210 protein-coding genes and 4 pseudogenes (2 of these 214 only partly in view) are annotated in these 230686 nt (G+C 42.0%); 119 read left to right on the forward strand and 95 right to left on the reverse strand.

Annotation, left to right across the window (positions count from 1 at the left end):
- The 15 genes and pseudogenes from trmD to argH all read left to right on the forward strand — a co-directional run.
- Positions 1 to 332, forward strand: the final stretch of a protein-coding gene (trmD, locus tag WA1_RS41280; protein ID WP_017742894.1) for a tRNA (guanosine(37)-N1)-methyltransferase TrmD. It extends 370 nt beyond the left edge of the window; 332 of the gene's 702 nt are visible here — the last part of the coding sequence; its start codon lies off the left edge, out of view; the stop codon is at positions 330 to 332.
- 55 nt (positions 333 to 387) lie between these two features.
- A complete protein-coding gene (ispF, locus tag WA1_RS41285; protein ID WP_026134582.1) occupies positions 388 to 867 on the forward strand; it encodes a 2-C-methyl-D-erythritol 2,4-cyclodiphosphate synthase in 480 nt (159 codons plus the stop codon).
- Between the two features lie 151 nt (positions 868 to 1018).
- Positions 1019 to 1528: a hypothetical protein gene (locus WA1_RS41290; protein ID WP_017742896.1), complete on the forward strand. Its 510-nt coding sequence runs from the start codon at positions 1019 to 1021 to the stop codon at positions 1526 to 1528.
- Between the two features lie 43 nt (positions 1529 to 1571).
- Entirely contained in the window at positions 1572 to 2039 is a 468-nt protein-coding gene (locus WA1_RS41295; RefSeq protein ID WP_017742897.1) for a hypothetical protein, read from the forward strand.
- Between the two features lie 292 nt (positions 2040 to 2331).
- Positions 2332 to 2850, forward strand: coding sequence for a GNAT family N-acetyltransferase (locus WA1_RS41300; RefSeq protein ID WP_017742898.1), 519 nt, complete (start codon positions 2332 to 2334; stop codon positions 2848 to 2850).
- A gap of 3 nt (positions 2851 to 2853) precedes the next feature.
- Positions 2854 to 3012: pseudogene (locus WA1_RS54010) on the forward strand (2-C-methyl-D-erythritol 2,4-cyclodiphosphate synthase); the annotation flags it as partial.
- Between the two features lie 389 nt (positions 3013 to 3401).
- Positions 3402 to 3926, forward strand: a complete 525-nt coding sequence (locus WA1_RS41305; protein ID WP_017742901.1) for a hypothetical protein — start codon at positions 3402 to 3404, stop codon at positions 3924 to 3926.
- 5 nt (positions 3927 to 3931) lie between these two features.
- On the forward strand, positions 3932 to 4534 hold the full coding sequence (locus WA1_RS41310; RefSeq protein WP_066613201.1) for a PIN domain-containing protein: 603 nt from the start codon (positions 3932 to 3934) through the stop codon (positions 4532 to 4534).
- A gap of 93 nt (positions 4535 to 4627) precedes the next feature.
- A complete protein-coding gene (locus WA1_RS41315) occupies positions 4628 to 6397 on the forward strand; it encodes an ABC transporter substrate-binding protein (RefSeq protein WP_017742903.1) in 1770 nt (589 codons plus the stop codon).
- A 93-nt stretch (positions 6398 to 6490) separates the two neighbouring features.
- A complete protein-coding gene (locus WA1_RS41320) occupies positions 6491 to 8272 on the forward strand; it encodes an ABC transporter substrate-binding protein (RefSeq protein WP_017742904.1) in 1782 nt (593 codons plus the stop codon).
- A gap of 277 nt (positions 8273 to 8549) precedes the next feature.
- A complete protein-coding gene (locus WA1_RS41325) occupies positions 8550 to 10373 on the forward strand; it encodes an ABC transporter substrate-binding protein (protein ID WP_017742905.1) in 1824 nt (607 codons plus the stop codon).
- 117 nt (positions 10374 to 10490) lie between these two features.
- The gene (larB, locus tag WA1_RS41330) at positions 10491 to 11279 is read left to right on the forward strand and encodes a nickel pincer cofactor biosynthesis protein LarB (protein WP_017742906.1); all 789 of its coding nucleotides are present in this window, start codon (positions 10491 to 10493) and stop codon (positions 11277 to 11279) included.
- A gap of 4 nt (positions 11280 to 11283) precedes the next feature.
- Positions 11284 to 11661 (forward strand): 7(1) septoil knot domain-containing protein, encoded by a 378-nt coding sequence (locus WA1_RS41335; RefSeq protein WP_017742907.1) that lies wholly within the window; start codon positions 11284 to 11286, stop codon positions 11659 to 11661.
- 170 nt (positions 11662 to 11831) lie between these two features.
- Positions 11832 to 12032, forward strand: coding sequence for a hypothetical protein (locus WA1_RS41340; protein WP_419183603.1), 201 nt, complete (start codon positions 11832 to 11834; stop codon positions 12030 to 12032).
- Positions 12033 to 12260: 228 nt separating this feature from the next.
- Complete coding sequence (gene argH / locus WA1_RS41345; RefSeq protein WP_026134586.1) at positions 12261 to 13655, forward strand: argininosuccinate lyase; 1395 nt, start codon at positions 12261 to 12263, stop codon at positions 13653 to 13655.
- Between the two features lie 116 nt (positions 13656 to 13771).
- On the opposite strand, the gene WA1_RS58390 is transcribed toward argH, so the two are convergent.
- Complete coding sequence (locus WA1_RS58390; protein ID WP_017742910.1) at positions 13772 to 13939, reverse strand: hypothetical protein; 168 nt, start codon at positions 13937 to 13939, stop codon at positions 13772 to 13774.
- A gap of 353 nt (positions 13940 to 14292) precedes the next feature.
- Here WA1_RS58390 and WA1_RS41350 point away from each other — a divergent pair, with 353 nt between their 5' ends.
- Positions 14293 to 14769, forward strand: a complete 477-nt coding sequence (locus WA1_RS41350) for an NUDIX domain-containing protein (RefSeq protein WP_017742911.1) — start codon at positions 14293 to 14295, stop codon at positions 14767 to 14769.
- 88 nt (positions 14770 to 14857) lie between these two features.
- The gene (locus WA1_RS41355) at positions 14858 to 15679 is read left to right on the forward strand and encodes an alpha/beta fold hydrolase (RefSeq protein WP_017742912.1); all 822 of its coding nucleotides are present in this window, start codon (positions 14858 to 14860) and stop codon (positions 15677 to 15679) included.
- Positions 15680 to 15799: 120 nt separating this feature from the next.
- On the opposite strand, the gene WA1_RS41360 is transcribed toward WA1_RS41355, so the two are convergent.
- Together WA1_RS41360 and WA1_RS41365 are read right to left on the reverse strand one after the other, a co-directional pair.
- Positions 15800 to 16306, reverse strand: coding sequence for a 6-aminohexanoate hydrolase (locus tag WA1_RS41360; RefSeq protein ID WP_066613204.1), 507 nt, complete (start codon positions 16304 to 16306; stop codon positions 15800 to 15802).
- Positions 16303 to 16494: a ribbon-helix-helix domain-containing protein gene (locus WA1_RS41365; RefSeq protein ID WP_026134588.1), complete on the reverse strand. Its 192-nt coding sequence runs from the start codon at positions 16492 to 16494 to the stop codon at positions 16303 to 16305. The genes WA1_RS41360 and WA1_RS41365 overlap by 4 nt, the downstream gene beginning before the upstream one ends.
- Positions 16495 to 16622: 128 nt before the next feature.
- Here WA1_RS41365 and cobJ point away from each other — a divergent pair, with 128 nt between their 5' ends.
- Positions 16623 to 18638, forward strand: coding sequence for a precorrin-3B C(17)-methyltransferase (gene cobJ / locus WA1_RS41370; protein WP_081403041.1), 2016 nt, complete (start codon positions 16623 to 16625; stop codon positions 18636 to 18638).
- Here the strand turns inward: cobJ and WA1_RS41375 are convergent.
- Complete coding sequence (locus tag WA1_RS41375; protein ID WP_017742916.1) at positions 18610 to 18963, reverse strand: phage holin family protein; 354 nt, start codon at positions 18961 to 18963, stop codon at positions 18610 to 18612. The genes cobJ and WA1_RS41375 overlap by 29 nt on opposite strands.
- A 76-nt stretch (positions 18964 to 19039) precedes the next feature.
- On the opposite strand from WA1_RS41375, the gene WA1_RS41380 reads away from it, so the two are divergent.
- The 3 genes from WA1_RS41380 (at position 19040) to WA1_RS41390 (ending at position 22178) form a co-directional block, all read left to right on the forward strand.
- Positions 19040 to 19618, forward strand: coding sequence for a Uma2 family endonuclease (locus tag WA1_RS41380; RefSeq protein WP_026134590.1), 579 nt, complete (start codon positions 19040 to 19042; stop codon positions 19616 to 19618).
- 139 nt (positions 19619 to 19757) lie between these two features.
- Positions 19758 to 20597 (forward strand): metallophosphoesterase, encoded by an 840-nt coding sequence (locus WA1_RS41385; protein ID WP_017742918.1) that lies wholly within the window; start codon positions 19758 to 19760, stop codon positions 20595 to 20597.
- A gap of 951 nt (positions 20598 to 21548) precedes the next feature.
- Positions 21549 to 22178, forward strand: coding sequence for a hypothetical protein (locus WA1_RS41390; RefSeq protein WP_017742919.1), 630 nt, complete (start codon positions 21549 to 21551; stop codon positions 22176 to 22178).
- Between the two features lie 31 nt (positions 22179 to 22209).
- Here WA1_RS41390 and WA1_RS41395 read toward each other — a convergent pair whose 3' ends face one another.
- The 3 genes from WA1_RS41395 to WA1_RS41405 all read right to left on the reverse strand — a co-directional run bounded on the left by WA1_RS41395 (position 22210) and on the right by WA1_RS41405 (position 26519).
- On the reverse strand, positions 22210 to 24222 hold the full coding sequence (locus WA1_RS41395; protein ID WP_026134591.1) for a WD40 repeat domain-containing protein: 2013 nt from the start codon (positions 24220 to 24222) through the stop codon (positions 22210 to 22212).
- A gap of 152 nt (positions 24223 to 24374) precedes the next feature.
- The gene (locus WA1_RS41400; RefSeq protein ID WP_026134592.1) at positions 24375 to 24998 is read right to left on the reverse strand and encodes a J domain-containing protein; all 624 of its coding nucleotides are present in this window, start codon (positions 24996 to 24998) and stop codon (positions 24375 to 24377) included.
- A gap of 72 nt (positions 24999 to 25070) precedes the next feature.
- Positions 25071 to 26519, reverse strand: a complete 1449-nt coding sequence (locus tag WA1_RS41405; protein ID WP_017742922.1) for a WD40 domain-containing protein — start codon at positions 26517 to 26519, stop codon at positions 25071 to 25073.
- Between the two features lie 30 nt (positions 26520 to 26549).
- On the opposite strand from WA1_RS41405, the gene WA1_RS41410 reads away from it, so the two are divergent.
- Both WA1_RS41410 and WA1_RS41415 read left to right on the forward strand, forming a co-directional pair.
- Positions 26550 to 27701 carry a tocopherol cyclase family protein gene (locus tag WA1_RS41410; RefSeq protein WP_017742923.1) on the forward strand — a complete coding sequence of 384 codons (1152 nt, stop codon included), beginning with the start codon at positions 26550 to 26552 and terminating at the stop codon, positions 27699 to 27701.
- Between the two features lie 632 nt (positions 27702 to 28333).
- Positions 28334 to 28858, forward strand: a complete 525-nt coding sequence (locus WA1_RS41415; protein ID WP_017742924.1) for a YdcF family protein — start codon at positions 28334 to 28336, stop codon at positions 28856 to 28858.
- A gap of 29 nt (positions 28859 to 28887) precedes the next feature.
- Here WA1_RS41415 and WA1_RS41420 read toward each other — a convergent pair whose 3' ends face one another.
- The gene (locus tag WA1_RS41420; protein WP_017742925.1) at positions 28888 to 30279 is read right to left on the reverse strand and encodes an RNA-guided endonuclease InsQ/TnpB family protein; all 1392 of its coding nucleotides are present in this window, start codon (positions 30277 to 30279) and stop codon (positions 28888 to 28890) included.
- 62 nt (positions 30280 to 30341) lie between these two features.
- Here WA1_RS41420 and WA1_RS41425 point away from each other — a divergent pair, with 62 nt between their 5' ends.
- Complete coding sequence (locus WA1_RS41425; protein ID WP_026134593.1) at positions 30342 to 30533, forward strand: hypothetical protein; 192 nt, start codon at positions 30342 to 30344, stop codon at positions 30531 to 30533.
- A gap of 177 nt (positions 30534 to 30710) precedes the next feature.
- Here the strand turns inward: WA1_RS41425 and WA1_RS41430 are convergent, their stop codons facing one another.
- The 6 genes from WA1_RS41430 to plsX all read right to left on the reverse strand — a co-directional run bounded on the left by WA1_RS41430 (position 30711) and on the right by plsX (position 36229).
- Positions 30711 to 31013, reverse strand: a complete 303-nt coding sequence (locus WA1_RS41430; RefSeq protein ID WP_017742927.1) for a DUF2288 domain-containing protein — start codon at positions 31011 to 31013, stop codon at positions 30711 to 30713.
- A gap of 4 nt (positions 31014 to 31017) precedes the next feature.
- Positions 31018 to 32055, reverse strand: coding sequence for an AI-2E family transporter (locus WA1_RS41435; RefSeq protein ID WP_017742928.1), 1038 nt, complete (start codon positions 32053 to 32055; stop codon positions 31018 to 31020).
- Positions 32056 to 32234: 179 nt separating this feature from the next.
- The gene (locus tag WA1_RS41440; RefSeq protein ID WP_017742929.1) at positions 32235 to 32873 is read right to left on the reverse strand and encodes a lysophospholipid acyltransferase family protein; all 639 of its coding nucleotides are present in this window, start codon (positions 32871 to 32873) and stop codon (positions 32235 to 32237) included.
- A 123-nt stretch (positions 32874 to 32996) separates the two neighbouring features.
- Complete coding sequence (fabD, locus tag WA1_RS41445) at positions 32997 to 33881, reverse strand: ACP S-malonyltransferase (RefSeq protein WP_017742930.1); 885 nt, start codon at positions 33879 to 33881, stop codon at positions 32997 to 32999.
- Between the two features lie 209 nt (positions 33882 to 34090).
- Positions 34091 to 35083, reverse strand: coding sequence for a beta-ketoacyl-ACP synthase 3 (locus WA1_RS41450; protein ID WP_017742931.1), 993 nt, complete (start codon positions 35081 to 35083; stop codon positions 34091 to 34093).
- A 120-nt stretch (positions 35084 to 35203) separates the two neighbouring features.
- Positions 35204 to 36229, reverse strand: a complete 1026-nt coding sequence (plsX, locus tag WA1_RS41455; RefSeq protein ID WP_017742932.1) for a phosphate acyltransferase PlsX — start codon at positions 36227 to 36229, stop codon at positions 35204 to 35206.
- Positions 36230 to 36986: 757 nt separating this feature from the next.
- Between plsX and WA1_RS41460 the strand changes: the two genes are divergently transcribed.
- The gene (locus WA1_RS41460; protein WP_017742933.1) at positions 36987 to 38327 is read left to right on the forward strand and encodes a D-alanyl-D-alanine carboxypeptidase; all 1341 of its coding nucleotides are present in this window, start codon (positions 36987 to 36989) and stop codon (positions 38325 to 38327) included.
- A 4-nt stretch (positions 38328 to 38331) separates the two neighbouring features.
- Here the strand turns inward: WA1_RS41460 and lptC are convergent, their stop codons facing one another.
- The 3 genes from lptC to metG form a co-directional block, all read right to left on the reverse strand.
- Positions 38332 to 39540, reverse strand: a complete 1209-nt coding sequence (gene lptC, locus WA1_RS41465; protein WP_017742934.1) for an LPS export ABC transporter periplasmic protein LptC — start codon at positions 39538 to 39540, stop codon at positions 38332 to 38334.
- Positions 39540 to 40175, reverse strand: a complete 636-nt coding sequence (locus WA1_RS41470; RefSeq protein WP_017742935.1) for a LabA-like NYN domain-containing protein — start codon at positions 40173 to 40175, stop codon at positions 39540 to 39542. The genes lptC and WA1_RS41470 overlap by 1 nt, the downstream gene beginning before the upstream one ends.
- 136 nt (positions 40176 to 40311) lie before the next feature.
- On the reverse strand, positions 40312 to 41913 hold the full coding sequence (gene metG, locus WA1_RS41475; protein WP_066613207.1) for a methionine--tRNA ligase: 1602 nt from the start codon (positions 41911 to 41913) through the stop codon (positions 40312 to 40314).
- 460 nt (positions 41914 to 42373) lie between these two features.
- Between metG and WA1_RS41480 the strand changes: the two genes are divergently transcribed.
- The 18 genes and pseudogenes from WA1_RS41480 to WA1_RS41565 all read left to right on the forward strand — a co-directional run bounded on the left by WA1_RS41480 (position 42374) and on the right by WA1_RS41565 (position 59740).
- Positions 42374 to 43093 carry a lysophospholipid acyltransferase family protein gene (locus tag WA1_RS41480; RefSeq protein WP_017742937.1) on the forward strand — a complete coding sequence of 240 codons (720 nt, stop codon included), beginning with the start codon at positions 42374 to 42376 and terminating at the stop codon, positions 43091 to 43093.
- Positions 43094 to 43155: 62 nt separating this feature from the next.
- Positions 43156 to 43974 carry an alpha/beta fold hydrolase gene (locus tag WA1_RS41485; RefSeq protein WP_017742938.1) on the forward strand — a complete coding sequence of 273 codons (819 nt, stop codon included), beginning with the start codon at positions 43156 to 43158 and terminating at the stop codon, positions 43972 to 43974.
- 44 nt (positions 43975 to 44018) lie between these two features.
- Positions 44019 to 44264 carry a hypothetical protein gene (locus WA1_RS41490; protein ID WP_017742939.1) on the forward strand — a complete coding sequence of 82 codons (246 nt, stop codon included), beginning with the start codon at positions 44019 to 44021 and terminating at the stop codon, positions 44262 to 44264.
- The gene (locus tag WA1_RS54020; RefSeq protein WP_272819335.1) at positions 44251 to 44625 is read left to right on the forward strand and encodes a type II toxin-antitoxin system PemK/MazF family toxin; all 375 of its coding nucleotides are present in this window, start codon (positions 44251 to 44253) and stop codon (positions 44623 to 44625) included. The genes WA1_RS41490 and WA1_RS54020 overlap by 14 nt, the downstream gene beginning before the upstream one ends.
- 39 nt (positions 44626 to 44664) lie before the next feature.
- Entirely contained in the window at positions 44665 to 44895 is a 231-nt protein-coding gene (locus tag WA1_RS41500; RefSeq protein ID WP_017742941.1) for an antitoxin, read from the forward strand.
- Between the two features lie 115 nt (positions 44896 to 45010).
- Complete coding sequence (locus WA1_RS41505; protein ID WP_017742942.1) at positions 45011 to 46195, forward strand: EcsC family protein; 1185 nt, start codon at positions 45011 to 45013, stop codon at positions 46193 to 46195.
- Between the two features lie 624 nt (positions 46196 to 46819).
- Positions 46820 to 49591: a PAS domain-containing sensor histidine kinase gene (locus WA1_RS41510; RefSeq protein ID WP_148662873.1), complete on the forward strand. Its 2772-nt coding sequence runs from the start codon at positions 46820 to 46822 to the stop codon at positions 49589 to 49591.
- A gap of 10 nt (positions 49592 to 49601) precedes the next feature.
- Positions 49602 to 50078 carry a response regulator gene (locus WA1_RS41515; RefSeq protein ID WP_017742944.1) on the forward strand — a complete coding sequence of 159 codons (477 nt, stop codon included), beginning with the start codon at positions 49602 to 49604 and terminating at the stop codon, positions 50076 to 50078.
- A 2-nt stretch (positions 50079 to 50080) separates the two neighbouring features.
- Complete coding sequence (locus tag WA1_RS41520; RefSeq protein ID WP_017742945.1) at positions 50081 to 51859, forward strand: ATP-binding response regulator; 1779 nt, start codon at positions 50081 to 50083, stop codon at positions 51857 to 51859.
- 99 nt (positions 51860 to 51958) lie between these two features.
- Positions 51959 to 53440: a leucyl aminopeptidase gene (locus WA1_RS41525; protein WP_017742946.1), complete on the forward strand. Its 1482-nt coding sequence runs from the start codon at positions 51959 to 51961 to the stop codon at positions 53438 to 53440.
- Between the two features lie 795 nt (positions 53441 to 54235).
- Entirely contained in the window at positions 54236 to 55711 is a 1476-nt protein-coding gene (locus WA1_RS54025) for a papain fold toxin domain-containing protein (RefSeq protein ID WP_017742948.1), read from the forward strand.
- A gap of 21 nt (positions 55712 to 55732) precedes the next feature.
- The gene (locus tag WA1_RS41540; RefSeq protein ID WP_017742949.1) at positions 55733 to 56413 is read left to right on the forward strand and encodes a hypothetical protein; all 681 of its coding nucleotides are present in this window, start codon (positions 55733 to 55735) and stop codon (positions 56411 to 56413) included.
- Between the two features lie 199 nt (positions 56414 to 56612).
- A pseudogene (locus WA1_RS56045) lies at positions 56613 to 56774 on the forward strand (papain fold toxin domain-containing protein); the annotation flags it as partial.
- Between the two features lie 14 nt (positions 56775 to 56788).
- Positions 56789 to 57460: a hypothetical protein gene (locus WA1_RS41545; RefSeq protein WP_017742950.1), complete on the forward strand. Its 672-nt coding sequence runs from the start codon at positions 56789 to 56791 to the stop codon at positions 57458 to 57460.
- Positions 57461 to 57664: 204 nt separating this feature from the next.
- Positions 57665 to 58279 (forward strand): helix-turn-helix transcriptional regulator, encoded by a 615-nt coding sequence (locus WA1_RS41550; protein ID WP_017742951.1) that lies wholly within the window; start codon positions 57665 to 57667, stop codon positions 58277 to 58279.
- Between the two features lie 212 nt (positions 58280 to 58491).
- Positions 58492 to 58983 carry a hypothetical protein gene (locus tag WA1_RS41555; protein WP_148662875.1) on the forward strand — a complete coding sequence of 164 codons (492 nt, stop codon included), beginning with the start codon at positions 58492 to 58494 and terminating at the stop codon, positions 58981 to 58983.
- Between the two features lie 68 nt (positions 58984 to 59051).
- The gene (locus tag WA1_RS41560) at positions 59052 to 59363 is read left to right on the forward strand and encodes a hypothetical protein (protein WP_017742953.1); all 312 of its coding nucleotides are present in this window, start codon (positions 59052 to 59054) and stop codon (positions 59361 to 59363) included.
- Positions 59360 to 59740, forward strand: coding sequence for a hypothetical protein (locus WA1_RS41565; protein WP_017742954.1), 381 nt, complete (start codon positions 59360 to 59362; stop codon positions 59738 to 59740). The genes WA1_RS41560 and WA1_RS41565 overlap by 4 nt, the downstream gene beginning before the upstream one ends.
- A 278-nt stretch (positions 59741 to 60018) precedes the next feature.
- Here WA1_RS41565 and WA1_RS41570 read toward each other — a convergent pair whose 3' ends face one another.
- The 3 genes from WA1_RS41570 to WA1_RS41580 all read right to left on the reverse strand — a co-directional run bounded on the left by WA1_RS41570 (position 60019) and on the right by WA1_RS41580 (position 63353).
- A complete protein-coding gene (locus WA1_RS41570; protein ID WP_017742955.1) occupies positions 60019 to 61089 on the reverse strand; it encodes an LOG family protein in 1071 nt (356 codons plus the stop codon).
- Positions 61090 to 61527: 438 nt separating this feature from the next.
- On the reverse strand, positions 61528 to 61851 hold the full coding sequence (gene trxA / locus WA1_RS41575) for a thioredoxin (protein ID WP_017742956.1): 324 nt from the start codon (positions 61849 to 61851) through the stop codon (positions 61528 to 61530).
- Positions 61852 to 62189: 338 nt separating this feature from the next.
- Positions 62190 to 63353, reverse strand: a complete 1164-nt coding sequence (locus tag WA1_RS41580) for a GuaB3 family IMP dehydrogenase-related protein (protein ID WP_017742957.1) — start codon at positions 63351 to 63353, stop codon at positions 62190 to 62192.
- Positions 63354 to 63652: 299 nt separating this feature from the next.
- Between WA1_RS41580 and WA1_RS41585 the strand changes: the two genes are divergently transcribed.
- From WA1_RS41585 to WA1_RS41600, 3 genes are all read left to right on the forward strand, one after another.
- Positions 63653 to 66022: an endonuclease MutS2 gene (locus WA1_RS41585; RefSeq protein WP_017742958.1), complete on the forward strand. Its 2370-nt coding sequence runs from the start codon at positions 63653 to 63655 to the stop codon at positions 66020 to 66022.
- Between the two features lie 250 nt (positions 66023 to 66272).
- On the forward strand, positions 66273 to 66884 hold the full coding sequence (locus WA1_RS41595; protein ID WP_017742959.1) for a DUF3038 domain-containing protein: 612 nt from the start codon (positions 66273 to 66275) through the stop codon (positions 66882 to 66884).
- Between the two features lie 67 nt (positions 66885 to 66951).
- On the forward strand, positions 66952 to 68664 hold the full coding sequence (locus tag WA1_RS41600; RefSeq protein WP_026134597.1) for a DUF4335 domain-containing protein: 1713 nt from the start codon (positions 66952 to 66954) through the stop codon (positions 68662 to 68664).
- A 138-nt stretch (positions 68665 to 68802) separates the two neighbouring features.
- Here WA1_RS41600 and WA1_RS41605 read toward each other — a convergent pair whose 3' ends face one another.
- The 3 genes from WA1_RS41605 to WA1_RS41615 are packed head-to-tail and all read right to left on the reverse strand — an operon-like array spanning position 68803 to position 69892.
- Positions 68803 to 69255 carry a ferredoxin gene (locus tag WA1_RS41605; RefSeq protein ID WP_017742961.1) on the reverse strand — a complete coding sequence of 151 codons (453 nt, stop codon included), beginning with the start codon at positions 69253 to 69255 and terminating at the stop codon, positions 68803 to 68805.
- Positions 69255 to 69641: a DUF1257 domain-containing protein gene (locus tag WA1_RS41610; protein ID WP_017742962.1), complete on the reverse strand. Its 387-nt coding sequence runs from the start codon at positions 69639 to 69641 to the stop codon at positions 69255 to 69257. Before WA1_RS41610 ends, WA1_RS41605 begins: the two co-directional genes overlap by 1 nt.
- Positions 69642 to 69682: 41 nt before the next feature.
- On the reverse strand, positions 69683 to 69892 hold the full coding sequence (locus tag WA1_RS41615; protein ID WP_026134598.1) for a DUF2997 domain-containing protein: 210 nt from the start codon (positions 69890 to 69892) through the stop codon (positions 69683 to 69685).
- Between the two features lie 418 nt (positions 69893 to 70310).
- Here WA1_RS41615 and bioU point away from each other — a divergent pair, with 418 nt between their 5' ends.
- Entirely contained in the window at positions 70311 to 71333 is a 1023-nt protein-coding gene (gene bioU, locus WA1_RS41620; RefSeq protein ID WP_017742964.1) for a (S)-8-amino-7-oxononanoate synthase BioU, read from the forward strand.
- A gap of 269 nt (positions 71334 to 71602) precedes the next feature.
- Here bioU and WA1_RS41625 read toward each other — a convergent pair whose 3' ends face one another.
- The 5 genes from WA1_RS41625 to WA1_RS41645 all read right to left on the reverse strand — a co-directional run bounded on the left by WA1_RS41625 (position 71603) and on the right by WA1_RS41645 (position 77906).
- The gene (locus WA1_RS41625; protein ID WP_017742965.1) at positions 71603 to 72397 is read right to left on the reverse strand and encodes a Uma2 family endonuclease; all 795 of its coding nucleotides are present in this window, start codon (positions 72395 to 72397) and stop codon (positions 71603 to 71605) included.
- 237 nt (positions 72398 to 72634) lie between these two features.
- On the reverse strand, positions 72635 to 73201 hold the full coding sequence (locus tag WA1_RS41630; RefSeq protein ID WP_017742966.1) for a hypothetical protein: 567 nt from the start codon (positions 73199 to 73201) through the stop codon (positions 72635 to 72637).
- 93 nt (positions 73202 to 73294) lie between these two features.
- Positions 73295 to 74509, reverse strand: coding sequence for a type II secretion system F family protein (locus WA1_RS41635; RefSeq protein ID WP_017742967.1), 1215 nt, complete (start codon positions 74507 to 74509; stop codon positions 73295 to 73297).
- A 187-nt stretch (positions 74510 to 74696) separates the two neighbouring features.
- Positions 74697 to 75821 carry a type IV pilus twitching motility protein PilT gene (locus WA1_RS41640; protein WP_017742969.1) on the reverse strand — a complete coding sequence of 375 codons (1125 nt, stop codon included), beginning with the start codon at positions 75819 to 75821 and terminating at the stop codon, positions 74697 to 74699.
- Positions 75822 to 75890: 69 nt separating this feature from the next.
- The gene (locus tag WA1_RS41645; protein WP_017742970.1) at positions 75891 to 77906 is read right to left on the reverse strand and encodes a GspE/PulE family protein; all 2016 of its coding nucleotides are present in this window, start codon (positions 77904 to 77906) and stop codon (positions 75891 to 75893) included.
- A gap of 407 nt (positions 77907 to 78313) precedes the next feature.
- On the opposite strand from WA1_RS41645, the gene grpE reads away from it, so the two are divergent.
- From grpE to WA1_RS41695, 10 genes are all read left to right on the forward strand, one after another.
- On the forward strand, positions 78314 to 79066 hold the full coding sequence (grpE, locus tag WA1_RS41650) for a nucleotide exchange factor GrpE (protein ID WP_017742971.1): 753 nt from the start codon (positions 78314 to 78316) through the stop codon (positions 79064 to 79066).
- A gap of 205 nt (positions 79067 to 79271) precedes the next feature.
- The gene (gene dnaK, locus WA1_RS41655; protein ID WP_017742972.1) at positions 79272 to 81233 is read left to right on the forward strand and encodes a molecular chaperone DnaK; all 1962 of its coding nucleotides are present in this window, start codon (positions 79272 to 79274) and stop codon (positions 81231 to 81233) included.
- Positions 81234 to 81817: 584 nt separating this feature from the next.
- Complete coding sequence (gene dnaJ / locus WA1_RS41660) at positions 81818 to 82954, forward strand: molecular chaperone DnaJ (RefSeq protein ID WP_017742973.1); 1137 nt, start codon at positions 81818 to 81820, stop codon at positions 82952 to 82954.
- Entirely contained in the window at positions 82951 to 83208 is a 258-nt protein-coding gene (locus WA1_RS41665) for a sulfurtransferase TusA family protein (RefSeq protein ID WP_017742974.1), read from the forward strand. The genes dnaJ and WA1_RS41665 overlap by 4 nt, the downstream gene beginning before the upstream one ends.
- Positions 83205 to 84317, forward strand: coding sequence for a small ribosomal subunit biogenesis GTPase RsgA (gene rsgA / locus WA1_RS41670; RefSeq protein WP_017742975.1), 1113 nt, complete (start codon positions 83205 to 83207; stop codon positions 84315 to 84317). The genes WA1_RS41665 and rsgA overlap by 4 nt, the downstream gene beginning before the upstream one ends.
- 215 nt (positions 84318 to 84532) lie before the next feature.
- The gene (locus tag WA1_RS41675; RefSeq protein ID WP_066613210.1) at positions 84533 to 85315 is read left to right on the forward strand and encodes a Uma2 family endonuclease; all 783 of its coding nucleotides are present in this window, start codon (positions 84533 to 84535) and stop codon (positions 85313 to 85315) included.
- A 117-nt stretch (positions 85316 to 85432) separates the two neighbouring features.
- Positions 85433 to 86173, forward strand: coding sequence for a Uma2 family endonuclease (locus WA1_RS41680; RefSeq protein WP_066613213.1), 741 nt, complete (start codon positions 85433 to 85435; stop codon positions 86171 to 86173).
- A gap of 117 nt (positions 86174 to 86290) precedes the next feature.
- Positions 86291 to 86989 (forward strand): Uma2 family endonuclease, encoded by a 699-nt coding sequence (locus tag WA1_RS41685; protein WP_017742978.1) that lies wholly within the window; start codon positions 86291 to 86293, stop codon positions 86987 to 86989.
- Positions 86990 to 87041: 52 nt separating this feature from the next.
- Complete coding sequence (locus WA1_RS41690; RefSeq protein WP_017742979.1) at positions 87042 to 87611, forward strand: Uma2 family endonuclease; 570 nt, start codon at positions 87042 to 87044, stop codon at positions 87609 to 87611.
- A 192-nt stretch (positions 87612 to 87803) separates the two neighbouring features.
- A complete protein-coding gene (locus tag WA1_RS41695) occupies positions 87804 to 89396 on the forward strand; it encodes a glycoside hydrolase family 57 protein (RefSeq protein WP_017742980.1) in 1593 nt (530 codons plus the stop codon).
- A gap of 165 nt (positions 89397 to 89561) precedes the next feature.
- On the opposite strand, the gene WA1_RS41700 is transcribed toward WA1_RS41695, so the two are convergent.
- The 3 genes from WA1_RS41700 to WA1_RS60805 all read right to left on the reverse strand — a co-directional run bounded on the left by WA1_RS41700 (position 89562) and on the right by WA1_RS60805 (position 93576).
- Positions 89562 to 90290, reverse strand: coding sequence for a Uma2 family endonuclease (locus tag WA1_RS41700; protein ID WP_017742981.1), 729 nt, complete (start codon positions 90288 to 90290; stop codon positions 89562 to 89564).
- Between the two features lie 77 nt (positions 90291 to 90367).
- On the reverse strand, positions 90368 to 92200 hold the full coding sequence (locus WA1_RS41705) for a HEAT repeat domain-containing protein (RefSeq protein WP_017742982.1): 1833 nt from the start codon (positions 92198 to 92200) through the stop codon (positions 90368 to 90370).
- A 290-nt stretch (positions 92201 to 92490) separates the two neighbouring features.
- Complete coding sequence (locus WA1_RS60805) at positions 92491 to 93576, reverse strand: hypothetical protein (protein WP_017742983.1); 1086 nt, start codon at positions 93574 to 93576, stop codon at positions 92491 to 92493.
- A gap of 66 nt (positions 93577 to 93642) precedes the next feature.
- Between WA1_RS60805 and WA1_RS41715 the strand changes: the two genes are divergently transcribed.
- Positions 93643 to 94617: a hypothetical protein gene (locus tag WA1_RS41715; protein ID WP_017742984.1), complete on the forward strand. Its 975-nt coding sequence runs from the start codon at positions 93643 to 93645 to the stop codon at positions 94615 to 94617.
- Between the two features lie 505 nt (positions 94618 to 95122).
- On the opposite strand, the gene WA1_RS41720 is transcribed toward WA1_RS41715, so the two are convergent.
- The 3 genes from WA1_RS41720 to petC form a co-directional block, all read right to left on the reverse strand.
- Positions 95123 to 95443 (reverse strand): AbrB/MazE/SpoVT family DNA-binding domain-containing protein, encoded by a 321-nt coding sequence (locus WA1_RS41720; RefSeq protein WP_017742985.1) that lies wholly within the window; start codon positions 95441 to 95443, stop codon positions 95123 to 95125.
- A 356-nt stretch (positions 95444 to 95799) separates the two neighbouring features.
- Complete coding sequence (petA, locus tag WA1_RS41725) at positions 95800 to 96801, reverse strand: cytochrome f (protein WP_017742987.1); 1002 nt, start codon at positions 96799 to 96801, stop codon at positions 95800 to 95802.
- Positions 96802 to 96918: 117 nt separating this feature from the next.
- Positions 96919 to 97458, reverse strand: coding sequence for a cytochrome b6-f complex iron-sulfur subunit (petC, locus tag WA1_RS41730; protein WP_017742988.1), 540 nt, complete (start codon positions 97456 to 97458; stop codon positions 96919 to 96921).
- A 224-nt stretch (positions 97459 to 97682) separates the two neighbouring features.
- Between petC and WA1_RS41735 the strand changes: the two genes are divergently transcribed.
- Positions 97683 to 97991, forward strand: coding sequence for a DUF3067 family protein (locus WA1_RS41735; RefSeq protein ID WP_017742989.1), 309 nt, complete (start codon positions 97683 to 97685; stop codon positions 97989 to 97991).
- 209 nt (positions 97992 to 98200) lie between these two features.
- On the opposite strand, the gene tatC is transcribed toward WA1_RS41735, so the two are convergent.
- Complete coding sequence (tatC, locus tag WA1_RS41740; RefSeq protein ID WP_017742990.1) at positions 98201 to 99043, reverse strand: twin-arginine translocase subunit TatC; 843 nt, start codon at positions 99041 to 99043, stop codon at positions 98201 to 98203.
- Between the two features lie 1012 nt (positions 99044 to 100055).
- Between tatC and WA1_RS41750 the strand changes: the two genes are divergently transcribed.
- Both WA1_RS41750 and WA1_RS41755 read left to right on the forward strand, forming a co-directional pair.
- Positions 100056 to 101384 (forward strand): P-loop NTPase fold protein, encoded by a 1329-nt coding sequence (locus WA1_RS41750; RefSeq protein WP_017742992.1) that lies wholly within the window; start codon positions 100056 to 100058, stop codon positions 101382 to 101384.
- Positions 101363 to 106441, forward strand: coding sequence for a WD40 domain-containing protein (locus tag WA1_RS41755; protein ID WP_017742993.1), 5079 nt, complete (start codon positions 101363 to 101365; stop codon positions 106439 to 106441). The genes WA1_RS41750 and WA1_RS41755 overlap by 22 nt, the downstream gene beginning before the upstream one ends.
- An 84-nt stretch (positions 106442 to 106525) precedes the next feature.
- Here the strand turns inward: WA1_RS41755 and WA1_RS41760 are convergent, their stop codons facing one another.
- The gene (locus tag WA1_RS41760) at positions 106526 to 108718 is read right to left on the reverse strand and encodes a transglycosylase SLT domain-containing protein (RefSeq protein ID WP_017742994.1); all 2193 of its coding nucleotides are present in this window, start codon (positions 108716 to 108718) and stop codon (positions 106526 to 106528) included.
- A 430-nt stretch (positions 108719 to 109148) separates the two neighbouring features.
- Here WA1_RS41760 and WA1_RS41770 point away from each other — a divergent pair, with 430 nt between their 5' ends.
- The 3 genes from WA1_RS41770 to WA1_RS41780 all read left to right on the forward strand — a co-directional run bounded on the left by WA1_RS41770 (position 109149) and on the right by WA1_RS41780 (position 110295).
- The gene (locus tag WA1_RS41770; RefSeq protein ID WP_017742996.1) at positions 109149 to 109430 is read left to right on the forward strand and encodes a type II toxin-antitoxin system RelE/ParE family toxin; all 282 of its coding nucleotides are present in this window, start codon (positions 109149 to 109151) and stop codon (positions 109428 to 109430) included.
- 375 nt (positions 109431 to 109805) lie between these two features.
- Complete coding sequence (locus tag WA1_RS41775; RefSeq protein ID WP_017742997.1) at positions 109806 to 110030, forward strand: type II toxin-antitoxin system RelN family antitoxin; 225 nt, start codon at positions 109806 to 109808, stop codon at positions 110028 to 110030.
- Positions 110020 to 110295 (forward strand): type II toxin-antitoxin system RelE family toxin, encoded by a 276-nt coding sequence (locus WA1_RS41780; protein WP_336389828.1) that lies wholly within the window; start codon positions 110020 to 110022, stop codon positions 110293 to 110295. Before WA1_RS41775 ends, WA1_RS41780 begins: the two co-directional genes overlap by 11 nt.
- Positions 110296 to 110433: 138 nt before the next feature.
- On the opposite strand, the gene WA1_RS60810 is transcribed toward WA1_RS41780, so the two are convergent.
- The 5 genes and pseudogenes from WA1_RS60810 to WA1_RS41795 form a co-directional block, all read right to left on the reverse strand.
- Entirely contained in the window at positions 110434 to 110625 is a 192-nt protein-coding gene (locus WA1_RS60810; RefSeq protein ID WP_017742999.1) for an FHA domain-containing protein, read from the reverse strand.
- Positions 110588 to 110701, reverse strand: a pseudogene (locus tag WA1_RS61985) (serine/threonine protein kinase); the annotation flags it as partial. The gene WA1_RS60810 and the pseudogene WA1_RS61985, both read right to left, overlap by 38 nt.
- A 33-nt stretch (positions 110702 to 110734) precedes the next feature.
- Positions 110735 to 110959: a type II toxin-antitoxin system VapC family toxin gene (locus WA1_RS58975; protein ID WP_017743000.1), complete on the reverse strand. Its 225-nt coding sequence runs from the start codon at positions 110957 to 110959 to the stop codon at positions 110735 to 110737.
- A 14-nt stretch (positions 110960 to 110973) separates the two neighbouring features.
- Positions 110974 to 111150 (reverse strand): type II toxin-antitoxin system VapC family toxin, encoded by a 177-nt coding sequence (locus tag WA1_RS58980; RefSeq protein WP_201789158.1) that lies wholly within the window; start codon positions 111148 to 111150, stop codon positions 110974 to 110976.
- 1 nt (position 111151) lies between these two features.
- Positions 111152 to 111439 carry an antitoxin family protein gene (locus WA1_RS41795; RefSeq protein WP_017743001.1) on the reverse strand — a complete coding sequence of 96 codons (288 nt, stop codon included), beginning with the start codon at positions 111437 to 111439 and terminating at the stop codon, positions 111152 to 111154.
- A 519-nt stretch (positions 111440 to 111958) separates the two neighbouring features.
- Here WA1_RS41795 and WA1_RS41800 point away from each other — a divergent pair.
- From WA1_RS41800 to WA1_RS60820, 3 genes are read left to right on the forward strand one after another with little or no spacing between them, the layout of a single operon-like run.
- Positions 111959 to 112258: a hypothetical protein gene (locus WA1_RS41800; RefSeq protein ID WP_272819336.1), complete on the forward strand. Its 300-nt coding sequence runs from the start codon at positions 111959 to 111961 to the stop codon at positions 112256 to 112258.
- Complete coding sequence (locus tag WA1_RS60815; protein ID WP_017743003.1) at positions 112255 to 112452, forward strand: PIN domain-containing protein; 198 nt, start codon at positions 112255 to 112257, stop codon at positions 112450 to 112452. Before WA1_RS41800 ends, WA1_RS60815 begins: the two co-directional genes overlap by 4 nt.
- A 15-nt stretch (positions 112453 to 112467) precedes the next feature.
- On the forward strand, positions 112468 to 112683 hold the full coding sequence (locus WA1_RS60820) for a type II toxin-antitoxin system VapC family toxin (RefSeq protein ID WP_272819337.1): 216 nt from the start codon (positions 112468 to 112470) through the stop codon (positions 112681 to 112683).
- A gap of 222 nt (positions 112684 to 112905) precedes the next feature.
- On the opposite strand, the gene WA1_RS41810 is transcribed toward WA1_RS60820, so the two are convergent.
- The gene (locus tag WA1_RS41810; RefSeq protein WP_017743004.1) at positions 112906 to 113862 is read right to left on the reverse strand and encodes an MASE3 domain-containing protein; all 957 of its coding nucleotides are present in this window, start codon (positions 113860 to 113862) and stop codon (positions 112906 to 112908) included.
- Positions 113863 to 114214: 352 nt separating this feature from the next.
- On the opposite strand from WA1_RS41810, the gene WA1_RS41815 reads away from it, so the two are divergent.
- The gene (locus tag WA1_RS41815; RefSeq protein WP_158516762.1) at positions 114215 to 116497 is read left to right on the forward strand and encodes a methyl-accepting chemotaxis protein; all 2283 of its coding nucleotides are present in this window, start codon (positions 114215 to 114217) and stop codon (positions 116495 to 116497) included.
- A gap of 109 nt (positions 116498 to 116606) precedes the next feature.
- Here the strand turns inward: WA1_RS41815 and WA1_RS41820 are convergent, their stop codons facing one another.
- From WA1_RS41820 to WA1_RS41830, 3 genes are all read right to left on the reverse strand, one after another.
- Entirely contained in the window at positions 116607 to 117866 is a 1260-nt protein-coding gene (locus tag WA1_RS41820) for an FAD-dependent hydroxylase (protein ID WP_017743006.1), read from the reverse strand.
- A 141-nt stretch (positions 117867 to 118007) separates the two neighbouring features.
- Positions 118008 to 118445 (reverse strand): SH3 domain-containing protein, encoded by a 438-nt coding sequence (locus WA1_RS41825; protein WP_336389829.1) that lies wholly within the window; start codon positions 118443 to 118445, stop codon positions 118008 to 118010.
- A gap of 193 nt (positions 118446 to 118638) precedes the next feature.
- Positions 118639 to 120153: an AAA family ATPase gene (locus tag WA1_RS41830; RefSeq protein ID WP_017743008.1), complete on the reverse strand. Its 1515-nt coding sequence runs from the start codon at positions 120151 to 120153 to the stop codon at positions 118639 to 118641.
- Positions 120154 to 120245: 92 nt separating this feature from the next.
- Between WA1_RS41830 and WA1_RS41835 the strand changes: the two genes are divergently transcribed.
- A complete protein-coding gene (locus WA1_RS41835; protein ID WP_017743009.1) occupies positions 120246 to 121403 on the forward strand; it encodes a P-loop NTPase fold protein in 1158 nt (385 codons plus the stop codon).
- A 146-nt stretch (positions 121404 to 121549) separates the two neighbouring features.
- Here WA1_RS41835 and WA1_RS54030 read toward each other — a convergent pair whose 3' ends face one another.
- The gene (locus tag WA1_RS54030) at positions 121550 to 121798 is read right to left on the reverse strand and encodes a hypothetical protein (RefSeq protein WP_081403042.1); all 249 of its coding nucleotides are present in this window, start codon (positions 121796 to 121798) and stop codon (positions 121550 to 121552) included.
- A 74-nt stretch (positions 121799 to 121872) separates the two neighbouring features.
- On the opposite strand from WA1_RS54030, the gene WA1_RS41845 reads away from it, so the two are divergent.
- Positions 121873 to 123363, forward strand: a complete 1491-nt coding sequence (locus WA1_RS41845; protein ID WP_051077039.1) for a hypothetical protein — start codon at positions 121873 to 121875, stop codon at positions 123361 to 123363.
- 507 nt (positions 123364 to 123870) lie between these two features.
- Here the strand turns inward: WA1_RS41845 and WA1_RS41850 are convergent.
- The 8 genes from WA1_RS41850 to WA1_RS41880 all read right to left on the reverse strand — a co-directional run bounded on the left by WA1_RS41850 (position 123871) and on the right by WA1_RS41880 (position 130536).
- A complete protein-coding gene (locus tag WA1_RS41850; RefSeq protein ID WP_017743012.1) occupies positions 123871 to 125922 on the reverse strand; it encodes an ATP-binding protein in 2052 nt (683 codons plus the stop codon).
- Positions 125923 to 126004: 82 nt separating this feature from the next.
- On the reverse strand, positions 126005 to 126511 hold the full coding sequence (locus WA1_RS41855; RefSeq protein WP_017743013.1) for a YceD family protein: 507 nt from the start codon (positions 126509 to 126511) through the stop codon (positions 126005 to 126007).
- 469 nt (positions 126512 to 126980) lie between these two features.
- Complete coding sequence (locus tag WA1_RS41860; RefSeq protein ID WP_017743014.1) at positions 126981 to 127502, reverse strand: Jag family protein; 522 nt, start codon at positions 127500 to 127502, stop codon at positions 126981 to 126983.
- A 2-nt stretch (positions 127503 to 127504) separates the two neighbouring features.
- The gene (gene yidC / locus WA1_RS41865) at positions 127505 to 128653 is read right to left on the reverse strand and encodes a membrane protein insertase YidC (protein ID WP_026134599.1); all 1149 of its coding nucleotides are present in this window, start codon (positions 128651 to 128653) and stop codon (positions 127505 to 127507) included.
- A gap of 183 nt (positions 128654 to 128836) precedes the next feature.
- A complete protein-coding gene (locus tag WA1_RS41870; protein ID WP_017743016.1) occupies positions 128837 to 129229 on the reverse strand; it encodes a PH domain-containing protein in 393 nt (130 codons plus the stop codon).
- A complete protein-coding gene (rnpA, locus tag WA1_RS41875) occupies positions 129216 to 129668 on the reverse strand; it encodes a ribonuclease P protein component (protein WP_017743017.1) in 453 nt (150 codons plus the stop codon). The genes WA1_RS41870 and rnpA overlap by 14 nt, the downstream gene beginning before the upstream one ends.
- A 31-nt stretch (positions 129669 to 129699) precedes the next feature.
- A complete protein-coding gene (gene rpmH, locus WA1_RS54035; protein ID WP_072040836.1) occupies positions 129700 to 129834 on the reverse strand; it encodes a 50S ribosomal protein L34 in 135 nt (44 codons plus the stop codon).
- A gap of 189 nt (positions 129835 to 130023) precedes the next feature.
- Positions 130024 to 130536, reverse strand: a complete 513-nt coding sequence (locus WA1_RS41880) for a DUF2808 domain-containing protein (protein ID WP_017743018.1) — start codon at positions 130534 to 130536, stop codon at positions 130024 to 130026.
- 892 nt (positions 130537 to 131428) lie between these two features.
- Here WA1_RS41880 and WA1_RS41885 point away from each other — a divergent pair.
- From WA1_RS41885 to WA1_RS41895, 3 genes are all read left to right on the forward strand, one after another.
- Complete coding sequence (locus WA1_RS41885; RefSeq protein ID WP_017743020.1) at positions 131429 to 132592, forward strand: Re/Si-specific NAD(P)(+) transhydrogenase subunit alpha; 1164 nt, start codon at positions 131429 to 131431, stop codon at positions 132590 to 132592.
- Between the two features lie 110 nt (positions 132593 to 132702).
- Complete coding sequence (locus tag WA1_RS41890) at positions 132703 to 132993, forward strand: NAD(P) transhydrogenase subunit alpha part 2 (protein ID WP_017743021.1); 291 nt, start codon at positions 132703 to 132705, stop codon at positions 132991 to 132993.
- 97 nt (positions 132994 to 133090) lie between these two features.
- On the forward strand, positions 133091 to 134500 hold the full coding sequence (locus tag WA1_RS41895; protein WP_017743022.1) for an NAD(P)(+) transhydrogenase (Re/Si-specific) subunit beta: 1410 nt from the start codon (positions 133091 to 133093) through the stop codon (positions 134498 to 134500).
- 308 nt (positions 134501 to 134808) lie between these two features.
- On the opposite strand, the gene WA1_RS57685 is transcribed toward WA1_RS41895, so the two are convergent.
- Positions 134809 to 134961 (reverse strand): hypothetical protein, encoded by a 153-nt coding sequence (locus tag WA1_RS57685; protein ID WP_017743023.1) that lies wholly within the window; start codon positions 134959 to 134961, stop codon positions 134809 to 134811.
- Positions 134962 to 135332: 371 nt separating this feature from the next.
- Here WA1_RS57685 and WA1_RS41900 point away from each other — a divergent pair, with 371 nt between their 5' ends.
- Positions 135333 to 135671, forward strand: a complete 339-nt coding sequence (locus WA1_RS41900) for a carbon dioxide-concentrating mechanism protein CcmK (protein ID WP_017743024.1) — start codon at positions 135333 to 135335, stop codon at positions 135669 to 135671.
- A 159-nt stretch (positions 135672 to 135830) separates the two neighbouring features.
- On the opposite strand, the gene WA1_RS58395 is transcribed toward WA1_RS41900, so the two are convergent.
- Both WA1_RS58395 and petN read right to left on the reverse strand, forming a co-directional pair.
- On the reverse strand, positions 135831 to 135995 hold the full coding sequence (locus WA1_RS58395; protein ID WP_017743025.1) for a hypothetical protein: 165 nt from the start codon (positions 135993 to 135995) through the stop codon (positions 135831 to 135833).
- A gap of 6 nt (positions 135996 to 136001) precedes the next feature.
- Positions 136002 to 136091 carry a cytochrome b6-f complex subunit PetN gene (gene petN, locus WA1_RS54040; RefSeq protein ID WP_072040835.1) on the reverse strand — a complete coding sequence of 30 codons (90 nt, stop codon included), beginning with the start codon at positions 136089 to 136091 and terminating at the stop codon, positions 136002 to 136004.
- 136 nt (positions 136092 to 136227) lie between these two features.
- On the opposite strand from petN, the gene WA1_RS41905 reads away from it, so the two are divergent.
- The 3 genes from WA1_RS41905 (at position 136228) to WA1_RS41915 (ending at position 138758) form a co-directional block, all read left to right on the forward strand.
- The gene (locus tag WA1_RS41905; protein ID WP_017743026.1) at positions 136228 to 136710 is read left to right on the forward strand and encodes a hypothetical protein; all 483 of its coding nucleotides are present in this window, start codon (positions 136228 to 136230) and stop codon (positions 136708 to 136710) included.
- The gene (locus WA1_RS41910) at positions 136700 to 137260 is read left to right on the forward strand and encodes a 3'-5' exonuclease (protein WP_017743027.1); all 561 of its coding nucleotides are present in this window, start codon (positions 136700 to 136702) and stop codon (positions 137258 to 137260) included. The genes WA1_RS41905 and WA1_RS41910 overlap by 11 nt, the downstream gene beginning before the upstream one ends.
- Before the next feature lie 133 nt (positions 137261 to 137393).
- Positions 137394 to 138758 carry a cytochrome P450 gene (locus WA1_RS41915; RefSeq protein WP_017743028.1) on the forward strand — a complete coding sequence of 455 codons (1365 nt, stop codon included), beginning with the start codon at positions 137394 to 137396 and terminating at the stop codon, positions 138756 to 138758.
- Between the two features lie 121 nt (positions 138759 to 138879).
- Here the strand turns inward: WA1_RS41915 and WA1_RS41920 are convergent, their stop codons facing one another.
- On the reverse strand, positions 138880 to 139455 hold the full coding sequence (locus WA1_RS41920) for a Uma2 family endonuclease (RefSeq protein ID WP_017743029.1): 576 nt from the start codon (positions 139453 to 139455) through the stop codon (positions 138880 to 138882).
- Positions 139456 to 139621: 166 nt separating this feature from the next.
- On the opposite strand from WA1_RS41920, the gene WA1_RS41925 reads away from it, so the two are divergent.
- A complete protein-coding gene (locus WA1_RS41925) occupies positions 139622 to 140800 on the forward strand; it encodes a DNA cytosine methyltransferase (RefSeq protein ID WP_017743030.1) in 1179 nt (392 codons plus the stop codon).
- A 78-nt stretch (positions 140801 to 140878) separates the two neighbouring features.
- Positions 140879 to 141262, forward strand: a complete 384-nt coding sequence (locus tag WA1_RS41930; RefSeq protein WP_017743031.1) for a XisI protein — start codon at positions 140879 to 140881, stop codon at positions 141260 to 141262.
- 125 nt (positions 141263 to 141387) lie between these two features.
- Here WA1_RS41930 and WA1_RS41935 read toward each other — a convergent pair whose 3' ends face one another.
- Genes WA1_RS41935 through WA1_RS41945 form a run of 3 tightly spaced genes read right to left on the reverse strand, consistent with a single transcriptional unit; the run spans position 141388 to position 144613 of the window.
- Positions 141388 to 141918, reverse strand: a complete 531-nt coding sequence (locus WA1_RS41935) for a GUN4 domain-containing protein (protein WP_272819338.1) — start codon at positions 141916 to 141918, stop codon at positions 141388 to 141390.
- Positions 141915 to 143273, reverse strand: a complete 1359-nt coding sequence (locus WA1_RS41940; protein ID WP_017743033.1) for an AAA-like domain-containing protein — start codon at positions 143271 to 143273, stop codon at positions 141915 to 141917. Before WA1_RS41940 ends, WA1_RS41935 begins: the two co-directional genes overlap by 4 nt.
- An 11-nt stretch (positions 143274 to 143284) precedes the next feature.
- Positions 143285 to 144613, reverse strand: a complete 1329-nt coding sequence (locus tag WA1_RS41945) for an AAA-like domain-containing protein (RefSeq protein ID WP_017743034.1) — start codon at positions 144611 to 144613, stop codon at positions 143285 to 143287.
- Positions 144614 to 145159: 546 nt separating this feature from the next.
- Between WA1_RS41945 and WA1_RS41950 the strand changes: the two genes are divergently transcribed.
- From WA1_RS41950 to WA1_RS41960, 3 genes are all read left to right on the forward strand, one after another.
- Positions 145160 to 146326, forward strand: coding sequence for a pyridoxal phosphate-dependent aminotransferase (locus WA1_RS41950; protein WP_017743035.1), 1167 nt, complete (start codon positions 145160 to 145162; stop codon positions 146324 to 146326).
- A 611-nt stretch (positions 146327 to 146937) separates the two neighbouring features.
- A complete protein-coding gene (locus tag WA1_RS41955) occupies positions 146938 to 148449 on the forward strand; it encodes a group II intron reverse transcriptase/maturase (RefSeq protein ID WP_017750084.1) in 1512 nt (503 codons plus the stop codon).
- Between the two features lie 96 nt (positions 148450 to 148545).
- Positions 148546 to 148986, forward strand: coding sequence for a secondary thiamine-phosphate synthase enzyme YjbQ (locus tag WA1_RS41960; RefSeq protein WP_017748561.1), 441 nt, complete (start codon positions 148546 to 148548; stop codon positions 148984 to 148986).
- Between the two features lie 57 nt (positions 148987 to 149043).
- Here the strand turns inward: WA1_RS41960 and WA1_RS41965 are convergent, their stop codons facing one another.
- Positions 149044 to 149721 (reverse strand): SDR family oxidoreductase, encoded by a 678-nt coding sequence (locus tag WA1_RS41965; RefSeq protein WP_017748560.1) that lies wholly within the window; start codon positions 149719 to 149721, stop codon positions 149044 to 149046.
- Between the two features lie 274 nt (positions 149722 to 149995).
- On the opposite strand from WA1_RS41965, the gene WA1_RS41970 reads away from it, so the two are divergent.
- Positions 149996 to 150301, forward strand: a complete 306-nt coding sequence (locus WA1_RS41970; RefSeq protein WP_017748559.1) for a hypothetical protein — start codon at positions 149996 to 149998, stop codon at positions 150299 to 150301.
- Between the two features lie 105 nt (positions 150302 to 150406).
- Here WA1_RS41970 and WA1_RS60825 read toward each other — a convergent pair whose 3' ends face one another.
- Positions 150407 to 150601, reverse strand: a complete 195-nt coding sequence (locus tag WA1_RS60825) for a DUF3303 domain-containing protein (protein ID WP_017748558.1) — start codon at positions 150599 to 150601, stop codon at positions 150407 to 150409.
- 493 nt (positions 150602 to 151094) lie between these two features.
- Between WA1_RS60825 and WA1_RS41980 the strand changes: the two genes are divergently transcribed.
- The 3 genes from WA1_RS41980 to WA1_RS41990 all read left to right on the forward strand — a co-directional run bounded on the left by WA1_RS41980 (position 151095) and on the right by WA1_RS41990 (position 154203).
- The gene (locus WA1_RS41980; RefSeq protein ID WP_017748557.1) at positions 151095 to 151442 is read left to right on the forward strand and encodes a hypothetical protein; all 348 of its coding nucleotides are present in this window, start codon (positions 151095 to 151097) and stop codon (positions 151440 to 151442) included.
- 470 nt (positions 151443 to 151912) lie between these two features.
- Positions 151913 to 152227 (forward strand): hypothetical protein, encoded by a 315-nt coding sequence (locus WA1_RS41985; RefSeq protein ID WP_017748556.1) that lies wholly within the window; start codon positions 151913 to 151915, stop codon positions 152225 to 152227.
- 248 nt (positions 152228 to 152475) lie between these two features.
- A complete protein-coding gene (locus tag WA1_RS41990; RefSeq protein WP_017748555.1) occupies positions 152476 to 154203 on the forward strand; it encodes a succinate dehydrogenase/fumarate reductase flavoprotein subunit in 1728 nt (575 codons plus the stop codon).
- A gap of 161 nt (positions 154204 to 154364) precedes the next feature.
- Here the strand turns inward: WA1_RS41990 and WA1_RS61990 are convergent.
- Positions 154365 to 154819: pseudogene (locus WA1_RS61990) on the reverse strand (transposase); the annotation flags it as partial.
- A gap of 83 nt (positions 154820 to 154902) precedes the next feature.
- Here WA1_RS61990 and WA1_RS61995 point away from each other — a divergent pair.
- From WA1_RS61995 to WA1_RS42030, 10 genes are all read left to right on the forward strand, one after another.
- Positions 154903 to 155103 carry a TnsD family Tn7-like transposition protein gene (locus tag WA1_RS61995; protein ID WP_158516763.1) on the forward strand — a complete coding sequence of 67 codons (201 nt, stop codon included), beginning with the start codon at positions 154903 to 154905 and terminating at the stop codon, positions 155101 to 155103.
- Complete coding sequence (locus WA1_RS58985) at positions 155070 to 155285, forward strand: hypothetical protein (protein WP_201789159.1); 216 nt, start codon at positions 155070 to 155072, stop codon at positions 155283 to 155285. The genes WA1_RS61995 and WA1_RS58985 overlap by 34 nt, the downstream gene beginning before the upstream one ends.
- A 390-nt stretch (positions 155286 to 155675) precedes the next feature.
- Positions 155676 to 155813: a cyanobactin maturation protease PatG family protein gene (locus WA1_RS57695; protein ID WP_158516764.1), complete on the forward strand. Its 138-nt coding sequence runs from the start codon at positions 155676 to 155678 to the stop codon at positions 155811 to 155813.
- 96 nt (positions 155814 to 155909) lie between these two features.
- The gene (locus WA1_RS42000; RefSeq protein ID WP_017748553.1) at positions 155910 to 157067 is read left to right on the forward strand and encodes an MBL fold metallo-hydrolase; all 1158 of its coding nucleotides are present in this window, start codon (positions 155910 to 155912) and stop codon (positions 157065 to 157067) included.
- 184 nt (positions 157068 to 157251) lie between these two features.
- Positions 157252 to 171594, forward strand: a complete 14343-nt coding sequence (locus tag WA1_RS42005) for a hybrid non-ribosomal peptide synthetase/type I polyketide synthase (RefSeq protein WP_017748552.1) — start codon at positions 157252 to 157254, stop codon at positions 171592 to 171594.
- Positions 171595 to 171722: 128 nt separating this feature from the next.
- Positions 171723 to 172937 (forward strand): macrolide family glycosyltransferase, encoded by a 1215-nt coding sequence (locus WA1_RS42010; protein WP_017748551.1) that lies wholly within the window; start codon positions 171723 to 171725, stop codon positions 172935 to 172937.
- Between the two features lie 21 nt (positions 172938 to 172958).
- A complete protein-coding gene (locus WA1_RS42015) occupies positions 172959 to 174206 on the forward strand; it encodes a macrolide family glycosyltransferase (RefSeq protein ID WP_017748550.1) in 1248 nt (415 codons plus the stop codon).
- 74 nt (positions 174207 to 174280) lie between these two features.
- The gene (locus WA1_RS56070; protein ID WP_026135221.1) at positions 174281 to 174664 is read left to right on the forward strand and encodes a hypothetical protein; all 384 of its coding nucleotides are present in this window, start codon (positions 174281 to 174283) and stop codon (positions 174662 to 174664) included.
- A 117-nt stretch (positions 174665 to 174781) separates the two neighbouring features.
- Complete coding sequence (gene gntT, locus WA1_RS42025) at positions 174782 to 176185, forward strand: guanitoxin biosynthesis MATE family efflux transporter GntT (protein WP_017748549.1); 1404 nt, start codon at positions 174782 to 174784, stop codon at positions 176183 to 176185.
- Positions 176186 to 176921: 736 nt separating this feature from the next.
- A complete protein-coding gene (locus WA1_RS42030) occupies positions 176922 to 177542 on the forward strand; it encodes a TMEM165/GDT1 family protein (RefSeq protein WP_017748548.1) in 621 nt (206 codons plus the stop codon).
- Between the two features lie 77 nt (positions 177543 to 177619).
- Here WA1_RS42030 and WA1_RS42035 read toward each other — a convergent pair whose 3' ends face one another.
- Positions 177620 to 178456 carry a tetratricopeptide repeat protein gene (locus tag WA1_RS42035; RefSeq protein WP_026135220.1) on the reverse strand — a complete coding sequence of 279 codons (837 nt, stop codon included), beginning with the start codon at positions 178454 to 178456 and terminating at the stop codon, positions 177620 to 177622.
- 480 nt (positions 178457 to 178936) lie between these two features.
- Between WA1_RS42035 and WA1_RS42040 the strand changes: the two genes are divergently transcribed.
- A complete protein-coding gene (locus WA1_RS42040) occupies positions 178937 to 179989 on the forward strand; it encodes a hypothetical protein (protein ID WP_017748546.1) in 1053 nt (350 codons plus the stop codon).
- 169 nt (positions 179990 to 180158) lie between these two features.
- On the opposite strand, the gene WA1_RS42045 is transcribed toward WA1_RS42040, so the two are convergent.
- Positions 180159 to 181328, reverse strand: a complete 1170-nt coding sequence (locus tag WA1_RS42045) for a homocysteine biosynthesis protein (RefSeq protein WP_017748545.1) — start codon at positions 181326 to 181328, stop codon at positions 180159 to 180161.
- A gap of 459 nt (positions 181329 to 181787) precedes the next feature.
- On the opposite strand from WA1_RS42045, the gene WA1_RS42050 reads away from it, so the two are divergent.
- Positions 181788 to 182558, forward strand: coding sequence for a S1 family peptidase (locus WA1_RS42050; protein ID WP_017748544.1), 771 nt, complete (start codon positions 181788 to 181790; stop codon positions 182556 to 182558).
- Between the two features lie 138 nt (positions 182559 to 182696).
- Positions 182697 to 183533, forward strand: a complete 837-nt coding sequence (locus WA1_RS42055) for a beta/alpha barrel domain-containing protein (RefSeq protein ID WP_017748543.1) — start codon at positions 182697 to 182699, stop codon at positions 183531 to 183533.
- Positions 183534 to 184296: 763 nt separating this feature from the next.
- On the opposite strand, the gene WA1_RS42065 is transcribed toward WA1_RS42055, so the two are convergent.
- On the reverse strand, positions 184297 to 185706 hold the full coding sequence (locus WA1_RS42065; protein WP_017748541.1) for a vanadium-dependent haloperoxidase: 1410 nt from the start codon (positions 185704 to 185706) through the stop codon (positions 184297 to 184299).
- Positions 185707 to 186367: 661 nt separating this feature from the next.
- Between WA1_RS42065 and WA1_RS42070 the strand changes: the two genes are divergently transcribed.
- Positions 186368 to 186904, forward strand: coding sequence for an EF-hand domain-containing protein (locus tag WA1_RS42070; RefSeq protein ID WP_017748540.1), 537 nt, complete (start codon positions 186368 to 186370; stop codon positions 186902 to 186904).
- Between the two features lie 143 nt (positions 186905 to 187047).
- On the opposite strand, the gene WA1_RS54045 is transcribed toward WA1_RS42070, so the two are convergent.
- The gene (locus WA1_RS54045; RefSeq protein ID WP_272819340.1) at positions 187048 to 187218 is read right to left on the reverse strand and encodes a helix-turn-helix domain-containing protein; all 171 of its coding nucleotides are present in this window, start codon (positions 187216 to 187218) and stop codon (positions 187048 to 187050) included.
- 67 nt (positions 187219 to 187285) lie between these two features.
- Here WA1_RS54045 and WA1_RS58990 point away from each other — a divergent pair, with 67 nt between their 5' ends.
- Positions 187286 to 188047, forward strand: coding sequence for a hypothetical protein (locus tag WA1_RS58990; protein WP_017748538.1), 762 nt, complete (start codon positions 187286 to 187288; stop codon positions 188045 to 188047).
- Positions 188048 to 188154: 107 nt separating this feature from the next.
- On the opposite strand, the gene WA1_RS57700 is transcribed toward WA1_RS58990, so the two are convergent.
- Positions 188155 to 188301 carry a hypothetical protein gene (locus WA1_RS57700; protein WP_158516765.1) on the reverse strand — a complete coding sequence of 49 codons (147 nt, stop codon included), beginning with the start codon at positions 188299 to 188301 and terminating at the stop codon, positions 188155 to 188157.
- Positions 188302 to 188469: 168 nt separating this feature from the next.
- Here WA1_RS57700 and WA1_RS42085 point away from each other — a divergent pair, with 168 nt between their 5' ends.
- On the forward strand, positions 188470 to 188709 hold the full coding sequence (locus tag WA1_RS42085; protein WP_148662878.1) for a hypothetical protein: 240 nt from the start codon (positions 188470 to 188472) through the stop codon (positions 188707 to 188709).
- A gap of 201 nt (positions 188710 to 188910) precedes the next feature.
- On the opposite strand, the gene WA1_RS42090 is transcribed toward WA1_RS42085, so the two are convergent.
- From WA1_RS42090 to WA1_RS42095, 3 genes are all read right to left on the reverse strand, one after another.
- Positions 188911 to 189180, reverse strand: a complete 270-nt coding sequence (locus WA1_RS42090; RefSeq protein ID WP_017748535.1) for a hypothetical protein — start codon at positions 189178 to 189180, stop codon at positions 188911 to 188913.
- An 81-nt stretch (positions 189181 to 189261) separates the two neighbouring features.
- Positions 189262 to 189390, reverse strand: a complete 129-nt coding sequence (locus WA1_RS60830; RefSeq protein ID WP_272819341.1) for a hypothetical protein — start codon at positions 189388 to 189390, stop codon at positions 189262 to 189264.
- Positions 189391 to 189578: 188 nt separating this feature from the next.
- A complete protein-coding gene (locus tag WA1_RS42095; protein ID WP_026135404.1) occupies positions 189579 to 190721 on the reverse strand; it encodes an IS4 family transposase in 1143 nt (380 codons plus the stop codon).
- 163 nt (positions 190722 to 190884) lie between these two features.
- Between WA1_RS42095 and WA1_RS42100 the strand changes: the two genes are divergently transcribed.
- A complete protein-coding gene (locus WA1_RS42100; protein ID WP_017748534.1) occupies positions 190885 to 192594 on the forward strand; it encodes an AIPR family protein in 1710 nt (569 codons plus the stop codon).
- A 366-nt stretch (positions 192595 to 192960) separates the two neighbouring features.
- Here the strand turns inward: WA1_RS42100 and WA1_RS42105 are convergent, their stop codons facing one another.
- The 6 genes from WA1_RS42105 to WA1_RS61460 all read right to left on the reverse strand — a co-directional run bounded on the left by WA1_RS42105 (position 192961) and on the right by WA1_RS61460 (position 200272).
- On the reverse strand, positions 192961 to 194742 hold the full coding sequence (locus WA1_RS42105) for a P-loop NTPase fold protein (protein WP_017748533.1): 1782 nt from the start codon (positions 194740 to 194742) through the stop codon (positions 192961 to 192963).
- A gap of 72 nt (positions 194743 to 194814) precedes the next feature.
- Positions 194815 to 196338 carry a type I restriction enzyme endonuclease domain-containing protein gene (locus WA1_RS42110; RefSeq protein WP_017748532.1) on the reverse strand — a complete coding sequence of 508 codons (1524 nt, stop codon included), beginning with the start codon at positions 196336 to 196338 and terminating at the stop codon, positions 194815 to 194817.
- Entirely contained in the window at positions 196326 to 196865 is a 540-nt protein-coding gene (locus WA1_RS58995) for a DEAD/DEAH box helicase family protein (RefSeq protein WP_017748531.1), read from the reverse strand. The genes WA1_RS42110 and WA1_RS58995 overlap by 13 nt, the downstream gene beginning before the upstream one ends.
- Positions 196862 to 198070, reverse strand: a complete 1209-nt coding sequence (locus WA1_RS42115) for a hypothetical protein (protein WP_017748530.1) — start codon at positions 198068 to 198070, stop codon at positions 196862 to 196864. Before WA1_RS42115 ends, WA1_RS58995 begins: the two co-directional genes overlap by 4 nt.
- Positions 198067 to 198873 (reverse strand): restriction endonuclease subunit S, encoded by an 807-nt coding sequence (locus WA1_RS42120; protein WP_081403043.1) that lies wholly within the window; start codon positions 198871 to 198873, stop codon positions 198067 to 198069. Before WA1_RS42120 ends, WA1_RS42115 begins: the two co-directional genes overlap by 4 nt.
- A 109-nt stretch (positions 198874 to 198982) precedes the next feature.
- The gene (locus WA1_RS61460) at positions 198983 to 200272 is read right to left on the reverse strand and encodes a hypothetical protein (protein ID WP_336389830.1); all 1290 of its coding nucleotides are present in this window, start codon (positions 200270 to 200272) and stop codon (positions 198983 to 198985) included.
- 119 nt (positions 200273 to 200391) lie between these two features.
- Between WA1_RS61460 and WA1_RS42130 the strand changes: the two genes are divergently transcribed.
- The 5 genes from WA1_RS42130 to WA1_RS42150 all read left to right on the forward strand — a co-directional run bounded on the left by WA1_RS42130 (position 200392) and on the right by WA1_RS42150 (position 206011).
- On the forward strand, positions 200392 to 200673 hold the full coding sequence (locus tag WA1_RS42130) for a helix-turn-helix domain-containing protein (protein WP_017748527.1): 282 nt from the start codon (positions 200392 to 200394) through the stop codon (positions 200671 to 200673).
- Positions 200674 to 200776: 103 nt separating this feature from the next.
- Complete coding sequence (locus WA1_RS42135; RefSeq protein WP_017748526.1) at positions 200777 to 201661, forward strand: beta/alpha barrel domain-containing protein; 885 nt, start codon at positions 200777 to 200779, stop codon at positions 201659 to 201661.
- Between the two features lie 999 nt (positions 201662 to 202660).
- A complete protein-coding gene (locus tag WA1_RS60835; RefSeq protein WP_272819342.1) occupies positions 202661 to 204511 on the forward strand; it encodes an MASE1 domain-containing protein in 1851 nt (616 codons plus the stop codon).
- Between the two features lie 235 nt (positions 204512 to 204746).
- On the forward strand, positions 204747 to 204962 hold the full coding sequence (locus WA1_RS42145; RefSeq protein ID WP_017748523.1) for a hypothetical protein: 216 nt from the start codon (positions 204747 to 204749) through the stop codon (positions 204960 to 204962).
- A 53-nt stretch (positions 204963 to 205015) separates the two neighbouring features.
- Complete coding sequence (locus WA1_RS42150; protein WP_017748522.1) at positions 205016 to 206011, forward strand: alpha/beta hydrolase family protein; 996 nt, start codon at positions 205016 to 205018, stop codon at positions 206009 to 206011.
- A gap of 161 nt (positions 206012 to 206172) precedes the next feature.
- Here the strand turns inward: WA1_RS42150 and WA1_RS60840 are convergent, their stop codons facing one another.
- Together WA1_RS60840 and WA1_RS60845 are read right to left on the reverse strand one after the other, a co-directional pair.
- A complete protein-coding gene (locus WA1_RS60840; protein WP_017748521.1) occupies positions 206173 to 206337 on the reverse strand; it encodes a GMC oxidoreductase in 165 nt (54 codons plus the stop codon).
- Positions 206338 to 206341: 4 nt separating this feature from the next.
- Positions 206342 to 206557: a GMC oxidoreductase gene (locus WA1_RS60845; RefSeq protein ID WP_017748520.1), complete on the reverse strand. Its 216-nt coding sequence runs from the start codon at positions 206555 to 206557 to the stop codon at positions 206342 to 206344.
- Between the two features lie 231 nt (positions 206558 to 206788).
- On the opposite strand from WA1_RS60845, the gene WA1_RS42160 reads away from it, so the two are divergent.
- The 4 genes from WA1_RS42160 (at position 206789) to WA1_RS42170 (ending at position 208975) form a co-directional block, all read left to right on the forward strand.
- Positions 206789 to 207901, forward strand: coding sequence for a hypothetical protein (locus WA1_RS42160; RefSeq protein ID WP_017748519.1), 1113 nt, complete (start codon positions 206789 to 206791; stop codon positions 207899 to 207901).
- Positions 207902 to 208170: 269 nt separating this feature from the next.
- Complete coding sequence (locus WA1_RS60850; protein WP_158516766.1) at positions 208171 to 208329, forward strand: hypothetical protein; 159 nt, start codon at positions 208171 to 208173, stop codon at positions 208327 to 208329.
- A 177-nt stretch (positions 208330 to 208506) separates the two neighbouring features.
- The gene (locus WA1_RS42165) at positions 208507 to 208692 is read left to right on the forward strand and encodes a hypothetical protein (protein WP_017748518.1); all 186 of its coding nucleotides are present in this window, start codon (positions 208507 to 208509) and stop codon (positions 208690 to 208692) included.
- Between the two features lie 46 nt (positions 208693 to 208738).
- Positions 208739 to 208975, forward strand: a complete 237-nt coding sequence (locus WA1_RS42170; RefSeq protein ID WP_017748517.1) for a hypothetical protein — start codon at positions 208739 to 208741, stop codon at positions 208973 to 208975.
- A gap of 42 nt (positions 208976 to 209017) precedes the next feature.
- Here the strand turns inward: WA1_RS42170 and WA1_RS42175 are convergent, their stop codons facing one another.
- The 6 genes from WA1_RS42175 to WA1_RS60860 form a co-directional block, all read right to left on the reverse strand.
- Entirely contained in the window at positions 209018 to 209245 is a 228-nt protein-coding gene (locus WA1_RS42175) for a hypothetical protein (protein WP_017748516.1), read from the reverse strand.
- 535 nt (positions 209246 to 209780) lie between these two features.
- Positions 209781 to 210335: a class I SAM-dependent methyltransferase gene (locus WA1_RS42180; RefSeq protein WP_017748515.1), complete on the reverse strand. Its 555-nt coding sequence runs from the start codon at positions 210333 to 210335 to the stop codon at positions 209781 to 209783.
- A gap of 160 nt (positions 210336 to 210495) precedes the next feature.
- Positions 210496 to 211545 (reverse strand): S-adenosylmethionine:tRNA ribosyltransferase-isomerase, encoded by a 1050-nt coding sequence (locus WA1_RS42185; RefSeq protein ID WP_017748514.1) that lies wholly within the window; start codon positions 211543 to 211545, stop codon positions 210496 to 210498.
- Positions 211546 to 211569: 24 nt separating this feature from the next.
- On the reverse strand, positions 211570 to 212430 hold the full coding sequence (locus tag WA1_RS42190; protein ID WP_017748513.1) for an SDR family NAD(P)-dependent oxidoreductase: 861 nt from the start codon (positions 212428 to 212430) through the stop codon (positions 211570 to 211572).
- Positions 212431 to 212586: 156 nt separating this feature from the next.
- Positions 212587 to 212913 (reverse strand): putative antibiotic biosynthesis monooxygenase, encoded by a 327-nt coding sequence (locus WA1_RS60855; RefSeq protein WP_272819343.1) that lies wholly within the window; start codon positions 212911 to 212913, stop codon positions 212587 to 212589.
- Positions 212877 to 213260, reverse strand: coding sequence for a putative antibiotic biosynthesis monooxygenase (locus tag WA1_RS60860; RefSeq protein WP_272819344.1), 384 nt, complete (start codon positions 213258 to 213260; stop codon positions 212877 to 212879). The genes WA1_RS60855 and WA1_RS60860 overlap by 37 nt, the downstream gene beginning before the upstream one ends.
- A gap of 57 nt (positions 213261 to 213317) precedes the next feature.
- Here WA1_RS60860 and WA1_RS42200 point away from each other — a divergent pair, with 57 nt between their 5' ends.
- The gene (locus tag WA1_RS42200) at positions 213318 to 214070 is read left to right on the forward strand and encodes a dihydrofolate reductase family protein (protein WP_017748512.1); all 753 of its coding nucleotides are present in this window, start codon (positions 213318 to 213320) and stop codon (positions 214068 to 214070) included.
- Positions 214071 to 214181: 111 nt separating this feature from the next.
- Here WA1_RS42200 and WA1_RS42205 read toward each other — a convergent pair whose 3' ends face one another.
- A complete protein-coding gene (locus WA1_RS42205; RefSeq protein WP_017748511.1) occupies positions 214182 to 215267 on the reverse strand; it encodes a glycosyltransferase family protein in 1086 nt (361 codons plus the stop codon).
- Between the two features lie 501 nt (positions 215268 to 215768).
- On the opposite strand from WA1_RS42205, the gene WA1_RS56080 reads away from it, so the two are divergent.
- Positions 215769 to 215984 (forward strand): hypothetical protein, encoded by a 216-nt coding sequence (locus WA1_RS56080; RefSeq protein WP_158516768.1) that lies wholly within the window; start codon positions 215769 to 215771, stop codon positions 215982 to 215984.
- A gap of 70 nt (positions 215985 to 216054) precedes the next feature.
- On the opposite strand, the gene WA1_RS42210 is transcribed toward WA1_RS56080, so the two are convergent.
- The 3 genes from WA1_RS42210 to WA1_RS42220 all read right to left on the reverse strand — a co-directional run bounded on the left by WA1_RS42210 (position 216055) and on the right by WA1_RS42220 (position 218396).
- Positions 216055 to 216627: a DUF3611 family protein gene (locus WA1_RS42210; RefSeq protein ID WP_017748510.1), complete on the reverse strand. Its 573-nt coding sequence runs from the start codon at positions 216625 to 216627 to the stop codon at positions 216055 to 216057.
- 838 nt (positions 216628 to 217465) lie between these two features.
- Entirely contained in the window at positions 217466 to 218110 is a 645-nt protein-coding gene (locus tag WA1_RS42215) for a Uma2 family endonuclease (RefSeq protein ID WP_017748508.1), read from the reverse strand.
- Positions 218111 to 218201: 91 nt separating this feature from the next.
- The gene (locus WA1_RS42220) at positions 218202 to 218396 is read right to left on the reverse strand and encodes a hypothetical protein (protein ID WP_017748507.1); all 195 of its coding nucleotides are present in this window, start codon (positions 218394 to 218396) and stop codon (positions 218202 to 218204) included.
- A 51-nt stretch (positions 218397 to 218447) separates the two neighbouring features.
- Between WA1_RS42220 and WA1_RS42225 the strand changes: the two genes are divergently transcribed.
- Positions 218448 to 218936, forward strand: coding sequence for a GNAT family N-acetyltransferase (locus WA1_RS42225; protein ID WP_081403045.1), 489 nt, complete (start codon positions 218448 to 218450; stop codon positions 218934 to 218936).
- A 98-nt stretch (positions 218937 to 219034) separates the two neighbouring features.
- On the opposite strand, the gene WA1_RS42230 is transcribed toward WA1_RS42225, so the two are convergent.
- Together WA1_RS42230 and WA1_RS42235 are read right to left on the reverse strand one after the other, a co-directional pair.
- The gene (locus WA1_RS42230; protein ID WP_026135216.1) at positions 219035 to 219703 is read right to left on the reverse strand and encodes a response regulator transcription factor; all 669 of its coding nucleotides are present in this window, start codon (positions 219701 to 219703) and stop codon (positions 219035 to 219037) included.
- Complete coding sequence (locus tag WA1_RS42235) at positions 219600 to 221177, reverse strand: sensor histidine kinase (RefSeq protein WP_017748504.1); 1578 nt, start codon at positions 221175 to 221177, stop codon at positions 219600 to 219602. The genes WA1_RS42230 and WA1_RS42235 overlap by 104 nt, the downstream gene beginning before the upstream one ends.
- 230 nt (positions 221178 to 221407) lie before the next feature.
- On the opposite strand from WA1_RS42235, the gene WA1_RS42240 reads away from it, so the two are divergent.
- From WA1_RS42240 to WA1_RS56085, 3 genes are all read left to right on the forward strand, one after another.
- The gene (locus WA1_RS42240; RefSeq protein WP_017748503.1) at positions 221408 to 222775 is read left to right on the forward strand and encodes a pentapeptide repeat-containing protein; all 1368 of its coding nucleotides are present in this window, start codon (positions 221408 to 221410) and stop codon (positions 222773 to 222775) included.
- A gap of 310 nt (positions 222776 to 223085) precedes the next feature.
- On the forward strand, positions 223086 to 224132 hold the full coding sequence (locus WA1_RS60865) for a peptidoglycan-binding protein (RefSeq protein WP_272819345.1): 1047 nt from the start codon (positions 223086 to 223088) through the stop codon (positions 224130 to 224132).
- Between the two features lie 251 nt (positions 224133 to 224383).
- Complete coding sequence (locus tag WA1_RS56085; RefSeq protein WP_148662880.1) at positions 224384 to 224566, forward strand: hypothetical protein; 183 nt, start codon at positions 224384 to 224386, stop codon at positions 224564 to 224566.
- Between the two features lie 398 nt (positions 224567 to 224964).
- Here WA1_RS56085 and WA1_RS42250 read toward each other — a convergent pair whose 3' ends face one another.
- The 3 genes from WA1_RS42250 to WA1_RS42265 all read right to left on the reverse strand — a co-directional run bounded on the left by WA1_RS42250 (position 224965) and on the right by WA1_RS42265 (position 229225).
- Positions 224965 to 226920, reverse strand: a complete 1956-nt coding sequence (locus tag WA1_RS42250; protein ID WP_148662881.1) for an ATP-binding protein — start codon at positions 226918 to 226920, stop codon at positions 224965 to 224967.
- Between the two features lie 482 nt (positions 226921 to 227402).
- The gene (wecB, locus tag WA1_RS42260) at positions 227403 to 228518 is read right to left on the reverse strand and encodes a non-hydrolyzing UDP-N-acetylglucosamine 2-epimerase (protein WP_017748499.1); all 1116 of its coding nucleotides are present in this window, start codon (positions 228516 to 228518) and stop codon (positions 227403 to 227405) included.
- Between the two features lie 329 nt (positions 228519 to 228847).
- On the reverse strand, positions 228848 to 229225 hold the full coding sequence (locus tag WA1_RS42265; protein WP_017748498.1) for a hypothetical protein: 378 nt from the start codon (positions 229223 to 229225) through the stop codon (positions 228848 to 228850).
- Positions 229226 to 229965: 740 nt separating this feature from the next.
- Here WA1_RS42265 and WA1_RS42270 point away from each other — a divergent pair.
- Positions 229966 to 230686 carry the 5' portion of a type IV pilus twitching motility protein PilT gene (locus tag WA1_RS42270; RefSeq protein WP_017748497.1) on the forward strand. It continues 602 nt past the right edge of the window, so only the first 721 of its 1323 coding nucleotides appear in the window; it begins with the start codon at positions 229966 to 229968; the stop codon falls past the right edge of the window.

Raw genomic sequence — 230686 nt, forward strand, 5'->3', positions numbered from 1 at the left:
TGGTTGACCGTGAAGTGTCCTTAGGCGATTTTATTCTCACAGGGGGTGAACTGCCAGCAATGGTTTTAATTAACGGTGTCATACGTCTGATACCCGGAACCGTTGGCAAAGCAGAATCTCTGAAAGCAGAAAGTTTTGAAGAGGGTTTGTTGGACTATCCCCAGTATACTCGCCCCGCCATATTTCGCGGGTGGAAAGTCCCCGAAGTCCTTCTCTCAGGGAATCACGCCGCAATTGCCAAGTGGCGGTACGAACAACAAATTTCTAAAACCCGTCAGCGCCGTCCCGATTTGCTTAAAAATTGGGAAGAGAACAGTGCCAGTGACCAGTGACCAATCCAAAATCCAAAATCCAAAATCCAAAATCCAAAATCCAAAATCCCCAATTATGAACATTCGTATTGGTAATGGTTACGATATTCACCGCTTGGTGAGCGATCGCCCTCTGATTTTGGGCGGAGTTAATATTCCCCATTCTTTGGGTTTGTTAGGACACAGTGATGCGGATGTTCTAACGCACGCGATTATGGACGCTATGTTAGGGGCGCTTTCTTTGGGAGATATTGGACATTATTTTCCTCCCACCGATCCCCAATGGGCGGGAGCAGATAGTTTGGTGCTGTTGAGTCAAGTCAATCAACTGATTTGCGATCGCGGTTGGCTAGTCAGCAACATTGATTCAGTCGTCGTAGCAGAACGCCCAAAATTGAAACCACACATTGAAAAAATGCGCTCAAAAATAGCCAGTGTTTTACAAATCGAACCCGATCAAGTTGGCGTCAAAGCAACAACCAATGAAAAATTAGGTCCGGTAGGGAGAGAAGAAGGGATTTGTGCCTATGCTGTAGTTTTACTCACACAGGATTAGGAGTCCCTCATCCCTCGTTCCCAGGCGGAGCCTGGGAATGCCTTACCAGAGGCTCAGCCTCCCATCTTAACAAATTGTAATAAAAGAGTACGTTACACTGAAGAAGCCTACAATGCTAATTTAAAACACGAATTAACTAGGATACAAATTAATGATTGATAGCAGTAAACCAGCTATAAGTTGGTGGGAATTAAGAGCAATACAAGCTCTAAATTTAGAAGATATAGAGCATCCCGATTTAATCGTCTTAGACAAAGACGAACAAGTTGTTCTCATAAGTAATATAAAAGGTTTTCCTTTTGACTTGAATAAAAGTAAAACTCGCGAGAAGGCTATTATAGAACTTATTGAGTACCTAAAAGCCGCAAAAACAGTAATTCCCTTCGCCATGATTGTTGACTTAGAAAAAATTTTGTTTTTTCAATGGAATGGAAATGATTTATCAGAGCCAATTCTATGTCTTGAAACTAATGAAGTTTTAATTCATTACGAACCAGAATTTAACAAAAGACAAATCTTTAATCTTTATTTAAAAACACTAACAGAAGCTTGGATTAGCGATTTTTGTTACCATTGGAAAATGGAAACACCACCAAGGTCACAAGAAATTGCAGAAATTGGTTTATTGGAAAGATTAGAAGGCGGAATTACTCAATCTTAAGTAGTGCAGGCAAGTGATACTTTATATAGAAACTAATTTTTTAATGAGCATTGCTCGTGGTCGAGATGAACAAGCTGAAGATTTACTACAAAATACGCCTACATTAGTCCATATGGTAATTCCCAGTCTTTGCTATTTTGAATCTTTAACAACATTAGATTTAGAAGAAAAATACAATCAAGATTTTCTTAATAAGTTAAATCTTCAAATTAATGAAGCTGAGCGAGATAAAACTTCACAGTTTGCTCAGTTATACGTGAGCCAGTTAAAACAAGCTAAAATTAGCTTTAACAGTCACACTAATGAAACTAAAGAGCGTTTTTATAAGACTTTTTACAAACTTAAAAGCAAAACCGAAGAAAATCCACCAGGAAAACAAGAAATAGAAGCCACTGGTTTGTTGGCACTCCTGAAAAACGGATATATCCAGCCTGAAGTAGAAATTAAAATTGATAGTCAGAATAGATACATTGTTTTAAGATATTATCATCCGCGTACTGATGATTTTTAAGTGGCATGATTTTGTAAATCGAAACTAACTTTGCCATGAGTATTGCTACAGGACGCGATTAATGCATAAGACAAACTTAGAACGTGAATTAGCTAGGATGGACAAGGTGTAGTAGCTGAACAAGGCTGTCACACTCATTTACTCAAGTATGGAAGTGTGTATAAAAAGCTTTGGGATGCACAAACAAAAGGATGCGCTAATTTTGATTAAAATTGTATAAAAAATCACTATGACAGTGCTAGTAATCGCGAGCGCATATAAATATTCATCACTTTAGATGTAAGTAAAAGTTATGGGATTAGATGCAGTAAATTTATACTTGGAAAAAGTGACAGAACAACATGCTGAAACTCTATATCCCTATCTAAGTGATTCACGATTGTATGAATATCTTGAAGATCCTATTCCAACCCTCGCAGAAACTAGTCGTAAGTTCAAGTTTGCTGCCCTAGAAAAATCACCTGACAACGACACAATGATCTGGTTAAAATGGGTAGCTACAAACTTTCGACGGCAACATGTAGGTGTTGTCGAAATAGGTCTATTTGAAGATGGATATGCTGAGATTGGCTTCATGACATTCGTTGATTTTCAGAACCAAGGGTATGCTTCTACTTATTGCTGCTTAGCCATTACTAAAGCAAAACAGCGCTTCCATTCATTCACACTACATGCATCAGTTAACGAGCAAAATTTAGCCTCCCGTAAAGTAATTGAAAAACTTGGATTTGAGCTATATCAAGTGAATAAGAATGCAGAATTTATCAAAGAAAAACAATCTGATGAACTAATTTATCGTCTGTTTGTTTGAAGCATAGGACATTATTTTCCTTCTACCAATTCCCAATGGGCGGGAGCAGATAGTTTGGTGCTATTGAGTCAAGTGCATCAACTGGATTGCGATCGCAGTTGGCAACTCAGCAATATTGATTCAGTAGTCGTAGCAGAAAGAAATATTTTGCAAAAACATATTGTAGATAAACTAATATTATAATGTATATTTTATCATTCAAGCTTGTATCCTAGTGAAATCAGGATATTTTTAAGTAACAACTATAAAGAGTTTGGCAAAACAGAAGTTACAGAAATTTTAGAAGATGCAGGTATTCAGTATCTCAAAAAGAACCAAAACTTACTTGGTTGGCTGTAATCACAAAGAGTTAACCGAACTGTTACTGCATAGCTACTCAAGTAGCTTAACTTTTTCCTCGATCCGGTGGCTCCGCCTAGGAACACCTTATTAGAGGCTCCGCCGCCAGTCTTAACAAATTGTAATTTCAAGGAGCGTTATACTACGTTAATGCATAATACAAATTTAGAACGTGAATTAGCTAGGATGTCTATTGATTTAATGAATAAACTATGAACACTCAAGAATTAGAAAAAACCGTCTATCGTATCAAGCCTGACATTGTTATTTTAGACAGTAATGAATTGATAGTTTTGTTGGCTCAGGCTCAAGCCGATCCCAAAAAACAAGGAGATACATCTGAAGTTATTTCCTGGCTAAAATCTGGAAATGGAGCAATTCCCTTTGTCATGTTTATTGACTTGAAAAGTATTCAAATTTTTAAATGGGACAATCTCAATTATTCAGAACCAGTTTGCATCTTTAATACCGTTGATGTGCTTACTCCTTATGGTCTTAAGCTTCCCGATAAATGGATATCTAACCGCTTCCTTGGAACTCTTGTAGAATCGTGGTTAGGAGATATACGCCATACCTGGAAGCTAGATAACCCACCAGGAGAAGAACAGATAAAAGCCATCGGTTTGTTAACACTGCTCAAAGATGGAGAAACACAACCTGAAGTAGACATCAAGATTCATAGCGACTTAAAATACATTGTTTTGAGATATTATCATCCCCGTCCTGGGGATATTTAATTCGCATGCTATTGTATGTTGAAACTAACTTCATAATAAGTATTGCCACAGGACGTGACCCCCAAGCTAATACATTATTGTTAAATACCCCAGCATCAGTTCAAATAGTAATACCAAGCGTATGTTATATGGAAGCGTTATCAGTCTTGGAGGCTGACCAAAAGTCTCGTCTCCGTTTTCAGAATGAATTGGATATTAGAATTAACGACGCACAGCGAAATCTGACTTCACAGCACGCTCAATCTCTGTTTTTTCACTTACGGCAAGCTCGGCTTGAAAATGAGCGATTGCTTAAAGAGGTAGAGACAAATTTATTTGAAGCTTTTCAAAAATTGGCAACAAAAGCTGAGATGATTCCTCTAACTTCTAATATGATTCAGGCTAACTGGCAAACAAACCCTAATAAGGAACCGACAGATAAATTGATATTACATAGCATCCTTAATCATGCTAGGTTAAACCCTACAGAAATTAAGGTGTTCTTAAGTGGAAATACCAACGACTTCGGCAAAAGAGAAGTACAAGATATTTTAGGTGAAGTTGGAATAAATTATTATTTTGCTAGTACACAAGCATTTTTGAGTTGGTTAGAAAATCAGCTTAGTTAGAAAATAAAAATACAAAGTAATTGTGTACAAGATTTCAAAAAACAAAACTTTGATCGTTTGGCTACAATCGCAATATTTATACAATAGAAATTTATGTTTCCTGTTATTTTACGTAAGTGGTTAATCATCTTGCTAGCGCTGTTTAGCACTATAGCGATCGCATCTTGCAATTCAGCAAATTTTAAAACTCAAGCTGCTGCTCAAGTTACCCAAATTGTCGCCCATACTGGCTCAGAACCTAAAACATTCAACTATGCACTCATTGCTGAATTTCCCAATATTGCACCATTCATTAACGAAGGATTAATTACACAAGATAAATCTGGAAAAATTGAGCCAGCATTGGCTGAAAAGTGGGAAATTTCTAATGATAAACTGCAAATTATTTTTACCCTAAAAAAAGAAGTGAAATGGTCAGATGGTTATCCTTTAACAGTTGATGACGTTGTCTTTTCTTACAATGACGTTTACTTTAACCCAAAAATTCCTGCTTATCCCCAAGAAAGTCTGAAAATAGGAGAAAAAGGTCTTTTTCCCAAAGTAAGAAAACTTGATGAACGTCGGGTAGAATTCACTACACCAGAACCTTTTGCACCTTTTTTTCGTGCTACAGGAGCAGCAATCTTACCCAAACATAAACTGGCTGAGTCGGTAAAAACAAACGACTCATCAGGTAAGCCAAAGTTTATGTCTACTTGGGGAATGGATACCAACCCAAAAGAAATTGTCTCTAACGGTCCTTACGTCATTGAAAGTTACTCCCCTAGTGAACGTTTGGTGTTCCGTCGAAACCCCTATTATTGGCGTAAAGATGCTCAAGGGAAGCAACTACCTCTGATTGAACGTATTGTTTGGCAAATTGTCGAATCTACAGATACAGCCATAATTCAATTTCGTTCTGGAGGATTAGATGTACTTCCTGTTGGACCTTCAACCTTTGCTTTATTAAAACGGGAAGAAAAGCGAGGTGATTTCACTATCTATAACGGTGGTTCTGATTCAAGCAGTACGTTTGTGACTTTCAATCTCAATAGAGGAAAAAGGCAAGGAAAACCACTTGTAGATCCAATTAAGTCTCGCTGGTTCAATACAGTTGCTTTTCGACAGGCAGTAGCATATGCTATTGATCGGAAAACAATGAATAGCAATACATTACGAGGAGTGGGAGATATACTCGATTCTCCAATTCCCGTACAAAGCCCTTACTATCTTTCTCCTAAAGAGGGGCTGAAAGTTTATGATTACAACCCTGAAAAATCCAAGCAATTACTGTTAGGAGCAGGGTTTAAGTACAAAAATAACCAATTGTTTGATGCTGACGGTAATCGTGTTCGCTTCGCAATGATATCTCAAACTGGTAACAGGCGTATAGAAGCAATGGGAGCGCAGATTAAAACGGATTTAGCCAAAATTGGTATTCAAGTTGACTACCAACCAATTGATTTTGGTACTATTGGCGAAAAACTTTCTAACACTCTTGATTGGGAATGTTGGTTTGGAGGAAGTACAGGAGGAATTGAACCTCATGGCGGTTTTAATATGTGGTCTCCTGATGGTTCATTCCATCCCTTCAATCAAAAACCCCTACCCGGACAAACCCCAATTATTGATCGCGTAGTGACTGATTGGGAAGAAAAAATAGGTCGTCTTTACGTGCAAGGTGCGAGAGAATTAAATGAGGCAAAACGCAAAGCTATCTACGGTGAAACTCAGCAAATTACTCAAGAATACTTACCTTATATTTACCTAGTCAATCCTATTGTTATGGCGGCTGTTCGCAATCGCGTTCAAAATGTTGATGTCTCTAGTTTGTATTATGAAAATGTGTTGTGGAATGTCGCTTACCTCAAAGTTGTGGATTAATATGTAGGGAGCGCGATCTCCGTAATGCACCTACAGATTTAAGATTATCTTTCTAAATTAGATGAAGAGGAGTGACCCAAAAACCTCAAATTTATGAATTCACAAATTTCTAAATTGATTTTTCGACACAGTTGGATTTTTGCTTTACTCAGTTTTGTCGCCTTAGCCCTTAACAGCTGCAACCCAGCAGAGATGAAAACCGCAGCTGCTCAAGTACCCCAATTGTTATACTCTATTTCTGCTGAGCCGAAAACCTTTAACGTAGTACTAAGCAATGAGTCACCCAATGTTTTTAGTCCTATTTACGAGGGATTGATTACTGAAAACGGAGTCACTGGCCAACTTGAACCAGGTATGGCTGAATCTTGGCAAGATGAAGGACAAAGGATTGTGTTTACCCTGCGAAAGGGATTGAAGTGGTCGGATGGGGAGCCACTAACGGTAAACGATGTTCTTTTTACCTTCAATGATGTTTACTTCAACAAGAATATTCCTACAAGCATCAGAGATATACTTCTGATTGGGAAGAGTCGCGCTTTACCAAAAGTTCGCAAATTAGATGACCGCCGGGTAGAATTTACTGCTCCGGAACCATTTGCACCTCTTTTAAGAACAGTTGGCGGGTTACCAATCGTTCCAGAACACTCTCTGCGCCAATCAATAACGACTAAAAACAAAGATGGAAATCTCCTGTTTCTGTCCACTTGGGACACAGGTACAGATCCAAAAAAAATTGTTTCCAACGGTCCGTTTATGCTGAAAAGTTACGTAACGAGTCAACGAGTCACTTTTCAACGCAATCCCTATTACTGGCGGTGGGCTGTCCGGGGAAATCAAGAGCCGAACATTGAGCGCATGGTCTGGGAAATTGTGGAAAGCCCGGACACATACTTGGTGCAGTTTCGTTCTGGAGGATTGGATATTATCGCAGTTCAAGCAAGGAATTTTTCTTTGTTGAAGCGCGAAGAGAAGCGAGGAAAATTTACTATCTACAACGGTGGACCAGACACTGGCTCAATTTATATTTCCTTTAATCTCAATAAAGGTCGTCGGAACGGAAAACCTCTTGTCGATCCAATTAAGTCTCGCTGGTTTAATAACGTTGCTTTTAGACAAGCAGTAGCCTACGCTATCGATCGCCCAAAAATGCTTAACAACGCTTTGCGGGGGATAGGCGAGTTGCAATACTCAGGGACTTGGGTACGCAGCCCCTACTACTTTTCTCCAGAACAAGGTTTAAAAGTCTACGATTACAATCCAGAGAAAGCAAAGCAACTTCTACTAGGCGCAGGATTTCAATACAACGCACAAGGACAGTTGTTGGATGCTGATGGTAACCGAGTTCGCTTCACACTGTTAGCAAATACTGGTAGCAGAACCGCTGAGGTAATAGGTTCGCAGATGAAGCAAGATTTGGGTAAACTCGGTATTCGGATGGATTTCCAACAAATTGACTTTGGGACGCTCGGAGACAAGCTAGGGAATACCTTTGAGTGGGAAGCTATGTTTGGTGCTACGACTGGCGGTGGTCTTGACCCTAACAGTAGTGCCAATTTCTGGTCACCCGACGGTGAATTCCACCCGTTCAATCAAAAACCAACAGCAGGACAACCACCTCTTGAGGGTCGAGAAGTCGCTCCGTGGGAAGCTGAAATTGGTCGCCTCTATATTGAGGGGGCGCAAGAGTTAGACGAAGCCAAGCGTAAAGAAATTTATTGGGAAGCTCAGCGCATCGCTGCGGAATACGTACCCTACATTCACTTATTTACACCACTTTCATTGACAGCGGTGCGCGATCGCGTTAAAGGAGTGAAATACTCTGCCTATGGTGGCGCACTTTGGAACCTCTATGAGTTGAAAGTTACAGATAAATAGGTTAGTTAGGGACTTCCAAATAAAAAAGTCTTCAAATATCTCTTGTGGTACAGGCGTCTCGCCTGTCACTAGTAGAAAACGGGCGGGGACGCCTGTCACTAGTAGAAAACGGGCGGGGACGCCCGTCCCACAAGATTGGGTAATTTATTTCTTGGAAATCCCTTAGTTGGAAGTAGTAACGGCTACCAACGCTTAACAGAAACCCGGTTTCTTCAAGAAACCGGGTTTCTTCCGTGAGTTGAGTTGTATTATGCAAAAAGTATAGAATATCTGTTCCATGCTTTTTGCTCTCTTTCCTCGTCGTCGCCGTTGGCTTTCTGTTGTTCCGATATTAATTTTAGGGTTGGTTTGCCAGTTAGCTTTTACGAGTTGCAACCCCACCAATCTAAAAACTGCAGCAGCACGAAATGTATCCCAATGGGTTACCAGTACTATTGGCGATCCCCAAACTTTTAATTATCCCTTTAATAATGGCTATCCTCATGTCTTTTTATTTACGACTTTAGGGCTAACAACTCTTAATGGTGAGACTGGCAAAATAGAGCCAGATTTAGCGGAATCTTGGGAAATTTCTGAGGATAAAAAGCAAATAGTTTTTACCCTACGCGAGGGGTTAAAATGGTCAGATGGCGAACCACTAACCGCCGATGATGTTCTCTTCACTTATCAAGATATAATTTTTAATCCTAAGATTCCTACAGATTGGAAAGATAGTTTGAAAATAGGTTCGAGTGGTGCTTTTCCTACAATACGGAAAATTAGCGATCGCAAAGTTGAATTTACTCTTCCCGAATCTTTCGCTCCTTTTCTCTACACAACCACAGGTGGCTCGACAAATTCAATTGGTATTATGCCAAAACACGCTTTGGCGGAATCCTTAAAAACTCTAGATGTTAATGGAAATCCGCAATTTGTATCAACTTGGGGAGCTGGTACAGATCCGAGCCAAATTATTGTCAGCGGTCCTTACAAAATAGAAAGCTATGCACCGAGTCAACGTGTCATATTTAGGCGCAATCCTTATTATTGGCGTAAAGATAGTCAAGGAAACCAATTACCTTATGTTGACAGGATTATTTGGCAGATTATTGAATCTACAGATTCGATAATACTTCAGTTTCGTTCTGGAGGATTAGATGTAGTAGAAGTTTCTCCAGAAAATTTCTCTTTACTAAAGCGAGAAGAAAAACGAGGTAAATTTACTATCTACAATGGTGGACCAAGATTATCTCAAAATTTTCTATCCTTCAATCTGAATAAAGGTAAGCGTAAAAACGGACAGCCTGTGGTCGATCCTATTAAATCTCGTTGGTTTAATACTTTAGCATTTAGACAAGCTATTACCCATGCCATCAACCGAGAAGCATTACTCAATAATATTTTTCGAGGAATTGGTATCTTACAAAATTCACCGATAGAGGTACAAAGCCCTTACTACCTTTCTCCAGAAAAAGGCTTGAAAGTTTATGATTACAACCTCAAGAAAGCTAAAGAATTACTACTGAAAGCAGGGTTTCAATATGATGCTAAAAACCAATTATTAGATGCAGACGGAAATCGAGTCCGTTTCTCACTAATAACAAACGCTGAAAATAAAACTCGCGTAGCAATGGGAGCACAAATTAAATATGACTTGAGTACAATTGGCATTCAAGTAGATTTTAATGCAATTGCTTTCAACACGCTTGTAGATAAACTGACCAATTCCCTTGACTGGGAATGCTATCTATTAGGTTTTGTGAGTGGAGGATTTGAACCTAATGATGGCTCTAATGTTTGGTTACCAGAAGGGGGGTTACATACTTTTAATCAAAAACCACAACCAGGACAGGAACCCCTTATTGGTTGGAAAGTAGAAGATTGGGAAGCAGAAATTGGTCGATTATATAAACAAGGAGCACAAGAGTTAGACGAAGAAAAACGCAAAGAAATTTACTTTGAAACGCAACGCTTAACCCAAGAATATTTGCCATATATTTATTTAATCAATCCTTTGTCTTTGTCAGCAGTGAGGAACCGCCTTCAAAACATTAAATACTCTGCGGTTGGTTCCCAAGCAGGAACAATGTGGAATAAATATGAACTTAAGGTAAGTCGGTAGGGGCGCAAGGCATTGCGCCCGTACATGGTTAGTGGTTAGTAGAATAATTAACAACAAACAACTAACAACTAACAACTAACAACTAACAACTAACAACTAACAACTAACAACTAACCAATGACAAACAACAAAACTTTACGATCGCTCCTAGAATCTGTCGCCCAAGGTAACGTGACCCCAGATGTTGCCCTAGAATCGCTCAAACACTTATCTTATGAATCGGTAGGCGAGTTTGCCAAAATAGACCATCACCGCGCCCTCAGAACGGGTTTTCCTGAAGTTATCTGGGGACCGGGCAAAACTCCCGAACAGATTGCTCAAATTATGGAGATCATGCGCCAAAACAACCCAGTGGTGATGGCTACCCGTATCGATCCCGCTCTTTATGCTGCATTGCAACCTAAAGTCAAGGGTTTGCACTACTACGACTTAGCCCGAATTTGTGCTATCGCTCCCCCAACCATTGAACCGCAGTATCCTGGTATCATTGGCATTCTTTCTGCTGGTACTGCCGATTTACCCGTAGCTGAAGAAGCCGCTGTCACAGCCGAACTTTCTGGTTTTCGAGTGCAGCGTCTTTGGGATGTAGGAGTTGCTGGAATTCACCGTTTGCTAAACAACCGTCACGTTATTGAATCAGCATCAGTATTGATTGTTGTGGCGGGAATGGAAGGCGCTTTACCCAGCGTAGTTGCAGGTTTGGCAAATTGTCCCGTGATTGCTGTTCCCACTAGCATTGGCTATGGAGCAAGTTTTGGAGGATTAGCACCGCTATTGACAATGTTGAACTCTTGTGCTGCTGGTGTGGGGGTTGTCAATATAGACAATGGATTTGGCGCTGCAGTGTTAGCGGGACAAATTTTGCGAACAGCCGCGAAATTGCGGTTGGCATCCCCTGAGTCATGAGGTTATGACGGTAGGCAAACTGATTCTGAGGCTCAACATGAAACGTTGGATTACATTGGCTGCATTTGCCCTAAGCTTTCTATTAACAATTTTTATATCTACTAACGACACAGTCACTGCTGAAAGTAAAATTGATACAACCTGTACTTATAACGGTGTTAAGCTTTACGGCAAAGTACAGATTGTCAAAGATCTCCCGGATATTACCGTAGAAAAGGTTAATGTCTTCCCAGATTTACAAGTTCAAAAAGTGACGGAATTTCCTCAAGATTGTGGCAAGTGGCAAATCGTTGAAGACTTTCCCGACTTTAAAGTCAAGTTCGTTAAGGAATTTGCGGACATCAAAATCAAGATGGTGGACATCTTTCCCGGTTTGCCTTGAAGAGAGGGAGTGGGGAGTGGGGAGTGGGGAGTAGGGAGTAGGGGTGAGTTATTATTTTGCCACTGGACAATTTTATATATTTCGGTTATTACCAAGGAAAGTTTTAAGGATAAAGTATAAAATTTTATCCTTTGTCTTTTATCCTTCATCTTTCATTAAAATATATGGACATGTTTACTGATTCAATATCTTATTTAACGTGGTGGTCGTCTTTAGACTGGACTGTGCTAGCGCAAACTATCACTGACCCCAACCTTCTCGGTCAGATGCAAAAAGCTTTTACGCACTTTGTGCATACAGGTCAAGCTTGGGCGCTCTTGATTGGATTGGCTCTTGGTTATATGATTCGGAATTTAACGAGTTACGGCTGATCTAATTTTGGATTTTGGATTTTGGATTTTGGATTTTGGATTTTGGATTTTGGATTTTGGATTTTGGATTTTGGATTAGGTTAATCTAGAATCCAAAATTGGCAATCTAGAATCCAAAATTGGCAATCTAGAATCCAAAATTGGCAATCTAGAATCCAAAATTGGCAATCTAGAATTCAAAATTGGCAATCTAGAATCCAAAATCCAAAATCCAAAATCCAAAATTGTATGGCTGCACAAAACACTTGGAGTCAACGGTTTGAATCGGCGTTGCATCCCGCAATTGCTCGGTTTAATGCCAGTATTAATTTTGATATTCAGCTTTTAGAGTATGACTTGACAGGGTCTCAAGCTCATGCGGAGATGCTCGCTCATACTGGTATTCTTTCTCAAGAAGAAGGCGAGCAACTTGTCAAAGCTCTAGACAAGATTCGCGAGGAATATCAACAAGGTAACTTTAACCCTGGTATTGAGGCAGAAGATGTCCATTTTGCCGTTGAACGTCGTCTTGTGGAAATGGTGGGCGATTTAGGTAAAAAGTTACACACTGCCCGTTCCCGAAATGACCAGGTGGGTACTGATACTAGGCTTTATCTTCGAGATCAAATCGAGCAAATCAGAAATCAATTGCGCGAATTTCAAAATGTTTTGCTAGATATTGCCGAACAACATATTGAAACACTGATTCCGGGTTATACTCACCTACAACGCGCTCAGCCTCTAAGTCTAGCCCATCACTTACTGGCATACTTTCAGATGGCACAGCGCGATCGCGAACGTCTTAGAGATGTGTCTCGCCGAGTGAATATTTCACCGTTGGGATGCGGTGCTTTGGCGGGAACTACTTTTCCTATAGACCGCCACTACACTGCCAAATTGTTAAAGTTTGATGACATTTATGCTAACAGCCTTGATGGAGTTAGCGATCGCGATTTTGCCATTGAATTTCTCAGTGCAGCTAGTATAATTATGGTTCACCTCAGTCGTCTTTCAGAAGAGGTGATTTTATGGGCATCTGAGGAATTTAGCTTTGTCACCCTCAAAGATAGCTGTGCAACTGGTTCCAGTATTATGCCCCAAAAGAAAAACCCCGACGTACCAGAATTGGTCCGGGGTAAAACTGGGAGAGTCTTTGGTCATCTGCAAGCAATGTTGGTGATGATGAAGGGATTACCCTTGGCATACAACAAAGACCTGCAAGAAGATAAAGAAGCTTTATTTGATAGTGTCAATACAGTCAAAGCCTGTCTTGAGGCAATAACAATTTTACTTCGGGAAGGTTTGGAATTCCGTACCCAGCGCTTGGCAGAAGCAGTAACAGAAGACTTTTCCAATGCTACGGATGTAGCAGATTATTTAGCAGCCCGAGGTGTACCCTTTCGAGAAGCATATAACCTTGTAGGCAAAGTTGTTAAAACCAGTATTGCCGCCGGTAAACTTCTTAAAGATTTACGCTTAGAGGAGTGGAAAGAACTTCACCCAGCTTTTGACGCAGATATTTATGAAGCAATATCGCCGCGTCAAGTTGTTGCTGCTCGTAACAGCTATGGTGGCACGGGATTTGAACAAGTGAGACAAGCACTGCTTCTTGCCCGCAGTCAAACTTCAGAGACTGGGTACTAGGGACAAAGGGAGTGGGAAACTATCCTCATCCCCCATTCCCAATCACCAGCCATAATTATGGGCGTACATTTGTACGCCCGCCATAACTTAAAGAGCAAATATTGCGAGCAGCGTTTCTACTCAGCATCAACAGCTGCTGCGCCCTCATCCTCTTCACTCTTTGGCGGTCTTTGCTGGAATCTTCTATTGTTCATCCGTCCTGTTGTAGTCCGTTTACGAAACTTTCGGGCATACGCCTGGTTCCGTAGCGCCTTTTCTTTTTTCGGATTGCGGCGCTTAGCCATGTTCACCTCATTAAATAAACAACAAAAAATCGCTTCTAGGGTTGATGTAGGCAGTATCTGCTGTTGAGCTTACTTGTTCTTCTCACCTAGATTGGCGACATCTATATTTTAAACAGCAATCTATAATAACCCATTATAGAGGTGTCGTCAACTGACTTGAAAATAGGGAGTAGGGAGTGGGGAGTGGGGAGTAGTGGTCGAATCAGTGTTTTCTGAGATAACCTTTAAGATATAGCTCCAAACCACAGCTATTTTTGTATCAATTTAAACTCAGCATTTTTGTTGAGAAGTGTTATGTGGTAAGGTTCTCTACACTACAAGACAAAATTTGAAAATTGAACAATTTTGCTTTTATGGATGTGGCTGTTCAGTCCACACGTAGTTTATGGCGATTTGGACAAACTGTACTTGGCATAATCTTCCGCCATCCAGTTCCGGGGACAAGTATCATTCCCATATTACCGGATGGTCGGATTGTTTTAATCCGGCGACGAGACAATGGTCTCTGGGCATTACCGGGAGGTATGGTGGATTGGGGGGAAGATGTTCCGAGTGCAGTAGGACGGGAGTTGAGAGAAGAAACCGGATTGGAATTAGTGAAAATTCGGCGTTTGGTGGGTGTTTACTCCGCACCAGATCGTGACCCCAGAATCCATTCGATTTGTATTGTTGTGGAAGCAGATGTACGGGGAGACATGGATGTCCAAGATACGTTGGAAGTTATGGAAATCCAAGCTTTTCCAGTCAATTCCCTCCCGCCTGGGAAAATGTCTCACGATCACACTCGCCAATTACAAGACTATTTAAATGGTTTGACAACGCTGGCTTGAAAATTATGAATTATGAATTATTTTTTCATCATTCATCATTCATCATTCATAATTTCCACTAGTGTGAATGACTATATTAAATAGCAATATGGACTCTCTATTTCGTAACTCCCGGAGAAAGCTTTCTCAAGGGCTTTTGTTCTGGCGTGAAGTTGGTGCAGGAACTCCTGTTATTTTCCTACACGGTTCGTGGAACGATAGCAGCCAATGGGTGTCCTTAATGGAATTGCTTTCGCAAAATTTTCATTGCTTCGCACTAGATTTATTTGGCTTTGGTGAATCTGAACATCCAAACATCCACCATTCGATAGATTTACATGTTGAGTGTCTGGCTGAATTTTTGCAGGCTTTAAAACTAGAAAGGGTGTACTTGGTAGGGCATTCCCTTGGAAGTTGGATTGCTGCTAGTTATAGTTTGAAATATCCAGAACAAGTTTATGGTTTGGTGTTAATATCACCAGAAGGTATCGCAATTGAAGGACAACAAAAGCGTTTACGAAAGATGCGGCGTATATTTAAGTTTCCACCAACATTGTTTCAAATATTGAGAGTGCTCCGCCCAATCGCGAAAATTTTTGGCTGGGATGAACAAATTGAACGAGATTGGAAGTTACGTCAGGCAATGCTAGGTTATCCCACAGCTTGTGAATTACTCTTCCAACGTCAAGAACCAGAAATCAAAGCAGAGTTGCTGCAAGATCGATTGTCCTCAATATTGGCTCCCGTTTTAATTTTGGAAGGTGGAAAAGACTCAAAAGAGTTTCTGGACATGAGTCGAGCTTATGCTCAGTATCTTTCTCAAGCAGAGTTGAAAGCGATCGCTCACGGCGCACATAATTTACCTGAGTCTTGCGCTGCGGTTGTTGCTGGAGATATTCGTGATTTTTTAACAGTGACCAGTAACCAGTGACCAATTAATCCCCAATACTGCTCTCCTAAGCGGAAATTAGAACTCCGGTTTCTTGAAGAAACCGGGGTTCTGACGCCTCAACGATCGCTAACCGAGCAGTATTGAATTAATAAAAGTCGTTCATCCTTCTCTGCCTTGTTGCCGTACCAAATAATCTAAAAGTCTGTCAATTCGAGACAAAGCAGCTTCAGTAGTTCGCTTAAACTCCTGAAACTGAGATTTTTGTTCCTCATAGTTCCGGTCAAGTCTCCTCACAACTGCTTCTAAACTCTCAGTTCTGCCATCTACCCGGTCAATCGTTGTGCCTAACTTAGTGAACAAGCGCTGTGATTCAGACACAAAAGAGTCTACCTTACCGGACAGTTGGTCAACCCTTGTCGTCAACTGGTCAAGATGGGCTTGCGTTTGGTCTTGCTTCTGGCTCAACTGGTCGAGATGGGCTTGCGTTCGGTCTTGTTTCTGGCTCAACTGGTCGAGATGGGCTTGCGTTCGGTCTTGTTTCTGACTGAGTTGAGCAAGTCCTCGGTTAGCTGACTCAGCATAGGTTGCCGCAGATGCTAGCAGTTGTCTTACTGCTGCTAGGTCGTTTTCAACTCGGTCTAATCTGCTTGGGGTGTCCTGAGTCATGCAGCACCTCTATGTTTTTGAGTAGTGTCAGTTTGGTAAGGTAATTCGCCGCGCTCTTTAGCTTCTCTAACTCCCAGCTCAATTAGAAAAGCAGCCAGATTGGCAGTAGGTCTACCTTGTAACTCGGCTAATCGCTCCAAGTCATTAAAAACAGAATCGGGTACGGTAACTGAGAACTTCTTACTCACTTGCTTATAAAAGTTTGTTCTATTTTCTCCCATGGTATCTCTACAACAATCTTTGAATCTGCTTTTTAGATGCTTTTTACAAGATAGGCTCTAAAAAGATTCTTTTAAGCATTGAATTAGATGGTATCATGAATTTGATCTGTAACGCCTCAATTGATACCAACTTGTTGTTTAATAAGAAACACTCAATTGTTTGGACAAGAAGGTCAAATACCTTGCTGTTAGCTGAATTTTCCCCAATTGCTGCGATCTCCACCGCCCCTACAGGTGTCAAAAAACTACAAACCCTATCTCAAAATGATTCTGTCAATCTTTGGGTTCCAGAATCTTTAGCGGATATCCAAGGTACTCAAGTTTACACAGGTTCCCTGAAACAACACATAGCAAATCTGTGGCAAACACACCGTGCTTTTGTCTTTTGTTTGGCAACTGGTGCAGTGGTACGTTTAATTGCGCCTTTGTTGCAACACAAATCCACCGACCCCGCAGTGGTAGTCATAGATGAAGCAGGACGTTTTGTGATTAGTTTGTGTGGCGGGCATCAAGGCGGTGGCGATAAGCTAGCACAGTTAATTGCCTTACAACTGAGTGCAACACCAGTTTTGTCTGGTGCTTCTACCAGTTTGGGGTTACTAGCAGTAGATATTTTAGGTGTACCCTTTGGTTGGAATCGAGGCGAGGGCGATTGGACGGGTGTCAGTGCATCTATTGCACGCTTTGAACGAGTGCAAGTCATTCAAGAAACAGGTTCGACTCTTTGGCAAACAGCTTTCGGCACTCAACAATCGGCTTTCACTTTTCAAGAAGACTCTTCTGCCACAGCTAAAATTTGGATTACCTCCAAACTCCCCCCTCCCTCACTCTCTCACTCCCTCACTCCCTCACTCCCTCACTCCTCCGTTCCTCAAATCCACTGGCATCCACGAGTTTTATGGATTGGAATTGGCTGTGAGAGAGGAACTTCAGCACAACTGATAGAAAAGGCAATTCAACAAGTTTTTCAAGAACATCAACTAGCAGAAAATGCGATCGCAGGAATTGCCACCATAGACATTAAATCTGATGAAGTTGGTTTGGTAGAACTTTGCCAAAAACGCAATTTGCCTTTAAAAACCTTTACCTCAGATATCCTCAGCAAAATTTCCGTTCCCAATCCGTCTAAAGTTGTCGAAAAAGAAGTCGGAACCCCCAGTGTTGCAGAAGCTGCTGCTTTATGTGCCGCCCAATGTAAAACTCTACTCATTGCCAAACAAATCTTTAAACCCTCACATTCCCACTCTCCCACTCCCCCCCCCCCCCCCTCCTCCCCTCCTCCCCAAGGTGCTGTGACAATAGCTGTTGCCCAAGCAGAAAAAGAATACACTGGTCGTACTGGGCAACTGTTACTTATTGGCACGGGTCCGGGACAAATTAATCAAATGACACCAGCCGCACAAGCTGCCGTCAGTAGTGCAGATGCAATTATTGGTTACAGTTTATATGTAGACTTAATTAACCCTATTCTTAGACCCGGACAAATTGTCGAAGCTTTACCAATTACAAAAGAACGTCAACGCGCCCAACGGGCAATTGAGTTGGCGAATTGGGGATTACAAGTAGCCGTTATATCTTCTGGAGACTGTGGAATATACGGGATGGCAGGTTTAGTACTAGAAGAGTTGCAAACCCAAGACTGGGATGGCAAAACGCCTGGAATTCAAATCTTTCCAGGCATTACCGCCATGCAAGCTGCTGCATCTAGAGTGGGAACACCTTTGATGCATGATTTTTGTGCTATAAGCTTGAGCGATTTACTTACACCATGGGAGATGATTGAAAAGCGTTTAGAAGCAGCAGCCGTTGCTGATTTTGTTACTGCTTTATACAATCCTCGCTCTCAAACGCGTATTCAACAGCTTGTGACAGCCAGAGATATTTTCCTCAAATATCGCAATTCCAATACACCAGTTGCTGTGGTGCGATCTGCATACCGTCAAGACGAGCAAATTAGTCTCACAACTTTGGGTAAATTACTTGAAGTTTCTATTGATATGTTGACTACGGTATTGATTGGCAATTCCAATACACGTTTTCATGCTAATTGGATGGTGACACCAAGGGGATATCTTGGTTTTGCTAGCCATTTGGGCGAAGAAAATAACTAATTATACTAGAAACCACTGATAGTACAATTGAACCTAGTAAAGCAGGTATAAAACCATCAATAGCAAAACCATAACCAGGTGTGAAGACACTCGCCAGCCAAAGGGTAAAAGCATTCAGAACAAATGTAAACAACCCGAAGGTGAGTAGGGTAATGGGAAATGTGAGTATACCTAAAATAGGTCGAACGATCGCATTAACTAGCCCGATAACGATAGCTGCTATCAGGGCTGCAACAAAATTTTTAATCTCAAAGCCAGGAACAATGTTGGAAGTTACCAGCAATGCTATGGCAGTTCCCAGCCAAGTTAATAAAAAATGTATCATAAATTTTTTCCATCTTTCTGTTCACAATATTCCTATCAAGCTAGGATCTTTGCAAGCTGTTTGCTTTGCGATCGCTATGAATGTCACCACTAAGCGACTAACTCTTGAGGAATATCTCAATTATGACGATGGCACGGACGCGCAATACGAGCTTGTAGCAGGAGAATTAGTTGCAATGCCACCGGAAAGCCCTTATAATTCCGCGATCGCTCTTTATCTGCTAGTAGAGTTCCTCAAGTTTGTTCCCATACGCAGGCTAAGTCACAAAGATATTGAGATTGTAGTGAGTGGTGTCCGTACTACGACACGGCTTCCTGATTTGATGGTTTTAACTGAAGAATTGGCAGAAGCATTACAGGGTAAACGGCGTGGAACCATCACCTTAGATATGCCACCTCCTGCACTAGTTGTCGAGGTTGTATCTCCTGGTAAAACGAATCAAGATCGAGATTACCGCTACAAGCGTTCTGAGTACGCAGCCAGAGGAATTTTGGAATATTGGATTGTTGATCCAGAAAAAGCTCAGGTGATGGTGCTGACACTAGTTGATGGTTTTTATGAAGGAGCCACTTTTAAAGGCTCGGAAATGATTCAGTCTCAAATGTTTTCAGCATGGGAAATGACTGTAGAGCATCTGTTAAAAGCTGGACATTAAAACTCTGTTTCTGCAAAAGTTTTCACAAAAAACATAAATCTTTTCATAAATTTTTAGCTAAGGCATCGACAATGGCTTATTTATCTAGATAATGATTTGTTAAGCTGTAAGCGCTGGTACGAGGAGCAATGTCAGCGCAATGCACTGGTTGTTATCTGGTCGTTTGAGAGTAGAGAAGTTGACGGTTAAGATAGTAGACTTACCAGAATCGTTAGAAGGTACGAAGCTGGTACATCTATCTGACTTGCACTATGATGGCTTGCGATTGTCAGAGAAAATGTTACAGGAGGCGATCGCAATCAGCAATCAAGCTGAACCCGACTTAGTTGTACTTACAGGTGATTATGTAACTGACGATCCATTACCCATTCAGCAACTGGTGCTACGACTTAAACATTTGCAAAGCCGTGCCGGAATCTATGCTGTTCTGGGCAATCATGACATATATTACAAACGTTCAAAAGCCGTAGTCACGGATGCACTTAACAGCATTGGTGTTACAGTGCTTTGGAATGAAATTGGTTATCCATTTGGTCAAGAACTACCATTCGTGGGGTTAGCTGATTATTGGTCGCAAGAATTTAACCCCAAATTGGTTATGGATCGGTTAGAAGCTACCAAACCTTGTATTGTATTATCCCATAATCCCGACACAGCCGAGATTTTGCAAAAATGGCGAGTCGATTTGCAATTATCCGGTCATACTCACGGCGGTCAAATTGTGCTTCCAATAGTGGGACCTGTCGTGGTTTATTACAAAAAGTTTGTTCGCAAAGTTTCTAAAAAAATCCGGCGCTGGGTGCCTTATTTGCGAGGAGACTGCACGAAAGTCGTCAAACATTGGGAATGGGCGCAGGGTTTCCACAAAGTAGGGACAAATCAACTTTACGTCAATCGTGGTTTGGGAACTTACCCCCCAGGACGTTTGTTCTGCCCACCTGAAGTGACTATCATTACTTTAGTGAATGAAAAGGTTTAGAGAACAGGAATCGGGGTCAGGGTAGAGACAATTTCAATGAACTAACCGCCAAAAGCTACTATAGGTTACTGCAAGCAGCTTCTGGCGGTTTATGGTTAATTCGATCGATTGATAAAAAAACAGTAAAGTAACTCAGCTAAGGTGGACAAAATTCGCAACTAAACCTGTTCAGAAATTTGTGTTCTTTTATTCACAGCTAGGCAAACATTTTTGCTGTACGTTCAAAAACCTCCAAACTAACTCAATAAATGGCTCTAAAATCCTCCGGGAGCCTGGAATCCTTGTGTCTTTAGACTGGGGAGGAATAATGGTTTTGCTCAAACGAGCCTTCCCTTGCGGGAGTAATGTTAGCTTCGACAATGTTCAGAATCGGCACATCCAAAAGACACTGGTTTAACCCATACACCTGTTTAATCTTTTGGTTCTAGAGCTACAGACTAGCTACGCATCCATAGGTAGGAACTTTAACACTTACTCTGAACGTAGTACGCGAAGTACTGAGTCTGGTAAGCTAGGGCTTCAACTTTTGCTGAAGCCCTCGGTCTTTAGCCGAGGATTGCTTACCTTTAGGCGAAAACACATTTACGGAACACAAAACCTGACTGGCGATCGCGAACTTACTAGATGCGGGAGGCACTAGATCTAGTATGTACTTTTGACTAAACTTATTCTTGTTTGGTGCCTATGTTTAAATTAACACGCCCTTTTGATAACGGTCAAAATTTTTACCGAATTTCATGAGCTTTGACTTTACTTAATATTCTCTTAAATTTTCTATAACTTACTAGAGCATCGGTCTCGATAATCAAAGTTAACCCCTAAGTAAGTCGGCACAATTGAAGTTAACTAGTCAGGAGCGTCATTTGCCATTGATAAAAATTCCAATGGTATAGGGTGGGAAATGCTCACCCTACCTAGATTTCCAAAATAAAATAGGATGGTTATAGTTATATGGCTTACAGTGATTTTCGATTAAGTGAAGTTATCCAAACTTTTAAGTTGACAGTTAATGAGGCTTCCGGACTGTTTGCAAATGCGCCAGAAGAAGAGTGTAGCGATCTACTAGTAACAATTCTCCGCGAAAATGTAGATTTAGCAGTTTCCAATAACACAGAAAAAGCCAGATCTGAGATGATAATTAGTCCGATTTTACTGGAAGTCAGACGTAAATTTAATTATGAAATAAGTTTATTTTCTGGTGTTGATTTTACTGTTGATAGTCAAATTGGGCTGAACGGTTTCTGTGATTTTATATTGAGCCTGTCTAAAGAACAACTTTTTGTCCGCGCACCTGTAATTACGCTTGTAGAAACTAAGAATGAAAACTTAAAATCAGGTTTGGCACAATGTATTGCAGAAATGGTGGCAGCACAATTATTTAATAAGCTACAGGGAAATTCTTTAAAAACAATTTATGGTGTTGTGACTATCGGCACTATTTGGCAGTTTTTGAAGTTAGAAGACCAAATTATTTCAATAGATTTAAGCGAATATTACATCAAAGATGTCAAGAAGATTTTGGGAATTTTAACAAGTGCAATTAGGCAAAGTAGCAGCAAATGGAGAACTGGTGACAAATGACAAATGACTAGTTACTTGTAGTTGTAACGACTTAATTACACGGCAATAACTTAATTGTCTTATCTCCACTGCCACTAGCAGCCAAAGTTTTACCATCTGGGCTAAAGGCAACACAATAAACGGCATCTTCATTAACTGTGAAAGTGCGGAGTTCCTGACCTGTATCCAATTGCCAAAGCTTCACTGTTTTATCTCTACTACCACTTGCCAAAGTTTTGCCATCTGGACTAAAGGTAACGGAACAAACATCATCTGTATGCCCTGTGAGCGTCTGTAGTTCTTGACCGTTGGGCAATTGCCAAATTCTGATAGTCTTGTCGCTGCTGCCACTTGCAATTTGCTTTCCATTAGGACTGAAAGCAACAGAATTCATGCCCCCAAAAGAATTAGCATTTCCTTTAAGAGTTAAAAATTTATCCTCAGACAAATACCAAACTTTGATAGTTTTATCATTACCAGCACCTCCACTTGCTAAAAGCTTGCCATCAAAGCTAAAAGCAACGCATAGAACTTCATCAGAATGTCCTTGGATCGTATGTATTTCTTTATAAGTATCTGTAGACCAAAGTTTAATAGTTCTATCTTTAGAGCCACTAGCTATAGTTTTTCCATCTGGGCTAAAAGCAACAGTAGAAACTTTGTCTTTATGCCCAGTAAAAGTAAAAAGTTCTTCTCCTGTGACAACATTCCACAACTTAACAGTTTTATCATCGCTTCCACTCACTAAAATCTTGCCATCTGGACTAAATGCAACTGCATTAACTCGAGAAGGTTCTTCTCTCCCTTGAAGAGTACGGGCTTCCTTTTTAGCGAGATCCCAAATTTTTATAGTTTTGTCATGACTTCCACTTGCTAAGACTTGTCCATTAGAACTAAAAACAACAGACATAACTCTATCTGAATGCCCCTGAAGGACGCTTTGAAAGAGTATTTCCTGCATAATTGTAGATGCAGTGACCAATGGTGCAGATGCTATTGTTTGCTGATTAATCTGTGGATTCAAGGGTTGCTTTAGGGGAACTGGTGAGAGTTGAGTGTTTTGTGGCTTTGTTGATATTGGGGCGAGTAATTTGACTTTTGCTTGAGGTGATTGAGTCTCAAAATTTTTGGATTGTCCGCTTTCTGTCTCATTTTGAAACTGAGGTTTTGTCTTTGTGACTATCCAGGTTAACGCTTGTACTTCCGTTTGGAGTTGAGCTAAAGCATTTAAACATTCTTCTATCTGCTTTTGAGTGCTCTTGCTGAGTTGTTGTGTAAAAGCATCAAGTTGAGAGAAGCGCTCTTCCCAAGGCTGCAAACCTTGCATCTGTTGTTGGGTGCTTTGATTGAGGTGCTGTGTAAAAACATCAAGTTGAGCTAAACCTTGAGTGACGGGTTCAAGCTGTTTTTGAGTGTTCGCACTCAGTTGTTGTATTGAGGTTTCGATTTGAATGAGACGTTGCTCCCAACGCCGCAGTTCTTGAAGTTGTTGTTGGGTAGTTTGGTTTAACTGTTGTGTCAAAACATCCACTTGGGACAAACGCTGGTTGAGTGGATTCATTTGATTTTGAGTATTTTCACTTAATTGCCGTACAAAAGCATCAAGCTGGGTCAGATGCTGTCGAAAAGCATCAATATTTTGTGTTTGCTGATACCTTTGTAATTCTTCTATTTGTTGCTGAAATGTTGTTCTCAAATCTTGAAAAGCTGTCTCAAATTGTGCAAGACGCTGCGTAAAAGTATCTAAACTTTGCTGTTGGTTGTTTCGCAGTTCTTCAAGCTGTTCTTCTGTTTTTGTACTCAGTTTCTGGGTAAAAGTATCAAAGTTAGCAAGACGCTGACGGAGTGGATCGAGGAGTAGATCTTGTTTTGCCATCATTTCTTGCTGATTCTGCTCTTTCAAGTACTTTAACCGTTCCCGATTGGCGACGTTCAAGCAGGCTGTGATTGTAAGGGGAGTTGCTACATAAATCATTTGTTGAGTGAGTGTTGTTGCGACTAAACCTAATGCAGAGAGAGAAATTGAGGCGTATTCGCTAACTTCTAGCCAATGAAGTTTGGTCATAATGGGTGGTTTGCTGTGGTTGGTACTTGGAGAGAAAACAGCTGGATCTTGCAACGCGATTTTAAGAGCTACCTTCATCTTCTTCCAAGAAACACAGACAATCTGTGCTTGGAATTTCTCATTTACAGAAGCGGTTAGGGTACAAGCTTCGCCTATCGGTATCGTCGATTAAACCCAAGTAAACTCTTTATCCACCGAAAAAACCTGCCTATCAGGGATTTTGACTGAGATTTCCGTTTCGAGCGGTTGGAACGTCTTGATGAGGGCGACGAATAATTTTCTCTAATCCTTAAGTGCCCTTCTAATTGTGCAGCTTTATCTAAATCTGAGGCGGCTCGATGTTCGTAACCAAGTATGGAACAAACATATCCACGGTACTTGTATGCTTCTATATAATTTGGATTGAGCCGAATTGCATGGGTAAAGTCGGTTAAAGCGTCTTCGTATCTTCCTAATTTTACGTTCTCGACTCCATCGTTGTAAAATGCTTCAGCATTGAAGCGATGTACATAAACTCTTGTTATTGGAGTTTGATAAAATTCACTTGGATGGGGTTGTTCTGTATAAGTAGGCTGATAAGATTTAAGTTTGTTATAGGCTTCATTAATAATTTTTATTTTTTCCTCTGCTTCCTGCTTTTGTTTGGCTTGTGGAAAACTATCAGGATGCCAAATTTTCACCAGCTTGCGGTAAGCATACTTGATCTCCGCTTGCGACGCACCGGGTTTTAGTTCTAAAACAAAATAAGCTTCTTCTATGCTCATGCGATCGCTCATACGGAGTCAGGGGATGCACTGTCAATCTAAGTTAATTATTCCCAAAAAACTTGAAGATTTTTCCAGAAATAGTTAACTTTGCCAAATCTTAATTGTTGTATCTCGACTACCACTAATTAAAGTCTTGCCATCCGGACTAAAAGCAACAGCATTAACCGAATCAGAATGATGACCTATGGTGTAAAGCTGCTCTCCCGTGTCAGTTTGCCACAACCTCACGCTTCTATCCGCACTACCACTGGCAATTTGCTGACTATCGGGGCTGATAGCAACAGACCAAACAGAGTCACTATGCCCTGTTAGAGAATTGTTTTGCTTACCTGTATTTATATCCCACAACTTGATAGTTTTGTCATAACTTCCACTGGCTAAAATTTGTCCATTGGCGGCGATCGCAACACAAGTTACCCTACCTAAATGTTTGGTAAAAGTTTGTAAATTTTTTTTACTTTTTATCTGCCAAACTTTAATACTATTGTCACCACTTCCACTGACTAAAATTTCTCCATTTGGGCTAATAGCTAAAGAACTAACAGAGTAAGAATGACCCTTAAGAACGTGCAGCAGTTGTTCCATACCTATGTGTGTAATTTTGATAGTGGTATCCCGACCACCGCTAAACAACAATTGACCATCACGACTCAAAGCAATGGCAAAAACGGGAGTTGAATGAATTTTAATTGTATTGAGTAGTTTACCTGTCGCCACTTCCCAAATCATGACACTACAGTCATCACTACCACTCACTAAAGTTTTGCTATCAGGACTAAATGCAAGACACCTTATCCATTTAAGATGACCTGTGAGAGTATGTAGCACTTTTCCCGTGTTAAGATGCCAAATTTTAATTGTGTTATCACTACTTCCACTAGCAAAAGTTTGACCATCTGGGCTAATTGCGATCGCCAAAACCCAATTGGCATGATTGAGCGTGTAGACGCATTTCCAGGGAGAGGTGAATGTGGATGTTTCACTGGATGGTTGTGATGTATTCTTAGGAGGTTTTGAAGCTGGTGGTGCAGTTTCGTGTTTTCTTGCTTCTCGTTCCAGTCTGGCTGCATTTCTAAAATCAGAAGCTGCTCTATTTTCCCACCCCATTTTTGAACAGACAAGCCCTCGATATTTGTAAGCTTCAAGATAGTTAGGATTGAGGCGTATTGCTTGTGTAAAGTTCTCTATCGCTTCAATATAATTCTTCTGTTGGACTTGTTCCATACCCCATTTGTAGAAAGTTTCAGCCTCGGAACGATTGGAGGAAATTTTTGTTTTATTTGTTGAAGTTGAATTTTTAGAAGAAGATGACTTGGTCAAACTTGGTTTGATAAACTTTAGTAACTCATAAGCTTGGTTAATTCTTTTAATTTTTTCCTCAGCCTCTTGCTTTTGCTTAGCTTCAGAAAAACTATCAGGATGCCAAGTTTTTGCCAGTTGGCGGTACGCTTGCTTGACATCCTCCGGCGATGCATCAGGAGTCAGTCCAAGAATATCATAGGCAAGCTTTAAGTCCAGGCGATCGCTCATACTAGGAAAAATAATATCAATTGTAAATCCATGCTAACTATTCTCAAAAATCCTTATCATTCCATTCAAACACCTCATAGCGGTTACCATTGGGATAGTACGAGTCGCCGCTTCTTTGAAGGTTGGTACTACCGCGTCACTTTGCCCCAAGAGGGTCAAACATTTGCTTTTATGTACTCAATAGAAGACCCAAAAGGCAGTCAACCTCACAGTGGTGGCGCAGCACAAATTCTTGGCCCAAACGATGAGTATCTGTGGCGTACCTTTCCCGATACCAGCAAATTTTGGGCAAGCCGAGATGTACTGGGCTTGGGACATTGGGGAAAAATAGGGAGAGGGAGTAAGGAAAAACCCAATCCTCAATCCAAAATCCAAAATCCAAAATCCAAAATCCAAAATCCCCATTATCTACATCCTCAGGAGTTTGAACGCGAGATTTTAGAAGGTTACCAAGCAACAGCAACCCTAAACCAAGGAGTCATCAAAGACCCTGCAACCGGTCAATATTGTCGTTGGCAATACGAAATTCAACCCATCTACGGCTGGGGCGATCGGGGTAGCATTCAGCAATCCACTGCAGGTTGGCTGTCATTTCTACAGATTTTTGAGCCGGGATGGCAAATTTTAATGGCACATGGCTTAGCTTCTGGCTGGATTGATTGGAATGGCAAACGTTATGAATTCACCAATGCGCCAGCCTACAGCGAGAAAAATTGGGGAGGTGCTTTTCCGCAAAAATGGTTTTGGGTGAACTGCAATAGCTTTGAAGGCGAATCAGATCTTGCCCTAACCGCAGGTGGAGGAAGGCGTGGTGTTTTGTGGTGGATGGAATCTGTAGCGATGGTAGGCTTGCACTATCAGGGGAAATTTTACGAATTTGTACCTTGGAACTCCCAAGTTAGTTGGAATATCAGCCCTTGGGGAAAATGGCAAATTCAAGCCAAAAATTCCCGTTATGAAGTAGAAGTCATAGGAACTACCAATCTACCTGGAATTCCTTTACGTGCGCCAACATCTGAAGGTTTAATTTTCTGTTGTCGTGACACAATGCAAGGTCAGTTAAATTTAGAACTGCGAGACAATAGTACTGAAAAAGGGAAAATTATCCTGAGGGCAAGTAGCTTTCTTTGTGGATTAGAGATAGGAGGTAAAGCTTGGGAAAACTCCTGGCAGTCCCCCTAAAAGTGGTATCATGGAAGTGGTGTTATTTTTCTGGGGCTGTAGCTCAGTTGGATAGAGCGAGCGCCTCCTGAAGTATCGGGCACCATAGAGGAAACTCTATGAGTGAATGTGGTTAAATTCGGTGAACCCTAAAGAGTAGAAAAGCCCTCATGGGAAAACTATAAGGGAATACCGAGCCAAGCCCAGAAATTTTAGATTTTAGATTTTAGATTTTAGATTAGTCGTATAATCCAAAATTCAAAATCCAAAATCCAAAATCGAGGGAAGGTGTAGAGACTAGTAAGCCACCGCCTAAAGGTACAAAGCCTATGGTGAAGGTATAGTCCAGAGAGTGGGGAAACTCACACAAATCTGAAGCGCTAGGCCGCCGGTTCGAACCTGGCCAGTCCCGTTTTAAATAAAGTTAGTAGATAGTAGTTAGTGGGTAAAGTACCATCACCTCAGTCTTGTACCCTTTACTTTATGTATGGGATGGGAGCCTCACGCCTCTACTAATCGCTGTACGGGCGCAACATTGCGCCCCTAACAACTAACAACTAACAATTAACAACTAACAAAACTCTTGTTTCAAATAGTCACTCTTTGATAGAACCTTGAGTAAGCCATCATTGAAAGCTATTTCTTCTCGGTTTATGCTTTTAACCTTACCAGTCATGCTGTGGTGGGGTTACAAAGAAATGCAAAACCAATTTGTGCGCCCCCAAGCAATTTTAGTTTTGGGCGGTTCAACATCAAAGTTAGAGCGAGAGAAATTTACAGCAGATCTTGCTCGTCAAAACCCACATCTACCTATTTGGATTACTGGAGGTAGTCCACCAACGATCACGAGACGAGTATTTAGAAAAGCTGGAATCGATCCAAAGCGTTTATATTTAGATTACAGAGCGCAAAATACAGTAGAAAATTTTACAACACTTGTTGATGATTTAGAAAAAAAAGGCATTAAGAGCGTCTATCTTGTAACTTCAGATTACCACATGCGTCGCGCCCGTGTTATTGGCAAAATTATTTTGGGTAGTCGAGGAATTAATATTAAACCAGTATCGGTTCCTTCTGCCACTTCTCCCGAACCAATTGAAAAATCTATCCGCGATGGCGTCAGGTCAATTGTTTGGATAGCCACTGGTTATGCAGGAAGTGAAGAATTACAAAAATAAATACAAGCAGTAGTGTGAACTACCTACACTTACCGCTTGCGGAAGTGTAGGCTTCTAGCATTCCTAAGAACTACTAGAACTTCCTTCGAGGTACTATTGGTAGTAGAGTCTGCTACTACGGGATTCTCTCTACGGCGTTTTATTGTTGGGAACAGTCCCAGCCCAACACGCTTTAAATTGAGAGCGGCATTAATGTCGCGGTCAACCCAAAGCAATTCTTTTTCATCCCAGTACTCGCGTATATCACAATCAGTGAAGATGAATTCGTCACGATACGCGAGTAATTGAGACGTGTATGCAGGTTTCACTGCTATTGTCCTAGTCCCAGCTTTTGAAGCTATGTATTCTAGGATTGTGAAAAATTGTCCAAAGGCAGCGTCGTTCCAAGATTTGTTTAAACCCGACTTGGCTGACTGACCATTTGGAAGATACTTGCCGTTCTCATCGAGTTTGGCTTTGTTCCGTTTTGATAAAGCTTTTAAATTTAAATCTTCATGTACAAAAACTTTTTTATTTGTCCGAACTAGAGCATGAGCCGTCTTAAATGCATGGTCTTTCCTCGCCCTGGCAATACGTTGATGAACGCGAGCTTCCCTCTTGGCAAGTTTACGACGTGCTTTGCTACCTTTTTTCTTAGTGGATTTACGTTTAGAAACTTTGGCTAGACGTTTTTCAGACTTTCTGAAAGACTTTAACGCTGGTAGTTTGGTATTCTCTGAAGTTGCCAAATAATCATCTTCGTGCAACACTGCATCCAAACCCAGTGTATTGTCCCAGTTTGGGATGACATCTTCTGGCGTAAAAACAGGTACATTCGGGTCTTCTAGACAAATCGTAATATACCATTCATCAGTCTTCTTAGTTAGCAGCGCATTTTTGAGTACAAAGCCATTAGGTAAAGGTCTATGTAAACGAACTTTTATCCAATTATCAAGCTTGGAGAATGACAAAAATAACCAGTATGACTCAATTCGTTCAATCGTAATGGCTTGACCTTCAATCCTCATGGTGCGGTAGCGTGCAGCGTTTTTAAAACGTGGCTTTCCACTACGTTTACCATTGCTGTCTCCTTGAATAAAACGGGAAAAAGCCTTATCTACTCGTTTAGAAACATCTTGCAGCGTTTGAGAGGGGACACGAGAAAAATCTAGTAATTCTCCAGAATAACCCACTTTAAACAAGTCTTCTTTAATATCCGGAAGTTGTTTTTTTTGAGAGTAAAAATCTGGATTGTCTCGTAATTGAGGTAACGGACAACTGATTATTGAACAAACATCAAGAAAAGTACGGTTATTCTCCCACCAATCAAATCTATCTCCTAGTTGCTTGTTGTACCAGTATTGACAAATTCTCAACCAGGTATTCCATTCTAGTTTTTGATTGGTATCTGGGTAAGCTCGATACTGATAATTAAGCAACATTTTTAATCCCCTTCTTTGTTACACCTATGATAGCATTAAAGAGTGAACATTGGGGGTACATTATGAAAGATAAATCATTAAAAATCAGGATATCATCTCGAAGATTAAATAAGTTGCAATTATATGCAGCACAAGCAGATAAAACAATGACTCAAGTAGTTGAAGAACTTATAGACTCTTTGCCCCAGCCAAAAGAAATTGACAAAAACTCAACTGCACCCCGGACTGTTTCCCCTACGGGAAAAAACGGTTAGGGTGCGTCTCGTTTTTGTCCGGTCATTCATCCCACGCTCCCATGAGTACATGGTGAGACGTGGGGCTTCTGACCGATTAAGCTAATATCCTTTTTTGCAACCGCAGCCTGTAGCAGACGAACGCGGATCTTAATTGCTGCTATCTGCGTGTATCAGCTACAGGGTGCGGTTCAGAACCTATACTGTTATCTTCTCTTGCACCAGTACAAATGGTTGGACGATTAGAGTATTAAACCGCTTTTCTTGCTGCGCGTTCCATTCTCCTACTTGAGTCACAGAGGGTTTGGCAATCAACGCTTCATCAATCCAAGCTTGCACTTCTGAAACACGATTGCTAGCTATTGCGACTCCCACATCTAGCAAGTCCAGTCCTTCTACAACCACAATAACTGCATCGCGTTGCACGTGAGGAATTAGCCATGACCACTCGGCTTCATCCAAATTTTCTGTTAGTTCTGCTCTTAAATCTTGATTGGTCATGTAACTAAACCTCTGACTTCATTTCATCAATTTCAAATAAAGAAACTATAACACCAGCGATGGGAATAGAAATAAAAATCCCTAACAGCCCCGCGACTTTAGCACCTACAAGCAAAGCAAAAAATATCATAACAGGGTTGAGATTGAGTGCTCCTTGCATAATTCTAGGTGAAATTAAGTTATCTTGTATCTGTTGAAGAACAATACAAGCCGCTAATACTTTCAGGGCTAGCCAAACACTCTGAGATAGTATAATGAGTGTAATAACACTAACTCCTAACGTAGCTCCTATACCAGGTATAATATCAAGCAATCCAACTATTACTGATAATATTAATGCAAAAGGTACATTAAGTACTAGAAATACAAGAAAAGTTGAAGATGTGAGAAATAATGTCAAGATTAACTGACCTCGAAAAAAACCTAAAAAGTTACGTTTTATAATGCGTGTAAATCTATCTCGCCTTCGCTGTGGTACTCCTTTGATAATGAATTGCCAAAGTTTTTCTCCATCAAGCAGCATAAAAAAAGCAACAACGGCAATTAAGATAAAAGTCACAAAGTTAGTAATAAAGCTTTGAAAAATATTCAAGCTTGTAACAAGCATAGATATAGCTTGATTTCGCAGTTGCTCTTCTATGACACTTAAATCAATTTGTAAATTCCGATTGCGAAGAAACTCTTCTAGTCGATCTACTAACGGTATCAAAGAGTTTAAAAACGCACTGACGCTATCAATTAATTGTTGTCCTTGAGATAAAACTGTTAAACCAACTGTAATCGTCAAAGCACCAAGAATGACAATGCTCAGTAAGAAAATGACAACAACTGCTATGCTATGAGGTAAAAAATGCCTCAGCCATTGTACGGGATAGCTTAGTAAAAAAGCTAGAATTGCAGCAAATGAGAAAATCACGATGACTGATTCAAAGTAAGCCAGAAGTAGTACAATTGCCCAGCCAGATGCCACTAAAAGCAAAAAACGAACTAGCGCCAGATTATTCAGGCGGTGCCAAAAATCGTTGGCATCAAAACCGCTCATATATTAAGTTGGGAAAACTTTATTAAATCTCCTATTAGATTGACATAACCAAAGCAACAATTGCCACTTCCTTTAAGCATATTTCTGATTGTTCGATACAATTGCAAATCATGCTTAGATCGAGAAACCCGGTATCTAAGAAATACCGGGTTTGGTGAAGCTTAGTGTTTTCTCACACCTCAACGCCCTAGATCGTGAAGGGCATTAATTGTGGCTGCACATTGTTTCGTAATGGCTTCCAATTCCTCTTTATCTGTTGAACTAGGAGCATCAATCAACTCACCAATTCTTACAGTCACTGGAACCGAACGAGGAGTTACAGCTCCTTTTTGCTCAATTTCCTGAGTCCCCCACAAACATACAGGTAAAAGAGGGACTTTTGCCTTACCAGCAATAAGTGCAGCACCTCGTTTTGGATCTGTAATACGTCCATCAGGGGTACGAGTGCCTTGTAAAAAAACACCTACAGCCCACCCCTCATCCAAATATTTTAAGGCAGCACGAATTGCACTGCGATCGGCGCTACCCCGACTGACTGGATAAGCCCCGTACAACTCAATAACTTGTTTTAAAATGGGGATTTTAAAAAGTTCTTCCTTTGCCATGTAAGCTACAGGACGGCGTACACAATAAGAAACGAGTGGCGGATCGTAGTTACTAGCATGATTGCTTACTACCACAAGTGGTCCAGTTTGAGGAATGTTTTCAGCACCGTAAATTCGCCCTCGGAAATAGACTTGTAGTATGGGGCTGACTACTGTCCACTTCAAAGCGGAGTAAAGTAACAGACTGGCAAATGGTTCGCGGTTTCGAGACATAAAGAAGTGGGGAGTAGGGAGTGGGGAGTGGAGAGTGGGGGTAATTGGGTCAGAGGCTGTGAATCAAGATCGAGAAATTAGTTTGTCTTATTTTTTGTCCTAATTTTCCCTATTCCCTACTCCCTATTCCTTACTCCCTATTTCAGCCGTAGAACGAATATTTTCTAAAACTAAACCAGAGCAAGTTCGTTTAATCAAACCAGTCAGAACATTACCTGGTCCAATTTCCACAACTCGCTCAATTCCATTTCCAGGCAATGCCAAGGCAATTTCTCTCCACCTCACTCCGCCCGTCATTTGTTGCTTTAAACGTTGTTTTAAAACATCTGGATCAGTCGATGGAACTGGGTCTACATTTGATAAGACTGGCATTTTTGCTGGTTGAAACTCTACGGAATCAAGCATATGTTGGAACTCAGCCGCAACTTCTGCCATCAGAGGTGAATGAAACGCGCCTGAAACATTGAGGGCGATCGCACGTTTTGCCTTAACTTGGGACATGACTGCTTGAACAGCTTCTGGAGTCCCAGAAATAACAACCTGTGTGGGGCCGTTGTCATTTGCTAACACTACATCCAAATTTTCATCGATCGCTTTTTCCAGTTTTTCTCGGTCAAAATTCATCAATGCTGCCATCATACCACCCGCAGCACTATCCATAAGTTCTGCGCGATGTTTCACCAGGCGCAACCCATCCGACCACTCGAAGACACCCGCTACATAGAGGGCAATGTATTCTCCCAAACTGTGACCGGCAACTAAATCCGGGCTATACTTTTCTTGCAAAATATCAGCAAGTATGCTTTCTACCACGTACAGGCAAGGTTGAGTGTAGAGGGTGCGAGATAGCTTCTCCTCATTTGTTTGGCAAATTTCAACGACAGACCAACCCAAAATACTTTCAGCTTGGGCAAACTTTTCTTTTGCAGATGGTAGATTTAGTAAGTCTATTCCCATACCCAAGGATTGCGAACCTTGTCCGGGAAATATCCATGCGGTTTTTGTCATTTAATCATTCAGTCAGTAGTTAGTGGCGTAGGACAGGCGTCTCGCCTGTCATCGTTAGTGGTTAGTGGTTAACTAAGCTAAAAATGCTTTAACTTGCACAACCTCATTAAACCTAACTATGAGTAGGATGGGAGTCTCCGCCCGCCCTACTATGTAAATTAAAAGCATAACAGCTTACTAAGCACTAACTACTCACTACTCACTAATATTTACCGAGACCATCGAAAGATCGCGGCACCCCAAGTGAGACCTGCTCCAAAACCGGAGGCGGCTATAATGTCACTGGGTTTGATTTTACCTTGTCGTACTGCTTCGTCTAAAGCTAGAGGGATAGAGGCAGCAGAAGTATTACCGTAGTTAGCAAGATTGCTAAGAACTTTGTCTTTTGGAATGTTCATGCGATCGGCAACAGCATCTAGAATACGCTGGTTTGCCTGATGTAACAAAAGCCAGTCTATCTCGTCAACACAAAGGGAGGCACGGAATAAAGCTTTATCAATCACTTCGGGTACTTTTTGTACGGCAAAGCGATAGACTTCTTTGCCGTTCATTGAGATCGGCATAAAGCTTCCTTTTCCAACACTGATACCCTGAGTTAGGTCTAAATTGCTAGCTTTGTATGCAAGATTCAGGCAATTATTCTGAGTCCCATCGCTTCTGAGTTCAAATCCCAGCAAGCCGTCTGTTTCATTGGCTTGCATGACAACTGCTCCTGCGCCATCCCCGAACAATACACACGTGCCACGGTCTTGCCAATCTACCCAACGAGATAGGATATCTGCCCCTATTAACAGTACGTTTTGATAAACTCCGGTTCTAATATATTGGGCAGCCGTGACAAGTCCAAATACGAAGCCGGAACAAGCTGCTGTCAAATCAAAAGCGACTGCACTGGTAGCTCCCAGTGCTGCTTGAATTCTACAAGCGGTGCCAAACAAGTCATCGGGGGTAGAAGTCGCCAGCAAAATCAAATCCAAGTCTTGCGGATTGATTTGAGCCATTGCGATCGCCTGACGACTAGCAGCAACCGCTAAATCAGTTAAAGATTCACCAGGATTTGCCAATCGACGTTGACGAATTCCCGTTCTTGTGCTTATCCACTCATCTGATGTTTCAACCAGTGCGGTTAGTGCCTGGTTATCCAGGAAAGCAGTCGGCACTGCCGAACCACTTCCTGTGATTGCTATTCCTAAATTTTGCACTCCGGCATCTCCTTAAACAGTGACCAGTGACCAGTGACCAGTGACCAGTCATTAATCATTTGTCCTTTGTCAATTGTCCAGAGTCATTACAAATGACAAAGAACAATTGACAAATGACATTTAGCCACTTTCTTGCTGAACGCTTTGATATTGGGACTGAATTCTTTGTAGCACTTGGTTGTTGACAGCTTCTTTTGCCATACGAATTGCATTAAAAATCGAAGGTGCCTGGGAACTACCGTGGCTGATAATACAAATTCCTCCTACCCCCAAAAGTAAAGCACCCCCATGTTCGGCATGATCCACTCGCTGCTTAATCCTTCTGAGATTTGGTTTTAAAATAGCTGTACCAATTTGACCGCGCACTCCTTGGGGTAATTCTTCCCGCATAATCTGCAGCATAATCTCCCCAACAGCTTCGGCAAACTTTAACAACACGTTACCCACAAATCCGTCACAGACAATTACGTCAAAATGACCTGAGAGGACATCACGCCCTTCGGCATTACCAATAAAAGTAATTTGCGTCTTTTCCTTTAGTAATTGATGGGCGCGTACAGCAGCGTCATTGCCTTTGCAGTCTTCTTCACCGATATTTAATAAACCTACTTTAGGTTCTGGAGTCCCCAAAACATATTGACTGTATATAGACCCCATAACCGCAAACTGTTCTAAAAATTTTGGACGGCAATCCACGTTTGCGCCCACATCAAGGACTAGCACTGGCTTGCCTGCTACCATTGTGGGAAAAACCGCACCAATTGCCGGACGGTCAATTCCTGGTAGTCGTCCCAAGCGCAGCAAAGCTGCTGCCATCGCTGCTCCAGAGTGTCCGGCAGAAACGACAGCATCTGCTTGCTGTTTTTTCACCAAATCCATGGCCACATTGATGGAAGCCTTCGGTTTGCGCCTAATAGCGCTTAAAGGCTCCTCATCCATTGCGATCGCTTCTTCAGCAGTCACGATTTCAACATGCGCCAGATTGGTCTTTGGCGGCAGTTTGCTTTCAATTTGTTGGGGATCGCCCACCAACAGTACTTCTACACCTAATTCTTCTCGTGCTCGCAGAGCGCCTGCGACGATTTCATTAGGTGCATGATCCCCTCCCATTGCGTCAATTGCGATCCGCACGCAAGTCGATCCCATTGCTCAGAGCTTCTAGAAACCTTACAAATTTTACCAGATGCCTCTCCTGAAGGATGAAGGATAAAGGGTAAAGAACTTGGGTCTTGGGTCTTGGGTCTTAGGTCTTAGGCTAAATGCAGAAAAATTGTAGGAGGCTTTTCAATCCCCAAACAACTTTTGGTAGTCATTTGCAAGTACCTAGTACCCCAGTACCGAATCCCTTTCATTCTTCATACTTTATCCTTCATACTTTCTTCGAGGTTCTGCCAAGCCCAACATAACATGAATTACACCCGTTACTACGACCGTGAAATTACGGCGATCGCTGCACTCATTGGGAATTGGGAATTGGGAATTGGGCATGGAGCATTGTAAAAGATATTCAATTCCTGATGCCCATTGCCCATTCCCCAAAATCCAAAATCCAAAAATTGCCTGATTGAGAAGTTGGCTGTGTGAAAATATCAGATAGATAAAACCGAGTCAATAGCTCAAGTGTGTAGATCCACGTGGGCGGCTTTTTAAAGAGTAGAGTAGGGTGGGATGAAGTGTGAAGTATAAATTTTTCATCCTTCATCCTTTTTCATTAAAAAGTAAAATAGGGTAACTCTAAGATCGGAAAATACAAATAATAGGGTTCTGCTTCCTACAAAAACTTTGCGATCCAACCCACTTTTGCAATGGAACATTAGCGGTTATCATGGCTCAGTACATAGCAAAAATGAGTCAACAGTAAACTTACGAAACATTGAGTAGCATATAAAACAAAGGAAACCGGATGCTGGAATTATTTAGTTCAGGGTTAATTTCCATTTGGCTAGAGATGGCAGGTGTACAGGTTAAACCTACAGATGTATTGGATATACTAGCTTGGCAAAGTAGCCCTGGCTTAGTTCTTGCCCCCGATCCAAATCCATCTGGCAGTGCCATTGTGCAGCAGTATCTTAAGGGACTGCAAACATTAAAACTCGTCACCACACCAGAGCAAACACAAAATCAGGGGATTTGGCTTCAGTCAGGACCTATCCTCATGGCTAACCATCAAGGTACAACGCCTCTACCTGCTGCTTCCTTAACCAAAATAGCCACTTCATTAGCTGCACTCACAACACTCGGACCAAACCATCAATTTCATACTTTAGTAAGTACCACAGGATCGTTACAAAATGGTGTCTTACAGGGTGATTTGATCGTAACAGGCGGTGGCGATCCGTTGTTTGTTTGGGAAGAAGCGATCGCTCTTGGCAACAGTCTCAACCAAATGGGGATTAAGCGTATTACGGGCAATTTGATAATTAATGGCAATTTTGCGATGAATTTTCAGCGCAACCCACTGATTGCAGGACAAATGCTCAGACAAGCTATCAATTCTGCCACTTGGTCTCGTGCTATCTCTTTCCAGCATTCACTGATGGCTAAAGGGACTCTCAAACCTCAAGTGACTATTGCCGGACAGGTGAAATTATTAGCACAAGATGTTGCATTTTTTCAAAATCCCCAACAAACCTTATTATTGCGTCACCGTTCGCTGCCATTGAGGCAAATCATCAAAGAAATGAACGTTTTCAGCAATAATGAAATGGCAGAAATGTTGGCTGATGCCGTTGGGGGAGCATACGTTGTACAATCGAAAGCCGCGAGACTCGCAAGAGTTCCTCAGTCGGAAATTCAATTAATTAACGGTTCTGGACTTGGACAAGAAAACCGCATTTCTCCTAGAGCCGCTTGTGCTATGTTAATGGCAATTCAAAAGGAAGCTTTTGCCCACCAGCTCACTGTAGCTGATTTCTTCCCAACTGCAGGGTTTGACAATCGTGGAACACTTCATTCCAGACACCTTCCGGCGGCGACTGTCATGAAAACTGGTACTCTGCGGGATGTCAGTGCTTTAGCCGGAGTTGTACCGACACGCGATCGCGGTTTGGTCTGGTTTGCCATTATCAATCGCGGTTACACCGTACCAGCTTTTCGCACCGGACAAGATCAATTCTTGCAAACTCTTGTCAAGCAATTACAGGTCGCTCCAGCCATACCCGCTAGCCTAACACCCCATACAGCTACCAGCACATTACCCCAATTTGGTGCAGCCAATCGGAATGAGATGGTGTATGGAGGTTAGTCAATTAATTACTCTTCAACTCTTTTGGCATAATCTCTGTTACAACTCTATCATTTGAGTTGCCACCTCTAACTTCAATCGTTTCTGCTTGAATATTGCCAGTAGCTTGTTGACCCTTGAAAGCTAAGGGGGGATCGATTTGTCGGTAAACTACATCACCCTGTCCTTCAACTAATTTCTTATCAAGATACCAAGTGAGATTGTTAGATTTCAGAGATTGACGGCGTTCCCCAACAGCGTAAACATCTCCTGCTAGGTAAACTGTTTTCTCTTGTATCTTCATCTCTCCTCTGTTAGCTGTTACTCTCACATTTTCTTCTCTATGGAATACCTGTACGGGAGCGTTTGCGGTCACAATTTCCGCGTTCAAGTTCCAGGTCATCTCATTACTAGCTACCTGTACGGGTGGATCTAGTAGTTCTACTTGAGCATTTTTCTTAATAGTGGCAATCTTAGTTTTTAAGTTAACTTCAGCAGAATCTCCTCTTCCTCGGTCGGTTACTTGGTTGTTCTTGTAGCGGTTGATTTGCATGGGACGATCGCCTATCAGTTTTTCCTCTTTGATTTTCCAAATCAAATGCTCGGTTCGCATTTGCATAACCGGATCGACTGATTGTGCTACGACTCCTCCAGAAAAGTCCACGTGCTGTTCGCGAGTTTTCACTCTTGCTTCCTGCGCCACTGCTTGCAGTTGCTTGTGCGTTCCATGGATGTTGTTACGAACAATCAGCAAATCTTCTTTAGGTCGCCATTCTAATTCGTTACCTTGCAATACCACACCGTTGAGAGGATCTGTAGCAACAATTTTTCCCTTTAGAAAGAGTTGCTTGCCATCTTGTTCAATATCTGCTTGCTGTGCTTGTACTTGGTATACTACTTTACCATCTTGATACAGTTCGGCGTAAGGGCTTTCTGCTTCACCAATTTGTTTATCTTTTGTATATTTTGCTTGTTTAGCAATCACTTTCCAAATAGGTCGTCCCAGTTCATCCGCCTGCAATAAGGAAACGCCAATAAAAGTCAAGTTACTTTCCTTAGCATTTGATGGAGGATTCTGGATCGGGGGTTTATCAACCACGTTAGATTGTCCCCCTCCACAGGCAACTAGGCTAATTGTTATGAGCCAGAGGAGGGAGAAAAAGATGGAGGGAGTGAGAGAGTGAGGGAGAAAATTCCCCCTTGTCTCACCTTGTCTATTTTCTTTTTGATTCATTACTGCTCTTGAATTTCCAAGTGAGTGTCACTCTCTCTAGGTTCTTCCAAAAAACCCATACCTGCTGATAATGGTCGATAAGGATAGCTTTGGCGGGGTGTTTTTTGAATATCTTCTTTGACTGCTTCTAAATCAATATAGCGATCGCTAACGTTAATTAAGCTATCACTCGTCATCGATCGCAAGCTCACGACTTCTACTCGGACACCACGGTAACTCACAGAATTAACTGCATATGCCAGATCTCCATCTCCACTGACTAGCACTGCTGTATCATATGAATCTACTAAAGCCATCATATCTACAGCTATTTCTACATCCAAGTTAGCTTTTTTCGAGCCATCCGGTAGCTGTACCAAATCTTTAGCAATCACTCTGTAACCGTTACGTCGCATCCATAGTAAAAAACCTTGTTGCTTTTCGTTAGTTCGGTCTACTCCGGTGTAGAAAAAAGCCCGCAGGAGTCTAGAACCTCCTGTTAGCCTGCATAGAAGTTTTGTGTAATCAATTTCAATTCCCAGTTGTAGTGCAGCATAAAATAAATTTGAGCCATCTATAAATATAGCTACACGACCTCGATTTTCCAAAACTTGTTCCGGTGTAAATATTGAGTCGTTTTCTAGATTATTCAACATTGTTGTCATACCTCTTTTTTATTGATGTAATAATTGATACTGATTTTTCCAGATCTACAAGATAGGGTGGTTTATGATAATTTTTCAGGACTAATAAATTTAGTCCCGATAAATTAGAAAAAGAAACTTGAAACAACTAATCGTTTTTAGGTAGTTCTATGCGCTTAAAAATTGGTTTTGGTTCACCCAGCTTTTGTTGGGCTGAGAGTACACCCCATGTTCCATGAATTGAAAAAGGAGCAGCTATTGAAGTTTTTATTTGTTCGTTAAAATTTATTCCAAAGCCCAGTTGCTGGTATATATCGCTACTAATACTTGGAATAATGGGAGATAGAAGATAGGCAGCTAGTCTCACTGATTCAAGAACTGCATAAAGCACTTGTTCTACTGCTTGTTGCTTTCCTTGTTTATATAACGACCAAGGTGCTTGTTCATCAATAAACTTGTTGCTAACTTGTACTAGCAGAAGTACAGCCTCGCAAGCTTGATTGAACGCGAGTGCTTCATAAGCATTGCGAACCTGTTCTCCGAGATGCAAACCGATGGATTTCAAAGGATGATCCGACGATATATCATCATTCGCTATCGATGGAAGATTTCCGGCACAGTATTTCTTCACCATATTCAAAGTGCGGTTTAACAAATTACCTAAATCATTTGCCAAATCTGCATTTAGAATATTAATGAATCTACTTTCATTAAAGTCGCCATCCTTGCCGAATTCGATTTCCTTAAGAAAGTAATAACGAACTGCATCACTACCATAACGCCCAACCAATGCCACTGGATCGAGAGTGTTACCCAAAGATTTACCCATTTTTTGACCATTCTTAGTCAAAAAACCATGTCCAAAGACTCTGTCTGGTAAAGGTAAACCCCCTGACATGAGCATTGCAGGCCAATACACTGCATGAAAGCGGAGAATATCTTTACCAATCAGATGTAAGTTGACTGGCCACCATTTGGCTGTAGCATTCTCTAAAGTTGGTTCGTCTTCGGGTTCTAGCAGTGCAGTTACGTAACCTAGTAAAGCATCAAACCAGACATAAAGGGTGTGATTGGGGTCAGATGGTACTGGAAAACCCCAGTCAACGTTGATACGTGAAATAGAGAAATCCTGCAAACCCCCCTCGACAAAATTCAGAACCTCATTTCTCCGGCTTGTCGGTTGGATAAAATCTGGTCGGGACGCGTAAAGTGCTTGTAGTTGAGTTTGATATTTAGATAACCGGAAGAAATAGTTTTGCTCACCCCGCCACTCCACCTCTTTATTAGTATGAATGGGACAGCGGTGACCCTCTAACAATTCTCTTTCTTCTTTAAATTCCTCACAAGATACGCAGTACCAACCTTTTTGTTGTCCCTGGTAAATGTCACCCGATTTCCATACTCGCTCGAAGAACTCTTTGACGATGAGTTCGTGGCGAGGTGAGGTTGTCCGAATAAAGCGATCGTACTGAATGTCGAGCAACTTCCACAAAGAGACAAAACCAAGGGACATTTCATCAGAAAAGCTTTGGGGCGATCGTCCTTTACTTTCTGCTGTGCGCTGAATTTTTTGTCCGTGTTCGTCTGTACCCGTAATCAGCAAAGCACGACGTCCCAACAGTCTCTGAAATCTCACCACCGCGTCTGCTGCTATCGTTGTGTAAGCACTGCCAATGTGAGGCAAATCGTTTACATAGTACAGTGGTGTTGTGAGTGCAAACGTCTTTTCTGTTTTATTTACTTGATTCATGCAGAGTAAAAACGAGTTGTTAAAAAATATGTTTTGTTTTCTATTTTACTTCTTTAGGCAAAACCACGTAATTATATTACATAACTACTATATTTTCAATCCATATTTTAAGATTAGCAAATCTCCTTGGTTCAAAAGTGATTCATAAGTAGGCATCATGAACGGAGTCTACCGAAACGCGTGAAAAAAATTCTTTTCCCCATTCCCTACTCCTGACTCCTCACTCCCCATTTTTCAAATCAAGGATAAACTCAGTGAATTTATCCAAAAAAAAGAGAATTTAACTAAAGAATTTGGAGAAAACTTTTATGAAATTTTAGAGTACCAGATATACAAACTCCTTTCTTCATCAGGATTTTTCTTGATGCATCTTGATATGATATTTCTACCTTAAGGCAGTCATACTGCTTGGTTAAGAAATGTAAAATTTTAGTCAAGATAAGCTGCAATAAGTCAAAAAATGAAGAGTCCTCTTGAGATTTCTCGATGGTTACTGGCGGCGCTATCAACTAAAATATTTCGCTACTATGAGGATCGCATTCCTCAAGACGCCAGTGTGTTAGTAGTGAGCAATCACCGCAGCTTTATGGATGCACCAATTTTGATGGCAGCCCTATCAAATCCGATCCGCTTTGCCTGTCATCACTACATGGGACAAGTCCCAATCATGCGGGAGATTGTGACGGGGCAATTAGGGTGCTTTCCTCTAGAAGCCAATCAACAGCGCCAGCAAAGCTTTTTTCACCAGGCACAAATTCTGCTACAGTCAAAGCAATTGGTAGGAGTGTTTCCTGAAGGTACAGAACCGATGGTGAAATTTACCCAACCCAATAGTATAGGGGAATTTCAGAGAGGTTTTGCCCATTTGGCATTGCGATCGCAAGTACCAGACTTAGCAGTTTTGCCAATTGCCATAGCCTCCCTTGAAGAAGTTAACACATCTGCTGTACCCCTGAGATTATTAAGTTTGTTCGATCCCTCAGAACCTTTATTTAATCAATCCGGCTGGCATCCTTTAGTTACCTATCGTCGAGTCGCCGTACTGATTGGTCAACCTTATTGGATTAAGTCGCATCAAAAAGAAAAATATCAAGGAAAAAAAGCAAAAACTATAGTCACAGAATTAGCAGAACACTGTCATTCTGAAATTTCTCAATTGTTGCGTGTAGGTTCTTATTAGAATCCAGTGACCAGTGACCAGTGACCAATGACCAATGACCAATGACCAATGACCAATGACCAATGACTAGCACCAAAGTAGAACTCAAACCTTGCTTCCTAACTCCCAAACGGCTACAGCCAGAATTGCCGTTGTTTGTTTATTTACCAGGTATGGATGGAACCGGTCAACTTTTGCGATCGCAAACTGCAGGATTAGAAGTAGGCTTTGATGTCCGGTGTTTGGCAATACCACGGGATGACTTAACAAGTTGGGATGTTTTGACTAACAACGTCTTGGACTTAATCCATGCAGAATTGGAAAAAAGCGCCTGTCGAGAAGTGTACTTGTGTGGAGAGTCCTTTGGAGGTTGTTTAGCACAGAAAGTTGCTATAAAAGCACCCAAGCTATTTAAGCGAATTGTTCTCATTAACTCCGCAAGTGCTTTTCATCTACGCCCTTTCTTAAGTTGGGCATCTCAACTGACATCCCTAGTGCCATCATGCCTTTATGATATTGCTGGATTGGGCTTGTTACCGTTCTTAGCTAATTTGTCACGTATTTCCCGAACTGACAGACACGAACTTGTCAAAACCATACGCTATGTACCGCCGCAAACTGTCCTTTGGAGAATTTCTTTACTAAGAGAATTTTATGTTGATGACGCGCAGTTAAGCCGCCTCACTCAGCCTGTTTTAGTCATCGCTGGTTCTCAGGATCGACTTTTGCTCTCCCTAGAAGAAGCCAAACGTTTAACGAATCTTTTACCCAATGCCAAAATGTTAGTGCTACCGGATTGCGGACACGCCTGTTTACTGGAAACAGATATTAATCTCTATGAAATTATGAGGAAACAAAATTTTTTAGATCCTAGCGTTCCAATGGTTGAAGTACAGAGGTAGCATAATTCATAATAGAAATTAAACCAATTTTTTGGAAAAACAATATGGCGCAAGCAAGTGTAAGATTACAAATTCCTTTTGAGTCATTGCTAGATGCCATTGATAACCTTCCCCTCGAAGATAAACATAGGCTTTGGCAACTCTTAGATGAGGAAATCAGAAAAGTGGAAACAGAGTTGGGAGAAGACTCTTACGATTGGGGACCCAGTGGACAGCCACCAGGAAAGCCAGTAGAGTATATTCCAGGAGTGGGACTAACAGTTATTGGTGGTAAAGGTGCGATTGCCTGATTTACTTTCATGTGGGGATGTGGTTATAGTCGCTTTGCCTACCCATACTCCTAAAAGGCATGAACAGCAAGGAACTCGACCTGCTATAGTGGTTGGTATACCTTCGGGAGAAGTGCGCTATCAAATGCTAATAATTACTCCTTTAAGCACCCAAATTGGCTCTTGGGCGCTTAACAATCCCAGCTTATACCCACGATTGGAAGCTGGTGTTGGAGGCTTGTCTCAATCTTCCATTGCCTTGCTAGATCAAACCAGAGGATTAGATATCAGTCGGATCGTAGCGTATTTAGGAACACTGACTGCTGAGCAATATGTACCAATTCTTGCAGGAATAATGCAATTGCTTGAAGTCCAAAGGTAGCATAATTCATAATATAAATAAAAATAAAGAAGGCTAAAAATGCAAACTGCTAAATTATTGATGAGTGGTGACAATCAATCCGTTATTTTACCTCAAGAATTTCAAATTCAGGGTACTGAGGTTTATGTGAAAAAAGTAGGTAATACTATAGTCTTAATTCCCAAAGAAAATCCATGGGGAGCTTTATTTGATAGTTTAAACTTGTTCTCTGATGACTTCATGGAAAATCGCGAACAACCTATGCTGGAAATCAGAGAGTCATTTGAATAAGATTTTTATTAAATACGAATATGAAAGATCATTTTACCCTTCTAGATAGAAGCCAAAATGACCCTACCTTTGCTACAACCATCAGTAGTCACTAGAATCGGGAAAGTAGTGAAAAATGGTAGACAAAAAACAACAAAGCAATCCCCCTACTAACGATAAAGAAGATAAACCATCTTTACTAGAATCCGTTGCTGAGTCACTAGGTTGTGCACTAGGTACTGCTGTAGGAGTAGGCACAGCAGCAAGTATTATTGCTGTAGAAGCTGGCAAAGCAGTTGCAGAAACAGCTACTGAAGTGGGAGAAGCAGCAGCAAAACAAACACACAATTTGATCGAGCAAGCAACCCACACAGCTGGGGAAGTCGCAAATTATCTTGGTGAAAACTGGCTGATAAGAAAACTATCAGGAGTTTTAAATCTAAATTGGCTACTCGGTGCTTCTGACAACGTCAATTTGGAAAAAGCAGCAGCAGCAGTTAAACAATTACAGCTAGAACACCCCAACGAATCACCCAGCCAAATTTCTCATCGCATCATGGTTGAGAAAGCAGCAATGGCAGGGGGAATTGGATTGGCAACTAGTGTTTTGCCAGGAGTTGCAGTAGCACTTTTGGCAATTGATTTGGCAGCTACTACAGAGTTGCAATCGGAAATGGTTTATCAAATTGCAGCCGCCTATGGATTAGATTTAAAAGATCCTGCTCGTAAGGGCGAAGTGCTGGCAATTTTTGGTTTAGCCTTGGGTGGGGGTCGTTTGTTAAAGGCAGCCGGTTTGGGCTTACTGAAAAATGTTCCTTTTGCCGGTGCAGTCATTGGTGCTAGTTCTAATGCAACAATGATTTATTCATTAGGGTATGCGGCTTGCCGATTTTATGAAACAAAGATAGATATATCAAAGTCGTTGTCTTCTGAGGAAACGCTTGCAGAATTAAAGCAAGAAAGTGAGAATTATCTGGAAAAAGCGATCGCGCAAGAAGCCGTGATGGATCAAATCTTAGTTCACATGATTCTTGCTAGTTATCCAGAGAAAACTTGGGAAGAAGTTTTGCCAGAATTGCAATCTCTAAATTTGAGTTCTAACTCATTAGAAACTATTGCTCAAAATATCAAATCACCGCAATCTTTGGATACCCTTCTCAATCAACTTAATAGAGATTTTGCCATACCGGTGTTGGCTCAGTGTTACAGAATTGTTCGCAATCAAAATGAGATAACATCTGCCGAACAAAATATCATTAATACAATTGCTAGTAAATTTAACATTGATGTTAATACTATCAAATCTTTAGTCGATCAGTAGTTCCACCTAAAAGGGAGGTCCCGAATTTGCCAATTGCCCTCCAATACTGCAAGGGATTACAATCGTTGAGGCGTCAGAACCCCGGTTTCTTTAAGAAACTGGGGTTCTAATTTTCGTTTATCCGAGTAGTATTGAATTGCCCTCAGAATAGAATTCTGGGGCTACACAAACGCTCGTCCACGCAGGTGGACTTAATAAGAAGTCCTTGTCTTGCGGACGAGCGCCTGTATAGTCGCGATTTCAATCGCAAACGTGTTTTTTCCAAATTGATATGCTCCTCACCTAAAAAAACTAAAAGTGTTTGGTCAATGGATAGCCCCTCTCCTTGTAGGAGAGAGGTTTGGGGTGAGGGCTGATGAGCGTTTCGTCTAATTCTACACGATCCCCGACTTCTCAGAGAAGTCGGGGATCTGACTGCATCAAAACCCGGTTTTTTAAGTTTTTGCTAATTTAATAATTTTTTAATAAAATCTATCTCAGGCTTGTTACATAAGTATTGCCAACAGCCATAAGGTAGATTTTAGAAACATTTTGATTGATTTGGTTTGATTTATGTAATGTTCAAAATGAGGTTTTATCTATACTATATCGGCAAACAGAACTTTAAAATTGAGGTGAAGGCTCGTGATTAACTTCACCACGACAAGAATAATATCAAAAGTTACAAGCGCCATTACGATTTTTGTGGGGTGTATTGTACTGATTGGCTGGACACTTGATATTAACCTGCTCAAGAGTGTTCTTCCAGAACTTCTCAGTATGAAAGCAAATACAGCGATCGCTTTTTTATTAGCAGGAGTATCGCTGTGGCATTCTATCTTAGGAGAACAAAAGAGAAAATCCAGTTTTGTGGCTCGTTTAACAGCGATCGCAGTCTCTTCTATTGGTCTACTCACTTTGTGTCAATATATCTTAGGATGGAATTTAAGAATCGACGAATTACTGTTTAAAGATTTACCCAACGCCTTAGACACTTCTCATCCTGGCCGAATGGGGGTAAACACTGCCCTCAATTTTGTGTTATCGGGTGTTGCACTGTGGTTACTGGGGCAAAGGACAAATCGCAGTGACTATCTATCTCAAGGTTCAAGCATAGTTGTTGCCTTAATATCTCTCCAAACAATAATCGGCTATATCTACGGAGTGAGAAATTTTTACCACTTAGGCGTTTATACTACCTCAATGGCGTTACATACAGCACTAACTTTTGTAGCGCTTTGTGTGGGAGTGTTGTATATTCGTCCGAACACCGGGTTTATGCGGACAATTACCAGTGAACTAAATGGGGGTGCGATCGCCCGTTTGTGGATACCAGCTGTTTTGATTCTGCCCCTTATCTTGGGGTGGTTAACTCTTTTGGGACAAACAGCTAAGCAATACGATGCAGCTTTTAGCGTATCACTGCTTGTCGTTTTGCTAGATGGAATCTTTTTAGGTTTAATTTGGCAAAATGCCAAGTTTCTCAATCAGTTAGATAGCACTCGTCAAAAAGCAGAAAAGGCGTTGCGAGAGAGCGAAGAACGTTATCGGTTGCTTGTCGAAAACGTTCCTCAATTGGTTTGGACTAGCCAACCCAATGGTTTTATAGAGTACTTCAATCAGCGCTGGCTGGACTACACTGGGTTGCAACTCCATCAAACTTTAGGGTGGGATTGGCAGCAGGTGGTTCATCCTGAAGATTTACCTGGTGTGCTTGAAAGTTGGACAACCGGACTCAGGACAGGAAACAGAGTTGAAGCACAGTATCGTCTGAGACGTTTTGATGGGGTTTACCGTTGGCATATAGTACAAGCTTTACCACTATGCGACAGCAACGGGACTATTACTAAGTGGTTTGGCACTTGTACAGATATTGACGATCGCAAACGAGCAGAAATTGCCCTGCGCCAAAGCGAATCTCGACTGCGGTTCTTTGTAGAATCAGACTTAATCGGCATTATCAGCAGCGATATACATGGACGGCTTAAGGAGGTCAACGATGCATTTTTGAGCATAGTTGGCTATACTCGCAAAGATTTCCTTGTGGAAAGGCTGGAGGGGAAAGATTTAACACCACCAGAATTTTTACCATTAGATGAAGCAGCGCTAGCCGAAGCAAAAGTGAAAGGAAGCTCTAGCCCCTATGAAAAAGCTTACATCCGAAAGGATGGAACTCGCGTTCCGGTGTTAGTGGGCTGCACTATAGTTGGAGAACAGCAGGAAGAAGCGATCGCCTTTGTTCTTGATATTAGCGAACTTAAGAGAACTCAAGCAGCCTTAACGGAAAGTGAGAAGCGCTTTCGCCATGTTACGGATACTGCCCCAATGATGGTTTGGATGTCTGGTAGAGATAAACTGTGTAACTACTTCAATAAGCCTTGGCTTGAATTTACCGGACGAACAATGGAGATGGAAACAGGCAATGGTTGGCTAGAAGGTCTACATCCTGAAGATCTTCAGCATTGCTTGGAGACTTATATGAGTGCATTTGATGCACGCCTTAGGTTTCAAATGGAATACCGCCTCAGGAGGTTTGATGGCAAATACCGTTGGCTCTTTGATATTGGTGTACCCAGATTGACGCCAGAAGGTGAGTTTTTAGGTTACATCGGGTCTTGTATAGATATAGAAGACCGCAAACAAACCGAAGCCCAAATGCGACAAATCAACGAAACTCTGGAAGAAAGAGTCAAAAAACGCACTGTTCAGCTAGAATCTGCCAATAGGGAACTTGAATCGTTCTCTTACTCAGTTTCTCATGACCTAAGAGCACCATTGCGGCACATCACCGGATTCGTTGACTTGTTGCAAAAACGGTTAGCAGAAACATCGCTAGATGAAACTAGCCAACATTACCTTGACATTATCACCGAAGCCACCAAACAAGCAGGTAAATTGATTGATGATTTATTAACTTTTTCCCGTGTAGGGCGTTCTGAAATGCGCCATACCAACGTAGACATGAATTTACTGTTACGGGAGGTACAACGCGATTTATTACCAGAAACGAAAAATCGTAAGATTTCTTGGCAAATAGAATCACTACCCCAAGTCCATGGTGACCCTTCCATGTTAAGACTGGTTCTTCGTAACTTGTTAGAGAACGCCATTAAATATAGCAAAACCCGTTCCTTGGCAGAAATTACTGTAGGCTGTATCAGTGAGGAACAAGAAGTGGTATTCTTCGTGCGAGATAACGGCATTGGTTTTGATATGCGATACGTTCACAAATTATTTGGTGTTTTTCAACGCCTGCACAGCGATCCTCAGTTTGAGGGTACGGGTGTTGGATTGGCAAATGTCCAGCGCATCGTTCATCGACATGGTGGGCGTGTCTGGGCAGAAAGTGAAATAGAAAAGGTTACGACCTTTTATTTTGCGCTACCAAGGGGGTTTGGAGTAGCGAGTGGAGAGTAGAGAGCGAACGATGGAACTAAAGCGCATTCTCCTAGTGGAAGATAGCATTAACGACGTTGAGTTAATCCTGACTTCACTGGCAGAAAACCATTTGGGTAATGAAGTTGTTGTTGTCCGAGACGGTGAAGAAGCATTGGATTACCTATACCGCCGTGGCTTGTATCGATTGCGGCGCGAGGGTCATCCTGTTGTGGTATTATTGGATCTTAAGCTACCAAAAATTGATGGATTAGAAGTTTTGACACAACTCAAAGCCGATCCAGCGTTGCGAGTAGTACCAGTAGTTGTGCTAACTTCTTCACGCGAAGAACAAGATTTGACTCGTTGTTATGAACTTGGCACAAATGCTTATGTTGTTAAGCCCATTGATTTTCATGAATTTGTTGAAGTCATTAGAGGGTTAGGATTATTTTGGGCAATCATTAATGAACCGCCTCCAGGTTCCATACCTCCGGCACGCAGTACTCACGGATTTGCAGGAACATAACAATGTCTGGTCTCAGGTTTCTCTTGCTGGAAGATAGCTTGCTGGATACAGAACTTATCTACGCCATCTTAAAAGAAGGTGGAGTTTTTTGCGAATTGGTTCAAGTGAAGACCCAAGCTGAATTCCAGAAGGCACTTGAGGAAGATCGTTTTGACCTGATTCTTTCAGATTACTCCTTACCTGGGTTTGATGGAATTTTGGCTTTGGAGATGGTACGCCGTTTGGTACCAAATATACCCTTCATATTTGTAACCGCAACAATGGGAGAAGAGGTAGCAATTGAAACTCTCAAAAGCGGTGCTACTGACTATGTACTGAAGCAACGGTTGGAACGTGTCGTGCCTTCAGTCAAGCGGGCAATGCGAGAAGCCGAAGAACGTCGCGCCCGTCAACAAGCAGAAGCCGAATTAAAACAGCAAAAAGAAGAATTGGAAAGGGCAAACCGTATTAAAGATGAGTTTTTGGCGGTACTTTCCCATGAATTGCGATCGCCTCTCAATGCCATTCTCGGTTGGTCAAAAATTCTCCGAACCCGCCAGATAGACGAGGTAACCCTTGCCCGTGCGCTGGAAACGATTGAGCGCAACGCCAAGCTACAAACTCAACTGATTGAGGATTTGTTGGATGTCTCTCGCATTATTCGCGGGAAATTAACCCTGCGTGCTCAACCCACAAACTTAATTCCTGCCATTGAAGCTGCAATTGATACCATGCGTTTGGCAGCTCAAGCTAAATCTATCGATCTTAAGTTTTCCATTTTAGATTCTGAAGTAGAGAATCAAGATGAAACTTCAAGTATTGTACCAACTAATACTCAAACTATAAATCAAGAACCCAAATCCCCACCCCTTGCTTCAACAGAAGAAACTTTTACAGTCACTTTCATCCCACAAGCAACACAGTGGCATCCACAGTCAAAATTCTTTGTCTTGGGAGACCCCAATCGTTTGCAGCAAATCGTTTGGAATCTCCTCTCAAATGCAATCAAGTTTACGACTCAAGGGGGACAGGTAGAAGTGTTGCTGGAGAGAATAGGAGAAGAACCTCAGGACTGGAGACGGACGAATAAGGAAAAACCTACCCAATGCCCAACATATGCCCGAATTACAGTGAAGGATACAGGTATAGGTATTCATTCTGAGTTTCTACCTTACGTATTTGATTCCTTTCGGCAAGCAGATGGTTCCATCACCCGCAAACATGGTGGTTTGGGATTGGGTTTAGCAATTGTGCGTCACTTGATAGAACTTCATGGCGGAAGTGTTGCTGCAAGCAGTCCAGGAGAAGGACAGGGCGCAACATTTACAGTACAACTGCCAATTTTGGCAGGGAGTGGGGAATGGGGAGTAGGGAATAGGGGCAAATTTCCCCACCCCCTACTCCCTACTCCCTACTCCCTACTCCTGACAGGAGTGAGAGTTTTGGTAGTTGATGATGAGAAGGATTCTCGTGATTTTATAGTTTATGCCTTAGAAGATTGTGGAGCGATCGCATCTGCGGCAACATCTGCTGATTCAGCACTGGAAATGCTAGCATCTTTTCAACCAGATGTGCTAGTTAGCGACATTGGTATGCCCGAAATAGATGGTTATGACCTAATTCGCCAAGTCAGAAATCTACCCAGCGAAAGGGGAAGACAAATCCCAGCTATTGCGCTGACAGCTTATGCTGGAGACAGGGATCGGCAAGAAGCGTTAGCAGCTGGTTTCCAAAAACACCTCTCCAAACCAGTCATGCCAGATGAACTTGCCAATGTTGTTGCAGAATTAGTTAAGGGTTAGTGGTTAGTGGTTGGTGGTTGGTGGTGAACAACTAACAACTAACAACTAACAACTAACAACTAACCACCAACTCACATACTTTTACAAAGAATACAAAAAATGGAGATTCGAGGGAGTAACACCCCACTTTTAGAGTGGACTGGGGACGGTTTAGCGATTGGATTATTTGAAGATGCAGTAGAACTCACAGGGGAACTAGCCACTTTAGATGAAAAGTTGGCTGGTAGTATCAAGGAATTGATTGCCGAAGAAGAATTTAAAGGCAAACAAGGTAGCAGCACCTCCATTCGAGTTGGGAGTCATAGCCCAGTTCGCAAAGTGATAGTTGTTGGCTTGGGGAAACCCGAAGCTTTAAAACTGGAAACCCTCAGAAGGGCGGCGGCGGTGGCGGCGAGGACAGCTAAAAAGCAAAGGTGCAAAACCCTAGCAATTCATTTGCCGATTTTAAACGATGACCAAGCACAAACTGCTCAAGCACTCGCTGAAGGAGTTCAACTAGCACTATACCAAGATAATCGCTTTAAATCTGAACCAGAGGATAAAAGTCCGCAAGTTGAACAAGTAGATTTACTGGGACTTGGAGGACAGGAAGCAGCCATTACCCGTGCCAATCAAATTGCTTCTGGTGTCTTTTTAGCACGGCAGTTAGTTGCAGCGCCAGCTAACTCGGTTACACCAATTACTATGGCAGAAACTGCTACACAAATTGCCTCCGACCACGGTTTGCAACTAGAAATTTTAGAGCAGGAAGACTGTGAAAAATTGAATATGGGTGCTTTTTTGGGAGTCGCAAAAGCTTCTGACTTGCCACCTAAATTTATTCATCTAACTTACAAACCCGAAGGCACACCAAGGCGCAAGCTGGCGATTATAGGTAAAGGTTTAACCTTTGACTCTGGTGGGCTGAACATCAAAGGTGCTGGCAGTGGCATTGAGACCATGAAGATTGACATGGGTGGGGCTGCAGCTACTTTAGGAGCTGCTAAAGCCATTGGTCAACTCAAGCCAGATGTAGAAGTTCATTTTATTTCGGCTGTGACTGAGAATATGATCAGCGGTCACGCCATGCATCCCGGTGACATCCTCACGGCTTCCAACGGCAAGACGATTGAGGTAAACAATACCGATGCCGAAGGACGGTTGACTTTAGCAGATGCTTTAGTCTTTGCTGACAAATTGGGTGTGGATGCGATTATCGATCTTGCAACTCTCACAGGTGCGTGTGTTGTTGCCTTGGGAGAGGATATTGCCGGTTTATTTACGCCTGATGATGCTTTAGCTACCCAGTTAGAAAAAGCCTCAGAAATTTCAGGGGAAAAGATTTGGCGATTGCCAATGGAAGAAAAGTACTTTGAAGGGCTGAAATCCGGGCTTGCTGATATGAAAAACACCGGTCCGCGTGCTGGTGGTTCCATTACAGCTGCTTTGTTCCTCAAGCAATTTGTGAAAGACACAGCTGCTTGGGCACACTTAGATGTTGCTGGTCCAGTTTGGGCTGAAAAAGAAAACGGCTACAACGGACCAGGAGCAACTGGCTTTGGTGTTCGTACTCTCGTTAATTGGGTACTGAGCGAAGTGTAATAGTTACACTCTCTTGTGGGGCGGGCGTCCTCGCCCGCTATTTCTCGTTCCCAGCCTCTTTTCTCGTTTTTCTCGCTCCCAGCCTCTGGCTGGGAATGCATACTTAGAGGCTCTGCCTCAATTCTATTCATAATACTTATGAAAAGATTATAGGTACATTGCCATATCTCTAGTTGTTATAGCGTGAACCTCCTGACTTGAAGTTAGTACTGTGATAAACAAAAGATTTAATACTGAGAGATACAAAAAAGTTTCAAGAATAAGGGTTTCTAGATTGATGTAACTGAGGCACGAGTTTTTTGTATCTATCGTGTCACCCCAATCATCTAACCAATCACCATCAACATCCTTAACAAATTGTCGAATTCCTCGACCCACAATGTTTGTCTGGAATTTCTCAAGTCACTAGATCTTTGCAGCGCTGTTCTAGCTCTACTAATTCTTTGCTGTTTAAGAGTTTCTAATTGCTTGGAATTATAAGTTATTCTTCTTTATTATACCAATGATATATACTTTTTTAAAAAAACATGAAGCAAGACTATGTCTACCTTTATGTCATCTTGAAAACTTCACATTTTTCTCAGTTTCTTTAAACGTGACTTTATAAAGTAACAATAAATTTGTATAAAATTTAGAAGTAGTTCGATCTGAATTTACGGCTAGTTCAACTTAATTCAAAATAATTTTTTAGAGCTTTACAAAAAGTTAAGTACCTCCACGAATCCCATTTTTTTGGGTTCTTCTGACAATTTAAAAAGGAATCGTTTTAATAACCTTGTTGTCAGGAGTTAAATTGTGCGTCCCAAAATCAGAAAAAGCTTAGCTAAATTTTTGAAAATTTGGCTTTTTCTTTCTATCTTCCTTTTAAAAGAGGCATTTCCTCATGCTGCTTATGCACTTAGTTCGATAGATTCTTGTGCTGTTCAACCTACGTGTGCCGAAGCTATAGGGTTAGAAATAGGCGCAAATGTTGCTGCTCCTACAAGTACAGGTCTTGGTCAAGCTACAATTGCTGCTACTTCTGGGTCTACTGGTACTGCTAATGCAGTTGTCACATCCATTGGTAGAGTAGGTGTTGTTGTGGGTGCAGTCGGTGGTGGATACGCAATTTGGCATTATTGGAACCAAGGTAACAATGAGCAGGCTCAGAATAAGGCTAAGGAAAAATATTGTGCTACTTATCCAAATGATGAAGTTTGTGGTATCCCTGCAAGAACTGTTACCGGTAATCCAACTACCTTTGAGGGTGATTGTTTTATAAATCTTTACTATGAAGGAGAATTATTTGATACGCAAGGTGTTTATCCGGTTGGAGTTAGTAATGTTACTTGGGAACCGGGAATCAATCCACATGGTTATCCAAGCTATGAATTAATAGTTTACACAACTAATAATACTAAAGTTAGAACATATAGGTATGCTTGGAACCAAAGCTATGATTGGTCATTGAGAAGCGCTGAAACTTCAGCTAAACCTTGGAAAGATTGGCCTCAATCTAAGCGTGATGAAGCAGTTAGCTTACTCGAACCGTCTGACTGGCAAAATCTTGTTAGTTCTATGCCACAAGGGGGTTTATTAGAGCCTGGAGATACGCTTGATGCTTCCAAAATTGTAATTCCGGGGCAAGAGACAGACGATCCCAATACTCCAGAAGACGATCGCCCTTTAAGGATATTTCCAGGAATTTATACTATGCCTGGGAATCCTGATTTTGATAGAGATAGCATCCCAGACACAACCGATCCAGATGATGACAATGATGGAGTACCTGATGCTAGTGATTTAGATCCACACGATTCTAATGTTCCATCACCACCAACTTCTGCAAGCGGTGGTTCTGGCTCTGGAGATTCAGGCGGTTCTGGAGATCCACAAGATCCGGGAGCAGAAGTTACTCCTCAAGTCCTTCAAGATGTATATAATATCGCGAATAAATACCCAAATACAAAGTGCGTTGATTGTGCTAATGAAATAGAGAAATACTTAAAAACGAAAAACATTCGTGGAAGGCGAGTTGTACTTGATACGCCGAAATCTGAGCCGCGAAATTTCAACGTATATGATGATAGCCTTCCACCAAAATCTGATGGCGGTGTTATTGCAGACAATGGTCATCACGAAGGAATTGCGATTAGGATAAATGGAGAAGAAAAGGTTTTTGACAACCACCACCCTGATGGAGTTCCAACAGAACAGTGGAAGAATAATCTCACATTTTTCGGCAAGGAACATCTGGGCCAAAGCTTTAAAGAATCAGGGTACTTATTCTAAATGCAATTGTAGGTAGTTACCGTGGATAATTTTTCAAAACTTCTCCAAAGTATTAAAGATAACCCAACTAGATATTTAGACAAACCTTCAATTACTTGTCTTCATTCATTCTTAATTGGGTATTTAGGTACTCTACGGGATTTGGGCTTTGCTCTAGAAAGCTCGGTTATGAATGGGTTTCAAGAGTGGATACAAGAACGAGAAAAAACTACAGTATCTCAATCATGGGTAGGGATTCTTCTCTTTATTTGTGGAAGTGAGAGACTTGCTTTCAATAGTTTTTTTACAGATTTTGAAACATTTCTGAATCAGACAGAGAGTTTAAAAAACAAAAAAAATGCTGAGGAAGAAAATTTCAAATCTAAGGTAGATAACGTGAAACCCCTTTCATACGATTTCTACGAGCTTCTAGGATGGATCAAGAAGAGACCGGGTATGTACTTAGGTACTAGCTCAATTACTAGGCTCGATATGTATTTAAGGGGATACACTCTGGCTCGAAGAGAAGTTGGTATAGCTCCCACCGAACAGGAAAGAGAGTTTGAAGGGTTTCAATCTTGGTTACAAGAACGATATAAAATTAAATCTAATCAATCATGGGCTAAAATAATTCTCTTTTATTCTATGGATGAGCATGAAGCCCTAGAAAGATTTTTTGAACTCTTTGAGGAATACTTAAATAGCAACAAGAGTTCAAACTAAGTTTCAGAAATTTGAGTGTGAGCATCAAAAGGGAGCTTATACCAAATAAAAGAATAAGGAAAGCTAATTTTTCAGGTGGGAATACCCACCTTTTTTTACAGAGAGCGAATTAAGCTTGACACACAAAAATATTTAGAAAGGAATAAATTCATCACAGTATCTCTAACAGTGAAGCGATTGCAACCAATGTCATGATGAAGGAGTTGAGATTAAGGTAAATGGAGAAAAAAGAGTTTTTGACAACTTTCTTCAAGATGGATATCCTAATGGAGTTCCCTCAGAACAGTGGAAGAATAATTTAACATTCGATAGTAAGGAATTTCGTGGAGCCGTTTTTGAAGAAAAAAGATCTAGATTCTAATATAAGTAATTAAGATGAGAAAATTTACTGAACTTCTTCAAGACATTAAAGATAATCCGTTAAAATACTTAGACCAACCATCAATTACTTGTCTTCATTCATTTTTAGTTGGCTATTTAAGTACTCTAAGTGATTTGGGATTTATTCAAGAAGGCTTCGCAATGAATGGATTTCAAGAATGGACACAAAAAAGAGTAAAAACCACGTTAACTCAATCATGGGCAGGGATAATTTTTTCTGAACACAGGAGTGAAAAACTCGCTTTTAATTCTTTTTTTAAGGACTTCGACAGGTTTTTAAATCAAAAAAATATTTCAAAAATTGAAGAAATAAAGGTAGTTGATTTGAAGTATAATACATATGATTTCTACGAGCTTTTAAGAAGAATGAACAAGAGACCAGGTATGTTCTTAGGTACAGCCTCAATCACTAAAATCGATATGTATTTAAGAGGATACGCTCTGGCTCGAAGAGAAGTTAGTTTAGCTCCCACCGAACAGGAAAGGGAGTTTGAAGGGTTTCAATCTTGGTTGCGAGAACGATATGAAATGGAATCAAATCAATCATGGGCTAAAATAATTCTCTTTGATTCTTTGAATGAGCGTGAAGCTCTAGAAAGATTTTTTGAACTATTTGAGGAATACTTAAATCGCAACAAGAGTTCAAACCAAGTTTCAGAGATTTGAGTGTGAGCCTCGAAAGGGAGCTTATATTCAATAAAAGAATAAGCAACAATACGCCAATTGTACAAAGCTAATTTTTCAGGTGGATCAAGACATTAAAGATAACCCGGTAAAATACTTAGACCAACCATCAATTACTTGTCTTCATTCTTAGTTGGCTATTTAAGTACTCTAAGTGATTTGGGATTTATTCAAGAAGGTTTCGCGATGAATGGATTTCAAGAATGGACACAAAAAAGAGCAAAAACTACATTAACTCAATCATCGGAACTAAAGTTACAGGGTTTCCACACTCAAGGGAGGTTTTTAGATGATTTTGGGAAAGGAGTCGTTATCGTGAAAGGAGGAAGTAAATATCAGCCACTTTTTAACTACCTACAAAAAAGCGATCGCACAGAAGTCACCCTTACTTTTGCAGAAATTGAGACATTAATAGGTGATAGTTTACCAGAAACAGCACGAACCCAACGGCGGTGGTGGGGAAATCGTAGTAAAGGCGCACTACAAGCTTCAGCCTGGATGAATGCAGGATACATTGTTGGAGAAATTGACTTAGAACGAGAGCGTGTCAAGTTTCGCAAGCCTGCTAGTGGCTACAAAGTTCAATCTGTGACAGATACTACAAAGTGGAATAGCGATTCAATTAAAGCATTACGTTTGAAGATGGGGTTGACACAATCAGAGTTGGCTGAGGAATTAGGTGTTCGCCAGCAAACCGTAAGCGAGTGGGAGAACGGGATATATGAGCCAACTCGTGCTACGTCAAAACACTTAAGTATGGTAGCTGAGAAAGCTAGATTTAAGTACAAGACAGGGGAATGAACAAATATACTATGACAATATTGACTTATTTACACGGTAACGTGTAAATTAAGAGAAGCTGATAACGAAGCTTTTGCTTTCTTCCATGCAGTAAAAGGTCGTTGTTCAAAGCAAACTTGCGTTGAAATCTACGTATTATGGTGGGTAATATTCCACCATAATACAATTTTTTTGATTTATATTTCACCCTACACTACTTTGGCTGAAATCAATTGATAGTAGAAGAATTCAATCAAATGAGTAAGAGAAAGAATTTTCGTAAAACGTGGCGGACGTTAACTGAGATTGGGCAAGAGTTTGGTGTTTCTGCAGTCAAATTTGGCAATCTTTTAAAACAATATGGACTCAGAGAAAAGGATGGAGAACCGACACAAACAGCAAAAGATAATGGATTTTTTGAAAAACTTGTTCCTAATGATGGCAAAGCTTATTACCTATGGCATCGCGATAAAACCGTTGAGTTTCTTGTCAGTCAAGGTGTTGAGAAAAGTGGTATTTCTGCAAAAGAAGCTTCAAAAACAACGGAAGCGAGAAAGCTTGCACGAGAATGGATCGAAGCTCAACGACTTGATGATGAAGGGTCAAAACTTGGCTATTTCATGGCTTGTGAGTTAGAACCTGAAATTAAGAAAATTGGTGTTGATTTGGTTCAAACACAATTGAAGAAACTTGGCTCTGAAATTGTTCTAAATTTTGATGACTAAAAAATACAAGTCAGTTCCATAAGCTCCATAATTAATTAAGATCGCATAAATTACCACTTGTTATCACCATGTCACACATATCTCAACCACGACGTACCTTATCCCGCAAACCTATATCGCCAGAAGAACAAGCCCGCCGTCAACAACACCGCGACTCATTGGCTGCACGGTGTCGTGTAGTTTTTGAACGAGTACGCCCAAGTTTGATAGAAGAGCATCGCAACTGGTATATTGCGATCGATCCTGACACAGAACAATACATTATCGATCCAACTTTTAATGGAATTGTAAAAAAAGTTGTGGAAGCATATGGTTATGGCAATGAACCAAAACTAACGGCGTTCCGCCTTAACGATACAGGTTATTGTGGCAGAATATGATCGAAGGGCGATTTGGCGATAATCAAGAGTTATTTTTTGAGATTCAGTTTGTTACCGCTAATAATGAATTTTTTTTTGTAGAAGCTTTGTTTGATACTGGATTTACTGATGGTTGGTTAGCCATTAATAAACAAGACTTAGAAGCTTTGGATTGGGCTTTAATGGTTTTGCAATTTGAGATGCAAACAGCACGAGGCTCGGCAAAATTCGATATCTACTCAGGCAAAATTATCATTGATGGTGTAGAGGTTTCTATTCCCGTTCATGTTGGAGAGAATCTTCCTGATACTATTGTAGGTTCTCATTGGCTGGATATTATGCGATTGATTGCTGACAAACCAGCTGGAATATTAACACTTGAGATTGTGTCATCTTAGAGGTCATTTATAAAGTAAATTTTAAATTGCTAAATGTATTGTATTGGTTGGGTATAACGAAATGACACCTAATAATTTGATGAAATGTTAGGGTTTTCAATCATTTGATGAAATGTTGGGTTTTTCAATCATTTGATAAAATGTTGGGTTCTTCAATCATTTGATAAAATGTTGGGTTCTTCAATCATTTGATAAAATGTTGGGTTTCGTTCCTCAACCCAACCTACAGTTGTGGGGCGGGTGTCCTCGCCCGCCCTTTTGTGTAATTCAATGCCTATTTATTTCCTTTCTGGATGAGCTTTTTCTTCTTGTGAGGGAGTACCCATTTGGTTAATTGTGGCAATAAGCTGATACATTCGCCCTAAGTCTCTTTGGTTGAAGTATAAAACAAGGCGGGGTAGGTTAAAGGTTTCATCCTGTGCTTCTTGGGGTAATGCTTGGCTTTTTTCTATCCGTTCCTTAACCAAAATGTCGCTAAACTTAGCATTGAGTTGTTCTACCTCAGCATCAGATAATTCTGACTTAAGACGGATGACTAAGCGATCGCCCACATAACGACTGGAGTGATACACTTGGAAAAAGCCAGTAATTGCGTTACATGCGACATCCAAATCGTCTGTTACCGTGTAAAGACTAGGATCGTCAGGGCTAACCAAACCTTTTTTTACCAGCTGTTCGTTGATGTATTCGCTCCAAGACCGCCAGTAATCGCCCCCTGGAAAGTCAATTAAAACCACTGGTACGGGACCAAACTTTCCTGTCTGACTCAAAGTCATACATTCAAAAGCTTCGTCTTGGGTGCCAAAACCACCAGGAAAGAGGGCAACAGCATCGCTTTCTTTGAGCAGAAATAGCTTGCGAGTGAAAAAATACTTAAAGTGAATGAGTTTTGGATCTCCCTCAATAACTGGGTTTGCTGTTTGCTCAAACGGTAGTTGAATGTTTAGACCAAAAGAATTTTCTCTTCCTGCACCTTCATTCCCGGCTTGCATGATTCCACCACCACCACCCGTCATAACCATGAATCCCAATTCAGAAACACGGCGAGCAAAATCATATGCCATGCGGTATTCCGGGCTTTCTGACGATAAACGCGCCGAACCAAAGATTGTGACTTTCCGAACGTGTCGGTAAGCATAAAAAAGTTCAAAACCACGTTCCATATCAGCTAAGGCAGCTGATAATATTTTCCAATCGAGGCGATCGATTTCACTCTTTGCCAAATGCACTATGGTAGATAGTGCTTGCATAACATACTGCCGATTTTTTGATGTCGGTAAGTGTTCAAATAATTCAGCGAGATCCGCTTGGAGAGAATTTAATGTATCTAACGACTCAGATGACGTCATGAGAAATTTCGCCAAAATGGCTTTATATTTTAGACTAAATTGATGTGGAATAAAAAATAGTTCCTATTTACTTTAGTTTAAAGCTGACAAGTTACGTATAGGGTACAAGCCCCTAAATTGATTGATGGAAAAAAAGAAATAGATTCATTATTCAAATCTCCTACTTTTAAGTATAGAAATTAACTGGTCACTGGTCACTGGTCACTGGTCACTGATTAGTTGATTTTGTCGCAAATTGCAGTATAATATACAGAATTGAAAAAGCGCCTCCAGCTACCATAGTGTCGGCGCTAATATTAAAAAATAATTAACATTACGGAATCAGCCAGTTTTATTGAGAGGTGCAGTGTAATGCTACCTCTCTAGGTTGTTTGCGTAACTTTACTTTATGTTTGAGAACGCGAAGTTCAAAGCAAGCGACCTGTTGTTGCTAGCGCCTTAAAGATATTTCTCCAAAGTGTTAGCCAATGTAGTTTTAGGAACAGCACCGACGACCATATCAACTTTCTGCCCACCCTTAAAAATCATAAGGGTGGGAATGCTGCGGATGCCGTATTGACTGGCAACATTAGGATTTTCATCGGTATTCACTTTGACTACCTTCAATAGATCCCCGTATTGGCTGGCGATCTCATCTACAACAGGGGCAACCATGCGACAGGGTCCGCACCAAGGTGCCCAAAAGTCAACTAGAACAGGAACCTCGCTATCTAGGACTTCCTGTTTGAAGGTAGAGTCTGTAACTTGTGCGGCTGCTGACATGCCTAAAGACCTTTGCCTATCTTATATTTGAGTTTGCTGAAAATTCTACCATAGCAAAAACCTCTGCAATGGAATGTGCTGTGTACTTTTGCTTATAGCAGTAAAACTTCATCTAAAAGCCTCATAAGGAACCGCCCGAACGTTAGTCCGGGCGGAGTGTGGTGTGAGGAGTGAACGGAAACATGCGTCTCCGCTATTTCTATTCTAGGCGACATATGGGATTTTTCCAGATGCAGTTTGAAATTTGGTTGGTGGATAGTGGATAGTGGATAGTGGATAGTGGATAGTGGATACCATTTATAGTACGAATCTACTAACAACTAACAACTATCCAAGATTTATTTACCCATACCCAGTTGCTGGGCTTTCTGATACACTTTACCTTCAGTTAACAGAGAAGGAGCAATGACCACATCTACTTGCTGCATTTCTTTAATATTTTTGGCTCCTAATGTACCCATGCTAGTCTTTAATGCTCCTAAAAGATTGTGAGTCCCATCATCTAATTGTGCGGGTCCTCGGAGAATCTGTTCTAAACTACCAGTATTACCCACTTTGATGCGCGTACCGCGAGGTAGCACTGGGCTGGGTGTCGCCATTCCCCAATGATACCCCCGCCCTGGAGCTTCAGCAGATCTGGCAAAGGGAGAACCAATCATAACTCCATCTGCACCACAGGCAATACATTTACAGATGTCGCCACCAGTGATTAAACCACCATCAGCAATGACAGGTACATATTTGCCTGTTTCCTGATAGTAATCGTCACGGGCAGCCGCACAGTCTGCGACTGCAGTTGCTTGAGGAATACCCACACCCAAAACACCGCGAGAAGTACAAGCAGCACCAGGACCAATTCCCACTAGTACTGCGGCGGCTCCTGCTTTCATCAAATTCAGGGTAACATCGTAAGTGACACAGTTCCCCACAATCACGGGTATTGGCATTTCCTGACAGAATTTAGCCAAGTCTAGTGGAATAATCGAATCAGGAGACAGGTGTGCAGTTGAAACAACTGTTGCTTGCACGAAAAAGAGATCTGCTCCAGCTTGGGCAACAATAGAACCGTATTTGCTAGCCCCCACTGGTGTAGCACTCACAGCTGCAATGCCGCCTTGTTCTTTAATTTCCTTGATTCGTCGTTCTACGAGTTCCGGTTTAATGGGTTCGGCATACAATTCTTGCATTAAAGGAACAAATTCCTCTTTACCAACCGTTGCAATGCGGTCTAAAATTGGCTCTGGATCGGCGTAGCGAGTTTGGATACCTTCCAAATTGAGGACTCCTAATGCTCCTAACTGTGACAAAAGCACAGCCATGCGAACGTCTACTACGCTATCCATTGCACTAGCAATAATTGGGATTTCTCGCTCAAGATTGCCAATGCTCCAACTTGTGTCTGCCAAACTTGGATCGAGTGTTCTCCTACCGGGAACAAGTGCAATTTCATCTATACCGTAGGCTCTGCGAGCTACCTTTCCTCGCCCAATTTGAATATCCACGCTCTTTATGTTCCCAAATCTATTTAAGATAGGGTATCAAAATTACAGGGAAGTTGCAGGGATTTTTCTCTCAGACACTTTTGTAAACTAAATATTACAAGAATATTACAAATCGGAGATCTCGTACCCCATTACACCCCTATTTGAGCCACAATAGATTTGTTATACCATTTTGGATTTTAGATTTTAGATTTTGGATTGAGAAAGTCTTACCTAGACTTAATCTCAACCAATTATCTGTCTGAGTTTTTTCAATTTGGTATTACTATCAACTTATATTTCATTCAGATTAGCAGCCCTTGATCCAGTCTGAAACGTTAGAACTACTCGAATGGTCTCGCCTCTGCCAGCATTTGTCTACCTTCGCAGCGACAAAGTTGGGAGTTATTGCCGCACGTCAAACTATAATTCCTGAGTCTCAAGCCCAAAGCGAGCAGTTACTAGCTCAAACGAAGGAAGTCTATGAACTGGAAAGCCGTCTGAATGCTGGACTCTCATTTGATGGAATTCAAGATATTGGCGATTCTCTAGAACGTGCTGAACTGCAAGGAATTTTGGCAGGGGACGAATTATTAGCTGTTGCCACGACTTTAGCTGGTGCTAGAAATCTACGCCGTGTTATCGACAATCATCCAGATTTGTTGATACTTAATGAACTGGTAGCCGATTTACGAACTTACCCAGAATTAGAGCAAGAAATTCACAGATGTATTGATGAAAGAGGACAAGTTGCTGACCGAGCTAGCCAAAAACTTGATGAAATTCGTACTTCTTTGCGGCAATTACGCGGTCAGATTATTCAAAAATTGCAAAATATTATACAAGCAAAATCTAGTGCCGTTCAAGAACAGGTTATTACACAAAGGAGCGATCGCTTTGTTATCCCTGTAAAAGCACCTCAGAAAGATGCCATACCGGGAATTGTTCACGATACCTCAAGCAGTGGCGCAACATTGTACGTAGAACCAAATTCCGTAGTGCCAATGGGCAACCAACTGCGGCAATTATTGAGGAGAGAACAAGTAGAAGAAGAATCTGTTCGCAGTATTTTAACTCAACAGGTAGCAGAAGTCAAACCAGACTTGGAAAAACTTTTGGCAATTGCAACCACCTTAGACCTCGCTGTTGCCAAATCGCGCTATAGTTTCTGGCTAAAAGCAAATCCTCCCCGGTTTATCAATTTCCAAGAAAAAGACAGCATTACTTTGCGGCAGTTACACCATCCACTTCTGGTGTGGCAGCATCAACACGAACAGGGGTATGCTGTCATTCCCGTTGATTTGTTAATTCAGCCGGAAATTCGGGTAGTGACTATCACAGGACCAAACACTGGAGGTAAAACAGTCACCCTGAAAACCCTGGGTTTAGCAGCATTGATGGCAAAAGTCGGTTTGTTTATACCAGCTCGCGAACCAGTAGAAATACCTTGGTTTCAACAGATACTGGCAGATATTGGTGACGAACAGTCGCTGCAACAAAATTTGTCCACCTTTTCTGGGCATATCCGCCGCATTAGTCGGGTGTTGGAAGCATTGGATACCAATTCCCTAGTCTTACTAGACGAAGTCGGGGCGGGAACAGATCCAGCCGAAGGAAGTGCGTTAGCGATCGCATTGTTACAATATTTGGCAGACAATGCACTGCTGACTATTGCTACCACTCACTTTGGCGAACTGAAAGCTCTGAAATACCAAGACGATCGGTTTGAAAATGCTTCTGTAGAATTTGATGAAAGTACACTTTCACCAACCTACCGTCTTCTTTGGGGAATACCGGGACGCTCTAATGCTTTAGCGATCGCTCAACGCCTAGGATTAAAACAAGAAGTTGTGGAACAAGCAAAAACACAACTTGGAGGAGCGACTGACGAAGTTAACCAAGTCATTGCTGGTTTGGAAGCACAACGCCGCCGTCAGGAAACCAAAGCCGCCCAAGCGCAAGATTTGTTACAGCAAGCAGAACGTTTATACAAAGAAGTCTCTGACAAAGCGCGGAATCTAGAGGAAAGAGAACAGGCATTGCGTGCTTCACAAGAGGTAGCAGTCAAAGAGACAATTGCTCAAGCAAGAGGTGAAATTGCCCAAGTCATTCGCCGCTTGCAGCAAGGAAAGCCGACAGCGCAAGATGCCCAGCAAGCAACAAATGCGTTGAATGAAATTACTGAGAAATACGCAAGCGCACCACCATCAAAACCCAAAGTAGGATTTATTCCTAAAGTAGGCGATCGCATCCGCATACCCAAATTGGGGCAAACAGCAGAAGTATTAACTGCCCCCGATGACGATTCGGAGTTAACTGTCCGCTTTGGGATGATGAAGATGACGGTGAAATTGGAAGACGTGGAATCGCTGGATGGGCAAAAAGCCGAACCAGTCGCTAAACCGAAACCAGCACCAGCACCAACACCAACCCCGCAACCTGCCCCAGCCATTCGTACATCCAAAAATACAGTCGATATACGCGGACGCAGGGTGCCTGATGCGGAAATTATTTTAGATAAAGCCATTTCAGAAGCTAACGGACCGATCTGGATTATTCACGGACATGGGACTGGTAAGTTGCGACAAGGCGTTCATGCCTTTTTGCAACAGCACCGACGAGTCAGCCGTTATGAAGCCGCCGAACAAACTGATGGAGGCACTGGGGTGACAGTTGCTTATGTCCAGTGACCAGTGACCAGTGACCAGTGACCAGTGACCAAGATAAAGTCATATTTTTTACAAAACTTATTACTTTATCTTATGGCTTTGTGAAAACAGATTTTCGTCATAGAGTAAAACAAAGACATTTGCTGTTGTCCAATAGTGATAGAAGCTGTAGCTGTCGTTGCAGCATATCCTGCAAGGAAACCATTCTTAGTCAAAAAAAGTCTGGTTTCAAAATGGGTAACAGCAACAGCCCCTACTAGCCCGATCACCTATGCTGAAAGTTATGCACACTGCCGCCAATTCACCCACCCCAAATTCGCAGTGGGAGGATCTAATCAAGATTGGTGCCCCGAACTCCGTTCACTGGGATAATATCAAAACCCAGCTGGATTTGGTGCTGTTGGCGCTAGAAACTTTAACTGGCATTGGCTCAGAGGCAATGCTACAAGCGGCAGTTCAATTGGATTTAGAGTCAAGAGTGCCAGACCGAGTGGCGTTGTGGCGACTGAGACAGTCAAATCCACTACGTAAAGGTCAAGGAGGGCGAAAAAAACTAGATGTAGAAGAAGCTAGAGCACTTGTTCTCATTATTTGTTACTTAGCAAAACAGCACCAAGAATTGATCCGCCGTGCTGTTGGGCTGTTGGAACAAATGGCGGAAAACAATCGCGAACCACATCAGGCTGCTTTACTGGGAGATTACATTGATGCTTTCTGCAACACCTACCAAGATCGGATGGAGGAAAATGAAACAATCTCCACAGATGAACTAACCCACCTAGCTTTAAAACTTCTTATAGATGTACTTTTTTATAGTAGTCCCGGTGGGCATCGCCGTCTCTGGCTTGCACTTATAGACCGTTCCACAAAATTTGAGATTTAAGATTTGAAAAGTCAAAATCCAAAATCCAAAATCCAAAATTAAAAATAACTTGCTTGCAGTTCCTGCCATGCCTGTATCAAATCCTACAATCCGTCGGTATACACCGCCCACTTGCACTTTAGAAGTGTTGGCGCAAAGCTCGCCCTTGTCAAGGTGGATGGGTAAATCTGTCCTGAAGCAGCTGCGCTTCGAGCTTCGCTTTGACGATCCGCAACTTCCAGACGAAAGGAAAGTTGCCATTAGAGGCGATCGCGAACAACTTGAAGCATTGTGTGTCGCGGTCACAAACTACGTTCAAGAATTCTTACAGATGTCTCCTGAAAGCTTTTGGGCAAATTTCTCATCAACGAGAGATATCAGCCAAGCATCTGATGAAACACTAGTGCCAGATTTTACTAGTTCTTCAACGGCGACTACCACAATCAACCCTTTGAACGATCGAATACCAAGGGGAGATATATACATACAACCAAATAGCCATTTAACACACAGTTTGTTTCTTGGATCTCTAGCAAATCAAATATCTGGTGGAGTTGTTGAGTTAAGTTTACTACAATTGTTCGACTTGGCAACTGCCTTGGATGAGTACTCAACTGATGTCATGGCACTCCCAGACCTCAATTCTCGTTCTAGAGTATCCCCCATACCTGTTTGGGCTCCTGTTGCTGCAGTCTTAGCGATCGGTGTAGGTTTAGCACCCCTAACATGGCAGTATGCAAATAGTCTCCGACAAGAGCAGCAGACGGCTAGAAAATCCGATGCGTCATCACAAACAATTGCTTTACAAGATTCTCCGCCCTCAAATTTGTCATCGCCTCTACCGACACTTAGCCCTTCAAACAATAATTTGTTAGCGCAGCCACTACCAAGCTTTGGCGCTAACTTTCCATTACCTCCATCTACCTCTGCTCCATCAGCCCAAACGTTCCCAGTCTTACCACCCACCCCAGGAGCATCTTCCTCTACTCAGATCCCTTCCATATCACTGGCACCCCCCACATCTACCTTCCCAACTTCTACTCAAGCTTCTCCTAACATTGCGGCTTTGCCCAAGGGCGCTTTACCATCTTCAGGGACATCACTCACTGTACCGAGTACAAAAATTCCCCCTTTTGCCTCCTTTCCACAAAACACTGCATCTTTTAATAAAACCCCCAGCCAAAGAATTACTCTTCAACCAAACGCGAAACAAAGCACCTTAACATCAACCTCTAGGGGTGAAGTTCCTGCTTTGTCACCCGATTTTAAGAATCCACCGAGCATACCCAATTCAGAACTTGGATCTTCTTCGAGTATCCCAGCAATTCCCGCACCTCTGCCCAACATACCTTCTAACTTATCCAGTGCTAGAGGGATAAACTCTACCACAGGGGTTCCGCCACTCAATACCACGACTCCCAGTGATACTGACGCACTCGTTGCTAGATTGCGTCAAGGTCGCACAAAGAACAATGCACCTACAGAGGTAGCAGCTAATAGTACAAACGACACGTTGTTTGATACATTACAGATCTCAGAAGCTAGAGAATTTTTGAAACAGCGATGGGAACCACCTAATGGTTTGAAGCAAGCAATAGAGTACAGTTTACTGGTGGGTGTAGATGGTACTATAGAAAGAATCATGCCTTTAGGAAAGGCAGCAAGGGATTTTGTTGACCGTACTGGAATGCCTCTAATTGGTGAACCTTTTGTCTCTCCCAATAAGAGCGGACAATCTGTTAGAATTCGGGCAGTTTTTAGTCCTGATGGCAAGGTACAAACTTTTCCTGAAAAAGAGTAACTTGACAGCACCAGTTACTGAAGTAACACCATAACAACCACGTATAAAAAACAAGATAAATACAGCACTGAGAAAAAGAAACCCGGTTTCGCACTTATTTACCGGGTTTCTGAATTTGGTTTATCTTAACTGTATTGATTAATAACTAGATTTTTTTCGTTTGAGCTTTTGCTTCTTGCGTCGCTGTTGCGAAGAAGCCTGATCTACCGGATAGCCAATTAGAGGAATCACTTGGTATTTTCGCTCATCCTCTAGCTTTTTGAGTTTTGTGTAATCAACCCAGTGAATGCAATCAACCGGACAAGTATCGATCGCTTCCTGAATTATGTCTTCTGGGTCACCATCTTGACGTATGGCACGAGAACGCCCGTAATCTTCTTCTATGTAAAATGTATTACGGGCAACGTGGGCACAATGCTTGCAGCCGATACAGGTGATTTCGTCAACATAAACCCCCTTTTGCCGCAGCACACCCCCTAATTCTGGTTCAAAACCGGAACGTTCTGGGTTATCTCGTAAAAAACCTCCCAATTCTGGCTCTAAACCAGAACGATTCTCTTCCCCTTGTTCCGGTGAAAGAAAATCGGACATTAAGCACTCCAGCGTTGTACGAGCAGGCGGATCGAACCATCTTCATTCTTTTGCTGTTCGGCAACTTGAAATCCCGCACGAGCCGTTTCTTTAACGACTGTATGGAATGCGTAGCGCTGTGTGACTTGGCGTAGAAACCCTTCCACGGTTAAGTTTTGTTGCCAGTACTGCAAATCAGCAACTAGTTCGTATTCTTGACCATTCCATCTAAAGCCGATGTCATAACCATTATCTTGTTCAATGGTAATTTCGGCGTTGTGCTTTTGACCACGATATCCACGTACTTCACGTGGACCTTGTTTCCAGTCTATTCCCAACTCGGATAAAGCATCTTTTAAAGATTCAAAGTTACGGATTTGGGTTTTAATTTGGCTGAAATGTGACATGGTGTTTATAATTTCAATGAAACTAAACTTTGTATGAAAACTTACCAATCGCTGAAAGCGCTTTGTGTATTTGCTACATTAATTTCCTGTACCTTAGTAGCAAAGTGTTCCGAAGTCGGCTCCTGACTTAGTACCTGTCCCAGCTGAGCCTCTATGGCTTTTGTGATTTCCCCACAGGAAGCACCAACTATGCCAGTGACTTTTTCTTGTACCCGACCGTCTGGATAAATTATGAATTCTAATGTTTCCATGCTTTTAGCCAACCAAAACACTAAGCTTGGACAGTAATGCTGTAGCAAGTAGCTGTCTGGGACAGATTTTTTTCCTTAGCTACAAATTTGCCATTTGTTAACTAATGTTCCATCTCTCAAAATATATATCTCAGAAAGTTAACAAAAATTATTATTTTTGTAAGTCCTTACCTCTGATATTTGTTAGTTTCCCTTAACCTTATCAAATAGTCAAGCTTCAAAATTCTGTTTGTAAAGAATGTGCTACAAATCTTAAAAACAAGCAGTAGCACCATCTAAAGGCTCCAAAAGCTCAAAACTTATTGAAATATTTTATCATTAACTACGAAGACTAGATGATTAAGGTCTTTAGGTGCTATGTGAGCCGAAACAATAGGTGTACGGTAAGCTTTTATCTATCGCAACGAGTGTATTGACCATGAATCCACAACAGGTAACAGGTTCTACCACTTTCGACAGTGCAATCCGCGTAGGAGTACTGGGTTTTGGCGGACTGGGGCAAGCAGCTGCTCGCGTACTCGCTCCAAAACGTGAAATGATTTTAGTGGCAGCAGCAGATAACAAAGGTTTTGCTTACGCCACTGAAGGTTTAGATGCTCAAGAGTGTATTGTAAAATATCAAACTCAAGGTTCCGTAGGTTACTTAGAAACCTTTGGAACTTTAACAAATCACAGTATTGAGGATTTACTAGACACAGCAGAAACTGTAGACGGATATTTTTTGGCTTTACCTAACTTACCCAATAACTTTATTCCCTCTGTCGCTAGGCAGTTTATTAATTCTGGTTGGCGTGGGGTATTAGTGGATGCTATCAAGCGCACGAGTGCTGTTGAACAACTTTTAGAAATGAAAGAAGAACTGCAAGCTGCAGGGATAACCTACATGACAGGGTGTGGAGCAACACCAGGGCTGTTAACAGCAGCAGCAGCTTTGGCAGCACAAAGCTACGCCGAAATTCATCGAGTGGAAATTACCTTTGGTGTGGGAATTGCTCACTGGGAAGCTTATCGCGCTACTATCCGCGAGGATATTGCCCATATGAGCGGTTTTGACGTAGAAACTGCTAGAGCAATGACTGACGCGGAAGTAGAAGCACTTTTAGATAAAACCAATGGTGTGCTGACATTAGAAAATATGGAACACGCCGATGATGTGATGTTGGAGTTGGCGGGAATTGTAGATCGCGATCGCGTCACAGTTGGTGGTATAGTCGATACCCGAAATCCCAAGAAGCCCATCAGTACGAATGTAAAAGTCACGGGTCGTACATTTGAGGGTAAAATTTCTACCCATACTTTTACATTGGGAGATGAAACCAGCATGGCAGCTAATGTCTGTGGTCCTGCCTTTGGCTATCTAAAAGCTGGTATTGGATTGCATCGGCGCGGAATTCACGGCATATTCACTGCTGCTGAAATTATGCCCCAGTTTGTTAAATAATAGGGTCTGGGGCATTGGGTATGGGGCATGGGAAAAGAATTATTTTCTTGACAAGCGTTGTTGGCATCTGCCCATAAGCCTTTGTTTTGTAAGCTGGGTTGAAAAGTCATGGCGTTTTTAACCCACTTTCTCTTTGTAGAAAAATCAGGAGAGGTTTAATGACATTACAAGAACTGCAAAAACAGGCGCTGCAATTATCAATCGGGGAACGTTGGCAGTTGGTGCAAATGCTGCTTCAATCCTTTATCTTTCTTGCCACATCACACCAATTAAATTGTGTCGGGATCGATGCCCATCTCTCTTAACCGTTCTGCCAATTGAGTTGCTCGTTGTCGTTCAGTCTCGGCTCGTTGTCGTTCAGTCTCAGCTCGTTGTCGTTCAGTCTCGGCTCGTTGTCGTTCAGTCTCGGCTCGTTGTCGTTCCTGCTCGCTTGACTCTTTTCCTGTTGGAATTACATTTCCCTTAACATCGCACCACCGCAACCAAAGCCCTGGTTGTTCTTCAAAGCTCCCCGTCCATAATGTCAAACCTAGCCCGACTGTTTCTAGCCAGAAAGGTGAATTCATTTCTACATACTTTCCTGCTGTCAGCGCATATACACGTAATAATGCACCGTTCATTTGCTCTGCTTCTTGAATCTGTTGTAAGGGGTCAAACACTGCATAATACGCAATTCCAACACGAGCATAATCATCTTTCTTGGTACCCAATTCTTTGCCTCTGCGGTTGGAAACTACTTCTATCGACACTTCTGGTGCTTTGCCAAACTCCCACACAAAGTAACTGCGATTCTGCTTTTGACTCCAATCTGCTGGCATTTGCACGTTTAAGCTCACAAAAGCATCTGGGACTAATGGATCTTGCTTTCGTGAGTAGAATAGTCCTACATTTGCCGCCACAATGAATGGAGTTGTCAGCACTGGGTTACTGTAAAGTGGCTCTACTAGCAGCCGTTGTTGCTTTTCACTCTGAAAGTTGTCCACTGGTTTGTCATCCTCGATTTCCAGTTGGCTAATGTCGGGGATAGCAATTTCCTGTGTATCTAGAAGCTGCTGTTCAGACATAAATTATGATTTTAGCCCAAAGTGATGACATCCCCCCTATTATAAGCTCAAATCATAAGTAATTGTTTTTCCAAGCCTGCCGCCTGCTGTTCAAAATTCTATTTTGATGGGAATTCAAGCATTTGGCATGTTCCACTCGTGTTAACTACTATACCAATGCTTTAGAAAACAAAACTGGTTCTAATGACTCCAACAACAGCATCAGGATTGTGAGCATCGTGATTGGGAGCTGTTAGTTCAAGCTTCAGCAGATAGACCATCTGAAGATAGGTTTTCTATTGTGCTTTCCTCAAGCAATAATTCCGGTGTGGAAATCACAACAAAAGGAAGATAAGCACCTGCAAAACCTCTTTTAATGCGTTCTGATGTTTCAGGAAATACAACAAACAATGGATATATGGTATTTGTCCCCTCACTTAAAATATGTTTGTAACGGGCGGGCATGAGCCATTCATAGTCTTTGTCCAAATAAACTTGCGTTTGTCGCCAACGTCCCAATAAATCAGAAAAATCTTCGTGGGGACGATGAATAAAAATCAATATTTCAGGTCCGGTTTTAATTTTCCATTCAGGATCGCACATCAAAATAGCTATATCGCAGGGTAGGCGAATTGCTTCGGCTGTTGTAGCTTCGCTACGAAGATGGGCAACAGGTAACGGAATTGCAATAACGCTTTCATCCGGACGTCGCAAGCTAGGAATCATTTCTAGGTAGGGACGGTGTTGCTTTAGCAGTGCGATCGCAGCCACAATATTGCTGTACTCTGCCAAACACGCTTCATAATGTGATTTTTGTACGGGCATAAGAATTCTGAATTATAAGTTATAAATTATGAATTATGAAAGATAATAACTTTTTCATTTTTTATCCTTCATAATTCTACCTTTTCCTTTCATTTAGCCCAGCTTCTCGAAGACTGCAAACAAAGGTAGATACATTGACATCAAAATAGTACCAACCATGCCCCCTAAAACCACAATCATAATTGGTTCTAAAATGCTAGTTAATGCTTTTACTGCTTGCTCAACTTCATCTTCATAAAAATCGGCGATTTTCATCAACATTCCATCTAATTCACCCGTTTCCTCTCCAATACTTATCATTTGAATTGCCATAAGAGGAAAAACTTTCTCTTTTTGCAAAGCAATACTAATCATACCCCCTTGTTGAATTTCTATTTTTGCTGCATCAATAGCATTAGCCACAACCTGGTTACCTGATGTATCTCGCACAATTTCTAAAGATGTCAGAATTGGTACACCCGAACGAGTCAAAGCACCAAAAGTTCTGCTAAAGCGAGCAACAGATGATTTTTGAATTAAGTCACCAAACAAAGGCGTTTTTAGTGAAAGACGGTCAATAGTTTCGCGACCAACTCTAGTTTTGTAATACTGTTTGTAGGCAATCTGAAAACCTACAACAACACCAACAACAACTATCATCTTCCAGCTTCTGAAAACATCACTACAAAACATCATGAATTGGGTTAGAGGCGGTAACGTTGTTCCTAATTCCTCAAAAATCTTAGCAAAAATTGGAATCAGGAAAACGGTCATTCCTACAAAGATACTAATTGCTATGACACTGACAGCAACAGGATAAGCCATTGCCGATTTAATTTGGTTTTGTAATCGTGCAACGTCCTCTAACAACTTAGCTAAACGATTCAAGACTTCATCCAAAACACCGCCGACTTCACCAGCCTGGATCATACTGACATATAAACCATCGAAGCAATCAGGATATTTACGCATTGCGTCTGAAAGGTTAACACCATTTTGAACTTCAGAGCTAATACCCACAAGAGCTTGTTTAAGTTTAGGATTACTACATTGTTCGGCTAAGACACCTAAACTTCTAACAATTGCCACACCTGCATTGACTAATGCAGCAAGCTGACGTGAGAAAACAGCTTTATCCTTAATAGAGACGCTAGTGAATTTTGTTGAAAGTTGTTTTAAATCAAAACCTTGAGCTTGTTTTTTGAGATCTTGGACGACATAACCCTGTTGTCTTAAAGAAGTACGGGCGTCAGCCAAAGAATCGGCTACAACTTTTTCTGTTTTCGCTTTTCCTTGTGAATCTTTAACACGAGCGACAAATGTTGGCATAGTATCAGAGAATGGGGAATGGGGAATGGGGAATGGGGAATGGGGAATGGGGAATGGGGAATGGGGAATGGGGAGTAGAGGTTAGTGGCGTGGAACAGGCGTCTCGCCTGTGATTGTTAGCAGTTATCTACTAACAACTGTACGGACGCAATGCCTTGCGCCCCTACTAACAACTAACTAGTAAAAATTAATGTGCTTTAGCTGCTGGTTTGGCACCTGGAGTGGGTGGAGGTGGAGCACCTGGACCAATAAGGCGCTGAACTTCATCTGGTTTGGAAGTCTTAGACATTGCTGCTTCAAAAGAGATGGTTCCTGCTTTGTATAAGTCGGCTAAAACTTTTTCTAGAGTTTGCATTCCCAACTTACCTCCTGTTTGAATAGCAGAGTAAATTTGAGAAGTTTTTCCTTCTCGAATTAAGTTGGAAATAGCAGGTGTTACCACCATAATTTCTTGAGCCATCACTCGACCATACTCACCGGGTTTGGGGTTTTTCTTAGAAACTAGTGTTTGGCTGAATACTGCTACCAATGAGTTAGACAACTGCACTCGCACTTGAGTTTGTCTTTCATGGGGGAAAACGTCAATGATTCTATCTACTGTTTGTGCTGCGGAACTAGTGTGTAGGGTTCCAAAGACTAAGTGTCCTGTTTCTGCAGCAGAAATAGCCAAAGAAATTGTTTCTAAGTCCCGCATTTCACCAACAAGAACGATATCTGGATCTTCCCGAAGTGCTGCTCTTAAAGCATTAGCAAAACTCTTCGTATCTTCATTGAGTTGTCGTTGGTGGATAAGACTTTTAACAGGTTCATAAACAAATTCAATTGGGTCTTCCACAGTCAAAATGTGTTCTGCCTTAGTGCGATTGATTAAGTCAATACATGCTGCTAAGGTTGTGGTCTTACCAGAGCCTGTAGGACCTGTAACCAAAACCAATCCTCTGGGCTTATCTACCATTTCTCGAACAACATCTGGTAAACCCAATTTTTCAAAATTAGGAATCTTAGAACTGAGTGCTCGCAAACAAGCAGCATAGGCTCCACGCTCTTTATAAACATTGACCCGGAAACGCGCTAATCCTTTAACACCATAGGAACAATCTAACTCCCAAGTTTGTTCTAAGGTTTTACGTTGAGTATTATTCAACATACTAAAAATCAGTCTTTGGCACTGATCTACTGTCATTGGTTCGTCACCAATAGGAGTCAGTTTGCCACTAATACGAAAATAGGGAGGTAGCCCTGCAGATAAGTGCATATCTGAACCACCCATTTCAATCAATTGCTCCATCAAATCTTCAATCATTAATTCCATTTTTTTTCCTCAGGGGGTAGGGAGTAGGGAGTGGGGAGTGGGGAGTAGGGAGTGGTCACTGGTCACTGATTACTGGTCACTGAATCTAGGTGTCATACAGTATGGACAATCGAGCCATTCTGGTTGCAGTCCAGCATTGCAAGTTCTACAGGTAAGACCGCTCTTGCGCTTGGCTTTTAACTCTGCTTCTAAACCTGTATCGGTGAATGTAACTCGTTCTACTTCTTCTAAAGTCGTGGAACCTTGACGCACAAGATTCAAGCTGTAAGCTAGTAGGGTTTTCATCCCTTCTTCTACTGCTACTTCTTTAATGCGTTCTGTTGGGGCTTCTTCGGTGATTAAAGCTTGTAGACGTTCGGTAACTCGCATGACTTCATAAACACCACAACGTCCTTTGTAACCAACGCCGTTACAATCCGGACATGCATGATTCTTTGCTTTAGCTTCTTGAAGTTGTTCTGCTGTGAGGGTATTTGCTTTGTAAAAAGTGATACCAGCTTCTTGACGGGCTGATAGCCCGTAGCGAGCTAGTTCTTCTACAGTGGGAGTGTAAGGAATACGACAACTGGAGCAAACACGGCGTACCAAGCGCTGTGCTAAGACACCGATGAGGGAGCTAGAAACCATGAAAGATTCAATACCCATTTCTCCCAAACGAGCGATCGCACCTGGGGCATCATTTGTATGTAAGGTCGTGAGAACCAAGTGACCTGTTAAAGCAGCCTCAATTGCGGTTTTTGCTGTTTCTTTGTCTCGCGTTTCACCCACGAGTAACACATCTGGATCTTGCCGTAAGAAAGCTCGTAAAGCCGTTCCAAAGTCTAGCCCTTTTTCCCGAATCACTTGCACCTGAGTAATTCCGGGTAAGCTGTACTCAATCGGGTCTTCTACGGTACTTATATTAATGCCTGGAGAGTTCTTTTCTGAAAGAGCAGAATACAGGGTTGTTGTTTTACCAGAACCTGTTGGTCCGGTTACTAGAATTAGACCAAAGGGACGAGCAACCATCTCTTGGACTATATGTAGTGTCTCTGGATCTGTAATCAGCTTATTCAGCCCTAGTTGGGTTGAGGAGTTATCCAAAATCCGCAGTACTACCTTTTCCCCGTAGCGGCTGGGTAAGGTGTTGACACGAAAGTCCACCTTACGCCCCTCAAACAATCGCCGAATACGTCCGTCTTGAGGTAAGCGCCTTTCGGCAATATCTAGGTTGGAAATGATTTTGAAACGGGCTGTAACAGCAGGAATGATTTTTTTGGGCAGAGGGTCAAAAGCTTCACGCAGGACGCCATCTTTCCGAAAACGAATGCGTAAATTTTCTTCCTGTGGTTCGATGTGAATATCAGAAACCTTTTCGTGTAAAGCTTTACCAAGAATTCTATTAACCAAACTAATGACTGGAGCATCTTCAGCCCCCTTCATTGCTGCACCCAAATCGGCTTCGCCGTCTTCAGGTGCTTCATCCATATTGAGATTTTCTAAATTTTCTAAATCCTGATTGATATCTGTAAATTTTTCCTGTTCTATGTGCTTTTGCCGAACAGCCAGTTCATCCAAATACTGATTAATAAGTTGTTGATAGTCCTCTTGGGTAATGACCATGCGCTGCAATGCCAATCCCTGCGGGCGCAAGATACGGTTTAAGTCATCTGAAGCCTCTAAGTTATCTGGGGCTACCATCGCTACCAAAACAGAGGGTGGGTTTTGGTCATCATGTTTTGCCAAAGGAACCAAGCGATGGCGACGACAAATATCAACTGGAATGAGGGTGTCAATCAATTGACCAACAGTTGTTTGTCCAACTTGGCTGACTTCCGGATCGAGAGATTCTACGCCGTATAGTATTTTTAGTTCAAATAATTGCTGCTTTTTATACTGTCTGAGTAGTTCTGGTGTTAGCTGTCTGCCTGAAATTGTTTCCAATACTTCTGTCAGGGGTCTGCCTGACTTGCGGCTTTCTATCAGCGCTTGTCTCATTTGTTCGCTGTCAACAAAGCCAGATTGCACAAGTTTGTTGCCGAAGGGCGAAAACTCAGCTCTTGTTGTAAGAGCAGTACTGCGCCTCTGTGGTGACGAGTAAGTCATAGTATGTCGTTAGTTGCGAAAACCTCTAACTAGAGTATTCCCAACCTTTAAGACAGAATTGACATTGACACTCAGTAAATCAGTGACCAGTGACCAGTGACCAGTGACCAGTAATCAGTGACCAGTGACCAGTGACCAGTGACCAGTGACCAGTTAATCCTTATACTGAAAAGTAACGAATTTAAATCATGACTCAATTTCTTGTTTACCATATATGAATTTTGGGACTTTTAAAATATACGTAACTGGTCAATAATTACTGATTACTGATGACCGATCGCTGAAAATTTCCGTAACTTGTTAAGTGTTACGATGACTGGTTACTGGTTATTGGTCACTGGTCACTGGTCACTGGTCACTGGGATGTAGCGATAACCGTAAAATATCGCCTCTGGAAAAAGTACACAATGGTAGACGAAAATCAACAGCAGAACAATACAAATCAGCAATCAGGTGAATTAACTGAGGAACAGCAAACAATGACCGACTCTACAGTTCAAATCAATGCCAACGAAACCGGGAACGAGGTTAATCAGCAGTCAGAAACTCAAACTGAGACCGTCTTGGAAACAACTGCTGCCAATCAAGACAGCAATGTGGCTGCGACTGCTGACGCTACGACCGATCGATCCAACGCGAAAGAAACTGAACTGACTCAACAAATTGAATCTCTTAAAGTGCAGCTAGAAGAGCGTAGCACCCAGTATATGAGGATTGCTGCTGATTTTGAAAACTATCGCAAGCGCAATCAAAAAGAGAAAGAAGACTTAGAACAGCAGCTCAAGCGGAATACAATTACTGAATTACTCCCAGTTGTTGATAATTTTGAACGGGCGCGGGCGCAAATTAAACCCCAAAATGATGGTGAGATGACCATTCATAAGAGCTATCAAGGTGTTTACAAGCTCTTAGTAGATTGTCTCAAACGCCTGGGAGTTTCCCCGATGCGCCCCGATGGTCAACCATTCGATCCCAACTTACATGAAGCAGTATTGCGGGAACCTACGGATGAATATCCTGAAGGAACAGTGTTAGAAGAGTTAGTGCGCGGATATTACTTGGGCGAACGAGTGCTGCGTCATGCCATGGTGAAGGTGGCTGCTCCAAAGGAAGATGCACCTTCTTCTGAGGACGATCGCTCAAGTTCTGCAAATAGTTGAAAAGCTATTTGTCCTTTGTCATTGGTCATTTGTCCTTTGTTCTAAATTTAATGACTAATGACTAATGACCGCAAACAAAGTAATCCGCGTACATATCAATCCCGAAGTTCATCAGCTTTAACCGGTGGGAGCATATCCATAGCTAACACCGGGAATTGCCGCTTAAACCCAGGGAAATAAATACTGCGTAAAAATACCGATATTTATGAGCAAAGTTATTGGGATCGACTTAGGCACTACCAATAGTTGTGTCGCGGTTCTAGAAGGTGGTCAGCCGATTGTTATTTCTAATTCAGAAGGTGGACGAACAACTCCCAGTATCGTGGGATTTGGAAAAGGTGGCGATCGCTTGGTTGGTCAATTGGCAAAGCGTCAAGCTGTAACAAATGCTGAGAATACAATTTTTAGTATTAAGCGTTTTATTGGGCGTCGTTGGGAGGATACAGTTACAGAACGCGATCGCGTCCCTTATAACTGTGTCAAAGGTAGAGACGAGACTGTAGATGTTCAAATTCGCGGACGCAATTACACGCCCCAAGAAATTTCTGCCATGATCTTGCAAAAGCTCAAGCAAGATGCAGAAAACTTTTTGGGTGAATCGGTGACCCAGGTAGTGATTACAGTACCAGCGTATTTCACAGATGCTCAAAGACAAGCGACAAAAGACGCGGGTACTATCGCCGGACTCGAAGTCTTGCGGATTATCAACGAGCCAACGGCTGCTGCTTTAGCCTTTGGGTTGGACAAGCAAGACCAAGAACAGCTGATTCTCGTGTTTGACTTGGGAGGCGGAACCTTCGACGTATCCATTCTACAACTTGGGGATGGAGTTTTTGAAGTGAAAGCTACTTGTGGCAACAACCATTTAGGCGGAGACGATTTTGACAACTGCATAGTGCGCTGGATGGTAGAACGCTTCAAGCAGAAGGAAAAAACCGATCTGACTCAGGATAAAATGGCTTTGCAACGCCTGCGAGAAGCGGCTGAAAAGGCAAAGATTGAACTTTCGAGTATGGGTTCCACGTCCATTAATTTGCCGTTTATTACTTCTAACGAAACGGGTCCCAAGCATTTGGAAATGGAACTCAGCCGCGCTAAATTTGAAGAGATGGCAACAAATCTGATTGAAGCTACTATTGAACCAATGCTTCAGGCGCTCAAAGATGCTGAACTCAAACCTCAAGACATTGACCGGATTATTTTAGTGGGTGGTTCCACGCGCATTCCTGCGGTTCAAAACGCCCTCATGAAATTTTTTAACGGCAAAACTCCCGATCGCTCCATTAACCCCGATGAAGCAGTCGCACTTGGTGCTGCTATCCAAGCAGGAGTCTTGGGTGGCGAAGTTGACAATCTCCTCTTACTGGACGTGACACCCCTGTCGCTAGGAATTGAAACTTTAGGAGAAGTGTTTACAAAAATTATAGAACGCAACACCACAATTCCCACTAGCAAGTCTCAGATATTTTCTACAGCAGTGGATGGACAAACCTCTGTAGAAATTCACGTCCTTCAAGGTGAACGCGCAATGGCACGGGATAACAAGAGTTTAGGGAAATTCCTCCTTACAGGAATTCCACCCGCACCCCGTGGCGTACCCCAAATAGAGGTTTCCTTTGAAATTGATGTCAATGGTATCCTCAAAGTTTTGGCACAGGATAAAGGTACAGGTCGAGAACAAAGTGTTCGGATTACCAACACGGGTGGCTTGAGTGCCAACGAAGTCGAAAGAATGCGGCAACAAGCGGAAATGTTTGCTGAAGAAGACAAAAGACGCATGCAGTTGGTTGAACTGAGAAACCAAGCAGATAATTTGTTATACAGCTACGAATCGACCATTAAGAGCAATGGCATGGTTGTGAGCGACCAAATAAAAGCCTTGGCTGATGAAAAATTGATTCGCCTAAAAGCATTAGCGTCTGACGACACCATCTCAATAGCAGAATTCAAAGAGTGCTTGGAAGACTTCCAACAAACTTTGTTTAACATTGGGGCTGAAGTATACAATCGTGCTGGGACTCCAAGCGATGATGCCCCCGAAGAATCCGTTGCGTCATTGAAGTTAGAAGAACCTGTTGCGTCGGTGAGTGGAACAGCAACACCACAATTTAATTTTGATTTTGAAGACGAAAATACTATGCAGGCTGATTATGAAGCGATAGACTAGAAGGCTGCTAATGGCTAATTGCTGATAGCTAATTGCCATGAACCATTAGCCATTAGCCATTAGCAATTGCCAAATACGGTTTTCCACACTTTTTAGTGCGGCTAGCTCCTCTGTAAAATAGGCAGAGTTTTTGTCAATTACGTAGCACAATGGTAAAGGAGGCAGCTTTAGGTTATCGCTTTTACTGTCTGCTATGTTGATGACATCTACTGTAGTCTTTAAGTACTGAGTTATACTAAATTAGGATAAGCAGTACTGATTGACAGGGTTGAAATAGTTCAAATACGAAGCTTTTCAATCCCAAATCTAAAATCTAAAATCTAAAATCGATATAACCTAGTAGCTTATCGGCACAAGCCAATTGAAAAATTGTTATGGTGATTTTTGTAAAAGGTAAAAGGTAAAATCAAATATTAAGAAGTTTTAACCCTTGCCTTCTGCCTACTTGAACTTTTGAGCGATACGGCTGTACTCCGTTAAGCTTGCTTATCGCAAAGCCCGAAGTGCTCTGCACTTCAGCTAAAGCTGCTCAAAGTTCTTTGTTGCCTAGCTGCTTTCTACCTTTTAACTTTCACCTTTGCTATATGGCTCGCGACTATTATGAAATTTTAGGTGTCTCTCGTGACGCCGACAAAGAAGAAATCAAACGCGCTTACCGCCGTTTAGCCCGGAAGTATCACCCAGATGTGAACAAAGAACCGGGTGCAGAGGAACAATTTAAAGAAATTAACCGCGCATATGAAGTACTATCCGAGCCGGAAACCCGTGCTCGTTATGACCGCTTTGGTGAAGCTGCTGTAAATGGTGGAGCTGGCGTAGGCTTCCAAGATATGGGTGATATGGGCGGTTTTGCCGATATCTTTGAAAGTATTTTCAGTGGCTTTGCTGGTGGTGGTATGGGGGGTACAACGCAAAGGCGTCGCGGCGGACCCGTGCGAGGCGATGACCTGCGGTTAGACCTAAAGTTAGACTTCAGAGAAGCGGTTTTTGGTGGTGAGAAAGAAATTCGCATTTCTCATCTAGAAACTTGTGAAGTTTGTACTGGTTCTGGTGCTAAACCGGGAACCCGTCCGCGTACTTGTTCAACTTGTGGTGGAACAGGTCAAGTCCGACGCGTGACCAGAACACCCTTTGGCAGTTTTACCCAAGTTTCCACATGTCCCACCTGTAATGGTACGGGAATGGTCATAGAAGACAAATGTGACGCTTGTGAGGGTAAGGGCGCAAAACAGGTTACCAAAAAGCTGAAAATTACTATCCCTGCAGGCGTAGACAATGGCACGAGATTGCGGATCTCCGCAGAAGGCGATGCCGGTCAGCGTAGCGGTCCTCCTGGTGATTTATACGTTTATTTGTTTGTGAATGAGGATGAGGAATTCCATCGGGATGGGATTAACGTTCTCTCAGAAATCAAAGTTAGCTACCTACAAGCAATTCTAGGCTGCCGTTTAGAAGTGAACACGGTAGATGGACCAGTGGAATTGCTGATTCCACCTGGAACCCAGCCAAATACGGTGATGAAATTGGAAAATCATGGCGTACCTCGCTTGGGTAATCCCGTAAGTCGTGGTGACCACATGATTACAGTGTCGATTGATATCCCGACAAAAATTACGCCTGAAGAACGAGAACTGTTGGAGAAGCTAGCTAAAATAAAAGGAGATCGCACTGGTAAAGGCGGTCTAGAAGGATTTTTGGGAAACTTTTTCCACCAACGATGAATCTACCTTCCCTCTCAACGCCTGATGCTCAATTGGACTTACGCGGCACTCCTTGCCCGATAAATTTTGTAAGGACAAAACTCCGTCTGGAGCAAATGCAGCCCGGTCATTTGCTTGAGGTCTGGTTAGACCCAGGAGAACCAATTGAGCAAGTTCCTGATAGCTTGACTATGGCAGGCTTTCAAGTAGAGCAAATTGAAAACTGTAATGGTTACTATTCTTTATTAGTCCGCCGTCCCGTAGCTGTCTCATGAGAGGGGAAGACCTAGAACCCACTGGGCAGTTATTGGGTACGGTTTTAGCCGTACAGGCTAATTTTTATCGCGTGCAGTTAGATTTGAGGGACGAGGAAGACAAGGAGACAATTTCCCTCACTCCCTCACTCCCTCACTCCCTCACTCCCTCACTCCTCCTCTGCACCCGCAGAACCCGTTTAAAGAAAATCGGGCAGCAGGTGACGGTGGGAGATCGCGTGGTGGTTGAAGAACCAGACTGGGCGGGTGGTAGAGGCGCAATATCAGAAGTTTTACCCCGTAGAAGTGAATTAGACCGTCCGGCGATCGCGAATGTGGATCGAATTTTGTTAGTCTTTGCCGTAGCAGATCCGCCTTTAGAACCTTACCAACTAAGCCGTTTTTTGCTAAAAGCTGAGTCCACAGGTTTAGATGTGGTTTTATGCTTAAATAAGAGCGATTTGATTTCCAGTAAACAGCAAAGAGAAATTAGCGATCGCTTAGCCAGTTGGGGCTACGAACCACTCTTTGTTAGTGTAAATAAAAGTATAAATCTTAACCAGATAGCGACTAGTCTTCAAGAAAAAATTACCGTTATAGCCGGACCATCAGGCGTTGGAAAGTCCAGCCTGATCAACGCATTAATTCCCAACGCCAATTTACGAGTAGGCGAAATTTCCGGTAAACTGGCAAGAGGTCGCCATACCACCCGTCATGTAGAATTATTTGAATTGCCTGGTGGTGGTTTGCTTGCGGATACTCCAGGTTTTAATCAACCCGATCTTGATATTTCCCCTGAAGAATTAGCAACTTTATTCCCAGAAGCAAGGCAGAGACTAGCGGTAGAGAGTTGCCGTTTTAGTGATTGCTTGCATAAGGACGAACCGGAATGCGTTGTGCGTGGAGATTGGGAAAGATACCAGCACTACTTGGATTTTTTAGAAGAAGTCATTGAGCGCCAAACACATCTCCATCAACAAGCAGACCCCGAATCCACTGTAAAAATGAAAACTAAAGGAAAGGGGCAGACTAAGTACGAGCCAAAGCTAGAATCTAAAAAGTACCGTCGCATTTCTCGGAAAACTCAATTGCAGGAGTTGCAGCAGTTGTATCAAGAAACTGACGAGTAAGGAATCTTCGGTTGTTCGGTAAATCGACTTTTGCAGCTAAGCGATCGCGAAGCGCAAGCTGTACCCAGCTTATCGCGCCTGCAGCAAGCGGCTTTACAAAAGCATTCTTTATGACTCTTGAAAACTCTCGCATTTGGTGCAGTTGTCGTGTGACACAACCGACAAGCAGGTGAACCACGATAGCATAGACTTAGACGCAACCAGAACCTTTTCCTATGTCTCAAATTCTTGCCACCACCTCTACCGTACAAGACGTTACTCAAGGTATAATTTTTCCACCTGGTGACCTTTATAGTGACGAACCTCCCTTGGAAAGCGATCTGCACCGCGAACAAATTGAATTGCTTGTCCGCCTGATAAAGTGGCATTGGCGAGAACGTCAGGATTTTTATGCCACAGGTAACCTGACCGTATACTTCAGCCCCAATCAAAAAAAGTCGGAAGATTTTAGAGGACCGGATTTTTTGGTGGTTTTAGATACAGAAAAGAAAGATCGCAAAAGTTGGGTGGTGTGGCAAGAAGACGGTAAATATCCCAACATCATCGTAGAGCTATTATCAGATTCAACTGCATCTGTCGATCGCGGTCTGAAAAAGCAAATCTACCAAAACACATTTCGGACTCCTGATTACTTCTGGTTTGACCCAGTGAGTCTGGAATTTCAGGGATTTCACATCCTAGATGGAGAGTATCACGAGCTGATACCGACTCCAGAGGGTTGGTTGTGGAGCCAGCAGTTAGGGCTGTATTTGGGAGTGGTTGAGCGGAAATTGCGCTTTTTTACGCCGGATGGACAGCTAGTACTTTTACCAGAAGAGGAAGCAAATCAACAATTACAACAGACAAACCAACAATTACAACAGACAAACCAACAATTACAACAGACAAACCAACAATTACAACAGACAAACCAACAACTGGAGCAGGAACGGCAAAAAGCTGAAAAATTAGCAGAACGGTTGCGAGCCGCAGGAATTGACCCAAATGAACTGGTGTAAAACGCGTTCTTTATGACTCTTGAACACTCTCGCATTTGGTGCAGTTGTCGTGTGACACAACCGACAAGCAGGTGAACCACGATAGCATAGACTTAGACGCAACCAGAACCTTTTCCTATGTCTCAGACTCTTGCCACCACCTCTACCGTACAAGACGTTACTCAAGGTATAATTTTTCCACCTGGTGACCTTTATAGTGACGAACCTCCCTTGGAAAGCGATCTGCACCGCGAACAAATTGAATTGCTTGTCCGCCTGATAAAGTGGCATTGGCGAGAACGTCAGGATTTTTATGCCACAGGTAACCTGACCGTATACTTCAGCCCCAATCAAAAAAAGTCGGAAGATTTTAGAGGACCGGATTTTTTGGTGGTTTTAGATACAGAAAAGAAAGATCGCAAAAGTTGGGTGGTGTGGCAAGAAGACGGTAAATATCCCAACATCATCGTAGAGCTATTATCAGATTCAACTGCATCTGTCGATCGCGGTCTGAAAAAGCAAATCTACCAAAACACATTTCGGACTCCTGATTACTTCTGGTTTGACCCAGTGAGTCTGGAATTTCAGGGATTTCACATCCTAGATGGAGAGTATCACGAGCTGATACCGACTCCAGAGGGTTGGTTGTGGAGCCAGCAGTTAGGGCTGTATTTGGGAGTGGTTGAGCGGAAATTGCGCTTTTTTACGCCGGATGGACAGCTAGTACTTTTACCAGAAGAGGAAGCAAATCAACAATTACAACAGACAAACCAACAATTACAACAGACAAACCAACAACTGGAGCAGGAACGGCAAAAAGCTGAAAAATTAGCAGAACGGTTGCGAGCCGCAGGAATTGACCCAAATGAACTGGTGTAAAACGCGTTCTTTATGACTCTTGAACACTCTCGCATTTGGTGCAGTTGTCGTGTGACACAACCGACAAGCAGGTGAACCACGATAGCATAGACTTAGACGCAACCAGAACCTTTTCCTATGTCTCAGACTCTTGCCACCACCTCTACCGTACAAGACGTTACTCAAGGTATAATTTTTCCACCTGGTGACCTTTATAGTGACGAACCTCCCTTGGAAAGCGATCTGCACCGCGAACAAATTGAATTGCTTGTCCGCCTGATAAAGTGGCATTGGCGAGAACGTCAGGATTTTTATGCCACAGGTAACCTGACTGTATATTTCAGTCCAAATCAAAAAAAGTCGGAAGATTTTAGAGGACCGGATTTTTTGGTGGTTTTAGACACAGAAAAGAAAGACCGCAAAAGTTGGGTGGTGTGGCAAGAAGACGGTAAATATCCCAACATCATCATCGAGCTATTATCAGATTCAACTGCATCTGTCGATCGAGGTTTGAAAAAGCAAATATACCAAAACACATTTCGGACTCCTGATTACTTCTGGTTTGACCCAGTGAGTCTGGAATTTCAGGGATTTCACATACTAGATGGGGAGTATCACGAGCTGATACCGACTCCAGAAGGTTGGTTGTGGAGTCAGCAGTTAGGGCTGTATTTGGGAGTGGTTGAGCGGAAATTGCGCTTTTGGACACCGGATGGACAGCTAGTACTTCTACCAGAAGAGGAAGCAAATCAACAACTAGAGCAGGAACGGCAAAAAGCTGAAAGATTAGCAGAACGATTGCGAGCTGCAGGAATTGACCCAGATGAACTTATGTAAAATATGATTTTTCCTAGCTAGCCCAAACTACACGTGGCAGAGTGGAGCAACTATGAGCCAAATAATCACTGATAAAATACGCTGGACAACATCTGATTTAGAATTATTAGCGGTTGATGAGTGGAAGCGCTATGAAATTATTGATGGAGAATTATTTGTGACTAGAGCACCTCACTGGCAGCATCAAGGAGCGGCAGGTAACATTTACCTGGAGTTACAAATTTGGTCTCGAACTAGTGGATTGGGCGAAACTCGCCAAACTCCCGGCGTAATTTTTACAGATGCTGATAACGTTATTCCCGACGTGGTTTGGATCTCCAATGAGCGCTTATCCCAATTACTGGATGAAGAGGGGCATTTGACTGGAGCACCAGAATTGATTGTAGAGGTTCTTTCACCGGGAGTTACGAATGAGCGTAGAGATCGAGAAGCTAAATTAAAGCTGTACTCGTTAAAAGGAGTGCAGGAATATTGGATTGCAGATTGGCGGTTACAACAGATAGAGATATACCGTAGAGACGCGGCTCAACTGAGACTGATAGCAACTTTGCTACCAAATGACGAAATTACTTCTCCACTATTGCCCGGTTTTAGCGCTCAAGTTCAGCGCTTTTTTGCTTAATTATATAACTATTTTGAAGTATAAGAATTAACTGGTCACTGGTCACTGGTCACTGGTCACTGTTCACTGGTCACTGTTCACTGGTCGCTGTCACAGGAAAAACGGATACGATCCCCAGAAAGTCTTAAAATACTCTTAAATCTTCCAAATCGCCAACCTTCAATCTACACGTACCACCTCGGAACTATTATTATGGCTATCGGCTACGTTGCGCTCGTACTTCATGCACATCTGCCCTTCGTTCGTCACCCAGAAAGTGACTATGTGTTGGAAGAAGAATGGCTCTATGAAGCCATTACGGAAACTTATGTACCCTTGCTGAGAGTATTTGAAGGCTTAAAGCGAGATGGCGTTGACTTTAAAATCACGATGAGCATGACACCACCGCTTGTGTCAATGCTACGCGATCCTCTACTCCAAGAACGGTACGACGACCACTTAGCTAAACTAGAAGAACTTATAGAACTAGAAATCGAACATAATGCACATAACGGTCATATTCGTTATTTAGGCGAACATTATGCCAGTGAATTTAAGGCGACACGAGAAGTTTGGGAACGCTATAAGGGGGACTTGGTAACAGCTTTTAAGCAGTTCCAAGATACAAATAACTTAGAAATTATTACCTGTGGTGCAACTCACGGCTACCTACCACTGATGAAAATGTACCCGCAAGCTGTGTGGGCGCAAATTAAGGTAGCTTGCGAACACTACGAGGAAAATTTTGGACGCCCCCCTAAAGGTATTTGGTTACCAGAGTGCGCTTATTATGAAGGTGTAGATCGGATGTTAGCCGATTCAGGGTTGCGCTACTTCCTCACTGATGGACATGGCATTCTTTATGCCCGTCCTCGCCCTCGATTTGGTACTTATGCCCCAATTTTTACAGAAACTGGTGTTGCTGCTTTTGGTCGAGACCATGAGTCTTCTCAACAAGTTTGGTCTTCTGAAGTGGGTTATCCTGGTGCAGCAGAATATCGCGAGTTTTACAAAGACTTGGGTTGGGAGGCAGAATATGAGTATATCAAACCTTTCATTATGCCTAACGGTCAGCGTAAAAATACGGGTATTAAATATCATAAAATTACTGGTCGCGGTTTAGGACTGGGAGATAAAGCTCTCTACGATCCATACTGGGCAAGGGAAAAAGCTGCAGAACACGCTGCTAATTTTATGTACAATCGAGAGCAACAAGCAGCTCATCTCTATGGTATAATGCAGCGCCCTCCAGTTATTGTTTCTCCCTACGATGCAGAATTATTTGGGCATTGGTGGTATGAAGGACCCTGGTTTATTGATTACCTCTTCCGTAAGTCCTGGTTTGACCAACAGACTTACGCAATGACTCACTTAGCGGATTATTTAAAGGCACATCCTACCCAGCAAGTTTGCCGTCCCTCTCAGTCCAGTTGGGGTTACAAAGGATTCCACGAGTATTGGTTGAATGAGACGAATACTTGGATTTACCCCCATTTGCACAAAGCTGCTGAACGGATGATTGAAATATCATATCGGGAACCAGAAGATGAGTTGGAATGGAGAGCGTTAAATCAAGCTGCACGAGAACTGCTATTGGCACAATCCTCAGACTGGGCGTTTATTATGCGGACGGGAACAATGGTACCCTATGCAGTACGACGGACGCGATCGCACCTCATGCGTTTTAACAAGCTTTACGAAGACGTTAAAATCGGCAAAGTTGACAGCGGTTGGTTGGAAAAAGTTGAGTTGATGGATAATATTTTCCCCAGTATCAACTACCGCGTTTACCGTCCTTTGTCATAGTCTGAAAGTAGGGTGGGCTAAAGCCCACCAATGTATAAGGAGTAAGGTGAACAACGCCCATTAGCTAAAGACGCGTTGCCCGATAAGCAAGGTACGGGCTTCCGCACTCTGCAAAACAAAAATCCCTCGCTAAGCAAGGCGAGGGATAATGTTCTCAAGTGATAATTAGATACTGTCGGGGTCAATGTTTAATTCGCGGAGTTTAGCGGCTAAGCGCTGTGCTTTTTGTTCAGCTGCTTGTTGTGCTTGTTCAGCTGCTTGTTGTGCTTGTTCAGCTGCTTGTTGTGCAGAGGCTTGTTCTTCAAAACTTAAAAGTGTTTGACTTTTTGCTGGATCGTAAAAGCGCATTTCGCCTTCTTTGAGTCGCAACTCTAAACCTAAGACTTCACTTGATAACGATACTGTACCATCTGCTAAGGTAGTGGTGACAACTGGGAGATAATTGCCATCTACTAGCCGTAAACCCTGAAGTGGAGGGTTGAGATAATCCCCTGTAGGGTCATATTGATAATATTCCCGTACTCCTAAAAAGGCGTAAATTCCTTTTTTTGCACCTTGGTCTTTGCTACGAGTGGTTTTTGAGGTAATTTCTAGCACAAAATCGGGCATTTTCCCATTTTCTTCCCAAGTTTTGTAACTGCGGCGTTGACGATTTTCTACACCAAAAATCACAAAGACATCGGGTGCGACAACTGATTCCGGAACTCCTTGTTCGTAGTAAATAAATAAATTGCCAGAAACATAAACATCAGGACGGTTTTGGAAATAAGTTCCCAGTACTTTTACTGAGTATAAAAGATATTCACGTGTTTGGTCGCTCTCAGCCATCGGCTTTCCGTCCTCATCTGGATATTCAATTGGAGTCATCGGGATGTATTCAACAGAGACTACCATTTGTCATTCCTCCAATGTTTGATGTTTTGAATAAATTTATTTTTAGATATTTCCATAATATTCATTTATAGAAACACCTATTGCACAGCTTTGAGTGTCGCGATCGCCTGACGTAGAGATTGAATATTTTGCTCAAACGTAAAGGTTGTTTCCTGAAGTTCTGCTTCTTCAAGAGCTACTAATGCCGCCTGCAAGTCTGGTAGATTGATGGTGCATAAATGCTGTTGTAAACTTTGAGCTATGAAGTCTAAAGCATAAGCAACACTCGATCGAACATTATCATCTTGGTCTTTCAAAGCTGAAATGAGGGCGGGTATAGCAACTTTAGCATCAGGTCCTATTTTCTGTAGAGCACGAGCTGCAAAGCTACGAACCTCTTCATCTTCTTCCTTTAAAGCGTCAATTAGGGCTGGTATAGCAACTTTGGCTTGTGAACCGAGTTGTGCTAGAGCATTAGCAGCAGATGAGCGATAGAAACTTTCCCGATCCTGAAGAGTTGCAATCAGGATAGGAATTGTGTCTTGAACGGGTGAACCTATACTGATTAACGCTGATGCAGCCTTGTATCGAACATCCCCATCCACATCTTTAAGAGCAGAAGTCAGAGCCGGAATTGCTGCTTGGGCATTACCAAAATTTGCCAAAGCATCAGCAGCAGAAGCGCGAACTAAGTCAACCTCATCTTGAAGAGCAGCAATCAGCGGTTGAATAGCTTGAGTTTCCTTGATGAATCCCAAAGCATAAGCTGCACCATAGCGAACTTGCCACTCCCGATCTTTAAGGGCTACGATTAAGTCAGGCACAGCAGCTTTGGCATTTGTTTGCATATAACCCAATGCCCAAATAGTACCTCTACGAATTGCCAAGTCTTCGTTGTTGTTGAGAGCATCAACTAGGTTAGGGACTGCATCCGAGCCGATTTGTGCTAAAGAAAAGGCAACAGCATTGCGAACATTCTCTTCTTTGTCTGCAAGAGCTGCAATTAGGGAGGGGACTGCAGCTAGTGCTTTTGAACCAATTCTTCCTAATGCCATAGCAGATGGGCGGCGAACATTCTCTTCAAAGTCTGTCAAGGCTGCAATGAGAGCAGGTACAGCAGCAACAGCATCAATTATGTTACACGATTCAATAAAAGGTCGCCAAGATGCATAAGGCTCCGGACGCATACAAGCTAAGATATGAGCAGCACGGCTCTTGAGATTGCTATCTTGGTCTTCTAGCGCTTGGATGAGAGCAGGTACAGCACTTGAACCAATTCTCCCTAAAGCATCAGCCGCAGCACGGCGAAGATTTATGTTATTATTGCCAAAGGCTAGCATCAACGCGGGTACAGCAGATGATGCTTCTGTACCTATTAAACCTAAGGAATAAGCACTGCTACAGCAAACCCCTTCATCTTCATCGTTAAGAGCTGCAATCAAGGCAGGAACGACAGATGCGGCTTTTATGCCCATATTACCTAAAGCTTGAACAGCTTTGATCCGAATTTTATTGTCGCTGTCGTTCAAAGCAGTCATTAGTATCGGGACGACTGCATCCGCTTCGGAATTAAAATTACCTAGCGCTTCAACAGCAATTGCTCGAACATCTCTATCTTCGTCCTGAAGCACTGCAATTAGCGCAGGTACAACTTCTTGACTAGCAAAATCCATACTTCCCAAACCCCAAACAGCGTTGGTGCGAACCCACTTATCGTTATCTTTGAGGGTGACAATCAGTGCTGCAACAATTTCTGGAAATTGTAGATGGATTCTTGCTAAAGCATTAGCAGCACCCCTACGAATATTCGTATTATTGTTCTTCAGGGCAGCAATCAGAGGAGAAACTGCTGATGCTCGACATCGAATAATCTCTTCTATAGCAGCTTCTTGTTCTTCAGGATTCTTAAGCTTTTGAATATATGCTTCCATTGCTGGCTGTATGTATTGTGTTGCTAATATTTTGCCAGGAAAAAGCTATATTAAGAGGCAATACTGCGTAGGTTTTGCGTAAAAATTTAAAAATACGTAGGTTGGGTTGAGGAACGAAACCCGACATTTACAGGCATTTGTTGAGTTTCTCTAAGGGGAAAGCCCAACCCACAAAAATTCGAGAGACCTTGTAGTATTGGATTAAGAGGATGTTTTAACGGTCTCGATAGCGCGAATGAAAATAGGTATTGGTTGTTCCTCTCATCATGGATTAGTTTCTATGGTATCGCTTAATCAGTCGTATCTTCTGATTCATCTCTAACTTTAAAATAGTAATAAAGATTAGCGATCGCTATATCTGATGCTTGCTTTAAATTAGATGTAACTAATGTTTTATAACCAGTCATTACAGATTGCCTATCAATATAAAACTCATATTCTCGGCGTAACTCAGGTTCAAACATAAATAGGAGTTGGTCGCGCAAAGAATAAAAATGGGACTTTTCTGCTAAACTTTCATATAAAATTTGTTCGGAGGGTATTTCTAATATAGTTTTGCTTAGGTTGGTATCTGAAAGAGGACTCATATCTGAATTATCAAAATCCGCACTACTCAAAAGTTTTAATTCTAATGGTGGGAGTGTTCGTATCCAGTCAATATGACTTTGCCATGATTCCAAGATAACTAAGTCATGGTTTTGAATGCGGGTAATTTCAGGAAATAGAAAATCAAGTTCATCATGTGATTCACAACACTCAACCACCATGCAAGCATCTTCACAAATTTTATGACGTAGATCTCCGAGGCGATCGCTGACTACTGAAATCTCATTCTGTACTTGATAAGTAGCAATAATTGCTTGTTCGATAGTCCAACCACATTCCATGCGGCGAAGTTGTCCGGGAGCACAAAGTTCTTCCAATAAGTGAGGATTGTTGTAATCAGCTAAAACCTCAAATAACATTCCTCTAACGCCATTGATTTCAGCATTTCTTTGGCTAATGTCTTGTAATTGTATCGCAGATCGAAAGCGGTTCATTGCTTGAATAAACAGCCCATACGCTCGTACCAATACTATCCGATGTTGTTCAAACTTGATATCTTGGGCAATTTGCTCAATGATTTGCCTAATTTCGGCTCCTTGGTCTCTCAAGGCTTGCTTCAAGTCAATGAATCCGTTTTTAACTTCTAGCCTCAATTGCTGCACTTCTTGTCTCAATTTCAGTGTTTGATGTAAATTTACTGCTGTCAATGCAACAGTCGCTACTGTTCCAACACCAATCAAGGCTGTAGTTGCTTGTAGTACTCCCAAGCTTGTCTGAATAGTTTGCAAGCCATCAAGCACTGTAGTAAATCCTTTATGCATTTGATACATCTGAGCGCCAGCAGTTAAAAACTGAGAAGCTTAAAAACCAAGCGACTTGCTACTGAGGTTCAGTGGTTGATTCAAAAGTCTGTAGATGGACTGCATCAAGCTGAGGATACTTTGAATGGTAAGGTCAAAATTTCTGAAGCAGAAAAGCTAAAAATACTAGAACAAATTGGAGAAGCCAGTGGACGTGATGTCAGAATTCGTATACTGGCAAATCAAATGAGAGAGCAGGCGTTTGAACAAGCTGCTGAATCTTTAGGTGAATGGTGTGAAGAATTAGGCGATCGCATGGTTGACAACAGCCAACGTTGGTATTCTGAACATAGCCCTGTATGGAACCAAAATAAGCTTATTCAAGATTATATCAATCAGTTTGTTAGAGATTTATCGAGAGAATTAGATAAGTGGGGTAACGAACAACTTCAAGATATTATCTTAAAAGAAAATTTAGAAACTTTAAATACAAATGTTGATTATGAGTTGGATGCTATTCAAGCTAAATTTAGTAATTTGGAGCAGCAAATCCAAACTAATTTTAGCGAGCAACTTAAAATTTCAATTGACGGTATAACCGATGATTTTATGGGCTTGGGAGGAATTGGCGGTGGGCTTGGAATAGGTGGTGCTTTAGCAGCCGGATTAATCGTCTTTACAGGAGTAGGATTAATTGCGGTGATTGTCACTGCTGTAGCAACTGCAATTGCTAGTTCATTTGGATTGGGAATGTTAGACGTTGATGGATTACACGAGCAAGTCAAACAAAAAGTTTTAGAAATAGGATTGGACAAGTTTACAAAGGATGAGTCAATCGATAAAATTATTGATAAGCTAGAAGAAATCCTTCATGTAGTATTTAATAGCCGAGTAGAATCAGCAAATCGAGTCGTTGCACAAGCAATAACACTTTACGAACATTTGATAGAACAGCAGGAAAAAGTACATCAAGAGACTTTAGAACAACGTGAGATAGAAAAGGCTTGGATTTATCAAAAATGCCAAGAACTTGAGAGAAGCGTTTCAGAGATTGAAGAAGTTCTTAGTTAAAACGAAGGCAGAGGACGTATAGGACTCCTATTTGATTTCTGAAATATACGTAGGTAGAGCTATACTGCACACAAGCTTTATGTGTGCGGCATAGCCCTACCTACAGTACTGAGCTTTTTTCATAAATCATTTATGATTTCTATAGAAGAAATTAAGGTACAGCTAAAGATAGTAAGAGATTGTATCTTCACTGATTTAAGACCACCCGAAGGACTGATTAAGATATTACTTCCGAACCGCCATAACATGACCTCTCTTCTTCTTTCTTTCTTCGTGTACTATGCTTCCTTCGTCGGCACGCTACGCGAACGCGCCTTTGCGGTTCATTTAAATAAATATTCTTCAAGCGGGAGAGGAGTAATTAAAAAATAGGTAGAAAAAATTGCCTATCCATTACAAATAAACTCATAGCAAAACTGGAGCTAAATACCCCTTATAATTTAGTCCGCGTAGGCGGACTTCGTTTGTATAGCCACGATTTCTAATCGTTAGGGCCAAAAAGGGTCTATAACAATACATCAGCAAGTAGCTCATCTATTTCATCGCTCATTTCTTTTGTATAAGGAACAAGTTTAGATGGATTTTTCATAGCATCCTTCATCAAAAAATCAAGAAAAAGACTCATCATGAGAGCATCAGATTCTTCCAAATTGTCATCACTATCTGTCTCGACTCGCATTAGAAACATATCTTCTGACAAAACTTCAATATAACCTGAACTATTTACTAAATGGGAATAGTCTTTTAAAAAAGCTCTCAGTAAGTGAAAACCATCTTGAAAACCTATTTTGGCATGAGCTATAGAATAAATTTTCTTATGAGCCATCCAAATTAATTTCTAATCGATTTTATTTTCCATTATAAGAATAGTTATAACATTTTGCATATAAGTTCGCGAACTTTTAAAGTCAGTATAAATTTTTATATTAATGTACGGGCGAGGACGCTTGTACCACAAGAGTATAGTCCAGATGAAAATTTAAAACTCTGATTTTTAATGACTTTTATGAATTTAGAAACTTAACACTCAAATATCTTGTCTTTGTTGGGTTTCACTTCGTTCAACCCAACCTACAATTATTGTTATTTCTCTAGAGTGACAAAGAGGGCTAATTACTATTTTTTGTTCAAAAAAAGACAGGCAAAAACCTGTCTCACAATTCATTATTTAATTTGCAAAATTTAGAAGTTCATTTCAGCAGCTTGGACTTTTTCAACCTGCTTCTTCTTAAGAACAAGCATAGCTTGAGCCAACATGACAAGTGCGATGAAAGCAATCATCCACTGAACTCTTGTAGCATCTTGCAGGACGATTTCGGCGTCATCTTGACCAAATCCACCAACGTTGGGATTATTTGTCAAAGCATCACCAGATGTCACTGCTTGTCCTTCAGAAACAATCAATTCGGGTCCGAGGGGAACTTTATCTACCACTGTTTCCCCAGATTCACTTTGGATGCTAACTTCAAATTTCGTGTTACCGTCTTCATCTTCTACTCTGGCAATTTTGCTAACTGTACCAGTCGCAGAGGCGGTGTAAACAGCGTTGTTGCTCTTTTCTCCAGTTGGGTAAACTTGTCCGCGTCCTCGGTTAGCACCTAGGTGAACGGCGTACTTACCAAACTGTACGTTCTTATCTGTTGCAGGGTTAGGAGAAAGAACGGGGAAAACAACTTCTTGATACTGTTCGCCCGGTAAGGGTCCAACAATAACAACGTTTTCTGAGTCTTCTTTATACGGTTGGAAATAAACGTCGCCGATTTCTTCCTTCCACTCTTCAGGAATGCGATCTTCAGGCGCAATCTTAAAGCCTTCTGGAAGCATCAGCACAGCACCAACGTTTAAGCCAGTTTTGGAACCGTCAGCACCCACCTGTTGCACGCTTGTATCGTAGGGAATTTTCACCACGGCTTTAAATACCGTGTCAGGCAGAATAGATTGGGGAACTTCTACTTCTGCTGGCTTCGCCGCTAGGTGACAGTTAGCACATACAATCCGCCCTGTTGGTTCGCGAGGAGTTTCGGGGTAGGTTTGCTGCGCCCAGAAAGGATATGCTGAAGCGGCTTGAGGAAGGGCTAAATCGCTCGTGAAGAACAATGTCACTGTTGCGATCGCGACCAGCAATGTTTTTACAATTACTCTAGCACTGCGAGTCAAACTCGCTGCTGTACAAGCATTTCTCATCTCTATAAGGACAACAAAGAGGACGATTAAAAGTTAAAGAGAATTTTGGATTTTGGATTTTGAATTTTGGATTGCTTTAAATTGAATCCAAAATCGTCAATCTAAAATCTAAAATTATTATGCCCACCAGGGGTCTTCACCGGTGCGGAAGTCTGTTTCAGTCCAAGAAGTTAGAACAATGTTGTCCTCTTCCACTTTTGTATGACTGAGAGCTAATGATAGTGGAGCGGGACCGCGCACTACCTTACCAGTGGCGTCATACTGGGAACCGTGACAGGGACACTTAAACTTGTTTTCTGCTGTATTCCAAGGAACAACACAGCCCAGGTGAGTACATACGGCGTTAATACCGTAGTCGCCTATCGCCTCTTTGCTGTCTACCACAATATAGGTGGGATCTCCTTTTAGTCCCTGAACCAGAACGCGATCGCCTACATTATGGCTGTCCAAAAACTTGTTCACGCTGACATTGTTCCCCAGCTCGTCTTTCGCGGTTGTACCACCACCTGTACCACCAGTTGCTGGGGGAATAAAATACTTGACAACGGGATACAAGACTCCCAAAGCGACTCCGGTTACAGTTCCAAAAGTCAAAAGATTCATGAATTGACGACGCCCCATATCGGGAACGTCCACTGATTCAGAAAATTGAGCCATAACCTACGCGTTCTTTGTGTATTTTGTTAACAAATGTGACGTTTTTACTCAAAAGGTAACCCAATCGAGTAAGGATTTAATGCCCATAATGATGCTGAAATTTGCTTCACTTAAAGATGTTCTCAGCATCTTTCTTAGTAGCATTACATTTCTTTATAGTCCTATCATACTTGAGTAATGGAACTTAACATCATAACTAAATGTAAAAATATTTGAGAAAAACTATGACTGGACTTGAATTACGTCAACTGTTTCTTGAAAAGTGGGGACATTCCTATGATGTCCAGTTACGTCGGACACAAGGTAAAATTTTCCTCCAAATTATGTGGAAATACTTAGAGCAAGCTTCTTTTCCTCTGAGTGAAGCCGAGTACGAGGAGCATCTAGAGAGCGTTGCTAGCTATTTAGATAGCTTGGGTGGAGCTATACAGGTACAAATGTTTATTCGAGAAACACGAGAGCGTCCCCGACTCGGCAAAGCTGTCAGCATTCCTTTGGATTTGGGTGAGCGTGCTACAGAATGGCTTTTATAACCAGTGACCAGTGACCAGTGACCAGTGACCAAGTAATATTTTGCCAACACGAATGTCTACTTTTTCAAAATCTTAGTATGTAATTTCTATTAACAGAACTATGAAGTATTCACTAGCAGTCATGTACTTTCGTACACCAAAACAAATGAAAATTTTTCTTGTCCCTACTCCCTACTCCCTACTCCCTACTCCCTACTCCCTTTTTCAAGTCATTTTCCGGTTAGCTTAACTAAACCTATACCACCAAAGTAAAGCCCCAAAACGGCTCCTGCTAGAAGACTTTGAGTTAAAGGGTCTGTGGAAGGTGTTAGAATAGCTCCTAAAATTACCGCTCCTAAAATAACATAACGCCAACCGGAAAGCATTCGTTGAGAAGAAACAATTCCCAAATTACCAAGCAGTACTTGAATGACGGGAATTTGAAATGCCAATCCAGTACTAAATAACAGCAACAAGATAAATTCAAAATATTTATCAATCGACCACAGTTGTTCTACAACATCTGCACCATAACTGATAAAGAATTTTAAGGCAGCTGGTATCAGCAAGAAATAAGCAAATACTAACCCTCCTGCAAAAAGAACACTTGAACCAAGAACAACAGGTGCTAGCAACCGTCGTTCGCGACGTGTCAGCCCTGGAAGAACAAATTGGATAATTTGGTAGAGCACAAAGGGACTGGCAATTACCAGCCCTGTATAACCTGCGACTTTTACAGAGACAAAGAAATATTCTCCTGGCGCAAGTTGGAGAAATTTTACTCCTTGTGCTGGGACTTCTAGTAACCGAACAATGGGTTTAACTGCAATAAAGCAACCAACAGCACTGACGGCTACGACTGCTAGAGAGTAAAAAATGCGCTGTCGCAACTCCTCCAAGTGATCGAACAGAGACATCTCAACCTCTCCGGGCAAATCATCAAGAGGATCGAGATCGGAATTGCCATCGTCTTGTTGGAGGTTAACACGGGGGGAAGTGGAAGCAGTTTCCTGGTCTGAGTCCCAGGGTTCATCGAACTGCTGTTGGGTTTCTACATCTTGAGAAGGCGTCATGAATCAACAATTTAGGGCATTACCTGTTAACTATTGTATCTGGGGAAGGCGCTAACGAGGGTTTTTTGTTACCTTTGCTGTCTTTTTCCGGTTGCTTGGGAATTTTGTTTGAATGATTAATATGGGGTAGTCTGCAAGACTGTAGCACCTTTAAAAAGTGGAACTAAGTGTTTAAAATTAAGTCAAGACTTCTTAAGTTTATTGACTTAATTCATTTAGAAAGCGACAAAAACTGCCTTAACCCAAATTTTATGAAACATTGCATCTACTTTAACGTAATTAAATATTTCTAGCTGAGGCTTGTATGAGTAAAACAATTTGTGTAGGATTGATTTCCTTTTCTGTTTTTTTGGGCAATATGGGTCAAATTTCTGCCAGTAATAATGCTGAAAAGCAACCATTCAAATATCAAGGTTTTACCTGGACGGATTCCATAATTAGTAGCATAAGCTCTTACAAGAGTCATATAAATTTCTTATTCTCTGCTAGAGATGAACGGAGAGGCGATTGTCTTCGCTTTGGGGACTGTAAGCGTTGATATGTTATTTGTCAGGGGGTTGAATATTTTTAGAGATTTTTACATAACTATTTTTTCTCAGTATCTTTCCTCCCATAGGAGAGTATAAAACTATGGAAAAAATAGACTTTATTCGTAGTCTTTATTATTAATCTTATTAGAAATCTTTTCAGAATATATAGCAGTCCTATTTACGTTGTAAAATTATTAACCGCAAAGACGCAAAGAGCGCAAAGAAAAGAGAGAAGATAGCATTTCACTACAGAATTAATTTTTTCTTGCGGGAGTTTTAATTATCCGGCTATCTACTGATAAATATATCTACGGGAATATCCGGAAGACCTTGAAGAAATTTTGTATCTTAAGGTTAAATTGCAGCAACAGTTAAGTACAAATTATCACACGTTAGTGGTGCAAGCTCCCCGACTTCTTCAAGAAGTCGGGTATGTGACAGCTATGAAATTGCCCATATTACATAAATGAACTGGATAAATTATGCTTCTAGATTTAGAAAGATTTTACCAAGCCTGCAATCCGAGCCGACCTCTCATGATGGGAAATGCTAGCGATCGCCGATATTATATTGATTTTACTTCTGTCCGGGGTGGCAAGATTATCGAAGCGCTGCAACGTACAATTACTAGGATATCTCCGGATACTGCAACCTGTCAGCTTTTTACAGGGCATATTGGTTGTGGGAAATCAACGGAGCTGCTGCGGCTAAAAACTGAGTTAGAGCAAGAAAAATTTCACGTTGTGTATTTTGAGTCTACCCATATCTTGGAAATGGTAGACGTGGATGTGACGGATATTTTTTTAGCAATTGTCGGTCAGGTCAGTGAAAGCCTGGAAGCGATAAATCTCCGCGTAAAACCGGGCTACTTTGCTAAGTTGTTTGCGGATATTGTGGATTTTCTGCAAACCCCAATTGATTTGGAGGTAAAAGGAGAGTTATCTGTGGGGATCGCCAAAATTACAGCTAAGACAAAAGAAAGCCCCAAGTTACGGCGTCGGTTGAGGGACTACTTAGAACCGAGAACTGAAAATATTTTACAATCTATTAATGAGGAATTACTTGAGCGTGCCAAGAAAGAACTCAAAGCTCTGGGTAAGAAAGGGCTGGTCGTCATTGTTGATAACTTGGATCGGGTAGCCATCAGACCTTTACCATCTGGAAGGTCTCTACCAGAGTACTTATTTATCGATAGAGGGGAACAGTTACGCAAGCTTAATTGTCATTTAGTATACACTATTCCTCTTGCCTTAACGTTCTCTAATGATAGCGCCGAACTACAGCATCGCTTGGGGGGCGGGGTAGCTCCCAAAGTTTTGCCTATGATACCTGTACGGCTGCGTTCTGGAGAAATTTATACTCAAGGACTGACGCTGATGAGACAGATGGTGCTAGCCAGAGCTTTTCCAGACATTCATCCTTCAGATCGGTTAAATTTGATCGCAGAAGTGTTTGATTCTGTGGAAACTTTAGATAGGCTGTGTTTAATTAGTGGTGGTCACGTGCGGGATTTACTGGGATTGCTGTATGACTGTTTGAGAGAACAAGACCCACCCTTTGAACGGGAATGTTTGGAATTGGTGATTCAAAGACACCGCGATTTCCGCGCTAACCCAATTGACTCTGAAGAGTGGGAGTTAATTTTTCAGGTGGTGCAACAGCAAAGAGTCAGAGGTGATATGGAGTATCACGCTTTATTGCGAAGTCTTTTTGTGTTTGAATACCGCGACCATCAGGGAGTCTGGTTTGCTCTTAACCCAGTTTTAGCAGAAACGCCAAAATTTCAATCATGGCTGAACGGTACCCACTAATGGATTTCATTGCGGCTAACGAGCGTTCCTTAATGAACTTAAGGCGAGCTATTGTTCTATCTCAAGGTCAATTCTCGCTAGTTTTGGCTTGCTGTAATTATGAAGCTTTGCAAGAGCGCACACTGCAAAGACTTCTCGAAATTTCTTCGGAAGCATACCAGATTGAAAAACTAGAGGTTCCGACCAACACCATTAGCCTTTATACAAGACTCCACTTACAAGTTGCTCGCGAGCAACCGTTGGTATTGATGGTTTTGGGTTTAGAGTCAGTGTCTGCGCTTGATGACCTGTTGACTACCATTAATCACGTGCGGGATGAGTTCCGCAAACGCCACCATTTTCCTATGGTTTTTTGGGTGAATGATAAGGTACTGCAAAAGATAGTGCGCTTGGCTCCGGATTTTGCGAGTTGGGCTGCTACTCCTATTAGATTTGAACTGACAACTGAAGAATTGCTCGAATTTCTACAACAAAAAACTGATTCTCTCTTTGCGGAAATTCTTAACACCAATGCTACACAACAAGCAGAACCCCAAGTGACTTATGGCAATAGAACTTTGGGTTTGGTCTCTAAGTATAGCAGTTATGAATTCCTCTGTGCTATTAAAGATTTGCAAAATCGCGGTATTAAGTTAGATCCCGAATTGAACGCCAGTCTGGAATTTGTTTTTGGTTTGGATGATTATGTTAGCGATCGCATAGATTTGGCGTTGGAACATTTTCAGCAAAGCTTGCAGTTTTGGCAAGAGCAAGTGAGAGAAGAGGGGGATGAGGAAGGAGGGGGAGAGGGGGAGAGGGAGACAGAGGGGAAAAATTCTCCCATGTCTCCCCATCCCCCCATCCCCCCATCACCCCACCTTCTTCGTTTGGGAGTCGTTCTGTTCTATATTGGGCTGTGTTATTTTCGTGTGGCAGAACGGTATCATTCAGAAAACCCTCTCCCATGGCAAGAAGCTAAATTTTATTTCCAACAATGCCTTGACGTTTTTGAAGTGATTGGACGCGAGGAGATTGTGGCTCAATGTATTGGCCAATTGAGTGAAGTGTTGCTCATTTTACACGATTGGGAAGAGTTACAGAAAGTTGCCACAAAATCTCTAGAGTTACATAGAATTTATGGTACTCAAATTCAACTTGCTTGTGATTATAGTTTTTTGGCTGAGGTCGCTGTAGAGCAGTCAAACTGGGAAAAGGCAACTCAGCTGGCAAAAGCATCCCTGTCTTACCTGGGGAAGGTCAGAAAAGATAGCGATCGCTATCAGAGTTTGTTCCCACTGCTTTTGAAACAAATATCTCAATTAGTGTTAGCACAAGCACTAGAGCATTTGGGGGAGAAAAAAAAGGCTCTAAAACGCTTAAAAACGGCGAATCGTCAGTTGGAAACTGCTTTGGAAAGCAGCGATCATCGGTATGATGCTCATCGTTATATTCGCCTTTTGCGGAAGATGCGATCGCTCTACTTTGAGTCTGGTCGGTATTTAGAAGCTTTTTGTATCAGGCAAAAACGCCGTTCGGTCGAGCAGCAGTATGGTTTGCGTGCTTTTATTGGCGCAGGTCGCCTACAACCCCAGAGACCAACGACAAAACCCTTGTTGGTTTCAAGTGCAGCAAGCACCAGCGTTGCTTTGGAAATTGATGCTTCCGGTCGCAAGCGGGATATTGATAGCTTAATTGGCAGAATTAGTCGTTCCGATCAAAAACTGACAGTCATTCACGGTCAATCTGGCGTAGGTAAAAGTTCTACCGTGACTGCGGGGCTAATCCCTGCACTGCAAAACCGAGCTATCGGCGACCAGATTGCTATACCTGTTGTAGTGCGAATTTATACTAACTTGGTTCGGGAATTAGGAAAATCTTTAACAGAGGCGCAACTTCAAATTCAACATGGAACAAGTGCTGCTATCCTCGAGCCTGTCATACTTAACTCGGAAAATGCCATTCTGGAACAATTACAAAAAAATGCTAAAAATCATTTCATCACAGTTTTAATTTTTGACCAGTTTGAGGAGTTTTTCTTTAGCTGTCCCGAACACAACAAGTTGCAACAATTTGATAATTTTATTTGCGATTGCCTCAATATATCTTTTGTGAAAATAGTCTTTTCTCTTCGAGAAGATTATTTACATCGCTTATTAGAATTTAAATACTTAACACAACAGGAGCAGATTAACAATAATATTTTAGACAAAAATATTCGCTATCAATTAAAAAATTTCGCCCAAGAAGATGCCAAAAATTTTATCTTAAAGTTAACAGAGCGATCGCATTTTTATTTAGAGCCAGCTTTGATTGATGCCATCGTACAAGATTTATCGACAGAATTAGGAGAAGTTCGTCCAATTGAGTTGCAAGTCGTAGGATCGCAACTGCAAGATGAAAGGATAACAACGCTAACAGACTACCAGCAATTTAAATCGGGCAAACTGATTGAGCGATATATAAAAGAACTCATCAAAGAATGCGGTCCCGAAAATGAAAGGGCTGCATTACTGGTCTTGTACTTGTTAACAGATGAAAATAAAAAGCGTCCTTACAAAACTTATAGTGAATTAGCTTCCCAGCTAGCAGAATTAGAGCATCAAGAAAAATTAGAGTTAGTCTTAGAAATTTTAGTGCGTTCTGGATTAGTGGTTCTCTTTCCCGACCAACCCGAACGCCGCTATCAATTAATTCATGATTATTTAGTAGATTTGATTCGTTATCTGCAACAAGCAGAATTGAACTTACAAACACAACTGCAAGAGTTACGCAACCAAGTCCATCAAAGGGAAACAGAGATTTACCAGCTAAAAAGCCAACTGAAGAAAAAACAGCAGCAATCTCAACAAGTCATTAGCCAACCCCAACAAGGTTGGGATTTACTGACAGAATTAAAAGAGTTACGTAAACGAGAAACACAAAGTCAGATTGAAATTGAGCAACTCAATGCAGAACTGCAACAGCAAAAGTTGCAAGCAGAACTCGCAAAGAGTCATCGCTCTGTGACAATAGCACTTGCTGGTTCAGTCATACTTATACTGGCGTTCACAACCTCTTTTCTTTCAGCCTTTCAATGGAGACAAGCGCTCGTTAATGAAATTAAAGCTATTAATGCAACGAGTGAAGTACTTCTCATCTCAGGAAGAGATATGGAGGCCCTGAAATCCGGGTTAAAAGCAGGTAGAAAACAGCAAAATGCCATATTTCCAAGTACAGATGTGCGGTTTCAGGTAATGGGGACGCTTTATCAACTGGTTTTTTCTGGGGGTGAAAGAGCAAGCCAACGCTTACAGAGCCATACGTTGGGTGTGAATAGCGTCAATTTTAGCCCTGATGGTAAGACAATAGCCTCAGCAAGTGCTGACAGTAATATTGTACTCTGGCATTTCAACGGCAAAAAATATAAAATTTTACGTTCGCACAAAGATGCTGTCAACAACGTTAGTTTTAGCCATGATGGTAGAACTGTCGCTTCTGCAAGTCAGGATAAAACTGTAAAACTTTGGAATCCAAACACCGAGCAGGTAAAAAAAACTTTAGTAGGGCATAAAGAAGTCGTTAATAGTGTCAGCTTCACTCCCGATGATGAAATAATTGCCTCGGCTAGTAGCGATAAAACCATCAAACTTTGGCATCGGGATGGTAAACTTCTTAAGACTTTGTTGGGTCATAAGAATGCTATCTTGAGTGTAGCTTGGTCGCCTAATGGTCAAACCCTTGCTTCAGCTAGTACGGACAAAACTATAAACCTTTGGAGTCGAAACGGCAATCTGTTGACAACTATAGCAGGGCATAACGATGCTGTGAGGAGTGTAGCTTGGTCTGGAGATGGAAGGGTTATTGCTTCAGCGAGTTTGGATAAAACTGTCAAACTCTGGAGTCGGGAAGGTAAATTGTTAAGAACTTTAATTGGGCATAACGATAAAGTCACAAGCGTGAGTTTCACCCCTGATAGTCAGATTCTAGCTTCAGCAAGTACCGACAAGACAGTCAATTTTTGGAGTCGCGACGGAATTCTGTTAGGAACTTTAAAGGGTCATGGCGACTGGGTCAATAGTGTCAGTTTCAGTCCTGATGGAAAGACTTTGGCTTCTGGAAGTCGAGACATAACAGTCAAACTTTGGAAATTGCAGGATCTGAAATCCAAGTTTAGACATCATAGTGGAGATGTGACTAGCATTAGTTTCTCTCCTCAAGGTGATTTGATAGCTTCTGGTAGTCTTGACAAAACAATTAGAATCTGGAACTCAGAAGCAAAACTACTTCATATTTTAGAGGGTCATAAGAATGGAGTTTGGGGCGTAAGTTTTAGCCCAAAAGGAGATATGCTTGCCTCAGCTAGCACGGATGCAACAGTCAAGCTGTGGAAACGTGACGGTAAGCTTATCAATACGTTATCAAAACATAAAGACGCAGTCTTAAGCGTGTCTTGGAGTCCTCAAAATATTATCGCTTCAGGTAGTAAGGATAAAACTGTAAAGTTGTGGAGTCAGAACGGTCAGCTATTAAAAACTTTGTGGGGACACAAAGCTGTTGTTAATTGGGTGAGTTTTAGTCCGAATGAGGAGTTATTAGCATCAGCTAGTGATGATAAAACAGTGAAGCTTTGGAGCAGTGATGGTAAATTGCTCAAAACTTTGTCGGGACATAGGGATGCAGTTTATAGTGTAGCTTGGTCTCCTGATGGCCGTAAAATTGCTTCGGTTAGCGCAGATAACACGGTGAAGCTTTGGAGTCAAGATGGTGAGTTGCTGAAAACTTTATGGGGACACAGAGATGCTGTCACTGGTGTCAGTTTTAGCCGTGATGGTGAATTACTTGCTACAGTGAGCGATGACAATACGGTGAAACTGTGGAACCGAGATGGAATATTACAAATAAGTTTAAAGGAAAAGGATAACCTTACCAGCGTTAGTTTAAGTTCTCACAATAGCTTGATAGCTATTGGCAGTGCTAGTGGTACAGTGTTTTTACGGAATTTAGAAGACATAACACTAGAAAAGTTGCTAGTGCGGGGGTGTGATTTGCTTAAGGACTATTCCCCAGTGACAAACGGCGATCGCACAATTTGTCCGTAGGGAGTGGGGAGTGGGGAGTAGGGAAGAGGAATTTCCTCGTTCCCAGGCGGAACCTGGGAACAAGAGGTGTAGGGTGTTATCTTCTCATTTTGCTGATAGCTGAGCATGCTCTGATGAATATTTTGCAACTAACTGGGACATTTCCGGGTTGTAAAGCCGCAGATAATTCCAGTAGTTACCAAATACCTGACGCACATAATTTTTGGTTTCATCAAAGGGAATTGCTTCTACAAACTCATCTGGATCTTGTTTTGGTAGGGTTTGCAGCCATTTAGAAACGTTACCGGGACCTGCATTGTAACTGGCGATCGCGAGCATGGAATTATCTTTATACTGCTCGTGGGTATGATCTAAATACCAAGTCCCCAACATAATATTGTCATTGGGGGTTTCCAATTTAATTTTTTTGCTATCTACTTTAATTTGTGGAGCAATCCACTTAGCTGTATCTGGCATTACCTGCATTAAACCAGTCGCACCAGCAACAGAGCGGGCTTTTTCCTCAAATCGAGATTCTTGGCGCATTAAGGCAGTCACCAGCACGGGATTTACCTCATTCTTTGCCGACCACTTTTCAATTTCCTTTAGATATGGTAAAGGATAACGGGCTTGCCAGTAAGTGACTTGCTTGCTGAGATCCTGATACTCAGCTTTTTCTTGTGGTTTTTTCCGGTCTTCTAGTTTAGAAATTGTGTCAATACCGATTAAATATTCGCCTTTTGCCAACCGCATCAAACCTTCAGTGTATTGTTCTGCCACAGTTGGCTGCATTTTATTGACAAATTCAGTTTGCCACTGCAACCAAGCATCGCGATCTTGACCGAGTAAATACAATTCCTTAAAAGCTTCCGAACCTGCAGTTGGTACAGTACGCTGATAGGGGACAATTTTCGGGTCGAGACTGCGTATGTTATTGAAGTTGCCAACATTAAGACCTAGAACCGCAGCCGATCGCCATGCATAGTAAGAGTAGGGGAAGCGGTTAACAACATACTCGTAAGCTTTTTTTGCTTCCTGGCTTTTCCCGATTTTCGTTGCCCATTTCCCAACCCAAAAGCCAGCTCTTGGAGCCAGAATACTGTTGGGGTTGTTAGTAGGTATTGGTCCTGCCCACTGCCAAGCACCATTAAAATCTTTGGCTTTCGCTTTTTCTTGGGCAATTTTCCAACGGTACTCTGCCGCTTCTTCAGTGTTACCAAACTTTGTAATCAGTAACTGCAATGCTTGAGTGGCTGCTTTTGGATCTTGAGCCTGTAGAATCTTGGCTTTTTCCATCAGTGCTTCACCCGCTTTTTCAGGGTATTTACTGACGACTTTGTCAAGTAATGGTATTGCATCCTTACGGACTTGTGCCATTTCTGCCAGACGCAGTAAGCCATTTCCAGTTTCTTCAGCGTCAGGGAATGCTTTAACAAGTTGTTGATAGGTAGCAATTGCTTCTGGGCGTTTTCCACCTACCTGATATCCCCGTGCCACGCGATAGAGATTGCGGGGTGTCCGAGATGCTTTGGTATAAGCTTCTGCTGCTTTGGAAAATTCGCTATTTTCCCAGTATGCTGTACCCACGATTTCCCATTCTTCGGGTTTAAGGGTGGGGTTATTTGCCAACTGGTCTAGTATGGGAAGAATTCCTGATTTGTCATAGGCATGTTTTGCCAAAATCAGCTGCAATGACGGCTGTTGTGGATTTTCTTGCAACTGCTGGCGGATAATTTCCCAAGTTAAAGGATTTGAGGGAAATTGGGCAATGGCTTGCTCTTGATATTCAGGAGTTGCTATCAGATATAGGGCTTTAACAGAAGCAGGTTCTTTAGAATATTTTTTCACCACCTTCTGCCGCAAATCTGAGGCTTTGCCTTCCTCTCCAAGGACATCGGCTGCTTGCGCCTGTTTCAGTAAAACATAGGGTGCCAAGCGTGGATATTCGTCCTCTAGCCCTTCTAGTAACTCCAGTGCCGCTTTGGCTTGCTTCTTTTCAATCAAATCGCTAGCCAAAAGATAACGAGCGCGATTTCGGTCTTGCAAGTCGCGTCCCTTTGCAAGAGCCTCCAGCTTTGCACTGCGTTCATGCGAGGACTGTGACACCAGTGGAAGCACAGCGGAGTTAGCTTTGCTTGCTTCTGAAAGCTGCTCAGGCGAATTTTTAGTAAATCGCAGTAAATGCCCAAAGGATTTACTAAACTGAGGCGCGGACATCATTGCACCTGCTAGGAAGGCAAACAATCCAGCACCTGCAATGAGAGGGATATATTTTTTCTTTTGTCGCTGCTTCAGCATTGGTACCCGCTGAAAATTTCACATGAATTTCTAGCAACTCTAGCATCACTTGCGGACAATGTCGCCACTTTTAACTTTTGTATTCCTAATTTGGGGATCGTTATAGCTTTTTTCTTTTCTGGATGGGAATTCCAGCCATTTAAGTTAAAAATTTTGCATTTTTGTTTTTCTCTTTGCTTGTATAGTATGGGTTTGGCGATCATCTGTAAAAGCAAAGGTTGTAAGAGCAGTTGCTACAAACTCTCACAGGCATACCCCTTTCTTCCTTATATAAGGGCAAAAATCCTTCTTTAGGGGGAAGAAAAGGGATGTTGCTATTTTAGTCAAAGGTTAACAAAGTGTAACGCACCATCTCCAGAGTTCAAGATGCTAATACTTCGTTGAGAATGACGACAGGTAAATCGGTAATACTACGAAAACCTTGAAAGAAATGCGGATCTTCAAAAATGCTTGGTTTGAACGTTTTGCCCGTAAGGAACGGCTGACCGATGAAGCGCTTTACGCCGCTGTCACCAGAGCGTCCAAGGGGCTAGTAGATGCCGACTTAGGCGGCGGCATCATCAAACAGCGGATAGCGCGGCAAGGACAGGGAAAATCAGGAGGATACCGCAGTATCATTATTTTTCGCAGCGGCGATAAGGCTTTCTTCGTGTACGGCTTTTCCAAGAGCGATCTCGACAACAGTCAACTACCTACACCTCCCGAAGGGTAGGTGTAGGCTTGCCAAAAACTAAAGCAAGTCTTTAGCTCTCAATAGGCAACGCAAGAGTTGGTTAGGTCACTGGGGAGAGTCAAAAGCTCGTTACAAGGGGCATTATACGTTGTTAATTTGCGCTTCCCCCAGTTCTAAGTTTTAGTAGTAAATTACGAACGTATGTTTCCCTAGTTCGGACAAACTAATTGGCTTTTGTGAGAAGAAGAGATGCGGCTACTAAAATGACCGGAGGGACGTTACCAAAAATAACAAACACAGTTTATTGGGTTATCCCTAATAAAGGAATGATTAATCAAAATCGACAAGTTACAAGAGTACCAGTTGTCTCGCCAGATAACAAACCCCTGATGCCCACAAATTGCGCAAGAAGTCATGGGAAGCGTTGACGAAAACGGTTTACTGTGCTTGGATGAACCTCTGACGGTTCAAAAGCATAGCCGCGTTAAGGTAATTGTGCTGTTTGTGGAAGATGAGGTGGATGAAGATGATGAATCAAAAGAGTCTGTATTAAACAGTCTTCGCACTTCATTGCAACAAGCAAAAGCTGGAAAAACTAGACCTATTTCAGAACTGTGGGATGGTGTTGATGCAGAGTGAACTACCCTCAGTTCAAGTTCAGTTTACAGATGAATTTCAGTATCGGCTACGCACCCTGTCCAAAAAGTATCGCCACATTCGGTCTAATATTCAACCGATAATTGCACAACTGCAAGCAGGAAACTTTATTGGCGACCAAATATCTGGAACAGGGAACACTGTTTTCAAGGTACGAGTCCGCAACAGTGATATCCAGAAAGGTAAAAGTGGTGGTTATCGGCTCATTTATCAGCTTGAATCCCAACAAAGGTTATCCTCCTGCTAATCTATTCCAAAAGTGAACAAGCAGATGTTGCAGTAGAGGAGATTAAGTTAGTTATAGAAGAGTTTCAAAAATACGGTAGTACTTTGCCGGAAGCAAACCAGGAATAACATTAGATTATAGTTAGGACTGGTTCTGAATTTAAACCACACTCAACAACGCCTGTTTAAACTCCGCTTGTTTAGGTTGGCGTTGTCCAATTTTTTTCCCGTTTACGTAAGTACCATTTCTACTACCAAAATCTCGCACGCGAATATCAGGCGGGTTGATATCTAACAAGCAGTGATAGCGGGAAAAAATTACCGCGTCGTTCGTACTGTTCAATCGGTGCATACCCTTTCGTCTTAGAATTCGTCATGCTTCCGGTTTTCCCAAGGGTAAATTCACGGGCAAGACCAAAATCAAGTAATCCTGTGCTGGTTCGGGAGTAGCTTCACCCAGATTAGGGGTGATGATTGGGATTATTGCTCAGCAACCCAAGAGCTACCGCAATCTCAGAAAGGCGGTTGTCAGCTGTGAGAAAGATCAATTGAGTAGATTGTGTAGCAGGGAAAGCGGGTTGAATCAGCAGCACTGACGCTAGTTGGACGGCATCATAAGCGCGTAGAGGGTATTGACCGACCAACTGACCCGCAGTTTCTGCAAGTGTTGAATCGAGTTCAATCACTTGGTACTGATTATTCAGGTCAAAGCGAAACCTCTTCGGGCGATCGCGCTTCTAACTTCCACCCAAGTAATTCGGGCAATGATTAATGAGTTGCCAGTATTGAGATCCGAGATTGCCCGTATCCAAGCACTGCCAGTTTCCGGCACGTACCGTTTGACCAGAGCACTGCTATCTAAAAAGTAGACAGTCACATTAACCTCGTTCTTCAATAATGATTTCTGAGAGGGGCTTGCCGGGGGATGCTTCCAGTCTTTGGGTTAGTTCGCGCCACGCTTCTTCTGAAACTGGCTCAACATCGTCTCGACGAGGGGGAGAACTCACGAGTCCTGCTGCCACCAGGGATTGAATTATCTGTTCGGCATCCATTGCTGGTTCTTCAGTCAAAAGTTGAATCTGCACAGTTTGGTGCTCTTGTAGGGATAAGGGATTTAAGGGGCGCAGAACCCCGTTTTCATAGACAGCAGTGATAATTTCTGGCATGGTTTGCTAGTTGCCTTTCCTTTGTAAGTAAACCCAAAAGATTAACTAAAAGATGATAACAGAAGAATAGGGCTTAAGCCTCTCATCAAGGAGAAATAAACTATTTCAGGATGCGATCGCACCTTGAGTATCGTCTCGAAAAGCTTATAAAATCCTTGGGGTCAGGGGTCAGACCCAGCATTCACCAACAGTACCCTTTAAAAAGTCGAGGATCTGAGTCTTTCAATTTATCTTCGTCAATTATTATAGCAATTTGCCAGCATCGTACTACAAACATCGACCCCAAAGGTGGATAGTACTCAGTGCCAGGTATCGGAAAGGCAGAACCCGCAAGGCTTCATGAAAAATGACTTCTTCACACTTCGTAACAATTCTCTGTATATATATTATACAAGTCTCGATGCGAGAGAAATGGCAATTGCCCACGTACACTCAAATCCCCAATCCTGCCCATCAATATTAGTGTTATCAGCAATTGCTTGTATAGGTCAAAAGCCTTCTCTAGGATAGGATTGTAAGGTGAGCAGAATTAAACTGTGCCTTGAAGCCATGAATACACAACTGGTAAATTCTCTAGTGCAAATTATCCAGTCCCTCTCCCAAGAAGAGCGAATGTTTTTAGATGAAAAACTGAAAAAATCAGACGCACGAGCAGCTTTCCAAAAGTTGATTGAGTTGGGAGACAAAATCAACGCTCGTCGTGAAGGACAGCCATTTGACCCACCATTAGAAGATTATATCCGGCAAACAAGAGAAGAACGTAATGAGCAACACGATCAACTTATGCGTAGTTCCGTTCCCAAATCAGAGGCGAAATGACATTAACTTTAGTTTGTGTTGATGCCAACTTGGTCGTGCGTTTGTTTTCTAGAATTACGACAGAGTTGCAAGTCAGGGAATTGTGGAATCATTGGCTAGAGTCAGAGTACACAATTGTTGCACCAACCTTAATTTATTATGAACTTAGCAATGCGTTGCATCGAGCTGCTGTTGCAGGGCAAATCCTACCATAAGAGGCAGATCGAGCTTTGGCTGAGGCAATAAATTTAAATATCAGACTTTATGGTGATGCGGAATTACACAAACAAGCCTTAATGATAGCGCGAAGTTTGAGACTATCTGCTACATATGATGCCCATTATCTAGCGTTAGCGCAACGATTGCAATGCGAGTTTTGGACATCAGACAGGCGACTAGTTAACTCCGTACAAGCTATGTTTTCTTGGGTAAAGTTGGTATCTTGAAATTGCTAATGGCTTCTATACCAATCCTATTTGATAGGTAAAAATTATCAACCGCAAAGACGCAAAGAGCACGAAGAAAAGAGAGAAGAGAGAATTTTACAAATAGACATCTCTGAAAAAGAATATAAAAGCCTTATGCAGTCAGGGTCAATACCTCATTTCTGGAGATGTCTAATGATTTAGGATTGCTATAACGGGTGGGAACGAGAAATTAATGAATTCTCAATTACGAATTATTCTGTCTGGTTGCTCAGTCAAAATAGAACTAAACACCCCCATAGCTTGTTTTAACTGCTTAGCTGTATCTGCCTGTTCTTGATAAGTTCGTATGTAGTCCAAACTCAATCCGAGAAACGGTACTAGGTAGGCAATAATCTTAAGAAAATGGGCTATGTTGAAATGGCTGTCAAACAAATCTTTTGAACCAAAAACCATATGCAGTTGAGTGGCTACTTGGGGAATAATGCTGATAACGAGGGCATGAGAGAACAGACTTGGATATTTGTCGTAAAACCGAGGGAAAACAACAAGCCCTGCAAAGATAAATAGTAACAGCGGAGCAACGTCCCACGGACGAGTCACTATAGAATTAGGAAATATGGTTTTGGGCAGAGTAGCACTATGGGCGCAGATATATACAATTCCAAAAGCAGTTATTGCACAAACTAGACTCGCGATCGCTACCAAACCGATACTCCCTTTCCACTTTCTTGGCTGAACGATCAGAAAAAAGCCTGTACCAACAAGCACAATCAGAGCATTGAAAATTCGGCAGATTGCCCAAGTGAAAGGAATGAAATTTTGGTTATCCGCCACGCCCTGAATTAATCTATCGGCTGCTAGAGTGTGAAATGCATCCATACATCCAGCGCTAAAAAGTGCCACGCCAATGATAATGGTGACGACATCGCCCTTAAGGTAGAAATGTATTAAAGACAAAATTACTGTAAAGATTGCTGTACAGAAGGCACTCCACTTTAAAATAGTGTGTGTAAAACTGCCTGATAAAGTGTAATGCATGACATCAATGACTTTGCCTTTAGTCGTATTTGGCAGTGGGGCATCAAAGGTCTGTGAGGGGGAACCAAAATCTACTCCCAGTAGATTCAGCAAGCTAGGTAATACACATATACCGACTACTGCCCAAACCAATTGAACAGGAATCATAGTTTTTTTCATTGAAATTTCTGAGGTATTTTGCTTAACTTATAAGTAGCTTAACTCAGTATATTCTGGGATATATAAAGAAGTGGCAGTATGATTAGCAATTCTTATATATGTCACCGAATTAACAGTCTAGGATTGTTTTTTTCATTTAGGGACGCATTTTACCCAAAGCCCCAAATTTTTTCACGTACCAAAGACTACCTGCTAGCTCAGTAATTTTTGGTAAAAAGCCAAAATTTCAGAACTCATCTTTGGCAATTTACCAGCTTTGAAAAGATTGATGAGCTATCAATTTCATCGGGATTCACAGGCTTTTTATCAAAAATCGTACCCAAGAGAAGAGAATACCACACTGCACCAACTAATGACTACGCGAAAGAATCATATTACAGCAATTTTCAGATTAAGAGACCACATGGAGTGGGGTGGGCGTCCTCGCCGAACCTCTCATTCAGTACGGGCGGGGACGCCCGTACCACAAGAACAGAGTGTGGTTCTAGACTTGGAAAACTGCTGTAACCGAAGATTTGGTGTGAGACTGTTGCGGACTCTGAGCTTAAAAACCAAAGCCACAGTAGCTACTGCTATTAGCACGCTCTCATTACTGGCAATTGGGACAGAGGCTTATCCGTTGGCTCACCTATCGACTAGTCAGGAAATTAACCAAGCTGAACAAACTAACGCTTCTGCAAAAGCAGATTATGACAACCACGTGCTCAAAAGCAACAATCGATACCAGTTGGTATCCGACCCGGCTTGGAAAACACCAAATGGTCTGCCTTCTTTTAATAGGGAGGTAGCCGTTGCTGTAAAGGGCAAAACTGCACTTGCTCCCCAACAAGATTTACTCCTGAGCCTGGTGATTCGGATTGTGCTGACAGCATTGGTGGCGATCGCGAGCGCAGCTTTCTTATATAAGTGGGGTATCACTCCCATCCTCAATAAGACTAACGAGGAAGAAAAACTGGGTCAAAGAGAACTCGATACCGACATCGAGCGAGGAGAAGACGTCGCCGAGTTAGGGTCTAAAGTCAACTTGATGGCAGACCAATTGAAGGTTTTAGTTAGGGAACAAGTAGAACAATCCCGTCGCCTAGAAGCTGAAGCCAAGCGAACACAGATATTTACGGAAATTACCCTGCACATTCGTCAATTTTTAAACCAGAAAGATCTCCTCCAAGCAACAGCTGATGCGATCCGAAACTCACTTGCAACCGAGCGAGTCGTTGTCTATCGCTTTCATGAAGACTGTAGTGGAACCGCGATCGCAGAATCTGTTGCTGCTGATTTTCCAAGAATGATTGAGCGACAAATAGATGATCCTTGTTTTAGGGAGCGTTATGTACAACAGTACAAAAATGGTCGGGTGCGTGCAATTGATAATATCTACCAGGCAAATCTTACAGATTGTCACATTAAAACTTTAGAACAATTTACAGTCAAGGCAAATTTGGTTGCGCCAATTCTTCAAGAAAAACAGCTTGTCGGCTTACTGATTGCTCATCAGTGCAGTCAACCTCGGACTTGGCAGAAGTGGGAAATCAATTTATTCGCCCAGTTAGCAATTCAAGTTGGATTTGCTCTAGACCAAGCAGCTCTTTTGGAACAGCTTGAAATTATTTCGCAAGAGCAACGTCAACAAAAAGAAGTGCTCCAGCAAAAACTGGTTGAACTAGTCAGTAGTATCGAGGCGGTATCCGAGGGCGATTTAACTGTGAGGGCTGAAGTAACAGCAGGTGAAATCGGTATAATTGCTGACTTTTTCAATTTCATCATTAAAAACTTGCGACAAATTGTCATGACTGTCAAAAAAGCTGCTTCTGAAGTAAATCTTGCCGTTGGAGAAAATTCGGATGCAGTCCAGCAACTGGCTTTTGAAGCGCTCAAACAGACTGAACAGATGACTCGCGCCCTTGAAGACGTCAATCAGATGACCCTTTCAATTCAAGCTGTAGCTGATAGCGCCCACCAAGCGAAAGCAGTAGCCCGCAGTGCCTTTGACATAGCCAGAGCCAGCGCCGAAGCAATGGGTAGTACTGTCTCTAGTATCTTGAATTTGCAACAGACAGTGACAGAAACAGCGAACAAGGTGAACTGTTTAAGTGAATTTTCTCAAGAAATTTCTGTGGTTGTGTCGTTGATTAACAAAATTGCCGTGCAAACGAACTTGTTATCTATCAATGCTAGTCTGGAAATGGCACGGGCGGGTGATGAAGGTCGGGGCTTCGTTGTGGTGGTGGAAGAAATTGGTGACTTAGCAGCGCAATCTGCCCAAGCGACAACAGAAATACAACAAATTTTGGAGAAGATTCAATTGGGAACTAGCGACGCAGTTCAAGCTATGTCCATGGGAAGCACCCAAGTGGTGGAGGGAGCTAATCTTGTCAAAAATGCCAAGCTCAGCCTAGAGCAGATTTTAGACTTGTCTCGCCAGATTGACCAGTTAGTGCAGTCGATTTCAAGTGCGACAGTGTCTCAAGCTCAGACTTCTGGTGCTGTCACTATTTTGATGCAGGAGACTGCCAATGTCTCACAACGCACTTCAGATTCCTTTGACATGGTGTCTGGCTCTCTAGAAACAACTTTAGAGATAGCGCAGCAATTGCAAAAGTCTGTCAGTGTATTCAAAACTAGTGAGCAAAATTGAGGAGATTCTACATCGCTGCAAGATCTCCGACTTTTTTAAGAAGTCGGGGATCTGACCATTTTCATAAATGATTGAGGATTGCTATAATTGTGCTTCAGCGCTAACAACTTCATCGCAAAGCAAGTTTGGGAGTTTTTCCCTTCAAACCAATCATCAACTTAAGAGCAAACACTTTCAAGAAAGGAACGTGTCGCATTACCCACAAACCAATGCGACGAACTATAACGACTGGCAAGATATTATTAGAGAATACTCTGTCTAACAAATCGGTAAAACCTAAGATTGTCAAGTTTTCTTGTTTGCGCCAACGTTCATATCTTTTGAGAGTTTTTATATTGCCAATATCTTCACCTTTCTCATGAGCTTCTTGCAGCACTTGCGCCAAAGTTGCTACATCCCGAATACCTAAATTTAATCCTTGTCCGCCTACAGGATGGCAATTGTGTGCTGCATCACCAACTAAAGCCAATCGGTGGAGGACATAGCGATCGCTTTGCATGAGTTGGACTTGGAAAATAAAGCGATCGCCCAGTAATTCCAACTTACCCATTTGATTGCCATATCGCGCTTGTAATTCTGCCAAAAATTGTTCGTTATCCAAAGCACATAAAGCTTTGGCTTCTTCGTGAGGAGCAGTCCATACAATCCGGCAACGGTTTCCCCGCAATGGTAGTATTGCAAAAGGACCGCTGTGCCAGAATTTTTCATATGCTGTGTTGTTGTGAGATTTTTCTGGTTTAACAAAAGCCACAATACAAGACTGCCAATACTTCCACCCTTTAGTTGTAATTCCCGCAGCTTGACGAATGGGGGAACGGGAACCATCTGCAGCTACCACCAATTTGCAGCGAACCCTCCGCATTTCACCAGCCACTTTGATATCTATCATCACCATGTCCTGGTGGTAGTGAATATTAATAACTTCTGCGGGGCATAAATACGTAACATTGTGGCAATCTTTAACAAACTCCTGCAAGGGATGCAAAAGTGCTTGATGTTCTGCCACATAACCTAAATCTTTTGTACCGATGTCTGACGTTTGCCATTCTACAACAGTAGGATGATCGGCATCGGAAAGGCGGACTTGGCGATAAATTTCGATATTGGGCAATATTTTGTCCCAAATACCAATTCCTTGGTATATCAGCGCCGAAAGCATATGTACGGCGTAGGCTTGTCCTTTGGCTACGGCTGCTGATTCCACTTTTGCCTCAATCAGCAGCACACTCAACCCAGAATCTTTCAGCGCGGAGGCTAGGGTTAAGCCAACAATTCCGCCGCCTACAATAACCAAATCGTAATCGTACCCCCGCTTATGTGTCGAGGTTTGGGGGAGAGAAAGGGTTGGAGAAAGCTGTGCTTGCGTCATTGTTAAGAGAAATTACAGCGTTTTAATTTATATTTTGACGCAAACGGGTGGAGAAGAGCAAGAGTGACCAGTGACCAGTGACCAGTGACCAATTACCAGTGACCAGTGACCAGTAACAAATGACACTTTTAAGCATTTAGTTTATTGTGTTTGTTCTGCTTGTTCGGAATCTTCCTGTTCGCTCACTTTTTGAGTATTACCTGCTTTGACCCAACCCTCTCGATCGCTACCCACTACGCGGATTTTTTGCCAGCCTCCGTTTTCTTGCAGAACGATCGCTCTAGCATTAAAGCCAATTCCACCAATACGTTCAGCTTCTGTTTGTGGTTCTGCTCGTAAAATTAAGCCTTGTGACCAAGTCACGCGTGCTCGGTAAGCTCCTGGCGGTAGTTCTTTTGGTGCTTCTTCAGCCTTGGGAGATTCAGTCGGAGATTGGGTTGCTTCAGCTTTTGACTCTGGTTGAGAATTCGGTTTTTTGGTGGTGCTTTTAGAAACTACGGCTTTTGGATTTTTCCCTTTCACTTTAGGTAAATCGTTGGCAAAAATGGGTTTTGGAGGAGGTGCGGAAGTTCTATTCATAAAATATAGAGCTGTAGCAAAACCACCTCCCAGAAGAATGGTAAGTGCTAAGGAAATTCCAAGTATAAATTTAAATATGTTACCAATCATCTATTTACACCCTCAAGGTTAATAGTTACTAGTCATTTGTCCTTTGTCAATAGTCCTTTGTCAAGACCAATGACAAATGACTATTGACAAATGACTAAATCTATTATTGCAGTTGGCGTTGAATGCGATTGCTCAGAGAACTGTGTTTGGAAGCCAACCGCGCCCTACCTGCAGCCGCCCATTCTTGCAGTTTCTGAATTTGCTCGGTAGCAGTTCTTGCGAGAGGGATGATTTGACTGGCGGATTCCAAGATATCATCAGTTGTGAAATCCCGGTTTTGGCTGAACCCAATATGCATGGCTTCAATCAAAGTTTGCTCAATTTCTGCTCCAGAAAAATCGGGTGTTTCATAAGCAAGTCTGTCAAGATCGTAATTTTTTATATTATGCGGGCGCAATCGATTTAAATGCACGGTAAAGATTGCTTGTCTCTCTTCTTGGGTAGGTAACCCAACAAAGAAAATTTCATCAAACCGTCCTTTTCGCAGCATTTCTGGCGGTAGTGCTTGGATATCGTTAGCTGTAGCAACGACAAACACGGGTGAGGTTTTCTCGGCTAACCAGGTAATAAATGTACCAAATACACGGCTAGTTGTACCTGCATCTCCTTTACTACCAAGCCCGGAGAAGGCTTTATCTATCTCGTCTATCCATAAAATACAGGGCGCAAGGGCTTCTGCAACTTGTATCATTTGTCGGGTACGGGATTCAGATTCACCCACCAAACCAGCAAATAATCTTCCGACATCTAAACGTAGTAAAGGTAAATGCCAGTGATGTGCGATCGCTTTTGCAGTGAGAGATTTCCCCGTTCCCTGAATCCCGACGAGTAGCAAACCTCTGGGGTGAGGTAAACCGTACTGTCGTGCTTTGTCGGTAAACGAACCACCACGGCGGAGCAACCAATCTTTGAGGTTATCTAGTCCGCCAATATCGGAAATTTGTTCCGTAGCCGGGTAAAAGTCGAGAATTTGGGTTTGACGAATGGTTTGACGCTTTTCTTCTAGAACCAAGTCTACATCTTCTGGTAAGAGTTCGTCATGAGTTGCGATCGCCCTTGATAAAACTCGGCGAATCCGCTCCATGGATAGCCCTTGGCAAGAGCGCACCAAATCATCCATGACTTTACCAGAAAGGGAGTTACCAGTTGCTCCTAACAAGCGTTCTATTTCCCCTCTAATTTCAGATCCTGAAGGTAGGGGAAATTCCAAAACAGTTAAAACTTCCGTTAAGTCATCAGGAATGGCAATTCTGGGAGACAGCAGAACGATATTTTTTGGTTGCGACTTGAGGAGTCGAGCGAAGTTGCGGAGTTTGCGAGAAATCGCTACATCATCTAAAAATCGATGGTAGTCTCGAAGAATAAATACAGCAGGTGCAGATGCAGGTATTTTCTCCACAAATTCCAAAGCCTGCAAGGGATTGCGACGACCAAAACCTGCATCATTTGGATTACCCTGGTAACCATCCACAAAATCCCAAGTATAAACTGGACGATTACCCTGATTTGCTGCTTCTTCCCGGATAGAGGCTTCCAAGCGTTCCTCTTCATAGGTGGGAATGTAGATCAAAGGGTAGCGGGCGCGTAGCAGCAGTTTGAACTCATCACGAAAAGTCATAGGTAACAGTCATGAGTCATTGGTTATGTAGTCATTAGTCATTAGTTGAGCGCCAAAAGTCAAGAGTCCAAAGACAAGAATTAGAGCAAGCCGTGGAAGATGCACCACCTAACGGGAAAATTATTTTTGCAGGGCATCGCGGTTCTGGCAAATCGACTCTGTTAGCAAAGTTTGCTGACAAAATGAGGTGGCAAGGTTATTTTGTTGCCTTTTTTTCTATTGCTGACATGATTGAAATGTCTGATGTTAACCATGTCAACATTTTATATGCCATTGCAGTGACTTTACTAAGTAAAGCAACTGAATTCGGAATCGAAATACCTAAAGAAAGCAAAAAATCTCTTTTAGAATGGTTCACTACCACTCAAACAGAGACAGTTTCCAAAGAGTTAAAGTCTGAGATGGAAGCGGGTATTGATGTTCTCAAATTCATTACTGCCAAGCTGAAAAACGAAGCCACCTTTCGAGAAGAAATTACAAAAACTTACGAGCGCAAAATTTCTGAACTTGCCCGCAAAGCTGATGAGATTGCCGCTATAATTCAAATTGCCACTAATAAAAACAAACTCTTGGTGGTCATTGATGACTTGGACAAACTTGATTTGAGCTTGGTAGAAGATATTTACAAAAACAATATCAATTCTTTATTTTTACCGAAATTTCAAATTATCTATACAATACCTATTTCAGCAATACGTAATAGTCAATTACTCCCCGTTTTACAATCAGTGGTATCGCGTATTCAATTGCTGTCAGTCTGTAAATTTTTCAAGCCAGAAGATTGCCACAACACAGACATAGTTCCTAAAGAAAATTTGATAAACTTATTTCTTGAAATTCTAAAAAAACGCGTTCCAGAAGAATTAATTGAAACGGAAACTGCAAGAGAAATTATCCTGAAAAGTGGCGGGGTAGTAAGGGAATTGGTGCGAATAGCTAGGGAATGTTGCTCTCAATGTTTGCTGCTGATTCGTTCGGAACCAGAACGAAATGATATAAAAATTAACGAAGAAGTTCTCCAATTAGCAATAAAGGACTTGCGGAACGAGTTTGCTCGTCCATTGGGTGAGGATTTGCATAACATATTAGTAACGACTTACCAAAATCTCACACCCAAAGATGCCAAGAGTGAGGAGTTTCTTTCTCTGCTGCACGGATTGTACGTCCTGGAGTACGAGAACGATGATTTGTGGTATGACGTGCATCCAATTGTGGTGGATCTACTTAAGCGCAAGAAATTGATTGCATAATGTCAACAACTGATGTCAAAGTTGAGAATCAACGTAATTATCAGAAGTTAATGGTTGCCTTGGAAGCAAGCCAGGGTATTCTAAACTTGCTGATTGCAGTTTGCGATGACCGCAATTTACATAAATTAAAGGCGAAAGCCCACCAGTTAGTCAGAGAAATTTTCTGGAATTTCTCTGACTGAAGTTCTTGAGGGGTGGGATGAAGCCGATGGCACTTTTAAGTGCCTTCCCCATCTTTCAATTAATTCACTAACACTGATACCTCGATCGTCTGCTACCACTTTCATTCTTGCCCAAGTTGAGGGTGTAATAACAATACTTTTTTTGATTTTTTTCTCATCATAAAGTAGTGGCTCATTTTTAATAGCTTTTTTCTTAGGTCTTGGAGTTGACATAGCTTAGCTTATACTGATAAGCTAATTGTAGAAAAAAAACAATTAATTGTCAACTCTGGAGGTGAGAAGAAATCATGCCAAGGAAAACAACTCCATCATTTGTAGTCGAGTATCCGATAATTGTTAATTCCCAATCGGATAGGGAATTAAGAGCAAGGTTTAATGCCGGAATGAGATTGTTAAATGCAGTTCAATCTGAAGCACTTGCAAGGATGGAGTTAGTGAGAAATTCTCAGGCATGGGCAGAAGCTAAGAAACTAACCAAAACTCTTACAAAAAAAGGAGAAAAGATAAAAAACCCAGAGCGAGCAGAAGCGTTTGAAGCAGCGAAAAAAGCATACCGATTTACGGATGCTGACTTGCAAGACTATGCAACAATTGTCGCTAAACCTTCGCAGTGGATATGGTCTAAGCTTGATAGCCAATCCATTCAGAAAATCGGAACTCGCGTTTTTAAAGCAGTCAACAAAATACTGTTAGGTGTAGCTAGAAAAGTCAGATTCAAAAATAATCGCTCTTTTAGCTCGATGGAAGGCAAGCAGATTATCACGGGTATTCGAGTTGATAAAAACCTGGAAATGTTTGTTTGGGGTAAGCTGAAATGCCCTTTAATAATCGATTGGCTAGATCCTTGCAAAAAGCACGGTTGGGATTCTAAATGGAAATATGCTCGGATTATCAGAAGAGAGTTAAATGGTAAAACTCGTTGGTTTGTACAAATCATCTGTGAGGGCTTACCCTACCAAGGTCGAGCTAATACACAGTATAGAGATGCCTTGTGTAGTCTTGACGTTAATGTTTCCAACGTTGCCTATGTTAGTAAGGATAAAGCAGGATTAAAACCATTTGCCGATCGCGTTCCGACATACGAAAAAGAGATAAAAACTGCACAACGCAAACAAGAACGTTCTAGGAGGAAAAATAATCCTGATAATTTTTCTCTCAATGATATTGTATTTAAGGGTAAAAATAAAGGTAGGAAGGTTAAACGTAAGGGTCAGATAAAAAGAGGGAAAAATAAGACATGGAAAAATTCTAACAATTACAAGCGCATTGGACAAAAACGACGGGAATTAGAAAGACGCAAAACAGCATATACTAAATCTCAAAATCGTGCATTAGCTAACGAAATTCTCAGACTTGGTGGGAAGCACATTAATTTAGAGGACGTTAGCATAAAAGCTTGGCAGAAAATATATGGAAAAGCAACGAGTGCCAAGTCTCCAGGTTTTTTCCAATCAGAGATAATTCGTAAGGCTGAAAGTGCTAACGGAATTATCAATAAATATTCAACCCAAAAAACTGCCTGTTCCCAAACTCATCTCAACGGAAATAGAGTTAAGAAAAAACTCTCCGAACGCATTCACTATGATGAAACAGGAATTGTCATGCACAGAGATCTGTTTTCCAGCTACCTTGGGTTGTTCGTAAATCAAGAGGGTTATCTGTCTGTGGACGATGCTCGTAAAGAGTATTGGGGGTCGGAGCCGATCCTGAGTGCAGCATGGGCAGAATTCCAAAAACTTTCAAGCGCCGAGGCTCGTCCAAGGCCAGGATTTTCTTGAGTAATCCTTCGAGAAGGTCTGCGACAAAGGTTAAAAGTCAAGCCAGATAGAGACTATGGAGGAACGAAAAGCTTGATTGAGTGGTAAGCAATACTGCGTTTAGCCTGAAACCAACCCCTTCTAGGGGTTGGAGTGGCTCATGTGAAATCCTCATTCAGCTTCATTGTTGATAACAAAGAATTTATAAACCAAGAGGGATTTTGACACTAGAAGTAGTGGAAATAGATTAATTTGATTAGTAATTTTTTATCACTGCTACTACCATTTTTTCAACAAGGTAACTCAGGCAATAAATATGACATATTAATAACTAAACAGTATGGAAGTGAAATTAAGAGGGCTTACGCAACCTCAACAGTATTTTGGGGATTTCACACTAAATCCGTGTCTTATACCCCCTTTATAATCTAGTCCGCGCAGGCGGACTTCGTTTGTATAGCCGCGATTTCCAATCGCCGGGGCTAAGAGGGGTTATAAAAACGGATTTCGTTCCTGCAACTGCCAAAGCTAATGTGTAGCCGAAAGTTGGGGAATTGTAAAGTAAAAAGTTGTTCCCACTCCTGGTTCTGACTCAGCCCAAATACGCCCGTGGTGTCTTTCAACTATCTTTTTACAAATTGCTAAACCAATACCAGTTCCCGGTACTTCTTTACGACTGTGCAGTCTCTGAAAGATTTGGAAAATACGGTCAAGATACTGTGGCTTGATCCCTATTCCATTATCCTTGACACCAAAAAGCCATCCCTCATCTTTTAATTCTGCTGTAATTTGTATCTTGGGTGGTTCTTTACGGCGAAACTTAATGGCATTACTGACTAAGTTTTGAATTAGCTGTACCATTTGCGTGCTATCAGCCATGACAGTTGGTAGGCGATCGCAATCCACACTGGCATTGTTCTCTCCAATCAGCACTAACAGATTGTTCAGCGCCTGACGCACAACAGCATTGCAATCACAAGAAGTAAATGCTTTCCCTTTCGTCCCAACACGAGAGTATGCAAGCAAGTCTTGAATTAACTGGCGCATCCGTGTAGCCCCATCTATTATGTAGGCAATATATTCTGTAGCAGTGTCATCCAGACTATTTTGATACTCGTCTGCTAAAAGTTGGCTATAACCTGCTACTGCTCTTAATGGTTCTTGTAAATCATGAGATGCAACATAAGCAAATTGTTCTAACTCTTGATTGGAACGTTGTAACTCAGTATTAAGTTGCGTTAAGGTAGCATTTGCACTATATAGTTCTTTGGTTCTCTCTTGAACTCGGATTTCTAATTCATCCTTTGCTTGTCTGAGTGCTTGCTCTGCTTGTTTTTGCACGGTAATATTTTGGGACATTGACATACCAGCAAAAATCTCTCCCTGCTCGTTTCTCACTGGTATGATATGGAGGCGGTAAATGCGATCGCTATATGGAATGTCTGCTACAATAATCGTTCCTGTCAAGGCAGAACGGTAATAAGGTTCTAACATCGCGCTAGTTTCTGCTGGCAATGCTTCCCAAAGTTTTTTTCCCTCTAGTGTTTCGTGACTCAGTCCAACTTCTACTAACCCAGTTCCTTCAGCTAAGGTATAACGTAGCTCGCGATCGAACAACGTAACCGAACCATTGGGAAAATTTTGTACAAGGGTACGATAAAGCTCTTCACTGCGTGTCAGGGATTCCTCTGCTCGTTTGCGATCGGTAATGTCCCGACAGCTAATAACCCGTCCAACAATTTCCCCGTTCAAAAATTGCGGTTTGGAGTAACGTTCGCAAATCTTGCCATTCTTCAGTTCAAAAATGCCATATCCTTGAAAATCGGGTTGAGCAATTTCTTGTTCAATTTGAACGCGAAGCTTTTTTGGATTTTTTAATTGATCGTAGACAGAGAGTAATATCTTGTTATGGTCGTCCTTGTAAGGAACCACATCCCCGATTTGCCATAAGTCAAGATACTTTTGGTTAAAATTAATAATTTTATCGGTCAAATCTAGCGCCAGAATTGCATCTGCTGTAGATTCCAAAGTTGTTTGCAGCAAAGAAAGAGAATGCTCAACTTCTGCAGTGCGTTCCCTAACACGTTGCTCTAACAGTTCGTTTGTCTGTTTTAAATCAATTTCTGTCTGTTTCAGTGCTTCTTCTACTTGCTTGCGTTCCTGATTTTCTTCTTGTAGCGCCAAATTTGCTGCTTCTAATTGGGCTGGACTTGGCAAAGCCAAAGCCAAAGACACTATCGATCCTAATTGCAAAGCAGTATATAGAGAAATAATAGCTGTTCCAGCTTTCACGATACCAGCAAACCAATAAGCTGGATGCCAAAGAGTCCAAATTGCAAGTAAGTGAGTTGTGCCACAAAATATGATAAAGGCTCCAAATAGCCGGAAGACCCAACGAAAGGGTAAATCTTGGCGCTGTCGGGCAAAGTAAATCAAAAAAGCTGGAATAGAATAATAGGAAAGCCCAATAACTAAGTCTGAAAGTAAATGTAACCAGACCAGTTCTGGGTTCCACAGATAACAGTGTCCGTGGGAAATGAAATTATTTGGTGAGATAAAATTATAAAAAGATTCCCACATAATTACTGCTTCTTGATTCTGATTTACTGCTAGATCCCCGACTTCTTTGAGAAGTCGGGGATCTAACGATATCTAACCAAACTTAATTCGGGAGTTGTTTTTTCAAAGCCTCCAACGAAGCCCAGCGTCTATCAACAGGTGTATCTGACTTACTGACAGCATTGAGTACAATACCAGGACACTTGGCGTCACATAATTGTCTCTGTGGAAACTCCAAGGACATTTGCTCGTATAACCATTCACTCGGATAAAAATATCCTTGAGGTGACAAAGATTCTATTAAATCGTCAAAGGCAACTTCTCGTTCTAAGGGTAGGTCATTTGATTGGGGATCTGTTTCTTCTAACCAAATGATTTCTTTAGTATTCACTGCCAAACGATGATTGTAGTTCTGCAAGCACCGATTGCAAGTACAAGTAACAATTGCTTCTGCCTGACTTGAAACCTCTAAGTAATTTCCTTGATGCTGTACGCGGATGAAACCCCGTACCGGTGTCAGGGTTTCTAGACCGGGCAAAAACTCTTTGACCTGAATTTCTTCCGTCCGCTCTGGCGCTTTAGTTAGTTGCGGAATGTAAATCGCGTCCATGAGACTTGTGAGACATCCTCACTAAATTGCAAAATTTATGCACGATTATAAGTTTAGCTTTTCTACAAATTAGTTCATTCGCTTTTCTCTTCGGATTTCCGAAATTTTTTCAGAAAAGTCAGACGATTTTGGATTTTGGATTTTAGATTGGGACTTCCAAATAAAAAAGTCTTCAAATATCTCTTGTGGTAAGGGCGTCCCCGCCCGTCACTAGTAGAGAACAGGCGTCCCCGCCCGTCACTAGTAGAGAACAGGCGTCCCCGCCCGTCCCACAAGTAGTGGTAATTTATTTCTTGGAAATCCCTTGATTAGGCCTTAAGTAGCCATCATGTACTTTCCTACACCAGGATGGATGAAAATGGGCAAGGAGCAATAAATTATTTCTGACTATGCCCAATGCCCAATTCTCAATGACGCCAGGTGCTTCAACTCTGGAAACCAGAGCAACGCACTGGCTCCCCAATGCCCATCATTCCAATGAAGCAAGGCGTACAACAAGGTGACGATGTGGCTCTTTTCCTCGGCTAAAGGTTTCCAAATCGCCAAATTCCTTTAATAAGGTGTGAACTTGACGGCGTTCGGCGGAGCTGAGGGATTTTATTTCCACCTCTAGCCCTGAAGAACGCACTTGCTCTGCTGCAATTTCTGCCATTGAACGAATTTCTGTATATCTCCTAACACGGTAGCCATTGAGTTCCACAGTGTAAGAAGCCTGCAAATCTGGTGATTGATTCAAGTTGAGAATAGTGTTTGCCAGATACTGAACCGCATCTAGCACTGAACCTTCAGGACCGATAAAAGTCGCTATTTGTTCTGGTGTTAACTTACTCTCATCAATTGTTAACCAGTAGCTATCCGATTCGGAGGAATCCTCAAAATCATCAGATGCGGGAGTTGTTTCTATCTCACCTCTAACTTCAACAGAAAGCCCACTTAGCTGTAGGAGTGTTTTTAACCACTCCTGACCCCGTTCTATCCCATTATCGGTCATTGTTAACCTGTAGTCTTTTTCTTAGAACTTTTTGGCTCAAAAGGTAGCGCTTTTTGTGGTGTACCTTCTGCCTGTTTTTCCTGAATCTCTACAACTTTTTGCAATTCCTCTGGTAGAGGTTCGCGCATGAGTATATAGGTTTGCAGAGTCTGGAAAATATTACCAATCACCATATACATTAATACCCCTGCAGGTAGTGGAAAGAACAAAAACATCCCAGAGAAAATCACAGGAGTAATTTTGTTTACTGTATCCTGCTGTGGATTGGCACTAGCAGTATTCTGCGATCCAGACAGGATTTGGCTGACGTAAAGGGTAATGCCAAATAGAATCACCATTGCCACAATGTCCCAGTGAATTGCGCCATCTGGGTCAACTGCACCAACTCTACCCAAGGCATCAATAAAGAGAAATCCTTTATTGGAGGCTAATCCAGGAATCGTGCCTTGAATTGTCACATCTCCTGGTTGTAGTGCTTCTATATTACCCTCAGCATCGATTGTTACCCGGTCTTCCCCTTTCATGATTTTCCATTCAGGGATTAACTGGCTGTCAGGATATTCTGCTAAAAGTGCATCAAATGGTTTGCCTTCAGGTGTTTGATACACTATCTTAGTGTGTTCTCCAATCGCTAATTTGCTACCGCTAGGCAAGATAGCACTGACCTTTACGTGTTCTCCTTCAGCAACATAAATGTTTTGGGGAGGAGTTGCAAAGGCTTGAGGTTGAATTCGTTCAATTTGTTCGGCAGGAAAAATTTGCAAGTTAATGCTGTAGTTCACTCCAGCAAAAGGAGAACCCCTTAAAGTTGCAAACAGTGCTAGTAAAACTGGCATCTGCAAAAGCAATGGCAAACAACCTGCAAGTGGATTGCCAAATTCCTTTTGGACGTTCAGCATTTCCTCCTGTTGCTTTTGCGGATCGTCCTTATAACGTTCTTTAATTTCTTGCATCCGCTTGTTCATGACAGGCTGTACAATCCGCATCCGGCGCATATTGCGAATTGAACCAGCACTTAGGGGATAAAGTGCAAAGCGGATAATCAATGTTAACGCTACGATCGCCAATCCATAGCTAGGCACAATCCCATAGAACAAGTCTATGATTGGCAGCATTACGTTATTCGAGAGAAACCCGATACCAAAATCCATTATTCTGAATTCAACCTGAGGTACTGTGAATTGACTAATCTAATTTATCTAAATTATCTTATCGGTGATGGAGCATTGGGAATGGGGCATCGGGAATTGGGCATGGAGCATTGTTTAGAATAATTCAATTCCTATTTTTTTCTTTGCTATTTTCATTGCCCATTGCCCATTGCCCATTGCCCATTACTTCTTGTTAGCCGCAACGTAAGTGGGGTTTTTGGCGATGACTCTTTCTTCTATGTAGTTGTAGATTTCGCGAAATTTGGGAATAGCTCTCAATTCCAAACGACTGCCATCCTTCATCGTCAGCACCATATCTCCCCACAAGCCAATCCCACGGGGTACCTTGACAATTTTTGCCACTTCCGAGTATATCACGTCGCTACGTACTCGTCCCATCCAACCGCCTGTTACGGAAACTCGGCGATCGGTGATGCGGAAACGCAGCCATAATGCCCTAACAATTGCGCCTACTGTCAATGGTATACCGACTACAGTTAGCCCAATCAGTATGTTTACGATCAAATCCCCGATATGGGGGCTACCCTCAAAATAAACTTCCTCACGAATTCCCATTGAACACCTCGGCTTGTGCTAACAACTGCTCTAATTCTTGCAGAAATTGTTGGGTTACGCACTCCTGTTCTGCGGCTGTTGGTTTAACAACAACAACGAGTCGCCAACCTGGTGATATTTTGGGCAATAACTGATGCATCGCTGCTGCTATTTGCCGCTTAATGCGGTTGCGAACAACTGCTCGTTTGCTGACCTTTGTGCTAATCGAGATCCCAACTTGGGTTGGAGGAAGAGGGTGAGGGGGTGAGGGGGTGAGGGGGGAGTGTTTCCCTTGTCTTCCTTGTCCCTCTTCAGGGGTCGCATCCAAAGAAGGCTTTACGGAAGGCAATGGTCGTAAAGCTCTCAGCGTAAAATGGTAACTATTACGCCGGAGTCCTTCCCGAAAAACTGCCTGGAAATCTTTTCGAGATTTTAGTCTATGCGCTTTATGCAATGCCACAACTAACGACAGGGAATTGCTATGCAGAACTCTAAACGCTCAAACGATAACGTCCCTTTCTTCTTCTTGCTTTAATGACGTTTCTACCATCTGGTGTTCGCATTCTTGCCCGAAAACCAGAGGTTCTTTTTCTCTTCCGGTTGGTTCCCTCTAGGGTTCTTTTCATACTTTTGCCCTCTCTAGATGATTTTTATAAAAAAGTCACGATTCGCAATTTTATCATAAATTATGAGGGAGTGGGGAGTGGGGAGTGGAGAGTAGGGGTGAGAGAAACAAGGAAGACAAGGTGGACAAGGTAGAGTTTTCTCTCTTGTCTACCCCCACTCCCCACTCCCTATTCCCCACTCCCCAGTTTCTAACTGATGCTGAGAATCCACGTTCCAAGGTACTGAGAGAGGGGTACATCTCCAGAGGATTGAATGAGGCAATTGAAGTAAAACATTCCGCCCGATGAGGGGTTTTTTACGTTCGAGAGAACTAATTCTACATTGCTACCAGCTGGTACTGGCTCTTGGGGATACAGTGTAATCACGTGATTTTCTTTGTCCCACTTGACCTCAGAGAGGGGTACTGCTTTACCTTTGACCCGAATTTCCATCTTCTTGGGATCGAAGGATCCTTTGTAGTACTCAGGATAACTGATGACAAATTGAGCAACCGATCTTTTGAGCTTTTTGTTGGGAATTTTTAGCCGATAGCGATCCCACCCATTGGTTTGACCGCCAAAGTCTAATCGGAAGGGTAGTTGGTTTTCACCTTTGACACCACTAAATAGTGTGAATCCGGGTAAGCCTTCCGCCAAAGCGATCGCTGGGATACCAGCCAGCAAACAGCTAGTTATGGCTAAAGCAGAAAGTAAACGTCGCATGGTCAAGCTCCTACTTTTGGTTAGTGGTTAGTAGTTAGTGGTTAGTTGTGTGGGACAGGCGTCTCGCCTGTTATCGTTAAGTAGATACCTGTCATCGTTAAGTAGATACCTCTCATCGTTAAGTAGATAAGAATGACTAACTACTAATGGTTACACAGCACTGTCACTAAACTTTACTACTGATTATCAAAAATGGACGTAACATTAATACGAAATGTGCCATATACGTAGATTCATGGATGATTTTTCCTGGAAATATGGTTATTTTTATAACATTTTTTGAAAAACTCTTTGGCTCTAAGTACAAATACTGTCTTCATTTGATTATGTTAATAAATATATAAAAATATATCGAAATATATTTATTTTGTTATAAAAATTCAGTCAGTGATTAGAGACATTAAGATTTAACTTGGACTAGATTGAGTAAAATAATTTTTACTCAAAGCAAAAGTTTTTTCAATTTTTGCTAATAACTTTTTGAGAAGAATTTGCTTAGTATTGCGGTATGTAAAAAAAAGAAAACAAAATTTTTCAATCCCTAAAAGAAGTTGAAGACAACGAGGCAAAATTTGGGGATCAAATTAGGATGAGCAATAGAGGACCCAAGAAAGTGTCAAGGGGAAGGTGAAATTAGGTTGTATAAGGCAGAAGCTAGGAAGGCAGAAGGCAAAAGGGTATAACTTAAAACTTTTTCTTTCCTTCTGCCTTATACCCTCTGCCTTGCCTGAAGGTCTGATAAATTGAAGAGTGCGTTCGCGAAGGTTAAGTTATACTAGCTAGCCAATTGCACCAGAGCCAACGCTCATGCACCATAAAAGCGCTTGTTACCTCATCGGAAAAAATTTCAGCGCTTACAGAAGATATAAGTATTTATTCGCAAGGAGATTTCATGAGAATAGCTGTTGCTAAAGAAATAGAAGTTTGTGAGCGTCGAGTAGCCTTAATTCCTGACACCGTTGCTAAATTGGTAAAACAAGGTTTGGAGGTGTGGGTAGAAGCAGGTGCAGGTGAGCGGGCTTTCTTTTCTGATGCTGCTTATGAAGCAGCAGGAGCTAAAGTTATATTGGATACTGCTACATTGTGGGGTGAAGCAGATATTCTGGTCAAAGTCAGCCCGCCACAGGAAAGAGAAAATGGACGTTCCGAAATTGACTTGCTTGGAGAAGGGGCTATACTTATCAGCTTTCTGAATCCATTAGGCAATCCATCGACAGCACAGCAACTCGCAGAACGCAAAATTACAGCTCTAAGTATGGAGATGATTCCCCGCACCACAAGAGCGCAAAGTATGGACGCTTTATCGTCGCAAGCGTCAATAGCAGGTTATAAAGCAGTTTTGATTGGTGCAGCCGCATTGCCAAAATATTTTCCCATGCTGACAACTGCTGCGGGAACCATAGCTCCTGCAAAAGTGTTTATTATGGGAGCAGGTGTAGCAGGCTTGCAAGCGATCGCAACAGCAAGACGTTTGGGAGCGATCGTAGAAGCTTTTGATATCCGCCCTGCTGTTAAAGAAGAAGTCCAAAGTTTGGGAGCAAAATTTGTTGAAATCAAGCTAGAAGAAGAAACAACTGCGGCTGGAGGTTACGCAAAAGAAATCTCCGAAGCCAGCAAAAAGCGGACTCAAGAAGTTGTAGCCGAACACGTCAAAAACGCTGATATCGTAATTACCACAGCTCAAGTACCAGGTAAAAAAGCGCCACTTCTGGTCACTGAAGAGATGGTAGCGCAGATGAAAGCAGGCTCAGTGATTGTAGATATTGCTGCCGAACAAGGTGGTAACTGTGCTTGTACCGATCCGGGCAAAGACATTATATGGAATGGCGTTACCATTATTGGTCCCATCAACTTACCATCATCCATGCCAGTCCACTCCAGCCAGTTATACTCCAAGAACATAGCATCGTTGATGCAACTTCTCATTAAAGACAACGCTGTACAGGTGAATTTTGCTGACGACATTATTGACGCAGCTTGTATTACCCATGCAGGCGAAATTCGCAACCAGCGAGTCAGTGACGCTTTAAAAGCGTTGGCAATGGCTAATAGTTAGTTGATAGTTGTTAGTTGTTAGTTGTTAGTTGCTTGACTACTAGCTACCAACCACTAACCACTAACCACCAACCACTAACCACTAACCACTAACGAAAAAGGAATTTATCAATGACAGAAGCATTAATTGCAGCTTTGTTTGTCTTTGTTTTGGCATCTTTTACCGGATTTGAAGTCATTAACAAAGTACCCCCAACTCTCCACACTCCCCTCATGTCGGGTTCAAACGCGATTTCTGGGATCGCAGTCCTTGGGGCGATAGTCGCTTCCGGTGCAAAAGATTGGAATCTTTCAGTCATTCTTGGTTTGATTGCCGTTGTACTAGCAACCATAAACGTAGTGGGTGGGTTCCTAGTCACAGATCGGATGCTACAAATGTTCAAGAAGAAAGTTAGTGGTTAGTAGGGGCGCAAGGCATTGCGCCCTTACATGGTTAGTGGTAATTGTTACCAACTAACAACTAACAACTAACAACTAACAACTAACAACCAATGGAATTATGAGCAATTTTCTACCTACAGGAATTCAGCTTTCGTATTTAGTCGCTGCAACCTTATTCATTCTGGGCTTGAAAAAGTTGGGTTCACCTGCAACAGCACGCCAAGGTAATGTTGTTGCAGCAGTGGGTATGCTTTTAGCTATTGTGGCAACACTGCTCGATCAACACGTGTTGAACTATGAAATGATTTTGTTGGGCTTGGCAATTGGATCTGTGTTGGGTGCGATCGCAGCTTACAAAGTCCAAATGACTGATATGCCCCAAATGGTGGGTTTGCTTAACGGTTTGGGAGGTGCGGCTTCAGCTCTCGTCGCTGTTGCAGAATTTTGGCGGTTGTTGAATACCACTGGTGGTGTCACCCTTGATGCCAACATCTCCATGCTTCTGGATGTGTTAATTGGTGGTGTCACCTTTACAGGTAGCATGATTGCCTTTGCAAAACTGCAAGGCATTATGAGTGGTGCGCCAATTACATTTCCCTTGCAAAAACCTTTTAATGCTTTACTCCTGTTTGCGTATTTGGCAGGTAGTGCCTATATGCTAGTCGCACCAGATAACTTGCCTGTATTCTTAGGAATCGTTTTCGTTTCCCTAGTATTGGGTGTGATGTTTGTCATTCCCATTGGTGGTGGCGATATGCCTGTAGTGATTTCACTGTTGAACTCATTTTCAGGATTAGCTGCTGCTGCTGCTGGATTTGTGGTGATGAACAATATGCTCATCATTTCTGGTGCATTGGTGGGAGCATCTGGGATTATCCTTACCGAAATTATGTGTAAGGCGATGAACCGTTCTCTCATCAGCGTACTGTTTGATGCTTTTGGAACGGGTGGAACATCTGGTGCTGGTACTGCTAGTGGTACGGCGACAACTGATAAAACTGTCCGCAGCATAGATCCAGAAGAAGGCGCGATGATGTTGGGTTATGCTCGTTCCGTCGTGATTGTTCCTGGTTATGGGATGGCAGTGGCGCAAGCACAGCACAGCGTTCGTGAGTTAGCCGATCAACTAGAACGTATGGGTGTTGATGTGAAGTATGCAATTCACCCTGTTGCTGGTAGAATGCCCGGTCATATGAACGTGTTGTTGGCAGAGGCGAATGTGCCTTACGAGCAACTCCATGATATGGATGATATCAATCCCCAATTCGAGCAGACAGATGTGGCGTTGGTGATTGGGGCAAATGATGTGGTTAACCCCGCAGCACAAAGTGATACGAATAGTCCTATCTATGGGATGCCGATTTTAGAGGTGGATAGGGCAAAGCATGCGATTGTGATCAAGCGCGGGATGAGTGCTGGTTTTGCTGGTGTAGATAACGAGTTATTCTACAAGGATAAAACTACGATGCTTTTTGGTAGTGCTAAAGATATGGTGTCGAAGTTGGTTAGTGAAGTGAAACAGTTGTAAAGAATTTTAGATTTTAGATGCGTGGATTTTGGATTACACAAATCCGAAATCCTCCATTCAAGGAATGTATTACGAAAACACGTAGGTTGGGTTGAGGAACGAAACCCAACATTTACACACATTTGTTGTGTTTCTCCACGGATTTACCCAACCTACAAAAATTCGATATCCCTTGCAGTATTGTCCTGTTACTCATGACAAGCGCGATCGCTAGCCTAATATAAAAAGTTACACCTAACTATATTTTGACTATATTGCTCTAGCTCTCAACAAATTGACGCTGTTGTCCTATTAATTATCAAAGGCATTTATCTATCATGTTTATTATCTAGAGATTTTGGCTGTTTGCTCCAATCTATTAAGCTATGAACTTGAGGAAAAAAGAACTGCAAAAAAGGCTGAAAATATTCCCCTAAAGCTTCTTTCCAGGGTTCATCATAATTAGCGTTTGGTTCATTCATTACGTTAGTTAACACAGCAAAGGAAGATTGGAGGATAATTATCTCACGGGTAAATTTTATCCAAACACAAATTAATATTGAGATTTCAGCAGAGAGACTAAATTACAGTCTTTTTCAGATTAGGGACTTCCAAGAAATAAATTATCCCCGATTGTGGGATGGGCGTCCTCGCCCGTCCTATGCTAGTGGCGGGCGGGGACGCCCGCACCACAAGAAATTTTGGGATATTTTTTTATTTGGAAGTCCCTGATTAACAGAAAAAAGGGAGACAAAAATGAATTGTCTCATAATATACTGCTGTAAATACAAGATAAAAAACAAATTTAGAAAAAAAATTACATTTTTTATTTTTATTTATACGTAATTAAACTATGACACTCGCACTTGGAATGATTGAAGTCTATGGCGTTCCCACAGCGTTGGAAGCAGCAGATGCAATGTGTAAAGCAGCTCGTATAACTCTAGTAGGCTACGAAAATACCGATTTAGGACGCATTACAGTATTGATACGGGGGGAAATAGGTGAAGTCAATGTTGCTGTTGCTGCAGGATTAAAAGCAGTTCCGAAAGTTAACGGCGGCGAAGTCCTTTCCTATCACGCGATCGCTCGTCCCCATGAAAACCTAGAATACGCTTTACCAATTCATCGCACAGAAAACCTTGAGCCGTTTCATTCAGATATTCGATTTCCGCCTCCACTTTCAGTTTAAAATCCTCTCTTTTCTCTTCCTTTCCTCTGCGTCCTCTGCGCCCTCTGCGGTTCATTAAAATTTTTCTAATTCAGATATAGCAGTCCTAAATCATTTGTGAGAAAACTAGATCCCCGACTTCTTTAAGAAATCGGGGATCTGAGCTTTAAAGCAAAGGATTCACTTCCGCTTTTTGGGAGCAGAACGTCGTAATTCGCGTTTTTCTTCTTCTTGCAAACGGCGATCGCGCCAACTTGCCAGCGTCAAATAGCCAATGCCTCCAGTTACTGTGACAAGCAGTACTACAGCAATTAAAGCCAAAATACTCAGAAATGGACTTTCCACGATTCCCTAGAGTCCGTTGCGACCCCAAACTACCATTGCAATTGACCAAGTGAAAACAACCAGTAGAGAAACCCAGCCTAGTGTCAAAATGTCCATAACGATACTTTTAAACAAATTTACGAAACAACTTCAATCTTAATGATACTAAAACCATGCACTGAACTGAAGTTTGTGGCTCAAAGCTTTATGATTGATGTGCAATTGTCCACCCAATCATTGTATAACGAAACCGGTGAAGAAAGTTTTAGCTCCTCAACTGATGGCAGAACGCATCGAATCCTTAAAAGCTGGATTACTGGGTTGCTTGTGCCTTGCGATCGCATATTTCATAACGACTTTGGTTAATAGCTTGATATTTGCAAAGTACTTTAAGATACTCAGTACCATGTCCTTTAATATGCTGGATTTGCATTGGTTCATCAGCGCTAGTATTGCTGCTTTTTGTGGCTTGCTGTTTGGTGTAACATATCGATACATTATACGTTCCGATCAAAATTTCCAATTGAAGTCTGGAGGTGTGTTAGCTTTTGGCGTGGTAAGAGGCTTAACTCAGTTAGATATTGGGCTTTCTTGTTCTAGCAGTATTTTGCCTTTTATAATCATGGGAATTGAGAGTATTTTGTGGTTTGGATTAGCTGCATTTGCGATCGATACTGCCCTCCGCTTTGGCTGGATTAAAACTTTTCAATCCCATGAACTTTCCTATGAAAACTAATCAATCCAGTTATTTTTTAATAGTTGATTTAGAAGCAACTTGTTCTGATGATGGTTTTATTCCCAGTGAGGAGATGGAAATTATTGAAATTGGTGCGGTAATGCTCAACAGCGCCACTTGGGAAATAGATTCAGAGTTTCAGCAATTTGTCAAACCTGTAAGACATCCGCAACTGACAAAATTTTGTACTGAATTAACAACAATTCGCCAGCAGGATGTTGACAGAGCTTTCACTTTTCCTGAGGTTCTTTCTGAGTTTCAAGAATGGATAGAGAAATTTCCCAGACATATTTTTTGCTCTTGGGGAAATTATGATAAAAAACAGTTTCTCCAGGATTGCGAGTTTCATCAAGTCCCCTATCCTTTTAGTTCAGAACACAGAAATATAAAAAAGGAATTTTCAGAATATCTTGGTGTTTCTAAAGGATTTGGCATGGCAAAAGCACTTCAACATCTAGGTATAGAATTGCAAGGAGTACATCATCGGGGAATTGATGATGCTCGTAATATTGCAGCTATATATCGATATATGAAAACTCAGAAACTTTGAATAGGGGGTAGGGGGTAGGGGGCAATAAATTATTTCTCACTATGCCCCATGCCCTATGCCCTATGATCGAGGTAGGAATATGATTTGTGCTGATAACAGTACAAGTTAAAAATTTGTTTGGCAAAGTTCTTTTATGAAAAATCAGATCCCATTACCCAATCGGCTCAAAACCCCACCTTTGTTGCAAAGAATTCAATGGGTGGTTAATCCTGTGGGATATATGGAAAGTGCAGTTCAGCAACATCCCGATATTTTTACAGCTGAGGTAGTTGGTTTTGGGGACACGCTAGTATTTGTCAACCATCCTCAAGCAATTCAGGAAATTTTAATCAACGACAGAAAGAAGTATACAGCCCCAGGTGAGGAAAACAAGATTTTACTGCCTTTAGTCGGGGAACATTCAGTTCTGATATTAGACGGACACCGTCACAGACAGCAACGGCAACTCATGATGCCTCCCTTTCATGGCGATCGCATGCGAGCCTACGCGCAGACAATCCACTCTCTTGCTGAAAAAGTTTACGATCGCATCCCGCATAATACACCCTTCTCAGCTAGGAATGCAATGCAGGAAATATCCCTGCAAGTCATGTTACAGACAGTTTTTGGTGTTTCTGAAGGAGAACGTTACCAAAAACTCAAACAATTACTTGGGCAATTAACAGATATTTTTCAATCTCCTCTAACTTCTAGTTTGCTGTTCTTTCCCTTTTTACAAAAGGATTTAGGCTCTTGGAGCCTTTGGGGAAAGTTTCTACGTTGGAAAGAGGAAATTGATGCAATACTTTACGCTGAGATTGCTGAATGCCGTGCAAAAGCAGATCCAAATCGCGTTGATATTCTCGCATTGCTGATTTCAGCAAAAGATGAAGAAGGTCAGTCAATGACAGATCGAGAGTTGCGAGACGAATTAATGACTCTGCTATTAGCGGGAAATGAAACCACCGCATCAGCCATGGCTTGGGGATTGTACTGGATTCACCGTTTGCCAGAAGTCCGTGAAAAACTCCTGCATGAACTAAGCTCACTCGGTGATTCGCCCGATCCAATGAGCATCGTTAAACTGCCTTATCTTACAGCAGTTTGTCATGAAACCTTACGGATTCATCCGGTAGCAATGTTAACTTTCGCCCGCAAAGTTCAAGAACCTGTAGAACTGCTCGGACATCAGCTATATCCCAATACTTTACTCTACGGCTGCATTTATCTCCTGCATCAAAGAGAAGATTTGTATCCGCAGCCCAAAGAGTTTAGACCAGAACGTTTTTTGGAACGTCAATTTTCTCCTTATGAGTTTATGCCTTTCGGTGGTGGTACACGTCGCTGTATTGGTGAGGCTTTAGCTCTGTTTGAATTAAAGTTAGTCTTGGCAACTCTCCTGTCACGCTATCAGTTTGAGCTAGCCAGTCATGAATTAGAAAAACCTCAAAGACGAGGTGTTACCCTTGCTCCAGGGGATAAAGTGAAGTTGATAATTAGAGGATTTACCTCACCCTAACCCTCCCCTTTCCAAGGGGAGGGAACTAGAGATCTCATTTTCCCCTAATCCATCGGAGAGGGAACTAGAGATCTAATTTCCCCCCTTTCCAAGGGGGGACTAAGGGGGGTAAATTTGCTAACTACCAAATGCTTTCTAAATTAAGAACAAAGCCAGGTAAAACATCTTCTCCTGATAGTTCTGTTGGAGATTCTAAAACTTCTACTTCTTTTCCCAATCGATAGATTTCTACTCGGCGGTTTTTTCTATCAATTAACCAGCCGAGTTTTACTTGATTATCTATATATTCCCGCATTTTTTCTTGTGCTTTTTCTAAAGTATCAGATGGGGACATTAACTCTAAAACAAAATCTGGAGCAATTGGAGGAAATTTTTCTCTTTGTTCGGGAGTGAGTGCTTCCCACCTTTCTTGTTTTATCCAAGTGACATCAGGAGAACGGTCCGCACCATTAGGAAGTTTAAAGCCAGTTGAAGAGTCAAAGACTTTACCCTGCTTAGTTTGTCGATTCCAAAAGACAAAATCGGCTGCCATTTCCACATTGTAGTTTCCTGTTTCTCCTCCTGTTGGGGACATAATAATGAGTTCTCCTTGGGCATTGCGTTCAAATTTTACATCAGGATTTTTCCTACACAGGAGATAAAATTGCTCGTCTGTCAGTTCAATAACAGGTTTAAGCTGAAGGGTAATAGAGTTCATGATGAGTTAAGACTTAATCAACAACTATATATATTGCATTTTGGCACTTCTTCGGCTATTAGCACTAAAGATTCTGACGGAAGTCTTACACGAGGGATGAATCCACCCACTTTGCTTGAGTGTGGACTCTATGTCACAATATTGCAGATTGACTGAAAAACTTGATATGGAAGTAGTACAATTATCTCTTTTGTCCAACGAAGAGGAGCAAGTCCCTGACAAAAAGCAAAATATTGTTGATAAACAGACTCCTGTCAAGAAGCAGAAAAAGGCTAAGTTAGGACGTTACGAATGTATCCAACGTGATTTAAAAACTGAAATTGACCCGTACAAAATCTTTGTTCAAGTCGAAACAAGCATCGCTCCAAACCACGAGTACGCGTTTATTGATACTTTTTGTGGTGCAGGCGGAATGACCCAAGGTTTTGTTGAAGGTGGTTTTACTCCTGTAGCAAGCGTAGAAATTAGTCCAATTGCATCAGCGACACATAGAAGGAATTTTCCGCAATGTCATCACTTATGTGGAGATATAAAAGATTTCTCTCCAAGACAAATGCTTGAAAAAACAGGAGCGGAGATTCACTTAGTTATAGGTGGTCCTCCCTGTCAGGGGTTTTCGGTTGCTGGAAAACGCGATCCAAACGATCCTCGCAACTATTTATTTCAGGAGTTTGTACGTGTTGTTTCAGAAGTACGCCCTTGGTACGTTGTTATGGAAAATGTACCAGGAATTTTAACGATAAAGCGGGGAGAAGTAAGACAAGCCATCTGTGAAGCATTTGATTCCATTGGCTATCCTCATGTTTCTGTTGCCATTCTTGAATCTGCTGCTTATCAAGTTCCTCAAATTCGCCCACGAGCTTTTTTTATTGCGAATCGATTTGGAATGCCAAACCCGTATCCAATACCTCAATTAACGGTTGATGAATATAAATCTATTGAGTCGGCTATTTCCGATCTACCGCCCTGGACTCCTGTACCAGAAATTAATCATGAATGGACTAAACACTCACTTGAATACACCAAGCGAATTGCTAAAGTTCCGCCAGGAGGGTCATTATACGAAACGTATGTTGATGCTTTCAAGCGCCAGTATCCAGGTAAACCGAGCATGACTATTAAGGAGAATCATGGAGGAACGCATATTCATCCACACCTCGATCGCGTGATTTCAGCGCGTGAAATGGCTCGATTGCAAACGTTTCCAGATTCATTTATCTTTGAAGGAACTATGAAAAAGGCAATGTGGCAAATTGGAAACGCAGTACCACCACGATTGGCAAAGTGTATCGCTTATGCGCTTATTCCTTACTTGAACGAAATTGCTGACAAAATTAAAAGTTAACTTTTATACTTGCTAAATGTATTCGCAATTTTAACACTATTTTCCAAAATTTCATCCTGGCACTAAGGAGATTGTTTTATGGAGAAACTAAATTATAGCGACGTAGTTGAAAACATCCTCAAGCAATATGCTACTATTACAGTGGGTGAAGGTACGGAAGTTGAATTAGTCGCTGATCGCTCCAACGGGCATTACCTGGTTATGTTTATTGGCTGGCGGGATGAAGTTCAGGTGTATGGAAGTTTGATTCATATCGATATTAAAGGGAATCAGATTTGGATTCAGCAAGATGGCACGAATGAGGGGATTGCTCAACAATTGGTTGAGGTTGGTGTTCCTCAGAGTGATATTGTGTTGGGCTATCGTTCGCCACTTGTTAGGCCATTTACGGGATTTGGCGTGGGAATAAAGAGCCAATCTGAAGCCAAGCCGTTAGAAGGAGTAGGGTCTTCAGTGGGTTAGCGGTAAGCTCGGTTGAGCCACAGTGAGCGATCGCCAGCTAAAGCATTAAAATGGGTGAAATATCTATTTTTAGAGGAAAGTGCTTCTGTAAAAAAATTGTTAGAAAAAACTGAAATGTTTACGTGTTAAATTTTACAAGCGAATGCCCGTCCCAGAATGTTGTGGGTTCCGGGTGGCGGTCCACATCTCTGTTCCCCCTCTAGGGAAACCAAACACCAAACGCTTGACGGAGTTTTCAACACTGCTTCGGCCATAATCCTATCCTGCTTGTCCAGAAAATTTGTCGCGTACTGTTGCTCTGGAATTTCTAGCTCGTAACTCTCAATCGACCCTTCAAAATAAGGTAATGAACCTTTTCGATTTCGGTCTAACGCTAATTTTAACTTTTCTTCAGTTGTTTTTATATTATCTAAGTCATTTCTTTGATCTCTTTCTTCTGTCCATCCTATCTTAGAGATAAAACTCTCATACGTCTTTTCATCATACACCTCACCATTGTATTCCAGTCGATTCCCGCTTTCCTGCCAAATTTGTCTTTGCACTGTAAAACCAAAACGTCCATTTGAGCTATTTTTCCACTTTTCGTCAATTTTTTGTAAGTCCCGACATGGAAATTTCATCATTTTTTCGCGACTCATATTTTCTTCTCTCTTCAACTGAGTCTTTTCTCTGCTGCTTCCCTGTCTTTCCTTTCGCGTTCCAACTGAGCTTCTTTCTCTTTTATAGCTATTTCTTCTTCTGTTTCCTTTGCTTGACTAGCTGATAAAAACTGCATATCTTGATAACTTAAACTTTTATCCTTAGCCCACTCTAAAGCATCCTGTAATGCCTTTCCTCCCAACAATCGCGATTCATCTGTACCACCAGAAGCAACCCAAAAACGAAAATTTTCAGAATAGGGACGTAGATTTCTTAATTGTCTTTCAATCCAGTTTTGGTTAAAAACTTCTTGATAAATGCGATTATAAACCTTTAAATTATCTAATCGTTTAACAACTAATCCCGATAACTGTAATTCAGTAATTTCCGTACCGTTATTAGTAGCTAATCCTTCATGTTTTTGAATCTGCTGATACAATTCCAGTAGATAAGAGGCACGTTGCTCATCTCTGAGAATTCTGTCTCTAATTGTTCGTAAATGCTCTGGGTCATCCTGAGATTCCCAATTCTCAATGATGCGAGACTTGACCACTTGCTCAACGGTGCGAGGATTTTCTTTGGTTGATTCTTCTACCATAAACTGGCACAGCTTTTGCGTCAGAAACGGTTGTCCTTCCGTCCAATCTAAAATTTCTTGCATCACAGCTTGGGGATTGCTAAATCTCAAGTGCAATCCTCTAACGAGCGGCTCAACTTCGTGGGGTTGAAAACCATGCAGTTCAATTCCTTCACCGATCTTAAAGGGGGTTTGGGTTTTATCAGTAATCAAATCGCTAGGAGTCGCTACCCCTAACAAAGCAAATGTCAGCCGCTCAAAAGTTGGATGATCGACTCGTTGATTTTGGAAAAAGCGAATGAGTGCAAAAAAGTCATCCAGAGAAAAATCTTGACTTAGCACTCTGTCAATTTCATCAACGAAAATGACTATCTGTTGCTCAATCTTCTCCAGTAATACTTTTTGGATGAATAAACTTAAGCATTGCACGGGAGAAAGGACTTCTTGCTGCTTTTGCCACCATGTCTGCCAATCGAAATCAAATTTATCTTCTAACTGGCAGCTTTCTACCAAAGCATAAACAATTCCTCCGTACCACTGCTCCATCGTGACCTTATGCTTACCAATCCCTGTGAGGTCGATCGCAGCACAAACTGTCCCTGAAGCTTGTAACTTTTGCATTGTCCGCACTCGCAAGCTAGACTTACCCATCTGTCGGGAATTAAGCACATAACAGAACTTCCCCGCCTTCAATTTTTGGTAAAACTCTTCGTCTGCAAGTCGCTTGACATAGCTAGGAGCATCAATCGGTAGACTTGCTCCAACCTGATAAAAGTTGGAAGTCTGTGCTGCCATATTGTTATTCCTCATAAAACACGGCGGAAGTACTCACGGTACAGCTGGCAACGAGGTGTGACATAATTGCTTTGTCGTTGCACCAGTCCAAGACTGTGTAATTTGTAAATCTGTATTGAATCTAATTCTACTGGCACAGTCGAGTTAACGACCTTTTTCAGTGCTTGGGCTAGTTCTGGTACTGATTGCAAGATGTCTAGTAGCGATCGCAAGTGATTGGCATAAATTCCTGCTTCTGTTGTAGCTGACTCCAACAAATTTTCTAGAGTGAGTTTTTCAGCTGCAATATGATATAGTGCTAACCGTATCAAATAGGGATGCCCTCCTACCATTGACCTTAATTCTTCTATAAGAGAGTTGTTTCCTTTAAGCCCATGCTTTTGTGCCAAATCTTGTACTTGTTGCCGATTAAACTCCTCTAGTTCTACAGGCACTCCGGCATTAAAAGGAGATTGATGGATATCTAAGGGAATATAAACTTCCGTAGAATGTGCTAACACCAATCGCATCTGTTTCCAAGCATCAGAAATTTTCCCTTTCTCATGCCAAGAGCGTAGCATCCCAAAAAAATCTTCAACCACTTCACTATAAGCAAATAATCGGTCTACTTCATCTAAGCCTAAGACTAAAGGAGAATCGATTTCAGCCAAAATATATTTTTTAAAATAAGCGGTACAGTTGTCATTGCTACCTAGAATTTTCGTATTCCAAGTATCATCCACTTTATTATCAAGGTCAAGTTCTGAGGTAACCTTGGAACAAAGCCAGCGCAAAAATCTATCAAGACTGGTAAGTACTGCTTTATCTATACCACCTAAATCCAAATAAACCGTTTGATAATTCTGAAGCTCTCCATGAGAGAGAATCCTAGTTAGCAAAGAAGTTTTACCCATCAGCTTTGGTGTTTTAATCCGAATTAGAGAGCCTGGTTTTTGCAGTGTTTCGTAACAAAGAGACTCAATTTCATAGTGCTCTACATAAAAAGGTGAAGAGAGCGGTACATGACCATCCGGATATTCCAATAAGCTTTGCTTCAAGGGAACATTAGGTAAGGAAACAGAAGGTATTTCTAAATTTAACAACTCTTCAGCAATATTTCTCAAAAGAGAATTTCCAGGATTCGACCTATATGCAGCACGAAGTAGGTTGTCCATCCATCCCTGAGAAACTGCTACTTTAATTAAATCAAAGATAATTTCTTGTAAATCCTTACCTCCTGCGATCGCATCTAAATTTTTATCTAATTCAAACGACACCATTTGCTCTAGTGATGATTTCTTCGGGAAAGCATCCTCAAGAGCTTCTTGTAGTTGTTTGCGCTGCCAACCAGATAAGCCCATTTTTCAAGATCGGTTGTTAGTATACCTGGAAACTGTAAGACGTTGTGCTTGTTCCTCATGTTACGTAAAAATATTTACACTATTTTATATACGTTAAATTACTGAGTTTTAGATAAATTTATCACTTTTAGTGCTTATTATTTCACACAAAAACCAGTATAAAGTATTACATAATATAAAGATATATTACAACAGCAATTCTACTCACAACGTGCTACTACTTAATTCAAGAGACGCTATAGTCTGGTTAAGGGCTTTGCGCCACGCTTCGAGATTGTACCAACCACAACCGACACAACCTGTTTCAGGCATCTTTTCCACTTAATGGTACATCTGTAAACCATACTGCGCTACCAGAATAGTAAAATTTTATTCCCAATGGAAAACCCCGTTGGTTTATTTAATAACATCGGCGGTATATTTCTCGCTTTTGCAGGTGACTCTGGTTTGACATCAGTTGAAATTCTTTCTTAATCTCCTCTTTCAGAAACCCCTCTAAACCTCACTTTTGAGAGAAAATAAAGGTTGACTCAAATTTGACATGGCATGGAACCTCTCATCTCACGTATGCAGGCGGTACAGTCGCCTATCATTCCTGTAATTGGTGAACTCATTCGGAACAACCCCGGAACTATCTCTCTCGGACAGGGTGTTGTTTCCTATAGCCCACCTCCTGAAGCAATAGAGCTTTTGCCTAAATTTTTATCCGATCCAACTAACCATTTATACCAAGCAGTTGAGGGGATTCCACTATTACTGACTGCTTTAAAGGGAAAATTGGAAGCTTTTAATGGGATTGAAATCAATGGAGAAAACAGTATTGTTGTAACCGCAGGTGGGAATATGGCATTTATGAATGCTGTGCTTGCTATTACCTCGGTAGGGGATGAAATTATTCTCAATACGCCATATTATTTCAACCATGAAATGGCAATTATGATGGCGGGTTGTCGTCCCGTTTTGGTAAAAACAGATGAAAATTACCAACTGCGCCCAGATGCGATCGCCGTTGCTATCACTTCCAAAACACGGGCTGTGCTTACGGTTTCCCCAAATAATCCCACCGGAGTAGTGTATTCAGAAGAAGCATTGCGCCAAGTCAATCAAATTTGTCGCGATCGCGGAATCTATCACATCAGCGATGAAGCTTACGAATACTTCACCTACAACGGAGTCAAGCACGTTTCTCCAGGTGCATTCGTTGGAAGTCGCGACTACACAATTTCTCTCTACAGTTTTTCTAAAGCATATGGTTTTGCCAGTTGGCGCATTGGCTATATGGTTATTCCCGAACACCTGTTGGTTGCTGTCAAAAAAGTTCAGGATACAATTCTGATTTGTCCACCAGTCGTTTCCCAGTATGCAGCTTTTGGAGCACTACAGGCAAAAGAAGATTTCTTGAAAAATCATATTCAGGCGATCGCAAAAGTTAGAGAAGTTGTACTCAAATCCCTGAATCGGTTGCAAGACATATGTACAATTGTCCCTGCTGATGGAGCTTTTTACTTTTTCCTCAAAGTTCATACCGATCTCAACGATTTTGAATTAACCAAACGCCTCATCCAAGAACATCAAGTAGCAGTGATTCCAGGTAGTACATTTGGTATGGATGATGGATGTTACCTCCGAGTTGCTTGCGGTGCATTGCAAAAAGACACAGCCTCTGAAGGTATTGAGCGATTAGTCAGAGGTTTACAAAGTAGGTTGGGTTGAGGAACGAAACCCAACATATCATCAAACCATCACCACCCAACATTTAAGAGTTAGGTGCGATTCGTTGTGGATGAATCACGGTAATCAGTCCGTAAATAACTCCACCAACCCGGCAGCAGATTACTGCCAATAAAGGTTGAACTCTCGGTCTGATGTGGGTGAAAGTCCCACCTACCAGACTCAGGTATGACTCCCTATCTGTCCACGCCGACCGGACTCGGTTTTCGGAGAGCGAAGCTGGAAACAGGGCACAATCAGACGTTCGTTGTGGAATGACACTGGCGCTAATGGGGGGTTTCTATGGTGAAACAGAGCCTGGAAAAGCAACCCATTAAAAAGCAGGGCACAACACCAAAACCCTGACTTCACTGGAGCTAATTCCTGCCGCATCTCTTACTAATAGCGGCGAGAGTCTAAGGAATCCAGTGGTTGAAATGGCTACACCTAAAGAAACTAACAATCTTACCGAGGGAACGAATAAAAACGAAACGAAGGTCAAGGGCGAGGTCGAACCCCTTGTAGGCTGGACGAGCAGATGAATTCTTTCGATTCGGGTAGGACGCGGCGTAATTGCTGCGAGGTGTTCAGAAAACACGATTTGGAGTTAGCGCATGATTAGACACAGTAGCAATACTAGTGAATCCTGGAAAACGTTACCGTGGAAGAAATTCCGCCAAAACTTATTCCGCCTACAAAGAAGAGTGTTTAAAGCTGTTCAAGTTGGAGACTACCGGAAAGCGAAGTCCCTTCAAAAGCTGATTCTGAAATCCACCGGAGCGCGATTACTGGCTGTACGTCAAGTATCACAGCTAAATGCTGGGAAAAAGACCCCAGGAATCGATGGTATAGCCAAGCTCACGTTCGAGCAACGCTTTGAACTGAGTGACGAGCTATTACGCCATGGCAGAAAATGGCAACACCTTGGACTGCGCGAAATTCCTCTCCCTAAAAAGGACGGGAAAATCAGGATTCTTAAAGTTCCCACAATGAGCGACCGCGCTTGGCAATGTCTGGTGAAATATGCCTTAGAACCAGCACACGAAGCCACCTTCCACGCCAGGAGTTACGGATTCAGGACAGGGCGGTCGGCACACGACGCACAAAAACACCTGTTCGATAACCTAAACTCTAGGGTAAATGGAAAGGAAAAACGAGTCATCGAACTTGACATCGAAAAGTGCTTCGACAGGATAAGCCACTCAACAATAATGGACAGACTCATCGCTCCCGCGAGCATAAAGCAAGGAATCTTCCGATGTTTAAAAGCAGGAGTCAACCCAGAATTCCCGGAACAAGGAACGCCGCAAGGCGGGGTGGTAAGTCCCTTATTAGCTAACATTGCACTCAACGGGATAGAGGAAATACATCAATCGGTACGATATGCCGATGACATGATTATAATCCTCAAACCTGAAGACAACGCACAAGAAATACTTGACCTCATCAGCCGATTTCTCGCAGAAAGGGGAATGAATATCAGTGAAAAGAAAACCAAGCTAACCGCTACGACAGATGGCTTTGATTTTCTCGGTTGGCACATAAACGTGCAAGCCAACGGAAAGTTTAGGTGTGTCCCTTCAGTGGATAACTTCAAAACATTCCGTAAGAAAGTCAAATACATTGCCAACAACGCGAACTATGGTGCCACGATAAAGGCTATGAAACTAGCCCCCGTGGTTAGAGGCTGGAGGAACTACCACCGTTTCTGTAAGATGGATGGGTCACGATTCTCGTTATACCACATCGAAAGCAGAGCAATTAAGGTGTTCAACAAGGAAACCAAGCTCAACCGCGAAACTAGCAAGAAATTGCTAGATAAAGCGTTCCCAAAGGTTCCTTACTCCGAAAATAAACACGTCAAAGTCAGAGGTGAGAAATCACCATTCGATGGCGACATCGCCTACTGGAGCGAACGAAACAGCAAACTCTACTTCGGCAAAACCTCTAAAGCATTAAAACGTCAAAACCATACTTGTGGATACTGCGGCTTAAAGATGCTCAGTGATGAGAAGGTACACCTGCATCATGTAGATGGTGACCATAACAATTGGAAAGTAAATAACCTTCTAGCGGTTCACGAAAGCTGTCACGATTATATCCACATGAGCACAGCACAAAGCTAAGAACATCGGGAGCCGGATGCACCCAAAGGCGCACGTCCGGTTCTAATAGAGAGGTGCGCGGGATAATACCCGCCATCGACTCTACCTAGAAATCACATGGAGATTATTAATAAATTTATCGAAATGGAAACAGATAAGGGAATTAACATTTACAACATAACACCACAACTTGAGGCGGTTCTGGCATCAACTTCTATTCAAAACGGTCAGCTTTTAGTATTTTCTCGTCATACCACCACAGCATTAGCTATTAATGAATATGAAGAGAGATTATTGGTAGACATCAAAGTTTATTTGCAGAAATTGGCACCAGAATCAGATAACTACTTACACAATGACCTGAATTTAAGAAAAAACATACCCCCAGATGAACCGATGAATGCCCATTCTCACTTAATGGCAATGACTTTAAGTACGAGTGAAGTAGTTCCTATTGTAGATGGCAAATTAGCCTTAGGAACTTATCAATCTATCTTACTTTTTGAGTTAGATGGTCCTCGAAAAAGAACAGTGTTTTGCCAAATCTCTGGACAGTGACCAAGTGACCAGTGACAAATAGCCAGAATTTTGATGCTTGTCTTATTTTATGATTGGTTAATCTAACCTAAACTTCTCAAAGATAAGTTGTCCAAACAACATATTTTCATCCACTGCTGACAAAGTTTTGTTATTAGCACTGTCAGAATTTAAACAACGACAAACTAACTGAGCAACATCTGCACGATGGATAATACCTGCAATATTCGGGTTTTCAGTTAAAACTCCATTTCCCGTTGCTGGTTCTGATTTTAACCCACCAGGACGAATAATTGTATATGTCAACCCGCTTTCGATAAGATACTTTTCAGCTTTTTCTTTCTCTATTAAAACGGGTCTTAATGTTTCAAGAGCTTGGGGTGATAAAGCAACGATACTGTTACCACTACCAATAGAAGAAACAAGAATAAACTTTTTGACTCCTGCTTTGACCGCCACATCAATGAGATTTTTATTGCCTATATAATCTGCTCTTTCTCCATCTTTAGGTAAACCGCCAATTGTACTGATGACTGCATGAATCGGCTCTTCAGTCAGCATAACATTTTCTATATCTCCTACATTTAAAGCATTTCCTAAAGTCACCTTAATACCCATAGCTTCTAGTTCAGCACGAGCCTCTTCTGTTCTCAAAAGAGACTTGACTTTTAGCTGTTGTTCAGTCAAACACTTAGCAATTTCTCGACCGACTCCACGACTTGCACCAGCCAGAAAAATGTAGGGTGTAGTTATCATAAATTTTAGTTCAAATAGCTGTTGTAGAACAAATTACAATATATAAATATATCTTCTTTGTGTCATTGCTATACATACAATTTCATAATTTATGTTTGTCAATCGCTTTAATGATAGATCTATTACCTAAAGCAGAGCCATTTAATTCCCAAAGAAGGAGTAAAAGTCAATACCAGTCAAGATAATTTAATAAAAAATCCAAGATTTGACTTTACCAATGGACTGTAAGGTCGCGATGGATGCTTTTAAAGCAACTTAAGGAAGGAAAGATTTTATGAATAACGCAGAAAAGCAAGTGTTACCAGAAGATCCAGCACAAGCAGAAATTGGTAGAGGCGCTCCTAGTAACGACCACTATGGGGTACAACTAGCACAGACTATAGGAGTCAATGCACCAGATGAAAGAATTCCCGCTAATACCCCAACAGAATTGAACAAAGAACAACTTGAGGCTTTTGAAGAGCAAGAAGAAGGTACATTACATACCACAGATGGATATGTAATTGATGAAGCAGGTCAGTTAAATAATTTTGCAGTTGAACCACCAATGTATGTTGAGGGTGAAAAACCTAGAATTTAACACTTCTTTGTTGCAAAATTAGTTTTTTATCTCAGATAAAGGTATTGAAGAAACCCGGTTTTTCCAAAAATTGGGTTTCTTGGTATATAAGGGGTTGCGCTACTGCTAAAGGAACTTCGCAACCACTTCTGCTGTCTCTTTCGACGAAACAACAGGAATAATCTCGAATTCACCAAGATCTTGCCATTGTAAGATCCACTCCTGAAATAAACGTGGATCGTCACACTCCATGAGTTGGAAGCACTGCTCGAAGTTAGCTGAAACCCAACTATCAATATGCAGTATTAGCGTATCAGTCACTCTTTCGAGTTCCCGATCTGGTTCTCTTACTTAGCTAAATTTGTTGTAAATTATACTTTAATTTCAAGTATCTCTAGTAATCCTAAATCATTTGTAAAATTCTCTCTTTTCTTCGTGCTCTTTGCGTCTTTGTGGTTAAAAATTTTTATCTATCAAATAGGACTGCGATAAATCCTCCCTCTTCAGTTATTGCTTAGCCAGCCATTAGCAAGTGCTATTAAAATTTAGTATATTTTTTAACATTTATCAATGAGATATTTTTGTTATTTCTCAGTACAGCCCGAAAATACTCAGTCTCAACCTCCAAATCTTCTTCTGATTATAGATTTGTTAAGTATCTAATTCTTATCAGGATGAAAATTCATATACATCGGTTCTAAAAAAACCAAGTAACTGTATTCGTATAATCAGTAATAATACTTAGCCCAATAGTAGGAGGCACTCTAAGACTGACTCATGCCAAAGTAGTAGATAAGAAGATAAAAAAAAACTTATGGCTAAACGAGCAGAAAAAAAATTAGAACACTACCAGGATGCACGAGTTGCAGCAACTACAAGAATATGGGGTATTTCTGTAGGAATGCTTGCTATCTGCATTCCACTTACAGCTATTACAAGAAGTTCTATTCTACCTTTAGCTACTATTACAGGAGCAGCTGTAGGTACGGTGGCTGTTTGGCGTTCTGATGATAAAAAATCTAAAAATAACAACTATTTACCCCAAGACAAAGTGGAACTGTTAGAGCAAAGGATTGCTGATTTAGAAACAATTGTTAGCAGTGACGATCTCGATTTGCGCTCTAAAATTAAACAGCTTGAATCTGGCGATAGTCAAGCTTAAAGTATACACTATTATTTTTAGCTCAATGATTTATAGTTAGTATTTTTATGACCTTCTCTATTTTAGGGAAGATCATAAAAATGACTTAGTTAAATAAATATTAAAAATCTAGGGAAATAGTAGAATTGCGATCGCACCCTTGCCACTATGTTCTTGGAAGATCGCGCTCGTTCTATCTGCAAGCGATCGCTATATCCTTGATATTACTCCCTTCCCGCTTTAAGATTACCTATGGGGTGGCCATTGCCAGGCAATATAATGTTAATTCAAGTAAAACTTCTTAGCATTTTGCGTCTAATGATTTTTCAAAAAACATATATCTAAAGATGGATGGCGTATGCTTGTTTCAATTCGGAAAAAATCAATAATTATTAAGCGATATTACAATTGTTTCAAAAATATTTAGAAATTGTCTAAAACCCAAACCTAGCTTTAAGGTAGAACCTATAGGAGAATCTGAGAGGCAAATTATGACAAATAACATTCAAAAGTATAGGTTTGTCTGTACTCTTACCTTTGGAGACATATACGGTCAAATCATTGTTTGGCTGATAACTATTGCTTTAAGCTTGGCTTCTGCTTTGGCACTAATGGGTGCTAGAAGACCAGTTTATGCTTTAGCAGCAGTTGGACTTGTGGTTCTGTTATCGCTACCTTTCTTGCTTTTTGCCTTCGTCACCACATTACTCAATCATATTGAGTTAGCTCCTGTAGACTCAGAAACTAAAATGCAACCAATCCCTGGTAACATTTCTCAGCAACAACCAGTACAGGTTAGTGGTTAGTGGTTAGTGGTTAGTAGTTAGTTGTTAGTAGTGTGTCTTAACAACTAATAACGAGCACCTAAAATCTAAAATCACGAAACATCCCTGCTGATAGCGGGGAATTTTTTTTAAAAATAGACTAAAAAGGATGAAGTATGAAGTATAAAGTAGAAAGGATGAAAGACAAGAAATATCGGTAGAAAAATAATTAGTTATATTTCACATTTTATACTTTATTATTCATCCTTTATCCTTTATCCTTTTTCAAGATGTTTGAACATGATGTGATTATTGTTGGGGGCGGATTGGCTGGCTGTCGTGCAGCAGTGGAAATTGCTAGAACTGACCCCAGTCTGAATGTGGCGGTGGTGGCGAAAACTCACCCTATTCGATCGCACTCAGTTGCTGCACAAGGTGGGATCGCGGCTACTTTAAAAAATGTGGATTCTACTGATACTTGGGAAGCTCACGCTTTTGATACGGTGAAGGGATCTGACTATTTAGCAGACCAAGATGCAGTAGAAATTCTTACCCGTGAAGCACCAGATGTGGTCATTGATTTAGAACACATGGGAGTTTTGTTCTCTCGCTTAAACGATGGTCGCATTGCCCAGCGTGCTTTTGGCGGACATTCTCACCATCGTACTTGCTACGCTGCGGATAAGACAGGTCATGCTATCTTGCACGAGTTGGTAAATAACCTCCGACGTTATGGTGTGAAAATTTACCAAGAGTGGTACGTCATGCGCCTAATTTTAGAAGAAGGTCAGGCAAAAGGGCTTGTCATGTACCGCATTGAAGATGGGAAAATTGAGGTGGTGCGGGCTAAAGCCGTCATGTTTGCCACTGGTGGTTATGGTCGAGTATATAATACCACGTCCAATGACTATGCATCTACTGGTGATGGTTTGGCAATGACTGCGGCTGCGGGTTTACCCTTAGAGGATATGGAATTTGTTCAGTTCCATCCTACTGGGTTATATCCAGTGGGTGTGCTGATTTCAGAAGCGGTACGTGGAGAAGGGGCTTACCTCATCAATAGTGAGGGAGAACGTTTTATGGCAAGATATGCTCCAAGCCGCATGGAACTTGCTCCTCGCGATATTACTTCACGAGCGATCGCATATGAAATTCGTGCTGGACGTGGTATTCATTCTGATGGTAGTGCTGGTGGACCTTTTGTTTATTTAGATTTGCGCCACATGGGAAAAGAAAAAATTATGAGTCGCGTTCCCTTCTGTTGGGAAGAAGCACATCGCCTAGTCGGTGTTGACGCAGTGACTCAACCCATGCCAGTCAGACCAACTATCCATTATTGCATGGGCGGTATCCCAGTTAATACTAACGGTCAAGTCCGCAGTAGTGGTGAGGGTTTGGTTGACGGGTTCTTTTCGGCTGGCGAAACAGCTTGTGTTTCCGTACATGGTGCAAATCGCTTGGGTAGCAATTCTTTGTTGGAATGTGTCGTTTATGGACGGAGAACTGGGGCGGCAATAGCACAATTTGTGCAAAAACGCAAGCTACCCCTTGTGGACGAGCAACGCTACATTACCGAAGCTAAGCAACAAATACAAACTTTATTAGACCAGCCCGGAAAATACCGCATCAACCAAGTCCGCCAAGCTTTTCAGGATTGTATGACCCAGTATTGCGGTGTTTTCCGAACAGAAGAATTAATGCGTGAAGGGCTGTTGAAATTAGAAGAATTACAACAGCAATATTCGCAAATTTATTTAGATGATAAAGGCGACTGTTGGAACACCGAAATTGTGGAAGCCATGGAAATGAGAAGTTTGATGTTGGTAGGGCGTATCATTCTCGAATCAGCAGCCAATCGCCGGGAAAGCCGGGGCGCTCATTTCCGCGAAGATTATCCAGAAAGAGACGATCCAAACTTCCTTAAACACACAATGGCTTATTATTCTCCCGCCGGAATTGATATCCAATATCGTCACGTCGCTATGACTATGTTCCAGCCACAAGAGAGAAAGTATTGAAATGGGTGTGGTTAGTTGTTAGTTGTTGATTGTTAACAACTAACGATGACAGGCGAGACGCCTGTCCTACACCACTAACCACTAACCACTAACTCTTTACTATAACCTGAGTTCGACGTAAAAAAAGACTAAAAACTAGATAAAGTAAACTTTGTCTACCAATGTAATTTAAAGCCAAAGTACCAGCCTACAGAACTTTTACCCCAATTAGCTAATACGAGCAAAAACTTTATTACGTTTAGCTCGAGGATTTAAACAAATTTCCAGAGAAGTTGAATCAATAAAATTGATGCCAGTACTTTCTCCAGGGCACGATTGAAGATACCAACACAAGGGAATTAACGCACTTTTCTCCAATTCCACAAACCGATTATAACTAACAAGGTTCGGAAAATATTTTGGAAAATAAATACAGACGTGTTTAGTGTAGTAATCTTTAAAGTTTCTATAAGATGAGTGATGAAAATAAATAATTATTGTCATGACTTCACTTAAACATAAATTAAATGTTTTCTGACGTTTTCGCTCAGTGGTAGAGAGTAATTCTTGCTGCCATTTTTTTTCAAAATCTCTAGAGAAATCATCTACATCACATACGGAGCTTCTCTAATTCCATATTTTTTTACCTCAAGCTTTGAAAAAGTTATAAAATCAAATTTCGCTCAAAACCTTATTTTAAATCTTCCGGAGAAACAACTCGTGAATCTTGTAGAAGTTTTTCAAAAAACTTACCCAGTTGATTGCTTAAAACTATTGCAATGTTTAATTGACTGGAAGGAACGACCAATTTGGATATTACGGGTGCTTGGTTATTGGCGTTCTCCTCAACACCCATTGCGCCATTTACTATTAATTCGCTTGCTTCAATGTTCAGCCAAAGAATTTTTTCAACCAGTGTAGAACTTTATTGTCATGACTTACGACCCATAAGGCAACATCTCAAAAAAGATGAATTATCAGGACAAATGTTTGATGATGAATTAGACCTTGCCTACGCTGTAATTAACGGGATTGACGCCAGAGGACAGCGAGGAGACTATACGACAGAACGTGTTAAATTTTACTCAAATTATTCTCCTTAACCTTTCGTTACATAACTAGAAATTTTTCCGCCAACTTACTTAATATTGACAAATACATTACAATCTTTAACGTTTCATTAATGAGTGTAAATTTCTATTGAATTACAATAAGAACTGTACAGAGGATATTGTGAAGCGCATTTTAGTATGGCAATATCTAAATGTTGTAAAAAAGTTTACGATAACAATTTGCTATTAAATTCATTTAAGAGAGAACTCTTAAATGAGAAATAGAAACTTCGTGACTTACGCCCGGAACGTTTCAAATTTTTTATCTGTTTTTCTAAGGAATTTGGAGGCTTTAAACCCTATCTTTTGTGCTGATTCTTTTCTGTTAAGAGTTCCCTTTTAATTGTAACACATATATTATTATTCAAGGGTTACGACCTGATGATTAGTAGTGATTGCTGGAATGTGAAACTAAAGTTTTTTGATTCAGAAAATAGTGGCAGGGCGAAGAAAGTTTATCTGTTTACAATATATGCGGTAGATTGCATTCCCGTTACTTTGAGTGAAATTCATTATTGATCTATTCCGAAATATACTGATTCTTCAGTACACTCAAAAGCTTCATCTTAAAGTATGCGAAAAACAGCACAATAGCTTAATTTACGGATAAGAAAAATGAACAAGAGGTTGGAACAAACTATCAGGATTGCGCTTCTGGTCATGTTGATGATAGCCACTGTGGTTGTTTATTCAGACTTCTTCACTCCCCAAGAAGCCATTGCTCTTTCCTCAAATGACATCTGCCAACCGACGAGTGAAAATGCCATCAACAAATACAGCGACGACTTCCTGCCTCAGAGCAATGATGATCCCAAAAACGGGAGCATTAAGGTTACTTCGTTTGGAACGACTATGCTGTTGTTTGATGAGGGCGAAACGCAAGTAATGGTCGATGGCTACATCACGCGTCCACCGTTTCTAAATTATGATCCTAGCAAGCCTTGGATCGAGCAGGATGTTCAAACTAAAAACGAGTTGGTTGATCAGGCACTATCTGAGTACGCCAAAGTTGACAGACTCAAGGCGTTGTTTGTTGCACACAGTCACTTTGACCATGCACTTGACGTTGCTTATATCGCCAAAAAGACTGGAGCGCAATTGTACGGGTCAGAATCGACCAGGAACATTGGTCGAGGGGGAGGCGTACCCGAAGATAAAATGACGCTGTACGATCCGGGCAAGGAAGTGGAAGTTGGCAAGTTTACCGTGACCGTCCTGCGTTCCCAGCACTCGCCTCCTACTCCCGGAGTCAACGATGACTTGGGTCAGGTCATTGACGCACCGCTCACACAACCCACAATGCTGAGCAACTATGTAGAAGGTAAATCGTTTGACTTTCTCATCAAGCATCGCGATCACTCGGAGCACTCTATTTTGGTAAAGCCCTCTGCCAATTTCATGTGGTGTGCGCTGGATCAAGTGTCGCCGGTTAATGTGCTCTTCCTGGGAATGGCAACGGCGGGGTCTCAGTGTCAGGAGTTCCGAGACGCCTTCTACGAGCAGACTGTAGGCAACTTAAAGCCTCAGCTTGTGATTCCCATACACTGGGATAACTTCTTTTGTCCACTGAAACCGGACGAAACCCTCTATGCCTTGGATAATAACGATTTGACTGCTGGCTTCGACTTTCTGAAGAACCAACTTACAAACCACGGGATCAATTTCGGAATCATGCAGAAGGGCTTTCATAGCGTGATGTTATTTAACGATCAAGGCGACGGCACCCGATCACTTCGTCCATCACAAGAAGTCAGCACTCAAGCCCACTCCTAGATTGAGTGGGATGAGCTTAATTTCAGGCTCATACTGCTCTACTGAAAGACAGCCTTTGTTGAAGTACCATCACCAGAAATATCACACTTTCATATTTTGTTGTGGGATTTTCTCGTGGTTGACTGACTTGAAAATAAAACTTTGGCTATAAACCAACAGAAATAGGTGACTGTTAACCATAAAGATGAATATTTATAAACCGCAAGATAGCAAAATCACCCTAGCTCAACAACAAACATACTGGCAACAGCAGCTTGGCGGTGATCTGCCTATGTTAGAAATTCCATTAGATTATCCACGCTCACCGCTTCAGTCATTCACGAGAGCTAAGGAAGTTGTTGAGCTTGATAAAAAGCTCTGCTTAGAACTCAATAAATTTTGTCTAAGTGAGAACGTCACTCTTTTTACTACGCTCCTTGCTGCATTTAAAGTTCTTTTGCTTCGTTACACGGGACAGAAAGATATCATTGTGGGGTCACTGTCTGCTGATAGTCTTCAGGAAAAAGAGGGAGCAAACCCTGAAAGATTCATCAATCCAGTAGTGCTAAGGACAAATTTAACCGAAGAGCTAACTGCTAGAGAACTTTGCAAGCGGGTTGGTAACAAAGTTGAGGAAGCTGCACAGAATCGTGATTACCCGTTTGAGAAGTTGGTTGCGGTAGTTAATGGGGAGCAGAATTTAACAAGAGCACCGATTTTTCAAGTGATGTTGGTGCTATGCGATGTACCATTTTGTCTTTCACAAACGCCGATTTACGAAGAGAATCTGGAGGAACAGGAACATAGCGCTTTGTGCGACTTAGTTGTTTTGGCTTCTCAAAAAGAAGGGAACTTAATCATCAGCTGTGAATACAACGCTGAGTTGTTTGAGTCAGCCTCGATTAGGCGAATGCTAGGGCATTTGCAGACCCTACTGGAAAACCTCATCGCCAATCCAGACCAGTGTATTTCCACTTTGCCACTGCTTACAGAGCCAGAGCGACACCAGTTATTAGTGGAGTGGAACGATACTAAAACAGACTTTCCACAAGATAAGTGTATCCACGAATTGTTTGAGGCTCAGGTGGAACAAACTCCCCAAGCGCAAGCTGTAGTTTATGAAGAACAGCAGCTATCCTACCAACAGCTGAATCGAAAAGCTAATCAATTGGCACACTATCTTCAAGGTTTGGGAGTAGGTTCAGAGGTACTTGTTGGTATTTGCATGGAGCGATCGCTCGAAATGATAGTGGCGATGCTAGGTATTCTCAAAGCTGGTGGAGCCTACGTGCCATTAGATCCGGAATATCCTCAAGAACGCTTGGCTTTCATGCTAGAAGATACTCAGGTATCAGTATTATTGACTCAGCAGTCACTTAAAGAAAGGCTTCCTGAGTATAGAGGAAATGTAGTGTGCCTGGACACAAACTGGTTAACCATTGCCCGAGAAAGTGCAGAAAATCTGACTGGTGCAGTAAAAGCTGATAATCTCGCCTATCTAATCTACACATCAGGCTCAACCGGAAAGCCAAAAGGGGTTATGATACCTCACCGTGGGATCTGCAATTACTTGCTTTGGATGCAAGATAATTACCAAATTACCACAAGCGATCGGGTTCTACAGAAAGCTCCCTATAGCTTCGATCTATCGGTAGGGGAATTTTTTTCGCCGTTGGTGGCTGGCGGGTGCTTAGTTTTTGCCCGTCCAGGAGGTCATAAGGACAGTGCTTGCCTGGTCGAGTTAATTAACGAGCAGAAAATTACCATAATGCATTTTGTTCCTTCAATGCTAGCAGTTCTCATAGAACAACAGGGAATTGAGACTTGCTGTTCTCTTCGACTGGTCATCTGCTGCGGTGAAGCGCTACCTTTTAAACTACAAGAGCGTTTCTTTGCTCGTTTGAAAAACTGTGAATTGGACAACCTCTACGGACCAACAGAAGCCTCTGTGGAGGTAACTTTTTGGAAATGTCAGCGTAGCAGCAACCAACAAGTCGTACCTATTGGTCGCCCGATCCCCAACACCCAAATCTATCTGCTCGACTCCAATTTACACCCCGTTCCTGTTGGTGTTGAAGGTGAGCTCCACATTGGTGGTGTATGTTTAGCGAGAGGCTATCTCAATCGACCGGATTTAACATCTGAAAAATTTATTGCTAATCCTTTTAGCAACGATCCAGAAGCACGCCTTTATAAAACTGGAGATTTAGCTCGATATCTGCCAGATGGGAATATTGAGTATGTTGGTCGTATCGATCATCAAGTTAAGATTCGCGGCTTTCGTGTTGAATTGGGGGAAATAGAGTCAGTACTGGGTCAACATCCCGCCATACAGCAAAACGTCGTACTGGTACGGTCGGATGAGCCCGATCAAAAGCGACTTGTTGCTTATATGGTTCTCAATTCCCAATCTGAAGATTTTGTTGATCAGCACCAGACAGCGCTAGAATCCGACCAAGAACTAGTTTCCCAATGGCAAAAGGTTTATGACCAAACCTATAGCCAGACAACTCAGTCTCAAGACCCAACCTTTAATATTGTAGGCTGGAACAGTAGCTACACAAATCTACCGATTCCCGAAGCCCAAATGCGCGAGTGGGTGGATCGAACTGTTGAGCGGATTCTTAAAAGCCAACCGAGGCGTGTGCTGGAAATTGGTTGTGGTACTGGTTTACTATTATTCAGAATTGCTCCCCACTGTACCCAATATTATGGAACTGACATTTCTCAAACTGCTCTTAATTACATCCAGGAGCAGATATCAAGATTGGAGCAAGAAATACCACAAGTAACTCTTGCACAGAAGACAGCCGACAACTTCGAGGGAATAGAACCAAAAGCCTTCGATGCGGTCATTGTGAATTCAGTTATTCAGTTGTTCCCTGACATTAACTACTTATTAAAAGTTATAGAAGGTGCTGTCAATACATTAACTCCTGGTGGGTTTATCTTTTTGGGGGACATACGCAGTTTTCCTCTAATAAAAGCTTTTCATGCCTCTGTTCAGCTTGAACGCTCTCCAGCATCTTTGTCTGTAGAACAGTTGCGCCAACGTGTCCAAAGGGAAATTGCACAAGATAAAGAATTGCTAATTGACCCTACCTTCTTTACAGCACTTCAGCAACATTTACCGAAAATCAGCCACGTCCAAATTCAGATCAAGCGCGGTCAATGTCATAATGAAGTAACTAAATTCCGCTACGATGTTATTCTTCACATAGAAAAAGAGGTTTACTCCACAGGAGAAGCACGCTGGTTAGACTGGCAGAAAGATGGACTTAGTATGCCAATTGTCCGCCAGATCCTTACAGAAACCGAACCAGAAATTTTAGGGATCAAACACGTACCCAACGCCCGTCTGAATGCAGAAATTAAGCTCCTAGATTTGCTTTCTTGTGATGAAGGATCTGCTACAGTAGGTGAATTGCGAGAAACCTTGCAGCCGTTTTCCGGGAATGGAGTGGAACCAGAAGATTGGTGGGCGTTGAGTGATGAGTTACCTTATACGATTTACATAAACTGGTCTGGGGCAGGGGCTTTAGGTTGCTACGATGTAGTCTTGCAACAAAGCAATACATTTTCATCTGCTTTGTCGAACACGGTGTCCAACGATCCGGTAAAACCTTGGACAGCTTATGCTAATAATCCCCTTCAGGAACAGGTGGCTGGCAAGCTCAGATCAGTATTACGAAGTTATTTGAAAGAACGTCTACCTGACTATATGGTACCAGCAGCTTTTGTTGTACTCGATAAAATGCCTCTGACACCTAATGGAAAAGTAGACCGTCGTGTGCTGCCTGCCCCAGATATGTCTAGACCTGAATTGTCAGCAGCTTTGGTCATGCCCCAATCGGATGCTGAACAACTCATTGCTAAGGTTTGGCGGGAAGTCCTGCAATTGGACGTGGTAGGAATTCATGATAACTTTTTTGAATTAGGCGGACATTCTTTGCTCCTGCTCCAGGTTCGTAACAAACTAGTCGAAATTGTGGGTTCAGAAGTATCAATTGTAGCGCTGTTTCAACACCTTACAATTCATACTTTAGCCCAACACCTAAGTCAAAACAAACCAGAAGTCTCTACCGTTAAGCACAATAATACTGGCTTACGCCTTCTAAGAGTTTCACGAACAAGGGAATTGTCTCTGTCTTTTGCCCAGGAACGAATGTGGTTCTTGAGCCAGTTAGAGCCAACTAACCCCTTTTACAACGAACCACAAGCTTTACGATTTCATGGTTCCCTGAACATCGTGGCGTTGGAGAAAAGCCTCAACAAGATTATCCAGCGTCACGAAGCTTTACGTACAAACTTCGTAACCGTTGACGGGCAACCAGTTCAGGTAATTACTGAAACTTTGATCTTAAGTGTGCCAGTAGTAGACCTGCAACACTTAAGAGAAAGTGAGAGAGAAATCCAGATCCAGCAATTAGCAACAGCAGAAGCCCAACAACCCGTTGACCTCGCTAGCTCGCCTTTAATCCGAGCAAAATTGCTTAAGCTAACACAGCTAGAATATGTGTTGCTGCTCACAATGCACCACATTGTCTTCGATGGTTGGTCATGGGGTATAATTTTACAGGAGTTAGCAACTGTTTACTCAGCTTTATCCAATGACTTGTCTCCAGAGTTACCTGAATTACCAATTCAGTACGCAGACTTTGCTGTTTGGCAGCGGCAGTGGTTGACAAAAGAGGCACTTTCGTGTCAACTGGCTTATTGGAAGCAACAACTGTCCGGCGTGCCAGATTTATTGGAACTGCCAACCGACCGAGTGAGACCTTCAATTCAAACGTTCCGGGGGGCGCATCATAAAATTGCACTCTCACTAGAGCTAACTCAGGCATTAGTGAGTTTAAGTCAGCGATCTGGGGTCACCCTGTTCATGACCCTTTTGGCAGCGTTTCAAACATTACTTTACCGTTATACAGGGCTGACCGATATCTGCGTTGGCACGCCGCACGCTAACCGCGATCGCACCGAAATTGAAGGATTGGTTGGATTCTTCGTCAATATGTTGGTTCTGCGGACTGATATATCTGGCAATCCGAGTTTTGAGGATGTACTGTCTCGAGTTCGGGAAGTGACGCAGGAAGCTTATGCCCATAAAGACCTACCGTTTGCGAAGTTAGTAGAGGAATTGCAGATAAAGCGTGACCTAAGCTACACACCACTGGTGCAGGTCATGTTGGCGTTTCACAATGTGCCGATGCCCCAGATACAGATTGAAGGCTTAACGGTGAGTCAATTAGCGGTAGAAAGCGCTACGGCGAAGTTTGATTTGATTTTATTGTTAGAGAACACGACCTCTGGAATAATTGGGGAATGGGAATACAATACTGATCTGTTTGATGCTACCACCATCGAGCGGATGGTAGGACATTTCCAAACTTTACTAGAGGCGATCATCGCGAATCCAGAACAGCGGGTTTCTGAACTACCCCTGCTAACAGAGCGAGAGCGACTCCAGCTATTAGTAGAGTGGAACAGCACCACAAAAGATTATCCGCAGGATAAGTGTATCCATCAGTTGTTTGAGGAACAGGTTACGCTTACGCCTGATGCTATTGCGGTAGTCTTTGAAGGGGAACAACTGACCTATAAAGAACTTAACCAACGGGCAAACAGAATCGCACACTACTTGCAACGCTTGGGCGTGGCACCAGAAGTGCTAGTGGGGATCTGCGTAGAGCGATCCCTGGAGATGGTAGTGGGATTGCTTGGCATCCTCAAAGCAGGCGGTGCTTACGTTCCCCTCGACCCAACCTATCCCCAAGAACGCCTTGCCTTCATACTCAATGATGCTACAGTCCCAGTTCTATTAACCGAAAAGCAACTGATTGACAAACTCCCCTCACATCAAGCCAAAGTAGTTTGCTTAGACACAGACTGGGAAACCATTAGCCAAGAAAACTCAGACAGCCCAATCACAAAGCTAAAACCCAATAACTTAGCTTACATCCTCTATACCTCCGGCTCTACAGGTCAACCTAAAGGAGTCGCATTAGAACATAAAAATACAGTTAATTTTATACATTGGGCGCAAAACACCTTTAATTCAGAACAACTCTCTGGTGTCCTCGCCTCCACCTCCATCTGCTTCGACCTTAGTGTCTTCGAGCTATTTGTTCCCTTATCCTGTGGTGGTAAAGTCATCCTCGCCGAAAACGTCTTACAGCTACCCACCCTGAAAGCTGCTCTAGATATCACTCTAATTAACACAGTCCCAAGCGCGATCGCGGAATTAATACGGAATAACAGTATACCAGAAAATGTGATTATTGTCAACCTGGCTGGAGAATCTTTGTCGGCAAAACTGGTAAACCAACTCTATCAACAAAAGACAATTGAACAAGTTTTCAATCTTTATGGACCAACTGAAGCTACTACCTACTCTACATTCAGCTTATGTGTTAACACAGAAAGTGAAATCAGCAAAGCAAGACACTCACCCTCTATTGGTCGTACCTTAGCCAATACCCAGATTTATATTCTAGATTCCCATCTTCAACCAGTTCCGATAGGAGTCCCCGGTGAACTTTATATCAGTGGTGCTGGACTAGCCCGTGGCTACCTTAATCGTGCAGAGTTAACACAAGAGAAATTTATCTCAAATCCGTTTCCAAGGGATGGAGCCGGAAAAGAAAATCAATCCTCAAATTTAGAACGTCTTTACAAGACTGGTGATTTAGCCCGTTACTTAAGCGACGGTAACATTGAATTTCTTGGTCGTCTAGATGATCAGGTAAAAATTCGTGGTTTCCGCATTGAATTGGGAGAGGTTGAAGGCGCGATCGCACAACACCCCAGTGTACAGCAAACAGTCGTCACAGCTAGAGGTGATGACTTTGGTGACAAACAGCTGGTAACTTACATCGTTCCTCACCCAGAACAGACACCAACCACAGACGAACTGCGCCACTTCCTTAAACGGAAACTGCCAGAATATATGGTGCCTAGTGCCTTTGTTTTCCTACACACCCTACCCCTAACTCCCAATGGGAAAATCGACCGCCGCGCCCTACCAACACCAGACTTTCAACACGAACTGCAACAGTCTTTTGTAGCCCCAAGAACTCCTATTGAAGAGATGTTAGCTAGCATTTGGGCGGATGTCCTAAGAATTGAACTTGTGGGGGTTCACCACAACTTTTTTGAAATGGGCGGACATTCCTTACTAGCAACTCAAGTGATTTCTCGGGTGCGCGACACCATGTACGTGGAATTACCATTACGTAGCTTGTTTGAATCTCCCACTGTTGCCTCCCTAGCTGAGCGTGTTGAGATCGCGATCGCACCGGGGCAATCTATAAAAGTCTCCCCTCTATTACCGATTTCAAGAGCAGCCGAAATCCCATTATCCTTTGCACAGCAGCGCTTATGGTTTATTGAACAATTCCACCAAAGTAGTGAATTATACAATATACCATTAGCCTTGCGTCTTAGCGGTCAACTCAATGTAGCTGCTTTAGAATCCAGTCTCAACGAAATTATCTGCCGTCACGAAGTGTTGCGGACAAACTTCACAACAATAGAGGGTAAACCCGTTCAGGTTATCGCTTCTACTCTGAATTTAAAATTGCAAGTGGTGGACTTGCGTCATATGCGGTCAAGCGATATTGAAGTCGAGACGCAACGATTAGCCACCACTGAAGCAATGAAACCTTTTAATCTGGAACACTCGCCTTTAGTGCGAGCAACTTTGCTACAGAAAAGCGAAACAGAACACGTCTTGCTGCTAACAGTACACCACATTATTTTTGACGGGTGGTCAATGGGCTTACTCTACTCAGAGTTAGCAACACTCTACTCGGCATTCTGTGCAGGTTCAGCTCAAGTTTTACCAGAATTACCCATACAGTACGCTGATTTTTCTGTTTGGCAGCGGCATTGGTTGACTGGAGATATACTGTCAACACAGCTTAACTACTGGAAGCAACAATTAAACGATGCTCCGGGTTTATTAGAATTACCCACGTCCAGAGCGCGACCTACTGTTCAGACATATCGAGGGGCGTATCATTCTTTGGCTCTTTCCCAGGAGTTGAGCGTAGCACTCATCCAACTGAGCAAGCGCACGGGAGTCACCTTGTTTATGACGCTATTAGCAGCGTTTCAGACATTGCTTTATCGCTATACAAGGCAAGATGACATCGTAGTGGGCACGCCCATTGCTAATCGTAACCGTAAGGAAATCGAAGGGCTAATTGGCTTTTTTGTCAATACCTTAGTAATGCGTACCTACCTCGGCGGCAATCCCAGTTTTAAGCAGTTGTTAAGTCGGGTACGGGAAGTGGCAATAGGAGCTTACGCTCATCAAGACTTGCCCTTTGAAGAGTTGGTAGAGAGATTGCAACCAGTGCGCTCCTTAAGCCACACACCCCTGTTCCAGGTGATGTTTACGCTGGAAAACTCTCCCATGCCTTCTTTCGATCTGCCTGACTTAACTGTAAGTCCATTGGTAGTAGAAACCACAGCGGCGAAGTTCGATTTGACTCTATCAATGTCGAATACCGCCTCAGGATTGATATGTTCATGGGAATACAATAGTGACTTGTTTGACAATCACACTATCGCTCGTATGGCAGAACATTTCCAGACCCTGCTGTCAGGTATTGTAGCGAATCCAGAACAACGAATTTCAGAATTGCCACTGCTAACAGAGCGAGAGCGACACCAGCTATTAGTAGAGTGGAACAACACTGCTCAAGATTATCCGCAGGATAAGTGTATCCACCACTTGTTCGAGGAACAGGTAACGCTTACGCCTGATGCTATTGCGGTAGTCTTTGAAGGGGAACAACTGACCTATAATGAACTGAACCAACGGGCAAACAGAATCGCACATCACCTGCAACGCTTGGGTGTGGGGCCAGAAGTGTTAGTGGGGATCTGCGTAGAGCGATCCCTGGAGATGGTAGTGGGATTGCTTGGCATACTCAAAGCGGGTGGCGCGTATGTACCTCTTGACCCAACTTATCCTTCCGAGCGTTTGGTCTTCATGCTAGAAGACGCTCAAGTGCCAGTGCTGCTAACTCAGGCGAAGTTAGTAGAGTCTTTTCCTAAACATCAAGCACGAATTGTCTGTCTAGACACAGACTGGGAAGTCATTGCCCAACAAAGCAAGGAGAATCTTAAAACCAGCGTGACGCCTGACAAAACGATCTATGTCGTTTACACCTCCGGCTCAACGGGGTTACCTAAGGGAGTTGCTGTTCCTCATCTGGCTGTAAACCGCTTGGTACTTAACACAAACTACATTAACTTAGGTCCAAAAGATGTAATTGCTCAAGTCTCGAACAGTTCTTTCGACGCTGCTACATTCGAGATTTGGGGAGCTTTACTTAACGGGGCGAAGCTCGTTGTTATAACTAAGGATGTAGCGCTTTCACCCTTGGATTTTGCCGCCGCGATCAAAGAGCAAGGAATTAGCGTATTGTTTTTGACGACTGCTTTGTTCAATTTGCTAGCAAGAGAAGTCCCGTCGGCTTTCTCTTCAGTGCAACACCTTTTATTTGGAGGAGAAGCTGTCGAACTTCGGTGGGTTAAAGAAGTGCTGAAGAATGGTCGACCTGTACGGTTGCTTCATGTTTATGGGCCTACCGAAAATACAACATTCACCACTTGGTATTTGATACAAGCTGTTCCAGAAGGGGCAAAAACCATTCCCATCGGTTGCCCCATAGCCAACACTCATTGTTTTCTGCTCGACGAGCATCTACAACCTGTTCCCGTCGGTGTCCCTGGAGAACTGTACATCGGTGGAGATGGTCTGGCATGGGGCTACCTCAACCGTCCCGATTTGACTTCTGAAAAATTTATCCCCAACCCCTTTAACAATTCAAAATCGCGAAGCGTTGCGTTGGCGGAGCGTGCCACAGGCAGCGAAGCGACGCAATCTCAAAATTCAAAATTATATAAGACTGGGGATTTGGCGCGATATTTACCAAATGGTAATATTGAGTACCTTGGTCGCATTGACAATCAGGTGAAGCTTCGTGGCTTCCGCATCGAACTTGGAGAAATTGAAGCTGTGCTGACCACTCATCCCCAAGTTCAAGAAACCACAGTCATCATCCGAGAAGATATCCAAAGCGATAAGCGCCTCGTCGCCTATATCGTTCCTAAGACCGAGACGGAACCAAACGCACCACTACCCACACTCAGTGAGTTGCGTTCCTTCCTCAAAAGTAAGCTGCCCGACTACATGGTACCAAATGCCTTTGTGATATTAAAGGCAATGCCCCTAACACCCAATGGAAAAGTAGACCGTCGCAACCTACCAGTCCCCGATCACACCACTAGACCCGATGAAGCTTATGTAATGCCGCAGACCAAGGTCGAACAAATCGTAGCTGCCGTTTGGCAAGAGATGCTTCAGGTAGAGAAAGTGGGGATTTATGACAACTTCTTCGAGTTGGGAGGTCACTCATTGCTCGTGGTTCAGGTTCACCACAAATTGCAAGAAATTTTGGGAGTCAAGTTGTCAATAGTTGAAATGTTTCAATACCCAACTATACATTCTTTGAGCGAACGCTTAAGTAATTATTTAACCATACAAGATGCTTCAAAACAAAGCAATGGTGATGGGTTGAATCTTCGCGCTCGCCAAGCTTCAATGCAGCAACAAAGGCAACTTAGGCAGCATCATCAGTCTGATATAGCCATTATTGCTATGTCGGGTCAGTTTCCAAAAGCTCAAGATATAGATTCCTTATGGAATAACCTATGCAACGGGATAGAATCTATATCATTTTTTTCGGAACAAGAAATGGTCGCCGAAGGTGTTAACATAAAGTGGCTGAATAACCCTAAACATGTAAGAGCCAGCGGTGTATTGTCAGACATAGAGCTATTTGATGCTTATTTTTTTGGTTATAGTCCCAAAGAAGCTGAATTGATAGATCCGCAACAACGCTTATTCTTAGAATGTGCTTGGTCAGCCATAGAAAAAGCAGGTTATGACCCAGAAAACTACAAGGGGTTGATTGGGGTTTACGCAGGGTGTGGCGGGAATGATTATTTACTAAAAAATCTCTATCCCAACCGCGACATTTTAGAGTTGAACGACTTTGACGACTTAAGTTATGGCAATGCTCCAGATCATCTGGCAACTCGGGTTTCTTACAAACTCAACCTCACTGGACCTGCACTTAACATACAAACGGCTTGTTCTACTTCATTAGTTGCCGTACACTTAGGGTGTCAAAGTTTGTTGAATGGGGAATGCGATATGGCGATCGCGGGTGGCGTTTCCATCCATCTTCCCCAAAAGACAGGCTATTTGTATCAAGAAGGCTTAATTTTATCTCCCGATGGACACTGCCGAGCTTTTGATGCTAAAGCAAAGGGAACTGTAGGTGGTAACGGTGTGGGAATTGTCGTTCTCAAGCGCCTAGCAGATGCGCTCGCCGATGGTGACTACATCCATGCAGTGATTAAAGGCTCATCCATCAATAACGACGGTTCATTGAAAGTCGGCTATACAGCTCCCAGTATAGATGGTCAAGCTGCAGTAATTTCTCAAGCTCAGGCTGTAGCCGGGATCGATCCTGATACAATTACTTATATAGAAGCTCACGGCACTGCAACTGGGCTAGGAGATCCCATTGAAATCGCAGCACTAACACAAGCGTTTCGTGCCAGTACCCAGAACAAAGGCTTCTGTGCTATCGGTTCCCTGAAAACTAATGTCGGACATTTGAATACGGCAGCCGGTGTGACAGGTTTAATCAAGACTGTTCTGGCGCTTAAACACAAGTTACTGCCACCTAGCTTGCACTTTGAACAACCCAATCCCGATATTGACTTCGCCAACAGTCCCTTTTACGTCAATACCAAACTCTCCCAGTGGGAAACAAACGGCACTCCACGCCGTGCTGGGGTCAGTTCTTTTGGTATGGGGGGTACTAATGCACACGTCGTTTTGGAGGAAACTCCTGCTGAATTTGAGTACAAAAGTCAGGAATCTGGAGAGCCGAGGAGAAAGTTTCAGTTGTTGGTACTCTCCGCCAAAACTGAGACTGCACTTGATACCGCAACGGCAAATCTGGTTGAACATTTAACTCATCATCCCGATCTTAACCTGGCTGATGTAGCTTACACGCTTGGAGTTGGTCGAAAGGCTTTCGACTATCGACGGATATTAGTGTGCAGTGATAGAGAAGATGCTGTTAATACACTGTCTACCCAAGATCCGAAACGAATTTTTACCAACGTCCAAGAACCTAAAAATCGCCTGGTCGCGTTCATGTTTTCCGGTCAGGGATCGCAATATGTGAATATGGCTCTTGAACTCTACCAAGAAGAACCAGCATTTACGGAACAGATCGACCTTTGTGCAAAATTCCTTAAACCCCACTTGGGACTTGACTTGCGGGATATCCTGTACCCTAGTGAAGAAGAGGCAGAACAAGCGGTAGAACAATTGAACCAGACTGCGATTGCACAACCAGCACTATTTACCATTGAGTATGCCCTAGCTAAATTATGGATGTTGTGGGGCGTGCATCCTGTGGCGGCAATCGGTCACAGTATTGGCGAATATGTGGCAGCAACTCTTGCAGGCGTTTTCTCCTTAGAAGAAGCATTATCCCTCGTCGCTGCACGGGGACAACTCACGCAGCAAATGCCTCCAGGGTCGATGCTTGCTGTACCGCTTTCCCAACAGCAGGTACAACCTCTCCTTAACAATGAACTCTCCCTAGCTGCAATTAACGGGTCATCCCTTTGCACGGTTTCAGGTGCTACAGATGCTATAGTTGCACTGCAACAGCAACTTCAAGCACAAGGTGTGGAATGCCGTCGCCTGCATACCTCCCATGCCTTCCATTCCTATATGATGGAACCCATTTTAGAGACATTTACCGAGCAGGTGAAAAAAGTCAACCTAAAACCCCCTCAAATTCCCTATATTTCCAACGTGAGCGGAACTTGGATGACAGCAGAGGAGGCAACAAATCCAAATTATTGGGCTAGACATTTACGCCAAACTGTGCTCTTCAGTTCAGGCTTGCAAAGGTTGTTGCTTGAACAAGACTTAATTTTACTAGAAGTTGGTCCTGGAAAGACGCTGAGTGCGATTGCGAAAAAACATGTAGATACAGCTGCAGAACAGGTCATACTTTCTTCGGTAAGACATCCCCAAGTCCAACAATCTGATGTGGCTTTTTTGTTGAACGCATTAGGCAGACTCTGGCTTGCAGGAATACAAGTAGATTGGGCAGGATTCTATGCTGGCTCTCAACGTCATCGTCTACCGTTGCCGACTTATCCATTTGAACGGCAGCGTTACTGGATTTCACCGCCTAAAGTTGCAGGGACGCAAAAAGAATTAAATTCCCATACGGTATGCCCTGATGATGCTGTCAAGACGGATGTTGAAACGTTGGATACAAAGTCTCCAAAGAAAGATTTATCCTCACTCTACGCAACAAGACCGAATTTACCGAATCTCTATGTTGCTCCTCGCAGTCAGCTGGAACGGACCATAACCGAAATATGGCAAAAATTCTTTGGGATTGAGCAGGTGGGAATCCACGATGACTTCTTTGAATTGGGGGGAGATTCCTTGCTGGCAGTTCACCTGATTTCTAAATTATGTGAAACCCTTAAAGCAGAATTGTCTCCCCATAGCTTGCTAGGTTCGCCCACTATTGCAAGGTTTGCTGAATTCATAGAACAGACCGCGATCGCCTCTGCGCGACCTTTGCAACCTGCGCTTCCCGAATTGCTGGTAGAAATTAAATCCGGCAGCTTTAAACAACCTATGTTCTTAATACATCCGGTTGGCGGACACGTCTACATATATCGCGATTTGGCAAATTGTCTAGGCTCAGATTATCCAGTCTATGGGTTACAAGCACAAGGCATAGATGGAAAAACACCACCACTCACCCAAGTTGAGGAGATGGCGACTAAATATATCGAAGCACTGCGCGTTGTCCAGCCTGAAGGGCCATATTTTCTTGGGGGTTCTTCTTTTGGAGGCACTGTGGCTTTCGAGATGGCACAGCAATTGCTGGCTGTAGGCGAAGAAATAGCGCTGCTCGCTCTTATAGATACTCCAGGTCCCGGTCAAATGCCGGTAAAAATAGAAGATGATGAGCTGCAAATCTTGACTTATATACTCAATGTCGGTGCCAACCTTTCCGTTTCTTTAGACCATCTCAGGCAGCTTGAACCAGACGAGCGATTGCTCCACTTTTTGGAGGAGGCTAGACAATCTATGAGATTGCCGCCTGATTACGGGCTTTGCGATCTCCGTTTCTTCTTTAATATCTTCAAGGTAGACGTTCAAGCTATGCGGAACTATACACCACGAACCTACCCAGGTCGCGTCATCTTTTTCCGCGCCAACGAGCGGGATGCAACCAATCCCCAAAACCCAGAGCTAGCTTGGGTGAATTTGGCAGCAGGAGGATTAGAGGTTTATGAAGTCCCAGGAAACCACATTACTATGAATTACACTCCCAACGTCCAAGTGATAGCCGAACGGCTGAGGACATACCTATTGTCTTTGAGCGCTGGGAGCAGTAAACCAAATACTTAAGTTAACCCTCGTTCCCAGGCTCAGCCTGGGAACGAGATATCGAGGCTGAGCCTCGTTGTTGATACTGGTGCAAGATGTGAACTTAAGGACTTGCAGCCATATTGGTTTCTTCTCACTTTATCAGTACAATGTCCAACATCGTTTATTTCAACCTACGTGCCCACTCAACTGTTAATTCCACTCTCGGAATAGTGCAGGAGTTAGTGCGGCGGGGAGAACAGGTAGATTACTATTGTTATGAGGAATTCCGCAATAAAATCGAGTCTGTAGGTGCCCAATTCCATCAGCTTCCTGCCAATCCTGATTTGTGGTTGGACGAAACTGCAACGCCTCAATCTGCCTCAATGGAAACGAGTTTGGAAGCGATACCGATTCTATTGGAACATTTTCAACGCGATCGCCCAAAGCTACTTATCTTTAATTCAGCGTGCTTATGGGGATGCCTTCTTGGTGAGTTGCTCAAGCTTCCCACAGTTGCTACCCACATTCATCACCTTGTACCACGCCGATTTATTCCACCGCTTCCAGTACTTTTAGCACCAAACTGCATCAGAAGATTTTCTGAAAACCCAAAAATTGTTGACAAACACAGAAGCCTTTGGACTCAGTTGAAGCAAAAATATCAGTTTGAGCGCGTGAAAAAGAACGATTTGTTCAAGCTAATGCGCTATATGCTCTTCTTCCACGGCGATCTGAATATTGTCTTCACATCTGAAACTTTCCAGATCAAGCGAGAAAACTTTGACTCCAGTTACGTCTTCACTGGTCCGTGTTACAGTAAAAGCTTGCTTGAACCGGAATCTTGCTGGGCGAAAATTGAAGGAAAGTCAGTGATTTATATTTCACTTGGGACAATATTCAATCAGAATATTCCCTTCTTTAAAAAATGCCTGCAAGCGTTTGGGAATAGTCAGCATCTTGTGGTAATGACTGTTGGTAATTCTGTGGATATTAATTTGCTTGGAGACATACCGCCTAACTTTATAGTCAAAAATTTTGTACCGCAACTAGAAGTTATTAAGTACGCTAGCGTCTTTATTTATCATGGTGGTATGCAGAGTACTTTGGATGCACTAACTCACCAAGTTCCACTAGTTTTGTTTCCTCAATATTCAGAGCAATATTTGACAGCCCATAGATTAGAGGAGTTAGGTGCGGGGATATGGGTTAAACAGCAAAACATTGAGCCAATGAAATTGCGCGAATTGGTGGAAAAGGTCATGCAGGATTCGTCCATTCGTGGCAACGTTAAGCGATTAGGTAAATCATTGGTAGAAGCAGGAGGAACTCAAAGAGCCGTTGACAAGATTCTAGAATTCAAACAGCAATTTAGCAGACTTTAAATGAGGCAAGGATAGAATAAAGTGTCAAATATAGTTTTCTTTAACGTTCCTGCTTGGTCTCATATTAATTCAACTTTGGGTATAGTACAGGAACTAGTTCGACGTGGAGAACAAGTAGATTACTATTGCATTGAGGATGAGGAATTGCGGCATTTGATTGAGAAAGCTGGGGCACAATTTCAACCACTTCCTACCTCTCTAGATGCATGGAGTTCTTCATCAGTCAAATCCTATTTGATAGAAACCAGCCTAGAAGTGCTGCCAATTTTGTTAAAACAATTCCGACGCAATCCGCCAAAGCTGCTCATTTTTGATTCAATGTGTTTGTGGGGACGCCTGCTTAGTGATTTGCTGAAGCTTCCCAGAGTGTCTACCTATAGCCATGTCGCCCTACCACCTGATTTTTTTCCAAAGATATCGCTGGAGTGGTTGGCAGCGTTCTTAGCACCTCGCTTTTTTCCAGCGTTATCGTTTCTGTTTCCAGATGCCAACTTCTATACAATCCCCAAAAAACTGCAATTGATTTACAATCACAGACATCTGTGGGCGCAGTTGAGACAACAATACTCAGTTGAGGGCTTGAAAATAGACGAGCTGTTCCACGTACCGGGCGATCTAAATATTGTCTTCAACTCAGAAACCTTCCAATTTAAGCGCGAATTGTTCGACAATAGTTACATTTTCATGGGTTTGTGCAGCGGCAAGCAACCCCCTGACTCTGACTTTCCGCTAGCAGATCTTGAAGAAAAGTCCGTTATTTATATTTCGCTGGGAACGCTATTGAATGAAAACATTCCTTTCTTCAAGAAATGCCTACAAGCTTTCGGTCATAGCCATCATCTGGTGGTGATGGTTGTTGGTAAGTCTGTGGATATGCAGTTGCTTGGAGAGATTCCGCCTAACTTTATTATCAGACATTTTGTTCCCCAACTGGAAGTCCTCAAGAACTCCAGTGTCTTTATCACTCATGGGGGTATGAATAGCACAATGGAGGCGTTAATTGACGGAGTGCCGTTAGTTGTATTTCCTCAAGCTACCGATCAGTACTTAGTAGCTAGTAGGGTACAAGAATTGGGTGCAGGAGTATGGGTCAAACAGCAAAACATTCAGCCGCAGAAATTGCGTGAATTGGTGGAAAAAGTCATGCAGGATTCGTCCATTCGTTGCAATGTGGAGCGATTAGGCAAATCCTTGGTAAAAGCAGGCGGCACTCAAAGGGCAGTTGACAAAATTCTAGAATTAAAACAACGAGCCAGCACACCTAAATAGCGCGTGATGCCTCGTAGCGAATAAAAAACATTACTCAAGAGTAGAGTCGAAAGTCATTGCCTTTTAATTAAACAATGAATTGGGCGATATATGCTCTTACTTTATCTATAGGATTATACACCCATTTCTTCACGGCTTTGATAGCAATGGCTCATGGCATTTATGTAACTTTTCTACAACACTTTCGCTTTAACAAAAGTCTTGTCAATTATCTCTTGGGAACTTCAGTTGGGGTATTTATTTTTCTTCCTTGGCTATTTGTACTCATCACTCATATCAACACAGCACAACAGCTAACGTCGTGGCTATCATTTATAAAAACAGTTACTCCTTTCGATTTGATTGCTATTTTTCTCTTTCGACTTACTCGAATATTTTTTGATATTAACTCAATGAATATATCGCTAAATTGGGGGCGATCGCTTGCGTTACCCTCTGGAATTTCTGGCTCAACCTAAAGCTAAACTGGCAGGTGAGAGAAGGCGATATAGAAAAATTTTCTTCCAGTTTAGAGCGAAAAATGTAAATTCTTATAAAGTATTCTAAAAAATAGCCATCTTTGATGAGAGATTTCGATGGAAAACAACGCAAGTCAATCGATAGATCAGACACTCTCAAGCCAGGATGACCTCCTGCCTCGCTTCTTCCAACTGGCTCTAGCCAATGTTGTTTCCAACATCATGGTACCACTGGCGAATACCCTGAGCGTGGCTTTCTTGGGTCATTTGTCAGAAATCCATCATCTAGCAGGGGTTGCCCTAGCAGGAAACCTCACTAGCTTAGTCTTCCTGCTTTTAATCTCTTTACGAATGAGTACCACTGGGCTGACTGCTCAAGCAGTAGGACGAGATGACCAGGAGGCAATACTACTGGTAGGATTGCGTAATGGCTTAATTGCTCTGGTGCTGGGTGTTGCCATCGTCAGCTTAAAGTACCCTTTGCAAGAACTAGGCTTTACCCTGCTGAATGCCACCCCACAGGTCAAAGCTTCAGCAATTGCCTACTTCAACGCCCAAATTTGGGGAGCGCCTGCTGTTTTGCTCAACTTTGTCCTGATTGGTTGGTTTCTAGGACAGGAAAAAAGTGGTTTAGTTGTGCTGTTGTCCGTGGTTGGTAATGTTGCCAATATCGCACTCGACTACTTGTTGATTATTCGGTGGGGTTGGGAAAGTATGGGGGCTGGAGTGTCTTATACTACCAGCCAGTATCTGAGCTTATTGGTGGGATTGATTGTTTTCTGCTTGGAAATCGAGTGGCAAGATTTACGAGCCGTAGCTGGAGAAATTTGGGACACCTCAGCTATAATCTCCAGTTTCACCCTAAATGGAAACATTTTTGTCAGCAATTTTATTTTTCTCTTAGTTATCCTAATATTCAACTACGAGAGTGCAGCACTGGGGACAATTACTTATGCAGAAAATGCCCTGATATTACAGATATTCTTCCTGAGTAGCTATTTCACAGAAGGACTGGGATTTGGTACGGAAACCTTGAGTGGAAACTTTCAAGGAAAAGGAGAATCCGAACAGCTAAAAGCCCTAGTTAGGATTTCTGTAGGAACCAGCTTGCTAGTGGGACTCATTTTCGCTGGTGTGTGTGTGCTATTTCCTCAAACTGTATTTAAGCTATTAACCAATCACACCGAAATCACTGAACAAATTGATATTTATGTTTTTTGGTTACTACCCGTCCTAGGATTTAGTTCTGTTGCTTTCATGCTGGATGGCTACTTCTTGGGCTTAGCGGAAGGGCATACCCTTCGCAATGTTACCTTAGCCTCCTTTGCTGTAGGATTTCTCCCTGCGGATGTCGCCGCCTTTTCTTTTCATACTAACAGTAACCACATCTTGTGGTTGGCTTTGTCTTTGTTCTTAGTAGTTCGGCTAGTGCTGTTTGGGGTACAGCTACCTAGGACATTTAAATCGGACATTCCGTATCCACAACTGTCACAACCCGTTATTCTGGAAATAAACGAATAAAATCGTAAACATGATTGTTAGGGTCGAGGGGAACATTACTGTTCCACCCCTCCCATCCGAAACCTTGCTTGTAGTAGGGTAGGTAGCCAGCGAGTTACTAGTATTAGCACTTTTCCAACCACCCCCCTCCAAACGAAGCATGACGTAGGGTAGGCAGCCAGCGAGTTACCAATATTGGTACTTTTCCAACCTGAGTTCGACGTAAAAAAAAGACTAAAAACTAGATAAAGTTGACTTCTCTTTTTAACGCTTTTTTACTACTCATAAGCAGAATGAATTCATCACAAATTCATTTTACTTCTTTGAGTACTCAAGATATCTGATTTTTTTACCCATTTTCAATAAGCTTTACTTATTGAAAACAAAATCTATAGGTTGTGTTGCTACAATCTTTACTCTGCTTAGTTTTCAGCCTTTTTCTTACGCTGAACTCAGGTTTACTATAACCAACAACAGATGTATAATCTTATGAATGAAGGGGAGTAGCTACTGGCAAAAGTTTTTGTCAGTGCATCTGAATCAACATACTGGCGTAAGCCTGGTTCAGGTGACAAAAAGCTTAAAAAAGTCAAAAGTCAAAAATATCTGGTTGATTAAGTATTGACATTTGACTACGGCTGCTTATTGGAAGTGAGACCTTCACTAAGTTCACACAAGGAAAGTGTGAGCTTGGTGAAGTGTTGTCAACTCTCATCAAGCTCACATCGGTAGATGATTCTTCAAGGAGCTTGAGAAAGTGTTGTCAGCTTTTACAGCAGGTTTGTTATTAATTACGGTTTCTGAGTTAGGCGATAAAACATTTTTCATCGCTGCGATCATGTCGATGAAGCACTCACGGCGTTTGGTTTTTGCAGGTGCGATCGCTGCTTTAGCTGCAATGACGATACTTTCTGTAGCAGTGGGACAAGCCGTTTCGTTACTCCCAAAAAGTTTTATTCATCACGCTGAAATAGCACTGCTTTTTGGTTTTGGGGTCAAACTACTGTACGATGGATACCGTATGCCAGCAAGTACTTGTAGTACAGAAGTTGTTGAAGAAGCAAAAACCGCAGTGGAAGTTGCTGATACGCTATCGCCGAAAAAGAACAATTACTTAGGAGTCATACTACAAACTTTTGTGCTGACGTTTATGGCAGAGTGGGGCGATCGCACTCAAATTGCCACCATAGCACTAGCATCCGGGAATAATCCAATAGGGGTGACAACAGGTGCAATTTTGGGACACGCTATTTGTGCAGCCATTGCTGTCATTGGTGGAAGAATGATTGCTGGGCGAATTTCTGAGCGCACTGTCACCTTGGTTGGTGGATTTTTATTTCTTTTATTTGGTGTATTAGCCGCAGTTGAAGGGAAGTGAGAGAGTGAGGGAGTGAGAGAGTGAGGGAGTGAGGTGGTAGAATTTTCCCCTACTCCCTACTCCCTACTCCCTACTCCCTACTCCCTACTCCCTGATACTGCTGCTGCTTCCTTGTTAATTTCATCTTTATACTGAGCTGGTGCTAAAGCCGCAGCCCTAGTAAATAAAAGTTTTGCCTCTTCTGTTTTGCCTTGTTCCTTTAAAAGCATTGCTTTTGCTAAGACAGGACGAAAATCTTGCTTGTCGTTTTTAATTGCGCGATCGTAAACATTTAGGGCTTGAGCATATTTCTTCTGAGAGTCATAAACATTACCCAAAAGTACTTGTACCGCAACTGTATCCACACTTCCCGGCTGAATTTTATTTGCCTGAGCAGCAGTATTGAGTGTATCTTGTAGCAAACCAATAGCTGCCTCGGGTCGTTTTTGGTCTAACAGAAGTGCTACCATACCTTGCAATGCATCTAAGTCGCCCGGTTTATTTTCCAAAACCGAGCGATAAGTTTGAGCTGCGCCTTCTCTATCTCCAATTTGTTGTTTCGCTTGAGCAAGCAGCACTGCATATCGTGTTTGCTCCGGCTTCTGCTTGGCTAATCTTTCTAGAGGTTCAATTACCTCTTTAATATCACTCCCACCTAAACGTATCAGCTGTAAACGGGTTTCAATTAAGCCTCGCAGTGCTGTTTCGTTGTTTGGTTCTCGTTGCAAAACTTGTTCGTAACCCCTTGCAGCGTCTTGCAGTTTAGATTTTTGGTCTGAGGATGCCGAACTGTTTCTGTTGCTGCCAGATTCTTGCGTTGAAGGCTGCGTGTCGTTGAATACTGAAAACAAAGGAATCATTGACACTCCAACAAAAGCAAGAACTGCGAGTAGCAAAACTGCATTAACCATCCAGCGATTGCGAGATTGAGACACAAAACCGTCCTTAAACTCTAATAACAAAAGAAAGTATGAAGACTAAAGGATAAAGGATGAAAGTTGAATTACAATGTAACTCACTTCGTACTTCACACTTCCTACTTCCTACTTCAACCTTTAGTTGACATTATCGGTCACAGAAATCAATCGAGTTAAAAATTTTAAAAACTTTGCGGAATCTCGTGAGTTACTTGTGAATTTTATAACAAATAGCAATATACGCACTCCATACAAGTGTTGACTTTAGGAGGAAACTTCTGAGTTTGAGCTATGATATGCTTCCGAAACTGTTATAAAGGCGCTAAATTACACCTAAGCATAATATATATGCGAAGTTTCGCGTCTTAAATGTTATGTAGAGCGTTAAGGTGTAGTTGTCTTGAAAGGAAATATACTTACTCGTCCAGCACAAACGCTCTTTCCATCTGCCTTAGTAAAATCCCACAATGGGATCTGTCTCCGCCGCAAGGAGTTTTTATGACTTCCGACCTGATGCCGTCGCCTGAATCGTCCAATTTAACAGCTTCAATAGAAGCTCAAACAAATGAAGATGCAAATGTAAATGTAAATGCAAATGCATTTGCAGATGCAAATGACAATGCAGTGTCTTCCATTCCCGAACCAGAAAACTTGCCCGAACCCCCCGGTGAGACTGCCAGTGATGGGAACTTCGTTAGCAGGCAACAACCAATTCCGCCTCCTAGCGAACCAATGCAGTATCGAGCCATTGGCTTAGTCCGAGGTCGTTACGTTGCTAGTGACGAACAATTTACCCAAGGTAAAATGGTGACCTCAGATGATACAGAGCTTGATGCTGTCCTGCTAGGTCGAATTATGAGTTTGGTGAAAAATCATTTAGACTTGGAAGCAGAACATCTGTGGGTCGTTTATCCTCGCACTCGCCAAGAAAATGATAATTTGCACCTACAAATTGTAGGAGTTTGGGAGCCTGAAAAGTTGGCGCAAGGTCGTCAAGTAAGCGATGAACAAGAAGATACGGCTTCCGACGATTTGCAAACACCTGAAGAAGGCTCATCAAATTCCGTGTTGTCATCTTCAGCAATTCCAGACGGTGGCTTTTCCGTTCGTGGAGAAGTTGTTTACCAGTCTAATGAAGCGGGAAATTTGGTCATTAAAATTAAGCAGGCTCCACGCAAGCAAAATGACAAACCCAAGTATTTTAAGTTAAAACTAACAGCTAAGCTTGAGACTAGAGCAGTTGGTAAGTTCTGGGACTTTCAAGTCACGCGGAAAGCTGATTTATTATTAGTCGAAAGTGGTGAAGTTATTGCCGATTTACCCAAAAAGCGCAAACCACCAAGACAAGGTGGTTTCAGAGGAGGTGGGCGTCGTCCTGGCAGTTTTGGCGGTAAGAAACCATTTCCTCCCAGACAGAGGAGCGGGGAACCTCAACGCCCCATTCGGAAAACCGGCGACGCCTCTGCATCTACACCATCACGCCCCGCCAGTCCCGTCTCTACCAAACCTACTCCTAAGCCAGTGAAGCGCCCGAAACCAACTCAGGAGTAGGGAGTAGGGAGTAGGGAGTGGGGAGTAGGGGGAAGGAAACTGGGGACAAGGGGGACAAGGAAAACAAGGGAGAATAACTCTTGTCCAATCCAAAATCTAAAATCGTTCAATCCCCAATCCAAAATCCAAAATCCACAATCCAAAATCGTTTAATCCCTACTCCCTTCCCTTAAAACTCTGTCCATCGGTCTTGCGGCAGAAAAGACCTCTCCATTGGGATTTGAGCAACAGGTTCTGTGAGAGTAAACTCGCCTAATTCAATCCATTTTTTTAACTCTAGGGCAACTTGGCGGGAAAAAAATAAACTTGCAAGGGGTGCTACACGTACAGTTTTTCCTTCAATGGTTATGCGTCCGGATTTAAGTTGAGCATAACTAACTAAACCAAAGGTGGGACGAACTCGTCGAGGAATAGAAAAATCTACTACCGGGGCTACTAGATCTTTGTCTTGGATTGCACACTTTGCAACGACTTCTTCATTTAATACGGGAAGTGGTATCCCCACTCCCAACATTAAAGAAGGACCGTAGCTTTTGAAGTAACAACCTCTCACCCAATGGCTATCCATTTGCTTGGCATCGCCAATTAATGCTAAAGTTGCTGCGGGACCAATGGGTGTACGATTTGGTAACCGCTTTTGTAAGGGGAAATGCTGAGTCCCTTCCCAAGCAATGTAACCAATTCCACCTCCTAGAAAAATTCGCGTACCAATTCCAATAAGTTGTAAGTCTGGATCGTTAAATAAAGGGGCCATGGCACCTGGGTTGGAGTAAACTGCATTGCTCAAACGTGGTTGTAGCGGACCAAGGTAAGTGTACAACGGGCGATCGCCTCCATTCACCCCAACTATAAAATTTTGATATAGATTACGAGGATTAAATAAATAAAATTGATTTATTGTTTCACGAGTAATCGTTGTTTCAAAAGTGGCTCTTGGGTAACAATCTGTAACTTGTCCTTGCGCCCTTACTTGTACGTGTTTGCCAGCTATCAAGTCTTCAATGACATGACCCCCGCCACGTTCCCGGACTTCTTCGCCGTCCATCACTTCCACTGCACAACTTGCACCTAAGTACAAATCGACTGCTCCGAAACCAGAGTAGACGGGTACATTGTCTAACCAGCAGCGACGAATTTTAATTGGTGGGTCAGTGTGTCCGAGATTAATAATTGCACCACTAGACTCCATCGGCTCAAAAGTACCAGTTGTGATGACATCAACTTCCTTGGTAACTTTTGTTACACCAATTTCTTGAACTCGGACTTTTAATTCCTCAGCGGTCAGTACTACCGCCTGCTTGCGGTTGATTTTGTCATTGATTTCCGCAATTGTTCGCATATAAAAAGATGTAATTCCGATGCTTTTCACATCATAATATCAATCCTAAATCATTTATGAGATAAAGAAACCCGGTATCTCCGAAATACCGGGTTTCTAAGGCTCAGTATTTTCTCACAGATCAAATAGGATTGCTATATCTACACCAGTAACCAGTTCATTAGTAATCAATTTCTTGTTTTTTTATCAAGGAATTTCCGGTTTTGTGGTATTTCTCCATCGGTTATAAACAAACCTTAAGTGAAAAAATGATTAATTTTACTTAAGGTTTGTTTAAAGTAGATTGATAACTCAATATTTATACTGATATGTTTAAGAGCAAAGTAAAAAGTTAGAAAAGTTATATCCCCGACTTCTTTAAGAAGTTGAGGATATGGATAGATTTTTCACAAAAAATAGAGTCGTATTTATTAGTATTTTTGGCATTATTCAAGAAATTTATAAATTATAATAAAATTTATGGGGTTCAATTCTAGCTTGTCAGCAACACTAATTGGAATATCGATGGTTATTGTGCAGACGCAAGTTGCTGCAGCACCCTCTCCAATAGAAATTGATGAAATAGCACAAGCAATTACTGTACTGATTGACGCTGGAAATTTGGGTTCGGGTTCGGGAGTGATGATTAAGAAACAAGGTGATGTTTACTCTGTTGTCACCACCGCCCACGTACTCGAACGTCCCAAACTTAAATATGAGATTGTGACTCCCGATCATCAGAGGTATGTGCTTGATTACAAAACGGTTAAAAAGTTGCCTGCGGTAGATTTGGCAATTTTACAATTTACTAGCACAACAAATTATAGAGTTGCAAAGTTTGGTAATTCGGATAGTATCCAACGAAATGCTAAAGTTTATGTTGCTGGGTTTCCCGGACGTACACCTACAATTCAACGTCCAATTTATAACTTTATGGCTGGAAAAGTGATTGCAAATGCTTTGCGATCGCAACCCGTATCTGATAGCGGCTATAATTTGGTTTATGATAATTCAACTCTACCAGGAATGAGTGGTGGTCCGGTATTGAATGACCAAGGTGAGGTCATTGGAATTCACGGTAGAGGAGAAATTTTTAACTATGAGACTCCGAAGATAAATCCTCAAGTCGCGTTTGTGTATACAGGTAGGAGTTTGGGTATTCCAATTAAAACATTTTTGCAATTAACAGGTAGGGGTGAAACAAGCGCAATCCGACTTTTGCCTGAAATTCCAATTGCGGTTTTTCCTTAGAGATGCTTGAAAGGTTGTGGGCGAATAGTTTTCGACAAGTGAAGATTCCGAACCAGGTATTTTCCGTGGGCAGCTATATTAAAGAACAATCTGACTCTGAAGTCCGATAATTCTATCTGAACTATAATTTAAACTACCATGCATGACGTAAGCCAAACTATTAAAATCACAATCTTTGATACGACTTTACGAGATGGAGAACTTGCCTTGAAACGCAAGCTGACAGTCGAGCAAAAGATTGGCTTGGCAATAATTCTTGACGAGATGGGAGTGGATGCGATTGAGGTTGGTTATCCAGGAGCCTTCCACAAAGATTATGATGAAATTTTCATGGTGTCTCAGCAGGTCAAACATTCTACCATCTGCGGTTTGGCAAGTAGTCAACCAGATGAAATTGCTGCAGTTGCGGCGGCACTCAAACCTGCTGTTCGAGGACGCATCAATGTGTTCACGCCCATCGGCATTCAGGCAAATATGACAGTATCAGAGGTCTTGGAAACGATTCAAAGCAGTGTCTCCTTGGCAAGGAACTACTGCCCGGATGTGGAATGGTCAGCCTTTGATGCTACGGGCAGCCATCCCGATCTGGTGTGCAAAGCTGTTGAAACAGCGATTAAAAGTGGTGCAACGACGATCGCCATTCCTGACAGTCTGGGGGTTGCCTCGCCAGTCGAATTTTCTCACCTCATTGAAACGGTGATGCATCAAGTCCCCAATATTGACTCTTGCACTCTTGCAGTTCACTGCCACGATGACCTGGGGTTTGCGGTCGATAATTCCCTAGCAGCCTTGGATGTAGGAGCAAGGCAAATTGAATGCTCGATTAACGGATTGGGAGTACGTGCTGGCAATGCTGACTTGGCAAAGGTTGTGGAGGCGATCGCTCCAAATTCCACCTACTACACTGCTATAGATCGCTCATGGCTCAACCAGGCATCCGAGATGGTGAGCCAATTTATGGCAGGTTCGACATAGTTCAGGTGGTATGAACTCAAGAGCGATCGCCTAATTCCCCAAATTTTGTTTAAAGGACGTTCATTGCAGATCTTCTCGACCAATACCCAGGAAGAGTAATTTACTTTTAACGTCTTGCGGTTCAGTTCCACAGTAATAATACTGTTTATTATGTCGCAAATCAGCTAAATAATATCCAGGTTTGCCTCCATTTATACGGAACAATTCAATGACAACTTGCTGTTTTGAGATGCCATACAACAACTCAAAATCGTTGTAATCGATATTTAACGAAGGGAATCGCTTGTAAAAAAAGTGTGCGGGTTTTATGTGTTTTTATGCGTCCCCAACAAAAATACTCACCCAAGTTGCGAGTACTACACGACGAAAGTTTTTCGACAGTTTTGGATACCTGTAGAGGCTTTATATGTAACATCTTTACTGATGGATTATTTATGTCGCGTTGTACTAGTTATGAGATCGCCCCGATCTATCATTTTTTGCAAGAAAGTACCAGTCTGTTCGTCAGTCTCGTTAATTGGTCGAATCTGACATTAGGACGCAAACCAAGAAAAAGAAGCCTCACTCTTACTGAGGCTTCCTAGATTGTCAAAGCACGTTCATCGGACTTGGACTCGTCGTCCTCACCATATTTAAGTCCTTAATTCCATTTTTACGTCATCGCTAAACGCGATTTTACGTCGTCCGCTTTGGGTATCGACTTTAACCCACTTCTGTTGGTCGAGGGGTTCAAAGACCTTCTCGATTTGTGGTTGGGAATTGCTTACCTTGACTGACGTTGTTGTCCTGAGCTTGAATCACTTAATCTGTTGAAAGCGAATTCACCAACTTTAGTTCCTGACTCAAAGCCACCCTCGGCATCCCATTGGTAGTGAACACCAAGATAAACCCGGCTTCGACCGTTCTCCCGTGCGGCTTCTGTAAAGCTTGTAAAAGTACGGGTAAGTTTAACTCCGTTCTCATCGCGTAAGGCGTTTGGATCTTCGGTCGTTGCGGTGAAAGAGATAGAATCTCTTGCAAAGAAAAGCCGCATCATTGCTGCATGGGCTGCGCCAAAAGTGGCGTGACCGGAGATATAGGCAGGGAAAGCTGGTGAGAAACGCGTGCCATCAGTCATTGCTGAGAGCGGTTGCCAGTGGCGGTCAGGTGTTGTATCAGGGTTGTTGTCGGTATCAGCCTCACGGATCGCCGTTTCTGGTCGCCAGAGGCGAATCAAATTGTTCTCGTCATTTTCTTGAGGGAACAAATACTTCACATACCAAGCAACAATGGCGGCGTCAGCCATAGCAATGCTAACAAGCGCGAACAGGCGTGCTGTTTCAAGTAGGCTTTGCACAGTTCCTTCTTGCTTAGCCACAATTTGGGTGATAGTGTAAAGCTGACCTGGTGGTTTGGAAGTACCGTTAACGTCATTGGCCCAGAAGAAAGCGATTTCTGTTTGCTCCCGCGTCCTTTCTGAGGAATGAGCTTCGCCAAGTCGCTGCACTTCTTTAATTTGACCTGCGTAATCCCGGCCTGGTAGCAATTCTGAGTAATTACTAAACTTGCTAACATTCAACGCTGTCGTCGGCAGAAAATCATTAATTTGGCTCGTTTGCCATCCACCAAATGGGTTGACTTTACCCCACTGCGGCGTAACTGCTGCTCCTGAACCCGTTTCCCGCCAATCACCTGGAGTAAAACCAAACTCTACAGCAGGAGAATCGTTCGCCTTTTCTGAGCCATCTTTTTCGCGCTCAAGTAAAATTGCCTCTGCAACAGCCTCACCAAACTTTTGTGAAGGATCGTCTTTTTCCCAAGTCATGTTGAAGCGTTTACTCCAATCATCTAAAAATGACTTGGGATCGAAGCCTGCATTGAGTTGATGGGGTTCGAAAGGATTAGGCACTCCGCCTGGACTCGTTGCTGCTTGATTAATAAGTGTGTCAATCGTTTGCAGCAAAACTTTGCGTGCGGCATAGGCTGCACTCATTGCAGGATCTGCGCCTTTGACTGTATCCGGTAGATTGGATAGATAGGATTTGTAAGGATTGCCAGAAAGAGCATTAATCGCATCAAACATCGCAATGTGCATCATTGCTCCAATCCGGGCAATTGGACCGGGAGCACCGCCGAATTTGCGTACAGCTTCTAGGTAAATGTTGTTCCAGGGAATGATGACAGTATCTTTCATTTTTTTCCTCAGATAAATTTTTTCATCCTTAAGTAACCAAACAGAATTAATTACATACTGATTCTTGACTAGGTAACCTTTTCAGCCCAGATTTTGTGTAATCAATTGTGTGTCACTACTTAGTAATGTGTAGGTGAAAGCCATCGTAGCTTATGCAATTTTCAATAAATCTGCATCGTTGCTCAACTGCTTAAGATTTATTTGATAAATATGCTCTTAGTTTCTGTTGTACCAAGATTTCATATTGTATACTTTTTCACCATGGGTATAGAACGTGGCTGGGTCAGGCGAGTTGAGCGATGCTCCCAAACACAACTCGAAATCGTTGTAATCGATATTTAAAAGCTATATTCTACATAATGTAGCGCGATCGCTTCATAAGGTATCCGCTATTTCCAAGCGATCGCGAAGCTCAAGAATGGCTTGTTCCACACGAGTGTTCTTCTCCCTAAAAAAAGCACGCTTAGTATCGCATTATTCCTTCGTTGAGTCTATAGCTTGTTTGATAATTAACACAGCCATTTGAGACAAACAATTAAGCGGGTCTTACCCTTCGGGCTTGTAATTTGACTTGCATAAAAGTCGAACTCAGGTATATGTATGCATTGGACTCCCGTGGTATTGTAACTACGTATCGTATGGTAAACAAAAGGAAAAAGCATTGTTAAGTCAATATCATCGAAAAAAATTACTACATCACTTTTACTGTCTGGATGCCGATAATTCAGGCTTCATTGGGAAAGAAGATGCTGAGATTTTTGCCTCTAGGTTCACCAAGATCCGTAACGCAGAGCTTGGTTCAGAGATTCACAAAGATTTGTTGTTTAAGTGGCTTCAAATTTGGGAGAATTTTTGGTCTAAAGCGGATTTGGATAAAGATGGTAAGGTAAGTCCCGAAGAATTTTGTCAGGGTATAGAGCAAGCGGTTTCAAATCCAGATTACAATGACCCTTTAATAGAGGCTGTGTTTGACATTGTTGATTTAGACAGTGATGGTCACATATCACAACAAGAGCATCGACTCTTCTTCAGTGTGTTTGACCTAGATGCTGAAAAATCAGATTTTGTCTTCTCCAAGCTTGATATCGATAAGGACGGCATCCTCTCTAAAAAAGAGTTTGTTTCTGCTAAAAGAGAATTTCTAACTGAAAAGGAACCCGGTGCTGTAGGCAACTGGTTTTGGGGTTCTATGGAGTAATGTACGCCATACTTGTGGTGGATTACCGAAGAAAGACAGAGGCTTGGTTGCAGAGAGCAGAAGGTTCATATTGTAAATTTTAATACATCAGCAACTCTTTTGTGCCATCGGCTCATACGGTAAGACAGCCCTCCGCAGTTGCTTTAAGCGGGGGAAAGATAGCCCATCAACTTACAGATTTCAACAATGGTATGTTGTCCTTCAGTATAAAGCTTTACCGCTAACTGCCGCTTGGCTTGGTTGAGAGCTTTTGGTCTGCCCCATCTGAAAACCAAACTTCTTCCTTCTTTCTTCTTTCTTCTTCCTTCTTTCAAAATTTTGCGGAATCTGCTTTTAACTACGTGGTTTTTAAGATAGCGAGCCAAATACGAGAAAAACATTATGACAATCACCAGACTCAAAACTTTAGCTGTAGTGGGTAGTGCGATCGCAATGATAAGCGGCAGCTATTCATCTGCTTATGCAACTGAAACAAAAACGGTTAACCAACTACAAACAAATATATCAGAAGTTTCTATATTGAATAAAAATCAGCAAAAAAGTTCCGACCAACCAACAGTTGGCACAATTAAAGAACTAGTCACTGGTGATTTAATGTGCTACGTCACATTGTTAGATGAAAAAAATATTGAGCGTCGAGTTGGGGCTAGCTTTGAGGTTTGTGCAAAGGAAAAAACATTCTTAAATAAAAAAGTTCGTTTAACTTATGGAAATGCTCGAATAAATGACTGCCAAAGTATAGAACCTTGTGGAAAAACGAGAATAGAAACCATCGTTACGAAGATGGAGATTGTTGGTTCAAGTCAAGCTAAGAATTCAGCTAATACACGCACCATCACTAATGGTCAATGGACAGTCACGATTGGTAATATCAATTCTTGGTCAGGAGTGAACGGGACAGGAAACTTAAGTTATCGTGGCTGCGACTCTAAAGGCAAATGTATCAATTTAACTGGTGGTCAAATGACTTGTCGCCAGGGAATATGTGCCATGAGTTGGAGTAATAAAGATTATCAATATGTTCTACAGCAACCTATGGGTAATCCGGATCGCCCCTCATCTGCCTCATCAACTATCTTAACAGTCCGTCAAGGTTCTAAAGTTATTCTCACAGCCAGGGGTTTTAAAACGGTCGGTTCGTAGTGGGGGTGTGCTGTTTTCACCTTCGTTTTGACTGCGATCGCTACCAAAATATTGCGGTAAACGGCTATACTGCGAAATGGATTTTCACCATGGTCTACAGCTCGCGTTTATATCCACTTGTTGTACACACACTGCCCAAAATCCAAATGTGCCCATATATGCCTAGCACCACCTTCTACAACACCTTGTGCAACTAGCTCGTCATAGATTTGACAGCAGTGGAGATCTGCTGCTTCTTGCTCCATTTCTGACAATGTTCTTCCTAAGCTATAAAAGGAGTGCTCGTAATATTGCCATCGCCCTTATGCGTAGGTTTTGGAATGCAATAAGCGACGTGATACGACTGAAGCTATACCGCCCCCCATTCACCAGCAACCTAATAGAATAGAATGCAAGCAGTCCAGCGCATCAAAGGAGAATTTATGTCTAATTTCATTAGAGTTCAAGGAGAAACTTGTCCCGCAGGATATCGTCATGTGACTTACGTTGAGGCACTAGAAAATGCAAGACAATTGTGTTCCATACTAAAGGAATGGGACATTGCACGTCTGGCTCATGGTGCTTCTATGGATGGTTCTGGTTATGGTTGTAAAATCAGACCAGATGATGAGACAAGGTTAGGGCATTCCCTTTGTGTAAGAGGACAAAGTAATCTGTTTTAGATAGAAGCAAATAAGGAGCAATATTAAGGAGGAGATACATTTGAAGAGCGTTGACAACCCTTGAACGCACGGTTTTTACTGTCCCCTTAAGGGTGTAAGTTGCATGTTCAGAAGGTAGCTTTGCTGAGGATTGATTGCAGCTATATACAATTGGATCGCAACTCTACTAACTTCATCTGAGTTTTCAGTATGTCAAGTCACCTAAACGACTTCAATGACTATACTGCCAAACCGGGCTTCGTCTGCCCAACACTGAATGCCGTCTATATAGCAGTCATGACTTTTGTATTCTTCTTTACTCTCACCATCAGCATAATAAGCGATATACCCACCTGAGAAGCCTTCGTTGTAGAAAACGAGTTTCCTATCATTAATATCGGAGGCTTTCTTTGCACTGCTACAAACATACTTTGGGTATCTCGGATTGGGCTGAACGGCAGTGCCGCAAATAGGACAATTTTGTGCGGTCATTTCTTTTATGTATGGGGTGTGCTGTCTTCTCCTGTGCTACTCAATTTTATACGCCGGACTCACAGAGAGTCTTACAAAACTTTACAATGAGTGTGCAAGTGGCACAGAGCGATCGCTCAAGTTTCCCAAGCGAAGGAGAAGTGCGATCCCCTGAAGATTTAGTTCTAATAGCGGACAAGTGATCGCAAAAGGGGCAATAATAACGGTCATGCCCATTAACCCCCAAGTCTCTGGGACAACTTATTTCACCTAATAAAGAAAATGCTTTGACTGCATATAATTACTTGGGCATAGGACGAAAATCCATCAAACCTTATTTACAACTATTTAATGATGGGCTGTTAAACTTTATTATTTAGTTGTACTCAAGTTGCAGCCCTGACGGGGCGACAAAAGAGCTAGGATGCAGATAGGATAAGCTCCATAGCTCTTAGACCTCGTTGATAATACTTCAATTTATTGCGATTTAATCTCATTAATTCCGTGACTAAATCTTCACATGATTCCATGAAATTAACCCATGTTTGACCATATAATCCAATATAAAAACTGCTGTGTCGCCTTTCAATCCGCCCGTATTCTTTCACGCGACCCACATATTTTTGAACACCTTTTTGTTTAATTTGTTGTCCATGTATTGTGGCAGATGTGTATGCGATGGCTATTAATAAAATTAGAGAAATTAAGCGTTTATTTGAGACCTTAGTATCTTCTAAATTATAACCCCCGCTCTTAAAGTCTCGAAACATTTCTTCTATATCAAATCTTCTTTTATAGGCAGCGATCGCCAATTCTAGCGTGACTAAATTTGTGGCAATAAACCATCCTTCTTTTGGAGCTATTCCTTGAATTTTCCGTCTCCATTTACAAGCTACATTAAAATTGGTAAATCCTTTTTGTTTAGTGACCTTAACTCCTTGTAAAAAGAAAGATATTCCTGGTGATAAGCCTAAATCATTTAACTCTTGCCAAATCTCATGTTCCATTTCAATGAATTCGTTTTTTTTCAAACGAAGACAAAAAGATATGCCTTGCTCTCTGAGCCAACTTGCTAGTTTGACAGAACAAAATTCCCTGTCTCCCAAGAGACAAATTTTGTAATCCTTAAAAATTGGTAAAACTTGAGAGATTAACAATTTTTGTTCGTTAAGATTACTGCTTCCCAACTTAGATAGGAGTTCAAAATATACAGGAAAGGCTCTTTTATCCCAAACTACACTAATTACAAATAAATTAATGCAACCCCATGCAGTGCGATCGATGACTACATAAATCATTTTGTCAGATTGAAAATATGTTGACAACCATGTGGTAACAATCGGAAACCAAATTTTTTCAATTGTTAAGAATGGTAATGATAAAAATCTTTGTAATTTTTTTCGTCTGCTTTCAAATAAAATAGGGATTGGGAGATTTGTTGCTAACGCTTCTAAACTAACTTTTTTAATTGACTGTATAACATTAATTAAAATTGTTAGCAGTAAGTATTCGGTTGGGCTAAATTGACTTTTTAAGTGTATTTGGTAAAATGAAGGTATCATTGTCATTAGATAGGTCTTGTTGACAAAGGTAGACCTATCTTTTTTTACCACAAATTGCTGCACACTTGAACTCATAAGCTTTTCAGGCTATTTTGTCGCCCCTTCAGGTTGCAGCCAGTAAACCTACTCCATTGAGGAGAACAGAGATAAAAAGAGGATTTTTATGCACAAAATTGTTAAATCTCATTTAAAAACATTCGTTGAAGAGTATGAACTCCACAGCTATAAGGAGGATAAACAGTTTGAATATTTCGTCAATTTTTGTCTTGCATCCAAATCTTTTTCTGGCAGAATTAACCCTAAAGATATTACGACATATGAAGATGATGCTGGCATTGATGGCATCTTTTTCTTGATTGATGGTGATTTAGTTGTCACATTAGAAGATGCTAATGTAATTTTTTCAGGTCATAGGAGGAATTTAGAAGTAGAGGTAGTTTTTACTCAGATTAAGACTTCAGAGGGTTTTGAAAAGAAGGAAATAGCAAACTTTAGTGATGGTGTTTTTGATTTTCTTTCAGATACACCAGCTTTACCTCAAGGTGAATTTATTAAAGAATCAAAAGAAATTTTTGATTTGATAGTTGAAAATGTTAATAAGATTAAAGAAGGTAAGCCAAGATCTTCAATGTATTATTGCACTAGTGGAGTATGGGAAGAAAAAAAAGAATTGGAAGGTATTTTTTCTAATGCAAAGAGAAAAATAGAAAAGAGCGGCTATTTTAGAGATGTATTTGTATCGCCTATAGATAGAGATAAATTAATAAAAATATGGACAGTTACACAGCAACCTGTTGAAGCTACAGTAAAGGTTAAAGGTTATATACCATTTGAAAAAATTAGAGATGTAAGTGAAGCATATCTTGCAATTATTCCTGCTAAAAATTTTGTGGAATCTGTTTTGCTGGGTGAAGATGACCGTATTCGTGCTGGAATCTTTGATGAAAATGTTCGCTCATTTCTTGGCGAAGACAACGATGTAAACTCTAAAATTATCAAAACTTTAAAATCAGATGATATTAGAGATAGATTCGCCATTTTAAATAATGGAGTTACAGTTGTATCTCCTGATGTAAGAGTGCAAAGTGATTCGATTAGTATGTACAACTATCAGATAGTCAATGGATGTCAAACAAGCCATGTTCTATTTAGAAATAGACAATTGCTTGATGAAAATACTATGTTAACTGTCAAAGTAATTGAAGCGGAACATCCTGATGTAGTCAATCAGATAGTAGAAGCAACAAATAACCAAAGTTATGTAGCTGATGAAAAATTTCTATCCTTAAAAGATAAAGCCAAAAGTGTAGAGGTTTATTTCAATACTTGCAATGAAGAAGTTGATAACGATTCTAGAATTTATTTTGAAAGGAGAGAAAAACAATATGCTGGTTTAGGAGTTCAAGATGCAAAAATTTTTGATATAAGAACTGTAGCTAGAGCTTTTGCTGCAATGTTTCTAGATATTCCGCATACTTCAGCAAGCTATCCTACACAGATTTTTACTCAATCTGAAAGTAGACTTTTTGCTGACGATCAACATGAGATAACCTACTACTGTTCAACTTTAGCTTTATACAAATTTAATTCTTTATTTAATAGTAAAAAGTTGCCAGGTGATTTTGGCAAGTATAAATGGCATACCCTAATGCTTCTAAAATATGTTATTAACAAAAATGAGAAACTTCACCCAATGAATTCAAAGAAAATAGAAAAGTATTGTGAACGAATAATTGATAGACTAAAAGCACCAAACAAAGATTGTTTAAAGTATTACAAAGAATGTGAGGATATTATCACTAAAGCAGGTCTTGTAACTAAAGATAGACTCAAAAGAAGTTTGTATACAAATGAGCTAAAGCAGTTAATTTAATTGTGAATTTACTGCGATCACACTCCATCCCTCAGACTAACAGTGCGATCGCTCTACGGTAGATACATATAATTGCACCAGAACCAGATAAAGTGCAAGCATTTCAGCACGGCAGTCCGTGAGTCCGGCGTATTACAAAATTTTACAACGAGGTGTGCAAGTTGTACAGCAAAATGGTACTCAACGAGTGCAATGGCGATCTTCGCCTGCCTTTAAGCAAAGCTTATCGCACTCCCATCCCTTAAACTTTGCATTCACTGACTTTTCAATATGGCAAATGAAGTTTATTCTTCTACAAGTAGTTTAATGTACTAGACTGGGCTTTTACTTATTATAAAATTGTAATCTTAAAAAAATTAGTTAAAATTAAGTTGCATTATTAGTATTAGAAGAATTATCTATATCTATATTGTAAATCATCTTAGCTCTAATTTTATTTAATTTACTATTTTTTCCTAATCTCCGAATAGCTTGTTCTAAATTTTGAGATGCTGGTAAACCCCAAGATAAAAGCTTTCTAACCCATAAATATAAATCAGGATGGCCTTCTTGAAGCCATTGGCAGTATTCATCAACAGTACACTTATTTAAAAAATCAATATTTGCTTTCAAATTAAAGGATATTGACTCAGATTTACTCTCATTTATATTTTTTAAAGCTGTAGTAATATCTAATGTATGTAGATATTCATTCTTTTTATCTTCCAGATATGATTCTAAGTCCGGATATTTACACAACCTAGTTCTTAAGGCATTCAAATCATTAAAATAATGTATTCCTAAATTTTTTAAATTGTGTTCTAATAAAAGCTTTTCGTAGTGAGAAATATTCAATTCCGTCATTGATGCCAATTGTTCGATCTGTTCAAATTGAGAAAAACTTAAATCAAGACAATAATTATCAAGGAAAGCAATAATTTGGTTGTTCATCTCTTGTTCAGTATCTGCAAAGGAACTATAGTAAGTTTTACCAAGACTAGACATTTTTTCAAGAATTGGTTTTTTTTGCTCTTCTTGATTAAGAATATTACCTTTTTTAAGAAAATTCTCCGAGTCCAATAACGATGTTTCAACCATCTGGCTCATTTGTGCATCAATTTCTATAGAATTATAGCCTAGATAGGAAAATACCTGAAGTTTTTGTATTTCTTGAGCGAAAGTCTCATTGTTTTCTAACGAAGAGTTTGTCACTGATAAAAAAGTATCTATACTAATAGAAAATTTTTTACAAAACTCGGTATCGTATTTTGCTAATTTCATAATAATACTATTAATTATAACTTGATTACGTAAACTGGTTTCCCAACTTTCCATTAAGGGAATTAGCTCATCAAGAAACCATTTAGTTTTGCGTATAACTCGAATATTGTTTGTGCTAGCTCTTAAAAAGACTTCTTTAATTACTTCTATATCGTAACTATCTTTATCTTTAAATATAAAATTCAAGTTTTCTTCCACCGTAGGGTTGAGTTTACATTCTCTATCAATTACTTTTTCTCGATATTGATTTAAAAGAGTTTTTGATTTTTCATTCAAAAACTCCTCATTATAAATGAGTATCGTTTTACAATGAATATTTTGAGATAAGTACTCAACAAATCCTAATAATTCTTCTAGTGAAATATTGGCGCTTCTTTCCAGATCGTCAATGCATACGATTGAATCTTTATTAAGATGCATATGAAAAAGTACATCAAGTACCAAATCACCAAATGCAAATATTAATGAGCCTGCTACTGGAATGGAAGAATGACCTGGTAATACTAAGTCTAATTTTGGAGTTTTTTCTAATCTTAGAGAATTACGACTTACCCATTCAACAAACTTAGCTATTTGTTTATTTAAAAACTTTGTAATTGATTCAAAACCTTGAGATCGTTGGTTATTAATTGTGGCGATCTCTTTAGAATTGGCCAACATTCGTGATTTTAATTGTTCAATTGAAGAAATGCCAAAAACAGAACCATACAAATAATACTCTTTTTTATGTTTATTCAATAAATTTTGTACTAAATAGGTTTTTCCGATACCCCAATTTCCCTTAATTGCTAAAACTTTATCATTTTCATTACACAAAAATCTCTTAAGAATTCTTTCCGCTTCTTCTCGACTGACTCCTACATTTGTAGTATTCAAAATTCCAGACATAATTTTTCTAACCTTTATTCTGTACGTCAATTTTTACCATTTTACTGATGCTATTTATGTCATCGCACTTCCTCACGCCGCCCAATCCTTGCACAACAACTCTGCCTGCTGTAGCACGGTTAGCGTCGCCTTCTCCTGCTTATCTGGTGGGTAGCCGTACTTCCTCAACAGTCGCTTAACCGTTGTCCTTAACCTAGCCCGGACGCTTTCTTTTACCGTCCAATCAATAGTGACGCTACGGCGGATGGTTTGTACGAGTTCGCGGGCAATGCTCTTAAGTGTTTCATCTCCCAAAACTGCAACTGCACTATCATTAACTTCCAGGGCATCATAAAACGCGAGTTCATCCTCAGTTAACCCCAAATCCTCACCCCGCTTGTACGCTTCCCGCATCTCCCGTGCTAGGTCAATGAGTTCTGCAATCACCTGTGCAGCTTCAATGGCACGATTTTGGTAGCGGCGGACTGTTTGCTCTAACATTTGGGCAAAGGAGCGAGACTGTACCAAGTTGCGACGGGAACGGGTTTTGATTTCGTCGTTAATTAACTTTTGTAACAATTCCAGTGCTAGGTTGCGAGTTGGCAAACCCCGCACTTCTTCTAAAAATTCATCTGAGAGAATGGAGATATCGGGATTCTTTAATCCAGCAGCAGCGAAAATATCCACCACTGCATCGGATGCCACTGCCTTGGAGACAATTTGCCGGATAGCGGTGTCTAAATCCTCCGGGCTTCTCCCCCCGCTGGCGGTATGTTTGGCAAAGGCAGCGCGGATGGCTTGGAAGAAACCCACTTCATCCCGAATGCTTATGGCTTCATCACTGGAACTGCACAGGGCAAAAGCTTTCGCCAGTTCGTTGACTGCTTTCATGTAGCGTTGCTTGCCGTCATCCTGTCCTAGTATATAGTCCATTGCAACGGGAATGACCGTAACCCGTTGGGATGGAGTCCCTGTAAAAAACTGCTGGTAATCAAAGCCGTGAAACAGCCCTTTTACCACTTCGGACTTTTCCAACATCATGGCAATAACTTCTTCTTGAGGAATGCCCGTTTGACTTCTATCGCCTTCGGTATAATCTTTGAGGGCTTTCTTGAGTTGCTCGGCAATGCCCAGGTAATCTACCACCAAACCACCCGGTTTATCCTTAAACACCCGGTTAACTCTGGCGATCGCTTGCATTAACCCGTGACCTTGCATGGGTTTATCTATATATATAGTATGCATCGCCGGGGCATCAAATCCCGTAAGCCACATATCCCGCACGATAACCAGTTTGATGGAGTGGGCTGGGTTTTTAAACCGCTTTGCCATTGCCCTGCGCCTGGAAGTGGAGCGGATGTGCTGCTGCCAATCGGGACCATCAGCTGCCGAACCCGTCATCACGACTTTGAGGGTTCCTTTGTCATCATCGAGGTCGTGCCACTCAGGACGCAGTTGGATAATAGCGTTGTACAGGTCTACACAGATTTGGCGGCTCATGCAAACAATCGTGGCTTTGCCGTCAATAATCTCCTGACGCCGTTCAAAGTGCTCTACTATATCGCGAGCCACTTGAGCAATGCGTTTTTGAGCACCCACCAGTGCTACCTCGCCCATTTGGTTTTTAACTTCTCCTTGGTGGATTGTTCCTCTTCCTCGGTGACTTCTTCAAAATCTGGGTCAATTTTTGGGCGTTCTGATTCTTCTAGTTCTAGTTTGGCAAGTCGTCCTTCATAGTAAATGCGAACCGTGGCTTCATCTTCCACCGCCCTTTGAATATCGTAAATATCAATATATTCCCCAAATACAGCAGTGGTATTTTTATCAGTTTTTTCTATAGGAGTTCCGGTAAAACCAATAAACAAGGCATTGGGCAACGCATCTCGTAAGTATTTAGCAAAGCCATAGGAAATGTATGCTTCTTCTTCGTCCTTGCTTTTGACCACCCGTGCCGCAAGTCCGTATTGGGAACGGTGGGCTTCATCAGCAATAAACACAATGTTACGGCGGGAGGACAGTTCTCCGTACTCCCCTCCCCGTTCCTTGGGTGCAATGTCAGGAGCGTGGATGGAGGTGTAGCCGAGTTGTTCAAACCATTCCAGGGTGGCGGCTTCGACATCAGATTCTGTGAGTTTTGCTGTCATTGAGGCACATTAAAAGCTAAAGTTGTCAAGATAATTTCACGGTTAACATCATCTGGATGATGAAGCACACATCGAAATCCAGTTTCGCAATTATAAGGAAGAACCCTTTTGAAGCTTGTATGAGCCTTGATAACCTCTGGAATCTTTTGAACTACTGCTGAAAAGTCTTTGTTCCTGTTAAATATCAGTAGTGCAGTTTTTGTATCTCGCCATGAAGTATAGCCAAGTAGTTGCTCAAGAGTTTCCTTTAATTTTTCTTCTCCGCCCCAAAATTTACATTCTGCTATGAAAATATTCTTACCATCTACACGAATTAAGATATCTGTTTTACCGTTAAAATTAAAAGTTTCTCCTGTTGCTTGACCCTCATACTGTCCATTAAGTTGAACGAGGAAATGTTGCCGAATGTCCTCTTCTCCCATACCCCTAAATGCTTGAGGACTTCTTTCCATTACCATTACCATGTTAAAAATTACAGATAAAATGTGTTCGTACTCCTGCATCTCCACTGTTGGTTCAGGAACATAAGGTGCCGCACTCGTAGAAGGTCGAGAAATAGGAACTTTTCTACGCACTGTTGGAACAACATACGTTTTTGGCGCATTTTCCCTTCGTCTTAGGGGAAACCCAAAGGTTGCTACTAAACCCCGATCCTTAAGAAATTTTTGTCGGCGCGTTTCAATTCGCTCTTTTGCTTTGAGTCGTACTGAATCGTTAAATGAAGAAATATCTTGAGTTATCCAATCAAGATGCCGCTGAATTTGGGCTAAATCTCTTTTAAAAACTGACTCAACTGCTTTGGCATTGTGATCTGTTCGCTGATATTTCAGTATAAGCTCACCTTGAATAATGAATGCATAGGGTTTAGAAGTTTCACTAGTAGATGGTTCGTACCTGAATAACTCTGCTTTTCCTTCAAACGGTACAAAAAAGGAGATTTCTGTAGCAGGAACAGAAATATTTCTACCATAATCATTCACTTGTTGTTGGGTTTCGGAGTAATCAGCCTCTATCTCCTTCTCAAGTAGTTGGGGAACTGCAAGTTTGAATTTCTGCTCAAAGTAATCGCACCAATCATCTATGCCCGTATTAAGCAAAGAGTTTTCATTTAGACTGTTTATTTCCGACAGCATATCCTGAAGATGATTTTGTAAGAAAAAATACAAAGAATCTTCAGAAAATAAGGGTATTACGGATTCATTCATGCTGCTATCTCCACAAATTTTGCTACATTTTTTACATGAATTTCACCTGATAGAAGTTTGCCGAGTAGGATATCGCGGATGTTGGCGAGAGTTTCACATTGCTTATCATTTTCCCAACATTTTAGAAACATTGGCATAACCAAAGTTTCAAATGCTTCGACAACAGATGTTGGTGAAACAACTACAGGAAGGCTATGCACATGATTTCGATTTAGTGTTGGTACTGCCGAACCAGCATTAAAAGTTTCAAATTCAAGTCTCTGTAGCAGGTGATAAGCGTGAATTGGGCGTGAATTGCAAAACTCTTTAACCCACAATGAAGTGTTTAAAGGCCAAAAATCCTCATGTACAAAGAAAACCTTTCCAAGAAGACCGCTTCTTCCTGTGGTAACTTCTGGTCCTTTGACTTTGTATTCAGCATGAGTTCCTGATGGTCCACTTGCAGCAATAATTGGATACTTTCCAGAAGTGCGTTGAGATGTAGGTAAGTCAAATCCTCTTTGCAAAATCAGTAGGTAGGCTCGACGACCTACCTTCCACCCCTTTGGAACCATTCCCAAAACCGAATCCTCAAACTCATTAGGAAACAGTTCAGCCGTTGCAGCATCCATCCCGGCTGGCTGTCGTCCTTCCACAAGAGCGCGAACGGGATCGAAATCCATAAACCAGGACTTGAATATTGCCCGTGCCATTGCTTCCAACGTCCGGTTCATCTCCCGGTTCAGTTCGATTTTGTCATCAAGGGTGCCGAGAATGTGTGCGATCGCTTTCTGTTTGGAAAGAGGGGGAAGTTCGATCTGCACGAATACTCAATATACGTAAGTGCTTTATGGGTGAGAGCATCGCTTTCGTTAGTTCAATGCTGAAGGAGCGCGATCGCTCTGGTTCTACAAAGCAAGTCGCTGCTTCATTCTATTTCTTTATGTAAATCTTATTAGGGTGCATATTCTCAAAGTAGGCGATCGCAGCTTCACCAAATGCTTTGACCGCCGCTGCACCTACTGCAGGTTGAACCAGTCCTCCGATAACGGGTATAAAACCTGCAATTGTACCGCCCGCTCTAGCAAGTAACTGCCCGCCACCTGCTGCAATAATTGCAGCAGCAAGCGCCCCCGCTCCTCCTGCAGCAATGATATCGACATCGTAGATTTGAGCAATACGGGTTACCACGGCAGCCTGTACGACAGTGAGACTCGCATTAAAAACACCCGCACCAACAACAGGAATACTACCTGCTACACCAGTGGCAGCCCCACCCCCCATCAATGGCACGACTTGTTCGGGTTGAGGTAAGTCATCATACTCTATGCTCTCGACAGTCCAATCATCTTTTTCCGTTACAGGCTCAAAAGTCCAACAACCTTCCGTGGTTTCTTCAACCACCTCAGTATTAGCAACTGTGTTAAAGTCCTCAACCCAAGCTTCTGCTTCACTCGGTGATTCAGGACTTTCCACTAAAACCAACCGACCTTCCTTGTACGCCTGCCGCAATGCTATAGCCTCAGCTACAATTCGCTGTGCTGTCAACCCTTCCTCATCCATCATCTTTTGCAAAGTCGTTCCCGTGCGATCGCCTGTTTCGTGAATGGGTGGAATTTGGCAATAGCGCCCCCCATTCTTCGTCCGCCGCCAAATGCTCGGTTGTTCTGGTTTTGGTTCTCTAGGCTGTTGCTGCTTGGCAATCAGGTCCCGCACTGTTTGTTGGTTAATTTCTGGTGCAGAGAGTAGTTGGTCGATAACGCTTTGGTACTTTTTAGGATTATTTGCCAAACGGAAGAGCGTTGCTGGTTCGATTTTGGCTAAATCTTCACTTGAAAAGTGCTTGAATGCCTCAGCTACTTTCAAGTACTTCCGGTCTTCATTCTTCCAACCGTACTGCTTAAGAAGCTTTTTATACTCTCTTTTGGATAAGTGCTCTTTCTGTTGGGCAAGCATCATGGCATGAGTCAGGATGTTTTGGGTTGCCCAAGAGAGTCCATCAAAGGAATCATCAGGGGTTTCTGGGGCTATGGCATTGGCTTGGGCAAAGATGTACTGGTTAAGTTCTCGTTGAGCAAGAATTTGTTCGTTTGGTGCAAAGGCTTGAAATTGTGGCATTATAGGATTTGATTTAGGTTTTGTTGAAGGCGATCGCATTTTGATTGGTATCAGAGCGATCGCCTTTGTTTTTTGGCAAATTTTATTTGCTCTTTTTCTTATCATTGTACGCTTTAGTGCATACGAATACAAGTTTCAAGCATAATTTATTTATATAAAAACTGTTATTATTTGTCTTTCCACCAAAATTGTGTTAAATTGTGTCCATCAGTACGATAGGAGGCATGAAAAAGATTTACTGTCGCCTAGCCGTGTTGATGGCAGAAAAAGACCCCCAGTTGTCTCAAAGACAACTCTCAAGAGAAACAGGACTGGATATCACAACCATCAACCGCTTATTTACAAACAAGTTCAGTCGAGTAGATGTAACTACCATAGAAGTCCTGTGTAACTATTTTGGTAAGGATGTAGGTGATTTACTACAAATGAGGCAACCTGAGGATATTCCGCAAAGAAGAACCAGAAAGCGTGCTAAATCAGAGCCATCTTCAGAAGAGGCAGCTTAATTTAATCGCGAGATGGATAAAATTGGAGGGGTGATATGTCAGAGATCAATCCTGCTACGGCGACTATCCAAGCGAAGTATCGTACTCTTGGAGCCAGTTAAAAATGTTCAAAAAAAACGCTATGTTACCCCTTGATGTCAATCCAGCAGAGTGCTTACAGCAAATCGTTTCAGCTAAAATCACAATCTTTGATACGACTTTACGAGATGGAGAACTTGCCTTGAAACGCAAGCTGACAGTCGAGCAAAAGATTCGTTTGGCAATAATTCTTGATGAAATGGGAGTAGATGCGATTGAGGTTGGTTATCCAGGAGCCTTCCACAAAGACTGTGATGAAATTTTCAGGGTGTCTCAGCAGGTCAAAAATTCTACCATCTGCGGTTTGGCAAGTAGTCAACCAGATGAAATTACTGCGGTTGCGGTGGCACTCAAAGTTGCTGTTCGAGGACGCATCAATGTGTTCACGCCCATCGGCATTCAGGCAAATATGGCGGCATCAGAGGTTTTGGAAACGATCCGAAGTAGTGTATCTCTAGCAAGGAATTACTGCCCGGATGTGGAATGGTCAGCCTTTGATGCTACGCGCAGCCATCCTGACTTGTTATGCAAAGCGGTTGAAACAGCGATTAAAAGTGGTGCAACGACGATCTCCATTCCTGATAGTCTAGGAGTTGCCTCGCCCATAGAATTTTCTCACCTCATTGAAACGGTGATGCATCAAGTCCCCAATATGGACTCTTGCACTCTTGCAGTTCACTGCCACGATGACCTGGGGTTTGCGGTCGATAATTCCCTAGCAGCCTTGGATGTAGGAGCAAGGCAAATTGAATGCTCGATTAACGGATTGGGAGTACGTGCTGGCAATGCTGACTTGGCAAAGGTTGTGGAGGCGATCGCCCATCATCCCACCTACTACAGCGCTATCGATTTCTCATGGCTCAACCAGGCATCTGAGATGGTGAGTCAATTTACCGCAGTTTCAAAGTAGTTCGGGTGCTATGCGCTCCTGAACAATTCTCCTACCACTTTGCGATCGCAGGAACGATACACCTTTATGTTCATCATTTCCTTTTGAATTTGTTTTGTTCTATAAAATGGCTTCAAAATCAACCATCTCGATTCCGTATTTATCTTGGCTCAAGGAGACACAATCCAATCTGTCATACAGTAATGAACGCTAGAGACAGTGCGCGGTTTGTTTTGCTAGGATAAACAATATAACCGACAACCCTACCAGAAGCCCTGCGAGTGAGAATTTCACAACAGTTTTATTTGTTCGCGTAAATCTTATTAGGATGCATACTTTCAAAATAGGCGATCGCAGCTTCACCAAACGCTTAGACAGCCGCCGCACCAACTGCGGGTTAAACCAGTCTTCCGATATCGGGAGCCCCCCACTCCTCTGCAATTACTGCTCCCAATACGGTTCAGTTAAGGTCGCGAGGGGAGCACCAAACCCGGTATCTTGGAGATACCGGGTTTCTAAATAACTGCTTAACTGAACTGTATTGTTACTGCTCCGGCTAGCGACCCGCTTCTCCTGTAGCAATATTTTAGTAATTAGCTCTCTTCCATCACTTTCGCGAAAGAAAATTTGAAACCCTATTTTTAGGTTAGTCCGCGCAGGCGGACTTTGTTTGTATAGTTGTGACTTCCAGTCGCCTCAATTATTCTCTATCTAGAGTGATAAAAGAGCGTTAGAGGCAATGCGATCGCGACTTTTTAATCGAAAAGCTTGAGAAAGTTCAGAAAAAACTTGGTAAATACGAACAAGAATATGTTGAGCTTCCACAATGGCATAAAGCTTTGCCGTTTACAGCAAGTTCAGAATAGTTCTGGTGGTATGCGGGGATGATAAGTTTTCAATATGCTTGACAGTCGTGACAAACACCTGGCTCAGGTGTTAATTAGCTAGTTTTTTAGGGAATTTTAAGTAAGTATACTGTGGCATCTTTTTTCCCACATGGAAATTCTTACTCCTGAAAGTATGAAAACGCGCTTACCATTTGCCTTAGACTGGACAGTGTTCTTGACTATATTGGCTTTGCCTGTGATTCACTTTTGTGTTAGCAAAGTAGCCTTATCACTGGCTTTCAAGAATGGTGTAACAGTGGTTTGGCCTACAGCAGGCATTTACTTAGCAGCCGTTTTGGTGCTTGGGTATCGCATTTGGCCTGCTATCTTGTTCAGTGAATTGCTGATCAACTCCTCATTAATTTATCAAAATATTGTAGTTAGCGTTTCCATTTCAATCATCGACCTGTTAGATCCACTGCTCGTTACTTTTGGAATCCACTATTTCATCAGACATTACTATTTTTTGAATCGCTCTCAAGATGTGTTTAAATTTGTGGGAGTCATCATGGCTTCTCCCTTATTGACTACGACTCTTGCCACAACCGTTCTCTGTCTGAATGGTATTGCTTCTTGGAAAGAGTATGGAGAAAGTTGGTGGTCTTGGTGGACATCAATCGTAATCAGTATGCTTCTCGTGACACCAGCACTGTTGACTTGGAGCAAGCGTTCTAGATTATTGAGACAACCTAGAAGATTATGGATTATCGAGTTTACTCTTTTACTATTCCTAACGGCTGTCATTACTCAAGTGGCATTTGGCGGAGAATACTCAGTGGAGTATATGCTGATTCCCCTATTGGCGTGGTCAGCATTTCGCTTTCAACACAGGGAAGTTACCCTGTTGATAGTGATTATGTCGGGAATCGCAATTTGGGGAACCGCTCAAGGTTTTGGGTCATTTGTCCGACCATCAGCTAATGAATCTTTAGTGCTACTACAATCTTTTGTAGGAGTCATTGCGTTATCAACCTTGCTATTGTCTGCGGTTATTCACGAAAACAGACAAGCAGCATTGGAACTTCAACAAGCAAATGAAGAATTAGAGCAACGAGTTGACGAACGCACTCTGGAATTAAAAAATGCCCTCCAAGAACTTCAACAAACGCAATTCCAGATGATTCAAAGTGAAAAAATGTCTAGTCTGGGTCAATTGGTTGCAGGTGTCGCCCATGAAATCAACAACCCAGTCAATTTTATTCACGGCAATATTAGCCACCTCAATGAATACACTCAAGATTTGTTGCGGATGCTGCAACTTTACCAGCAACGCCATCTGAGCAATGACCCAGAAATTCAAGCTCTAGCAGAGGAAATCGATTTAGAGTTTCTAATTTCTGATTTGCAGAAGATGTTGGCTTCTATGAAAATGGGAACTGACAGGATTCGTAGCATTGTGCTATCATTACGAAACTTTTCCCGCATGGATGAAGCGGAGTTCAAAGCGGTGGACATTCATGAGGGAATTGAAAGTACGTTGTTGATTTTACAACACCGTTTAAAGGACAAACCGGAATGTCCGGCAATTGAAGTGACTAGAGACTATGGTAGCTTACCCCAAGTAGAATGCTATCCAGGACAACTCAATCAAGTTTTAATGAATATTCTGGTGAATGCGATAGATGCGTTGGATGAGGTTAATGCCAAACGCACATATCAACAGATCGAGGAAAACCCCAGCCAGATTACTATCCGTACCGCAGTGAAAGATGTCCAGTGGATAGAAATTGCGGTAGCGGACAATGGACCTGGAATGACCCAACAAGTGAAAAACCGCATCTTTGACCCCTTCTTCACCACTAAACCTGTAGGTAAAGGAACAGGTATGGGTATGGCAATTAGCTATCAAATTATTACCGAAAAACATGGAGGCAAATTGGAATGTTTGTCTACTCTTGGTAAAGGAACTGAGTTTATTATTCAACTCCCTATCCGCCCTTTATTATGCAACACTCTTGCACGATCGCGCGATCGCACCTTTTAACATTTTTACATTTAGTTCATACTTTTTTTATAAATTCAGTACTTATACCCAACTTAATTTTTTAATTTTATTTTTGTAAAGATAAACACAGCATCTAGCTATTTTCTCTAGGTTGTGTAATTCTAAATGACGAATCAATTCAGTTTGTGACTGAATTTTAGGTCAGTAATAATTCGGATGCGATCGCCAAACAAATGTTCGTCGGGTGTCATCTCTAGCTACAGGAAAAGTCAGCATGCAATTAACAGAAGAAAAAGTCGATCGGGTTGCAGATGTAATACCATACATACATCAACTGAAGGATAAATTTGAAAAAAGCAGATTAGCCCAATCTGTTAAAATCAATACCCGCACCAAAGCGGTACAAGACATCTGCTATTTCCAAGCGATCGCGAAGTTCGAGAATGGCTCGTCCCAGACTCCTAATCTTCTAGTGTTTTGTGCTTTGTAAGTAATGATGATTTGAAAAGTTCAATTGCCAAACAGCACCAGGAGTACATAGAGATGAAGCGCCGCCAATTCGTGAACCTAGCGTTGTCTACCGTTGCAATTATTGTAAGTAATAGCATAATTGCACAATCTATATCAGCAGTAGATAGCCAAAGTGTTGAAAAAAGGAGAAGACAGAGGAAAATCACTACGACCACCAGGGACACACAGCCGCCCCACATCTTGACGCTGGACGATATCCTGGCCTTGCCTGATGTTCCTGCCGATCGCCGCATCTTCTATGGTCCAGACCCCGACCAGTTCGGCGATCTCTATCTCCCAAAACAGCCCGGTCCGCATCCTGTGGTGCTCCTCCTCCACGGGGGCTGTTGGCTGGAACAATTCAGCCTGAGTACCACAGGACATCTAGCGGCAGCGTTGAGACGGACGGGGCTGGCTGTCTGGAATTTGGAATACCGTCGGCTCGGCAATGGGGGTGGTTGGCCCGCAACCTTTCAGGATGTCGCCATGGGGGCAGACTTTCTCCGGACGATCGCACCCGAATTCGATCTGGATCTCGATCGCCTGGTTACCATGGGGCATTCAGCGGGGGGACATTTAGCGCTGTGGCTGGCGGGGCGGCATCGCCTCCCGGACACCAGCCCGTTGTATGTGGGTCAGCAGGGCGTGCGCGTTCGCGGTGTTGTGTCCTTAGCCGGTATTCCTGACCTCATCACCGGGGTGCAATTGAACATCTGTAATGGGGCATGTTACGCGCTCGTTGATGGTTTTCCCGAGGAGGTACCCGACCGATATCAGCAAGCTTCACCCCTTGCGTTGCTGCCTTTGGGAGTTCCACAATGGCACCTAGTTGGCACCGAGGATGAAATCGTGCCAGCGTCATATATCCAACAATATGTGGAGGTGGCCACCCAATATGATGAGGTGCATCTGGAGGTGCTCCCCAATGCCGGACATTTCGAGCCGATCGTCCCCACCACAGCCGTGTGGCCAGCAGTGCGACACGCCGTCTTGGCTCTTGTAGAGCGCACTCCTAGCTACATCCGTTGATGACCAAAACTAACAGCAGTACGACAAGTAATCAACAGACGCACAAAATTCACTGTCTGAATCTGAAGTGGCAATCGAGGACTCTTTCAGCAGAATAAAACTCTCACGTTGAAACAAATTGTTTATTCCAGTGATGCTTGCTCAAGTTTATGCAGTGCTTGCTATGAAATGTGATCATTCGCTTTAATTAAATCGGCTGCTTTTTCGCCAATCATAATGACGGGCGCGTTTGTGTTGCCCCTAACCAGAGTTGGCACGATCGATGCATCCGCAACCCGCAATCCCTGAACCCCATGTACTCGCAGTTCGGGGTCTACCACTGTCATTGGGTCAGTACCCCGGAGTGCAAGTGCCAGCCGGATGATTTCCCGTACCGCAAGTTTCCCGGATAAAGGCTGACAGTGCTGCATCGCTCTGAACGCCAGCACCCGGAGCAATTTCCTGACCGCGAAACTCATCAAAAGCACGGGACTGAAACAATTGCCGCATTAATCGAATCCCAGCAACGAGCTTTCGCATATCAGCCTCACTTTGCAGATAGTTCATCCGTATGACTGGAGTGTCTTTGGGGTCAGATGAGCGCAAACTGACACTGCCAATGTTTTGGAACTGAGTTAAAGAGACTACACCCGTGAAGCCCCTCTCAGGGAGGACATAACCGGGCGGTAAATATATATCGGGACCGAAGAAGAACTTAAGTGGGGAATGTGAAAGGTTACCCCAAATTTGGTATTTTAGGAATTAGAGAATGCGAAAACTTTCTGGAAAAATTAGATTATGTCACAGTCATCCAATTTTGATAGCAGAACACGCACATCTAACTTAGTTTCGTTTAAGTTAGAAGACATTCGACTTCAAGTAGAGAATAACGAAGTTGCTGATGTTACAGTTAACTTGGATTATATCGATGGGCTGAACCTAAGTGAATTAAAAAATGTCGTTCCCATTGCTAATAATATTAAAGATTATCTAACTAATTATCCAAATAATCCCAATGACTTATTTGAAGTTATCAATCGCAATCTCACTGAGGAACTGCTAACTGATGATAATCTAGGGCTTTCTGAAGTATTGGACTCATTGAGTGTTAATTTGGATGTGTCACCAAAAGTTATTCCTTTCCAATTTGACACCACAAATACTCGTACCCCAAATGGCAACATAAACGATATTATTTCATTTCGTTTAGAAGACGTTACATCTCCAATTGATGGTGGTATAGTTGCCGATGTCACTGTTAATTTAGATTATGTTGATGGAATTGACTCAAGTGTATTCAAAGATGTCATACCCATCGGTAATTACATTAAAGATTTCTTGGCAAATTATCCAGTAGAAGCAGGTCTTTATGAAGTCCTTAATCGCGACCTTACCCAAGGATTATTAAATGATAGCAATATAGGGCTATCTGGGGTATTGGACTCATTAAGCGTTAATCTGGATGTGTCACCCAAAATTATTCCTTTCCAATTTGACACCACAATTACCCGCACAGCCAATGGTGATATTAACGATATTGTCTCATTTCAATTAGAAGATATTTTACTTCCTATTGATGGTGCTAGTGTTGCTGATGTTGCCGTCAATTTGGATTATATCGATGGCATTGATCCAAGCGCCTTCAAAGATGTCATCCCCCTTGGTAATTTCATTGAAGATTATCTCACAAATTATTCTCATCCTAATGACTCTTTTGAAGTCGTAAACAACAATTTAGGCAATGCATTGCTAACTAATTCTAATCTAGGACTTTCCGAGGTGCTAGACTCACTAACTGTTACGTTAGGTGCATCACCAGGTGTTATTCCTTTTCAATTTGACAATACTGTCACCCTTACCCCAATTGGGACGACAATCTTTGGAGGAAGGGAATTTACTCCGGTTTTGTGATATCGACGGTATTGTCTAGTACAGCGGGCGCGTAAATAAGGCAACCATTAGTAATAAACAAAAAGCTTAAAATAAAAGCTTTTGCGCCTTCTGCCATCTGACCTTGCGTACTTCTGCCAACGAGCATCCTCCCGCAGTCTTTGTCCTCCCCAATCGCTCATATCGCGTGGCACTTATACTACACCTCATACCAAAACAAAGCCCAGCCTATGTTAGCTCATGTAATACTACATATGGCAAATAGCGGGGTGTTTTTTTATAAATAGAAAATGCTTTGGCAAACTTGCGCCAAGTGCGATAAGCCGGGTACGGCTTGCGCTTCGCGATCGCGCATTGACAACAATAGGACAGATCTTGCCCTATCTGTAAATCTTATTTTGACACTTGTTATCCATCACGCTCTACTTCCCCGAGATCGGTTGCAGTAGCGGTGAGTAAGACGTGCATTTTCTGGAATTGTTTTACCGCGTAGAACTCGTGTGTGAATGGTTTCTACAGGCAAATCCTGCTTGTCAGTTTTGACACGTCTTCGTTCTAGAAGGATATCAAGAGGAGTCTCATCCTTAACTTCATCAACAATAATATCTTAAGAGTAACAAGCTTTGATGACAACGACTGAGGAAAATGCTGGCAGGCAGGCAGGCGATATTAGTGTTAATGTCCCGAATGGAACTTTACGTGTGGCAGATGGAGCGAGTTTAAGGGCAGAAAGTCAAGGGAATTTTAAAGGTGGTACGATCGCTGTGAATGCGAAGAGAGTTGAATTAACTGGGGAGCGGCAAACAAAATAGGAGTTCATTTATATCCACAGGACGTGGCGGAATATTATTGAGTCCTATGGAGCCATTAGTGGGTGAAGCAATCATTACAGATTGGATTGTTCTTGACTCTCCTCGTCAACTGCCCTTTACTGCAACTAGTGTGAAAAAATCAACAATTGCCATGCCAGAATCTATTGTTGAAGCGGATGGGTGGGTGCTAAATGAAAAAGGTGAGGTAGTCCTTACAGCTAACCCACCCTCTGCCAGGTCTAATACTCCTTGGCGGAACATTGCTTCTTGCCATGCAGGTTAGGTGTAGAGAACACTCCAAAATAAGTCATCCATACTCGAAGGTCTATTCACCCTCCGTGTTTTCCTCAGACGCCTCAATGTCCTTGTTCAAGTCCTCAACCCAAACTTCTTCCCCACCAGATGACTCAGGGCTTTCCACCAAAACCAACCGTCCTTCCTTGTACGCCTGCCGCAAAGCTACTGCCTCGGCAATAATGCTCTGTGCGGTCAACCCTTCCTCATCCATCATCTTTTGCAAAGTCGTTCCAGTGCGATCGCTTACATACTTCATTTGTGCAAAAACTCACTCCACAATCCGATCGCGCTTTAATTGTGCTATTAATTTTTGAAGAAATTCGATAAACACTTGTCCTTTAGCACATAAATACCGCTTCTGAGCGTAGATAAGCGAGATCGCTCCTCCTCAACAAACTACGTACCCAAATTTCCCACAGAACTAAAGTAGAAAACTAAAATCTACAACAAAGCCAGTGCGATCGCCCAACAGACTTTGAACCTGACTTTTCACGGCATCTGGAAAACATTATTTTGAGCTTTTCTGAAACCCTGATTTTTACGTTAGCCATTTTCATTAACTTAGCGCTATTGAGAATTAGCTTGTGGAAAAAGTCACGTTGTTTCGCGGTTTGAGGACTTGCCGTGAAAAGTCAGGTTTAATTCAGGGCGTTCGCTTGGCATACCACGCATGAATAAGGAGAGTCTGGAAGAACAACACAGGCGTGTCAAAGCCACTTGATGCGATAATGGATTCAACTTCCTGCGGCGGTAGTATGGCGATCTCTCGCCCATACGAGGTGACAAATTTTTCAATTTCCACAGCAGGCGTTTGCTGAATATCTAAGCATCCGCAGCCAAACTTCTAAAAGGCTTTGGTAAGACTCGGTAGATATGTTGGAAGCTAAATCAGAACTCACCAGATATCCATTAGGAAGAAGACGTGCGGCGATTTCGCGAAAGAAGTCGCGCCGTTCGGACTGCTGCATAAAAAAATGAGAAACCAAAAGGCAGGTTGCTGCACCGAAAGAGTCCGATGTGGGGAGGGAGTTGAGATAACCTTCGTGGAAAGTGCAACGTGATGCGATCCCACAAGCTTCAGCTTTCTGGCGACAGATGTCCAGCATCGGTGCCGCCGGCTCTACTGCGATAAACTGCCATCGCGGAAATGTTTGGGCGAGGTCAATCAATTCTGCGCCAGTTCCCACGCCGACGCAGAGAATCCGTGCATCGTCAGGAAGTTCAGAAAGCACAATGCGGATAAACAAGTGAAGTGCATCGCGTATGGGAGCCAATTTAGCGAACTGCTTATCATAGGAAGAAGCGCGTTCTTGGTCAAAAACAATAGACGGCTTTTGATTTTTCATCTCGAATCAATCTATCAAAGTCTTTGGGTGCTCTTTACAAAATAGATCGTCGCATTGAAACGACTCCGAGCGATCGCTTGAAGGCAGTCTACCATCGCACTGGGTTATCTGTGTATGATCGCACTCCTTTCCCCCAAAACTAAACGTTTTTTTTGGCCAATTAAACGATAAGATTTAAATCACCAAATTCATGCCAAAGATATTGTTTTTGCACGGCTTCTTCATATGAATCTCGAATTTTATCGGCGCTTAAGAAAGCAGTCAACAAGTCGAGATGGCTAGCCTCTGGTTCGTGCATTCCAGTTAGTAAACCATTCACGGTTTTCAGCCTGTGATTGGCTGTAATATGCAGTCGCGTGTAGCCGTGTTTTGCTTTAACTTTTCCCGTTTCGTCTGCTACTGATTCTAACGCCCGCACGACTGTAGTTCCCACAGCAATGACTCGTCCACCATTGAAGTGTGTTTGGTTAATCTTTTGGGCTGCTGACTCGCTAATCAGGTATTCTTCTTCTGAGGCTGGGTGTTGAGCGTCAAGAGCATCGTCCATATAAGAAGAAAGCCCCGTGTGAAGTACAATATAAGCTGTGTTTACACCCTGACGCTTCAGATCTAAGAGCAACTTCCAGGTAAAAGCGCGACCTGCTGATGGCATCTCCGCGCTCCCTGGTTCTTTAGCATAGACTGTCTGGTAATAATCTAGCTCCCAAGGGGCAGAAACATACTCATAGCGAACTGGTCGCCCCAAACGATAAAGTAAATCCATCAACTCTGTACCCGATTTGGAGAAACGAAGTTTCCAAAGCCTGGGAATATTGACATCGCGCTCATAAACTGTACCTGTTAACCCTTGCTCAAAGTCAATTTTCATCCCACTGCGAAGTCCACAGGAAAAAGGATCGCCTCTTTGGCAAAACAGCAAAGCTAACCAGGAGTCATCTGGGAGATGCTGTGCTAAACGAACTTCCATACAGTCGCCTCTTGGCATTTCACAACCATTAAGGCAAGCCGGAAGCGTGCGACTAGAATTAAAAACTAGCAAATCGCCAGGACGAAGAAATTCACTGAGACGATCGAATCGCGTGTGTTCCACCTTATTGTTAATACGGTCGATTGCCATCAGCCGCACGCGATCGCGTCCAAGTCCTCGCCGTTCTGGTGGCTCTTGGGCTAAGAGTTCAATAGGAAGAGTAAAGGTAAAGGGAGTTGCCATAAGTTGTGACTTTCTAATTGCGAATTATGAATTATTCTGTCCCCAGTTTTCTTCTTGAGCTTGAAATCTCTGTCCGTTAACGTTTTGAGATTCATCTGAAGCCAGGTAGATGAACACATCCGTAACTTCTGCTGGATCGGCCCACTGAGTTGGATCTTCATCTGGCTCCGCAGCACGATGCATTGCAGTATTCATGTCCCCCGGATCGACCCAATTTACTTGCACACCACTACCTTCTAATTCAGCAGCCCAAGTTTCAGACATCCCTTCTATACCAAACTTCGAGATTCCATAGGCTCCCCAGCCCGGATATCCTCTCACCCCAGCATCACTCGTTACGTTAATAATCGAGCCACCGCTTTCGATCATTGCTGGCAAGGCTTTTTTAATTAAGAGAAATGGTGCAATCAAATTGGTGTTGATGACGCTGTGAAAGTCTTCTAAAGGATAATCCAATAGAAATGGCATTGGGGCTGGACCAATTGTTGAAGCATTATTGACTAGTACGTCGAGTTTTCCATTGAATTCATTTAAAGTTGTAGCAATCACGCGCTCAATGTCTTCAGGTCGAGCTAAATCGGCAGTAATAGTCAAGACTTTTGTTTGAAGTGCTGCTTCAGCTAAAATGCGCTTGCGTACTTCATTTGTTACACGCTCAACTTCTCCAGGTTGAGTTAGATCTGCAGTGACAACCACAACAGTTGTTTTATTTGTTTTAGGAACAACTTCTAAGACGCGATCTCGTACCTCGTTGAGGGCTTCTTCTCTTCGAGCCACAATCGCTATCCCAGAGGCTCCTTGCTGGGCATAAGCGATCGCCAGTTGCCGTCCTAATCCCTGTGACGCTCCTGTGATTAAGACGTATTTCCCTTCTAGTCTAGCCATATTCAATTCCTACCAACGAAATGTCAAGGTATTAGGATGCTGCTTTTGTTACTCTTTTTTCTAAATCATAGTCGTTATGAGTTTATTATAGCAACAAAAGTATAACGAGAAGTCACTTGCTTATCAAAAAATGTTGAGCGATCGCAATGAACAGTCTCAGACTGTAGGATACATCCACCTTTGAAATAGTTTTGTTAAACGAGGCATCACCAGATAGGTGAGCAGTGCTACAACCAGTCCGGTGGTAATGAGTTGATTGAGCAATAAGGGCAGACGAGACAAAAGCGGAGCCAACAATCGGCTGACGATCCCCAAGGTCACAAATACTCCCAGCCAGGTAATCAGTGCCATTTTGTAGCGAGGCGGTGGAGCCTTGAGTAGCTTTTCGGATAGTCTGAACCAAGTTTCCAATCCAGTCAAGGTTTGCACGTCCTCTGGTTTCTCAATCAATGGCTGCAATCGCTCAATCCAGTCACGCCGCACGTCCGACTGCATCCATTTTTTGAGATTAGTGTAGCTATCGAACCGCAGAATGGCAACGTATTCTGGATGAGTGAGATCGCGAGGTCGAATAATACTACCCCCATGTGTCCATCAAACTGCTTGGCAGCAGGAATAATGCCGTGCAGCCATTCCTCATACCCCTGCTCGCGCCCCGGACGAATCAGGTGCGAGATAATGGCAGTCACTTGATGATTTTCTTCATCTGTACCGGTTGCCACAGGCTCGTCTAACATCACATTTGTCTCCATCGGATGACTGTGCTGCCAGCAGTTTATCAACGAGCAAGCATTTAGGACAAGATTAATGCGATCGCAAAAGGAAACCAAAAAAGGTTCTCAACGTCAGTTAGCTCAAAGATTCTCTTGTCAGCTTATCAGAGGTAAATGATTATTTTCAATCCCATTACCGTTACTGCTATTAGCTATGCTCTTAGTAGTACTGCTGCAATTGGCTTTAGCACTCAAAGTCCATCCAGTTTAAGCGTGAGCGAAGGAAACAAGAATCTCATTACCCAAAGCTATGCAAATCAAAGTCTATCCCGCACTCATTCAGGAGAAGTTAGTATGCGAGAACTCAAATATTACGTGGCTTGTACCGTCGATAGATTCATTGCCCGCAAGGACGATTCATATGATTTTTTCCTTATGGAAGGCGAGCAAGTCGCCTATTTGCTTGAAACTTTTCCTGAAACTATTCCGGCTCACTTTCGCAACAAACTAGGCATTAGTGCTGAGAATAAATGGTTTGATGTTGTTTTGATGGGACGCAGAACTTACGAAGTGGGGTTAAAGGATGGTTTTACCAACCCTTACCCGCAGATGAAGCAGTATGTTTTCTCTCGCACCCTGAAAGAAAGTCCAGATAGAAATGTTGAGTTTGTCTCAGATAACGCTGTGGGATTGGTTAGGGAATTGAAGCAGCAACCTGGTAAGGACATTTGGCTCTGCGGTGGTGGCGATTTAGCTACAATGCTTTCAGGTGAAATCGACGAGATAATCCTGAAGGTACATCCGATACTTCTCGGCTCAGGCATTCCACTTTTTTCTGGTGCGATCGAGCAGACTTCACTGGAACTTACCGACAGCAAGATCTACAGTAACGGTTTCATGTTGCTGCACTATCGAGTGAAAAAGTAACTCCTATAACTTAAAGATTTTTTTTCGTCTAGGTTCAAAGGAGAGAGGAATTAATACCGGACTGGGTAAGGAAACAAAAGAATTGTGGATCTACTAAAACCCAATCCGTAGTTATGCTTTTTTGGTAGCACGCAAGTATCTGAGATACTTCATAATTCTAGCAAAAAATAGTCTCAAAAAAGCTATTTTGCTTTGCCATCCAGGATATTTGCGTATCAGATACCATGTGGCTGATGGACTTAACCATATGCCATAGCATTTTTGTAAGTGTTTAGCTAATGCCACTCCCTCAAGTGAATCTGCTAATTTGTCAACTACTTTCAGGCTAGGCGGTAACTTGTTAAGATTCGCCGTTCGATCGCTGTGTAAGTTGATCCAGTGTGGTTCTCCACCTTTGTTGTATGTTTTTGCTTCCGGATGCCCGCAACCAATGTTATGTACAAAAGACACCATCGGTGTAATGTGTACATATTTTTTGTACAAACATGCCAAAGTCAGAGTTATTACCCAATCTTTTTTATGATTGTTTTCTAGAAAAAATTGATTAACAATTGTATATTTTGTTTGGATTGTTGCAGGTATTTTATAATAGTTCCCAAAAGGGTTATACCCCTGTTTATACTTAGCAAGATTCAAATCATGCCAACGATCTGCCCAGGTTCCCAAACCTAAAGCAAATACTCGTTGTGATACCATAAAATCTTCTTGAATGACTTGATTCAAGCCTTGAGGAAAATTTGCATAGGCTGTAACTGAAAACACTTGAGGAAAATCACGATAAGCTACTAACAGACGACACATTCTGTCATAAAAATAAGGATTGGGAACAACGTCATCTTCTAAGTATATCGCAGCAGAAAAATGATTAAAAACTTGAGTGAGGGCAGTAACTGCATTGACATCACAGCCTAAATTATGCGATCGAGATATAATATCAACGGGAATAGTATTGGAAAATCCTTGCAGTAAATTAATAGATTTTTTTATCAATTTTTTGTCTTTTTCATTCCGCGCTCCATCAATGAAAGCCAGAATTTTTTTGGGCTTTAATGTTTGTTTGGCTAGGGCTGATAGAACTTGTTCTAGTAGATCGGGGCGAGTAAAAGTCAGTAGAACAATAGGTGGTAAATCTTTTGGCAGTTCTACTTCATTTAAAGATAAAGGAAGTTTGAGTTTTTGATTAGTGTAAGTGGTCATTTTTTTGGAATATATATCTAAACAGTTCAACCAAGTCGTGTTGCAGCACATTGTCAACCATCCGAATTCACTGATTGTGGAACTCGGTGCTGGTCTGTCTACTCTTTACTCAGTTCGGCGCAGGTAAATAAAGATTTATCCCAAAGGCTTACCTGCTCTATCTCCTGCGATTTTTTAGTTCCGTCGAACTCACGTTATTGACTATCGATCTAACCTAAGTACATCCCGTACTGCTGCCAATAATAAACTATCAAATATCAACGTAAATTAAGTCAGTCTTTAGAAGGATGCCGCGAGCAGATATTAGGTTTTTTGTAAGAAATTATACTTAGTAATGAAGACTAAAGAAAAGTTCATTAAGATGAACTGATAAAACCAGGAAGGCTCTTGGTGTTTTGCCTCTGAATGCTTAATTTAAATAGTTTAGGAATTTGCAAAGGAACCGTGCGATCCTCTGTACCGTGGACAGTCAGCACGGGTGGGTCATTCGAGGTCACGTATATGCGATCACAGCAATGGTTGCAATCGCTCAATCCAGTCACGCCGCACGTCCGATTCCATCCATTTTTTGAGATTAATGTAGCTCTATTTCAGCTATACCCACAGCGTTGGTCTTTTCTTCTAAACTTGCTTTCTTGGATTCCTTCGATCCGAAATAGTTATTTAATTGTTGAGACCAAGATAGAGCCATTGTTGTCAGTAGGTGCAGGTAAATAAATATTTATCACAAAGACTTACCTGCTCTACCTCCTGCTATTTTTTAGTTCTGTCGAACTCACGTTATTGACTATTGATCTAACCAGTTAAGCAGCCCAAGTGAAGTAGCGCCTCCTACAAGGTGAGCCCCAATTAGATTGATGTTTGCCAAAACTACAAAAAGATCTAGGGAACGAATGACATTTTCAGGTCTGTAGACTGCCACTCCTTGAGGTAGAGCTAAAGCTTTCGATACTACAGCAATAACGGTTACTTCAGATGCTAAAAAAGCTAACAATAGCCCTATCAAACTGACGATTAATCCAATGCGTAATACTTGAATTACGTCCTCTTTGCTTGGATGTAGTTCGCGGTTAGGGGACTGTAAAAGTTTATCTAAACGCCTGTAGCGGTTCACCCAATAGAGCCTGAAACACAGCACTAAAATTCCAATAATACCAAAAAAGACTCCAAACCCCATGACCGAATTCGTCGTTGTTTGAACAGTGGAACTACGGCTAAATATTGCCAAGAACAAAGCCAAGCTAGAAACAGCGCCTAGTGCTAACTGTATCCAGAAGCTAATCGGCCTTACTACGTGAAAAGTAGCTGCAAATTTTTGCTTAGTTGGTACAGGTAGGTATGAATTCAACTCATTTGACATATTCTTTCTCCTTAAGCCTGATAAACTATCTTTTGATTTTTGAAAACAGTCTTACTTCAGTAATTTTGGGCTTGGCATAGCGCCTTAAGTAGTTAACAATTTTCTACTTTTTAAAGAGATAGCATCTGGTAATTTCTCTAGTTTGACTGTGATAATTTGGGTTAAACCATTGTAGTTATCCAAAATTGACCAACCTGAGTCCCGATGTGGTGTTTTCATCACCAAAAGTTGTATTTTTTGCAATAAAACCGCCTCGTGACCTGCTGACTCGGAGAGCCTATAAAGTTAATTAATTGGTAAATGTTTGTCAATTTTGAACAAGTTTTTCCCAAGGGAGTTGGGAGCTACAGCTAAAATTAAGACTCCTCGCTCCTGATTGACTTGAAAATCAAGATTACTTTGGTTGATTTCCTGTTAAATTTCCAGTGTTAGCTCAATCAGCCGCACACCTATATATGGATGTTCGACTCGATATGTGATTAATTAATTAGCAACTTGTCTAGCTTCTCTGTCTCTAAGATAAGTACATCCTGCACTGCTGCCAATAGACATCTCCAGAAATTAATTATGTATTACCCGAAAGTCTTGGTAGGGGCGCAAGGCGTTGCGCCCTTACATCTTTTCCACCAGAAGTCTAATAATAAACTATCAAATATTAACGCAAGTCAAGTCAGTCTCTAGAAAGATCTAGCGAGCAGACATTTTTTTATTCTAAGTAGCAAGCTGGGGCGAGTGCTCCGAAGTACCGCATTCCCAAAAGATAACCTAACTAGTGCAATTAATGATTACAAAGAAGTTGAGAATTGGTCTTAATGCGATCGCAATCGCACTTTGGTCATTAAGGAAATATTGGGTTGCTTAAGCGTTGTTTAAGATCGCGGATGGCGGCGCTGGTGTTGCGATCGTAGGCAACTTGAACGCATCGGGCGATTGCGCTTAGCAAATCAAAGTCTGGAAAATAGCGGCTCTGAGTTTGGAGTTGGTAATCGGTTTCTTGCAACTGGTAAATCAATGGCTGTTGATTTTTGAGGAGCCAAACTTCAGGAACTCGATAGGGTAGATAATCGCCCACATCGGAATAACTGGTGACATCAATTTCGATGACTAAATCTGGAGGGGGATCTTGTCGCCAGTCGATACGTTTTTTCCCAGAGATCGCTTGCCAGTTGTCGATGTAGAAACAATAATCTGGCTCAATCCCACTCTCTTGGGGCAAAGCCATGGTCACAGGTGTAAACGCATCATACTCCCGCCCATCGCGATCCAATAGTGCTTTCACAATATCGGCGATTAAATTGGCATCGCGTCCATGCACTGGTAAGGGCGACATCAGCAAGACTTCTCCATTGCGATACTTGAGGCGTGGAAGCGATCCATCCCCCCTCTGGTCACACAAACTCTGATATTCTTGCCAGGTGGCAAGTAAGCGCACTACCGACCCCGGTGGTAATTGGATTTTTTCGGGTGAGATAAGGGCAAACATTGCTAGTGGGTCTCTTTTACGGCGGCTTAATGCAATAATAACGAAGTTTGGATTATTTTACTCTTGGTGCTCATAAGTTCATTGGCACTCCCTAGGAGTCCTTGCTTATCAAAAAATGTTGAGCGATCGCGTTGGCTTGGGCGAAGATGTATTGGTTTAATTCTCGCTCTCGCAGAATTTGTTCGTTTAGCGCAAGGGCTTGAAGCTGTGGCATGATAAAAGGAGATTGTGTTTTTTTGAAGGCGATCGCTCGTTCCGCTAAGAAGTACGCGATCGCCTTTGTCATTTTCTCTGTTTTATCGATTAAGCGTTTAGATTATGTGAGTAAATTAAGGAGATGAGTTGTTTGCAAATTCGCGAAGATGATCTGACAGGTAAAAAGATCGCTGACTTTCTCCGTGAACATCTCGAAAATATGAATGAGATTACACCGCCAGAAAGCGTTCATGCTCTTGATTTAGAGGCATTGCGATCGCCCGATATTACCTTCTGGTCGGCTTGGGAGGGAGCGGAATTACTCGGATGCGGGGCACTGAAAGAACTAGACTCAAGAAGTGGTGAAGTCAAATCAATGCGTACCGCCAAGGCACACCGCAATAGGGGTGTCGCCTCAAAGATTCTTGAACACATCATTAAAAAAGCCGACCTGCGTGCTTACGATTGCCTGTATTTGGAAACAGGGGCAATGCCAGAGTTCGCCCCGGCACGGGCCTTGTACATACGGTATGGGTTCGAGTATCGAGGTCCCTTCGCTGAATACATTGACGACCCGAATAGCGTGTTTATGGCGAAAAAGCTCGCTCGATCTGCTTCTAGAAATGATTAGCACAGTACGTCATTGAATTTCTATTTGGAGACATTTACTCCCTTCACTGGTCACTGGTCACTGGTCACTGGTCACTGGTCACTGGTCACTGGTCACTCTTAAGTTCGCAACCGATAACCCATTCCCCTGATAGTCTCAATCCGCTCGCTTCCCAATTTCTTCCGCAAGTGACCCACATAAACATCAACAATATTTGACCCTGGATCGTAGTCATAACCCCAAATGCGGTTAAGTAACTGTTCTCGACTCATAACCTGCATCGGGTGACGTAAAAACACTTCTGCCAAAATAAATTCACGAGTGGAAAGTTCTACCAACCTATCTCCCACCCAAACTTCTCGTGCGATCAAATTTAGAGCAATATTACCAACTCTCAAAATAGTTTCTTCCTTCGCTCTAGGTACATGACTGTTGCGTAATTGAACTCGGATACGTGCTAGCAGTTCTTCAAACCGAAATGGTTTGGTAATGTAATCATCAGCACCTCCCTCTAGTCCTGCGACCGTATCATCCACACCATCACGGGCAGTCAGGACGATAATGGGGAAGGTTTCTCCTCTTCCCCGCAACTCTTGCAGTACATCCAAGCCATCTTTATCTGGCAAACCCAGATCGAGAATCAACAAGTCAAAATTATTACTATCCGCCAGACTCAATGCATCGCTAGCCTTGATGACGACTGTGGTTATGAACCCGTGTGCTTTTAACCCAGTTTCCAGAAAGGCTGTGATGCGAAGATTGTCTTCGGCGATAAGAATCCGATTCATAAATTCGGTGCTCTTCGTCAGACGCAAGGGGAATCACAAGAGTGAAGGTAGACCCATGACCCAGACGACTAACAAGTTCGACCCATCCACCATGAGCTTGAGCGATCGCTTGCACAATCGCCAATCCCAACCCATGCCCTTCACACTGGTCTTCTTTCGTCGCCCTTACAAAACGCTCAAAAATGCGTTTTTGGTCTTCTGGGGCAATTCCAACTCCTGTATCGCTTACCCAAATATAAACACGATCCCCTTTTACAGAGGAACCAAGTGTAATGCTATCATTATTGCTCGTGTGGCGAACTGCATTCTGAATTAAATTCATCACCGCTTGAGTTAACCTCTGACGGTCAACCACGATCGGACTCAACCCTTTAGATTCCAACCGCCAATCCCGATTGGCAAGCGATCGCGCTTTGAGATATATTTCCTCTGTCAGCCAATCTAGTTCTTCTGGCTTTAACCTGAGAAAATCTGGACGTTCTGTTTTTGCTAGCAGTAGTAAGTCATTAACCAGGCGACTCATGCGGTCTAACTCATCCATCACCAAGGCAATAGTCACCTCTTGTTTTTCTGGGCAAAACGGTAACATTTCCAGATGACCCTGAATCACCGTAATGGGAGTCCGCAGTTCATGACTAACATCGTTGAGAAACTTTTGCTGGCTATCAAAGGCAAACTGTAGCCGATCCAGCATTTCATTAAAAGTTTTCGTCAACTCCGCTATTTCATCCGCTCCCTTCACAGGAATACGCTGTGTCATATCTGACTCAGTAATAGACTGAGCCGTTTTCGTTAGCAAACGTAGAGGATAAAGTACCCTACCAGCCGTAACCCATGCTAGTAAGAAAAAGATGAGCAGAACAATCAGTGTGACTTGCATGACCAAGGAAATGGCATTCGTTCCCGCTTGAAAGGCAGCTGAAGCATCATGAATTGCAATAAACATGGCTCTTTCTTCGCCTACACTGACTGGGTATGCTACATAACGAATCCTTTGTGTAGAAGTTTGTATGTAACCGTTTTTTGGTTCCTTAAGTTGAGTCCAGCGCTGTATCAGGGCTGGATACTGCTCTAAAAGCTCAGAAGGTAAAATCGGGCTGTATTTGTAAATTTCGTCGTTGATGAGAGTAATAATATACTCATTACGTGTAGGAGCATAACTAGCCAAAAATTTATCAAACAATGCAGCAGTCTCTACTGGATTTTCCGATCGCTTTGCACTATACTGCTTTTCCAGTAACTTAAATCGCGCTACTTCTTTAGCCAAAGAAGCGTCAGATCTTGCTTTTAAATCATCACAATATATCTGGCGAGTTGTTTGGATAGAAAAGATTGCCGTACAAGCTGTTAGCAGAAAGTACCAAACTAACAGACGGGCGCGGACGCTATGGAAAGTTCTGCGCCATCCTTGTGGAGGTGGATACTTTGCTACTATTCCTGTAGATTTGCTGTTCGCTTGATATTTATTCGCCATATTTCTACAAGTCGTTTGCCAACCTCATCCAGTTTCCGCAAGCAAAGTAAATTAGCCGTGAAGCTTTGGTGAAAAAATTTTAATAAAAGGGAGTAGGGAGTGGGGAGTAGGGAGTAGGGATTCAAGAGACTAACAACTAACAACTAACCATTTGACACCTATCCTCATCTGACATAAACTGATATGCTACGACCTGTAATAACAGTTTTCCATCTTAATTGTAATTAAACGTGGCTCATAACTACCAGCGTGCCAAACTCAGAGGTAAATCCTTCAAAGGGCAAGACTTAACAGGCGCAGATTTCTCCTATTCAGATATCCGAGGTGCTGACTTTACGGGTGCCTTCCTTAAAGGAGCAAACTTCAGTCATGTTAAAGCGGGACTGCAACGTCGTTGGGTAATTGCCACAGTCATTATTGCATTACTACTATCAGCTATATCGGGATTGCTATCAGCTACTGGTGGTTCTCTCATAGGATGTATTCTCGCTAATGGGAACCGTGAAAATACTTATGTAGCTGCCGTTAGTTTAACAGTGTTGTTTGTCTTTTTTCTCATCACTATGCGCCAAGGAGTAGCAGCCGCTTTTGGTTTTTTGGCAGTAGCAGTGACATGGACAGCTGTAGCAGGAGTCACATGGGCTGGGATAGTAGCAGTGACATGGGCGAGGGCTGGAACTCAGACAGGAATTATGGAATTGGCAACATTTGTGGCAGTCGTCGTCACAGGAGCGATCGCAGCGCTCGCCGCAGCGACGGGTGTTGTTATTATAGCAGGGGCAGCAGCGATGGCAGGGGCTGTTGCTGGATTATTGGCAGTCGCAGTGACAGTGTCTGTAGCAGGGGCTGTCGCTGGGGTAGGAGTGGTAGCAGCCGTTAGGATAGGAGGTCCGGTCGTAGGATCGTTAGCAGGAGCAGTCGCAGTCTTGACAATATTCCTGTCTGCTGACATTGGTTGTCGCGCACTCTTTGAAGATGAAAGACAAATCTGGGTTCGCAATGTTGCTCTGGATTTTGTCACAAGGCGTGGAACGAATTTTCAAGGTAGCAATTTGACAGATGCCAACTTTACACAGGCAAGACTAAAAAACACCAATTTCAACAAATCTATCCTGACACGTACTTGCTGGTTTCAGGCAAAAATGCTGAATCGGGCTGATGTTAGGGATTCTTATCTTGAAGATAAGAATTTACGACAACTGCTAGTTACAAAAGATTTACAAGGCAAAACTCTTGATGGCTGGGATTTACAAAGTATGAATTTGCAGGGCGCAAATTTGAAAGATGCTAGCTTCATTGCAGCCAAGCTAAATGAATCGAATTTGCAAGATGCCGATCTTTCCAGAGCAAATCTTACAGGAACACAACTAGACAAAACAGATTTGAGAGGTGCAACTCTGACAGGTACATACATCGGAGACTGGGGCGTTACTCCGGAGACAAAGCTAGATGGCGTACATTGTGACTATATTTTTATGTACGTGCCAACAAAAGATAATCCCAATCCCCATCGTCTACCTGCTAACTGGGATCGGACGTTTAAAGAAGGTGAATTTACTCAATTAATGACCCCGGTGCCTAAGTTATCAAAGATTTAGATCGCTCCAAACGTCTCTCCCATAGGTCAAGAACATCCATCCTTCAAAACAATTGGGTTGTCAAATTGTTTTTAATCTTGAATGGTTCTGCTCTTGCTAAATATACTGAAGGTAAAGTATCCATTAGTATCGCACTTTCAACTATAATTTTTAGGTCAATTGTTATAAATCTTAATTATTAGTGATATTTTATTTACCATCAAAAAATGTAACATATATGTACTGTAAAATACACTTAGAGAACAAAATTGAAAGAAAAACTAAGTAAACTTCTGCATTTATTAGGTTTTAGTTAATCAAGGAGTGCCTGGTGGAATATCTTATTTATTCTCTGATGGACAGTGCTTACGCGGAAGCAACTGTAGAAGATGAATTTAGTTTGCCAGAGTTTAAATTAACGTTAGATTGGAAAAAACTTTTTAAATCGACTTGGCTTACGTATGCTACGGCTACAGCCTTGTTTGCAATTTTAGCCCAATCTCAAGTCGTGTCAGCCGCTTACTCCGGTCCTGGTAGATATTATGTCAGCACAAATGGTAGTTGTCTCAATATTCGTACAGGTCCATCGACTTATTACTCTAGAGTAGCTTGCTACCGCAATGGCTCTCGACTTCCAAATGTTAGAGGATATACAAGAGGATTCGCTCGCTTGTCTACTGGCTATTATGCTTCTACAAGATGGATTAACCGGAGACCTGGTAGTGGACATACTCCCGGTCTTGGTGTTGGTGGTCGTGTCTTGAGTTTGGGTTCTCAAGGATCTGCTGTTAGAAGAGTTCAAAGAATTTTGGGAATAACACCTACCGGATACTACGGTACTGCAACTGCAAGAGCAGTCCGAAACTTCCAGCAAAACAACAGCATATACCCAGTAGATGGAAGAGTTGGACCGGAAACCAGAAGAGCATTAAATCAATATGCAAACACGGGTTACACGCCTAACTACGATGATGACTACCTCTACCGTAATCGCGATCGCTACGATACTACTTACCTGTACTCTAGCCCCGATCGCTACTATGATGACTCCCTCTATCGTAACCGCGATCGCTACGATACTGATTACCTCTACTCTAGCCCCGATCGCTACTATGATGATGACTATCTCTATCGTAATCGCGATCGCAATAACGACTATTACAGTTACAACAGCGATTACAGCACGGGTGGTCGAGATGTCCTTTCAAGAGGTTCTCGAGGTAGTGCTGTTAGAGAAATTCAGAGATATCTGGGTGTGCGAGTGACGGGTAATTACAATCGTGCAACAGAAAGAGCAGTCAGAAACTTTCAAGCCAAAAATGGCTTACCTGTAACTGGAGTTGTTGATTCAAATACCCGAATGTTTTTAGGGTTATAAACTGTAAATTGAAACCGATACACCTTTACCCAAAGCTTGACTTTTTAGGGATATTGAGGTACTATCTTCAGACGCTTGATTAGTGCGGGATGCAAAAGCTTACTTGGCGTGAGAACCTTGAAACACTTAGCACAAACTAATTGTTAAAAACTGAATACATTTTTAAGTCTCGTACTGAATTAATTTCAGTATCTCTAACTGGGGATTAGTGGTCAAGGAACCTAAGCCATGGGGCAAGGGAACCAAGCCAAATGGCACTTCTAGTTGAGCGAACTTATACCGTGGAGTTGGGTTTGTACAGATTTATCTACTTGTGGGTAGCTTTGTCCAAACTTTTAGAAGCGGTTAAGTGGTTAATAACCTCTTGTAGGATGGGCATCCTTGCCCGTCCTAAATATAATGGAGGCAGAAATGCCTATCCCATAAAATCCTAACCACCAACGGTGACAGGCGAGACGCCTATCCCACTCCACAAAATCCTAACCACCAACGGTGACAGGCGAGACGCCTATCCCACTCCACAAAATCCTAACAACTAACGGTGACAGGCGAGACGCCTATCCCACTCCACAAAATCCTAACAACTAACGGTGACAGGCGAGACGCCTATCCTACTCCACTAACAACTAACAACTAACGGTGACAGGCGAGACGCCTATCCCACTCCACTAACAACTAACGGTGACAGGCGAGACGCCCATCCCACTCCACTAACAACTAACGGTGACAGGCGAGACGCCTATCCTACTCCACTAACAACTAACGGTGACAGGCGAGACGCCTATCCTACTCCACTAACAACTAACAACTAACAACTAACAACTAAGTATTTTCAAAGATGATGAATCGGTATCTCAACAACAAATTCAGTGCCTTGACCCAACTTGCTACGACAGTAAAGTTTCCCTCCATGTTTCTCAACGATCTGGTAGCTAATTGACAGCCCTAAACCCGTACCAACACCAACAGGTTTCGTCGTAAAAAATGGATCAAATAGTCGATTTTGAACTTCTGGAGTCATACCCGAACCATTGTCAGCAATGCAAATAGCAACATAATTACCCTTAACTATCTCAGTATTTATGCGGATTTTAGGATGGAAAATTTGAGATTCTTGCAGTAAAGAACTCTTACCACATCCGAAAGTTGTCAATGCAAGCTGTGAATTGTAAATTGCAAAATTGCTTCGACTCCATTGCTCTTCCAACGCATCAATGGCATTTGCAAGCAAATTCATAAACACTTGGTTTAGCTGTCCGGCGTAGCAAGCAATTGGCCCAAGAGGCTCATAATTTTTAATAACTTCAATTTCAGGACGAGTTGTTGTTGCCTTGAGTCGATGTTGTAAAATCATGAGTGTACTGTCAATTCCCTCACGAATATCCACTGCTTTCATTTGGGCTTCATCATGACGGGAAAAGCTGCGTAACGAACGGACAATTTCACGAATGCGATCGGCTCCCATTTTCATGGAAGTTAACAGCTTTGGCAAGTCCATCATCAAAAAGTCCAAATCAACAGCTTCGATTTCCTCAAGAATTTCTAGAGAGGGCTGGGGATATGTTTGCTGGTAAAGTTTCAGCAAATTTAACAAATCCTCTACGTAGCCATTGGCATGAACTATATTGCCAAAAATAAAATTGACTGGATTGTTGATTTCATGGGCGACTCCAGCAACCAGTTGTCCCAGACTGGACATTTTTTCACTTTGTACAAGTTGAGTTTGCGTTTTTTTCAGTTCTTCTAAAGTTCTTTCAAGTTGATATGCTTGTTTTTGGGCATTGACTGCAGCTTGACGAGTGTGTCGATAAAGTTCAGCTTGGTTGACAGCGATCGCTAACTGAGCAATAACTGCTTGTAAAAGTTCTACTTCACTATCAGTCCAAGGACGCGGGTAACTGCATTGAGCGCAGGATATAACTCCAATGTCACCAGAACGTGTTTTAAACGGTAACTGTATTGTTGATTGGTATCCCAAAGATTGAACTAACTGCCGAAAATTGGAATCAGCAAAAGTTGCCACATCATCTATCCGAACGATTTCTTGGTTTAACAGCTGCTGATGAACCGAACCAATAAGAATCTCCGGGTAACAACCCAGTACTGCAGGTAAATTTGGATTTCTTGCTTCCTTGATAGCTTCCCAAATTGGTGGGTTGGTATCTGGTTTGTACCAACAGAAGGTACAACGATCAATTTGCAACAACTGCTGTATTTCTTGGATTGCTGTTTCAATAACTGTATCTAGGTCAAGAGAGTTACGGATTTGACTCGCTAACCTATTGAGTAGTTGCTCTCTCTTTGCTAGCGCTCGAAACTGTGCTGCTGATTTGCCAACACCCGTTTCAGCCCACTTGGGTTGTGAAATGTCTCTAATAGTTGTGGCTAATGCTGTTTGTTTCTTAACCACTGCCTCTTGAGTGTACTTGCCTTCGGTAATGATTTCAGAAGAGAAAATTGTGCCGCCTATTTCACCATTGCTGTCATACCAAGGGTAACCCTTCCATTTCACCCACTCCACAGAACCATCTTCCCGGACAAAACTGTCAGTTGACGCGTTTTCGGTATAACCAGTCAAACACAGTTGATGCACTGTTTTCCATATGTCGGGAGTTTGAGGAAAAACCTCATAATGCTCGCGACCAATATAGCTTTCCTGTTGGAAACCGTAGTCTGTTAACCATCTGCGGGTGGCTGCCATGTAACGCATGTGGCGGTCAAACATGGCCACTGCTGTGGGTGTATACTCCAAAAACAGTTGGAATTCTGGACAGTTGTGCAAGTACATAAATTGGCCAGGGGGTGCTTGATGTGCTGCCAAGGTGTTAAATTATTGGGATGAAGACATTGTTAGTAATGTAACTATTGTGTAGTTACTTTCGCTTCCGAGTTTTCTCCTAATTTTAGTACTAGTTGTCAATAGAAATTATTAATAAGTGTGGTTTTCGTAAAATGGGACTCCAGTGTTTTGAAAGTATACAAAAGCAACATTTGAATTCTCATTTTAGTCACCAGAAATATTTTGACAAAGGTTGCAATTCCTAACGAATCTTGATTTAGACGATTTTTTGTGTATGAAATCAATATCCACTTTTTGGTCTTAAATAAAACATTAGCTTTATTTATCATGGAAAAAGTTGGACAGAATTTTTGTAAATAGGTAGATTAACTTGAGTAGGGCGAATACGGAAAAACCCAGCTTTTTTAAACTGGGTCTTTGCATTGAGATCATTGTACTTTATTATTTGGCACGATTGCTTAACTAAAATTTTACGTACTTATACCAAAGTAATCTTGCACGATTTGCAAAATTCGCTTTGAGGCTTGCCCATCCCCAAAGGGATTAATCGCGTTTGCCATTGTTTCATAAGCAGTTAGATTGGTTAGTAATTCAACTGCATTGGCACAAATATTCTCACTTGCAGTTCCCACCAGTTTAGCAGTACCCGCAGTCACCGCCTCTGGTCTTTCTGTGGTTTCTCTCAGCACCAGTACTGGTTTTCCCAAACTTGGTGCTTCTTCCTGCAAACCACCAGAATCAGTCAGCACAAGATGCGATCGCATAATCGCTCCCACAAGTTCGGCATAATCCAAAGGTTCTGTCAGAAAAATTCGAGGATGATTACCCAGCCATGCTTGTAATGGTTCTCGCACCGTAGGATTGCGATGTAACGGTAATAGCAAAGCCGTATCGGGAATTTTATCCAGTATTTGCAAAAACCCTTGAGCAATATCCTGTAATGGTTCGCCCCAATTCTCACGACGGTGAACTGTTGCCAGCAAAACCCGGTACTGAGACCATTCCAATCCCGGTACACAACAAGCAGGTTCCCGTGCAGCAACACTCAACAGTGCATCAATCACCGTGTTACCAGTCAAATGAACTTCACCCAAAACACCAGAACGTTCCAGATTTTCCACAGCTAAGGGAGTTGGAGCAAAATGCAGTTGAGTGAGTTGTGAAATCAACCGACGATTCGCTTCTTCTGGATAAGGATTGAGCAAGTCATCCGTTCGTAACCCAGCTTCCACATGACCCACAGGAATTTTTTGATAAAATGCTGCTAAAGTTGCTGCAAAAGCAGTTGTTGTGTCTCCCTGCACAATCGTTAAATCAGGCTTATTTTGTTGGAATAATTCTTCCAAACCCCTCAAGCTGCGGCAAGTTATGTCACTGAGAGTCTGCTTTGGCTGCATAATCTCCAGATCGTCATTTGCTTTGAGGTCGAACAGCTGCATAACCTGTTCCACCATCTCGCGATGCTGTCCGGTGAGAATGACTTTAGTATCAACAGTTGACGAGCTTTGAAAAACCTGAATCACCGGAGCTAGCTTAATTGCTTCCGGACGAGTGCCTAATATAATGTGAATCTGTTTTTTTGTCATTTGTCATTTGTCATTTGTCATTTGTCATTTGTCATTGGTCAATAGTAATGTAGGGTGGGCAATGCCCACCACATATCTGTTGGTGGGCATTGCCCACCCTACGGGTATTTCAAAAATTAAGTATATTCATATAATTATTCTTATTAAGATGAAATCTAGTCACGCACGCCTCTATAAATAAGTTTCCATAAAACAAAACGGGCGTTCTGCCTGTTCCGCAGGAAGAAAATAAAAATAATCAGTGACCAGTGACAAATGACCAATGACAAAACATGAAAAAACCCGGTTGAACCGGGCAGGTGTACTGTTGTCGAATTGAGTTGCGGTAATTACATTTTGATTTCACAGGTTAACGGGCAGGAAGCATAAATGCTAGTAGCTTGGATATTCTCAGCTTCTCCATGCAGCCAACTTAACCACTGCACTTCTTTAGGATGAACGCCTTTGAAAGTGAGAACCCCAGCTGCCAACACCACAGCCATCACATTAAACATAATTAAACCGCCTGCAACAAGCAAAACTGCACTAACAGGCATTACCGATTGCAACACAATTGACAACAGACATCCGATCGTAGCCATCAAAACAACTAGAGGAAAACCGACAACCAACAAACACACTGCCAGTGTAAAAGTCCATATCAAAAAACTTTTAACTATTAGTAAAGAATAAGTCTTTCCTAAATCAGATGTCTGAGACAAAGCCATAACTCTATTCTCCAAAATCAAGACAGAAATTTGAATTTGTGAAAATCTCGCTCTCGTTAGCAGCGGGATCAACAATTAGAAGTCCAGTATATAAAAACCAATTGGGAAAATGAGCATTTATTTAATAAACTTTACAGTTAATCTTTCGCAATTATGGAACTCTCTTTGATTAAGCAGTTGGTGGAAAACTCCTCCATATCATCTATCTCTCGATAGAGAGGTAATTGAGTATCGATCTTTAAGGTTTATTTCAGGTCCTGTGTTTCCAATCTGCTTAATATTTCTTATTAAAATAAACAATGTTTCTCATAATTTATAGCTGGTGTTGAATGAATTATGAGTAGTGGTTTTACGGATAACACAGTTTTGAACATAAAGAGCAGAAAAATTTTTCTCATATAAGTGTAAAGTTTTCTTAAAATACAAATGTATTTAAAATTACATTAAAAACTCAATGTCATTACTGAGTATATTTGGCGTAAACTGTGTAATAAATGAGATGCAGTCCAGTTAAACAGTTTCTCAAACTAATAGAGAACATACCTAAGTTAGAAAAAATGATACAAGTTAAACAATAAAGTGAAATCGGTCAGAGAAATTGCTGTTATGCGCCATTTTTTGAACAAGTCAGCAAATAGATAGACCAAACAAGATAGTTGCATCTATCAAAAGTTAAACAAAAGTTAAACTTTTGTTATGAATTTCTAGCAAATCAATACGCGCCTTATTTGTAAACAGATATGACAGAATCACAGCGTCCATTGAATCCCGCAGCAAATTCAACTCGTGGTGTTCCCCCATTACCACCACCACCACCTGCGATGAGTACGATGCGTCAGTCAACACAGACTTTAGAATTACCAGTAGATAGGCATCCCAACCGTACTGCGACAACAAACTCCGCCGCCTCTGCACCACCACCGCCTACAGCTGCTCCATCGGCTCATCGTCCCGGAACACCACCACCAATGGCTACTTCCTCTCGTCCTAAAAATAATAATTCGGGACTGACTCTGGCACAGATTATACAAGAAGCTTTCGATAAGGGGTATTCTGACATTCACTTGGGCGTGGGTGAAGTACCTCGTTTCCGAAACCGAGGAGAAATGCAGCCAACAGATTATCCCGAAACCGATAAACCGACGTTTATGGAGTGGATGCGGGAGATCATGACTGATGCGGAAATTCATCGCTTTGAAGAACAACTTGAATTTGACGGGGCTACTCAGTACGAATTTGCTAGGGTGCGGATTAATATTTTTGACTCCCTCAAAGGCTATGCGATGGTACTGCGCCTAATTCCTTTGAAAATATTGACAATGGAACAGTTAAGGCTACCTACTGTTTTCAAGGATATATGCCACTATCACAAAGGTTTGATTCTAGTTACAGGTCCCACAGGTTCTGGTAAGTCAACTACAATGGCAGCAATGATTGACTATATCAATTCAGAAACGGCCA

This window comes from Scytonema hofmannii PCC 7110 (assembly GCF_000346485.2).
Classification (GTDB): domain Bacteria; phylum Cyanobacteriota; class Cyanobacteriia; order Cyanobacteriales; family Nostocaceae; genus Scytonema; species Scytonema hofmannii.

Coding starts and splice junctions, on each gene's coding strand:
- ispF (WP_026134582.1), top strand. CDS start 388: ATGAACATTCGTATTGGTAATGGTTACGATATTCACCGCTTGGTGAGC.
- WA1_RS41290 (WP_017742896.1), top strand. CDS start 1,019: ATGATTGATAGCAGTAAACCAGCTATAAGTTGGTGGGAATTAAGAGCA.
- WA1_RS41295 (WP_017742897.1), top strand. CDS start 1,572: ATGAGCATTGCTCGTGGTCGAGATGAACAAGCTGAAGATTTACTACAA.
- WA1_RS41300 (WP_017742898.1), top strand. CDS start 2,332: ATGGGATTAGATGCAGTAAATTTATACTTGGAAAAAGTGACAGAACAA.
- WA1_RS41305 (WP_017742901.1), top strand. CDS start 3,402: ATGAACACTCAAGAATTAGAAAAAACCGTCTATCGTATCAAGCCTGAC.
- WA1_RS41310 (WP_066613201.1), top strand. CDS start 3,932: ATGCTATTGTATGTTGAAACTAACTTCATAATAAGTATTGCCACAGGA.
- WA1_RS41315 (WP_017742903.1), top strand. CDS start 4,628: ATGTTTCCTGTTATTTTACGTAAGTGGTTAATCATCTTGCTAGCGCTG.
- WA1_RS41320 (WP_017742904.1), top strand. CDS start 6,491: ATGAATTCACAAATTTCTAAATTGATTTTTCGACACAGTTGGATTTTT.
- WA1_RS41325 (WP_017742905.1), top strand. CDS start 8,550: ATGCTTTTTGCTCTCTTTCCTCGTCGTCGCCGTTGGCTTTCTGTTGTT.
- larB (WP_017742906.1), top strand. CDS start 10,491: ATGACAAACAACAAAACTTTACGATCGCTCCTAGAATCTGTCGCCCAA.
- WA1_RS41335 (WP_017742907.1), top strand. CDS start 11,284: ATGACGGTAGGCAAACTGATTCTGAGGCTCAACATGAAACGTTGGATT.
- WA1_RS41340 (WP_419183603.1), top strand. CDS start 11,832: ATGTTTACTGATTCAATATCTTATTTAACGTGGTGGTCGTCTTTAGAC.
- argH (WP_026134586.1), top strand. CDS start 12,261: ATGGCTGCACAAAACACTTGGAGTCAACGGTTTGAATCGGCGTTGCAT.
- WA1_RS58390 (WP_017742910.1), bottom strand. CDS start 13,939: ATGGCTAAGCGCCGCAATCCGAAAAAAGAAAAGGCGCTACGGAACCAG.
- WA1_RS41350 (WP_017742911.1), top strand. CDS start 14,293: ATGGATGTGGCTGTTCAGTCCACACGTAGTTTATGGCGATTTGGACAA.
- WA1_RS41355 (WP_017742912.1), top strand. CDS start 14,858: ATGGACTCTCTATTTCGTAACTCCCGGAGAAAGCTTTCTCAAGGGCTT.
- WA1_RS41360 (WP_066613204.1), bottom strand. CDS start 16,306: ATGACTCAGGACACCCCAAGCAGATTAGACCGAGTTGAAAACGACCTA.
- cobJ (WP_081403041.1), top strand. CDS start 16,623: ATGAATTTGATCTGTAACGCCTCAATTGATACCAACTTGTTGTTTAAT.
- WA1_RS41375 (WP_017742916.1), bottom strand. CDS start 18,963: ATGATACATTTTTTATTAACTTGGCTGGGAACTGCCATAGCATTGCTG.
- WA1_RS41380 (WP_026134590.1), top strand. CDS start 19,040: ATGAATGTCACCACTAAGCGACTAACTCTTGAGGAATATCTCAATTAT.
- WA1_RS41385 (WP_017742918.1), top strand. CDS start 19,758: ATGCACTGGTTGTTATCTGGTCGTTTGAGAGTAGAGAAGTTGACGGTT.
- WA1_RS41390 (WP_017742919.1), top strand. CDS start 21,549: ATGGCTTACAGTGATTTTCGATTAAGTGAAGTTATCCAAACTTTTAAG.
- WA1_RS41395 (WP_026134591.1), bottom strand. CDS start 24,222: ATGACCAAACTTCATTGGCTAGAAGTTAGCGAATACGCCTCAATTTCT.
- WA1_RS41400 (WP_026134592.1), bottom strand. CDS start 24,998: ATGAGCGATCGCATGAGCATAGAAGAAGCTTATTTTGTTTTAGAACTA.
- WA1_RS41405 (WP_017742922.1), bottom strand. CDS start 26,519: ATGAGCGATCGCCTGGACTTAAAGCTTGCCTATGATATTCTTGGACTG.
- WA1_RS41410 (WP_017742923.1), top strand. CDS start 26,550: ATGCTAACTATTCTCAAAAATCCTTATCATTCCATTCAAACACCTCAT.
- WA1_RS41415 (WP_017742924.1), top strand. CDS start 28,334: ATGCTTTTAACCTTACCAGTCATGCTGTGGTGGGGTTACAAAGAAATG.
- WA1_RS41420 (WP_017742925.1), bottom strand. CDS start 30,279: ATGTTGCTTAATTATCAGTATCGAGCTTACCCAGATACCAATCAAAAA.
- WA1_RS41425 (WP_026134593.1), top strand. CDS start 30,342: ATGAAAGATAAATCATTAAAAATCAGGATATCATCTCGAAGATTAAAT.
- WA1_RS41430 (WP_017742927.1), bottom strand. CDS start 31,013: ATGACCAATCAAGATTTAAGAGCAGAACTAACAGAAAATTTGGATGAA.
- WA1_RS41435 (WP_017742928.1), bottom strand. CDS start 32,055: ATGAGCGGTTTTGATGCCAACGATTTTTGGCACCGCCTGAATAATCTG.
- WA1_RS41440 (WP_017742929.1), bottom strand. CDS start 32,873: ATGTCTCGAAACCGCGAACCATTTGCCAGTCTGTTACTTTACTCCGCT.
- fabD (WP_017742930.1), bottom strand. CDS start 33,881: ATGACAAAAACCGCATGGATATTTCCCGGACAAGGTTCGCAATCCTTG.
- plsX (WP_017742932.1), bottom strand. CDS start 36,229: ATGGGATCGACTTGCGTGCGGATCGCAATTGACGCAATGGGAGGGGAT.
- WA1_RS41460 (WP_017742933.1), top strand. CDS start 36,987: ATGCTGGAATTATTTAGTTCAGGGTTAATTTCCATTTGGCTAGAGATG.
- lptC (WP_017742934.1), bottom strand. CDS start 39,540: ATGAATCAAAAAGAAAATAGACAAGGTGAGACAAGGGGGAATTTTCTC.
- WA1_RS41470 (WP_017742935.1), bottom strand. CDS start 40,175: ATGTTGAATAATCTAGAAAACGACTCAATATTTACACCGGAACAAGTT.
- metG (WP_066613207.1), bottom strand. CDS start 41,913: ATGAATCAAGTAAATAAAACAGAAAAGACGTTTGCACTCACAACACCA.
- WA1_RS41480 (WP_017742937.1), top strand. CDS start 42,374: ATGAAGAGTCCTCTTGAGATTTCTCGATGGTTACTGGCGGCGCTATCA.
- WA1_RS41485 (WP_017742938.1), top strand. CDS start 43,156: ATGACTAGCACCAAAGTAGAACTCAAACCTTGCTTCCTAACTCCCAAA.
- WA1_RS41490 (WP_017742939.1), top strand. CDS start 44,019: ATGGCGCAAGCAAGTGTAAGATTACAAATTCCTTTTGAGTCATTGCTA.
- WA1_RS41500 (WP_017742941.1), top strand. CDS start 44,665: ATGCAAACTGCTAAATTATTGATGAGTGGTGACAATCAATCCGTTATT.
- WA1_RS41505 (WP_017742942.1), top strand. CDS start 45,011: ATGGTAGACAAAAAACAACAAAGCAATCCCCCTACTAACGATAAAGAA.
- WA1_RS41515 (WP_017742944.1), top strand. CDS start 49,602: ATGGAACTAAAGCGCATTCTCCTAGTGGAAGATAGCATTAACGACGTT.
- WA1_RS41520 (WP_017742945.1), top strand. CDS start 50,081: ATGTCTGGTCTCAGGTTTCTCTTGCTGGAAGATAGCTTGCTGGATACA.
- WA1_RS41525 (WP_017742946.1), top strand. CDS start 51,959: ATGGAGATTCGAGGGAGTAACACCCCACTTTTAGAGTGGACTGGGGAC.
- WA1_RS41545 (WP_017742950.1), top strand. CDS start 56,789: ATGAGAAAATTTACTGAACTTCTTCAAGACATTAAAGATAATCCGTTA.
- WA1_RS41550 (WP_017742951.1), top strand. CDS start 57,665: ATGAATGGATTTCAAGAATGGACACAAAAAAGAGCAAAAACTACATTA.
- WA1_RS41560 (WP_017742953.1), top strand. CDS start 59,052: ATGTCACACATATCTCAACCACGACGTACCTTATCCCGCAAACCTATA.
- WA1_RS41565 (WP_017742954.1), top strand. CDS start 59,360: ATGATCGAAGGGCGATTTGGCGATAATCAAGAGTTATTTTTTGAGATT.
- WA1_RS41570 (WP_017742955.1), bottom strand. CDS start 61,089: ATGACGTCATCTGAGTCGTTAGATACATTAAATTCTCTCCAAGCGGAT.
- trxA (WP_017742956.1), bottom strand. CDS start 61,851: ATGTCAGCAGCCGCACAAGTTACAGACTCTACCTTCAAACAGGAAGTC.
- WA1_RS41595 (WP_017742959.1), top strand. CDS start 66,273: ATGCTGAAAGTTATGCACACTGCCGCCAATTCACCCACCCCAAATTCG.
- WA1_RS41600 (WP_026134597.1), top strand. CDS start 66,952: ATGCCTGTATCAAATCCTACAATCCGTCGGTATACACCGCCCACTTGC.
- WA1_RS41605 (WP_017742961.1), bottom strand. CDS start 69,255: ATGTCCGATTTTCTTTCACCGGAACAAGGGGAAGAGAATCGTTCTGGT.
- WA1_RS41610 (WP_017742962.1), bottom strand. CDS start 69,641: ATGTCACATTTCAGCCAAATTAAAACCCAAATCCGTAACTTTGAATCT.
- WA1_RS41615 (WP_026134598.1), bottom strand. CDS start 69,892: ATGGAAACATTAGAATTCATAATTTATCCAGACGGTCGGGTACAAGAA.
- bioU (WP_017742964.1), top strand. CDS start 70,311: ATGAATCCACAACAGGTAACAGGTTCTACCACTTTCGACAGTGCAATC.
- WA1_RS41625 (WP_017742965.1), bottom strand. CDS start 72,397: ATGTCTGAACAGCAGCTTCTAGATACACAGGAAATTGCTATCCCCGAC.
- WA1_RS41630 (WP_017742966.1), bottom strand. CDS start 73,201: ATGCCCGTACAAAAATCACATTATGAAGCGTGTTTGGCAGAGTACAGC.
- WA1_RS41635 (WP_017742967.1), bottom strand. CDS start 74,509: ATGCCAACATTTGTCGCTCGTGTTAAAGATTCACAAGGAAAAGCGAAA.
- WA1_RS41640 (WP_017742969.1), bottom strand. CDS start 75,821: ATGGAATTAATGATTGAAGATTTGATGGAGCAATTGATTGAAATGGGT.
- WA1_RS41645 (WP_017742970.1), bottom strand. CDS start 77,906: ATGACTTACTCGTCACCACAGAGGCGCAGTACTGCTCTTACAACAAGA.
- grpE (WP_017742971.1), top strand. CDS start 78,314: ATGGTAGACGAAAATCAACAGCAGAACAATACAAATCAGCAATCAGGT.
- dnaK (WP_017742972.1), top strand. CDS start 79,272: ATGAGCAAAGTTATTGGGATCGACTTAGGCACTACCAATAGTTGTGTC.
- dnaJ (WP_017742973.1), top strand. CDS start 81,818: ATGGCTCGCGACTATTATGAAATTTTAGGTGTCTCTCGTGACGCCGAC.
- WA1_RS41665 (WP_017742974.1), top strand. CDS start 82,951: ATGAATCTACCTTCCCTCTCAACGCCTGATGCTCAATTGGACTTACGC.
- rsgA (WP_017742975.1), top strand. CDS start 83,205: ATGAGAGGGGAAGACCTAGAACCCACTGGGCAGTTATTGGGTACGGTT.
- WA1_RS41675 (WP_066613210.1), top strand. CDS start 84,533: ATGTCTCAAATTCTTGCCACCACCTCTACCGTACAAGACGTTACTCAA.
- WA1_RS41680 (WP_066613213.1), top strand. CDS start 85,433: ATGTCTCAGACTCTTGCCACCACCTCTACCGTACAAGACGTTACTCAA.
- WA1_RS41685 (WP_017742978.1), top strand. CDS start 86,291: ATGTCTCAGACTCTTGCCACCACCTCTACCGTACAAGACGTTACTCAA.
- WA1_RS41690 (WP_017742979.1), top strand. CDS start 87,042: ATGAGCCAAATAATCACTGATAAAATACGCTGGACAACATCTGATTTA.
- WA1_RS41695 (WP_017742980.1), top strand. CDS start 87,804: ATGGCTATCGGCTACGTTGCGCTCGTACTTCATGCACATCTGCCCTTC.
- WA1_RS41700 (WP_017742981.1), bottom strand. CDS start 90,290: ATGGTAGTCTCTGTTGAATACATCCCGATGACTCCAATTGAATATCCA.
- WA1_RS41705 (WP_017742982.1), bottom strand. CDS start 92,200: ATGGAAGCATATATTCAAAAGCTTAAGAATCCTGAAGAACAAGAAGCT.
- WA1_RS60805 (WP_017742983.1), bottom strand. CDS start 93,576: ATGTATCAAATGCATAAAGGATTTACTACAGTGCTTGATGGCTTGCAA.
- WA1_RS41720 (WP_017742985.1), bottom strand. CDS start 95,443: ATGGCTCATAAGAAAATTTATTCTATAGCTCATGCCAAAATAGGTTTT.
- petA (WP_017742987.1), bottom strand. CDS start 96,801: ATGAGAAATGCTTGTACAGCAGCGAGTTTGACTCGCAGTGCTAGAGTA.
- petC (WP_017742988.1), bottom strand. CDS start 97,458: ATGGCTCAATTTTCTGAATCAGTGGACGTTCCCGATATGGGGCGTCGT.
- WA1_RS41735 (WP_017742989.1), top strand. CDS start 97,683: ATGACTGGACTTGAATTACGTCAACTGTTTCTTGAAAAGTGGGGACAT.
- tatC (WP_017742990.1), bottom strand. CDS start 99,043: ATGACGCCTTCTCAAGATGTAGAAACCCAACAGCAGTTCGATGAACCC.
- WA1_RS41750 (WP_017742992.1), top strand. CDS start 100,056: ATGCTTCTAGATTTAGAAAGATTTTACCAAGCCTGCAATCCGAGCCGA.
- WA1_RS41755 (WP_017742993.1), top strand. CDS start 101,363: ATGGCTGAACGGTACCCACTAATGGATTTCATTGCGGCTAACGAGCGT.
- WA1_RS41760 (WP_017742994.1), bottom strand. CDS start 108,718: ATGCTGAAGCAGCGACAAAAGAAAAAATATATCCCTCTCATTGCAGGT.
- WA1_RS41770 (WP_017742996.1), top strand. CDS start 109,149: ATGCGGATCTTCAAAAATGCTTGGTTTGAACGTTTTGCCCGTAAGGAA.
- WA1_RS41775 (WP_017742997.1), top strand. CDS start 109,806: ATGGGAAGCGTTGACGAAAACGGTTTACTGTGCTTGGATGAACCTCTG.
- WA1_RS41780 (WP_336389828.1), top strand. CDS start 110,020: ATGCAGAGTGAACTACCCTCAGTTCAAGTTCAGTTTACAGATGAATTT.
- WA1_RS60810 (WP_017742999.1), bottom strand. CDS start 110,625: ATGCACCGATTGAACAGTACGAACGACGCGGTAATTTTTTCCCGCTAT.
- WA1_RS41795 (WP_017743001.1), bottom strand. CDS start 111,439: ATGCCAGAAATTATCACTGCTGTCTATGAAAACGGGGTTCTGCGCCCC.
- WA1_RS60815 (WP_017743003.1), top strand. CDS start 112,255: ATGACATTAACTTTAGTTTGTGTTGATGCCAACTTGGTCGTGCGTTTG.
- WA1_RS41810 (WP_017743004.1), bottom strand. CDS start 113,862: ATGAAAAAAACTATGATTCCTGTTCAATTGGTTTGGGCAGTAGTCGGT.
- WA1_RS41815 (WP_158516762.1), top strand. CDS start 114,215: ATGACTACGCGAAAGAATCATATTACAGCAATTTTCAGATTAAGAGAC.
- WA1_RS41820 (WP_017743006.1), bottom strand. CDS start 117,866: ATGACGCAAGCACAGCTTTCTCCAACCCTTTCTCTCCCCCAAACCTCG.
- WA1_RS41825 (WP_336389829.1), bottom strand. CDS start 118,445: ATGAATAGAACTTCCGCACCTCCTCCAAAACCCATTTTTGCCAACGAT.
- WA1_RS41830 (WP_017743008.1), bottom strand. CDS start 120,153: ATGACTTTTCGTGATGAGTTCAAACTGCTGCTACGCGCCCGCTACCCT.
- WA1_RS54030 (WP_081403042.1), bottom strand. CDS start 121,798: ATGTCAACTCCAAGACCTAAGAAAAAAGCTATTAAAAATGAGCCACTA.
- WA1_RS41845 (WP_051077039.1), top strand. CDS start 121,873: ATGCCAAGGAAAACAACTCCATCATTTGTAGTCGAGTATCCGATAATT.
- WA1_RS41850 (WP_017743012.1), bottom strand. CDS start 125,922: ATGTGGGAATCTTTTTATAATTTTATCTCACCAAATAATTTCATTTCC.
- WA1_RS41855 (WP_017743013.1), bottom strand. CDS start 126,511: ATGGACGCGATTTACATTCCGCAACTAACTAAAGCGCCAGAGCGGACG.
- WA1_RS41860 (WP_017743014.1), bottom strand. CDS start 127,502: ATGACCGATAATGGGATAGAACGGGGTCAGGAGTGGTTAAAAACACTC.
- yidC (WP_026134599.1), bottom strand. CDS start 128,653: ATGGATTTTGGTATCGGGTTTCTCTCGAATAACGTAATGCTGCCAATC.
- WA1_RS41870 (WP_017743016.1), bottom strand. CDS start 129,229: ATGGGAATTCGTGAGGAAGTTTATTTTGAGGGTAGCCCCCATATCGGG.
- rpmH (WP_072040836.1), bottom strand. CDS start 129,834: ATGAAAAGAACCCTAGAGGGAACCAACCGGAAGAGAAAAAGAACCTCT.
- WA1_RS41880 (WP_017743018.1), bottom strand. CDS start 130,536: ATGCGACGTTTACTTTCTGCTTTAGCCATAACTAGCTGTTTGCTGGCT.
- WA1_RS41885 (WP_017743020.1), top strand. CDS start 131,429: ATGAGAATAGCTGTTGCTAAAGAAATAGAAGTTTGTGAGCGTCGAGTA.
- WA1_RS41890 (WP_017743021.1), top strand. CDS start 132,703: ATGACAGAAGCATTAATTGCAGCTTTGTTTGTCTTTGTTTTGGCATCT.
- WA1_RS41895 (WP_017743022.1), top strand. CDS start 133,091: ATGAGCAATTTTCTACCTACAGGAATTCAGCTTTCGTATTTAGTCGCT.
- WA1_RS57685 (WP_017743023.1), bottom strand. CDS start 134,961: ATGAATGAACCAAACGCTAATTATGATGAACCCTGGAAAGAAGCTTTA.
- WA1_RS41900 (WP_017743024.1), top strand. CDS start 135,333: ATGACACTCGCACTTGGAATGATTGAAGTCTATGGCGTTCCCACAGCG.
- petN (WP_072040835.1), bottom strand. CDS start 136,091: ATGGACATTTTGACACTAGGCTGGGTTTCTCTACTGGTTGTTTTCACT.
- WA1_RS41910 (WP_017743027.1), top strand. CDS start 136,700: ATGAAAACTAATCAATCCAGTTATTTTTTAATAGTTGATTTAGAAGCA.
- WA1_RS41915 (WP_017743028.1), top strand. CDS start 137,394: ATGAAAAATCAGATCCCATTACCCAATCGGCTCAAAACCCCACCTTTG.
- WA1_RS41920 (WP_017743029.1), bottom strand. CDS start 139,455: ATGAACTCTATTACCCTTCAGCTTAAACCTGTTATTGAACTGACAGAC.
- WA1_RS41925 (WP_017743030.1), top strand. CDS start 139,622: ATGGAAGTAGTACAATTATCTCTTTTGTCCAACGAAGAGGAGCAAGTC.
- WA1_RS41930 (WP_017743031.1), top strand. CDS start 140,879: ATGGAGAAACTAAATTATAGCGACGTAGTTGAAAACATCCTCAAGCAA.
- WA1_RS41940 (WP_017743033.1), bottom strand. CDS start 143,273: ATGGCAGCACAGACTTCCAACTTTTATCAGGTTGGAGCAAGTCTACCG.
- WA1_RS41945 (WP_017743034.1), bottom strand. CDS start 144,613: ATGGGCTTATCTGGTTGGCAGCGCAAACAACTACAAGAAGCTCTTGAG.
- WA1_RS41950 (WP_017743035.1), top strand. CDS start 145,160: ATGGAACCTCTCATCTCACGTATGCAGGCGGTACAGTCGCCTATCATT.
- WA1_RS41955 (WP_017750084.1), top strand. CDS start 146,938: ATGATTAGACACAGTAGCAATACTAGTGAATCCTGGAAAACGTTACCG.
- WA1_RS41960 (WP_017748561.1), top strand. CDS start 148,546: ATGGAGATTATTAATAAATTTATCGAAATGGAAACAGATAAGGGAATT.
- WA1_RS41965 (WP_017748560.1), bottom strand. CDS start 149,721: ATGATAACTACACCCTACATTTTTCTGGCTGGTGCAAGTCGTGGAGTC.
- WA1_RS41970 (WP_017748559.1), top strand. CDS start 149,996: ATGAATAACGCAGAAAAGCAAGTGTTACCAGAAGATCCAGCACAAGCA.
- WA1_RS41980 (WP_017748557.1), top strand. CDS start 151,095: ATGGCTAAACGAGCAGAAAAAAAATTAGAACACTACCAGGATGCACGA.
- WA1_RS41985 (WP_017748556.1), top strand. CDS start 151,913: ATGACAAATAACATTCAAAAGTATAGGTTTGTCTGTACTCTTACCTTT.
- WA1_RS41990 (WP_017748555.1), top strand. CDS start 152,476: ATGTTTGAACATGATGTGATTATTGTTGGGGGCGGATTGGCTGGCTGT.
- WA1_RS58985 (WP_201789159.1), top strand. CDS start 155,070: ATGTTCAGCCAAAGAATTTTTTCAACCAGTGTAGAACTTTATTGTCAT.
- WA1_RS57695 (WP_158516764.1), top strand. CDS start 155,676: ATGATTAGTAGTGATTGCTGGAATGTGAAACTAAAGTTTTTTGATTCA.
- WA1_RS42000 (WP_017748553.1), top strand. CDS start 155,910: ATGAACAAGAGGTTGGAACAAACTATCAGGATTGCGCTTCTGGTCATG.
- WA1_RS42005 (WP_017748552.1), top strand. CDS start 157,252: ATGAATATTTATAAACCGCAAGATAGCAAAATCACCCTAGCTCAACAA.
- WA1_RS42010 (WP_017748551.1), top strand. CDS start 171,723: ATGTCCAACATCGTTTATTTCAACCTACGTGCCCACTCAACTGTTAAT.
- WA1_RS56070 (WP_026135221.1), top strand. CDS start 174,281: ATGAATTGGGCGATATATGCTCTTACTTTATCTATAGGATTATACACC.
- gntT (WP_017748549.1), top strand. CDS start 174,782: ATGGAAAACAACGCAAGTCAATCGATAGATCAGACACTCTCAAGCCAG.
- WA1_RS42040 (WP_017748546.1), top strand. CDS start 178,937: ATGACTTCCGACCTGATGCCGTCGCCTGAATCGTCCAATTTAACAGCT.
- WA1_RS42045 (WP_017748545.1), bottom strand. CDS start 181,328: ATGCGAACAATTGCGGAAATCAATGACAAAATCAACCGCAAGCAGGCG.
- WA1_RS42050 (WP_017748544.1), top strand. CDS start 181,788: ATGGGGTTCAATTCTAGCTTGTCAGCAACACTAATTGGAATATCGATG.
- WA1_RS42055 (WP_017748543.1), top strand. CDS start 182,697: ATGCATGACGTAAGCCAAACTATTAAAATCACAATCTTTGATACGACT.
- WA1_RS42065 (WP_017748541.1), bottom strand. CDS start 185,706: ATGAAAGATACTGTCATCATTCCCTGGAACAACATTTACCTAGAAGCT.
- WA1_RS58990 (WP_017748538.1), top strand. CDS start 187,286: ATGACAATCACCAGACTCAAAACTTTAGCTGTAGTGGGTAGTGCGATC.
- WA1_RS42085 (WP_148662878.1), top strand. CDS start 188,470: ATGTCTAATTTCATTAGAGTTCAAGGAGAAACTTGTCCCGCAGGATAT.
- WA1_RS42090 (WP_017748535.1), bottom strand. CDS start 189,180: ATGACCGCACAAAATTGTCCTATTTGCGGCACTGCCGTTCAGCCCAAT.
- WA1_RS60830 (WP_272819341.1), bottom strand. CDS start 189,390: ATGACCGTTATTATTGCCCCTTTTGCGATCACTTGTCCGCTATTAGAA.
- WA1_RS42095 (WP_026135404.1), bottom strand. CDS start 190,721: ATGATACCTTCATTTTACCAAATACACTTAAAAAGTCAATTTAGCCCA.
- WA1_RS42100 (WP_017748534.1), top strand. CDS start 190,885: ATGCACAAAATTGTTAAATCTCATTTAAAAACATTCGTTGAAGAGTAT.
- WA1_RS42105 (WP_017748533.1), bottom strand. CDS start 194,742: ATGTCTGGAATTTTGAATACTACAAATGTAGGAGTCAGTCGAGAAGAA.
- WA1_RS42110 (WP_017748532.1), bottom strand. CDS start 196,338: ATGGGCGAGGTAGCACTGGTGGGTGCTCAAAAACGCATTGCTCAAGTG.
- WA1_RS58995 (WP_017748531.1), bottom strand. CDS start 196,865: ATGACAGCAAAACTCACAGAATCTGATGTCGAAGCCGCCACCCTGGAA.
- WA1_RS42115 (WP_017748530.1), bottom strand. CDS start 198,070: ATGAATGAATCCGTAATACCCTTATTTTCTGAAGATTCTTTGTATTTT.
- WA1_RS61460 (WP_336389830.1), bottom strand. CDS start 200,272: ATGATAAGAAAAAGAGCAAATAAAATTTGCCAAAAAACAAAGGCGATC.
- WA1_RS42130 (WP_017748527.1), top strand. CDS start 200,392: ATGAAAAAGATTTACTGTCGCCTAGCCGTGTTGATGGCAGAAAAAGAC.
- WA1_RS42135 (WP_017748526.1), top strand. CDS start 200,777: ATGTTCAAAAAAAACGCTATGTTACCCCTTGATGTCAATCCAGCAGAG.
- WA1_RS60835 (WP_272819342.1), top strand. CDS start 202,661: ATGAAAACGCGCTTACCATTTGCCTTAGACTGGACAGTGTTCTTGACT.
- WA1_RS42145 (WP_017748523.1), top strand. CDS start 204,747: ATGCAATTAACAGAAGAAAAAGTCGATCGGGTTGCAGATGTAATACCA.
- WA1_RS42150 (WP_017748522.1), top strand. CDS start 205,016: ATGAAGCGCCGCCAATTCGTGAACCTAGCGTTGTCTACCGTTGCAATT.
- WA1_RS60840 (WP_017748521.1), bottom strand. CDS start 206,337: ATGACAGTGGTAGACCCCGAACTGCGAGTACATGGGGTTCAGGGATTG.
- WA1_RS60845 (WP_017748520.1), bottom strand. CDS start 206,557: ATGAACTATCTGCAAAGTGAGGCTGATATGCGAAAGCTCGTTGCTGGG.
- WA1_RS42160 (WP_017748519.1), top strand. CDS start 206,789: ATGTCACAGTCATCCAATTTTGATAGCAGAACACGCACATCTAACTTA.
- WA1_RS60850 (WP_158516766.1), top strand. CDS start 208,171: ATGCTTTGGCAAACTTGCGCCAAGTGCGATAAGCCGGGTACGGCTTGC.
- WA1_RS42165 (WP_017748518.1), top strand. CDS start 208,507: ATGACAACGACTGAGGAAAATGCTGGCAGGCAGGCAGGCGATATTAGT.
- WA1_RS42170 (WP_017748517.1), top strand. CDS start 208,739: ATGGAGCCATTAGTGGGTGAAGCAATCATTACAGATTGGATTGTTCTT.
- WA1_RS42175 (WP_017748516.1), bottom strand. CDS start 209,245: ATGAAGTATGTAAGCGATCGCACTGGAACGACTTTGCAAAAGATGATG.
- WA1_RS42180 (WP_017748515.1), bottom strand. CDS start 210,335: ATGAAAAATCAAAAGCCGTCTATTGTTTTTGACCAAGAACGCGCTTCT.
- WA1_RS42185 (WP_017748514.1), bottom strand. CDS start 211,545: ATGGCAACTCCCTTTACCTTTACTCTTCCTATTGAACTCTTAGCCCAA.
- WA1_RS42190 (WP_017748513.1), bottom strand. CDS start 212,430: ATGGCTAGACTAGAAGGGAAATACGTCTTAATCACAGGAGCGTCACAG.
- WA1_RS42200 (WP_017748512.1), top strand. CDS start 213,318: ATGATTATTTTCAATCCCATTACCGTTACTGCTATTAGCTATGCTCTT.
- WA1_RS42205 (WP_017748511.1), bottom strand. CDS start 215,267: ATGACCACTTACACTAATCAAAAACTCAAACTTCCTTTATCTTTAAAT.
- WA1_RS56080 (WP_158516768.1), top strand. CDS start 215,769: ATGCGATCACAGCAATGGTTGCAATCGCTCAATCCAGTCACGCCGCAC.
- WA1_RS42210 (WP_017748510.1), bottom strand. CDS start 216,627: ATGTCAAATGAGTTGAATTCATACCTACCTGTACCAACTAAGCAAAAA.
- WA1_RS42215 (WP_017748508.1), bottom strand. CDS start 218,110: ATGTTTGCCCTTATCTCACCCGAAAAAATCCAATTACCACCGGGGTCG.
- WA1_RS42220 (WP_017748507.1), bottom strand. CDS start 218,396: ATGACAAAGGCGATCGCGTACTTCTTAGCGGAACGAGCGATCGCCTTC.
- WA1_RS42225 (WP_081403045.1), top strand. CDS start 218,448: ATGAGTTGTTTGCAAATTCGCGAAGATGATCTGACAGGTAAAAAGATC.
- WA1_RS42230 (WP_026135216.1), bottom strand. CDS start 219,703: ATGAATCGGATTCTTATCGCCGAAGACAATCTTCGCATCACAGCCTTT.
- WA1_RS42235 (WP_017748504.1), bottom strand. CDS start 221,177: ATGGCGAATAAATATCAAGCGAACAGCAAATCTACAGGAATAGTAGCA.
- WA1_RS56085 (WP_148662880.1), top strand. CDS start 224,384: ATGGCACTTCTAGTTGAGCGAACTTATACCGTGGAGTTGGGTTTGTAC.
- WA1_RS42250 (WP_148662881.1), bottom strand. CDS start 226,920: ATGTACTTGCACAACTGTCCAGAATTCCAACTGTTTTTGGAGTATACA.
- wecB (WP_017748499.1), bottom strand. CDS start 228,518: ATGACAAAAAAACAGATTCACATTATATTAGGCACTCGTCCGGAAGCA.
- WA1_RS42265 (WP_017748498.1), bottom strand. CDS start 229,225: ATGGCTTTGTCTCAGACATCTGATTTAGGAAAGACTTATTCTTTACTA.